The sequence below is a fragment of the Streptomyces olivaceoviridis genome (genome assembly GCF_014650115.1).
In the GTDB taxonomy this organism is placed as follows: domain Bacteria; phylum Actinomycetota; class Actinomycetes; order Streptomycetales; family Streptomycetaceae; genus Streptomyces; species Streptomyces olivaceoviridis.
This window is the reverse complement of record NZ_BMUI01000007.1, coordinates 228,375-392,728: the sequence shown is the minus strand read 5'-3', so window position 1 is coordinate 392,728 and position 164,354 is coordinate 228,375. Positions and strand designations below refer to the sequence as shown.

Below are 164,354 nucleotides of genomic sequence, written 5' to 3'. Positions count from 1 at the left end.
CCACCACTGCCTGGTCCTGGACAGCGAGGGCGAGACATCGCTGTCGCGGCGGGTGGCCAACGACGAACCCGAATTGCTGAAACTGATCGGCGACGTCCTGGACCTCGCCGACGGCCGGGACGTCACCTGGGCGCTGGACATGGCGGGCGGTGGGCCCGGCCTGCTGATCGCCCTGCTGGTCAACCACGGCCAGGAACTGCACGGAGCGGGCTACGACAGAGTGTGGCGTCCGACGCCGGCACTGACGTACTCGGAGTCCCCGGTGCCGGGGCACCGAGAGCAAGGACGCGGGGGGTGATAAGGCCGGCCAGCGCCACGGCATCTGCGTTCACTCAACTCGTGGAAGTGCTTTGCCTCCGCCAAGGGCGAGCCCGTGGACTGGCCAGTGTGTAAGGGGGGAGCAGCATGAGAACGCGCATGAGACGATAATGCCCTGCCGGAAGTCTGGCGGCGCCTCGGCGTAGCTGGCTCAGGACGTCGGGCGGCATCCGGCGCGGGCGTCGTTATACTCCGGATCTCCGCTTTCGAGGACGCGGAGTAGGGACGCCGTGACGACACGCGTCTTACGGCCGATGCGTAGCACACGGCACGGGAACTGCCCGCTGCGGATTAGCTCGTAACCCTTGGCCCGTGAGAATCCAAGCGCCCTTGAGGCGTCCTCCACGCTACCCGTTCCGTCCCAGGTGGCGCGGATGTGAGCAGGGCTATAGCGAGGGCCCAGAGTCTCATCGATCTTCGTGTGCATGCCGAGTTTCCTCCTTTTGGCGGTGGATAGCCTGTGCCGGGCCTACGGATGTTGCGCGCGCAGGTCATCGTGATGACCGTCAATACTCCGCGCTATTGCCGGTTTGGCTAACCGGCGATTCGGGGCTGTGTTGCCCCGCTTGTCGTAGAGGGCCCCCTCTGATGGCGTGAGGCACCACACCCGAGAAGAGTCGGCAGCGTCCAGCACGTCAGGCCATTACCCAGCACTGTGACGAACGGGCAGCAGTCACCCCAGATGAGATCTCCCACTCCTACACCGGCCCGCGTGCGCGGGGACCACACCGCCTTCATGGTGGCGGGGACGCCGCCGTGGGGACCACCCCCGCGTATGCGAGGACTTGCCACACACAGCCTGGTTGACGTGGGCCGACGTGCACAGAAGGCACCGTACCTGCCATGGTCCGGCTGTCGCAGGCCGTCCGCTCGGAATCGTTGAGATGGCGGCATCGGGGATGAGTGGTGCCGGGCGCTCGTGATCACACCACCGCCGTGCACATGGGGCCAGGAGCCGTTCAGCGCGGTTCGGAAGTCACGCCGCCGAGGCCATCGGTGCGCGGATCCCGCACTGGGGTCCGCGCGCCGAGAACGGCAACCCTCGGCTCATCGAGGCGTCCTGCATACTCAGCCTCCGCTTCGGCACGCGAGAGCCCTGGCCGGTGTCGGCCGCCTCGACGACGCCTGTCAGATCGTCGAGGCCACGCTGCCCGGGATCAAGCGCATCGACTCGGCCACCGTCCGCGCGGAACTGGGCCGTTGTGATGTGCGATCGCACCCGCTCATCCGTTCGTACGAGGGGTGCGGACCCTCCCGGTGCGACCGGGGCACGTGAGTGCGGGAGGGCGGATCGGTTGGCTGGCCGCCGGCACCTGGACTGGCGATCTCGGCCTGTGCGAAACCACGGCTGCACCACCGGAAGCATCAAGATCAGGGTCCTTGACGCTCATCCAGCCGACGTCGAATGGATGAGCAGCAACACCGAGGGCTCAGCGGTCACGGTCGAGAAGCAGGAAGGGGCCGCTTCCCTGGCGGGGAGGCGCTGCATGCCTTGATCGCAGAGGTTCTCGACCAAGGCGTGCGTATGGGATGGCTTCACCCCAGTCTGCGCAGCGCGCGGCATGCGACGAGCCCGGCCACAACAGGCTTAGGGAGCGGCGTGCGCCCTGGTCGATGAGTTGTTTGCCTGGGTGCCCTAACAGGAGATCGTGTTGTCTGCGTGCGACCGAGAGCTGTACGAGGTGTGGCTCAAGCTCGGTCCTGCTTACATCCCTGAACCCTACTCAGTGCCAGGGGATTCGGAGTACTCCATGCACTGATTGACGGCAGACATAGGCATTGCTCGGCTTGCCGTGCACGTCGGATCTTGTCTGCGCAGCCGGCGCCAGCAAGCGGCGTGTGATCTCGCCGGTGACCAACCGCGGCGACTGCATCGCTCTGCCGGAGGCGACGCTGCGGAACACCGACGACCCGTTACGGGATCGATGTCCGGCCGTTGGGTCGGCCAACTGTCGCGTCCTGCTCTTCAGCCGCCAGGCCGATGCCGGGAGACAGCCGCTATCACTGGCCGCACGCTGCTGACCAGTGCGTCCGCCTCTGTGTTCAGGTCGCGTTCAGGTTCGGCTGAGCCTCGGGCAACTCCCGTACTGGAAGCGCCAAAACTCTGGCAAAGGGGTCTGGGGCGAGCGCCGGGCACCGTGTCATGGTGCCTGCCATGTCGACTGATCACCTCACTCACGACCGGCCCGTGGGCCACGTCCGTCACACGGCGAGCAAGGTGCCGGAGGTGACCGTCTACTTCTGGATCATCAAGGTGCTGACCACCGGGATGGGCGAGACGGCGTCCGACTTCCTGGCCCACCTGCTCGGCCCGATCCCCGCTGTCGGCCTCGGCGGCATCGCCCTGGTGGCCGCTCTGGCGGTGCAGTTCGCCGTCCGCCGGTACGTGGCCTGGGTCTACTGGACGGCGATCGTCATGGTCAGCGTGTTCGGCACCATGGCCGCCGACGTCCTGCACGTCGGCCTCGGCGTGCCGTACACGCTGTCGACTCCGTTCTTCATGGCCGCGCTGGCCGCCGTCTTCGCCCTCTGGTACCGCAGCGAGGGCACCCTGTCCATCCACAGCATCCACACCCGACGCCGCGAGACCTTCTACTGGGCCGCCGTGCTGGCCACGTTCGCGCTGGGCACGGCCGCGGGCGACCTCACCGCCACGATCGGCCTCGGCTACCTGGGCTCCGCAGTCCTGTACGCCGCCGCTATCGCTGTCCCGGCCGTCGCTCACCGGTGGGGGAGCCTGAACGCGGTCGCCGCGTTCTGGGCCGCGTACGTCATCACCCGCCCGCTCGGCGCCTCCGTCGCCGACTGGATGGCCGTCGGACACGGCCGGGGCGGACTCGACCTGGGCCTGGGGCCGGTCACGCTGTCCTGGACGGTGGCGATCCTCGGCTTCGTCGGCTACCTGGCCGTCTCCCGCAAGGACGTCCAGCGCGACATCACGCCGTGACGCTCCGGTGGCGTCGAGTGCGGCGTGGTCACCCGGCAGGCAGGCTGACCACGAACCGTGCCCCGGGGGCATGTTCGGGGTCGTATGTCACCTCGCCGCCGGCGGAGCGGGCCAGACGTCGCGCCGGCGGCAGTCCGAGGCCCGCTCCGCTGTGTCCGTCGCCGGGATCCGCGCGCCGGCCGGGCTAGAAGGCTGTCCGGCGAACAGGGGCGGTACGCCGGGGCCGTCGTCGATGACGTCGATGCGTACGCCGTCGGGTGCGTGGTAGGCGCGGACGGCGATGTGGGAGCGGGCGTAGCGGCAGGTGTTGGTCAGGAGCGGGCTGACGACGCGTTGGAGGAGGGCGGGTGGGATTCCGGCCTCCAGAGGCGGGCCGTCAACGGCGATCGTCAAGTGAGATGGCGTGTTGAGGACTTCGGCGAGGCGTCGCAGCGTGGGGAGGACCTCGGCGGTGCCGGGAGCGGTGAGTGTGCCGCCGCGGGCGTCGTCGAGGAGGGTGTCGCAGATGGTGCGCATGGTCTGGGAGGCTTCCGCGATGACCTTGTGGGTGGCGTGGGTCTGGTCGGCGGTGCGGGGATGGGTCTGCCACCGGTCGAGTTCGGCGATGATCCGGCTCAGGGGTGTGCCCAGCTCGTGCGACAGTTCACCCTCCTGCGCCACGAGCGGCAGCTCACCGGGTATGGCGTCCAGCGATGTACCGAGGCGTGCGAGTTCGGCCGGGTGCCGCGTATGGCCGAAGCGTTCCTCGGAGGCGACGGCGCTCCACTGGGTGGCCTGGTCGGTCATCGTGCGGACCGGGCGCAGCGCGCGGCCTACCGCCAGCCGGGTCAGGACGTAGGTGCAGGCGAGCATCATGATGTCCAGCGCGAGCGATCCCAGGGGCAGGGTGTCGGCCGCACTGCGGTAGGGGAGAGGGCGAGCGCGGTGACCACCAGCGCCCCGCTCTTGTCCGCGGACACCGGCTGCGAGCACAGCCGGAGAGGGCTGTCCACGTCGGCGGTGACGCACCGCCGCCCGCCGCGCCCTGCGAGGGCGTCGGCGACGCGGGTGAGGCGGCCGGCGTTCGGCGGCTCTTCCAGCAGGCGTCCGCCGGCGTAGATCCACACGTTCGTGTCGAGGCGGGCGTCGTTGGAGGTCTCCAGGACACGTACGGTCGTGGCGGTGATGTCGATGGTCGCCGCGACGGCGGCGGCGCGGGTGCTCAGTTCGTCGTCCGCCTGGTGCTCGAGGCGGTGCTGGGCCACGGCGTTGAAGGCGACGGTGAGAACCAGCATCAGCAGCGCGGCCGTGGTGAGGGCCACGAGGGAGAGACGGCCGCGCAGCGTGCGGGGGCCAGACGGTGGAGGAAGGCGGTCACAGCAGGCCGCAGCCGGTGGCGGGCGCCCCTCATGACAGCCGGTGGCCGATCCCGCGGGCCGTGCCGATCGTCCGGTCGCTGCCCGCCTCGCGCAGCTTGCGTCGCAGGCGGGTCAGATACGGGTCGAGGGTGTTGTCGTGGACCTGGGCGCCCTCGGGCCAGGCCGCCCGGACCAGCTCGCGACGGCGCACGATGCCGCCGGAAGCCGCCATGAGCGCCGCCAGGAGACGGAACTCGGCCGGTGTCAGGTCGACCCGGGTGCCTCGGACGCTGACCACGCGCCGCACTGCGTCCAGCGCCAGGTCTCCAGTTGTGGCGGCATGCGGTGGCGCGGCCCGTTTGAGGGCTGCCCGCAGGCCGGCCGCGAGTTCGGTGAGGTGGAACGGCTTGGGCAGGTAGTCGTCGCCTCCGGCCGAGAACCCTGACAGCCGGTCGCTCAGCCGGTGGTGGGCGGTCAGGAAGATGACGGGGAGAGGAACCCGTTCGCGCGCATCGCCTGGCACACGTCCCGGCCGTCGGCATCGGGCAGCCCGATGTCGAGCACGGCGGCGGAGATGTCGGCGGTGGCAAGTCACAGGGCGGTGGCGCCGTCCGGTGCGGGCACGGGGTCGAAGTCCTCGTCGCGCAGTCCCCGCATCAGCACGTCACGCAGGGCGTGATCGTCCTCGACGACCAGGATCGTCTGGCGCATGGTCGTCCTTCTGCTCTCGTGCCGCGTCGGTCTGTTCCGGTGTCGCGTGCGTTCGGCCCCCTGCTGCGCTGCCCGTCGGTTCTGCCGTCCCGCGCGCCGAGTCCGTGTCCGTCGTGCCGGGGGCCCACCGGCCGGGAAGCCAGCGGGCCACGGCGCTCAGACACAGGCCGACCCACCCCAGGGCGAACAGCCAGCCGCCGACGACGTCGGTGAACCAGTGCACTCCGAGGTAGACACGGGTCAGCCCGACCAGCGCGCCCCAGCCGCCGATGACCAGGGTGAGCACAGTCCTGCCACGCGGGCCGCGTATGCGGATGGCGATGATCAGCAGTCCCGCGGTGAGGGCCGCCGTGGTGGTGTGACCGGACGGGAACGACCATCCCGAGGCGTGCGTCGCCCAGTCCGTCAGGGGTGGTCTCGGCCGGGTGACGAGTGTCATCACCGCGTACCGCAGCGCCTGGCCCGTCCCGAGGCAGCCCAGACAGAGTGCGACGGCGAGCGCGCGCTGCCGTGGGGTGCGCCCCGCGATGAGCGCGGCCAGCACCGCCAGCGCGTACGGGATGACACCGGTCCCGGTGTCGGTCAGCCCGCGGGCGAGCGCCACCGCCACGTCGGGCCGGTGGCCGACGGACCACGAGAGGAAGTCGGCGTCCGCGAACAGCGGTATGCCGTCGTGGCCCACCACGACCATGGTCAGCACGCCGAACGCCGTCCACGCTCCGAGCCCGCAGCTGCCGGCCAGTTCGGCGATCTCGCCGCGCTTCACGACACCACCAGCAGCGGACGCAGACGGGTGGCCGCGAGCCGCAGAGCTGCGGCCTCCGCACGCCTGCGCAGTGCCGACATGGCGAGCATGGCGGTCACGGCGCCCACCACGACCCCGGCCAGCACGTCGTGGGGGTAGTGCGCGCCCACCCAGACACGCGAGACGGCCATCGCGCAGGCGGCCATCACGGCGACCGCGCCGAGTCGGCGGGAGACGAACAGCAGGGCGACGGCCGCCGCGGCGGCGATGGCCGCATGGTTGCTGGGGAAGGACCAGTCGCCGGGCGCCGGACACGCCTCCAACGTGGTCACCCGCAGGCTCTGGCAGGGCCGGTCCTCGCGCACCAGCAGCTTCAGCACCGCGTCCACACCGAAGGCCACGACCACGACGAACGGCACGGCGAGCGCCGTCACCGACGCGGTGGCGCCCACACGCCGTGCATGCCACCAGCCGACGGCCATGAGCACCGCGAACAGGACGAGCCCGTACGTCGACCAGGCCGACACCGTGTCGTCCAGCCAGACGGGGGAGCGCCGGGCGAGGTTCACCACGGCGGTGTAGACCGAGCCGTCGACCGACGAGCCGTCAAGGGCGCTGATCATCCGCGTGCCTCCTTCGCCTTCGCGTCCCGGCGCGAGCGGTACACCTCGGAGGCGACCGGAATAAGCGACAGGCCCACGATCACCGCGACCATCGGCAGCAGATAGCGGTCCACGTTCGGCACGGAGGACCCCAGCGCGTAGCCCGCCAGGGTGAGACCCAGGCTCCACACCAGCCCGCCGGTCACCTGCCAGACGGTGAACGTCCGCACCGGCACATGCAGGGCACCCGCCATCGGGTTCAGGACCGTGCGCACCACCGGAACGAAGCGGGCCAGGACGATCGCCTTCGCGTACCCGTAGCGTTCCAGCAGTTCCTCCGCGCGTCTCGCCCCCTCGTGCAGGCGGGCCGAGCGACTTCGGGCGAGCAGGGCGCCGCCTGCCCGACGGCCCAGGAGGTATCCGCACTGTGAGCCGGCCAGCGCTCCCACCGCTGCCGCGACCAGGAGCGGGGTGAGTGACAGCTTCAGGCCGCTCCCGGCGGTGCCGGTGCACAGCAGACCGGCCGTGAACAGCAGGGAATCGCCCGGGAGGAAGAAGCCGATCAGCAGCCCGGTCTCGGCGAACAGCACTACGCCCACGCCCAGCACACCGAACGCGGACAGCAGCGACCGCGCGTCGAGCACATTGACGGCGAGCTGCGACGATAGGTGTGCGGCTGTGGTCATCCTCGGGGGCCCCTTCGTCGTTCTTCCGGACTGTCGGATGCGGCGGAACGGCGGCGCGGCGGCATCCGGCGACTGACTACAATTCTGTAGACGGTCTACTGAACTGTAGACGATGGCGGAGTGAGGAACGTTCCCATGACCGACGCGAGGGACGAGAGGCGGCCGGCAGGCGAGCTCGAGGCCGCCGTCATGGCCGCGCTGTGGGCTGCCGAAGCCCCGCTCACACCAGGGCGGGTGCAGGCCGAGCTCGGCTCCGGCCTGGCCCGGACGACGGTGACGACGATACTGACCCGTCTGCACGAGAAGGGTGCCGTCGACCGGGAGCGGCAGGGCCGCGGCTATGCCTACTTCCCCGTCCAGGACGCGCCCGGCCTGACCGCCCGGCGCATGCACACCGAACTCGACCGGGACGCCGACCGGGAGACGGTCCTGGCCCGCTTCGTGGCCCAGCTCAGTCCCGGAGACGAGCAGCACCTGCGCCGGCTCCTGGAGGGCGACGAGCGATGACCGCTCTGCTGCTCGTACCGCTGATCGTGCCCTTCCTCGCGCCGACGCTGACCCGTCGAACCCTCGACCGGCTGGCCCCGGCCACCGCACTGTGGGTCCTCACCGCCTCGACCCTCGCGCTGGCGGGAGCCTGCGTCGCCGCTCTCGGCGCCCTCGTCCTGACCGGACTGCTCGAACTCCCCGCCTTCGCCGTCCTTGGCGAACTCGTCCGCCCCCTGCGGACTCCCTCGGACTACTTCGTCCTCCCCGCCGCCATGGCGGCCACCGGGGTGCTCACTCTCAGTGTCTGGAGGCTCGCACGCTCGGCCTTCTGGCAGATCCGCGCCTTCAAGGCTGCTCGCACGCAGGCCGACCGCCGCCCCGCCGCAGGTGACCTGTGCGTGATCGAATCGCCCGATCCGGACGCGTACGCCCTGCCCGGACGGCCCCACCGCATCGTCGTCACCACCGCCATGCTGCGCAGTCTGGGACCTGCCGAGCGTGAGGCCCTCTTCGCCCATGAGCGCGCCCACAACCGGGCCGGGCACCACTACTTCCTGGCCGCCGCCGAACTCGCCGCCCACTGCCACCCCGCCCTGCGCACCACCCGCGCCACCATCCGGTTCGCCGCCGAGCGGGCTGCCGACGAGGCCGCCGCCGAGGTCACCGGAGACCGGCGCCTGATCGCCACGGCCATCGCCCGCGCCGCCCTCGCCGGAAACGCCTCCCCCGCCACCCGACCGGACTTCGCACCGGCGGCGACGACCGGACCGGTGCCGCAACGCGTCGCAGCGCTCCTCGCACCCTCCCGGACGCGCCCGCGCACCGCCCGCCTTACCACGTTTCTCCTCGTGGCCTGCACGGTCCTGTCCGTCGCCGCCGGAGCGGTCGGCGTCGTCGGCTTCCACCACGAGGTCGAGGTCGCCCAGGGCGAGGAGGCTCCCTGACCGGTTCGGCCCTGGCGGCCCACCGCCGGATGCGCAACCGGCCCGCCGCGTGATCATTCTCGGGCGAGGACCGGCTCCAGCAGCCGGAGCGGGTCGCCGGTTGCGTCGGCGGCGCCCAGCGCGGTGAGGGCGTCAAGCGCCAGAACGGTCACCGCCAGCGGCCACAGGCGCGGGGGTGGGGCGGCCTGGCACGCGGCGATACGGCGGGAGACCGCGCGGTCGGTGGAGCCGAGTCCTTGCGGCGGCTCCCGGCGGCCGGCCGCGAGCGCCGCCCGAGCGAGGGCGCGGGCGGTGGACGCGCGGTCCTCGACCGCCGCTGCTGCCTGGAGTACCTCCTTGCCGGCGGCGCCGCCGTACTGCCTGCCACCCGGGTGGTCCGGGCTCGGCCGGGGTGCCGGGAGCCGCGGCCCTGTCGGCGGTCTTCGGCTACCGGGGCTGCTGACGGCCTGGCTGCCACTGTTCCCCGGCCTGCTGGTGCTGGGGCCACTGATCCGCCGCTTCGTCCCGTGGTGCCGGCCGATACCAACGGAAGCGGAGACTCCACGATGTCCCCCCGGTGCCCCTTGCCGTCCTGCGGTGCCTGGCGAGCGTTGCCTCAGCGCGAGCGCACGGAAGGCAGCGCAGGTGGCCACGTAGTACCGCGGTACTACGCGCCCGCCGCGGTTCAGCCTCCCGGTACCACAGGAACCGGGTGATTCGGCACCTAGCGTTGCCGGTGAGGCGTCCGCAGAGACGGACGCCGGAGCCCGACAGGGAGAACGCGAATGATCGACGCACGGCGGTTGACCAAGAGGTACGGCGAGAAGACGGCCGTCGACGGGCTGGACTTCGTGGTGAAGCCCGGCACGGTGACCGGCTTCCTGGGGCCCAACGGCGCGGGCAAATCCACGACCATGCGCATGATCGTCGGCCTCGACGCCCCGACCAGCGGCTCCGTCACCGTGAACGGCCACCCCTACGCCCGCCACCAGGCGCCGCTGCAGGAGGTCGGCGCCCTCCTGGAGGCCAAGTCGATCCACCCGGGCCGCTCGGCGTACAACCACCTCAAAGCGCTCGCGCTCACCCACGGCATCCCCGGCCGTCGGGTCGACGAGGTCATCGGCCTCGCCGGACTCGACAGCGTGGCGAAGAAGCGGGCCGGCGCCTTCTCCCTCGGGATGGGCCAGCGGCTCGGCATCGCCGCGGCACTGCTGGGCGATCCGCAGACAGTGATGCTCGATGAGCCGGTCAACGGGCTGGACCCGGAAGGGGTGCTCTGGATACGCAACCTCCTGAAAGGGCTCGCCGACGAGGGCCGGACGGTGTTCGTGTCCTCCCATCTGATGAGCGAGATGGCCCTGGTTGCGGACCACCTGATCATCGTGGGGCGCGGGCGGCTGCTGGCCGACACGACCGTGGCGGACCTGATCCGGGAGGCCGGCGGGGACACGGTGAAGGTCGTCACCCAGGACCCGGCCCGGCTGCGGGACGTGCTCGCCGGGCCGGGCGTCGATGTCACCGGCCGGATCGGTTCCGAGGAACTGCAGGTGACCGGGCTGACCGCCCGTGAGATCGGGCTGAAGGCCGCTGAGCACGGGATCGCGCTGTTCGAGCTGAGCGCGCGAAGCGTGTCGCTGGAGGAGGCGTTCATGGACCTGACCAGAGACTCCGTGGAGTACCACGGCACCACGACCGGCATCGACCTGGAGAGGCCCGCATGAGCATCCTCACCGCGACCTCAGAGGAACGCAGGATCACTCCCGCCCGCCCCGCCTACCGGGTGACCGGACGGCGCGTGCTCGCTTCCGAGTGGGCCAAGCTGTGGTCCCTGCGTTCGACCTGGATCACACTGGGCCTCGGCCTGCTGTTCCTGGTGGCCTTCGGCCTGATCTCCGCGAGTCGCTACAAGTCGGGGATCAGCTCCGGCCACATGGACCGGGATTTCGCCGATTCGACGGCCGTCAGCCTGTCCCTCTTCGGTACGAACTTCGCCCAGCTGGCTTTGGGCGTGCTCGGCGTGCTGGTCACGGCGGGCGAGTACTCGACCGGCATGATCCGTTCCACCCTCGCGGCGGTTCCCCGCCGGCTGCCCGTGCTGTGGTCCAAGGCGACCGTGTTCGGTCTGGTCGCACTGGTCGTGGGGACGGTGGGTGGGTTCGTCGCCTTCCTGTTCGGCAGTGGAATCGTCTCGGGCACGCCCGCGGCGATGAGCCTTTCACACGCTGGTGTACTGCGGAGTCTGCTGGGCGCCGGGCTCTACCTCGGCCTGGTCGGAGTGATCGGCGTCGCCCTGGGCGCGCTGCTGCGGTCGGTGGCCGGCGGGATCTCGGTGCTGGTCGCCGCCCTGATGCTGATCCCGGGGCTGATCTCCCTGCTGCCGAGTTCCTGGCAGGACGACATCAGCCCCTACCTGCCGTCCAACGCGGGTGAGTCGATGTTCGCGCTGACCCACGACTCGACGTCACTGTCGCCGGGCGCCGGGCTGCTGGTCTTCCTGTGCTGGGCGGCGCTTGCGCTGGGCGGTGCGGCGTACCGGCTCGCGCGCACCGACGCCTGACGCCCGCACCATGGACAGGTGACGTCCGTGACCACCGATGACATCAGCGGGATGGGACCGCTGGTCGCCCGGCTGTCCCGGGGCGGCCAGCGGTTGCGGCAGGCCGACCGGACACATCCCTGGGTGCTGGACACCGTGGTCGTGGTCCTCGTCTTCCTGATGTTCTGCCTGCCCGACCTGCTGCGCGGCGGTGTGGACGACGGCGACGGACCGCGCCGCTTCCGGCTCGCCTTCACCGAGCTGCCCGTCGCGGGGATGCTGGCACTGCAGGCAGGACTGGTACTGCCCCTGCTGTGGCGGCGACGCAAGCCCATGGTGGCCTTCGGTGTCATCGCCGCGGTGTTCGTCCTCCAATGGTGCCTGGGCGCGGCGCTGCGCGCTGACGTCGCGCTCTTCGTCGCCCTGTACAGCCTGGCCCTGCACGGGCGGCTACGGCGGCTGCCGTGGGCCGGCGCGGTCATGGCGGGCGCCATGCTGCTGGTCGCGGTCCGCGCGTCCTCGGCCGTGTCCGTCTGGGACGCGCTGTTCTTCCTGCTGAGCACGGCGACGGCGGCCCTCGCGCTCGGCCTCATGGTACGAATCCGCCGGGCCCAGCTCGCCGGACTACGGGAGCGGGCCGCCCGGCTGGAGATCGAGCGCGACCAGCGCAGCAGGCTGGCCACGGCCACCGAACGCACCCGGGTCGCGCGCGAGATGCACGACATCGTCGGCCACAACCTGTCCGTCATCATCACGCTCGCCGACGCCGGCGCCTACGCCACCGACATCGCCCCCGAACGGGGCAAGGAGGCCCTGCGGCTCATCGGCGACACCGGCCGGCAGGCCCTCGGCGAGCTGCGGCGCGTGCTCGGCGTACTGCGCGAGGCCGGGGACGGTCCGGCCGGCGGGCCCGAGCTCAGCCCGCAGCCCGGCATCGCGGACATCGGCGCACTGTGCGCCACCGTGCGCGCCGCCGGACTGGAGGTCGTCTACCGGACCTCCGGCGACGTCGAGGCCCTGGACGGCGGGGTCCAGCTGACGGTGTACCGCATCGTCCAGGAAGCCCTCACCAACACCATGAAGCACGCCGCCGACGCCGCCCGGGTGCACCTGGCGGTCGTCGTGACGGGCGCCCGGCTGAGCATCCGGGTCCAGGACACCGGCCCGGCCGCACGGCCGGGCCCGCCGAACGAGGAAGGACACGGCCTGGTGGGCATGCGGGAGAGAGCGGCTCTGTACGGCGGAACCGTCAGTGCGGGACCGACGGACGGCGGAGGATGGAGCGTCGACGCCGTCCTCGACCTCACGCCCCGGGGCGGTGACCGGTGACCACCGTCCTCATCGTGGACGACCAGCCGCTGCAGCGCTACGGCTTCCACCTGCTCCTGGACTCCGTCCCCGAGACCGACGTCGTCGGGGAGGCCGCCCACGGCGCGGAAGCCGTCCGCAAGGCCGCCGAACTGCGCCCGGACGTCGTCCTGATGGACGTCCGCATGCCCGGCATGGACGGGATCGAGGCCACCCGCCGCATCGTCGCCGCCGGCGGCCGCTCACACGTCCTCGTGCTCACGACGTTCGACCTCGACGAGTACGTCCACGCCGCGATCCGGGCCGGGGCCAGCGGGTTCCTCCTCAAGGACGCGCGCCCCGAGGAGCTCCTCGCGGGGATCCGCGCCGTCGCCTCCGGCGACGCCGTGATCGCGCCCGCCCTCACTCGCCGCCTCCTGGACGAGTTCGCTCAGTACGTCCCCGCCCACCGGGGTGACGCCGCGGAGGACCCGAGGCTCGTCTCCCTCACCGACCGCGAGCGGGAGATCCTCGTCGCCGTCGGCAAGGGCTGGACCAATGGAGAGATCGCCGCCCGGTTCGTGCTCTCCGAGTCGACCGTCAAGACCCACGTCGGCCGCGTCCTGGCCAAGATCGGAGCCCGCGACCGGATCCAGGCCGTGATCTTCGCCTACGACCACGGCCTCGCCCGGCCCAACGCGGACTGAACCCGATGAGCGGCGGCCGGGAAGACCGGCGGCCTGCGCGAGGCGGCGGCGCAGCCCGGCCATGGTGACGTCGAGGGTCTTGGTGGAGCCGAACCAGTTCTCGTCCCAGACCTCGGCCATCAGGGTTTCCCGGGCACGGCACGGGTCGGGCTTGAGGAATCTGTGTCAGCTCGTGAGCATCCCGCGGCCGAACCAGTCCTTGGTGTCACGGATCCCGGGCAGGGCGAAGAAGTAGCCGCCGCCGGTGGGCGAGATGTAGTCGACGAGGGGTTCGTCGATCAGCCGGGTCTGGGTGGCCTCGAACTGGCGCTTGACGTCCTGCTGGTAGCAGCAGAAGACCAGGCCCATGTCGAGGTTGCCGACATCGTCGATTCCGCGGTCGTAGTTGTAGCCGCGGCGCAGGATACGGGAGTCGTCCGTGGCGGCGGTGCGTGGGTTGGCGAGGCGGATGTGGGCGTCGAGGGGGATCGCGTTGCCGTGCGGATCCTTGGCGTAGTTGGGGACATCGGTCTCCTTGACGCCGTCGAGCGGGGCGCCGGTGTCCTTGCGGCGGCCGAACATCTTCTCCTGCTCGGTGAGGGAGACCCGGTCCCAGAACTCGACGAGCATGCGGATGATCCGTACGACCTGGTAGCTGCCGCCCCTGGCCCATGCGGGCTCGCCGGCGCCGCCCCCGACCCATATGAGGCGGTTGCTTTCCCGGGACGAGGCGACGTCGGGGTTGGCGATGCCGTCCTTGAAGCCGAGCAGGTTGCGCTGGGCGCCGGTGGGTCGGGGCGTGTTCTGGAAGCCGTCGATGCGCCACTTGATCTGCATGGCCCCACGGGTGTGCCGGGCTATGTCCCGCAACGCGTGCAGGACGGTGTCCTGACGGTTGGCGCAGATCTGCAGGGACAGGTCACCGTGGCACTCGGCGGGCTTGAGGTTGTCGTTGGGGAAGGTCCGCATGGGGGTGAGGCGGCGGGGTTTCGCTCCGGCGAGGCCGTAGCGGTCGTCGAAGAGGGACGCGCCGACGCCGACGGTGATGGTGAGGCCGTCGGCGGGGACGGTCGGGCCGAGGATCCCGTTGTCGGAGGGCGGGGCGCCGACGCCGAGGTCGGCGGGAACGCCGCCGGAGGTCAGGAAGCGGGCCCGGCTGGTGAGCGTCTTCAGCAACTCCACCAATTGCGCTCGGTCTTCGGCGATGACGGTGAAGGAGACAAAGGTGGCGGCGGCCGGCGCGGGGGTGATGATGCCGGCCTGGTGGAGGCCGTGGAAGGGCACTGCGGTGGCGTTCGCCGTCTGCGCTGCCGCCTGTGCGGTGCCACCGCCGCTCTCGGCGAGCGCGAGGCCGCCGCCGCCCAGAACCGCGCCGACGGCTCCGGCGCCGAGGGCCGTCTTCACGAAGGAGCGGCGGTCGGCGCCGGCCGGGCAGCCACCCTGCGGGGCGGGGGTTTCGGCGGACGGCATGACTGCGTTCCCTTCGCTGCGGGCGGGGTCGATGCGGTGGTGTGCGGTGGTCATCAGGCGGACTTCCGGATCTCCAGCAGGGCCGGCACGGGGGACAGGTCCTCCAGCAGCTGGCCGGTGGCCCCGTCGACGCGGGCGCGGTCGGTGGGGTCGAGCTGTTTGACGGGGGTCCAGTGGCTGCCGTGGTGGGCGGAGTCGAGGAGTTGCTGCAGCCGTGCGACGTCCGCGTCGACGGTCGGCAGCAGGTGCGGAGAGCGGCTGGTGAGCAGCGGCCTGAGGACGGTGAGCAGCTCGCGGGTGCCGGCGAGGTTGGCGTCGGCGGTGGCGAGGTTGGTGCCGCTGCCCTCGTCCGTGTCGCTTGTCAGCTCGAACTGCAGTGTGTTCTCTAGGACCTCGTGGGCACGCAGCGGCAGGTCGGACGGGTCGAAGTCCTGGTGCGGGAAGGCTGTCCGCAGGCCGGCGGCGTCGGCGGCCAGTCGCTGGGCCGGCGCGGTGAGCGAGGCGGCGGGCTCGCCGTGCCACAGGCCGTACTCGATGCGGTGGAAGCCGGTGAAATCCTTGTCGTGCACGCCGTCCGGCAGTCCGTCGGCCCTTCCGTCGATCTTCCGGTCGAAGTCCTCGAAGGTGCCGTAGGCGGCGCCGAGGGAGGCATAGGTGCGGTGCGCGGTGAGCCAGTCGGTACGGGCCTTGCCCAGATGGTTGTGCCTGATGTCGTCGGCCAGGGTGCGGGTCTGGGGCACGAGCGCGGCCAAGCCCTCCTCGACGTACCTCCGGTACTGCGCGAGCGGGCCGGAGAGGTCGTGTTCCGAGACCGGGACGACCGCCTTCGCAGCCCCGCCACCGGTGACGCGGACGGCCTGGGAGGTGACCGGGGTGCCGCCGCTGGGTACGCACCGCCAGGCGTAGGTGCCGCCGGCGACGGTGGCGACCAAGGAGCGGGTGGTGCCGGGGGCCAGGCCCTCGATCTCGCCGTAGACGGCGTTCGTGGCCGGGTCGACGAGGTACACCTCGGCAGTCTTGTCGCCGGTGTTGTGCATCTGGAAGGTCTGCCGGCCGGGCCTCGGCGCGGTGAAACCCTCGCCGCAGTCCTTCTCCGAGACGGCGACGGTCTGGGCGGCGCCGGGCTTCGGGCGGCCGAGGGCGACGGCGAGACCCGCGAGGAGCGCGGGGACGGTGACGACGACGACCGGAACCACCCAGGCAGGGCGGCGCCGCGCGGGCCTCGGAGTGTCCGGGGCTGGCGCCGCCTTGCCGGAGCCCGGCTTCGGTGCCGTGGCGCGCAGGCCGCGCACGAACAGCGTCATGACCACGGCGAGATAGCCCGCGTAACCCAAGACCTGCAACCAGGTCATGGCCGGCGTCAGGTTGAACACGCCCTGCACCAGCGTGCTGTACCAGGAGCTGGCGTCGATACTGCCGCTCAGGTCGATGGCATAGGCCGCCTTGCCGGGCAGCACTCCACCCTCTTGCAGGTCGCGCAGCCCGTAACCGAGAACGCCGGCCGCGATCACGATCAGGACCACGCCGGTGGCGGTGAAGAACTTCGTCAGGTTGATCTTCAGGACCCGCCGGTACAGGCCCCAGCACAGGGCGGCCGAAAGGATCAGCCCGATCGCGGCGCCGGCCAGCGGGCCGGAAGACTCACCGGCCGCCTGGGCCGTGGTCCACAGGAACAGCGCGGTCTCCAGACCCTCCCGGCCCACGGCGAGGAAGGAGGTGAGAATCAGCACACCCGAACCCATGGCCAGGGCTCCGGTGACCTTCTCCTTTATCTCACCGGACAGGCTGCGGGCCGAGCGGCGCATCCAGAACACCATGGCGGTGACGAACGCGACCGCGATCACGCTGAGGGTGCCGCCAAAGGCTTCCTGCGCGGTCGCCGACAGGGAGGCCGCGGTGAAAGTGAGGACCGCGCCGAAACTCATGGCGAGCGCGATCGCCGCGAGTACGCCCGTCCACACCTGCGGCAGCCGGGAGCGGGCATCCGCCCGCACAAGGGTCGCGATGAGGATGGAGACGATGAGTCCCCCTTCGAGCCCCTCCCGCAGCCCGATCAGGAAACTCGGAAACGCGTCATCCCACATGCGACCCTCCCCGGGCGGCCTCCGTACGAGCAGCCTCCGTTAGCGTAGGCAACCCTAACTAAGGCTGGACCATCATGACTACAGACCTGTAGACAAATGGTCATGGGGCGGTAATGCGGGGGCAAAACCCGGCCGCGCGGCGCAGCAGGATCGGACGAAGCCATCCGGCAGTGATCGAGTCATGCCGTTGTGCCGTGATGAGTGGGACGGTTGCGCAATGCCGTCCCGGGTGGGGGTCTGACTCATGAGATCTATGACCGAAGTGTCCAGTCATAGGCGTGTCGACCGTCGTTGCGGGAGGGCGGCTGCTGGTACCGAGCTGCAACGCGTGTCCCCATAGGGGCCCTGCCGAGGATCAGGCGCCATCACGGTTCAGACCGCCCGAGCGGGCCGGTGCCATCAACCCAGCACGTGGTCGTCCTGGGCGTGGACACGCACGGCGAGGTGCATGTCGCCGCCGTGATTTCCCCGCTCGGGAAGATCCTGGAAACGGAGTCCTTTCCCGTGATGGCGGCCGGCTACCGGCAGTTGCTCGTGTGGGCCCGCAAGCGGGGTGCGGTGCGCCGGGCCGGTACGGAGGGCACCGGCACCTTCGGCGCGGGCCTGTCCCGCTACCCGGTCCGGTTCACTTCGAAGACCTGAATCTGCTGAGCCGGCCGACCCGCTCGACGCTCAGGCCGCCGCGCGAGCCGTACCCAGGCGATCAACCAGCTCAAAGCCGTCCTGGTCATCGCCGGAAGTTCAACGGCGTGGAGGACTCCGCGCTGTAGACCGGCTTCGCCGTGGACGACACCGCCCTGACGACCAGCTGATCTTCCGGTCGGCCCGGGGTCCCGCACGCGGAAGCCGTCCGCGTGCGGGGCAGGCCGTACCCACCGGCTCGTTGTAGATCGCCACGAGCCGGTGCCGCCGCCCGCCCCCGTTCAGAGTGGCGGAAGGCGCGTTCGAAACCGGGCACAGATTCGGGCTGTGTTGCCGACGCGCCCGTTGTGAGCCCCTGGCGTGCCGTGTCACCAACTGCTGCTGGTCACGCCAGGGAGCTCGCCCGCGTGGGCCATCTCGCGTACTCGGATGCGGGACAGGCCGAATGCGCGCAGGTAGCCGCGCGGGCGGCCGTCCACGGAGTCGCGATTGCGCAGGCGGGTGATGCTGGCGTCGCGGGGATGCCGGCGTAGTTCCCGCTGGGCGGCGGCGCGGTCCTCGTCGGAGCTTCCGGGGAGCGCGATGATCGCCTTCAATGCGGCGCGGCGCGCGGCGTATCGGGCCACGATGAGGCGCCGCTGGCCGTCCTTCGCGATCTTGCTCTTCTTCGCCATCAGACCTTCCCTCCACGGGCGCGGATGCGGGCCACCGCGGCCTCGATGCCGATGGTGTCGACCGTCTTGATGCCCTTGGCGGAAAGCGCGAGCCGGACGTGCCGGCCTTCACTCGGCAGCCAGTAGCGCTTGCTCTGGATGTTGGGGTCGAAACGGCGCTTGCTCCGCCGGTGCGAGCGGGAGATGTGATGGCCGAAGCCGGGCTGTCGGCCGGTGAGTTGGCAGTGGGCGGACATGGCTGTTCCCTCCTTGGGGTGGATGAGCAGCACACTAGCGCCAGATGAAAATGAAAACCAATCTCTTGTATGGTGCTGGCCATGGCCCGTAACGAACTGCGCCCGATCATCAAGCTGAGGTCCACCGCCGGCACTGGCTACACCTACGTGACCCGCAAGAACCGTCGTAACAACCCCGACCGGCTCACCCTGCGCAAGTACGACCCGGTCGCCGGCCGCCACGTCGACTTCCGTGAGGAGCGCTGAGAGCCGTGAAGCCCGGAATCCACCCCGCCTACCGCCCGGTCGTCTTCCGCGACCGGTCCGCCGACTACGCCTTCCTCACCCGGTCCACGGCCACGAGCGACAAGACCATCGAATGGGAGGACGGCAACACCTACCCGGTCATCGACGTCGAGATCTCCTCGGCGAGCCACCCCTTCTACACCGGCACCCAGCGGGTCCTGGACACCGCGGGGCGGGTCGAGCGCTTCGAGCGGCGCTACGGACGCGGACGGAGCGAGCGGTGAACGCGGACGAGGCGCGGCTGCCGGTCGCGATCGTCGCCGGGTTGCACGCCGACGCCCGCCGGGCCGCCGTAGAGCAGATCCTGCGTACGGTCCCCGGCTCGGTCGCGCTGCACCGCGACCTGACATCCGCCGTCGACAGGGTGGTGCACCGGACGGTACGCGACGCCGACGGCCTGCTGGGCAGCGGCGATGCACCCCTGGTGAACGACTGCGCGTGCTGCGCACTTCGCGAGGATCTCGTCCCCGAACTGTTGAGGCTCGCAACGGAGGGGACGTACCGGCTGGTCGTCGTGGAACTGTGGGACTCGGTCGAGCCCCAGGCCATGGCCGGAGTCGTTGCCTCCGCGGGCGCACCGCTGGCCCTGACCGGGGTCGCCACCGCGGTCGATCTGGCACTCGTGCTGCCGTACCTGTCCAACGGCGACGACCTGGCCGACGTCGGCCTCGCCGCCGCGCCGACCGACCAGCGCACGGTCGCCGACACCTTCGCCCGGCAACTGGAGTACCCCACGGTGATCGCCCTCGGCGACGGCGATTCTTGCGACGAGGTCGCCGACGACACCGACCGCGCGCTGCTCGCCCAGCTCACACCAGGCGCACGAAGCGTACGGGTGGAGAGCGGCGGTGCCCTGGGGGCGGCGCTGTCGGCGGGCTTCGACGTGGCAGCGGCCGCAGCCCGTGTGCATCCTGCGTGCGCGCTGCTGCCGCAGTCGTGCGACGAGCACGGCGTGAGCACCTTCGTCTGGCGGCGCGAACGGCCCTTCCACCCGCAGCGCCTGTACGCGGCGCTTGAGGACCTCGCGTGCGCCGCTGCGCGCAGCCGGGGGCGGTTCTGGCTCGCGGACCGCCCCGACACACTGCTGTCCTGGGACGCCGCCGGCGGCGCGCTGTGCGTGGAGTCGGCCGGGCCCTGGCTGGCAGCTCTGCCCGACGCCGCCTGGGAGATGGTGCCCGCCGAGCGTCGCCTCGCCGCCTCCGTGGACTGGCACCCGGAACACGGCGACCGCTGCCAGTACCTCACCTTCACCTCGCCCGGCCTGGACCGCGACGGCCTGTCGGCCCTGCTCGACTCATGCCTGCTCACCGACGACGAGTACGCGGCGGGCAGGGACCGCTGGAAGCAACTCCCGCACGTCTTAGACGACTTGCTCGACCCCGTGACCTGAAAGAGGGGACCGGCCTCACCATGACCCGACGCACAAGCATCCGGCGTCAGACTGCCAAGGTCCAGCGCACCAACCCGCTGGACGCCGGAGGAATCACCTACATCGACTACAAGGACACCGACTTGCTGCGGAAGTTCATCTCCGACCGCGGAAAGATCCGCAGCCGTCGGGTGACCCACGTGACGCGTCAGCAGCAGCGGCAGATAGCACAGGCCATCAAGAACGCACGCGAGATGGCGCTCCTGCCCTACGGCTCCCGATAGGGCGATGGGCGCCGCACCTTCCGTTACGCCCTGTACCGGTAGCGGATCCGGCCGCGGGTGAGGTCGTAGGGGCTGAGTTCCACGAGCACTCGGTCGTACGGGAGGATCTTGATGCGGTTCTTCCGGATCTTCCCGCTGATGTGGGCGAGCACTGTGTGCCCGTTCTGGAGTTCCACCTTGAAGGTGGCGTTGCGCAGGCACTCGATGACGGTGCCTTCGGCTTCTACGCCCCCTGCTGCCTTTGTCATGGTCTCTCACTTCTCCCGTTCTGTGACGGCGAATTCAGTGGGTAGCGGTCGCCCGGTGCGATGTGGTCGCGTCAGTGGCGGACGAGCTCAAGGGTGCTGGCCGCGCGCCGGGCGCCGATACTCTCGAACAGGGCGGTGGCCGCCGCGTTGGACTCGTTCACCTCGGCCCATGCCGAAGCGGTCCCGGAGCGGTGCAGGGAACCGAGCGCATGGGTCAGCAGCGTCCGGGCGATGCCGCGGCGGTGTCTGTCGGACCGGACGGCGATCAGCCCGATCCGGGGCTGCCGGGTCAGCGGGGCCACTCGGACCAGTCCCACGTACTCGTCCACGTGCCTTGCTACCGCGTACTTCGACGGGTCGACCACGGTGGTTCCCGCCGGGTGGGGCAGCACCTCGGCCGGCATCGTCCGCCATCCGACGGTGGCCTCGATCTCGCCGCGGATGAGGCGGTCCAGGGCGCGCAGCGGGCCCTCCTCCGCCTCACCGGCGGGCACGATCGTCACGCCGGACGGGGGCCGTACCGAGCCGAGCCCGGTGATCTGCGGGTCGGTGGGCACGAGATAGCCCCACTCGCGGCGTGCGGTGGCGAAGCCGGCCCGCTCCCAGGCGGACCTCGAGTCGTGGTCGGCCTCGTCGACGACGGTGTACAGCGGTGTCGGCAGGTCCGCCTGCATCGCGTCGGCGATGCGGTCGAAGACCGCGCCGTGCCACGCGTCGATGCTGACGAAGAGCCGCCCGCCGGGCCGGCGCGAAGCGACGCCGCGGCCGACCGTCAGGTCGTCCTCCACAGCGTGCCACTGCGTGTCCGAGACCCGCGTGACCACAACCGGATGGTTGTCCGTGCCCGGAGCGGAATGCACGAAGTTCACAGGTGTTGCCTCTCAGGAGTGCCTTGTCCGAGGTGCTCCCGGCGACACCTGCGTCAATCGCCCACCGTGACGACATGGGGGAGCACCCACATGGATACAGCCTTCATGGGTCTCACCTCCTCGCGTTCCCTCACGGCCGCCCTGACGCTATCAGCGGGGGCCGGTCAGCCCAACGCATTTATCGGGAACTCTTGGTGTCCATACCGGGCCAGGTGGCGCCGTGGCTGTGTTCGCCGCCCGGCCCGGGGTCGTGAGGGCCCGCCACGAGTTCGGGGTGCTCATGCTCGCAGGTGCCGTCGATGCCGACCTCGCCGAACTCGTTCTCGACGATGGCGATCCTCAGGCCGTGGTTCTCGGTAAGGGTGCGGTTGAGGAGGGTGGTCTTGCGGGAGCCGAGGAAGCCGGTCAGGACGGTGACGGGGACCCCCGGGCCCGGAGGCCAGCGGCCCTCTTGCAGGACCGCGAAGAAGACAGCGGGGCCCTGGCAGCGGCGGCAGACCTGCTGGCAGAGGACGGGCGGCCCGCAGGGCGTTCACCCAGGTGGCGGTCGCCGTTCCGGTGCCGGCGGCGCGGGAGACGCGCACCTGTGCCGGCGCAACCTTCGCACCGCTTGTGTCCAGCTTGCCCGGGGTGACGAGGAGTGGGCTGATGAGGCGGTGAGATTCCGTCTCCCAAGGGCCGGGCTCTCTCTACTGGAGCCTTCCGTCAGGGCCGCCGGGAGGCTGATCACGGGTCTCCCGGGAGGTTGATGACGGTCCTGCCGTGGGCGGCCGACGGCCGGGGCGCGCCGCGCATTCGCGGCCTGCACGATCCGGTCCGTGACGCGGGGCCGGTGGCAACCCGGTGAGTGGTCCGGGTGGCAAACCGGCCGCTCGGGCGGCAGGACCGCGAATCGGTCCCGGAGGCGGTCAGTTGCCGAGGGCTTGGCGGAGTGTTTCCCGGCAGTCGCTGAGGGTGTCGACGCCGACGATGTTCAGGGTGCGCATCATGGATTCGCCGGGTGCGGCCAGGCGCAGCCAGCCGTCGGCTTCGCTGAGGGTGTGGTGAGCGGCGATGAAGATGTTGATGCCGCTGGAGTCCATGAAGGTGACGTGGTGCAGGTCGACCACGACGCGGGGGCGAGGGGTGTTGGAGGCGTCCAGGGCCTGGCGGAGTGTGTCGCCGGTGTGGTGGTCGATCTCTCCGGCCAAGGTCACTACACGGATGCCGTCGACGGTCGTGGACACGACCGATAGCTGGCCTGGCGGCTCAGGGGGCCGGTATTCGTCATCTCTGCCTCAGCCATGGAGGTGATCAAGACGTGAACCTCAGCTGCGGGGATACGTGCCGGGCATTGTGAACGGGGAAAGTGTGGCGGCTGTGATGGGGTCAGGCCCGGTAGGGGAGGCCGACACCGCGCCTGACGCCCGTGTTCTGCAGACCGCCGTGGCGTTGGAGGGGGACGGCGCCTGCATCGCTCAGGCTCGCCATCTGGCCGCGGGCTTTCTCGCCCATGCCCGGAACGGGCAAGGAGTACCGGTCTCGCAGCGTGCCGTGGACCTCCCCAGTTGGTGGTCAGCGAACTGGTCACCAACGCCCGCAAGTACGCGCCCGGACCCGTACTGATGGAACTGCGGATCATGGGCGAAGTGGTGGAGGTCGTCGTGTGGGACTCCGACCCGGTGCTGCCGGTGGCGCGGGTCTCGGACGCCAGCCGCGTCGGGCAGCACGGCCTGGAGATCGTGATGGCCGTCGCGCAGGGCGTGGAAGCCCGGCGCGAACCGGTCGGGAAACGCATCACCGCCCGCATTGCCCTCGCTGACGTCCCCGGCCTGGCCGTCACCCGCGACAAACCCTAGGAATGCGGTCGGCTACCGCAGTCTCGCCGGCGCTCACCATCGCGGCCATCCCGGCTGCCACCGCTCGCTCCCTGCGGCAGCCTGGTGCAGGGAGTACTGCTGACGCGCCTGTTGCAGTAGTTTCACGCGTTCTGGAGCTGACTGACACCGACGTTCCCAAGCGCCGGCTGCGGACGGCCGATGCCGGTCGTACCAGGTCTGCCCACTTACGAACCTCCTCGGAGGATAGTCAAGGGATGCCGGTCCGCATGCGGACGAAGATCCCGTTGATGACCTGCCGGTGCTCCATCCACCGGCCGCCCCGACCGGCAGGGTGAGCCTGCTCGCCTTTGACAACGGGGGCTTTTGACTGAAGGCCGCATGGACATTACGCCTGGCCGGCCCTGGACCAGCACCGCCGACCAGTTCGTGGAGACTTCTCCAGGTGTGCCCGTGCTCCAACGGCACCCGAACTGAGAATTCAGATCCAGGCCGGGTGAGCAGTGGCCATGTCGGTCGGTCATGAGCAATCGGGCCCGCTCCGAGCGCAGGCGAAAGTCGATTGGGCCGATTCCGATCGGTGCCGTACAGTTCACCGTACCGACGCGGGGTGGAGCAGCTCGGTAGCTCGCTGGGCTCATAACCCAGAGGTCGCAGGTTCAAATCCTGTCCCCGCTACTCAAACGTGAAGGCCCGGTATCCACCGGGCCTTCACTGCGTGTGTGCCGGTTGCCGATCAGCCCCGCCGACCATGGACAGACAGCGGGGCCATGGGCATCGCTGGTTTTCGGCCGTCCCGATCAGTGTTGCGACAGCGCACTCACCCAACACGTGCCGGCACTGTCGAACTCCCGGCGGACGGCCTTCGCGGGAGCTGCCGGTCACCCGGCCGACACGGATGGTTCACCGGGCAGGCGTGGGTAACCCGACAGACGGCTCCCACCGGATGATCCAGACCGCCGAACTGCTCGTCTCGGAACTGATCACCAATGCCATCCGTCACGGCTCCGGCCCGCCCCTGATCCAGCTCACCTGGGACGGGCGGTGGCTGCGCATAGCCGTCAGCGATGCCGGCGACCGCCGGCCCCGCGAACGCGCCACCGCGAACACCGAGCCCGGCGGTTTCGGCATGCAGCTCCTTGACCGACTCGCCCGACGCTGGGGCGTCACCCCGGGTCACCCCGGCAAGACGGTCTGGGCCGAACTCGGCCTCGACTCCTGAGCGCGGTGGCGGGGCTGACCACCGACGGCGTCGTCCACGGCGCCGGCTCGGGCACGCTGCTGCGAGGTCCACGACGGCGGACAGCCGAACGATCCCTTGGCCGGTCGCCGCCCGCCCCGTCCCGCGCAGCCCGGCGGCGGGGGACTCCTCCTCGTCCACCGACTCGCGGACCTCGCCGGTGTCCACACCGGCCCCGAGGGCACCACCATGCGCTGCTACCTCCCCGGCTGACCACGACAACGTGGCGGGCCCCGCTCACTCACTCATGCGTTACGTCTTCGGCGACGTGTTTTCGATGACTCCTCATGTGGAGTGCGTTGCCACCTCGGTCTCGATGACGGGGATGACCGGCTCGAAGGTGGTGTCGTCGTGGACGAAGCCGCGGGCCAGGAAGTCGGGGACCTCGGCGAGGGCGCCGGTGTCCGCGTCGACGATCGCCACCACCGTGAGCACGCCCGCGGACCGCGCTGCCGCGGCGAGCGCCCCACCAGTCGTAGGGGCTGCCGGGGCCTGCCCCTACTCGGCCGGCGCGTCGGCCGCGGAGTCGGCCGCGCGGATCGGGACCAGCAGGGTGAAGGTGGCCGGAGCTCTGCTGGTAAGGGAGAGCCGGCCGCCAAATGACATGGCGAGGTCGGAGGCGAGGGCGAGGCCGATGCCCGTTCCGTGATCGCTGCTGGTGTGTCCGCGGTCGAACAGCCGGGCCGGCTCGCCCTCCACGGTCCCTTCATCGCTCACGTCGAAGGCGAGGGCGTCGTCGAGGTCGCGCAGCACGACCCGCACGGTTCCGCGCCCGTGCAGACGGGCGTTGTCGAGCAGGATGTCGAGCACCTCGGTGACCGGACCGCCGGGGACCTGGACATCCTTGGGCGCGTCGTGTGTGCCGCACTCCAGCCGCCTGCCGTCGGCGGCGAACTCCCCGTGCCAGTGCTCCTCCGCTTCCCGGAGAAGCTGTGACGCCGCGGTGTCCCCGGCGGCCGGCCGGGGGCGGCCTGGGGTGCGGGACAGGCGCAGTACTTCCTCCACCGTGTGGTGCAGGCGATGGGTGGTGGCCAGGGCCTCGGCCAGCACCGGCCGCAGCCGGGCGTTGTCGTCCTGGGCCAGGCCCGCTTCCAAGGCGAGTTGCAGGCCGGTGAGGGGAGTGCGCAACTGGTGGGAGGCATTCGTGGCGAAGTCGCGTTCATGGCGGAGGAGTTCGGCCAGGTGGTGCAGCATGGCGTTGTGGGTGCGGGCCACCTGGTCGATCTCGGCGACGTTGCTGGGGGCTGCCCTCGCGTTCAGGTCGCCTTCCGCAACGGCCCGGCAGTGGTGGGAGAGGTCCTCAAGGGGGGCGGCCAGCACCCGGGCCTGACGGCGGGCGACGAGCACCGCGACGGTGAGCGCGACGGCGGTCACGCCCAGCAGGGCGGCCCACGCGGCCAGCACCCGATCGCGTACTGCGCCCGCGGGCGAGGACGCCCGGACCACACCGATCACCCGCTCGGCGTGGGAGACCGGTACGGCGGCGACCAGATCGCCGCCCGAGCGCCCGCGGACCACCTGCCCTGCCAGGGCACGGCGGACCGGAGCGTCCCCCGTCTCGGGGCCGTTGCCCGCTCGCAGCCGCTGCTGCGGGTCGTACAGGCCGATGCGTCCCCCGGCGGGCGCGTGGGGCAGTTCCACCGGGTCGCCGACCGCGTAGTCCGGGCTCACCCGTACCGCGGCGGCCAGGGCCGCGCGTTCAAGGGTGTCGCGCTGTCCGGCGTACAGGGAAAACCTGATGGCCAGGGCCAGGGGTACGGCGAGCAGCACTACGGCGACCAACGCGGCGGTCAGGGCGACTCGCACCACGCGCTGTCTCATGCCCTTCATGATGCGCCCTGCCCCGTCCCTACGGAGACCCGTGCCTCCGCGTTCCGGTGATGGTTCTCAGCGTCCTCTCCGCCGGCGGCTCCCGGGCTGGCGGGGCGGTCCGAACCCTCCGAGCAGCCCGAGCACCGCGATCCGCACACCTCAGCTGGAGCCCCTGACTTCTGATGTCACCGCTCCGGGGCGCTCGGCCAACCGAGTCCGCACACCATCTGCGGCGTCCGGGCATCGGCTCGGGCAGCCGCGCGGCCGTGCCTTTCCGGGGGTCGCCGGTGGCCGTGCCACGGATGCGGCACCAGCTGTCGGGGCCATCGCTCGTGGCCGCATGCTCCCGCGTTACCGCGGCAGCGGCCCGGCCATCGCGTCGACACCGTCATCGGATACCACGGCCGCCGCACACTCACCGAAGCCAGACGTCCGGAGCCCGCCTGATCGCCCTGCTGTGCGCGAAGTACCTCTGACTCCGTACCAGCCGTCTCGGTCGCCTGACAGGGGCTGACGGGCGATGAGCAAGAGGTACGGGGCCGTAGAGCAAGGGCAGCGGGGCCCCGTTCAGACACGGCAGGAGGAACAGCACGAGACTCGCCGCGACGATCACCAGGGCGAGCGGCTGTACGGCCCCGCCGCCGTGCAGCAGCGCCTTGAGGAACCTCGGCGTGCCGGCGCCGAGGTCGAGGCGGGAATTCCAGGCGCTCTGGACCTGGAAGTACCCGTGCAGTAGATCACCGGACTGCTGCCCGACCCACGGCACGTGACCGGCCCAGCCCAGCGAGGCGAGCTCCCTGTAGGGCGGCACTGCACTCGGCAGTGCCGAGTGGCGGATACACAGCCGCAACCGCCCTGTGCCAGTCCATGGGGCGTGAGGCGAGACAGGACGGCGGCCAACCGGGTGATTCTCCAGGCCACACCGGGCGGTACCGCATCACCTGCTCGGTGCACGGATGTAGTCCTCCAGGCGTGCCATGGCGAATCCCTGTTCCTCGATCTGCCTGAGCACAAAGGCGAACATCTGTGTCATGGTGGTGCCTTGGAGCTGCTTGGGTCCGCGAGGTGAGGCGGTCAGAGACCACGCCGGGACGGGGCACTGCAGGCCCAGGCGTTCCCAGCACGGCGTGCCGAGGAGCAGGCCGGCGGTGTAGTAGTCGTGGACGCCCGGGTCCAGCACGATCCTGGCGCCGACCCCCAGCAGCAGCACCGCCGGCCAGTGGCGTCGCACGACCGCGAGCACGCCCAGGCCGCAGCCCAGGCAGAGCTGCGTCATGCGGTCCCACGAGGGCGTCCCGGCCGTAGCGGCGCCGAGCGCGCGCAGGCGGAGGAGGGCTCGTTGACGATGGTGTACTGCGCGACGGTGAGCAAGCCCGGGTCGGCGATCACGAAGGGCAGCCAGGCGAGCAGGACGGTGCCGCCTAGACGGCGACGTGCCGCCGCCGAATCCGGGGCGCGGCCAAGACCAGCGGCAGGAAGGCCAGTGCCCAGGGCTTGGAGTCGGCGGCCAGGCCCAGGCAGAGACCCGCCAGCGCCGGGCTGCCCGCGACCAGGGCCCGGACAGCGAGCACGGCGAAGAGCAGCGCCAGCACGTCGTCGAGGTGGCCGTAGTGCACGGACAGCGACTCCCACGCGACGAGGAACACGCCCCGCCCAGGAGCACGGTCCGCCGCAGGGCCGTCGGCCGTCGCAGCAGTCCGGCCGCGCGAGCACCGCGCAGCGCTCCAGGGTGTGCAGTACCAGCAGGCCGGCGGCTGTCATCGCCAGATGGCCGGCCACCATCCCGTTGTCCGACCCGATCGAGCGCAGCACTTGGGCGCCGACGAAGGCGACCGGACCTATCTGGAGGCTCGGATAGTTCGCGTAGAGGTGCAGGCCGCCCGCCGGACTCGCGCCGGAACCGTTGAACAGCAGCGCACTGCCGTGGGCGAAGTAGTGTCACGAGTAGCCGCCGCCCGGCATGTAGGCGAGCAGCCACACCAGCGCCCACAGCCCGAGCGCCCACCACTGCCAGGTGCCTCGCAACGACACGTTCCCCACCTCCCCTTGAGCTGATCGCTCGCGTGCGGATCGCATTCTCGGGAATGACGTTCCTCCCGTCCGGCGGGGTTTCCAGCGTCTGGTGTGATTTTGGTATGGCCTGGGCCGCCGGACGATTCAAGCTGGTCGGCTGGACTGGCACATGCAGCACCCGCCCCGCCTCCCGTGCTGTGGTGGTGCGCCGGCGCAGGCACGCGTGAAGGGCCCGGGTCCGAGTGGTCGCCGACGCCTGCTTCTGGCGTATCCGCCGCCACCGCGACTGATCAGTCCGGGGCAACAGTGGGGCGGTCGAAGCCATTGAAGCCGGCTTCGACCGCCCCACGGGAGTCTGCGGACATGCCTGGGCTGTCGCAAGCGGCCCGGCCGCCTGCGCTGCCCGCGACTCGTCGGCGTCAGCCCATGTCCGTCAGGAGGGCGTTCAGTTCCTTCTCCTGCTGCGCAGGCGACATCGGCGGGTTCGAGTGATCGATGCCGAACGTCTTGAGCACCTTGTCCATCTGGGCGTCGATGGAGGTCCAGCCGGTCTGGTCCAGCGGCTGCAACGAGGCCTGGTCGGCGTCCCACAGGTCACGCAGCTTCTGGGCGGCCGCGTGGGCCCCGGTCGCGTTCCCCGAGCGCGCGTCCTTGAGCGAGGTGGAGGCGAGCGTCTTCAGCGCGGCGACCTTGGCGGGCGGGAACTTCTTCACCGCCTGGCCGGGAGCCATCTGGACGGCGGAGGTGTTGTCCTCCTCCGGCGCCGGGCCGACGTGCGGCTGGCCGTGGGCCCAGCCCAGCAGGCCCGCGGTGGCGACGGCGAGCAGTCCGAAGCCGGCCAGCGCGACGCGCTCCTTGCGCGGGTTGCCGGTGGCCGGTGCGTCGTGGGTCGCCTCGTGGCTCTCGGTCACGTCCGAGCGCGTCACTGTCAGGTAGACCACCGTCGCCAGGATGAGGCCGAGGAAGATCAGGCTGGTGGTGAACGTGCCCAGATCGAGACCGGTCGGGTCGCCCGGGTTCTGGGCGACCTTGGGGGAGGCGAGCCAGTCGCCGATGTTCGCGCCCAGCGGGCGGGTCAGGATGTAGGCCAGCCAGAAGGACAGCACCGGGTTGGCGCCGAACCTCCACAGCGCCGTGATCGCCGCGATGAGGCCGAGCGGCAGCAGGACCGAGACGCCCGGGCTCCATCCGGTCAGCTCCAACGTCCAGTCGCCGGTCGCGGTGCCGAGCGCGAAGGTGACGAGAACGGCGAGCCAGTAGAACGACTCCCGCGGCAGCGTCGTGACCGAGTGGATAGAAAGCGTGCGCTCACGCGCCCACCACACGCCGAAGACCGCCGCGAGCAGCACCGAGAAGACCGCGGAACTGATCCACAGCGGCACGTTCAGCTGGTCGGTCAGGATGTCGGTGTACAGGGTGCCCGTGACGCTGACAACGACCACGGTCAGCCAGTAGGGGAACGGAACGTACCGCTTCAGCCGCAGCTGGACGGCCAGGACCACCACGAACACCGCGGTGAAGATCCAGGCCGTGTTCACCAGGCCGACGCCCAGCTTCATGTTGATCCAGTCGGCGAAGCTCTCACCGACGGTCGTGCACAGGACCTTGATCACCCAGAACCAGATGGTGACCTCGGGGACCTTGTTGAGCATGAGCCGCCCGCTGCGCGTGCGTGCTTCCGTTGTCGTTGTCATGTAGGGAGGTTCACGGGGGGAACCTGCAAGCAACCTGACTACGTGGCCGCTCGCGCGGCCGGGAGTGTCACCTCGACGTGACCGCGGCCGTCCGCGATCGCGCGGACCTCCACACCGGCCGAGGCGGCGATGCGCCGGACCACCGGCAGCCCCAGCCCGTACCCGTCGCCGCCGGTCACCCCGGCTTCGAAGACCCGGTCGACGTCCGCGGGATCGAATCCGGGGCCGTCGTCCAGGACATCGACCACGATGGCCTCGCCCTGGTCGCGAGCGGTGATCCACACCCGGGACTTCGCATGCCGCAGGCCGTTCTCCAGCAGGGGCGACAGCAGCGACACGGCGACGTCGGCCGCCACGGCCACCTCGACCTTCGAGGGAAAGGCGACCTCGACCGCGCGGCCGGCGATCGCCTGCCGCGCGGCCGAGCGCAGATCGCACCGGGTACCGGCGTCTGTCCGTGCGCGCGCGGCCCGCAGAAGCGTCGTGATCGCCGAATCGAGGCGGTCGGCCTCGCTCAGCACCGCCTCCGTCGGCACCGGCTCGCCGGACAGCTGCGCCAGCTGCGCCTCGGCCCTCAGGACCGTGAGCGGTGTCCGCAGCTCGTGGGCGATCTCATCCGTGAGCCGGCGCTCGTCCGCCAGCGCGGTCTCGACGCGCTCCAGGAGATGGTCCAGGGTCCGCCCCAGTTCCCCGAACTCGTCGCGTGGGACGCCGAGGTTGAAGCGGCGCCCGGGTTCGTGATGGCCCCATTCGTCGGCGAGGGCAGCCATCTCGTGCACGACCCGCAGCGCGCGGCGCACCACGAGGTGTGCGACACCGCCGGCGAGGAGGATCGTGAGGCCGCCCAGTATCAGCGACAAGGTCAGGCTGCGCTGTTCGGATGTCTCGTAGGGCGTGAGGTCCACCCGGACGATCACCATGACGTGGTGGCCGTCGACCGGGACCTTCCGTGCGTACAGGAGGTAATCGCCGACCGACGCGGTCTGCGATCGCCCCGAGTCCGCCAGCTCCCCGACGCGATCGACCAGGCTCGCCGGGACGTCTCCGTCGATCAGGCGGCCGTCGGCATACACCCAGGCGACCTCGTCCAGCGCCTCGCTGCCGTTCTCCGTCAGTACGACACGGCCGCCTTTGGCGGTGACGTTCGCCGCGACCGCCTCGGCGCGCGTACGCGCCAGATCGTGCGCGTCGGCGTCCGTCACCCGGCTCAGCAGCACGTGCGAGACCACGACCAGGACCGCGACCACGGCGGTGGCGATCAGCACGGTGAGTGCGACGACCCGCTTACGGAATCCCGTCACTGCCATCGGTAGCCCACGCCGCGGACGGTCGCCAGACGCTCGGCCACACCCAGCGGACCGAGCTTGGCCCGCAGTCGGCGCACATAGGAGTCGAGGGTGTTGTCGCTGACCTGCGCCCCGTGCGGCCAGCCGGCAGCGATGAGGGCGTGGCGGCGCACCGCGTCGCCTTGCGAGGCGATCAGGCGGCCCAGCAGCCGGAACTCGGTCGGGGTCAGACTCATGCTCACCGAATCGTAGGTCACGACGTGCTTCGCCGGATCGAGGACGACCTCGCGCGGTGCGGGCGCCACGGTGGCCCGGCGCAGCAGCGCGCGGACGCGGACCAGCAGTTCCGGGATGTCGAAGGGTTTGGTCATGTAGTCGTCGGCGCCGGCCTCGAAGCCGCCCACCTTGTGATGCAGGCCGTCCAAGGCGGTGAGCATCAGCACCGGCGCGTCGACGCCGCGAGCCCGCAGGGCCAGGCAGACGTCGCGGCCGTCGGCGTCCGGGAGCCCGAGATCCAGGACGACCAGATGGGGCGCCGGTGCGAGCTGCCGCAGCAGGCTGTCGGCCGTGGCGGCGACGCAGACGGTGTGCCCGTCGTGCTCCAGGGCGCGCTTGAGGACGCCGCGGACCGCCGCGTCGTCTTCACACACCATGATGAAAGCCACGTGCAGACCCTAGATACTCCCGTCCCGGTTCTCCATCTGCCCTGGTCAGACGCCTGACGGTCGGGAGCAGGCAGCTGGTGCCGCACGCCCCTGAAGCCGCGATGGGCGGGCGCGACCGGCCGGGCCGCAGCAGCGGGGGTGGGTCGGAGGAATTCCCACAGGGGAGCGTGGCACTGTCGTACGAAATGCCCCCCATCACGCAGCCTGCCGATGCTCCCGAGGCGCGCGGTCGGCGCTGGGGTGATCGCCGATTCTCAGTATGCGGGGGTCACGGATACGGGCCCGGCTCTGGACCATCCGTCGCAGGAGTCCGGCGGCCTGCTGAAACGATCTGGCGAACGCATGCCGTATCCGCGATCGGCCGGGGTTGAGGCGGCGGATGCGGGTGAGGGACTTGGCCCGGGGAACGGCCGTCGGATCATGTGGAGGTGCCGACACCGGGGGTATGCGCAGGAGGAGGCGTGCCATGGCGGCGCACCAGGCCGAGACCAGCAGGACCTGTGCCCGTTCGGACAGGCCGACCCAGCGCACCCCTGTGAGCACCATGGCGATCTCCAGGGCTCCGAGTGCGGCGGTTGCGACGCCTGCGGTGAGACTCCAGCGGGCCGGGCGGCGGTGGCCGGTGCGCTGAAGGACCTTCCTCAGCAGGAGCATGGCGAGAATCGCGCCGGTGAATTCCGCCAGACTCGACAGGGTGTGGATCTGGCCGAGCTGCTGGTCCAGGTCGGTGCTGTCGGTCGCACGGCAGACCGGGTCGACGGACGGGGCGCAGGGCATGGGCCACAGGCCATCGCCGATCGAGGCCGCCGCGGTGACGGCCAGCGCCACGCATCCGCTCGCGCGCCGGCGAGTGGCGGGTAGCCGCCGGGCGAGGGCCAAGGCCAAGGCCAGGAGGCCGCAGCCTGCGGTGATATCACCCGCACGGAAGAGGAACGCGTACGGCCTGCCGGCGACGGACAGTTCGCTGACATAGGAGTGCAGCGGGCTGAGGCCCGTGTGGAGGAAGGCTTCCAGCACGAACGAGCTGTAGGCGAGCGCGCCGATCATCCCGAGGACTGTGCCGAGCCCGAAGGCGTAGGTCCTGAGGTGAGGTCCTGTGGTGGTTCCCATGGCTCACCCACCCACATCCTGGGCTGGGGGTGCGAGCAGGGGCACGGAGACCGGGAGGTGGCCGGCGAGCCAGTCGAACGCTGCTGGGCATGCCTTGGACCACACGGTGAAGTTGTGTCCGCCCGCCGGGGACTCACCTGTGGTGAGGGGAACGCGACCCCGGGCGGCGGCCTTCAGATGGTCGATGGCGCGCTGTGCCTCGGGGTCGGCGCGTCCCGCCACGACGTACAAGGGCACGTCGATGTGCCGGTGTGCGACCTGCCACTGCGGGTTGTTCCACTGCCGCACCCCGCGCCTGCCCCGGTACAGGTCCCCGGTGGAGGCGTCGGTGACCGGGGTGAAGTATCCGGACAGAGCAGCGGCGGCCGCGTACCGTGCCGGGTGGTGGAAGGCCACGTTGACAGCACAGAACCCGCCGGTGGAGTACCCCATCGCCGCCCAGCTCCGGGGCGCGCCCGAGACCCGGTAGCGGGCTGCCAGCTGCGCTGGTACGTCCACCGCCAGATAGGTCTCGTTGCGTCGGCCGCCCAGGGCGTCCACGCACTCGCCGTCGTGTCCCGGGTCACTGTCCGTCGGGACGACGACGATCACCGGCGGTATGCAGCGCGCGGCGATTTCCCGGTCCAGCACGGCGGTCAGGTCCAGGTGGCGCTGCCAGGCGCCGGGGCCGCCCGGGTAACCGTGGAACAGTTCGATCACCGGGAAGTGGCTGTGGGCCGCAGCCGGTGACGCGTAGACGGCCGGGAGGTACACCAATGCGTCGCGTGAGATGCCGGAGACGGAGCCGGCCAGCCGAACGTGCTCGATGCGTCCGTGTGCCGGCGCTGCGGGCGGACGGCCGTTGTCGGCGGAGCAGGGCGTCGTGGCGACGGGCGGCAGTCGGCCGAGGAGGTCGTCGAACGAGGTGTAGAAACCGAACTCGCGGTTGACGACATCCGCCGTCACCACGGCCCCCGTCACCATCAGCAGCAACAGGCAACCCAGCCGCAGCACCGGCGCCCAGCCCGTCGGCCAGCGGTTCCACATCATCATCGTCACCGTGATCAACGCGATCGCGAACGCGCACAGCAGAGCCAGGAACGGCCAGCCGGTCAGCGTCATCAGCCCGGCGGTGCGGAACGGCCCGGCGCTGATCATGAGTCCGCCACGGTGGGATGCCGGACCGCATTCAGCCTCGGCGTGGCAGGAGGGCGGGCCCGTCCTGAGGGCGTGGTGGCCGGGCACCTGTCACTACGGGTCACCGGCAGGCGGGTTGGGCACGCCCCAACGGTGCCCGCCGGGCCCAGGAACAGCTGAGTCCTCACGGCGCCCCCTTTCCGGCGCAGGGCCTCGCTGGTAGAGCCCATGCGCTTGTGGCGCAAGCGGACGGCCGGGCGATCGTTGATGGCCGGGTTCGTACCGGTGTGGACCGCTCGGACCGCCGCCACCCGTATCGATAGTCTGCCTCGGGCAGGGACAGGAGACCTGCGGTCGTCCTCGGCAGCGCACCGCCGGTCCCCGCGCGGCACGGCCGCAGGTCGTGGTGCATCTTGTGGCACTCCCAGATCAGCGCCCGGCCCTCCTTGAAGTCGAACACGAAGATGGTGCCCTCGCCCCGGTTGGAGATGTACATCTCGCCCACGCGGCTGGCGCCTCACCCGATGGCGCCGTACACAAACGACCGCTACCACGGACACGTGGCGGATACGTGACCAACTTGCCGAGCACGGACCATACGGCCGTAGGGGCCGGCGGTGACCAGACACCGAGGGCACCGCCTCGACGAAGAGTCACAGCCGATCAGGCATGCGACCGGCTCGGCCGGTGACGGGGAGTGGCAGCGGCGGGGGACGACGAGGGCCCGTCCGGGGTGTCGCGGCAGCCAGAGCAGCGAACGTCGGGTGGGTGTGGACGAGATCCACTCAGCGTTCGTCGCTTTGAGGGCTGAGCCGGTCACGCATCCGGAGAGGGATTTACCGGGGTGGCCGGTGGCTGGGCAGAGCCGGCCGGGGCGGATGCGACGCCGGCCTATCTGGTGATCATCAACCGGCTGCAACGGACCGCTGTGCAGATGATTCAGCCCGAGGACGAGGACAAGTGGCCAGGACAGGCCGGGCCGCGGTAGCCGCGATGGCGGGAGCGGACGTTCTCGCTGCCCAGATCGCGGCAGACCACGCCAACCTCAAGGGAACTGGGCGCTCGCTGAACCGGGCCGAGGGCCCTCTCGCCAACATGCCGGTGGGCATGGATGGGCTGCGTGTCCGGGTTCAACGCTGGTTCGGCGTACAGGGAACACCTGATGGCAAGTGCCAAGGGCGGGAGGGCGGGGGCGACCAGGACGACGGTCAGGGCCACCCGCACCACACGCTGTCTCGTGTCCTCAGCACGAGGGCCGCCCACCAGCCGGGACGGGATGGGCACGGACTTTTGCCGTCGTCTAACCCTTGGCGAGCAAGGCGTTAACCCACTGCTTCCTAGCGTGGGTGCCATGACCGTCCGGCCCGGGAATGCCTGGAGGCAGTGGTGATGGCAGCACACGCACGGATGTCCGCCGCCGTGGGACTGACGCTCGTCGCGACGGTGACCGTGGGCTGTTCGGGCTCCGGTTCGCACTCCGGTTCCGGTTCGGCCGCAAAGCCGTCGGCTTCCTCGTCCAGCGGCGCCGCGCGGAACAACGCGGCGCCTACCGAGTCGAATCCGCCCGGCGACATCCCCGACAACCAGGCGTATGTCGTCTACCGGCCGACCGGCGGGTCCTTCACCGGCTTCACCGTGAAGGTGCCCGAGGGGTGGGCCCGTACCGACCAGGGCGGCACGACGGTGTTCACGGACAAGCTGAACACCGTCAGGATCACGGCGGTCTCCGCTTCCAAGGCTCCCACGGTCGGCTCGGTCACCAACGCGGTGGTCCCGCAGCTGCGCACGCAGGTGCCGAGATTTGCCGCACCGAAGGTGTCGGAGGTGACCCGGCACTCCGGCCGCGTCGTCCTGCTGACCTACCAGGGAGACTCGGCGAAGGATTCGGTCACCGGCAAGGTCGTGCGCGACGCGTTCGAGCGGTACGCCTTCTACAGGTCCGGCCATGAGGTGGACCTGACCCTGTCCGGCCCGGTCAACGCGGACAACGTCGACCCGTGGCGCATCATCAGCGACTCCGTGGCCTGGAAGTGACCACCGTGGTGGACGAAGCGGTCCTCACCGCCCGCGAGCTGTACCGCTTCTACCGGGCCGGCGAGGAGGAGACGCTCGCGCTGCGCGGGGTGTCGCTGCGGGTGGGCCGAGGCGAGACGGTCGCGGTCGTGGGGCCCTCGGGATCCGGCAAGTCGACCCTCCTCGGGTGTCTCGCCGGACTCGACGAGCCCTCCGGCGGCGAGGTCCGCGTGGACGGCGTACGGATCAGCCACCGGCCCGAGACCGAGCGGGCCCGGCTGCGCGCCCGGCACATCGGCGTGCTGCTCCAGACCCGCAACCTGCTGCCCCACATGAGCATCCGCGACAACATCCGCCTCGCCCAGCGCGCCGCCGCGGGAAGACCCGCCGTCTCCGGGCAGGAGCTGCTCGACCAGGTGGGCCTCTCCGGACGGACTCACGCCCTGCCCCGGCAGCTGTCCGGTGGTGAACTGGCCCGCGCCGGGCTGGCCGTCGCACTCGCCAACTCCCCCGACGTCCTGCTGGCCGACGAACCGACCGGCGAACTGGACGGCGCGACAGAGCAGATCATCCTCACACTGCTGCACGAGCGGGCTGCCCGGGGGTGCGCGGTACTCATCGTCACCCATAGCGCGGAAGCCGTACGCGTCGCCGACCGGGTCATCGGTCTCGAAGACGGAAGGACGGTCGGTGCCTCGGCGCAGCCCGAGCCGGAGCGGCAGGAGGCCCAGGATGCCGCCGGATGAGCCGCTCGTCGTCTGCCGCGACGCGGCCCTCACCTTCGGCAGTGGCCCACAGGCCGTCGTGGCCGTGCACGGAGCCGACCTGGAGATCAGGCCCGGTGACCGGCTCGCGGTCGTCGGCCCCTCCGGGTCGGGGAAGAGTTCGCTGCTGCACCTGCTGGCGGGGCTGGAACGGCCCACCAGCGGCACCGTCAGCCGGGCCGAGTCACTGGGTCCCTACGGCATCGGCCTGGTCTTCCAGGGCGACAGCCTGATCCCCGCCCTGAGCGTGGCCGAGAACACCGCCCTGCCCCTGGTCCTCGCCGACCGCCCCGAACACGAGGCGCGGGAGGCCGCCCTCGCCGCGCTCGCCCTGGTGGACGCGGCCGACCTGGCCGACCGGCTGCCCGAGGAGATCTCCGGCGGCCAGGCCCAGCGCGTGGCCGCCGCCCGGGTCCTGGCCCAGGCGCCGCGCCTGATCCTCGCCGACGAGCCGACCGGCCGCCTCGACCACACCACCGGCGCCCGGGTGCTGGACGCCCTGCTCACGGCCGCCGATCACACGGGCGCGGCCCTCGTCGTCACCACCCACGACCCCGCCATCGCCGCCCGGTTCACCATCCGCCGCACCATGCGCGACGGCCGGCTGCTCGCACCTGAGGAGGTGCCGTGACCACCACCCGGGCGCGGGGACTCGCGCGCCATCACGACGGACAGCGGCCGGCACCTGGGGAGGCGCCATGATCACCGCCTGGGCCCGTGGCCTGGCCCGTCATCGCACCGGACGGTTGCTCGCTGCCCTGGCCGGGATCGCGCTCGCGGTCGCGCTGGTCGCCGCGCTCGGCTCCTTCCTCACCGCGTCGAAGGCGACCATGACCCAGCGCGCCCTACGCTCGGTCGCCGTCGACTGGCAGGTCCAGGCGCAGCCCGGCGCCGACCCGAACGCGGTGCTGTCGCTGGTGCGCAAGGTCCCCGGCACCCGGGCCGCGCTCCCGGTCGGCTACGCCCGCACCGCAGGCTTCTCCGCCCGCGTGCAGGACAGTACCCAGACCACCGGCCCCGGCATGGCGCTCGGCCTGCCCGACGGCTACCGCGGCCGGTTCCCCGACGTGATCCGCACACTCTCCGGCTCATCCACCGGTGTCCTGCTGGCTCAGCAGACCGCATCCAACCTGCACGCCGCTCCCGGTGACACCATCGGCATCCAGCTGCCCGGCGCCGGAACGCGCCAGGTGAAGGTCGACGGCGTGGTGGACCTGCCCCAGGCCGACGCGCTCTTCCAGACGGTCGGTGCCCCCAGCCAGTCCCAGCCGACGGCACCCCCGGACAACGTCGTCCTGCTGCCCGCCGCGCAGTTCGCCGCCCTCACTCAGGGATCCACCGGTACGACCACCCAGATCCACGTCGCCCGCGACACCGCGCGCCTGCCCTCCGACCCGGCCGCAGCGTACACAGCGGTCACCGGTGCCGCCCACAACCTGGAGGCCCGCTCCGCCGGCACCGCGCTCGTCGGCAACAACGTCGGCGCCGCCCTCGACTCCGCCCGCCAGGACGCCCTGTACGCCCAGATCCTCTTCCTCTTCCTCGGTGTCCCCGGCGCGGTCCTGGCCGGCGCGCTGACCGTCGCGGTCGCCTCCGCCGGGGGCGAGCGACGCCGCCAGGAACAGGGGCTGCTACGGCTGCGCGGTCTGCGCCCTGGCCAGATCACCGCCCTCGCCGGCCTGGAGGCGACGCTGATCGGCCTGCTCGGCGGCCTGGCCGGACTGGGCATCGCCGCACTGACCGGGCGTCTCGCCTTCGGCACCGCCTCTTTCGGGACGGGCGCCGGCACCTGGCTGGTCTGGTACGGCACCGCCTTCGTCCTCGGTGCCGCCGTGGCCACTGGCGCCGTCCTCGTCCCCGCCCAGCGCGACCTGCGCACGGTGACCGTCGCAGAGACCCGCAAAGAGTCCGGCGCGCGCGGCACCCGCAACCCCTGGTGGGCCCGGTACGGTCTGGACTTCGCCCTTCTGGTCGGCTCGTGGCTGGTCTTCCGGGCCTCCTCCGGCAACCAGTACGCCCTGGTCCTCGCCCCGGAGGGCGTGCCCAGCATCTCCGTGTCGTACTGGGCCTTCCTGGGCCCTGCCCTGCTGTGGGCCGGCGCCGCCCTCCTGCTGTGGCGCCTGACGCTGCTGGCCCTGGCCCACGGCCGCCCCGCCCTCGCCCGGCTGGCCCGCCCCCTGACCGCCAACCTCGCGGGCACCACGGCCGCCACCCTCGCGCGGCAACGCCGCCCGCTCGCCCGCTCCGTGGTGCTGCTCGCCCTCGCCGTGTCCTTCGCGGTGTCCACGGCCGTCTTCAACGCCACCTACCAGCAGCAGGCCGAGGTGGACGCCCGGCTGACCAACGGAGCCGACGTCACCGTCACCGAACCACCCGGCGCCCAGGTGCCGCCCACCAAGGCCGACTCGCTGAAGGTCTCCGGCGTCCGGCACGTCGAACCGCTCCAGCACCGCTTCGCCTACGTCGGCCCCGACCTACAGGACCTGTACGGCGTCAGCCCCGGCACCATCACGCAGGCCACCTCCCTCCAGGACGCCTACTTCGCCGGCGGCACCGCGCAGCAACTCATGCGCAAGCTGGCCCAGCGCCCGGACAACCTGCTGGTCAGTGCCGAGACCGTCAACGACTTCCAGCTCACCCCCGGCGACACCGTCAACCTGCGCATCCAGGACGCCCGCACCAAGGCCCTGCGCACGGTCCCCTTCCACTACGCCGGCATCGTCAAGGAGTTCCCCACCGCCCCCAAGGACAGCTTCTTCGTCGCCAACGCCTCCTACATAGCCAAGACGACCGGCAGCGACGCGGTCGGCGCCTTCCTCCTCGACACCGGCGGCACCCACCAGAAGCAGATCGCCACCCAGCTGCGGGCGAGGCTCGGCACCAGCGCCACCGTCACCGACCTCACCCAGACCCGCGGCACGGTCGGCACCAGCCTCACCTCGGTCGACCTCGCTGGCCTGACCCGCATCGAGTTGTCCTTCGCCGTCCTGCTCGCGGCCGGGGCCGGCGGGCTCGTCCTCGCTCTCGGCCTCGCCGAACGGCGCCGCACCTTCGCCATCGCCACGGTCCTCGGCGCACGCACCCGGCAACTGCGCGGCATGGTCCTCACCGAGGCCCTGCTCCTGGCCGTGACCGGCCTGGCCGGAGGCGCGCTGATCGGCTGGGCGCTGTCCGAGATGCTGGTCAAGGTCCTCACAGGCGTCTTCGACCCACCGCCCGCCACCCTGGCCGTGCCCGGCCTCTACCTCGTGGTCACCGCGACCGCCGCTCTGCTCGCGGTACTGGCGGCAGCTCTGAACGGCATCCGCGGAGCCCGACGCCCCGCAGTGGAGGAACTCCGCGACCTTTGAACCGGGACGGGCTGGACGTCGCACTGTGCGCTCTGGCCGCTGTGGCGGCGTCAGTGCTGACGCGGCGCCGGCACCTGCGTGAGCGGTTCGGTCCGCAGTACGACCGGACGGTTGAGGGATCCGACAGCCGGCTCGCCGCCGAGCGCGAGCCGAGGGCTCGCGAGCGGCGACACGACGCACTGGAGACCACACCGCTGCCCCCGGTCTCCCAGGACCGTCATACGAGGGAGCGGACCAGTGTCCAGGAGGAGTTCGTCGCCCGGCCCGAGGACGCGACGGAGCAGCTGCGGGGGCCAGGGTGCACTACCGCGCCCTGTTCGACGAGTTGCTCTCCGTGGCGGCGGCCGGGCGCGGCGCTCCCGCTGCTGACGCCGATCGACTCCGCAGGGAGGAACAGCGTGCACAGCAATGAGCAACCGGGCCGCACGTCCGGGCTGTCCACCGACGACCTCGCGAGCCGACGGGGGCCGAGCGAGCCGGCCGCCGGTGCGACCGATACCGAAGCCTGGGGCGACGCCGCGACGTCAGGGGTTTCCGGCACCTCGGACGAGGAGGTTCCGTACCTGCTGACGGACGACGAGGAGCGCGGCCTCCGCGACCGTTGGCAGGACATCCGGAACAGGTTCGTCGACGACCACCGCGAGGCCGTGCACCGGGCCGACGCCCTGATAGCGGACGTCATGCAGACCCTGGTCTCCGCCTTCGCCCAGCACACGCCTGACGGCGGACAGGTCGCAGCACGGGCTCCCGGAGGGGCTCCGGTCCCGCTCGGCCGCCGGCGGTCAAGGCGGGCGAGCCGAACACCGAGCAGGTCCACCGCCTTTCCGGTGCGGGGGTGATCGAGAAGGATGTCGCCGGATCGCCACCCGATGGGCGGGCCTTGTCGGCTGCTCGCCGGAGCGGACCGGCAGACCGTGGCATCGGGTTGGCAGCCACGCAAGCGGCCCGCTGATCGTCTGCCCGATCGGGGGGCCTGTTCGACATCGCGTGGGCGCGAAGGAGGCATCCTCCGGCGGACCGCAGTCGCTGTTCCCGCCGTGCCTGCTCCGCTGACCAGCATGCGCGGAGCAACCTGTCTACGCTGTCGGCCATGGGCACGACTGTCGCACCGGACCGCAGCCGCCTGCGCGTCCTCGTCGTCGAGGACGACGACACCATCGGACGTCATCTGGAAGCCGGTCTGCGCAGCAACGGCTACGCCCCCACCTGGAGCCGCACGGGCGCTTCTGCCCTGACCGAGGCCGTCCGCACCCCCTACAACGCCGTGCTCCTGGACCTCGGCCTGCCCGACCTCGACGGCGTGGAGCTCGCTCGCGCCCTGCGGACCCGCTACCCCGACCTGCTCATCGTCATCCTCACCGCACGCACCGACGACATCGACGTCATCGCCGGCCTCGACGCGGGCGCAGACGACTACCTCGTCAAACCCTTCAGCCTCACCGTCCTGCTCGCCCGGCTCCGTGCCCACCTGCGCCGCCGCACCGGCACTGCTCCCGCGAGGCCGCTCCGCCTCGGCGATCTCGTCGTCGATGCCGGGGCCCGCCGCTGCTCCCTGCACGGCATCGACGTCCCGCTCCGCCCGAAAGAGTTCGAACTGCTCGCCCTCCTTGGACGCCACGCAGGGCAAGCCGTCTCCCGTGAGACCCTGATGGCCGAGGTCTGGGACGAGAACTGGTTCGGCTCCACAAAAACCCTCGATGTCACCATGGCCAGCCTGCGTCGCCGCCTCACCGAAACCGCTCAAACAGTCCCACGCCCGGCACATCTGCCCCGCATCACCACGCTCAGGGGACACGGCTACCGCCTGGAGCGCTGACGTACGCAGCCCATGGGTCCGCCGAACGATTTACAGTCCCCCAGCAGGTCGCAGCCACATGATCGACGGCTTTCGGCAGACCCGGTAAGTCCGGCACGTTTCACTCCTCGCCGGTCACCGTGAAGACGGCCGATGTCGTTCATGCTGGTCGGCCTTGCCCACGTCCCGCCACGCCCGACGACGTCGTTGTCCACGCCGACGTCCCGGCCCTCCCGCCGGGCTGGACGGCGAAGCCGTCAGTCTGCCGACTCCCGTGCGGTGCCGCATCAGTCCTCGGGCCCCGAGGGTATGGGGCCCCCGACGTGGTCGCGCGCCGGCCCCGTAGGACGACCGCCGGGCTGGGCCGCCGTCCGGCGGGTGGTCTGAGCCAGTTCTACTCGTCGGCGACGGGCACTTCGAGTCACCCCGTACTTCGATAGGGGCTCCGCCCGACCGCGACCACACCCGCCTGCGGCGTCTGACCGAGCCGGCATCCCGCACCACCTCGGCAACCGTGACCACCTCACCGCAGAGGGCATCGCCCACCCGCGCAGCCGCCCGCCACCCCCGCTCCAGCGTCCGCGGCCCTTCCACCGACGCCCGCACCGAATGCGAGCCGACGGCCCCTGCGGACACGGCCACCACCGAAGGCGTCCCCGCCGCCGGCCGGCGGCCCAGCGATGGTGGTGCCTGGCCACCGTGCCTCCGACCCCAGCAGGCGAACTGGCTCTGAAATCCACAACAAACGGACGATCACCATCCCGCTCGACAGCGTCGCTCACGCCGCGCAGACAGCGATCACCCTGCCCATCGCCGCCGCCCAGCGCATACTGCCCGCCAAAGGCGGACTCCCTCTCTACGCGGGGCTACACACCCCCGCAACCGGCATCCCAGCCGCCCGCGCAGGCGGCCACGACCGACGATCCTCTGAGGGCCCCGGCGCCGGCCGCGCCGAGGGTGACCGCGGCGACGTAGAAGGCACGGTCGAGGTTGCCGAGGCCGGTGAAGACGGGCTGGAACGCGGCGACGAGCAGGACGCCGAACAGGATCTGCACGCCGGTCTCTGGGCCACCCGAACCTCGTGCAGCAGGTCGGTCCACATCCGGTCCGCGCGTTGCTCGGCCGTCTCGTCACGCCCGCGCTGCTGATCTTCGGATTTCCTCACCATGACGTGGCTTCCCGTGCAGTGGGACCCGTCGAGGCACATTCCCGCACTCTGCACCGGGTAGACGATTTCCCGGCTTCGAATCCACGCTGGCCGTGCGGCAGGCGGACCGACAGATCAGATCATGTGCGGTGTCTTGTGCAGGTGCGCGGCGCGGTGGACCGCGATCAGGGCGGCGTCGTCGCCCAGGTGGCCTCCGGTGTAAGTGAGCAGGTCGCGGCGCAGGTGCTTGACCAGTGCGGTCGGCGGGCAGTGGGCCCAGCGGGCGACGCGCTCGGCCAGCGGATAGAAGGCACCGGAGGTGTCGCGGGCGTCGATCACGCCGTCGGTGTACAGCAACAGGGTGTCTCCGGTGTCGAAGGGCACGGTGGTCTCGGTGTGCGAGTTGGCCGAGGTGAGACGGACGCCCAGGGGCGGGGCCGCGTCGGCGGCGACCGGCAGGGGCTCTTGGCTCGGCCGCAGGGGCAGGGGTGGCGGGTGCCCGCAGTTGGTGAGACGGGCGAGGGGCTCGTCGTCGGGCAGGTCCAGGAGAAGGGCGGTGATGAAGTGTTCGCCCGTTTCGTCGTCGGTGGCGGAGAAGTCGGTGAGGTAGCGGTGGACGTGGTCGTCCAGGGTGGTGGCGAGGCCGGGCAGGCTGGGGTGGCCGGCGGCGGTGAGGCGCAAGGCGCTGAGCAGGAGGGCGGCTTCACCGACCGCGGCCAGACCTTTGCCGCGTATGTCCCCGATCAGCAGGCGGGTGGTGTGGTCGGCGCGGGTGGCGGTGTAGAGGTCGCCGCCGATCTGGGTCTCCTCCTCGGCGGCCAGATAGCGGCAGGCGATCTGTAGTGCTCCGATACGTTCCGGCAGCGGGCGCAGCAGGGCGCGCTGGGCGGCCTCGGCCACCGACTGCGGGCGGACCAGCAGGCGGCGGCGTTCGCGGACCATGGTGAACAGCACGATCAGCACGGACAGCAGGGTCAGCGCGGCGATCCGGGCCAGATGGTTGCTGGTGGTCAGCCCGCCGTGCAGGACAGCGATGAAGACCTGGGCCGCGACGGCGAGGGCACCGACCGCTGCGGTGGTCCTCGGCCCGGCGAAGGACGGCGCGAGGGCGGGAGCGATCACCAGGAGCGGCCCCCAGGTGGATGCTGGTGGGGGAGTGGACGTCGACGACCGTGATCAGCACGATCAGCGCAATCGGGATGGACACCAGCCACGGGTTCTGCTAGTCCTCGTCCACCCATCGCGCTCGCACAACCATGCATTTCACTGTGCGGTCATTTCATCCCGCCCGCATATCGCCCATTGTCACCGGGCTGCCTGCTACGCGCCTGGCAGCTTGCAGAACGCCGGTCGCTTCTGCCGCCCTCCGCTCGACATGCCGTGCAGCGCAAGCGAGACTAGGCTCTTTGGGCGAAGGCCGCAGTCGACGACACGCCCGGAGCCTTTCGCTCACAGGCTTGCCAGCCTCCCGGTCACAGCACCCGATCACGCGAATGACCCCGCGTGGGCCATGGAGAGACCGGTGAAAAGGTCGTTCCTTCAGTCTTGCTGCGGTGACACCTGAAGACCGCGCCGCACCCCGCTTGTCGAGCCCGGCGACGGCCATCCACCTCGCGCCTCCCTGACGGGACCCGCGACAGAAGATGGAGACGGAAGGGAAGGTATTCCCATGCGATCACAGCGCATTCGGCGTCTCGTCGCGTTGTCCGCTTCGGGCCTGCTGCTGACCGGTGCAGCGGCAATCGGCACGGCCGGCAGCGCCTTCGCCACGGAACACGGCAACAACAGCTCCTACGGCAGCGACCACGGCGGTCACGGCTGGTGGGGCGACGACGGCGGCTATGGCTATGGCTATGGCGGCTATGGCGGAGACTACGGCGGCTATGGCGGCGACCACGGTGGCTATGGCGGTGGAGACCATGGTGGCTATGGCGGTGGAGACCATGGCGGCTATGGCGGTGGTGGCGGAGGCCACTGACTGAGGAATTCACTGAGCGCGACGACGTGCGGTCCATCACGGGCCGCATGTCCGGGGGCGTCTTCTGCCCTGAGAAGCGCGTCTGCCCGAGGGAGGCTGCCCATGCGCATCGTCGTGGACCTGAACCGGTGCCAGGGATACGCACAGTGCGTGTATCTGGCGCACGAGGTCTTCAGGTTGAACGGTCAGGAGGCGCTCACCTATGAGCCGAATCCCGATGACGAGCGACGCCTACAGGTCGAGCGAGCAGCCGCGGCCTGCCCGGTGCAGGCGATCGTGATCGACCGCCTGGACGGCGCGGAGGGAAGCACGACGTCATGGCCTTGAGGGCAACGGTCGCGGAGCTGGTGCGCGAGTTCCGGGCGAGCGGACGGATCGTCATCGTGGGTGCCTCCCTGGCCGGGCTCCGGGCGGCGGAGACTCTGCGTGAGGAGGGTTTCACCGGTTCCCTGACCATCATCGGGGACGAGCCGTACGAGCCCTACGACCGTCCGCCGCTGTCCAAGCAGGTCCTCAAGGGCTGGGTGCCGGCCGACCACACCAAGCTGCCCCGTATGCGGGAAGTGAATGCGGACTGGCGGCTCGGGGTGGCCGCCGTCGGGCTGGACCGGGTCACCAAGCGGGTGCGTCTGGCCGACGGTGAGCAGGTGCCGTACGACCGGTTGCTGATCGCCACGGGCACCCGCGCGCGGCAGTGGCCGAACCCGGCCGAGGCCGCACTGGAGGGCGTCCACACGATTCGCTCGCGCGACGACGCCGCACAGTTGCAGAAGGAGCTTGCCGAGTCGCCGTCGCGGGTCGTGGTCATCGGCGCAGGGTTCATCGGCTCGGAAGTGGCCTCCGTGTGCCGGGAGCTCAACATCCCGGTGACCGTCGTCGAGCGGGGTTCGGCGCCGTTGGTCGGCGCGCTTGGCGGGGTGATCGGGGAGATCGCCGCGCAGTTGCAGCGCGATCACGGCGTGGACCTGCGCTGCGGGCTGGGCGTGTCGTCACTGGAGGGCGACTCCGGCGGGCACGTGCGGCGTGCGTATCTGTCCGACGGAACGGTCGTCGACGCCGATGTGGTCGTGGCCTCGCTGGGGTCGATCCGCAACGTGGAGTGGCTGGAGGGCTCCGGGCTGGCGGCAGGTTTCTGGGGCGTCGGGTGCGACGCCGGTGGACGGGCCTTCGACATCAACGGCGTGGTCACCGACAGCATCTTCGTGGCAGGGGATGTGGCGCGGGCGCCGCACGTGCTGTACGAGTACCAGTTCCTCGCCATGGAGCACTGGGACAACGCTGTTTTCGGCGCCGAGGTGGCGGCGCACAACATGGTGAACCTTGAGCCCCACTACCGGCCGCATCTGCTGCTGCCCGGCTTCTGGTCCGGGCAGTTCGGCGTCAATATCAAGTCCGTCGGCGTGCCTCCCTTCGGTGACGAGATCGTCTTCACCCAGGGGTCCGTGGCGGACCGGCGTTTCGCCGCCGCCTACGGGCGCCGGGGCCGCATCGTCGCCGCCGTGACCTTCGACCACGGCAAGTGGCTGGAGTACTACGGGAAGCTGATCGAGCGGTCCGGTCCGTTCCCGCCTCCGCCACCGGGCTGGGACCAGCCGGCCGACACCAAGCCGATGCCGGCCGACTTCCCGGACCCGAGGGTCCCGACGGCGATTCCCGACGTCGTCCTGACCGGCCATGCCCCGAGCGAGCGGACGGCCGAGTTCCGGCCCCGGCGCCACTGACCCGGCCCGCCGGGCCGAGCGTGCAAGCGGACAGCACCGACAGGAGGAAGGAGGGGAGCCTCGTGGTCGAGGAAACCCCCTGGCAACAGGCCCTCCGCTACGCCAACCGCGCCAACCCGTACCCCTTCTACGAGGAACTCCGCAAGACACCGGTGGCGCGCCAGCCGGACGGGACTTACGTCGTCAGCACCTATCGGGAGATCGTCACGCTGCTGCACGATCCCCGGGTGAGTTCCGATCCACGAAAGCGCCCCGCCCCGGCCGCGGCTCAGGCGGAGGGCTCGGGGGAGCAGGCGGCCGAGCCGATCAGGGAGGTGCTGACCGAGCCGAACATCATCACCTGCGATCCGCCCGAGCACGACCGGGACCGCCGGATGATGATGCCGCACTTCGTCGGCCCGCCCCAGGCGCCCCACCTGATCTCCGACCTGGAGCCGGACATCCGCCGCATCGTCGACGGCCTCCTGGACGACATGAAGGGCAAGAACCGGATCGACGCCGTCGACGACTTCGCCTATCCCCTGCCGGTGACGGTGATCTGCAAGGTCCTGGGCGTGCCGATGGAGGACGAGCCACGCTTCCACCACTGGGTCGAGACGGCCCTGGACGCCCTGGACTTCGGCCCCGAGGCAGCCTCCGAAGAGATCCGCAGCCGACATGCCGGAGGGCGGCAGGCCGTTCAGGAGTTCGCACAGTTCGCGGACGCGTTGCTCGACCGGTACGCCCAGCAGCCCGGCCCGGGCATGCTCTCCGCGATGGCGAACGACAACGGCCCGGAAGGGCGGATGTCCAAGGGCGTGCTCGCCAGCAACGCCCTGCTCCTGATCTTCGCGGGACACGAAACCACGGTCAACCTCATCGCCCACAGCGTCCTCACCCTGCTGCGGCACCCCGACGCGCTGGAGAAGCTGCGCCGCCGGCCGCAGCTGATCGTGCCCGCGGTGGAGGAGCTGCTGCGGTTCGAGTCGTCGGTGCAGTTCTGGCACACCCGTTCCGCCGTGGAGGACATCGACATCGCCGGCACCACCATCCCGGCAGGCGCACCGATCTTCCTGGCGTACGGGTCGGCGAACCGCGACCCGGAACGGTTCACCGACCCCGACCGGCTCGACCTCGAACGCCGGGACAACGAACACCTAGGGTTCAGTCAGGGCATCCACTTCTGCTTCGGCGCTCCGCTCGCGCGTCTGGAGGTCCAGACCGCGGTCGGTGAGTTCGTCCGCCGCGTGCAGAACCCCCGGCTGGTCGAGGACCCGCCGCCGTACCGGCACAACCAGATCTTCCGCGGCCCGCGCCACGTCCTCGTCGGCATCGACGGCATCCGCGACTGACCAGCGACGGGTAAAGGATCGCCATGCGGGCTTTTCAACTCGTCGGCTGGCGGCAGCCGCCCGAGCTTCGCGAGGTACCGGTACCCGAGCCCGGCCCGGGCCAGGTTTCGGTGAAGGTCGCGCGTGCCGGTGCCTGTCACTCCGATGCACATCATGCAGGCCCGCGGACCGCTGCCCGGCTTCACGAATCTGCCCTGCACGCTCGGCCACGAGAACGCCGGGTGGGTGGAGCAGCTGGGACCGGGCGTCACCGGGTTCACACCCGGGGAGCCTGTGATCGTCTATGGTTCCTGAGCTGCGGGGTGTGGGGCCCGGGCTCGACCGCCGGTCGTGATCGGCGCAGGCGGCCTGGGCAGATGACCATCCAGATCCTGCGCGCGCTCAGCACGGCGACCACCGTCGTCGCCGTGGACACCGACGCAGGCAAGCTGGAAACCGCCCAGCGCATGGGCGCCGACGAGGCGCTGCTCTCGGGCGACGAGGCGATCGAGCGCATCATGGACATGACGGCGCGGCAGGGCGCTCAGCTCGTGCTGGACATGGTCGGCACAAACCCGACACTGCGGATGGCCGCTCAGGTGGCCAGGATGCTCGGCGGGGGTCCCTCGCCGAACTGATGGAAGTGATCACCCTCGCCCAGCAGGACAAGATCAGGATGCTGGTCGAGCACTTTCCCCTGCAACGCGCCAACGAGGCCTTACCAACTCCTCCACGACGGCAGGATCCAAGGACGCGCCGTCATCACCCCTCACGCCTGAACGCCGTCGCCAACCCGAACGGGACACCACGACTGTGCCTGGCCGCCGGCATCGGGCCGGCCCGGCGGAAACACATCGCGGCTCCCGCAGGACGCAGGAGCTTGCCCGGAATACCTCATGCGCCACGGCCCCCTGCCACTTCCGCCGAGCGCCATGAGGCCGATCGGGTGACGATGGACATGTAGTGACGTGCCACGCTGCTCACAGAAGGAGGCAGGTGCCATGACATCTCCTTCCGAATCCCCCGGCCCCGTTCCGCCACGTGGCACCGAGCCACAAGAGGGTCCTGCGGCCCAAGGCATCGCCGCCCTGGCGAACGTGGGCTGGCAGATCCTGCTCACCATGGGCCTCGCCACCATCGCCCTGGGCGTCATCGCCCTGGTCTGGCCGGGCGAGACGCTGCGCGTCGTCGGCGTGCTCTTCGGCGTCTACCTGCTGGCCACCGGTGTCTTCCAACTCGCCGCCGCCTTCGGCACCCACGTCCCCCGGCACCTTCGCGTACTGCACTTCATCACCGGCGCGGCCTCCATCCTGCTCGGACTGGTCTGCTTCCGGGGCCCCCTTGAGTCGGTCTTCCTGCTCGCCCTGTGGATCGGCTTCAGCTGGCTGCTCCGGGGCACCCTGGAGACGGCCGCGGCGGCCTCCGACCAGACCATGCCGGGCCGCGGCTGGCACGTGGCCTTCGGCATCATCGGCACCATGGCCGGCATCGTGATGATCGTCATGCCGTTCACCTCCATCGCGACACTCACCCTGGTGGTAGGCATCATGGCCATCGTCGTCGGCCTGACCGAAGTGGTCCGCGCCATCAGGACACGCGTCGAGATCGGCCATCTGGCTGCCGGCACGGCCACCCAGCGGCGTCCCCTGTTCCACGCGCGTCCGCACCCCCAGCACTGACCGGTGGAGCCGGATCGATCGGACGCCGGCGAGCGGTGACATCGCGCCACCTCCGCGGGCCGTCGGCCGGCGCGCGGTCCTTCGCGCTCACAGTAGTGGGCGCTGCGGTGATGGCGGCCCTGGCGTCGCGCGTCGCGCCCAACTGGCGGGGCGATCTCGGGCATCGGCTCAGTCATCAGGGACGCGCTCAGGCTCCGCCAGAGCCGGAGAAGCGGAGAGGCGGATAAGCGGAGAAGCCCCTCGACCGGCGGCGGCCCGGATTCCAAGGGGCCGTCATCCGGGGGCGTCGAACCGGTCGGTGTCCTCGGGGCTGTTGTCTGTCCGTGTCGGCAGTCCCAGTGACCGACCGCCGCGGTGAGCCCAGATGTCACCGAGGACGACCTGGATGATGCCGGTGACGGGAATCGCCAGCAGGGCACCGAGGATTCCGGCGACGTCGGCGGCGATCAGGGTGGCCAGCAGCACGGTGAGGGGGTTGAGTTTCACCGTCCGAGAGAGGATGACCGGTTGCAGGAGATGGTTCTCGGCCTGCTGATAGACGATGAAGAAGATGATGGCCCCAATGCCGGCCGGCAGGGAGTGGACGAACGCCACTGCGGAGGCGACGACAGCTCCTATGGTGGCTCCCACCAGGGGGATGAGGTCGGTCACGGCGACGAAGAGGGCCAGCAGGCCGGCGAACGGCACTCCGGAAACCAGCAGCACGACGTAGGTCAGAAGCCCGCAGATGACGCTGATCAGCAAGTTGCCGGTCAGATAGCCGTTGACGGTGCGGGCACACGCGGCTCCGACGCGGCGTATGCGGGCCGCAGGCGCCTCGTCCACGAGGGCCAGGGACCGGTCTATGGCCCTGGGGCCCTCCAGCACCATCAGATAGGACAGCACGAAAATCGTGACAGCGCCTGCCGCGGTGCTCGCGGCGCTGCGGAGGAACTTCGCGACGGGCGTGCTCAGTCCGGTGGCGAACGCGTGGATCTGCGCCTGATGGTGCTGGACATACCGCAGAGCGTGCGTCCGTTCCAGCAGGTTACCGACTGGCCCGCGACCGGCCTGGGCGTCTCTGATCATCGCGGGCAGACGACCGGCGAACCGGCTTCCCTCCTGGGCCAGGGGGATGACGAACAGGGCGATCACCGCGCCGATGACCGCGGCCGTGGCCAGGAAGACCAGCAAGGCGGCCACCGACCGTCGGCACCGCGGCACCCGTCGCTGCAAGGCTTCTACCGCAGGATGAAGGGAGACGGCCAGGAACAACGCGATGACCGCCCAGATCAGCACCCGGCGAGCCTGGACCACCAGTTCGAGGACGGCGTAGGTGGCGAGTACCAGGCCGATGGTGGCGAGGATGGTTCGCACCGGAACCGGACGCGTCGCCATGGGCATCGGGTGCCCAGCCCCGGTGACGGGAAAACGATGAGATCTCTCCGCCCGGTGCGCGATGTTTCCCGGCACTGTCGTACGTGACCCCGTCTGATTCGCGCTGCGGTGATGAATGGTTCGGCCGTCCCCCAACGGATCGCCACCGAGGCTGCCGCGTCCATCACGTCCTGGGCGTCCTCGCCCGTTCGGCTGGCGCTGGAGAAGGCCCCGGTCGGACCCTCGACCGGGGAGACGGCGTCGGCTCGGCGGTGGTGAACGCGTTAGGGGCACCGCCGCACCCCAGGTGCGGATCCCCACGCCGAGTTGCACGCTGATGCCGTAGGCCGTAACTGTCGAAGGAGTGTCATGGTGGCGGTGGCCGTAGGCGCAATCGCCGGACCGCCGGTCCGGTGGGGGACGGAGCCGTCAGCCGCGGGCGTGACCGCGGCGAACCCGCTGTCGTCAGTGAGACGCGTTCGGCTGACGCACGCGGCCTCAGGGTACGCGCCGTGACCGAGAACGCGCCGCGGCCGACGACCGGTGCGCGGCGGCCCTGTCTGATCGTGAATCCGCGTTCGGGGGGAGGAAAAGCGAGCCGGTTCCGGATCGCGGAACGCGCCCGCACGCTCGGAGCCCAGGTGGTCCTGATCGATCCTTCCCTGCCCCAGGACCTGGCGACGGTCGCCCGACGCGCGGTGGACGACGGTGCGGATCTGCTGGGCGTGGCCGGCGGAGACGGTACACAGGCGCTTGTCGCCGAGGTGGCCGCGGAGAGCGGCCTGCCCTTCGTGGTCATTCCGGCGGGTACCCGCAACCACTTCGCCATGGATCTCGGCCTGAACCGTGAGGACCCGTCGGCCGCGCTGGAGGCCCTCACAGACGGCGTCGAGCTGCGCGTGGATCTCGGGTACGCAGGCGAGCGTGCGTTCGTCAACAACGTCTCGTTCGGTGCTTATGCCGCCCTGGTGCAGGACCCGGCTTATCGGGACGACAAGCTGGGCACGGCGGTACGCGTCCTTCCGGACTTCCTGGCCCGCCACGAGGGCCCGAAGCTGGTGGTCCGCACCGGGCTGCTCACCGTTGACGGGCCGGATGCCGTGCTGGTGAGCAACAACCCTTACCAAGTGGATGACCCGGCCGGGCTCGGCAGGCGTGCGCGCCTCGACTCCGGTCTCCTGGGAGTACTGGCCGTCAGGGTGGAGACGCCCGCCGAGACGGCCACGAGACTACGTAGCCGGCAACCCCACGGCCTCACTCGTCTCGCCACGCCCGACGACATCGTCGTCTACGCCGACGTCCCGGCCCTCCCCGCCGGGCTGGACGGCGAAGCCGTCAGTCTGCCGACTCCGGTGCGGTGCCGCATCAGCCCCCGTGCGCTGCGGGTATGGATCCCCCGGGTCTGAGCCAGTTCTAGGCGTCGGCGATGGGCGCGTCGGTCAATTCGCTCGACCGAGCGGGCTGACGTGGCTGCAAGCAGTTCAGAAGAGAACACGTCTCCTGGTCGAAATCGCCCACGTTCTGATTGGGTGGTGTGAAGGCGCTGCTCAGGCTGTTGAACGTGTCGCCCCCACAGGCGGGTCGATACGGTGCGCAGACGCGCCGCTACTAGGGTCTGTTGTGAAAGTGCTGGTCACAGCAACTCGTTGATGGCTGTGACCAGCACTTTCACAACAGGCCCTAGGACACCTTCGGCCGCAGCGGCATCAAGAACGACGGCCAGGCAGCCTACTCCCGCGTGCACTACGGCAACGCGTACGCCAACGCGTACTGGGACGACAGCTGCTTCTGCATGACCTACGGCGACGGCACCGGGAACAACGACCCGCTGACCTCGCTGGACGTCGCCGGTCACGAGATGAGCCACGGCGTCATCTCCAACACCGCGGGCCTGAACTACAGCGGTGAGTCCGGCGGTCTCAACGAGGCGACCTCCGACATCTTCGGCACCGGCGTGGAGTTCTACGCCAACAACAGCTCCGACCCCGGTGACTACCTCATCGGCGAGAAGGTCGACATCAACGGCACCGGCGCCCCGCTGCGCTACATGGACAAGCCCAGCAAGGACGGCAACTCGGCGGACTACTGGTCGTCCTCCCTCGGCAACCTGGATGTGCACTACTCCTCGGGTCCGGCCAACCACATGTTCTACCTGCTGGCCGAGGGCAGCGGCACCAAGACGATCAACGGTGTCACCTACACCAGCCCGACCTCCGACGGCGTCGCCGTCACCGGCCTCGGCCGCGACGCCGCCCTGAAGATCTGGTACAAGGCGCTGACGTCCTACATGACGTCCAGCACCAACTACGCCGGTGCCCGCACCGCCGCCCTCAACGCCGCGGCCGCGCTGTACGGCACCAACTCCGCCCAGTACGCGGCCGTCGGCAACGCCTTCGCGGGCATCAACGTCGGCAGCCACATCACCCCGCCCAGCAGCGGCGTGACCGTCACCAACCCGGGCAGCCAGTCCTCCACCGCGGGCACCGCGGTCAGCCTCCAGGTCCAGGCCACCAGCACCAACAGCGGCTCCCTGACCTACAGCGCCTCCGGCCTGCCCACCGGCCTGGCCATCAACGCCTCCACCGGCCTCATCTCCGGTACCCCCACCGCGGCCGGGACCTACAGCACCACCGTCACCGTGAAGGACTCCGCCGCCGCCACCGGCACCACGACCTTCACCTGGACCGTCAGCACCAGCGGCGGTGGCGGCGGCTGCACCTCGACCCAGCTCCTGGCCAACCCGGGCTTCGAGTCAGGGGACACCGGCTGGACCGACAGCGGCGTCATCGACAACGACACCCGTGAGCCGGCCCACGGCGGCTCCTGGACGGCCTGGCTCAACGGCTGGGGCTCCGCACACACCGACACTCTCTCCCAGCCGGTGACCATCCCCGCTGGCTGCAAGGCGACCCTGACCTTCTACCTGCACATCGACACCACGGAGAGCGGCAGCACCGCCTACGACAAGCTGACGGTCACCGCCGGCTCGAAGACCCTGGCGACGTACTCGAACGCCAACGCGGCCTCCGGCTACGCCCTGAAGACCGTCGACCTCTCCTCGCTGGCGGGCCAGACGGTCACCCTGAAGTTCACCGGCGTTGAAGACGCCTATCTCGCGACCGACTTCGTCGTCGACGACACCGCCCTCACGACCAGCTGATCACGTACCCGCCGGCACGGTCCCGCGCCCGCTGCCCGGCACGGTCCCGCTCCCCTCTTCGGGTGCGGGACCGTGCCACGTCGGCTGAGCGGGGCCGCAGTGGCATTGACCTATCACGGCCCCCGATTTGTGCACTTGTCTCTGGATGTTGCCTGCGGTTTACGACAGGTGCTGGTTCTGCCACTCCAGCTTCTGGGATGGCAAGGTCATTGCTCGTACGGCTCCGTAACTCGCTGGTCGTGCACTGAAATGGGGGAGAAGCCTTTGCTCTTGCAAAGTCGAATGTCTCTGGAAGTGTCTGATGCGATGTCTGCCCCCGCCGCGGGACGCGGGCTTCTCGTCCGCGGGCCGTTCATGGTCGCGGAAGCTGCGACTTGTTCCGTCTTATGGACGTTGCCGACCGACATCGTCCGCCCCCTGCATGCCCGCGAGTGATCACAGCGCATTCGGCGTCTCGTCGCGTTGTCCGCTTCGGGCCTGCTGCTGACCGGTGCAGCGGCGATCGGCACGGCCGACAGCGCCTTCGCCACGGAACACGGCAACAACAGCTCCTACAGCAGCGACCACGGCGGAGATCACGGTGGTTATGGCGGCGACCACGGTGGCTACGGCGGCGGTGGAGACCATGGCGGCTATGGCAGCGGTGGCGGCGGCCACGGCGGTGGTGGCGGAGGCCACGGTGGGAATGGCGGCCACTGATCGAGGACTCCACTGAGTGCGACGACGTGCGGTCGAAGCGTTGATCGCCGCGTCCGGGTCAGCAAATGGTCAGCATCGGGTGGGACGGCGTCCGGCTTGCTGACCTGCACCCGCAGCAGGGGCCTGCTGCCCCGCCCGTAAGGCTCGATGCGTGGCTCGACAACTCGCCCGTGGGGTGGGGCCGTTCTTCAAGGGGAACGGTTGTTCCAGGCCGATCCGCTGCCAGCACCCGTACACAGGGGTGATCGGTATCACCGGCGCGAGGTTATGCCATGTGTTAGTCTCACGCGTTTGCGTGGTCGTCGCGGTGGGCGATGCTGCCTGTTCCGCTCGGCTTGTGCGTGGGCTGTTCAAACCTGCCGGGCCTTCCTCGGTACGTTCCCTTACGGAAGGCTGTTTATGAAGCATCCCAATGACTCCGGCATCGCGCACGGCAGTCCCGCCCAGCCCGAGGCAACGACCCCGGCGCTGCTTCCGGCCGTCACCTTCGCCGGTCTGGAACTGCCGACGGAGGTGCTGCGGACACTTAGCGAACTCGGGGTGCGCGAACCCTTTCCGATCCAGGCCGCCACACTGCCCGATGCCCTGGAGGGGCGCGATATCCTGGGACGCGGGCGCACCGGATCAGGCAAGACGCTCGCTTTCGGCCTGCCGCTGCTCGCACGGACGGCTGGGCGGCGCGCGGAACCGAAGCAGCCCCTTGCTCTGATCCTGGTGCCTACCCGGGAGCTGGCCCAACAGGTCACCCAGGCGCTGGCGCCGTACGCCGAGGCACTGCGGCTGCGGATCGCCACGGTCGTCGGTGGAACGTCGGTCGGTCGGCAGGTCGCCGCGCTGCGCCAGGGAGCCGAGGTGGTCGTCGCTACCCCCGGACGCCTGCACGACCTGATCGAGCGCAACGCCTGCCGCCTGGGACGGGTGAGAGTCACTGTGCTGGACGAGGCCGACCAGATGTGCGACTTGGGATTCCTGCCGCAGGTTGCCGACGTGCTCGAGCAGGTGCACCCCGACGGTCAGCGGATGCTCTTCTCGGCCACTCTCGATCGCGACGTCGATCAACTGGTCCGCCGCTACCTCCACGACCCCATCGTCCACTCGGTCGACCCGGCCGCGGGCACGGTCACGACGATGGAGCACCACGTTCTGGTCGTCCACGGCCCTGACCGCTACGCCGTCATCACGGAAATCGCCGCCCGCGACGGCCGCGTACTGCTGTTCCTCGACACCAAGCACGCCGTCGACCAGCTCACCCGGCATCTGCGGGCCAGCGGGGTGCACGCCGGGGCCCTGCACAGCGGCAAGTCCCAGCCACAGCGCACACGGACCCTGGCGCAGTTCAGGAACAGCCAGATCACCGTTCTGGTGGCGACCAATGTCGCGGCCCGTGGCCTGCACGTCGACGACCTCGATCTCGTGGTCAACGTCGACCCGCCCACCGATGCCAAGGACTATGTGCACCGGGCGGGCCGCACCGCCCGCGCCGGTGAGTCCGGCAGCGTGGTCACGCTCGTGCTGGCGGGCCAGCGCCGTGAGACGAGCCGCATGATGGCCGGGGCCGGCATCGAGCCGACCGTCACCAAGGTGCGCTCGGGCGAGGCGGAGCTGAGCCGGATCACCGGCGCCAAGACTCCCTCCGGGATCCCGCTCGACGGCGGGCCCGCCGTCCCCCGACCCAAGAACACCAACGCTCCCTTCCGCGGCCTCGGCACCAACAAGGGCACCTCCCGCGGCGCCGGCGGCAAGTCCCGAAAGGCGGGCGAGGCCCGCAAGCTTGCCGAGGCCCGCAGGGCCGCCCTCGTGCGTCGCAACGGCTGAGAGCCGTTGCCCTGGCAGCCTGGCCACGGGATCGACAACCCTCGGCCCGGCCTGAAGCCGTCACGTGCGCCTCACCTACGAAGTCAACACCTTTGGCCGCGAGAGGGATACCCGCCGAAACGGAGCAGAATGATGTTGCCGGCGCCTCGCACTGCGCCCAGCATGACAAACTGTGCTTGCCCACCCCCGAACCCAGGAGATCACCATGACCGCAGAGCCCGTATCTACGGAAGGTTCGGAGCCGGCTGCCCCCGAGACGTCCTCTCTGGAGCCGGACAGCGACGGCAACTACGACCTCAAGCGCAAGTTCCGCGAAGCCCTGGCGCGCAAGCGCGGTGCGCAGGCGGACGCCGCTGATATTGCCGCCAAGTCCGATGCGTCGAAGGTGCGTTCGGCGCACGGCCCGGCTGCGAGTCAGCGGTCGTTCAGGCGCAAGAGCGGCGGCTGAGTCGATGAGTCCCGCGATCTACAGTAGTGCGGGACGAGTAGGCATTGTCCGCGGCGACAGCGTCGGGCCGGGTTCGAGGCCGGCCGACAGGCAGACGGACCCGTATCTTCTGCAGCACGGGGACGAACTGCGGGCTGTCGGCGGCCTGTCCTGCGGTCAGTACGAGTGACAGCGGACGGCACTTGCGGTCAGCGGCGAGATGAATCTTGCTCGTCAGTCCACCACGGGATCTGCCGAGCGGGGCTTGGTTCAAGCGGAGCTTGCGCCGTCGCCGGATACGCCGTCGCTCTTCCTGCTCGGGGTCGTCCCTGCCGTCCTGTCCGTTCTGTTCTGGCGGCCCGCCCCTTTTTGCCGGGCCCGCTCCTGCTCGGCGGCGGCTTCCTCAAGGGCCTCCATGACGTCCTTGCCGATGTGCATCCCGGCCGAGTCGTGGTGGGCGCGGGCCGTGGTGGAGTCCACGCTGACCAGGGATAAGTCCGTCTGTCCCCGGCGCGCGGCCTCGGCGATCACGCCTTCCAGAAGAGCGGAGAAGACCCCGGCGTCCCGCCAGACGCGAAAGCGCCCGTAGACGGTCGCCCACGGTCCGAACTCGGAGGGCATCTCGCGTCACTGGGCGCTGGACCGGAACCGCCAGATCACCCCCTCGAACTGCTCCCGTAGCCGCTCGGGGTACGGACCGTACTCGCCTATCGGCAGGTACGGTTCAATGATCTCCCACTGCTCGTCGGTGAGTTGCCTACGTGTCACAACCAGCGTCCTACCAGTTCCCGGCCCCGCACGGGACCAGAACCCGAGATTGATCACGACCTCACTCAGGCCTTAGGCGTGCATTTCTTGTCGCTCGGCATCGCGGATGGCGCGAGCGGCGTTGATGAGACCGATGTGGCTGAAGGCTTGGGGGAAGTTGCCGAGGGCCTCTGCTGTGGTGGAGTCGGTCTCCTCGGCCAGCAGGCCGAGATCGTTGGCGTGTGCGAGGGCGGTTTGGAAGGCGTGTCGTGCACGGGCGGTGTGGCCGGTGAGGGCGAGGGCTTGGGCAAGCCAGAAGGTACACAGTAGGAAGGTGCCTTCCTCTTCCTGTAGTTCGTCGGTGAGGTAGCGGCGGACCAAGCCGTTGTGGTCGGTCAGGTGGGTGGCGATGGCCAGCACGGTGGACTGGATGCGGGGGTCGTGTGGTGGCAGGAAGCCGACGATGGGCAGCATCAGTGCGGAGGCGTCGAGGTCGTCAGTGTCGAATGCCTGGGTGAAGGCGCCCAGGTCGGGGTTCCAACCGCGCTGTTCGATGGCCTGGCGGATCTGGTCGCGCTCCTGCTGCCACTGGGGCAGGCGTTCGTCGGCCTGCAGGGCAGGGGCCATGCTGATGGCTCGGTCCAGGGCGACCCAGCACATCAGTTTCGAGTGGAGGAAGTGTCTGCTGGGTCCGCGTCTTTCCCAGATGCCTTGATCCGGTTGGGTCCACCGTAGGGCGGCTGTCTCGGCTGCCTGGAGCAGGAAGGTGCGGGTGGCCGGGTCGAGAGGCTCATCGGGTGGAAGGGTCTGGGCTGCGGCGTCGAGGAGTTCGCCGTAGACATCGAGCTGGCGTTGTCGCCAGGCGTCGTTGCCGATCCGAACGGGGCTGCTGTTGCGCCAGCCGGTCAGGTGAGGCAGGGGCCGCTCGCTCAGGTCACGTTCTCCGCCGATGCCGTACATGATCTGCAGGTCGGCGCCGCGGTCGAGTTGGGTTGCCGCGGCCCGGGCGAGGAAGGCGAAGAACCGGTTCTTCTCCTTCTCGCAGGCGGCCGTGGCCAGTGCCTGAATGGTAAAGCTGGCGTCGCGGACCCATGTGTAGCGGTAGTCCCAGTTGCGCGTTCCGCCCGTCTTCTCGGGCAGAGAGGTGGTGGCCGCGGCGACGATGGCCCCGGTGGGAGTGAAGGTCAGGGCCCGTAGCACGCGCCCGCTGTGGCTCACTTCGTCCTGCCAGGGGCCGACGTAGCCGCGGTGGAGCTTCGACCAGGACCGCCAGCCTTTGACGGTGTCGGACATGCGACGCCGGATCCGTCCCGTCCGCCAGGCCGCCGACTCCCTCTCCCACGCCGTCCCGACATGCAGGGCGAATCCGAGGCGGTGCCCGGCCGAGAGCGGGATTCGGCCGTGGGCCGTGGAGCCGCTCATCCGTAGGTCTACGGGGCTCGACAGCAGCAGAACATGGGCGCCCCCGTACGCCGCAAGCCCGCCTGGCACGGCTGAGAGGAGTGGGTGGACGAGTCCGAACTCCGGGCGCGGCGCGTAGGCGATCTCGATGTCCATCCGCCCTTCGGTGCAGGTGATCTGCCGCAGCAGCATTCCGGGGGAGGCGGTGCCGAGCGCGTGCCCGCGTTCGCGCCGTCCCAGGGCGAGGGCGTCCCGCAGGACCGCCGTGCCGCCGGTCGTGCGGAAGACCGTCTCCAGAACGAGGGTGTTCTCGACGTAACGGCGGCTGATGTCGACGGGGCCGGTGACAGGGCGGATGGACCAGTGGCCGGCGTCCTCGTCGAGGAGTCGGGCGAAGATCGCCGGGCTGTCGAAGCGGGGCAGGCACAGCCAGTCCACCGAGCCGTCGGAGGTGACCAGCGCGGCCGAGCGGCAGTCGGACAGCAGGGCGTGGTCACCGATCGGTCGCGCACTCATGGGTCGCAGCCCGTCCACCTCGGGCCGGACGCGGCCCGGCCGGGACGACGTGAGCAGTCGCCTGCGCCGCAGGTCTCTCCGGGTGCCTGACGGGTGACATGGATCCCAGCCTTCCTGAACAGCGGATTCACCTCCAGCCAATCAGCACGTTCGGTCGATCGCACGTGCCGGTTGCCGACGGTTGCTCCGAGCGAGTGGCACGAGCTGGTGCCGCGCTCGGCGTGCGTCGTGTCTCCCCGCCGCGGCGTGGCCGACCCCGCGTCATCAGCGAGGCCAAGAGGCCGGATCCGGACGGCCGAGGGCGAGGAAGCGTCGGCGGCCGTATCCCCACTGGTCGGTGACGCTGAGGGCAAGGTCTTCGGCGATCCTGTGGAGCGCTGGTCGCCCGACCCGCGCCCAGGGAAAGTACGGACCGCTCTGGCCTTGGAGGTTCTCGAACCGGGCGGTGCACAGCTCTTCGACGTCATGGGGGTCGACCTCGACGAGGAGGCGCCCGGTGGGGGCGATGAGTTCGCCACAGCGGCGCAGCAGGCTATGGGGGTTGCCTCCGATGCCGATATTGCCGTCGATGAGCAGTACCGTCTTCCAGCCTCTCTCGGCCGGCAGCTGGTCGAAGACCGATCGGCACAGTGCGAGCCCGCCCAGGCCACAGGTCAGGGCGACCGCGCGAGGTGTGATGTCGACCCCGAGGGCGAAGACTCCGCGGCTCAGGAGTGCTCTGCAGATGCGGCCCGGGCCGCATCCGACGTCGAGGACGGGGCCGATGCAGTGTTTCAGCACGGTCTTGTCTGCCGCCGTGGGCTGCTCGTGCCAGCGGTGCACCGGCATCCGGATGCGGCGCCCGTCGGCCAGCCGCAGGAATACCGGTTCAGGGCCGGGTCGTAGGGCGAGCGCGTAGGGATCCTCGTTGGGGTCGTACGGCTCGTCCTCGTCCGCTGTCACGGTGCTGCGTCATGCCCTGCGGTGGGTCGGCTCTCGTCGCCGCGGCCGGCCCGGCGCGCGCCGCGCAGTCTCACCGCGAAGGCCGCTGCGGAGGCGGCGAAGAGCACGGCGGTGATCGCCAGCCATCGGCCGAGGTAGACGTTGTCGGACAGCCCGGTGTCGCCGGGGTAGGGGACCGCCAGACGCAGGACGAGGGGGAACCAGACCAGCAGGAGCAGACCTGACAGGAAGGCGGGAACGCGCAGGTAGTTGATCCACGGCACCGTCGGTCCGGCGGGGGCTCGGTGCCGCAGTACGGAGAGGGCCGACAGGTCGGCCAGAGAGTACAGCGGCAGCAGGATGAGGTCGTGGAGGATCGCCGCACCGACGAACCAGATCGCCACCTCCCAGGGCTGGACGGCGAACAGGCGCACCATGGCGTAGCCGGTCAGGGCGAACGAGGCGATCAGAACGAGCAGATGCAGGGGGCCGGAGCCGTACCAGCGTGCGAATCGTGCCATGGTCACGCCCTGAAGGTGAGCCGGTGGACCCACTTGGTGTTGTTCACGCCGGGGTTGGCCGGGACGATGATGCGGGCCGGGTAGCCGTGGTCGAGTGAGAGGTCCGCGCCGTTGACGCGGAGGGCGAGCAGCGCTCGGGGGTCGTGGATCTGGTTGCCCCGCAGCATCACCCGGGTGAAGGGGCCGGGAGGTTGGATGGACTGGACCAGGACGCTTGCGGCGTCGGGCAGTCCGGCCAAGGCAGCGAGGTCGGCCAGCCGGGGGCCGCTCCAGTGCTGGTCCTCGGTGGACCATCCCTCCACGCAGGCGATCGGCAGTGCGGCGGCGTGCTGGGGCATCGCCAGGAGCTGCTCGCGGGTGAAGACCCGTGGCGCTCCGCGTCCGTGGACCTCCAGCCGCCAGTTGGGGCCGACGAGGGCGGGGGTGACGCCGACTTTCGCCGCCGTCTTGTTGATCTGGAAGCTGTTCGGGCCGCTGCCCGGATCGCGGTTGTGCGGTGCGAGCAGCGCGGTGGCGCGCAGCCGTCCGCCGATGCTCTGTCCCGCGGTCACGACGAACAGGAGCAGCGATCCCGCGCCCACCATGCCCACCGCGCCGCGGCGGGTCATCGTGGGCGGTGCGGGCGCGGCTGCCACCAGGCCGTCGGGATCGGGTGGTTCGGGCACGGTGTGGGTGAGGTCGGTGCGCAGTTCGGTGCCCAGGCTGCGCGAGCGCAGGGCCCGCGTCATCCGGCCGAGTCTGAGACACACGTGGACGACGAAGGCGGCGATGAACACCCAGGCGCCGTAGAAGTGCAGGCGGTAGAACGAGCCCGGGAAGACGTAGTAGAGCTGGATGTTGAAGATGCCGGTGACGAACTCGAAGATGGCGCCGCCGACCAGCATCAGCAGGGACAGCCTCTCCAGGCCGTGGGCGATGGAGCGTACCGGCAGCCATTCGAACAGCTTCGGGATCACCGACCACAACTTGGCCAGCAGCACCGGCACCAGCACCACGCCCAGCGTCACGTGCACGCCCTGGAGCAGCCGGTACAACCAGTAGGGATGTGTGGGCCAGCTGAAGAGGTAGAAGCCCAGGACGCCCTTGTCGGCAGTCTCGTCGTTGAGGGGGCTCAGGTCGGGGTTGTAGGAGGCGTAGGAGAGCAGCCCGGTGACGAAGAGCAGCGGGATGCCGATCAGCAGCACCAGGCCGAACACGGACGTCAGCCAGGGGCCGCGGATGGGACTGCGCCAGAAGCCGGGTCGGAACGGTCCCGGGGGCGGAGGAGCCTGCTCGGCCCGGCGCACGAGGGCCCTGGTGCGAGCGGCCCCCTTGGTGGCCCGCGCCGCCGCGGCAGCGCGAACGTGCTCGAGGCGCCCCTGCGCGTGATCCTCGTCCGATCCCCGCGGCTGCGACCCGCCGGAGCCCGCAGCCGGTGGCCGTCCGCTGATGCCCAACGACTGCCTCCCCTGTTCCCAGACCGTCTCTCAACGTGGGCATCGAACCTCACCGCTCCGTCAGTGCCTGTCAAATCGTCAGCCACAAACTGGCGCAGATCGGGTCGACTCTCTGTGCCTGTCGTGCATGCGGGTGTCGATCGTCAGCCGAACGGTTGAACCGGCTCTGCGCACGGCTCGACGGGTCGCACGGGGGCCTCATGATGGTGGGGTGCGACGCCTCAGCGCACGGCGCAGCGCCGCCACATGGCTCGGCCGCACCGCGCTGACCAGAGAAGTGTTCTGGTTCGTCGTGATCGGCGTCGCCTCCACTGTGGCCCAGGCCATGCTGTACTGGGTTCTGCGCCAGTGGTCGCCGCCCATCCTGGCCAATTTCGCCTCCCTACTTGTCGTCACCGTCCTCAACACGGAGGCCAACCGTCGGCTGACCTTTCACGGGTCCCCGGTCCGGGCCCTCCAGGCGCATCTGGCCGCGGGTGGCCTGTTCGTCCTGGCGTACCTGGTCACCTCAGGCGCTGTCCTGCTCTTCCGCCACTACCGGCCTACCGCCTCATCAGCAGCGGAGACCCTGGTACTTGCGCCGAGCTTCGCCCTGGTGACCGTGGTGCGCTTCACGGTCCTGCGGATGGTCGTCTTCAGACGCCGCCACCAATGACCCCCTCGCGCCCGATGCGACCGACACGCCTGCTGTTTTCGACAGGGTGAAGCGGAGCCACTCGGGCAACGGGAATGCGAGCCACTTTGGTCCGTTCGTGAAGGTGGTGGAGCCCGCTACTCGCCGGCCTCGAACTTCGCGCCTCGATGATCTGGCTCGAAGACCTCTTACGAGCAGCCGATTGATCACGACATCACACAGACCCTAGGAGGGCGGCGAGGGTCATGGCGGCGTCGCGCAGCCAGGTCAAGCGGTAGTCCCAGTTACGTTTGCCGCCGATTTCCTCGGGCAGCGACGTGGTCGGCGCCGCGACGATCCCACCGCTCGGTCCATAGGTCATCGCCTTCAGCGTGATCAAGGAACGGACCACGGCCTCGCGGTAGGGCCCGTCATAGGTGCATTCCTGCGTCCAGTCCTCCCAGAAGGTGAGCGTCGCGGCGAGCGCGGCCTCTGGGTCCGGAATCCCCGGCGCGGCTGCATGGGACGGGCCCCAAACTGAGGACGAACGCCACGCTCTGCCACCCAACTCCAAGGGGCTGGTGCGCTACCGGTTCGTGGTCGACGTGGGCATCGACCCTGCCACCGGGAGGCGCAAGCAGCTGACGCGTACGTTCGCCACTCTCAAGGAGGAGAAGGCTGAGTACGCGCGCATCACCAACCGCCGCGAGGAAGGGACGTTCGTACCGCCCAACCAGATAAATGTGAACGAGTGGCTCGATCAGTGGCTGGCCATGAAGGCAGCCGATCTGGAAGAGACCACTATCTACAACTATCGTATTACCCTCGACCGGGTTCGGGGGAGGCCGGGGCGCATCCGGCTTCAGGAACTCACCGAAGAAGACGTAGAAGGGTGGATGCACTGGGCGTTGAAGCACGGGCGTGTACGCGGTGGTGCAGCAGGTACTCCGCTGGGAGTGACCAGCGTTGAAATGAGTCTCGCCCGATTGAAGGACGCCCTGAATCGAGCCGTTACGCGTCGGCTGGTAACCATGAACGTGGCCCAGCATGTGACCATTCCGCGTAGGGCACGCAAAGAAGAGCGAAAGAAGAAGCAGGAGGTGAAGCCGTGGAACGTCCAGGAGATTCAGAAGTTAATTCACGGTGTTCGGACGGAACGGCTCTACGCTGCCCTCTTGCTGTCCCTCATGGGTCTACGTCCGGCTGAAGTCTGCGGACTCCGGTGGGAAGACGTGGACTTGGAGGCTGCCACGATCACCATAGCCAACACGCGGACCATGATGGGAACCGGTGCTCGCTGCCCTCAAGTCGTTCAGGGCTCTCCAAGCCAAGGAGAAGCTTGTCCTCGGTGAGGCTTACTCCGACTCCGGACACGTCGTGGTGCACGAGACCGGGGAAGCCTTCACGATCAAGCAGCTCCGCAGACGCGCGTACCGGCTCATGCAGAGCCTTGAGCTCCGCAGAGTGCGCCTCTACGACGCACGGTCCTCCTGCCTCACATACTCGCCCACAACGGCGTGCCGGATCACATCCTTGCCCGGTGGGCTGGACACACGAAGGTCAAGACCACCAAGAAGTGGTATGTGAAGCCGGACGTGCAGGACCTCCGCGGAGCCGCCACAACGTGGGACGGCCTGCACGGTGCTGCAACGGAGGGGCAAGCGTGAGTCAGGCGGCCTACCGGGTGAGCGACCTGCCCAGCGGTATGGCCGCCAAAATCGAGGTGACCCGGAGGCCGGCTGCTGGCTGCGGACCAGCAGCGGCAACGGGAAGGGGCAGCCAGGCTCCGGCCAACGTCTTCCCTCCTGCGAGGGAAGGCAGAGCTTTCTCGCCGTGTGGCGGTAGTTCAGGCTGTTCGTCGGTAAGACCCGGAAGGTCCGGGCGTGCCGCGCCGCGCGGGTCAAGAGCCGCCGGGTTCCCCTGGTCGTGTGAGATTTCGTGAGACGTGAGAGGGTCTGGGGCGTGAGTGAGACACCCCCGAACACCCTGCAATACCGCTTTGACGGGCCAGAAGACGCTCCGGTCCTGATCCTGGGTCCCTCACTGGGTACCACATGGCACATGTGGGACCGCCAGGTCCCGGAGCTGGCCAAGCAGTGGCGCGTCTTCCGGTTCGATCTGCCCGGTCACGGCGGCGCCCCGGCGCACCCGGCCGGTTCGGTCGCGGAGCTGAGCGCCCGGCTGCTGGCGACGCTGGACGCGCTCGGCGTGCAGCGGTTCGGCTACGCGGGCTGTGCGCTGGGCGGCGCGATCGGCATCGAGCTGGCCCTGCGCCACCCCGCGCGGCTCGCCTCCCTCGCCCTGGTCGCGGCCTCCCCCCGGTTCGGCACCGCCGACGAGTTCCGTCAGCGAGGGGTGGTCGTGCGCACCAACGGGCTCGACCCGATCGCCCGGACCGCGCCCGACCGCTGGTTCACCGGAGGGTTCGCCGCGGCGCAGCCCGCGATCACCGAGTGGGCCGTGCAGATGGTCCGCACCACCGACCCCGGCTGCTACATCGCCGCCTGCGAGGCCCTGGCCTCCTTCGACGTACGGCCCGAGCTGGGCCGGGTGGGGGTGCCGACCCTGGTGCTGGTCGGCTCCGACGACCAGGTCACCGGCCCGGCCGAGGCCCGCACCCTGGTCGCCGGCATCCCGGACGCCCGGCTCGCGGTCGTCCCCGGCGCCTCCCACCTGGTGCCGGTCGAGCAGCCCGCCGCCGTCACCGACCTGCTCGTCCACCACTTCTCCACCGCCTGGCAGCAGCCCTACGACACCGGCCAGACCGCCCTGCCGGGCACACCGGCCGTCCCGGTCCCGGCCGCCGCGCCGCAGCCCGCGCCGGTCGCCGAGATCGCCCCGGCCGCCGTACCGGCGCAGCCCACCGGGCAGCCGGACCGGTACCAGACCGGGCTGAAGGTCCGCCGCGAGGTGCTGGGCGACGCCCACGTGGACCGGGCGCTGGCACAGGCCGACGAGTTCTCCGGGGACTTCCAGGAGTTCGTCACCCGCTACGCCTGGGGCGAGATCTGGGACCGCCCCGGCCTGGACCGCCGTACCCGCAGCTGCATCACGCTCACCGCGCTGGTCGCGGGCGGCCACCTGGAGGAGCTGGCCTTCCACACCCGGGCGGCCCTGCGCAACGGGCTCACCCCGGACGAGATCAAGGAAGTGCTGCTCCAGGCGGCCGTCTACTGCGGGGTGCCGGCCGCGAACAGCGCGTTCCGGGTGGCCCAGCAGGTGATCCGGGAGGAGACCACGCCCGCCGAGTAGCGCCCCGGGCGGTCGCAGACGGCAGGATGGGGAGACATGAAGCTCACGAAGAAGTCCCACGCCTGCGTCCGCCTGGAGAAAGAGGGGCAGACCCTCGTCATCGACCCGGGCGGGTTCTCCGAGGAGGACGCCGCCCTCGGCGCGGACGCGATCCTGGTCACGCACGAGCACCCGGACCACTTCGACGAGTTCCGGCTGCGGGCCGCCATGGAGAACAACCCGGCCGCCCACATCTGGACGCTGAAGTCGGTCGCCGACCAGGTCGAGGCGGCCTTCCCGGGCCGGGTGCACACCGTCGGCCACGGCGACACCTTCACCGCCGCCGGTTTCGACGTCCAGGTCCACGGCGAGCTGCACGCGGTGATCCACCCGGACATCCCGCGCATCACCAACGTCGGCTATCTGATCGACGGCGGGAAGGTCTTCCACCCCGGTGACGCCCTCACCGTGCCCGGCCAGGCGGTCGAGACGCTGCTGGTGCCGGTGATGGCCCCCTGGAACAAGATCTCCGAGGTGATCGACTACGTCCGCGAGGTGGGCCCGCGGCGCGCGTACGACGTCCACGACGCCCTGCTCACCGACCTCGCCCTGCCGCTCTACGAGGGCCACCTCGGCCGCCTGGGCGGCACGGAGCACCAGCGGCTGCACCCCGGGGCGTGGACCGAGGTCTGAGCGCGCGGACGGGCGTTGTCGGACCCGCCAGGTAGGTTGTGAGGCATGCGCATCGCTACCTGGAACGTGAACTCGATCACCGCCCGCCTTCCCCGGCTGCTGGCCTGGCTGGAGAGCAGCGGCACCGACGTGCTCTGCCTCCAGGAGGCCAAGGTCGCCGAGGAGCAGTTCCCGTTCGACCAGCTCCGCGAGCTGGGCTACGAGGCCGCGGTCCACGCGACCGGCCGGTGGAACGGCGTGGCGGTGCTCTCCCGCGTCGGCATCGAGGACGTGGTCAAGGGCCTGCCCGGCGACCCGGGCTACGACGGCGTGACCGAGCCGCGCGCCCTCTCGGCGACCTGCGGCCCGGTCCGCGTCTGGTCGGTGTACGTGCCGAACGGCCGCGAGGTCGGCCACCCGCACTACGCGTACAAGCTCCAGTGGTTCGAGGCGCTGAAGGCGGCCGTGTACGGCGACGCGCAGGGCAGCCGCCCGTTCGCGGTGCTGGGCGACTACAACGTCGCGCCGACGGACGACGACGTCTACGACCCGGCCGCCTTCGAGGGCTCCACCCACGTCACCCCGGCCGAGCGTGCCGCGCTGGCCGCCCTGCGCGAGGCCGGCCTGGACGACGTCGTGCCGCGCCCGCTGAAGTACGACCACCCGTTCACCTACTGGGACTACCGCCAGCTCTGCTTCCCGAAGAACCGCGGCATGCGCATCGACCTGGTCTACGGCAACCAGCCGTTCGCCCAGGCCGTCAAGGACGCCTACGTCGACCGCGAGGAGCGCAAGGGCAAGGGCGCCTCCGACCACGCGCCGGTGGTGGTCGACCTGGACGTGTGATGCCACGCTGGGTCCATGAACCTTCCGTTCCTGGGCCCCCGGCACGCGAAGAAGGCGGAAGCGGCGCTCCGCGCCGACCCCGAGGCGGTCGCCGCGCTGCTGTCCGAATGCGAGCTGCTGCGCTCGCAGGCGGCTCGGGCGGGCGTCCGCCTCGACGACACCCCGGCCTCCCTGGAGGCCCTGGACCAGATGGTCCCGCGCTGGCGGGACGACCCGGAGATCCTGCCCTGGCTGGGCCACGACGCCGGGCTGTACCTGGGCACGGTCGTCGTGCGCACCGTACCCGGCGCCGCCTGGCGGATCCGGTCCGACGGCGAGCCCGTCGTACGCCTCGCCTCCGGCCGCGCCGTGGAGGTGGTGCCGGCCGGGGAGGAGTGGGCGGTGAGCGGGGTTCCCGAGCTGTCCCAGCTGTACGCGGAGATCGCCGAGACCTGACGCCCGCTGCTCCGGATGCCCCTGTGGGCGTACATACGGCTATTGCCCCGGAAGGTGCGTGTCGTCCTCAACTCCGCTGTCGTCGGGAGAGGTTGCGGCACCCGCGCCCTGTGCGTCCCGCTGGCCCTGCCGGCCGCCGCCTGCGGCAGGGGGCAGCCCGCCCGGCAAGGGCCCGGCGCCCGAGAGGCTCCCGCACTACCAGGTGGCCCAGGACTTCCGCCTGCCCGCCTCGCGGACCTGGACCCGGGCGAAGAAGCGCGGCTACTTCGTGGTCGGCGCCAAGGAGGACCAGCCCTACCTCGCCGAGAGGGACCCGGCCACCGGCGCCTGCTCCGGCTTCGACATCGACATCGAGATCGAGATCGCCAGGATGATGTCCGCCTCCCTCGGCTTCCCGCCGAAGACCGTCCGCTTCCGCACGATCGCCTCCGCCAACCGCGAGACCGCCCTCCAGAACGGCCAGATCGACTACTACGTCGGCACCTACACCGTCAACGCGGGCCGCAAGGAGCTCGTCGGCTTCGCCGGCCCCTACTACCTGGCCGGCCAGTCGCTCCTGGTCCGCGAGGAGGAGGACGACATCCACGGCCCGCAGGACCTCACCACCGACGACGCCATCCTGATCGGCTACGCGGCCAAGACCCCCGACGAACTCGAGGCCGTCGGCGCGCCGTTCTCCGAGGAGCCGTACGGCATTGGCGTCCCGCACGGCGACAACGCGCTGCGCTTCGCCCTCGACGACGCCCTGGCGACCCGGGAGAGCAACGGCGACTGCAAGAAGGCGTACGACGCCACGCCCGGCCGGTCCGGCGTGCCCGCACCCAGACCTCCCGCCATCGACCGCTAACCCTGTCGCTGGTGGTGCTGCCGCAGGCGTTCCGGTCCGTGATCCCGCCCGTCGGCTACCTCGTCATCACGCTCGCCAACAGCGCCTTGTTCCACGTGATGGAGCGGACCTGGGGAGTGGCGCGATGACGGGGGCGACCGCGCTCTACGACGTCCCGGGCCTGCGCACCCGCCGCCGGCAGGCCGTCTGCGCCGCCCTGTCCGCCGTCGTCATCCTCGCCTCTGCAACGGCTCGGTGCTCGCCGAGGTCCTCCGCTCGGGCGTGAACGCCGTCGAACGCGGCCAGGGCGAGGCCGCGTTCGCGCTCGGCATGCGCAAGGCCCAGGTCATGGCGTACGTCCTCGTCCCGCAGGCGGTGCCCGCCGTGCTGCCCGCCGTCATCAGCCGGCTGGTGGTCACCCTGAAGGACACCTCCCTCGGCTTTCTCACCACCTGCGAGGAGTTCCTCCACGCCGGGAAGCTCATCGCCTCCATCCTCGACTACGATTTGCCGTTCATCCCTGTGGTGATGGTGATCTCGCCGATCTGCATCGGGATGTGCATGCTGCTCTCCTGGTTCGCCGACCGGGTGTCCCGGCGGGAGCGGCGCAGCCCCAGGACCACGGGGGTGGCGGTCGCCGCTCCCGGGCCGGGGGCGCTGCTGCCGGGTGGGGTGCCCCCCACGGCCCCGAAGCATGAGGGGGGCGGCAGTTCTACGGGCCAGGCTCGTCCGGCGGCAGCCGGAGATCACTGCTCGCCGAGCGGGACGGACACGTACGACGGGTCGTCCGAGGGCGAGGAGAAGGTCAGCTGCGCGCCGGACGGGTTGTGCTCGGCGTAGAGCGGGTCGACCGTGTCGACCACCAGCGCGAGGCGGTGCCCGGCGGGGACGTCGTAGGCCGTGGAGAACAGGTCCAGGTCGACGGCGAACGGCTCGCCGGGCGTCCGCCCGTGCCAGGTCCAGGGCGCGTGGGTGACCAGCTCGCCGATGCCGAGCGGGCCCACGTCGTCCAGGTGGGCGATGAGGGTGCCGCTCTCCCTGCTCGGGGTGAGCGTGGTGTGCAGGGTGGCCGTGCCGCGGACCCGCTGGGCGGCGCCGTACCGCTCCGACTGCCACACGGCCGCCCAACGGCGCGGCAGCAGCGGCAGGGAGGCGGTGGGCGGCAGCCGGGCGACCTGGTCCAGGATGCTGGAGAGGAAGACGATCCCGCCGTCCGCGCCGGAGTCGACGTTCGCGTGGATGGTGGGCGAGTCGGTGAGTGCCAGCTTCCGCCGGGTCGCGGTGACCGACTCCCAGTCCGGGTAGCCCTCGTACGCCCCCGTGGTACGGGACTTCAGCCGGACCGGCTGCTCCCGGTCGACGCCGTTGCCGACGCCCCGGAGGTAGTGGTCGAGCCAGCGCCGGGTGTCCGTCCACACGTCGTTGGGCAGCCCGAACAGACCGGTGAGCTCGGGTGTCGCGTGGTCGCCGGGGCGCAGCTCCAGCCGCTTCGGTACGGTCAGCTTCTCGTAGAAGGAGGCGTACTGGTTCGCCGGGAACACCGTGTCGCCCCAGGCGTTGGCCAGCATGACGGCGGCGCCGTTCTTGTTGAGCTGGTCCGCATACGTCGTGGCGGAACGTTTCCGCCCCCAGTCGACCCTCTCCTGTTCCTTCGACAGGTTCGACGTGTACAGGTTGTCGAAGATGTCCCGCAGTTCGGGGCTCTCGCGGCCGGTGAGGGTGGCCGCGCCGTCCAGTACGGCCGCCGCCGGCAGACCTCCGTGCGCTCGCCGAACCCCTGCTGGGCGGCGTCGTGCGCCACCACCCGCGCGTGGGCGTTGCAGTCCTTGATGAGGGCGGACAGTTCCAGCAGGGCGAACACGTCGTGCCGCATCACCGACAGCTCCGGCCCGCCCGCGTTGCGGTTGACCACCAACAGCGACTCGGCGTGGTCCGGCAGCCCGAAGAAGGACTGCTTGCGGCGCAGCCGGCGCTTCCACAGGTACGTCCGGGCGACCCAGCCCAGCGCGGCCGAGACGCCCGTGGCCATGACCCCGAGGACGATGTTGCGCACGTCGTCGTTCATGGCCGCGCACGGTAGCGGGCCCGGACGACGACCGCGGTGCGCAGGCGTACTGTCGGTAGTACCGGTTATCCGGTTACGCTGCGCGGACTTGTCCCGACGGGAGGTACGGATGGGTCGTCCAGGCACGCGGAAACTGGCGGTTCTGGCGGTCTCGGCCGCCATGGTGTCGGTGGGGGCGGCGGCGCCGCCCGCCGCGACGGCGAACAGGACACCGGCGAAGGTCCCGGTGGCCGTCGGCTACGGCGGCGCCGTCGCCAGCGTCGACGCCGACGCCTCCGCCGTCGGCATCGAGGTGCTCAAGCACGGCGGCAACGCGGTCGACGCGGCCGTCGCCACCGCCGCCGCGCTCGGCGTCACCGAGCCCTACTCGGCCGGCATCGGCGGAGGCGGCTACTTCGTCTACTACGACGCCAAGTCCCGCACGGTGCACACCGTCGACGGGCGCGAGACCGCGCCGCTGAGCGCCGACGCCGACCTGTTCACGGAGAACGGCAAACCGCTCGCCTTCGCCGACGCCGTCAGCAGCGGTCTGAGCGTCGGCACCCCGGGCACGCCCGCCACCTGGCAGAAGGCGCTGGACCAGTGGGGCAGCAAGCGGCTCGGCACCCTGCTGAAGCCCGCCGAGCGCATCGCCCGCGACGGCTTCACGGTGGACGACACCTTCCGTGCGCAGACCGCCTCGAACGAGACCCGGTTCCGCTACTTCCCGGACACCGCGAAGCTGTTCCTGCCGAACGGACGGCTGCCCGTCGTCGGTTCCACGTTCAAGAACCCCGAACTCGCCCGCACCTACGAGCAACTGGGCCGGCAGGGCATCGGCTCGGTCTACCGCGGGGACATCGGCGACGACATCGTCAAGACGGTCGAACACCCGCCCGTGGACCCCGCCTCCGGCTGGAACGCCCGCCCCGGCAAGCTGGCCGAGAAGGACTTCGCCGTCTACCGCGCCAAGCTCCAGGCGCCCACCAGGACGTCGTACCGCGGCCTGAACGTGTACTCCATCGCGCCCTCCTCCTCCGGCGGCACCACGGTCGGCGAGGCGCTCAACATCCTTCAGAACACCGACCTGTCGAAGGCGAGCGAGGTGCAGTACCTGCACCACTACATCGAGGCCAGCCGCATCGCCTTCGCCGACCGCGGACGCTGGGTCGGCGACCCCGCCTTCGAGGACGTCCCGACCGCGCAACTGCTGTCCCAGCGGTACGCCGACTCCCGCGCCTGCCTGATCAAGGACGACGCGGTCCTCACCAGCCCGCTCGCGCCCGGCGACCCCCGGCACCCGGCCCCCTGCGGCCAGGGCGGTACGGCGGCCCCGACGACGTACGAGGGGGAGAACACCACCCACCTCACCGTGGCCGACAAGTGGGGCAACGTCGTCGCCTACACGCTCACCATCGAGCAGACCGGCGGCAGCGGCATCACCGTCCCGGGCCGGGGCTTCCTGCTCAACAACGAGCTGACCGACTTCTCCTTCGCCCCGGCCAACCCGGCCGTGCACGACCCGAACCTGCCGGGCTCGGGCAAGCGCCCGCGCTCCTCGATCTCCCCGACGATCGTCCTGGACCGGCACAACAGGCCCGTCGTGGCGCTCGGTTCACCCGGCGGCGCGACCATCGTCACCACCGTGCTCCAGACGCTCACCGGGTTCCTGGACCGGAAACTGCCCCTGGTGGACGCGATCGCCGCACCGCGCGCCAGCCAGCGCAACGCCGCCCGGACCGAGCTGGAACCGGGGCTGTACGACAGCGACCTGAGGAAGCGGCTGGAGGCCATCGGGCACTCCTTCAGCCTCAACCCGGAGATCGGCGCGGCCACGGGCGTGCAGCGGCTGCCGGACGGCAAGTGGCTGGCCGCCGCCGAGAAGGTACGGCGCGGTGGCGGCTCGGCGATGGTGGTGGACCCGGCGCGCTGACGGCCGGGCCCACGGCCCGAGCCGCGCCGACGGCAGGGCCCACGGCCCTGCCGTCAGAGTTCGGGCGCGGGCGGCCGGGCCGCTTCCGTGCGGAAGTCCAGCCGCCCGTCCCGCGCGTCCACGGTCACCCGGCTGCCCTCGGAGATCGTGCCGTCGAGCAGCAGCCGGGACAGCTGGTTGTCCACCTCCCGCTGGATGGTGCGGCGCAGCGGCCGGGCGCCGTACTCCGGCTGGTAGCCGCGCTCGGCGAGCCAGTCGACGGCCGCGCTCGTGAACTCGACCGAGACGCCCTGCCCGTCCAGCAGCCGCCGAGTGGTCTCCAGCAGCAGATCGGTGATCTGCCGCAGCTGCTCGCTCGTCAGCTGCCGGAACACCACGATCTCGTCGATCCGGTTCAGGAACTCCGGCCGGAAGTGCTCGCGCAGCGGCCGCAGGATCTGCTCGCGCCGCGCCTCCTCGTCGGCCTCCGCGCCACCCGGCCCGAACCCGATCCCGGCACCGCGCCGGGTGATCGCCTCCGAGCCCAGGTTGCTGGTCATCACGATGACCGTGTTGGTGAAGTCCACGGTCCGGCCCTGGGAGTCGGTGAGCCGGCCGTCGTCGAGCACCTGGAGCAGGATGTTGAAGACGTCCGGGTGCGCCTTCTCCACCTCGTCCAGCAGCAGCAGCGAGTACGGGTGCCGGCGCACCACCTCGGTGAGCTGGCCGGCCTCCTCGTGGCCGACGTACCCGGGCGGGGCGCCCACCAGCCGGGAGACGGTGTGCCGCTCCTGGTACTCGCTCATGTCCAGCCGGACCATCCGGTCCTCGCTGCCGAACAGCGCCTCCGCCAGCGCCCGCGCCAGCTCGGTCTTGCCGACGCCGGTCGGGCCGAGGAAGAGGAAGCTGCCGATGGGCCGGTTCGGGCTCGACAGCCCCGCGCGGGAGCGCAGCACCGCCTCGGACACCACGGCGACCGCCTCCTCCTGGCCCACCACCCGCTGGTGCAGGTGCTGCTCCAGGCCGAGCAGCCGCTCCTTCTCCTCCTGGGTCAGCCGGCTGACCGGGATGCCGGTCTGCCGGGACACCACCTCGGCGATGGCCTCCGCCGTCACCTCCAGGTCCTGGCCCTCGTCGGCCTTGTCCCCGCCGGTCACCTCGGCGATCCCCTGCTTGAGCTCACCGATCCGGTCGCGCAGCTGCTTCGCCTGCTCGTAGTCCTCGTCCGCGACCGCCTGGTCCTTGTCCCGGACCAGCTGCTCGACCTCGCGCTCCATCGCGCGCACGTCCGTGCCCTTCGTCCGGGCGCCGAGCCGGACCCGCGCGCCCGCCTGGTCGATCAGGTCGATCGCCTTGTCCGGCAGCCGCCGGTCGGTGAGGTACCGGTCCGACAGCTCCACGGCGGCGACCAGCGCCTCGTCGGAGTAGCGGACCTGGTGGTGGGCCTCGTACCGGTCGCGCAGCCCGCGCAGGATCTCGATCGTGTCCTCGGCCGTCGGCTCGGGCACCAGGACCGGCTGGAAGCGGCGGGCCAGCGCCGCGTCCTTCTCGATCCGGCGGAACTCCTCCAGCGTGGTCGCGCCCACGATGTGCAGCTCGCCGCGGGCCAGCGCCGGCTTGAGGATGTTCCCGGCGTCCAGCGTGCCGCCCTCGCCGCCGGAGCCCGCGCCCACGACGGTGTGCAGCTCGTCGATGAACACGATCAGCCGGTCGGAGTGGGCGCGGATCTCCTCCACGATGTTGTTGAGGCGCTCCTCGAAGTCGCCCCGGTAGCGGGTGCCGGCCACCACCCCGGTGAGGTCCAGGGCGACCACCCGGCGCCCCGCCAGGACGTCCGGGACCTCCCCGTCCGCGATCCGCTGGGCCAGGCCCTCCACGATGGCCGTCTTGCCGACGCCCGCGTCACCGATCAGCACCGGGTTGTTCTTGCCGCGCCGCGACAGCACCTCGACGGTCTGCTCGATCTCCGTCTCCCGGCCGATCACCGGGTCGATCCGGCCCTGCCGGGCCATGTCGGTCAGATCACGGCCGTACTTGTCCAGGGTCGGCGTGCCGGTGGGCCGCTGGCGCTGCCGCTCCGGGCGGGGCGGCGCGCTCTCCGGGGCCTCGGACGGCAGGCCGCCCGCCGAGAACCGGGCCGCGTGCAGGATGTGCCCGGCCGCCGAGTCCGGGTTCGCGGCCAGCGCGCTCAGCACGTGCTCCGGGCCGATGTACCCGGCGCCGCTCGCCCGCGCCATGTCGTGCGCGTCCAGCAGGGCGCGCTTGACCGCCGGGGTCAGCGACAGCGAGGTCGGCGGCGGTGCCTCGCCGGGTGGGTGCTGGACGGGGCCCGCCCGGTCGTCGATCTCCGTCGCGAGCGAGTCCGGGTCCGCGCCCGCCCGGCTCAGCAGGCTCCGGGTGGGCTCCGTCGACACCGCCGCGCGCAGCAGGTGCTGGGTGTCCAGGTCCCGGCTGCCGTGCTCGGCCGCGTACTGGGCGGCTCCTCTGACCAGCTCCCGGGCCGGCTGGCTGAGCAGGCGGCCGATGTCGATGTGGCGGGGCCCGGGGGCTCCGCCCGTGCCGCCGAAGAAGCGGGCCAGGAATTCACCGAAGGGGTCAGGAGGGTAGCCGTTGGTCATCGCGTGGGTTCCTTCGCTGACGACATGCGGAGCGGCCGGGTAACCCGGGGGCGGGTTGCTCATGCCCACGATGACACGATCCGTAGGGGTGGGCATGTCCGCCCAGGAGGGTGGGGCGCCGGTCCGGCACGGCGCTCGCGCGAGCGCGGGGGGCGGCCCGCGCCCCTCACGGGACTTCTCGTGCGGTCGGGACCCGGGGGCCGTCCTCCGTGATCGCCACCGTGTGCTCGACGTGGGCGGCGCGGAAGCCGTCGTTCGTGCGGAGCGTCCGGCCGGCGCCCGCCACCTGGCAGGCGTCCTGGCCGCTCCCGGTCCCCAGGGGCTCGATGGCGAGGGCCACCGCCCCGGCCGCGGTCGAGCCCACGGCGGCCCACGCCGTGCCCGCCGAAGCCGTCCAGGATGCCGCGACCGGCCGTGCGGCAGCCCCGGCCGACGGCGTGCGCGATGGCGCCGACTCGGTTCCCGGCCACCGCCGCCTCGTGGCCGAGGAACGGTGAGGACGCGCCCGCTGCGCGCAGCACCTTCCGGGCCGCCTCGTCCAGCTCCAGCGGGGAGACGCCGTCTTCAGTGCGACCACTCCAATTACTATACCGGTATTTGAATGGGGGATCGGTGCGGGGTGGTATTAGAATGGGCCGTATGGTGCGCACCCCCCTCACCCCCGAAGAGCGTGAACGCGGCGAGCGGCTCGGGCGGTTGCTGCGGGCGGCGCGCGGTGACCGGAGCATGGTCGACGTCGCCGCCGAGGCGGGCGTCTCGGCCGAGACGCTGCGCAAGATCGAGACGGGGCGGGCGCCGACGCCGGCGTTCTTCACCGTGGCCGCGCTGGCGCGCGTCCTCGGCCTGTCGATGGACGACCTGGTCGCCCGGTGTGCCCTGGTGGCCGTCTGAGGAGCCCGTGTGGCGGGGTCGGACGCGCAACGGTCGAGATCCCGCGATGAGCGGTTCGCGTGCCGCCGGAAAACTCTCCGTAGCAAGTCCGTAACACCGCTGGTGTTGCCTACCGGGACGAGAGTGCCGGCGGTCGGGCGGGAGCTGGGCGATGGCTGTGGATCAACTTCCCGGTCAGGTACGGGAGTTCGCGAGCTACCTGGACTCTCTGCTGGCGCGCCTCGATCCGCGCGGCGGCTGGAACGGGGTCTTCTGGCAGCGGGACCCCGAGGGCATGCGCGCCTGCCTGGACGGGCGCGAGGTGGCGCCGTGGGACGTGGTGGAGGCGCTGCTGGAGGATCTCGGCGCGCTGTACGGTCCCGCCGCCGCGGGGGCCGAGCGGGAACGGGCCCGCGCGCTGCACGCCGCCGCGGTCACCGCGCACGACGCCCGGCCCGGCGCCCGGGACGCCCTGGCCGACCGGCTCGACGTCATGCTCCGCGAGCAGCGGTACGCGGCGGAACGCCACGCCGGACTGAGCCGCAGGCTGTCCACGCCGCTCCCCGGGGACCAGGCCGACGCCCTCCGGCTCGACCTCGCCTGGGCCCACGACGACCACACCCGCGCCACGTCCCGCTGCGCGGAACTCCGCGCCCGCCTGGAGGCGCTGGACCGGCGGACGGGTCCTGCGGGAGGCCGGCCCGGACCCACCCCCGGTGCCGCGCCCGCGCCTGACGTCGCCGTCCGTCCTTCCCGCACCGTTCCGCCCGCGGCTCCCCGCCCCCGGGCCGCACTGGCCCCCGAGGAGGCCCGCCACGGCGTCGTACCGCCTGCCTCGTCCTCCCGGACGGCCGCGTCTGACCTGCCCGCTTCACCGGCCGCCGGTGCCGAAGCCGAAGGCCCCTCCTCGCCCGGCGCCACCCCCGCGCACACCCCCGGCCCCCAAGCCCGCAGACGTCGCCGTGGCAGTGCCCGGTTCGCCGGGGTCGTCGAAGGTGCGGAGGCCGCGCCCGTCGTCGTACCGCAGGCCTCCGGGAGTGGCGGCGCGGACGGTGGGCCGCGGTCGCCGCGGGGGGCCCGGTTCGCCGGGGCCGGGGAGGTGGCGGAGCCGTCGGTGCCGGACGGCGCGGCCGTGGACGAGGGGGCCCGCGAGGCCGTCGACGGGGTCGTCGGGCGGCTGGCGCGGTTGCGGGGCGAGGGCCGGAGCGGGGAGGCGCACGTGGTGCTGGTCGAGGCCGCGCGGTGGCCCGTGGGCCGGCTGCCGCTGCTCGCGGACGCCCTGCACCGGGCCGGGCTCGGCGCCGACTGGGCCACGCTGCTGTGGGAGGCCGCCGCGCTGCCCCCCGAGCGGCTGGTCGCCGCCGCCGACGCGCTCACCGCGGCCGGCCGGGACGACGACGGCCGGCGACTGCTGCGGCAGGGCGTGGCCCGGCCGGCGGAGCAGATCGGCGCGGCCGTGCTGCGGATGGAGGACGAGGGCAGGCGGCGGGAGGCGCGGGCCCTGCTGGACGCCCACGTGCGCGTCCGTCCCCCCGAGGAGGCCGCCCGGTGTGTCGCCGCCGACCCCGGGCGCCTGGTCCCGCTGCTGCTGGAGGCCGCGCTCGGCGTCTCCGGCGAGCGGCACCGGGACCTCGTGCACGCCCTGCGTGTCGCCGGGTGCACCGCGTGACGGGCCAGGGGGGTTAGTGTCCTGGTGTGTCACGGTCCGCGCCCCGGGCCGGGCCGGCGGCTCACCCACCGGGGTGTGAATCGAGATCGACTCAGCGGGTTGGCGGCGATGGTCTTGGCAAGGGCCGCGCGGAGGCTTACTTTCGTCAATCTACCGCCTGCTCTACGGGCGTAGAGGCTCTGACGTCGCGTCGAAGGAGCAGCTCATGACCAACGTCGTCCGCGCCGCTCTGGTCCAGGCCACCTGGACCGGCGACACCGAGTCCATGGTCGCGAAACACGAGGAGCACGCCCGCGAGGCGGCCCGCCGGGGCGCGCGGATCATCGGGTTCCAGGAGGTCTTCAACGCCCCCTACTTCTGCCAGGTCCAGGAGCCGGAGCACTACCGCTGGGCCGAGCCCGTGCCCGACGGCCCGACCGTGCGCCGGATGCGGGAGCTGGCGCGCGAGACCGGCATGGTGATCGTCGTCCCGGTCTTCGAGGTCGAGGGGTCCGGCTTCTACTACAACACCGCCGCCGTGATCGACGCCGACGGCACCTACCTCGGCAAGTACCGCAAGCACCACATCCCGCAGGTCAAGGGCTTCTGGGAGAAGTACTACTTCAAGCCCGGCAACCTCGGCTGGCCCGTCTTCGACACCGCCGTCGGCCGGATCGGCGTCTACATCTGCTACGACCGCCACTTCCCGGAAGGCTGGCGGCAACTCGGTCTCAACGGCGCCCAGTTGGTCTACAACCCGTCCGCCACCCACCGGGGCCTGTCCGCCCACCTGTGGCAGCTGGAGCAGCCCGCCGCGGCCGTCGCCAACGAGTACTACATCGCCGCCATCAACCGGGTCGGGCAGGAGGAGTACGGCGACAACGACTTCTACGGGACGTCGTACTTCGTCGATCCGCGCGGACAGTTCGTGGGTGAGGTCGCCAGCGACAAGAGCGAGGAACTCCTCGTCCGCGACCTGGACTTCGACCTCATCGAGGAAGTGCGGCGGCAGTGGGCCTTCTACCGCGACCGCCGTCCCGACGCCTACGAAGGGCTGGTGCAGCCGTGAACGACCTCTACTCCCGCCACCGCAGGGTCCTGCCCGACTGGCTCGCCCTCTACTACGACGACCCGATCGAGCTCAGCCACGGCGAGGGACGCCACGTCTGGGACACCTCCGGCCGGCGGTACCTGGACTTCTTCGGCGGCATCCTGACCACGCTGACCGCGCACGCCCTGCCCGAGGTGACCAAGGCGGTCAGCGAGCAGGCCGGCCGGATCATCCACTCCTCCACCCTCTACCTCAACCGGCCGATGGTCGAACTCGCCGAGCGGATCGCCCAGGTGAGCGGCATCCCGGACGCCCGCGTGTTCTTCACGACCTCCGGCACCGAGGCCAACGACACCGCCCTGCTGCTCGCCACCACCTACCGGCGCAGCAACACCGTCCTCGCCATGCGGAACAGCTACCACGGCCGGTCCTTCAGCGCGATCGGCGTCACCGGCAACCGCGGCTGGTCCCCGACCTCCCTCTCCCCGCTCCAGACCCTGTACGTCCACGGCGGCGTGCGCACCCGGGGGCCGTTCGCCCACCTCGACGACCGCGCGTTCATCGACGCCTGTGTCGCCGACCTGAAGGACGTCCTCGGCCACACCCGGCCGCCGGCCGCGCTGATCGCCGAACCCGTCCAGGGGGTCGGCGGGTTCACCTCCCCGCCGGACAGTCTCTACGCCTCCTTCCGGGAGGTGCTGAAGGAGCACGGCGTCCTGTGGATCGCCGACGAGGTACAGACCGGCTGGGGCCGCACCGGCGACCACTTCTGGGGCTGGCAGGCGCACGCCCGCAGCGGCCCGCCGGACATCGTCACCTTTGCCAAGGGCATCGGCAACGGCATGTCCATCGGCGGGGTCGTCGCCCGCTCCGAGATCATGAACTGCCTGGACGCCAACAGCATCTCCACCTTCGGCGGCACCCAGATCACCATGGCCGCCGGCCTCGCCAACCTCACCTACCTCCTCGAACACGACCTCCAGGGCAACGCCCGGCGCGTCGGCGGCCTGCTCATCGAGCGGTTGCGGGCGGTCGGCGCGCAGCTGCCCGGGGTGCGGGAGGTGCGCGGACGCGGGCTGATGATCGGCGTCGAGCTGGTCAGACCGGGCACGGACGAGGCCGACCCGCAGGCCGTCGCGGCGGTGCTGGAGGCGGCCCGGGAGGGCGGGCTGCTCCTCGGCAAGGGCGGCGGGCACGACACCAGCGCCCTGCGGATCAGCCCGCCGCTGTCGCTGACGGTCGCCGAGGCCGAGGAGGGCGCGGCGATCCTGGAACAGGCACTGAGGAGCACGTACTAGAGAACAGGTGTACGGCCATGAGCATCACCTCGGAGCCCCGGAACGTGCTGGAACCCGCCCTCTCCGTGCGCCAGGTGCTGACCCTGGAGCGCGTGCTCGCCGGGGAGCCCGAGGTGGTGGCCGGCGCCGCACAGCTCGACCGGCCGGTGCGCTGGGTGCACGTCGCCGAGGCCGCCGACGTCGGCGTCATGCTCAGCGGCGGTGAGATGGTCCTCACCACCGGTGTGCTGCTCGCCGGGGACGAGGCCCGGCAGGCCGAGTACATCCGGTCCCTGCACCGGGCGGAGGCGGCGGCCGTCGTCCTCGGTCTCGGCCGGGCCTTCCCCGCGCCGCCCGAGGTGATGCGCCGCGCCGCCGAGCGGTGCGGGCTGCCCTTGGTCGTACTGCACCGGCCGTTCCCCTTCGCCGAGCTCACGGAGGAGGTGCAGTCCCGGCTCGTGCGGCGCAAGTTCGCCGCGATCAGCCTGTCGGAGAGCGTACGCACCGCCCTCACCGGGCTGATCACGGCCGGGGCGCCGCTGCAACGGCTGCTCGACGAGGTCGCCCGGCACGGCGGCTGCCCGGTCGTCGTCACCAACCTCGCCCACCGCGTCCTCGGCACGGCGGGGGAGCGGTCCGCGGTGGACGACGTGCTGCGCGACTGGGAGCGGATCGCCCGGCAGGCCGGCGGCAGCGCCGGCGACGGCTGGGTCCGCGCCGAGCTGGGCGGGCGCGGGGAGCGGTGGGGCCGGCTGCTGCTCTGCGGCTACCGGGGCGACGCGGCCACCGGGCGGCTGCTCGCGGACCGGGCCGCCGAGGCCCTGGTGCTGCACCGGATGCTCGGCGGCGCCCGCGCGCACAGCTGGGAGGAGCAGTCCGCGCAGAGCCTGCTGACCGACCTCGTCTCCGGGGTCGTACCGGCCCGGCAGCTGCTGCCGCGGGCCCGGGCCGCCGGGCTGCCGGTCAACCGCCGGACCTTCGTGCCGCTCGTCGTCCAGGGCCGCACCCCCGGCCAGCTCGACCGGGTGCTGCGTCTGCTGGGGCTGCCCGGCCTCGTCGCCGAGCTCGCCGCCGGCGCCGCCACCGTGCTGCTCAGCCTCGCCCGCGACCAGGACGCCGAGGCGCTCACCGCCCACTTCGCGACCCGGCTGCGCGCCGCGTCCCCGGCCGTGGTCGCCGCCGCCGGTCCCCGCACCGCGTGGGACGACGTGCCCGCCGGGCTGCGCGAGGCCCGGCACGTCGCCGTCGCCGTCGCCGGCTCCTCGGCCGCCCTCGACCTGCCGGCCGTCGTCCGCCTCAAGGACGTCCATCTGCGCGGACTGATCCGCCTGCTGCGCGACGACCCGCAGGTGCAGTCCTTCGCCGAGCGCGAGCTGGACGGGCTGCTGTGCGACGCCGAACCGGAACTGCTGAACGTCCTGCGGACCTATCTGGCGACGGGCCGCAACAAGTCCCGCACCGCCCAGCTCCACCATGTCTCCCGGCCGGCCCTCTACCGCCGCCTGGAGGCCATACAGGGCCGCCTCGGCGTCGACCTGGACGATTTCGAACAGGCGGCCTCCGTGCACATCGCGCTCCTCGCGCACGACGCGCAACAGGGGTGAAACATGCGACGACCTGCGACAACGGCGGTGAAACATGGGACCGCGGACACGTGACACGGTGGCACGCCGGCCACCCGCGGACGTGACACGCTGCCCGTCGAACCGGGCCTCCGGGCTTCCTACGCTCACGGCACACCGAGCTACCGGAGGTCCCGATGAGCCGAGTGATCCGTGCCGCCCTCTTCCAGACCGCCTGGACCGGCGACAAGGAGTCCATGATCCGGGTGCACGAGCAGGCGGCCCGCGACGCCGCCGCCCAGGGCGCCCAAGTCCTCTGCTTCCAGGAGCTGTTCTACGGCCCGTACTTCTGCCAGGTCCAGGACAAGGCGTTCTACGAGTACGCCGAACGGATCCCCGAGGGCCCGACCGTCCGGCGCTTCCAGGCCCTCGCCCGCGAGCTGGGCATCGTCCTGGTCCTGCCCATGTACGAGGAGGAGCAGCCGGGCGTCCTGTACAACACGGCCGCCGTGATCGACGCGGACGGCTCCTACCTCGGCAAGTACCGCAAGACCCACATCCCGCAGGTCCAGGGATTCTGGGAGAAGTTCTACTTCCGCCCCGGCAACAGCGGCTGGCCCGTCTTCGACACCGCCGCCGGCCGGATCGGCGTCTACATCTGCTACGACCGCCACTTCCCGGAGGGCTGGCGGGCGCTCGGCCTCGCCGGCGCCGAGATCGTCTTCAACCCGTCGGCCACCTCGCGCGGCCTGTCCCGCTACCTCTGGCAGCTGGAGCAGCCGGCGGCGGCCGTCGCCAACGAGTACTTCGTCGGCGCGATCAACCGGGTCGGCGTGGAGGACCTGGGCGACAACGACTTCTACGGCACCACCTACTTCGTGGGCCCGGAGGCCCGGTTCGTCGGCGAGGTCGCGAGCGACAAGGAGACCGAACTCGTCGTCCGCGACCTGGACCTGGCCGAACTCCGCGAGGTCCGCGACCGCTGGCAGTTCTACCGGGACCGCGCGCCGGGGGCCTACGGACCGCTGACCGCGCCCTGACGGCACCGTTGACAGAGGGAGCAGCATGAGCAGCCGTACCGTCATCCGCGGTGGTCTCGTCATCACCGCGTCAGACGAGATCCACGCCGACGTCCTCATCGAGGACTCCCGCATCACCGCCCTCGCCACGCCCGGCGCGCAGAACTGGAGCGCGGACCGCACCATCGACGCCACCGGGAAGTACGTCATCCCGGGCGGCGTCGACGCCCACACCCACATGGAGCTGCCGTTCGGCGGCACCTTCGCCTCCGACACCTTCGAGACCGGCACCCGCGCCGCCGCCTGGGGCGGTACGACGACCATCGTGGACTTCGCGGTGCAGAGCGTCGGCCACACCCTGCGCGAGGGCCTGGACACCTGGCACGCCAAGGCCGAGGGCAACTGCGCGATCGACTACGCCTTCCACCTGATCGTCTCCGATGTGAACCAGGAGACGCTCAAGGAGATGGACCTGCTGATCGAGGAGGGGGTCACCAGCTTCAAGCAGTTCATGGCCTATCCCGGGGTCTTCTACTCCGACGACGGGCAGATCCTGCGCGCCATGCAGCGCTCCGCGGAGAACGGCGGGCTGATCATGATGCACGCCGAGAACGGCATCGCCATCGACGTGCTGGTCGAGCAGGCCCTCGCCCGGGGCGAGACCGACCCGCGGTACCACGGCGAGGTGCGCAAGGCCCTGCTGGAGGCGGAGGCCACCCACCGGGCCATCAGGCTCGCCCAGGTGGCCGGCGCGCCCCTGTACGTCGTGCACGTCTCCGCCATGGAGGCCGTGGCCGAGCTGGCGCGGGCGCGCGACGAGGGGCTGAACGTCTTCGGCGAGACCTGCCCGCAGTACCTGTTCCTGTCGACGGACAACCTGGCCGAGCCCGGCTTCGAGGGCGCCAAGTACGTGTGCAGCACGCCCCTCAGGCCGAAGGAGCACCAGGCCAGGCTGTGGCGGGGCCTGCGGACCAACGACCTCCAGGTCGTCTCCACCGACCACTGCCCCTTCTGCTTCACCGGCCAGAAGGAACTGGGCCGCGGCGACTTCTCCAAGATCCCCAACGGGCTGCCGGGCGTGGAGAACCGTATGGACCTGCTCCACCAGGCGGTCGTGGACGGGCACATCTCCCGCCGCCGCTGGATCGAGATCGCCTGCGCCGCCCCGGCCCGGATGTTCGGGCTGTACCCGAAGAAGGGAACCATCACCCCGGGCGCCGACGCGGACGTCGTCATCTACGACCCGCACGCCGAACAGGTGATGTCCGCCGAGACCCACCACATGAACGTCGACTACTCGGCGTACGAGGGCAAGCGCGTCACCGGCCGCGTCGAGACGGTCCTGTCGCGCGGCGAACTCGTCATCGACCAGCGGGAGTACACCGGACACGCCGGGCACGGCGTCTTCACCCCGCGCTCCACCTGTCAGTACCTCACCTAGGAGTGGCGCCCCATGGACTTCGGACTCGTCCTCCAGACCGACCCGCCCGCCTCCCGGGTCGTCAGCCTGATGAAACGGGCCGAGCGCAACGGCTTCCGCTACGGCTGGACCTTCGACTCCGCCGTGCTCTGGCAGGAGCCGTTCGTGATCTACAGCCAGATCCTGGCGAACACGCGGAAGCTCACGGTCGGCCCGATGGTCACCAACCCGGGCACCCGCACCTGGGAGGTCACCGCCTCCACCTTCGCCACCCTCAACGACATGTTCGGCAACCGCACCGTCTGCGGCATCGGCCGCGGCGACTCCGCGATGCGCGTCGCGGGCCGCAGACCCAACACGCTCGCCAGGATCAGCGAGGCCATGAAGGTCATCCGCGCCCTCGGCCGGGGCGAGGAGGCCGACCTCGGCGGTACGAAGATCCGGTTCCCGTGGATCAAGGAAGGCGCCGAACTCCCGGTCTGGATGGCCGCGTACGGACCGAAGGCGCTGAAGATGGCCGGCGAGGAGGCCGACGGGTTCATCCTCCAGCTCGCCGACCTGTACCTGACCGAGTACATGGTGAAGGCCGTCAGGGACGCGGCGGTCGCGGCCGGCCGTGACCCGTCCGAGGTGACCGTCTGCGTCGCCGCGCCGGCGTACGTCACCGAGGACGACTCGCCCGAGGCCCTGGCGCACGCCCGCGACCAGTGCCGCTGGTTCGGCGGCATGGTCGGCAACCACGTCGCCGACCTGGTCGCCAGGTACGGCGAGCACTCCGCGCAGGTCCCCGGGGAACTCACCGACTACATCAGGGCCCGCCAGGGCTACGACTACGCCCACCACGGACGCAGCGGCAACCCGGACACCGCGTTCGTGCCCGACGAGATCGTGGACCGGTTCTGCGTCATCGGCCCGGTCGGGAAGCACATCGAGAAACTGACCGCGCTGCGCGCCCTGGGCGTCGACCAGTTCGCGGTGTACGACATGCACGACGCGCAGGAAGCCACCATCGAGGCCTACGGCCACCACGTCATCCCCGCCGTCAACTCCTGACCCGCCCACGTCCGCGAGTCGCCCCACGCCCCCCTTGGTCTCCCCTCCCCGCCGTCCCGGGGAGGGGGCTGGTGCCCGCACGGCCATTCCCGATCCGCCTCTCCCCGATTGGCCAGCCCATGACCGACACCGCTCCCACGGCCAGACCGATACCCGGCCAGGTCACCCTCCCCGACGGGCGCGTGGAACTCGCCCCCGGCACACCGCCGCCCAGCGGCCCCTACGCCAACCAGGACCTGCTCCCGGTCCCCGTGGCCCGGCGCACGTGGACGACGTACAACTTCTCCGCCCTGTGGGTCGGCATGGCCCACAACACCGCCTCCTGGACCCTCGCCTCCGGGCTGATCGCGGTGGGCATGGACTGGAAGCAGGCGGTGTTCACCATCGCCCTCGCCAACCTGATCGTGCTGGTGCCGATGCTGCTCACCGGGCACGCCGGCCCCAAGTACGGCATCCCCTTCCCGGTCTTCGCCCGCGCCTCCTTCGGCGTGCGCGGCGCCAACCTGCCCGCCGTCGTCCGGGCGTTGGTGGCATGCGGCTGGTTCGGCATCCAGACCTGGATCGGCGGCGAGGCGATCTACTTCCTCGCTGGGAAGCTGATCGGCGACGGCTGGAGGAACGCGGGGCACATCGGCGGCCACGCCTGGACCATGTGGCTGTCCTTCGCGGTGTTCTGGGCGATCCAGGTGGCCATCATCCACCGCGGCATGGAGACCATCCGCCGCTTCGAGAACTGGGCCGCGCCGTTCGTCCTGGTCGGCGCGTTCGCGATGCTGTGGTGGATGAGCGGCAAGGCCGGGGGCGTCGGGCCGCTCTTCGACCAGCCGTCCAAGCTGGGCTGGGGCGGCGACTTCTGGAAGCTGTTCTGGCCGTCCCTCATGGGCATGATCGGCTTCTGGTCCACGCTGTCGCTGAACATCCCCGACTTCACCCGCTACGGCAGGAGCCAGCGCGCGCAGACCTGGGGCCAGGCCCTCGGCCTGCCGACCACGATGACCCTGTTCGCGTTCCTGTCCGTGCTGGTCACCTCCGGCTCGCAGGCCGTGTACGGCGAACCGGTCTGGGACCCGGTGCAGTTGGCGGCGAAGACGGACAACGTGGCCGGTCTGCTGTACGCGCTCGTGACCGTCCTGGTGGCGACCCTGTCCGTGAACATCGCCGCCAACCTGGTCTCCCCGGCCTTCGACTTCTCCAACGTCGCGCCCAGGAAGGTGAGTTTCCGCACCGGCGCCCTGATCACCGCCGTCCTCGCCGTGCTGATCTTCCCGTGGAAGCTGTACTCCGACCCGCAGGGCTACATCTTCACCTGGCTGGGTCTGGTCGGCGGCCTGCTCGGCACGGTCGCCGGCATCCTCGTCGCCGACTACTGGCTGCTGCGCCGCACCCGCCTGGACCTCGGCGACCTGTACCGCCGGGGCGGTGCGTACTGGTACGCGGGCGGCTGGAACTGGCGGGCGGTCGTCGCCTTCCTGGCGGGCGGTGTCCTCGCGCTCGGCGGCGCGAGCCTCAAGCCCCTGACCGACGGCCGCCCCGTCCCCGCCCTGGCACCCCTCGCCGACTACGGCTGGGCGGTGGGCCTCGGCACCTCCCTGGTGCTGTACCTGACCCTCACCCTGGCCTCCGGCCGGCGCGCCGCCGGCTGAGCGGACCGGCATCCTCAGGGGGGCGCGGCGGCCGGGCAGTCGTCGACCGCGGTCACGGCCTCGGCCCGGGCCAGCCGCACCGCGACCTCACCGGTGTCCGTCCTCACCAGCAGCACTCCGTCCTCGGTGCGCCCCGGCTTCCCGCACACCACGCCCGACGGGGTGCGCACCAGGACGCGGGGACCGTCCTTCCCGGGGCCGTACCAGGTGAGCGCCACCGCCGTGACGAGCAGCGCGCCGCAGCAGATCGTCAGCGCCACCCCACGGGTGAGGGCCCGCACCGTGCGGCGGGTCTCCATGTGATCGCCCAGGTGCAGCGCGGTGGCCGTGGCGGGCACGCCGGTGGGCAGCCGGACCCCGGTGGGCGCGCCGTGCGCCGCCCGGAGCAGCAGCAGCGCGCCCAGCGTGCCGCACACCAGGCACAGCAGCAGCGCGCCGCCCACCAGGGCGTCGTACGGGGCGGCCAGTCCCCCCACGTCGGTACGGCCCTTGATCAGGCCGAAGCCGAACAGCCCGGCGAAGAGCGCCGCGAGCCCGTTGCGCCAGGCGAGCGCCGCCTCCCGGGCCCGGGAGAGCTCACCGGCGAGCAACTCCCGGGTCTGCCGGGCCGCCTGGCGGTCGGCGGGGGTCCCGGGCGGACCCGGCCGGACCCGCGGGCGCGGGGTCACCCCCGCTCCACGACGACGTTCCAGTAGGCGCCGCACCCCGTCTCCTCGGCCGGCCGGCCCGGATGCCCGGCCTCGCACGCGCAGAGCACCGGCACGTGCGCCGGCCGGGGCCCGCGGCGCGGCGAGCGGAACACCCGGTCCGTGTGCGTGTACGTGAACGCGCAGCCGCACCGGGGGCAGCGGCCGTACAGGACGACCACGCCGGCGTCCGCCGCCTCGACCCGCAGACCGGCCGTGTAACGGGCCGCGTAGTCCCCCTGGGTCGTCTCCCGGTACGGCGCGAGGGTGCCCGGCCCCGGTCCCGAGTACGTCACCGTGTTCCCCCCTGCGTCACCCGCGCGGCCGTCCTCGGCCGGCAACCCCAGCATGCCCACTCCGCCCCTTCCGTGCCACGGCGGATCGGGCGGAAACCGGCCGGGGGCCGGGCGTTGTCCGGCAGGATGCCGGTCAGGCGCGCCGAACCCGGCTGCCGCGGCACGGGAACGGGCACCATGGCGGGGGGAGGGGATGACGCATGACTGAAGCCGGGGCCGCACCCGTGGCCGACCGCGCCACCGCCGCGCTCGCCCGCGCGGCCGGGTTCTCCGTACCGCTCGAACCGGATGCCTACCAAGGGACACGAGGACCGCGACTCGATGCCCTGATCGGTGAACTGAGCGCGCTGCTCCACGAGTTGACGCGAGCGGACGGCGACGGGACGACGGCCGCGCTGGTGGCGGCACGGCTCGGCCGGTGCCACGCCGTACGGTTCATCCTGGACGGCGCCCCGGCCGACCGGGAGCGGGCGCTGCCCCTGCTGGAGCAGGCCCTCGGCTCGCCCCTGCTCGGGGAGGCGGACCGGGAGGCCGCGTACCGGGACCTCGTGGGTCTGGTCGCGTCGCGGCTGATGCGGCTCAGCCGCGAGGCCATGGCCGTGACTCCCGGCGACTGGACCGTCGACCGGCTCATGTCCCTGTCCGCGGCCGGCACCCCGCTCGCCCAGGGCGGTTCGGGGGTGGTGGAGGACAGCGCGCTGCTCGTCCGGCTGCTGCTGGAACGCGAGCACCAGCGGATGGATCCCCAACTCCGGGAGAACCTCCGGACCTTCGGTGAGATGACCGACGCGCTGTTGTCCGGTGACACCGCCACGCTCGTCCGCGGGGGCCGGCGGATCGCCGACACCATGGCGGACCGGACGCCGCCGTCGTCGCTGGGCACCATACTGTCGCTGATACTCGGCCAGATGGAACGGGGGCCGTCCGGCGAGACCGGCGAGGCGCCGGCCGACGACTCCTCCGGCTCGTCCGCCGAGACCCGGCACCTCCTGAGCCAGTTACTGGCCCTCGCCGAGGTCATGTCGCCCGGGACCATGGCGCCGCAGCACCTCTCCGGACTCCTCGCCGAACTGTCCGGAGACCCGGCGGCCACCGCGACGGCGGACGGCCCGGCACCCCTGCCGTCCCGGATGGTCGCCGCGCTCGTCCACGTCGCCCTCGCCACCCGCACCGGCGACATGGAGGGATTCCGCACGGCGCTCCGGCTGATGCACGAGGCCTCGGCCAACGGGGAACTCGACGGCCGCTCCCACGGCGAGTGGCTCCGTACCGTCGTGCCCGGACTGCTCCTCGGCGCCGCCCTCACCGGCGGCAGCCTCCAGGACGAGGACATGGCCCGGGAACTGCTGGAGGCACAGCGGTGGGACGACGACCCCACGAGCGACCTCGCCGCCAGCCTGCGTCTGTGCGGGGAGGCCGTCCGGCTCCACGGGCGGGTGACGTCCGCCCTGGACCGGGGTGACGTCGGGGAGGTCGAGGACGTCATCGACGAGCTGTGCGAACTGGAACTGGACGAGACCTACGACGGTGCCGAGGAATGGACCGGCGCGCTGACCGGCTTCGTCCTCGGCATGGCCTACCTCAGCCGCGTCGTGCTCGGGCCGTCCGCGGAGGACCGCACCGCACATCTGCGCGCGGCCGTGCACCACCTCCAGCGCGCTGTGGAGACATCCGTGGACATGCCCGTCCTGCGCAGCCTCCTCGACATCACCTGGGCCCCGCTGATCACCCTGACGGCGATCGCCGAGTCGGACCCGGGCCGCATCGCCGAGGGCGTCCAGCGCGCTCGGGCCGCCCTGGACGCCACCGGTTTCACCTCCGACTTCCGGCCCCGTGCCCGTGGCGGCATCGCGCTCGCCCTGGACACCCTTCACCTCCTCACCGGGGACACCGGCGCACTGGACGAGGCGATCGACGAACTGACCCAGGCGCTGACGGAATTCCCCGACGGCGGCCCGGGCGGCGCGGGCCTCACCTGGGACTTGGCGGCACTGCACGCGAAGCGGGCGGGCCTGCGGGCGAACGGGGACGGCCCCGACGGTGGCCTGGGGGCGGGGGTGGCTGGTGCTGACGGTGGGCCGGGGACGCGAGGGGACGGTGCCGACGAGGCCCCTCCGGCGGGGGCGCCTGGCGCTGACGGTGGTCTGCGGGCGGGTGGGTCCGGTGCCGACCCTGCTGTTCCAGCGGGAGTATCCGGTGTCGACGGTGATCTGCGAGCAGCCGTCGGTCTCGCCCGCCGGTCACTGCGGCTGTCCGCCGACGACGTTCTGCTCCAGCAGGGCGTCGGCCGTGGCCTGCGGATCGCGCGCGCCGCGGCCGAGCGGGGCCGCCGAGCGGCCTTCTGGGCGCTGCGGGCCGGACTCACCGAGGAGGCCATCGCGTGCCTGGAGGCGGGCCGCTCCCTGGTGCTCGGCGCGGCGGCCGTCTCGGCGGGCGTAGCCGACCGGCTGGCGGCCCTCGGCGAAACGGAACTGGCCGACCGCTGGCGCGAGGCCGCGGCCGAGCCCTCCTGGGAGCGGACCGACGACGACCGTTCCCTGCTGGAACTCTCGGCCGAGGTCGGTGCGGGGGCCGGCGGCGCGGTGCGGGGGCGTTCCGTCGTGGAGACGTTCGCTGAGGCGGGTGAGGGCGCCGACGGTGAGTCCCGGGGGAGCGCCTCGCTGGGGGTGGTTGCCGATGGGGGTCCGGGTGCCCTCGGCGAGTCCCGTGGGCGCTCCTCGGCGGCGGTGTCCGCCGACGGGGGTTCGGCTGCTGCCGGTGACGCGCGGGGTCGCTCTTCGCTGACGGTGCCTGCCGACGGTGGCCCGGTTGCCGTCGGTGACGTGCGCGGGCGGTCCTCGCTGGGGATGGATGCCGGCGGGGGGCCGGACGCCCCCGGTGAGGCGCGGGGGCGTTCGCCGTTGGAGGTGCTCGCCGCCGTGGGCTCGGGTGTTCCCGGGCTGCCCGGTGACCTGCGGCGCCGCTCGCTGGAGTTGCTGCGGGGGCGGGGCGGGGCCGACATGGAGCCGGTGGTCGCCTCCGTGAACGACCTGCGCGCCGGGCTGCGGGCCACGGGGGCGGACGCGCTGCTGTACCTCGTGCCCGGCCTGGACGATTCCGACGGGGCGGTCCTGGTCGTCCCCGCCGACGGCCCCGTCACCGCGCTGCCTCTCCCGGGTCTCACCCCGGCCGGCCGCGGCCCGGTCGCGCGGTACCTGGCGGCCGGCGCCGACCGCCAGCGTCTGGAGGCCGCCGACGAGGACACCGCCAACCCGCGGGAGACGGAGCGCGCCGAACGCCGCTGGCTGCGGGCCCTGGACGACCTGTGCGCCTGGGCCGGCGGCGTACTCGGCCCCGCCCTGGACCACCTGGCACTGTGGGACCGCGCCCTGGCGGAGGCGGGGCTGACCGCGGTGGCGGCCGATGGCGCCGGTTCCCGAACGGCCGACGCCCCGCCGAACGCCGTCGCTCCCGGCGCCTTCGACCCCGCCCACCCCCACCCCGCCCCGCCCCCGGCCGTAAGGCTCGTCATCGTCCCCTGCGGGGAGCTGGGCGTCGTGCCCTGGCAGGCGGGTGTTCTGGAGGTGCCCGGCGTGGCGCGGGGGGTGCGGGTCTGCGAGGTCGGTGTGCTCACGTACGCCGCCTCCGGGCGGGAGTTCCTGCGGGCCGCGGCCCGTCGGCGGATGGCGCTCGGTGAGCGGCCGGCCCTGGTGTTCCACGCGGTGGACGATCTGGAGTGGGCCGAGGAGGAGATCGAGACCCTCGCCGGCGTGCACTATCCCGGCGCCCTGGTCCACCATCCCGACGGCAACCCCGCCACCCCGGAGACCGTCCTGGCCCTGCTCGGCGGCCGGGCCACCGCCCCCGCCTCCCTGGTGCACCTGGCCTGTCACGGGCTCGCCGGGCCGGACCCCACCCGCTCGGCCCTGCACCTGGCGGCATCGAGCGAGGCCGGCGAGTCCTCCGGCGGCGGGGAGCTCACGCTCAGCACCCTGCTGGAGACGCCCGCCGAAGGCGACGCCTTCCGCGCGGCCGGCCCCCTCGTCGTGTGCGGCGGCTGCGAGACCGACCTCACCACCCGTGATCACGACGAGGCCCTGACCGTGACCTCGGTCCTGGTGCACCGGCTGGCCGCCGACGCCATCGGCTCCCGCTGGAAGGTCGACGACATGCGGTCCGAACTGCTCATGCTCGTCCTGCACGACGCGCTCGCCCGGGGCCTGGCCCCGCCGGACGCGCTGCGCGCCGCCCAGCGCTGGATGCTCACCCCGCCCGGCGAGCGCCCGCCCGTCCCGGCGCTGCACGGCCTCTCGGCCTCCTGGCGGCTCGCGGAGGACTTCCGCGACCGGCCCGACACCTGGGCGGCCTTCGTCCACCACGGCAACCCGGCACCGGCGGCTCCCGCCCGGCGGCGGGAAGGAGAGCGCGTATGACGTCGGAGGAGCTGCTCGGGCTCCTGGAGAGCCACTGGACCACCGTCGTCACGGAGTTGAGTGACGACGACCTCGGACAGGTGTCCGACGCCCTGCGGGAGATGCGTGAGGAGACCGCCGCCGGCAATCCCGCGGCCGTCGCCCGCACCGTGCGCCGGCTGAAGCGCACCCTGTCCGCGCTGCCGCCCGACCACCCCGTGGCCCAGGCGCTCGGCGGCCACCGCTACGCCGCCGGCACCCGCGAACTGCCCAGTCTCACCACGATCGACGCGGTGATCGACGTCCTCGGCACCCCACCGCCCGACCCCGCCGAACTGCTGCGGTCGGCCCGTCGGCGGCTCCTCGACGCCCCCGCGCTGACCGAGGCCGAGCACGCGGCCCTGACCCCCACCCCGTCCGGGGCCTCGGACCGGCCCGCCGAACTGATCCGGCTCCGCGACCCGGACCGCGGCATCCGCTACCCCCGCTTCCAGTTCAGGCCCGGCACCGCCGAACCGCTGCCGGTCGTCCGCCGGATCAACGTACTGCTCCGCGCGGACCGCGACCCCTGGGGAGCCGCCGACTGGTGGCTGGGCGGCAACCGGTGGCTGGGCGGCGTCCCGGCGGAACTGCTCGGCATCCTGCCGGACGACGCGCTGGAACGCGCCGCCGCCGAGCTCGTGGGAGCGTACTGATGGCGGGTCAGCTTCCGCCCGAGGGCGTGCCGATGAAGCCGCTGCGTCACACCCTGACGGCGGGCACGGTGCTGTGGCGGTGCCACGAGGAGCGGTTCGGGGCCGGCGAGTTCAACCCGAACGTCGCCCACGAGTTCTTCAAGGGCAGCCGCTTCGACCCCACCGACAAGGACCCCTACCCCTACCTCTACGCGGCCCTCGATCCGGTCACCGCCCTGTCCGAAGTCCTGCTCAGATCCGTCGAGTTCGGCGACGACGGGGTGCGCCAGATCCCCTGGGCGCAGGCCTCCCGGTACGTCCTCTCGGCGGTCCGCACCACGGCGGACCTCTCCCTGGTGGACCTCACGACCGCCGAGGGCCTGGCCGCCGTCTGGCAGGACGACTGGCTGATCGACACCGAGGAGTACGCCGGGACCCGGTACTGGGTGCGGGTGATCCGCGAACGCTGCGACGACGTCCAGGGCCTGTGGTGGACGTCCAAGCGCTGCCGGCCGCGCCCCGCGCTCCAGCTGTTCCAGGACCGCTGCCCGGACCCGCCCCTCGACCCCCGCCCGCGGGAGTGCCTGCGGCTGGCGTCGACGGACGACGTGCGCAGGGTCAACCGGCTGCTGGCGCCGCTGCACGCCGTCGTCTCCGCCACGGAGGACTGAGCACCGGGGACGCGCGACCGCCCCGGTCCCCTCGCGGGGGCCGGGGCGGTACCGGTCCGGTGTTCCGGGGACGCCGGCCGTCCCTCACCGGTCCCGCGGCGGTGCCGGCAGCAGCGGCCAGTTCCGGGACAGGCGCATCGCCGACTCGGTGACGGCGGGGTCCTTGGAGGCCGTCATCACCCCGTCGAGGTACTCGTGGGCGGCGGCCTCGTACAGCTGGCGGGCGGCGGCGATCCGCTCGTCGGCGGCCTCCCTGCGCTGTCCCTGCCGGTCCTCGGCCGTCTGCTGCGCGGCCCTGGCCCGCTCGGTGGCGGCGGCGCTCCGCTCGCGCCGCCCCTGGAGCTCCGCACGCCGTTCGACCGCCGTGCGGTAGGCGTCCAGGAACGGGTGCTCCCGGAACAGGCCGAGCAGGAAGCCGACCCCGCCGGAGAGCAGCAGCAGCGCGCAGAACAGCCAGGTCACCGTCTGGGTCGACAGGTGCAGCCGGTCCACCAGGGTCGAGGTGTCGGCGGACGAGCCGCCGAGCCCGCGGAAGCCCGAGGTGTCCTTGCCGGCGGGCGCCGGAGCGTCGTGCTGCATCACGAACTTGGCGCGCAGCGTGCCGAGCACCCAGGTCAGCCCGCCCCACACGCCGAGCAGCGACAGGGCGGGCAGCCATCCGCCGCGCGGCGATCCGGTGGCCGAGCGCCACCGCAGCATGTGCCCCGCCAGGTGCGGCAGGATCAGCATGATGACGGCGGAGGAGACCGCGAGCGTGCCGGAGAGCGCGTCCCCGCCGGTGCTGCCGACCCCGTGGAAGGGCTGGTAGGCGACCCAGTAGACCGGCACTTCGACGGCCATGATGACGACCAGCAGGGCCAGGGTCAGCCACCGGGGCAGGCCGGGGCGGGTCTGGAGTCCCTCCCAGCCCTCGCCCGACCCGATGCCGGCCTCCCGCCGTGCGGCGCGGAACTCCTCGCGCAGCGCGGCGGGCGAGAGGTCGTCCGCGGCGGCGCCCGCCGTGGACACCGACTGCCACTCGTCTCCCGGCTCCGCGCTCTCGTCCTTGCCGGTCGCCGGCCCCGGCTCGTCCGCGGGCGCGTCCGGGTCCGTGGCGCGGGCGGCCGGGGGCCCGGCGGGGTCCGGGAAACGGGCGCGCAGCCAGCGTTCCTCGACGCGTTCGCGCAGCCGGTCCCGGAAGCGGAGCCAGCGCGAGGACCGGAGGGCGAGGAGGTCGAGCTGGCCGCGGGCCGCCTCGATGTCCCGGTCGGCCTCCCCCAGCCGCTCGTCCAGGAGCCGGGTCTCCTCCTCGCCCGCGGTCACGGCGGTGGCCGCCCGGGCGTCCTGGAGCCGCGCCGCCTCCTCCCACAGGCGCAGGTCCTCCTCGATCCGGTGGATCACGGCCTCCCGTACGGAGGCCAGTTCAGCGAAGTACGGCAACCGGTCGCCGCTGTTGAGCACCCACGGGTCCAGCGTCCGTTTCCGGCCGGCCTGCCGGCCGCGCTTGCGGGCGGTGCCGAGCAGGCCGCTCTCGGCCTTGTCGTCGAGGACCAGGGGCCGCCGCCCGGCGAGCCCGCCGGGTGCGGGGCCGGGCCGGGGCCGGGTGGTCTGCTGTGTGCTCCGTCCCGGGAACGGCACAGAGCGGGTGAGCCGCCGGCGGCGCGGCTCGGGTGTGTCAGCGCTTGTACTGGGTGTCGACATGTGCCTTGGCCCTCCCTTCGAGCGCTTCCACCCAGAAGGACTCGAAGTCGTCGGCCTCGCTGGGTTTCGCCGAGTACTGCATGCCGAGCCCGACCGGGAAGACGTCCATGCCCTCGATGCCGGGCAGACCCCGCGCCTTGACGAGCGAGTCGATGACCTTCGCCCGCCGGGCCTTGGTGCTGAGGTCGTGGCGGGACAGGGAGAACTCCGGGTCGGCCTGGGCGAAGTCGCTCACGACGAGCAGCTTCGGCGCCTCGCCGTCGCCGGGTACGGCCTCCCCGATGCGGGCCAGCGCCCCCCACACGTCCGAACCGTTCTGCGAGCGGGCGCACTTGAGCTCCGCGAGCGCCGCGACGGCGGCGTTCCGCTGGGCGTCGGCCCGCTGCACCTTCTGGTCGGTGTTCGCGTCGTGCGGCGGGTCGAGGTCCACCTGGCCCTGCCGGCAGGAGGAACTGCGCGAGGACCGGGTGATGGGCGCGAAGTCCACGGTGCCGCACTTCTGGTCGGTGAGGAACTCGACGAGGCTGTCCTTGAGTTTGGCCTCCGAGTCGAATCCCTGCTTGACGGCGGCGGCCGACCCCGAGCCGTCGACGACCACCCCGCACGGAGTGGTGAGGGCTTCCTCCTGCTTGGTGCAGGAGACGAGGGCGGAGAGCGCGCAGACCAGCGGGACGACGACGGCGAGCCGGGCGGCGGCGCGGACGGGGGACCGGTGAGCGGTCCGGGCCGAGTGACGCACGATCACTTCCTTGGCCTTCCTGGGAGCGGGGGACGGGGAGCGGACGGGGAGCGGAAGACGGACGGTCATCGGCCGCGGACCCCGCTCGTGGCGTCGCCGCCGCGCGCCGCCTGGTGGTCCAGGATGTGCAGCGCCTGCGCGACGGCCGACGGATCGGTGTCGCGTCCGGCGTGGTCCGGGGCGTACCAGCGGTCGTTGAGCAGACCGTCGTCCAGGTGGGCCCAGGTGCGGTCCAGGGTGATCTCCCCGGGCAGCCAGCCCGTGGGCCGTGGCCCGCTGACATGGCCGTCGCGGTGGCTGCGGGTCCAGGCGCCGTCCCAGTAGCAGGCGATCAACTGGTTCGCCTCGTCGGCGAGTTGCTGGGCCTGCTGGCGGCAGACGGAGGCGGCGGAGCGCCACTGACCGACCATCTGCCCGAACCGGGCGAGCGCGGCGGGCGCCGGTTCCCCGCGCACGGTGTACTGGGTCACGACCCGCACCGACTCGGCCTGGATGCGGATGTGCAGCGCGCGGTGCGCCGTGAGGGTGCGGGAGCGCAGCCGTGCGGTGCCGCGCCGCACCTGGGCCCGCAGGCCCAGGATGTAGGGCGGCAGGCCGTCGTCGTCGGCCGGTGTGCGGCCGGCCGCCGCGTCCGTCAGGAATTCCCGGAGCCCGGCCGCGTCCCGGCGGCCGTGGAACCGGGCGCGTGCCGAGGAGAGCCGCCCCGCTTTCAGCCGTCGAACCCGGACATTTATTCGAGCTTTGTTGATCATTTTCGAAGAGCCCCCATTCGTCGCGGGCGGTCCGGGTGGGAAGGCGCCGCGATGGGGAGAGAGTAGCGGAGCAAAACCCCCAGCGGGCCACGTGATTTGAGAGGAACCGATCATTCTTTGCGGTGCTCCGGAAAACAACCGGTTCTCGCCCGGCGGAGAGCCGGATCGGGGCCTTCCGGCAATTGCGGGGGCCCCTCGGCGCACTGGATACTCCAAGCCGGTGCGAGGAGGAGATGCCGTGGAATTGCGCCTCGACGGGACGCACTACCCACTGGAAACGCTGGGCCCCGGAAAACGGCTCGGCGTCTGGTTCCAGGGCTGCTCCCTGGCCTGCGCCGGATGCATGTCACGGCACACCTGGGACCCGGCCGCGGGCACCCCCGCCACCGTCTCCGAGGTGCTCGCGCTGTGGCGGCGGGCCCTCGCCGACGGGGCCGCCGGCCTCACGGTCAGCGGCGGCGAGCCCTTGCAGCAGGCGGCGGCGCTCGCCGAACTGCTGGCCGGTGCGGCACGCCTGCGGGACGGTGCCCGGCGCCGCGAGGGGAGCGCCGGGCACCGTCCCGCCGACCTGCTGGTGTACACGGGGTACGAGCCCGCGGAGCTGACGCCGGAGCGGCGCGCCGCCCTCGACGGCGCGGACGCCGTGATCACCGGCCGGTTCCGGGTGGCGGAGCCCACCCGGCTCGCCTGGCGCGGCTCGGCCAACCAGCGGATCGTCCCGCTGACACCGCTCGGCGCCGCCCGCTACGGCCCGTACCTGGCCCGGGAGGCACCGGGCCCGCGCCTCCAGGTGACCTCGGGCGGGGACGGGGAGCTACGGCTCTACGGTGTCCCCCTGCGCGGTGAACTCCTGGAACTGGAACGGCGGCTGGGGCAGGGCGGGGTGGCCCTCACGGAGCGGAGCTGGCGGCCGTGAGCAGCCGGGCGTGGCTCTCCTCCGGCGTGACCAGCAGCACCGACCAGGACGGGTCCCGGCGCAGCTCCGTCCGGATCGCGTCGAGCAGCCGGCGGGCCACGGTCTCCACGGGCAGGCCGCCCCGGCCGGCGCCCAGCAGCGGGAAGCAGATCGAGGACATCGGCAGGGAGAGGAACTCGGCTTCGTGGCGGGCCAGTTCGAAGGACGTACGCACCGCCTCGGCGAGCACGGCGGGGGACACGTGATAGCGGTCGCCGTCGCCGACCGGGGTGGCGATCGCCGCGTGGTGGATGCGCCGTACCCCGTGGGCGGCCAGGGCGCCGGACGACGTGGCGACGACCGTGCCCGGCCGCACGGGCATGCCCGCCCGGCCGTGCGTCCGCTGCCACACGCGCAGTTCGCGGGAGAGCACGTCGTCCACGATCTCGCCCGAGGCGTCCCGGAGGGCGGCGGCCCGGCGCAGCGCACCGGACACCGTGGGGCGGAAGGTCTTGGACATCTCCAGATACGTGTTCTCGGAGGAGACCAGGATGTCCACGTCCCGCACCTCCTCGATCGGGCACACCCGGACGGTGACGCGGCCCGCCGGGGCCACCGGTGCGACGGCGGCCGGCCGGGCACCCGGGCGCCGGGGCGGCAGCCCGGCGGCGGGTGGCGCCGCGTGCCCCGGCGGAGTGGCCGGTGCCGGAGCCGCCGATTCGCCCACCACGACGACCTGCCGGCCGGGTGCCTCGCCGACCCCCGCCTCCCGGGCCACGGCCAGGACCGCCGCCGCGAGTTCGGCGATGACATCGTGCTCCTGGCTCTTGCGGAACCGCTCGGTGGTCACGCCGTAGACGGCCGCCGCCGCCTTGCGCCGGTCGGTGCCGGGGACCCCGCGCCGCGCGGCGAAGATCCCGAAGGAGTGGGCGGCGGCCCGGGCCAGCGGATCGCACGAGTCGTCGTCCCGCACCGGACGCCCGCCGGCCAGCCGCCGTACCGCCGCGCCCAGCAGCTCCTCGATGCCGGTCTGCTCGTCGTCCGGCCCGGTGCACAGGCCGGCCGCGACGGCGGTCTCGCGCAGGGCGTCCCTGGTGCAGTGGCGCAACCCGGGCAGGCCGCGACGTCTCAGTTCCCTGAGTTCGGCGACGAGATTTCCGTGCGGGGGCAGGGGCTGCATGATGCGCATCGTAGCCCCGGCCGGGGATTCCCTGAAGATCCGGGAAAGTCACCGCCACCGGCTGGGAATCGCGTTATCTTCATCGTCCCGCGGCCCGCGCGCCGGGCCGGTTCGCTCCGCATTGCGGCCCCCCGGTTCACCCCGCGCGTTTCCCGGAAGGCCGGAAGATGACGACCACACCGCCCACCCGTTTCGTCGACCCCGCGGCCGGGGGTTTCACCGATGCCCGGCTCATCGAGACCCGCCCGGTCGCCGCCGATGTGCCGCCCGAACTGGCGGATCGTTTCCTGCTCGTCACCGTGCTCCGCGAGGCGCGCCGGCCCGTCGAGGCCGTCGTCCTGCGCGTACAGGACCTGTCGGGCCGTCACGGAGCCGCGGAGATACCCCTGGTCCTCAAGTGGTACCACCGGCTGCACGCCCCGGACCCGAACGTCGAACGGGAGTTGCGGGACCTCGCCGAGCCCCCGACTCCCCATCTGGAACGCCTCCTTGAGACCGGCGACGCGCACGGACACCCCTGGCACCTGTACTGGTCGCACGGCGAGGAGACCCTGGAGAAGTACCACCTGGACCACCCCGACGGGCTGCCCCCCGAGGCCGTCCGCGCCGTGGTGGGCCAGCTCCACGGTGCCGTCACCACCCTGCACGAGCGGGGCGTCGTCCACCGGGACATCACCCCGGACAACATCATGGTGCAGACCCGCCGCGCCGACACGGTCGACCTCGTCCTCGTCGACTTCGGCGCCGCCGCCCACCGGCCCGACGAAGCGCTGGAACCCCCGGCCGACTGGCGCGGCAAACCCCTCTACCTCGCACCCGAGGCCGGACTGCTCCGGCAGACCGTCTCCGAGGCGGGCGACTGGTGGTCGTTCGGCATGGTCGTCGCCCAACTCGCCCTCGGCAGGCACCCCATCGGGTTCCGCCGGGACGAGGACGTGCTCGCGGAGATCGCCACGCACGATCCCGACGTCAGCGACATCACCGACCGCAGGACCCGGCTGCTCTGCGAGGGCCTGCTCACCCGGGCGCCCGAACAGCGCTGGCAGGCGGCCGAGGTACGGGACTGGCTCGACGGCCGGGACCCCGACGTCGCCCCGCGCACCGACGGGCGGATCTTCCCCGACGACCCCACCCGCCCCGCCGTCGATCCCTTCCCGTTCATGGGGCAGGAGTTCACCGGGACCGACCACCTCGCCGTCCACCTGGACCAGAACCACGTCTCGGCGGCGCGCATGCTGGCCGACGACGGCGACCGGGCCCGACTGGTCGCGTGGCTGGGCCAGTTCGAGACCGTCGGGGGCCGCAGCCCCGAGGAACTGGGCCGGCTCGCCGACCTGCGGCGGGAACTGGCGCAGCCCCCGTCCGTCGCGGGCGTCGTACGGCTCCTCAACTGGCTCGGCCCCGGCCTGGACGTCACCTGGCACGGAGCCGCCCTGGACGCGCAGAGCATGCGCCGGCTGTGCCGGGGCGCCCGGGACGGACACGCCGACGCGGTCGCGCTGCTGCGGCACCTGGCGCAGCACCCGGAGGTGCTGACCGGACTCGCCCAGCGGCCGGGCGGCGACGGCCTCGACGAGACGGACCGCGCCTGGCGGGTCCTGCGCGCCCGCTGGGATCCCACCGTCCGGGAGCTGAGGCGCGACCGCCGGGACCGGGCGGCCCTGCGGCGCACCGTGGCCGTGGACGCCTGGCTGCTGCAACTGGCGCGCGAACCGGAACGCACCAGGAGCCTGCTCACCCGCCAACTCGTACTGCTGCGCGCCGAGTTCCCGGAACGGGTGCCGTGGTTCGACGCGCTGCTCTCCGCCCAGGACGACGACCTGCGCCTGGTCGCCGCCCTCCTGCTCGGCGGCCGAGCGCGGGAGGACGCGCAGGAGCTCCGGCACAGGCGCGTCGTCGAGGAGCACGAGCGGCTGCTCGCCGCCGACCAGGACGGCCTGCTCGCCGTACTGCGCCGGCTGGACCGCCTGCCCACCCTGGGCTGGGCGCTGCTCGGCGCCACCGCCGTCACCGCGCCCTGGAGCTTCGTCATCGGTCTCGCGGACGTGCTGGGGCGTGCCTCCCAGGAGGCGGTCGTCACGGCCTGGCTGGAGGCGCTGCCCGCCGCCGCGTTCGTCTTCGTGGTGGAGCTGTGGACCGCCGTGTACATCGGGCCGCCCTTCTACCACCCCGGCCGCTCGCTCGCGGGCCTGCTGATCCGCAGCGCGGACCGCCCCGCCAGGCTGGCCCGCACCCGGGCCGGGCGCTACGTCGCGGCGGCGCTGCTCGTCCTCGCCGTCGTCCTCGCGTTCTACGCCATCGCCGTCGTGCCCTGGCTGTGGCCGCTCGCCTCGGCCGCCGCCGTCGCCGTCTGGAGCGTCCGCCGCGGCTGGGCCTGGCGCCGCCTGCGTCGCGAGCACCGGGCCCAGCGGACGGCCCGCCGCCGGGGCCTCGACCGGCGCCCCGACCGGCGAGCCGGCGGCCGAGGCGGCTGGACCTGGCGGCAGGTACCGCGCAGGGTGCGCCGGGGTGTGGGGGACGGGTGGCGCCGGGTGCGGCAGGCGGTCGGCCGAGGCGTGGGGGACCGGTGGCGGCGCGTCCGGCAAGGGGTGCGCCGGAGCGCCGGGCGCCGGGGGCCCGGGGCGCGGCAGGCGGTGCGTCCGGGTGCCGGTGGCCGGTGGCGGCGATGGCGCGAACGCCGGGCACGGCGGGTGTCCCGCCGGGGCGGCGGTGGCCGGGGCCGGTGGCGCCGGGCGCGGCAGCCGGCCCGCGGGCGGTCCGGGACGACGACCGAAACGACAGGAGAGCAGGCATGAGTTCGGGTCTGGGCATCCCCACGATCCAGACGGTGGCACCCGCCGTGCACTTCGCACCGCCCCCGCCGCCCCTCGACCCGCAGGCGCTGCCGCACACCGGCATGCTGCATCTGCACGACGCGGCGGGACAGGCCTCCGCCCACCTCGCCGACGCGGCCGGACACGCGGTCCACCAGGCCGCGGACGCCGCGCTCCAGGTGCTCGGCTCGCTCAGCGGCGTCCTGCTCGCCGGGCGGGCCGCCCTGCTCGGCACCCGGGTCCTTGCCGCCGCGGCGGTGCGGGCCGCGGAGGAACAGCGCTGCCTGGAGCGGCAGCAGCGACTGGCGGCCACGGCCGCCGAGCAGTGGGAGGCCGCCGCGTTCGCCGCCGTCCGGGTCAACGCCCGCAGGCGCGCCCTGCTGTCCCGGGTGGCGCGGGCCGCGGCACACGGCGGCCCGCCCGGACCCCCGCCACCGCCCGACGTGCCACCGCCGCTGACGCCCGTCGGGGAGCGACTGGGCGAACTCCGGCGGGAGATGGCCCGTGCCGAGGAGGCCCTGCGCCGCGCGGAGGACCGGCAGGCCGCGTGGGAACAGCAACGGCTCGCCGCCCTGCTGCGGCTGGACGAGGAACGGGACGACGACTGGCAACGCGCCCTGCGCGAGAGCCGTGTGCGCACCCTGGGGCGGTTCTCCGCCGAGCGCACCGCCGACGCCGAGGCACGGCAACTGCCCCGGCAGACCACCACCCGGCGCGGCCCCGGCGCGCTCGGGCCCGAGGAGGTCCGCCGCACCGGGGCGGAGATCCTCGGCGAGCTGGACCCGTACGCCGACACCAAGGCCGGCGAACTCGCCGCGGGCGCCGTCCGGGACGCCGTACGCCGGGCCGCCGACGACCCCCGCCGGGCCCGCATCCACCTCACGGAGGCACGCAAGTTCGTGCGGGACGCCAACAAGCAGGCACAGCGGACGCGGGAGGCCCAGGAGAAGGCCGCCCTGCACTACGACTTCCTCGTGTACGAGACCCCGCGGGGCGCCGAGGACCTGGCCCCCGCCCCGGACGCCGTGGCGCTGCTCCGCCGGACCCTGGAGGAGGGGACCGCGCTGACCCCGGCCGAACAGGAGCTGGTCCGGTGCCGGGTGGAGGAGCGGCTGCACGCCCTGGAGGCGATGTACGTCCGGGAGCAGTGCGCCGGCGCCGTCGCGGAGCTGGCCAGGAGGTTCGGCGGCCGGGCCGGGGCGGGCCGGCCCGAGGGACAGGAGATCCGCCTCGACTGGACGCCGGACGGCTGGGAGCCCGGGCACTGGCTCAGGGCGACCCTGGTCGACGGCCGCCTGCGCGTGGCGACCATGTACCGGGGCACGCCGGGGGAGCGGACGCCCGAGCAGCGCGCCCTGGACGACGCCCGCTGCGCCGAGGCCCAGGAGCGGTTCGCCGAGTTCGAGGAGATCAGCGGCGCGCTGGGCCTGGACCTGGAATTCAAGGTCGAACGCACCGAGGGGGCCCTGCCGGGAGTCCTGGGAGAGGACGCCTGGGTGCTCGACGAACTGATCGAGGAAGCCGGCCCCGCGGCCGGCACGCACCGGGACGTGCCCCGGGACGCCCCCCGGCACCGCACCGTCGACGGTGACGGCCGCCGCTGAGACGTGACGGACGCCGCTCGCCGCCGGGAAGGCCGGGCGCGCGCCGCCGAGACCACCTGAGGCCGGCGCGCGGCCCGCAACAGCGCGCATCGGGGAGGAACGATGGACCTGTCCAAGGAAGACCGGCTCCCGCCCTTCGTGGAGGAGCTGACCGGAACGCTCGGGGTGCACGCGCAGTACGTCCTGCACGGCAACATCCGTGATCTGCACCTGGTGCGCCGCCGCGGCCGGGACCGGTTCCACTCGCTGCACGACGTGCTCTGGAACCCGCTGCGGGAGAAGGGATACGAGGCGCTGGTGCTGTGCGACCAGGTGAGCGGCTTCCGTGTGGCACAGGTCGGTGAGGGCGAGGTCCGCGCGGCCGTGGAGGAACTGCTCCAGGGACCGCACGAGTTCCCCGGTCAGACGGCGGCGCAACGCCAGGCGGTGCTGGAGCAGTTGCGGAACATCACCAGCGGGTGGGCGCGGCAGCGGGAGGAGATGATGCGCGACGGCCGCCGGCTGCGACCACTGCGGGTCGCCCTGGTGATCGACCACGCCTCCCGCCTGCTCACCGACCCCTCCCGAGTCACCCCCGACGAACGGGACTTCTTTCTCGCCTGCCTCAAACTCGCCCATGAGACCGAGCCGTTGCCGCCCCGTGTCGGGACCGGCGTCGTACCGAAGGGGCCGGGCCTGTTCAACCCGGTCGTCTGGCTCGCCGAGGGGGAGCGGGACGTCCCCGCGTGGCTGGTCTCCGGCAGCGAGCGGATCCGCGCGGTCGCCGTACCGGAGCCGGACGCGGACGAACGCACCACGATGGCCCGCCTCCTGCACGAGCGCTACGAGCGGTACCCCGGACACGGCGCACGCGACGACGGTGCCACCACGGGCGGCGTGGACGCCGAGGAGACGGCGCGGGCGGTCGGCGCGTTCGCCCGCGCGGCCTCCGGACTGAGCCTGCGGGCCATGGAGGAGAGCGCGAAGCTCGCCCGCTCCCGGGGCCTGCCGTTCGCCGCCATGCCGGACGCCGTACGGATCTACCGGCTCGGGGTGGAGAAGAACCCCTGGAGTCGCGACGAGATCCGGCAGCGCATCCTGCGCGGCGAGAATCCCCGCGAGGAGGGGTCCATCCCCAGCCGCGTCCTGGGTCAGGAGGCCGCCGTGGCGATGACCCTGGACATCCTCAAGCGTGCCGCGCTCGGACTGTCCGGGGCGCAGGCCACCAGCCCCGGACACCGGCCGCGCGGCGTGCTGTTCTTCGCCGGCCCGACCGGAACCGGCAAGACGGAACTGGCGAAGGCCGTGGCCTCCGTGCTCTTCGACAGCGACCAGGCCTATCTCCGCTTCGACATGAGCGAGTTCTCCGCCGCGCACTCCGCCGACCGGCTCGTCGGCGCGCCCCCGGGCTACGTCGGCTACGAGGCGGGCGGTGAACTGACCTCCGCCGTACGGGAGAACCCCTTCCGCGTCATCCTCTTCGACGAGATCGAGAAGGCCGACAAGGGCATCCTGGACAAGTTCCTCCAAGTGCTGGAGGACGGCAGGCTCACCGACGGACAGGGCGTCACCACCTACTTCAGCGAGTGCGTGCTCATCTTCACCTCCAACCTCGGTGTGCAGCGCACGGACCCGGAGACCGGGGAACGCGAGTGGATCGTGGAACCCGGCACGCCGTACCGGGAGTTGGAGGCCACCGTCCGGGACAACGTCAAGAAACACTTCGAACAGGTCATCGGAAGGCCGGAGTTGATGAACCGGATCGGCGGCAACGTCGTCGTCTTCGACTTCATCTCCGACGAGGTCGCCGTGCAGATCTTCGACCTCCAGGTCCGCAACATCCAGCGCCAGCTGGCCCAGGGCCACCAACTCGTCCTGCGGATCGAGGACACGGCCCGGAGCCGGCTCCTCGACCACTGCACCCGGGACAAGTGGAACGGCGGCCGCGGCATCGGCATGGTCCTGGAGACGCATCTGATCAACCCGCTCGCCCGGGAACTGTTCACCGCCTCCGACCTCGGGCCGGGCACCACGGTCGTGGTGACGGACGTACGGGAGACCGACAGCGGACGGGTGGACACGACAGTCGTGCTCAAGAAGGGAGACGCAGGTGGCGGAGGTGCACGACTGGGATGACGACGACGAGTGGGAGGTCGGCGCCGGCGTCGCCTCCCCGGTCGCCGTACCCCGCCCGTCCCCGCCGTCCGTCGGCGAGCGGTGCCCGGGGTGCCGCAGGGTCGTCCCCGCCGGTACGGCCGTGTGCCCCGCGTGCCTGTGCCCGCTCGGCGCGCCCGGCCGGGAGCCCGGTACGGGTCCGCGGCCGGAGCGGCTGGCGGGCGGCGTGCTCCGGCTCGTCTTCCGCGCCGGCGGCCGGCACCTCGACGTGCCGCGCGGCGGGGAACTCCGGCTGGGGCGCAGCAGCAGCTGGGCGCCCGAGGCGGCGGCGATCCTGGCCGACGAGGAGACGGTCTCGGCCCGGCACGCCACCGTCGTGCACACCGCGGACGGGGCGGCCTGGGTGACCGAGGTCGCGCAGGGCGCCACCAACGGCACGCGTGTCAACGATCGTGTCCTGGTGCCGGACCGGGCCGTCCGCCTGCGCAACGGCGACCGCGTCGAACTCGGCCCCCGGGCCGGCTTCGTGGTCCGCGGCATCGAGACCGAGCCCACGGACCCGCCGACCTGACCACCGGCACACGGGCTCGGCCGCAACACCGGTACCCGGACTCGGACTTGGCTTCAACACAGGGCGCACCGCGTACCCGCCCGGCCCCGGCCACCGGCACCGGCCCGAGCCCTCGGGCCGGTGTGCGGGCTCAGTCCCGGCCGGCGTCCAGCGCGGCCACCGCGGACTTCGCCGCCTTGATGGCGCCCTTGTTGATCTCGTCCGTACCGGGGGCCTTCTTGTTCTCGAAGTCGCTTCCGCTGTACGTGACGACGACGAGGGCGTTGGCGGCACGGGCCAGCACCACGCCCTCACGGGTCTGCTGGCCGTCCTCCGTGGTGAGGTTCACGACGGAGTACGCGCTGTCCCCGAGCCCGGGGACGACCCCGCCGCCGCTCTTCTCGGCGACCCGCTGCTCGTACTCCTTCTTCGCCCCCTGGTCCGACTCGCTGACCTCGAAGGACACGTCGAGCCAGCGGTAGTCGTAGCCCTGGAGCGCGTTCCAGGAGCAGGTGCGGCGCAGCGCGGTGTCCGTGGAAGGGATCTCCTTGCCGGCCGTCTTCGCCCCGGGCACCAGGGACTTGACGGTGCCGGCGGGCACGGCGGAGCAGGGGGTGGGTGCGGTGGTGTACGTCTTCACCGCCGTGCTGGACGACGGGGCGGCGGAGGACCCGGCGGGCGTCTTCTGGGTCGTCGGGTGCCCGGCGGAGGCCGGCGGCGCGGCCGGGCCGGACGACAGCGCCCAGCCGGCACAGGCGAGTACCGCGACCGGCGTCAGGCGCGCGGTGAGAGCGAGCGGCAGAGGAAGGGAACGCACAGCGCACTTCTCGTGGGGGAGGGGGTGCGGAAGGGGTCCGCAGGGTGGACGGGGACGACAGTGTCACACGACTCCCTGTGGGGCGGAAGTGCCAACTCGCTGCGTACCCACCCGATCACGGCCGCGCGTTCACGACGTACTGCTCTGCCCGTTATGCCCCCGGTCGACCGCGAGCAGCACGAGCCGCCGACGGCGGCGGCCGGTCCGGCGCGGGTACGGCTATGGCTACGGCACTCTCGCGGTCCACTCCGGTGACGAGAACTTGGTGCGCGCCAGCTCCTCGGCCCGGCCCAGCTCCTCGTCGGTGACCTTGCCCTGCGCCAGGCCGTAGCGTGCGCGGAAGGAGGCGATCATCCGGTCGATGACGGCCTCGCGCGGCAGCCCCGTCTGCCGCCGCAGCGGGTCGACCCGCTTCTTCGCGCTCCTGGTCCCCTTGTCGGAGAGCTTCTCCCGCCCGATCCGCAGCACCTCGACCATCTTGTCCGCGTCGATGTCGTACGACATGGTCACGTGGTGCAGCACGGCACCCGGTCCGCCGCCGGGGCCGACGATCCGCTTCTGCGCCGCGCCTGCGATCTTGCCCTGGTCGGTCGCGATGTCGTTCAACGGCTGGTACCAGGCACGGATGCCCATGTCGCCGAGGGCGCCCAGCACCCAGTCGTCCAGATAGGCGTAGCTGTCCTGGAAGGACAGGCCCTGCACGAGGGACTCGGGCACCGACAGCGAGTAGGTGATCGTGTTGCCGGGCTCCACGAACATCGCGCCGCCGCCGGAGATCCGCCGCACCACCTCGATGCCGTGCCGGGCGGCGCCCTGCGGGTCCACCTCGTTGCGCAGCGACTGGAAGCTGCCGATGATCACCGCCGGGGCGCCCCACTCCCACACCCGCAGCGTCGGCGCCCGCCGGCCCGCGGCCACCTCGGCGGTCAGCACCTCGTCCAGCGCCATGTGCAGGGCCGGCGGCTGCGGGGCCTCGTGGATCAGCTGCCAGTCGTAGTCCGTCCAGTCCGTGGCGTGCGCGAGCGCCCGGCGCACCGCGATGCCGACGCCCTCCGACGTCAGCCCGTACATCACCGTCCCCGCCGGCAGCGCCGCCTCGATCCGCGCGGCCAGCCCCGCCGCGTCCGTGTCCGCCGGGGCGCCCTCCAGCGCGCGGTTCACCGCCTCCAGAGCCTCGTCCGGCTCCAGGAAGAAGTCACCCGCCACGCGCACGTGCCGCAGCACGCCGTCCTCGACGTCCACGTCCACGACGACGAGCTTGCCGCCGGGCACCTTGTACTCACCGTGCACTGCCTGGGCCTCCGTTCCTCCCGCACGGGATCAACGCGGGGGCCGGCCGTGGTGTTCCCCCGAGCCGCACCGGACATGGGAGCGGGGCGCGGCCCGCTCCTTGCGTGTACGGCGGGCGCCGCGGGACCTCCTCAGCCGGCCTGGGTCTTGGGGAGTGGCACCCACAGCTGGCCGGCGTCACCGGCGGCGACCAGTTCGGCGTACCGCCGGATCGTCCTGATGGGCATCCCGGTCGCCCGGAGCTTGGTGCACAGGGTGATCCAGGTCAGGTCCCGCTGGTGGTAGCGGCGCCGGCCGCCGGGCGTTCGGTCGACCTCGGTGATGACCAGACCGACACGCTCGCAGTAGCGCAGCGTGTGGACGCTGACCCCGGTGCGGCGCGCGGCCTCGGCGATGGTCAGACCTGGGTCGGGCTCGGCCTGCGGGCGAAAGGCGGACCGAGGCACGGCTCCCCAGCCGGCGGACCGCCGTGTCTCGGTGGTGGCGTCGATACCGGCACGTATCCGTCCACCGGTAAGAAGCGGTCGGCCGGGCGGGACGTTGCTGCTCATTCTGCGGATGACGAGCCCGTGTCAGGCGCTCGCGGAACGGAACGGAACGGACCGGGCCGCGCCGGGGGCCGCCTTCGCCCTTCCGGGCGGTGGGAGGAGCAGAACAACTCCGGGTGTTTCCAGGACTGTTCGAGGCACGTCCAGGTCGGATCCCTCCACGCGTCGGCACAGTGACCGCACCGCACCCCCGCGCCCGCCGGCCCCGTGCCCGGAACCCCGGAATCTCCCCGAGGACTGTGTGATGGTGGACGGGCCGACCGACACACCCGAACACCGAGGTGAGAGATGACGTTCACGACCCGGCCCACCCTCCAGGGCACCTTCGGCATGGTGTCCTCCACCCACTGGCTCGCCTCCCAGTCGGCGATGGCGGTGCTGGAGGACGGGGGCAACGCGTTCGACGCGGCCGTGGCCGGGGCGTTCGTGCTCCACGTCGTGGAGCCGCACCTCAACGGGCCGGCCGGCGAGGTCCCGGTCCTGCTCGCCCCGGCGGGCGGCGCGGTGCGCGTGCTGTGCGGACAGGCCGTGGCCCCGGCGGGCGCGACGGTGGCCCACTACCGCGGGCTCGGGCTGGATCTCGTACCGGGCACCGGACCGCTCGCCGCCGCCGTGCCCGGTGCCTTCGACGCCTGGCTGCTGCTCCTGCGCGACCACGGCACCAAGTCCCTGGACGACGTCCTGAAGTACGCCATCGGCTACGCCGAGCACGGGCACGCGCCCGTGGAGAACGTCGGCCTGACCGTCGAGAGCGTACGGCGGCTGTTCGAGACCGAGTGGACCTCCTCGGCGGAGCTGTACCTGCCGGGCGGCCGGGCACCCCGCCCCGGCACGCTGCTGCGCAACCCCGCCCTGGCCGCCACCTGGAAGCGGCTGCTGGCCGAGACCGCCCGCGCGGGCGGCCGGGAGGCCAGGATCGACGCAGCGCGCGAGGTGTGGCGCTCCGGCTTCATCGCCGAGGCCCTGGTACGACAGTCCCGCCGGCCCACCCTGGACACCAGCGGCGAGCGGCACACCGGCACCCTCACCGAGGCCGACCTCGCCGGCTGGTCGGCGACGTACGAGACCCCGGTGACGTACGACTGGAACGGCTGGACGGTGTGCAAGGCCGGCCCCTGGAGCCAGGGCCCGGTGCTGCTCCAGCAGCTCGCCCTGCTCCCGCCCGAGCTGCCCGCCTATGGCTCCGCCGACTACGTCCACCTGCTGATCGAGGGCTGCAAGCTCGCCATGGCCGACCGCGAGGCCTGGTACGGGGACGCCGCCGAGGTGCCCCTCGCGGACCTGCTGTCGGACGAGTACAACGCGGCCCGGCGGGCCCTCGTCGGCGAGAAGGCGGTCCACGAGCTGCGCCCCGGCGGCCCCGGCGGCCGTACCCCGCGGCTGCCCGCGCGGGCACACGCGCGCGTGCCGGCCGGCGCGGAGCACGGCTTCGACCCGATGGGCGCCGGCGAACCGACCGTCGCCGGGCTGCCCGGCGAGCCCGAGGTCGCGGCCGACGGCACGACCCGCGGCGACACCTGCCACCTGGACGTCGTCGACCGCTGGGGCAACATGATCGCGGCCACGCCCAGCGGCGGCTGGCTCCAGTCCAACCCCGTCGTCCCCGAACTGGGCTTCCCGCTCGGCACCCGCCTGCAGATGACCTGGCTGGAGGAGGGCCTGCCGGGCTCCCTCACCCCCGGCCGTCGCCCCCGCACCACCCTCACCCCGTCCCTCGCGCTGCGCGACGGCGTGCCGGTCATGGCGTTCGGCACGCCCGGCGGTGACCAGCAGGACCAGTGGCAGCTGCACTTCTTCCTGGCCGCCGCCCTGCGCGCCCCCGTCCGCGGCGGCCTCGACCTCCAGGGCGCCGTCGACGCCCCCAACTGGCACAACGACAACCACCCCAGCTCCTTCCACCCGCGCGGCCGGCAGGCCGGCGGCGTGACCGTGGAGTCCCGCATGGACGCCGGGGTGATCGAGGAACTGCGGCGGCGCGGCCACGACGTCACCGTGGGTCCCGCCTGGTCCGAGGGGCGGCTGTGCGCGGTCGCCCGGGACCCGGAGACCGGCGTCCTGTCGGCGGCGGCCAATCCGCGCGGCATGCAGGGGTACGCCGTCGGCCGCTGACGGCCGTGCCCGGCCCGGCGGGCGGTGCCGATCCCCGTTCTTCACCCCGATTCCACCCTGAGTGCACCGAATGGGGACGGGGATTGTCAGTGGGACGTGCTCTCATGGGAGGCATGATCGAAGAGACGGAAACCATCGACGAGTTTCTCGCCCGCTGCTCGGCCGACGTGGAGGAAGCGGTCCGCAAGGCCGCCGCGGCCGAGATCCTGCCCCGCTTCCGCCGCCTCGCCGCGCACGAGGTCGACCAGAAGAGCGGCCCGCACGACCTGGTGACGGACGCCGACCGCCTCGCCGAGCTGCGGCTCACCGAGGACCTCGGCGCCCTGCTGCCCGGCTCGGTGGTCGTCGGCGAGGAGGCGGTGCACGCCGACCCGGCGGTGTACCGGGCGCTCCAGGACGACGTACCGGTGTGGATCGTCGACCCGGTCGACGGCACCCGCCAGTTCGTGCACGGCGACGACGGCTTCTGCACCCTGGTCGCGCTCGTCCAGCGGGGCGTCGTGATCGCCTCCTGGACCTACGCGGCGGCGCGCGACCAGTTCGCCACCGCCGTCCGCGGCCAGGGCGCCTTCCTCGACGGCGAGCGGATGTTCGCGGGCCCGCCCACGCCCGGCCGGGACCTCGTCGTCGCCACCTCCCACCCGGACTACACCACCGACGAGCAGAAGCGCGCCCTGCGCCCCCTGTGGACCGACGGCCTCGCCCCGCGCGTGTGCGGCTCGGCGGGCCTGGAGTACCTCGCCGTGGCCCGGGGCGAGTTGGACGCCGTCGCGTTCTCCTGGGAGGCCGCCTGGGACCACGCGGCCGGTCTGCTCCTGGTCGAGGAGGCGGGCGGCACGCACCTCACGCTGACCGGCGAGCCGTTCCGCGTCACCGGCGGCAACGCCCTGCCGTTCACCGCCGCCCGGGACGCCGCCACCGCCCGCCGGGTCGCGGACCTGCTGCGCACCGCGTCCTGACCCCCGGGCCACCCGGGCCGGGGCGGTGTCAGACCCCCGGCATATCCTGATCCCGAATGGCCATCGGCTGACGAAGGGGTCCGAAGGTGCCGTCGATGCTCGATGCGGTTGTGGTGGGTGCGGGGCCGAACGGACTGACCGCAGCCGTGGAGCTGGCCCGCCGCGGCTTCTCCGTGGCCCTGTTCGAGGCGAAGTCCACCGTCGGCGGCGGCGCCCGCACCGAGGAGCTGACCCTGCCCGGCTTCCGGCACGACCCGTGTTCGGCCGCGCACCCCCTCGGCATCAACTCCCCGGCGTTCCGCGCCCTGCCGCTCGACCGGTACGGCCTCGAATGGCTGCACGCCCCGCTGCCCATGGCCCACCCGTTCCCGGACGGCACCGCGGCCGTGCTCTCCCGCTCGGTCGCCGAGACCGCCGCCTCCTTCGGCCCGCGCGACGCGGGGGCGTACCGCAGGCTGGTCGAGCCGCTCCTCGCCCACTGGGACACCCTGGTCCGGGACTTCATGTCCCTGCCGCTGACCGCGCTGCCCCGCGACCCCGTCACCCTGGCCCGCTTCGGCCTGGCCGGTCTCCCGCCGTCCACCTGGCTGATGCGCCGCTTCAAGGACGAGCGGGTCAAGACCCTCTTCGCGGGTCTGGTCGCCCATGTCATGGCGCCGCTGAACGGCCTGGCCACGGGCGCCATCGGACTGGTCTTCGCCCTGTCCGCCCACGCCCGCGGCTGGCCGGTGCCCCGCGGCGGCTCCCAGGCCATCTCCGACGCCCTCGCCGCCTACCTGACCGACCTCGGCGGCGCCGTGCACACGGACTACGAGGTCAAGCGCCTCGACGACCTGCCGCCCGCGCGCGCGTACGTCTTCGACACCTCGCCCGCCGCGCTCGCCCGGATCGCCGGCTTCGGCGACCACTACGCGCGCTACCGCTACGGCCCCGGCGTCTTCAAGATCGACTACGCGCTGGACGGCCCCGTGCCCTGGACCGCGCCCGAGGCCCGCACCGCCGGCACCGTCCAGATCGGCGCGAGCCAGGCCGAGATCGGCACCGCCCTGCGCGCCGCCTCCCGCGAGGGCCGCGCCCCCGACAGACCGTTCATGATCACCGTGCAGCCCAGCCTGGTCGACCCGTCCCGCGCCCCCGAGGGCAAGCACGTCTTCTGGGCCTACGGCCATGTGCCGAACGGCTGGTCAGGCGACCTCACCGACGCCATGGAACGCCAGCTGGAGCGCTTCGCCCCCGGCTTCCGCGACCGCGTGCTCGCCCGCGCCACCGCCGGACCCGCAGAGATGGCCGCCCGCAACGCCAACTACGTCGGCGGCGACATCGCCTGCGGCGCGGCCTCCGGACTCCAACTGCTGCTGCGCCCCAAGCCGACCCTGTTCCCGTACCACACCCCCCACCCGGCCGTCTTCATCTGCTCCTCGGCCACCCCGCCCGGACCCGGTGTCCACGGCATGTCCGGACACAACGCGGCCAAGGCCGTCTGGCGGAGACTGAGACAGACCTGACGGACATCGACCGAGGCAGACATGACCGCCATCACCCTCGTCCAGGGCGACATCACCCGGCAGCACGCCGACGCCATCGTCAACGCGGCGAACTCCTCCCTGCTCGGCGGCGGAGGCGTGGACGGCGCGATCCACCGCCGGGGCGGCCCCGCCATCCTGGAGGAGTGCCGCGCCCTGCGCGCCTCCCGGTACGGAAAGGGCCTGCCCACGGGCCGGGCGGTCGCCACCACGGCGGGCGAACTGGACGCCCGCTGGGTGATCCACACCGTGGGACCCGTCTGGTCCGCCACCGAGGACCGCTCCGACCTGCTCGCCTCCTGCTACCGCGAGGCACTGCGCGTCGCCGACGAACTCGGCGCCCGGACCGTCGCCTTCCCGGCCGTCTCCACCGGCGTCTACCGCTGGCCGATGCAGGACGCGGCCCGTATCGCGGTGGAGACCGTACGGAACACGCCGACGGCGGTGGAGGAGGCGCGGTTCGTGCTCTTCGACGAACGGGCGTACGAGGCGTTCGCCCGGCAGGCCGGCTGACGGACGCCGCCGCCGACCGACCCGAACCGCTCGGCGAACTCACCCGAACGGCGTATCCCTCGGTGCGCCCGGCGGCTGCCTGGCCAACGCTCGGAGTGCCCCACGTGCTCCCCGCGAGCGCGCGGGATCCGAACGAACGGGGGGCAGAAAGGACACGCTCATGAGCCAGGCAGCGCAGCCCACCGGACCGACCAGCCCCGGAGGCTCGTGGCCGCCCCGGCAGCCCGGCACCCGGGGTGGCACCTGGGCGACCGGCGGCGTCACGTTCGCCGGAGTCCTGATGATGTGCAGCGGCCTCCTCGCCCTCTTCCAGGGGATCGCCGCCGTCGCCGGGGACGCCGTCTACTACCGCATCGGCAGCTACATCTACAAGATGAACCTCACCGGCTGGGGCACGATCCACATCGTCATCGGCGCCCTGGTCCTGGCGACGGGCGTCGGCCTGCTCATGGGCATGGCCTGGGCCCGCATCGTCGGTCTGGTTCTCGTCGCGTTCAGCCTCATCACGCAGTTCCTGTTCCTGCCGTACGCGCCCGTCTGGTCACTGATCCTGCTGGCGATCGACGTCTTCGTGCTCTGGGCGCTCGCGTCACACCGCGAAGCGGCGGCCTGAACCCCGCGGCGCCCGGCACACCTCCATCACACCGGCCCGCAGGCCGCGCCCCCGGCCCCCGTCCAGCAGCGGCCCCGGGCCGCGCTCCCGGTCCCCGTCCAAGAGCCGCCCCGGGCCGCGCCCCGGCCCCCGTCCAGCAGCCGCTCCCGGCCCGCGCACCAGGTCCCCGGCCCGCACAATCCGATCCGGGTCCCCAGCCCTGGCCGCGCCCCGACGCCGCCCCACCGGCCGCTCCCGGCCCGCGCCCCCGGCCCCCGTCCAGCAACCGCTCCCGGCCCCTGCCCGCGGACTCCGCGCCCGCACGTGGCATCATCGGCGCGGCCCCGACCGCAGCCGGGGGCCGCGGTGAGCCGTGGCACGGCACGAGGAGTACGAGGAGCACGATGGACCCCGCGCTGCTGGACGACTTCTCCCTGGAGATGACCGGCAAGGACGTGCCCGGGCTGGAGGAGGCACGGGACAGCATCCCGCCCGGCACCCGGATCAACATCACGTTTCTGGCCGGCGAGGACACCGGTACGCGGCTGAGCGCCGCCCGCGCGGTCAAACGGCTCGGTTTCGTCCCCGTACCGCACATCTCCGCGCGCCGCCTGCCCTCCCGTACCGCCCTGGAGGAGTTCCTCGCCGGGCTGGCGGCCGACGGCACCGCCGGGAACGTGTTCGTCGTCGGCGGCGACCCGGCCCACCCCGAGGGGCCCTACGAGGACGCCCTCGCCGTCCTGCGCACCGGGCTGCTGCGGCGCCACGGCGTCCGGCACGTCGGCATCGCCGGCTACCCCGAGGGCCACCCCGGCATAGCCGACCGGCTGCTGTGGCCGGCGCTCACGGACAAGGCGGCGGCCATCGGGGCGAACCGGTTCACCGGGGACGTCATCACCCAGTTCGGCTTCGACGCCGACCCGGTGCTCGCCTGGCTGGAGGCCCTGCGCGCGCGGGGCGTGCACCTGCCCGTCCGCGTCGGCGTCCCCGGACCCGCGGGGGTGCGCCGGCTGCTGCGCTACGCCGGCCGGTTCGGCGTCGGCACCAGCGCCTCCGTGGCCCGCAAATACGGCTTCTCGCTGACCAACCTCATGGGCACGGCCGGCCCGGACCGCTTCCTGCACGCACTGGCCGACCGGTACGACCCGGCACGGCACGGCACGGTGAAGGTGCACTTCTACACGTTCGGCGGCCTGCGGACCACCGCCGACTGGATCTCCCGCTTCCGGCAGGGATCCGAACGGATCAGCGAGGAGCGGCAGACCGCTCGATCATGAGATGGAGCGGTCGGGAGCCCTGGCCAGGCCCACGTTGATGTCGGATTTTCGCCAGCGGCGGGGGTGTGCGGTGGGCCATGCTGGGCGCATGCAGACAGGGATGCACCACGACCGGGAGCACTGCGTGCGCGCCGTGCGGTCCAAGGACGCGCGGTTCGACGGATGGTTCTTCACGGCCGTCCTGACCACCCGGATCTACTGCCGGCCGAGCTGCCCGGTCGTGCCGCCCAAGCCGGAGAACATGACGTTCTACCCGAGCGCCGCCGCCTGCCAGCAGGCCGGGTTCCGGGCCTGCAAGCGCTGCCGCCCCGACACCAGCCCCGGCTCCCCGGAGTGGAACGCGCGCGCCGATCTCGTGGCCCGGGCCATGCGGCTGATCGCCGACGGGGTCGTGGACCGCGAGGGCGTGCCAGGACTCGCCGCCCGGCTCGGCTACAGCACCCGGCAGGTGGAGCGCCAGCTGCTCGCCGAGCTGGGCGCCGGCCCCCTCGCGCTCGCCCGCGCGCAGCGGGCCCAGACCGCGCGGCTGCTCATCGAGACCACGGCCCTGCCGATGGCGGAGATCGCGTTCGCGGCCGGTTTCGCCTCCGTCCGCGCCTTCAACGACACCGTCCGCGAGGTCTTCGCCCTGTCCCCGAGCGAGCTGCGCGCGCGGGCGCCGAAGAGCGGCGCGGGCACCCCCGGCGTGGTCACCCTGCGGCTGCCGTTCCGCGCCCCGCTCAACCCGTCCAACCTCTTCGGCCACCTCGCCGCCACCGCCGTCCCCGGTGTCGAGGAGTGGCGCGACGGCGCCTACCGCCGCACCCTGCGGCTGCCGTACGGCCACGGCATCGCCGCGCTCGCACCCCGCCCCGACCACATCGCCTGCCGCCTCACCCTCGGCGACCTGCGCGATCTGACCGTGGCCATCAGCCGCTGCCGCCGCCTGCTCGATCTGGACGCCGACCCGGTGGCGGTCGACGGCCATCTGCGCACCGACCCGTCCCTGGCCCCCCTGGTCGACCTGGCCCCGGGCCGCCGGGTGCCGCGCACGGTCGACGAGGCCGAGTTCGCCGTCCGGGCCGTGCTCGGGCAGCAGGTCTCCACGGCCGCCGCCCGCACCCACGCGGCCCGCCTGGTCACCGCGCACGGCAAGCCCCTGGACGACCCCGAAGGCGGCCTCACGCACCTCTTCCCCTCACCCGAGGCGCTGGCCGGCGTCGATCCCGAGACCCTGGCGATGCCCCGCACCCGGCGCACCACCTTCACCACCCTTGTCCGCGAACTCGCCGACGGCGGACTGCACCTGGGCGTGGAGGCCGACTGGGCCGAGGCGCGGGCCCGGCTCCTCGCGCTGCCCGGCTTCGGGCCCTGGACGGTGGACGTCATCGCCATGCGCGCCCTCGGCGACCCCGACGCCTTCCTTCCCACCGACCTCGGCATCCGGCGCGCCGCGAAGGAGCTGGGCCTGCCGGCCACCCCGGCCGCACTCACCGCCCGCGCGGAGATGTGGCGGCCCTGGCGGTCGTACGCGGTGCAGTACCTGTGGGCGACGGACAGCCACCCGATCAACTTCCTCCCGGCCTGAAGGACTCGACTCCGATGAACCACCACACCGTGACCGACAGCCCGTACGGGCCGCTCACCCTCGTCGCCGACGCCGACGGTGCCCTGTGCGGCCTGTACATGGTGGACCAGCGGCACCGCCCCGACGAGGAGAGGTTCGGCCCGCGCGACGACTCCCTGCCCGTCTTCGCCGAGACGGCCGAGCAGCTGACGGCGTACTTCTCGGGCGAGACCAAGGAGTTCACCGTCCGGCTCGGCCTGCACGGCACACCGTTCCAGCGCAGCGTCTGGCAGCAGCTGACCGCCATCCCGTACGGCGAGACCCGCACCTACGGCGAACTGGCCGACGCCCTCGGCAACCCCCGGGCCTCCCGCGCCGTCGGCCTCGCCAACGGCCGCAACCCCGTGGGCATCATCGTGCCCTGCCACCGCGTGATCGGCTCCGACGGCAGCCTCACCGGCTACGGCGGCGGTCTCGACCGCAAACGCCGCCTGCTGGACTTCGAACGGGGAACCGCCCTGTTCTGACCCCGTTGACCGGCGCCGCCCCCGTTGACCGGCGCCGGCCCGGCGTTCTCAGTCGCCCAGCGTGCGCAGGAGTGCGGGCAGCGCGGTGCCGATCGGTTCCCGGATGATCTCGTCGGCCCGGTCGTCGTAGGGCGTGGGTTCGGCGTTCACGATGACGAGGCGTGCGCCGTGGTCGGCGGCCACGTCGGCCAGGCCGGCGGCGGGCTGCACCTGGAGGCTGCTGCCCACGGCGATGAACACCTGGCAGGCCTTGGTGACGGCCACCGCCTGCCCGAGGACCACCGGATCCAGCCGCTCGCCGAACATCACCGTCGCCGACTTCAGGATGCCGCCGCACTCCAGGCACGGCGGGTCCGCCTCGCCGGCCTCCACCCGGGCGAGGGCGTCCTCCATCGGCCCCCGGGCCCCGCACCCGGTGCACACCACGCCCCGGGCGCTGCCGTGGAGTTCGAGCACCTTGCGGGCGGGCATACCGGCGAGCTGGTGCAGGCCGTCCACGTTCTGGGTGATGACCCGGACGGGAACGCCGGACCTCTCCAGCTCGGCCACGGCCCGGTGCGCCGCGTTCGGCTCGGCCCGCAGCGTCCGGTTCTCGCGGCGCATCCGCCAGGACCGCCGCCGGATCTCCGGGTCCGTCATGTAGTACTCGTACGTCACGAGCTTCTCGGCCTCCGGATCGCGCCGCCACAGCCCGTTCGGCCCGCGGTAGTCCGGGATGCCGGAGTCGGTGGAGATACCGGCCCCGCTGAGCAGGGCGACGAGAGGCTTGGCCATGGCATCGAGGGTAGGGCGGGCGGCGTGCCCGCCGCGAACGGATGACCGCGGGGACGGGACCGGCGGGACGGCCCCGTGGCACGGGCCCCGGTGCCGGCGTCCGCGCGTGGCCACGGTGACCGGGCGGTCAGGCCACCCGGTGGCCGTTCTCCAGTTCCGCCGTCCCGGAGCCGTCCGCGAGGACGTCCAGCGCGGCCAGCACCCGGCGGCCGAGCGCCCCCGGCAGATGGGCGGTGAGGTCCTCGCGGTCGACCAGGCGCCAGGAGAGCAGTTCCTCCTCCTGGAGACGGATGGCCTTCAGTTCGTCCTCGGTCAGGACACCGCCGTCGTACAGGTACGCCACCAGCGGCGGCCGGCCCGCGCCGTGCGCCCAGTCCACGGCCAGCAGCCGGCCGAGTGCGCGGTCGAGCCCGATCTCCTCCAGCGTCTCCCGGCGGGCGCCCTGGCGCGGCGTCTCCCCGTCGTCGGACTCGATGGTCCCGCCCGGAAGGGCCCAGCCGTCACGGTAGTTGGGTTCGACGAGCAGCACCCGCCCCCCGGCGTCCCGGAAGAGGGCGGCGGCCCCGGCGAGGACACGGGGCAGGCCCGCGATGTACGCGGCGAAATCCTGGGTCGTGGTCATGGGGGGAAGGGTAACCAGCCGGCCGCCGGCTACGTCCCGCTCGTCGCCAGGCGCAGGGTGCGTTCGGCCAGCGCGCTGATCCGTACGCCGTCGAAGCCGAACACCGCGCTGCGCACCGTGTCCTCCAGCGGGTCCCGCCAGCGCGCCGGAATGGCCTCCGCCCCGGTGAGGACCCCGGCCACCGAACCGGCCGTCGCCCCGTTGGAGTCGGTGTCCAGCCCGCCGCGCACGGTCAGGGCGACGGTCCGGGTGAAGTCGCCGTCGCCGTACAGCAGTCCGGCGGTGAGGACGGCGGCGTTCGGAACCGTGTGGATCCAGCCGAGCCCCGCGGTCTCCGCGGACACCGTGGCCAGGGTCTCCTCCCACGGCAGCCGCGCCTCGTGCAGGCCCGCCACCCGCCGCACGGTCCGGGCCAGGCGGCTGCTCGCCGGGACGACCGAGAGCGCGGTGTCCAGGGCGTCCCGCACGGTCGGGGCGGTGAACGCCGCCGAGATCAGCGCGGCGGCCCACATCGCGCCGTACACGCCGTTGCCGGTGTGCGAGAGCACCGCGTCCCGGCGGGCCAGCCCGGCGGCCCGGACGGGGTCGCCGGGGCAGGTCCAGCCGTAGACGTCGGCGCGGATCAACGCGCCGATCCACTCCTGGTACGGGTTGTCGTAGGTCGCCGTCAGCGGCGGTTTCAGCCCGTTCGCGAGGTTCCGGTACGCGGCCCGTTCCGCCGTGAACGTCTGGAGGTACGGCAGCCTGAGCAGCCACAGCTCGCCGACCTGCTCGGTGCTGAAGCCGAAGCCGTGGGTCTCCAGCAGGTGCAGGCCGAGGATCGCGTAGTCGACGTCGTCGTCCCGGCAGCTGCCGTGGATCCGGCCGCGCACGCAAGCGCGCCACTCCGGCCGCAGTACGGCGGCCTCGTCCGCGTCGGCCGGCTCGGGCAGGTAGTCGGTCAGCGGCAGGGCCGCGGCCCGGCGCAGATAGCGGTCGATGCGGTCGCGCGTCCACACCTCGCCCTGCTCGACCGGCTTGCCGAGCATGTTGCCCGCGATCCGGCCGAGCCAGCCGCCGTGGACGCGGTCGGCGAGGTCCGGACCGGTGCGCTGGGTGCTCATGGCAGGGGTGTACCCACTTTGCCCAGCCGGCTCCCAGCGGCTCGACCAGGGTTCGGGCGGGGCATGACGGCGGGGGTGCCCTGCGGTTATGGTCACAGCGGCGCGACTGGCCCTGACGTGCGCGGGGCCCGGAGAGCAAGGGGAAGACAAGGTGGCGGACGCTGGAGTGAACGAGACCCGTCGGGTGCTCGTCGCCGCGGACAAGTTCAAGGGCTCGCTGACGGCCGTGCAGGTCGCCGAGCGGGTGACGGCCGGGCTGCGCCGGGTCGTGCCGGATCTTCAGGTGGAGGCGCTGCCCGTGGCCGACGGCGGCGACGGGACCGTGGACGCGGCGGTCGCGGCCGGTTTCGAGCGCCGGGAGGTGCGGGTCGCCGGGCCGCTCGGCGAGGAGGTCACGGCCGCGTTCGCGTTGCGCGGCGGCACCGCGGTGGTGGAGATGGCCGAGGCGAGCGGCTTGCAGCGGCTTCCGGCCGGGCTCTTCGCGCCGCTGACCGCCTCGACGTACGGCTCCGGGGAACTGCTGCGCGCCGCGCTGGACGCGGGCGTGCGGACGATCGTGTTCGGCGTCGGCGGCAGCGCCACGACGGACGGCGGCGCGGGCATGCTGTCCGCGCTGGGCGCGCGGTTCCTGACCGAGGAGGGCGAGCCGGTGTCGCCGGGCGGCGGCGGACTCGCCGACCTCGCCCGGGCGGACCTGTCCGGCCTCGACCCGCGGCTGTCCTCGGTCGAGCTGGTGCTGGCCAGCGACGTCGACAACCCGTTGACCGGCCCGAAGGGCGCGCCGGCGGTGTACGGCCCGCAGAAGGGGGCCTCGCCGGACGACGTGGAGACGCTGGACGCCGCACTGGCCCACTTCGCGAAGGTGCTGGAGGCGGAGGCCGGGCCGCGGGCCGCCGAGTACGCGGCGGCGCCGGGTGCGGGAGCCGCCGGCGGCATCGGATACGGGGCCCTGCTGCTCGGCGCGCGGTTCCGTCCCGGTATCGAGGTGATGCTCGACGTGCTGGGCTTCGCGCCCGCCCTGGAGCGGGCCTCGCTGGTGATCACCGGGGAGGGGTCGCTGGACGAGCAGACGCTGCACGGCAAGGCACCGGCGGGGGTCGCCGCGGCGGCGCGGGCGGCGGGCAAGGAGGTCGTTGCGGTGTGCGGGCGGCTGGCGCTGCCGGCGGAGGCGCTGCTCACGGCCGGGATCTCGCGGGCCTACCCCCTGACATCCGTCGAGCCGGACGTCGCCCGGTGCATCGCGGACGCGGGGCCGATCCTGGAACGGATCGCCGCGCGGCTGGCCGAGGACCACTTGGCCTGAAGCCCCTGATCGGCCGCACGAACAAACGAGGGGCCCCCTACCCGACCCGGGTAGGAGGCCCCTCGTCCACGTACCGCTACGGCAACTGCGCGGCCCGTGCCTCACGACGGTTGTCGCGGAAGTTGTTCACCCGCCGAGCCGTGGCGAACAGCGGAATCACCGCGCCCATCACCAGTTGCAGCGCGCAGCCCGTCTGGAGGAGCAGCTGTCCGCTGGGCGCGTCGAAGGCCCACGCCGCCAGCAGCCCCATCGACAGCACGATCCAGGAGAGCATCGCGCCCGCGAGACGTCCCCGCGGCTTCGGGTACTCCACCCGGCTCACCATCAGCCACGCGGTCCCGAGGATCGCCAGCAGGGTCGCCACGAACGGCAGCTCCAGCAGCACGATCGAGACGACCGTCAGCGCGCCGAACGGCGAGGGCATGCCCTGGAACATGCCGTCCTTCATCGTCACGCAGCTGAAGCGGGCCAGTCTCAGCACCACGGCGAGCAGCACCACGATCGCGCCCACCGCGGCCACCCGCTGGTGCGCGTCGTCCGCGACCATGCCGTAGACGAGGACGAAGTACGCGGGGGCCAGCCCGAAGCTGATCAGGTCGGACAGGTTGTCCAGCTCCGCGCCCATCGGCGACGAGCGCAGCTTGCGGGCCACCAGCCCGTCGAACAGGTCGAAGACCGCCGCGCAGAGCATCAGGATGACCGCCGTGGCCGCGCTGTGGCGGGCCATGCCGGACTCCTGGCTGCCGGTGAGGTGCGGGATCAGGATGCCGGTGGTGGTGAAGTACACCGCCATGAAACCGCACGTGGCGTTGCCCAGCGTGAGGGTGTCCGCTATCGACAGGCGGAGAGAAAGAGGCATCTCCTCCTCGTCGTCCACCTCGTCTGCCTCGGGCACCCAGCCCGCCTGGGTCTCCGGATCAATCACGGTCAATGCGAGTCACCCCAGCCACGGTCTTCTGGCCGACCTCGACCGCGACCTCCACACCCTCGGGCAGGTAGAGGTCGACACGCGAGCCGAAGCGGATCAGACCGATGCGGTCGCCCTGCTCGACCTTCGTGCCCTGAGGGATGTAGGGAACGATGCGGCGGGCCACCGCGCCGGCGATCTGGATCATCTCGATGTCGCCGAGTTCGGTGTCGAAATGCCAGACTACGCGCTCGTTGTTCTCGCTCTCCTTGTTGAAAGCCGGAACAAAGCCGCCGGGGATGTGCTCGACGGACGTCACGGTGCCCGCGAGGGGCGCGCGGTTGACGTGGACGTTGAGCGGGCTCATGAAGATGGCGACGCGGGTACGCCCGTCCTTCCACGGCATGATGCTCTGCACCACACCGTCGGCGGGCGAGATGACCTGGCCCTGGGCGATCTCGCGCTCGGGGTCGCGGAAGAACCACAGCATGCCCGCCGCGAGCGCGGTGGCGGGCACGGCGACGGCCTTGGCGACGCCCGAGCGGCGAGCGCGGGCCAGGCTGAGGGCTGCGGTGGCGACGGTCGGGAGAAGCCACGGCGATGCTCCGCGCGCGAGGCGTACGCCGACTCGGCTGTCGCGAGGTGCAGAGGTTTGGCTGTGGGGCATGGATGACCTTCGTAGCGGATGATGCCGCGCTCTGACGGGGGACGGCGGCTTTCCCGGGATCGTACCGGTCGCGGGCCACAACTGGGCAAGCCAGGAAGCCGAGTCGGCGGCTGAAGAGTGTCTACGGGGTGTGATCTTCTTCTCGAAGAAAACACCCCGTACCCGGACAATCAGCCTTGGAATCGATACTCTTCGAGCAGCCTGCGCCCGATGATCATTTTCTGGATCTCGGCGGTACCTTCACCGATGAGCAGCATCGGGGCCTCGCGGTAGAGGCGCTCGATCTCGTACTCCTTGGAGAAGCCGTAGCCGCCGTGGATCCGGAAGGCATCCTCCACGACCTCCTTGCAGTACTCGGAGGCGAGGTACTTCGCCATCCCCGCTTCGAGGTCGTTTCGTTCCCCGGAATCCTTTTTGCGCGCCGCGTTGACCATCATCGCATGCGCGGCCTCGACCTTGGTCGCCATCTCCGCCAGCTTGAACTGGATGGCCTGGTGCTGGGCGATCGGCTTGCCGAACGTGTGCCGCTGCTGGGCGTAGCGGACCCCCAGCTCGAAGGCGCGCTGGGCGACGCCGCAGCCGCGCGCCGCCACATTGACGCGGCCAACCTCGACGCCGTCCATCATTTGGTAAAAACCTCGGCCGGTGACCCCGCCGAGCACCCGATCGGCCGGAACGCGCAGTCCGTCCATGATCAGCTCGGTCGTGTCGACGCCCTTGTAGCCCATCTTGTCGATCTTGCCGGGGATGGTGAGGCCCGGACGGACCTCGCCGAAGCCCGGCTCCTTCTCGATCAGGAAGGTCGTCATCGACTTGTGCGGCGCCGTGCCCTCGGGGTGTCCTTCGTCACTGCGGACCAGTACGGCCACGAGCGAGGACGTGCCGCCGTTCGTCAGCCACATCTTCTGACCGTTCAGGACGTACTCGTCGCCGTCCTTGACCGCCTTCGACGTGATCGCCGACACGTCCGAGCCCAGTCCGGGCTCCGACATCGAGAAGGCGCCCCGGACGTCGCCGGCCGCCATCCTCGGCAGGAAGTGGTCCTTCTGCTCCCGCGTGCCGTGCTGCTTGAGCATGTACGCGACGATGAAGTGTGTGTTGATGATGCCGGACACCGACATCCAGCCGCGGGCGATCTCCTCCACGCACAGCGCGTAGGTGAGCAGCGACTCGCCCAGGCCGCCGTACTCCTCGGGGATCATCAGGCCGAAGAGGCCGAGCTCCTTCAGGCCGTCCACGATTGCCTGCGGGTACTCGTCGCGGTGCTCCAGCCCGGTCGCGACCGGAATGATCTCTTTGTCGACAAAGTCCCGGACGGTGGAGAGGATCTCCTGCTGGACGTCGGTCAGACCGGCGGTTTGGGCGAGACGGGCCATGGCTACTTCTCCTGCTCCTTGAGCTCGGGGCGGCCCGGCTGCTCGCCGCCGCGCTCCTTGATGTACGTCTCGGTGGGCACCATCACCTTGCGGCGGAAGACGCACACCAGCGTGCCGTCCTGCTTGTAGCCCTTGGTCTCGACGTAGACGATCCCGCGGTCGTTCTTCGACTTCGACGGCCACTTGTCCAGCACGGTCGTCTCGCCGTAGACCGTGTCGCCGTGGAAGGTCGGCGCCACGTGCCTGAGCGACTCGATCTCCAGGTTGGCGATCGCCTTGCCGGAGACGTCCGGGACGGACATGCCGAGCAGGAGGGAGTAGATGTAGTTCCCGACCACCACGTTCTTGCCGAAGTCGGTCGTCTTCTCGGCGTAGTTGGTGTCCATGTGGAGCGGGTGGTGGTTCATGGTGAGGAGACAGAACAGGTGGTCGTCGTACTCCGTGACCGTCTTGCCCGGCCAGTGCTTGTACGTCGCCCCGACCTCGAACTCCTCGTACGTGCGTCCGAACTGCATCGCCGTCACGCCTCCGGGATCTCGAACGTGCTGGTGCGCCGCATGCCGGCGGCGCGGCCCTTGCCGGCGATGACCAGCGCCATCTTGCGGCTGGCCTCGTCGATCATCTCGTCGCCGAGCATCGCGGAGCCCTTCTTGCCGCCCGCCTCGGACGTGTAGTAGTCGTACGCGTCCAGGATCAGCTCGGCGTGGTCGTAGTCCTCCTGCGAGGGCGAGAAGACCTCGTTGGCGGCGTCGACCTGACCCGGGTGCAGCACCCACTTGCCGTCGAAGCCCAGCGCGGCGGCGCGGCCGGCGACCTCGCGGAAGCCGTCGACGTTGCGGATCTGGAGGTAGGGGCCGTCGATCGCCTGGAGGTCGTTGGCGCGGGCGGCCATCAGGATCTTCATCAGGATGTAGTGGTAGGCGTCCGCCGGGTAGCCGGGCGGCTGCTCGCCCACGACCAGGGACTTCATGTTGATGGAGGCCATGAAGTCGGCCGGGCCGAAGATGATGGTCTCGACGCGCGGGGAGGCCTGCGCGATCTCGTTGACGTTGTTCAGGCCCTGCGCGTTCTCGATCTGCGCCTCGATGCCGATCCGGCCGACCTCGAAGCCCATCGTCTTCTCGATCTGCGTCAGCAGCAGGTCCAGGGCGACGACCTGCTGGGCGTTCTGCACCTTCGGCAGCATGATGCAGTCCAGGTTCGGGCCCGCGCCCTCCACCACCGTGACGACGTCCCGGTACGTCCATTCGGTCGTCCAGTCGTTGACCCGGACCACGCGCGTCTTGCCCGTCCAGTCGCCCTCGTTGAGGAACTTGACGATGGTGTGCCGCGCCTCGGGCTTGGCGAGCGGCGCGCACGCGTCCTCCAGGTCCAGGAAGACCTGGTCCGCGGGGAGGCCCTGCGCCTTCTCCAGGAAGCGCGGGTTGCTGCCCGGTACGGCCAGGCAGGAACGCCGCGGGCGAAGGCGGTTGACAGTCGTCATGCGGGGACCTCCAGGGGGTCGAGCTTGTTCGCTGTGCGGATCTCGTCGACGATGCGGCCGATGATCCCGGTGATGTCGAAGTCCTTCGGGGTGAAGACGGCGGCCACTCCGGCCTGCCTCAGCTGTTCGGCGTCACCGTTGGGGATGATGCCACCGGCGATCACCGGTATATCTGTGGCACCGGCCACACGCAGCCGCTGGAGCACATCGGGGACCAGCCGGGCGTGCGAGCCGGACAGGATCGACAGGCCCACGGCGTGCACGTCCTCGGCCAGGGCCGCGTCCACTATCTGCTCGGGCGTCAGCCGGATGCCCTGGTACACCACCTCGAAGCCGGCGTCCCGCGCGCGGACGGCGATCTGCTCGGCGCCGTTGGAGTGACCGTCCAGGCCCGGCTTGCCGACCAGGAAGCGCAAGCGGGCGACGCCCAGGTCGCGGGCGGTGGCGTCCACCCTGGCGCGGACCTCGGCGAGCGCCGAGCCGGCCTCGGCGGCGACGGCCACCGGCGCGGAGGAGACCCCGGTGGGCGCCCGGTACTCGCCGAACACCTCGCGCAGGGCGCCCGCCCACTCGCCGGTGGTGACCCCGGCGCGGGCGCACTCCAGCGTGGCCTCCATCAGGTTGCGGGTGCCCTTGGCGGCCTCCTTCAGCCGCTCCAGCGCCTTGCAGGGGCGCGGGTGGTTGAAGGGCGGCTGGTAACGGGTGTCCCGCCAGCACCGGAGGGACTCGACGACGCGGGCCTCGACCGCCGGGTCGACCGTCATGATGGCGGTGTCCAGATCGGCCGTGAGCGGGTTGGGCTCGGTGCCCTCGAAGACGTTGACGCCGACGATCTTCTCCTCGCCGGACTCGATCCGGGCCCGGCGCTCGGCGTGCGAGGCGACCAGCTGCGACTTGAGGTAGCCGGACTCCACGGCGGCCAGCGCGCCGCCCATCTCCTGGATGCGGTCGATCTCCGCGAGGGTGTCCTCGACCAACTGGTCCACCTTCGCCTCGATCACCTTCGAGCCCTCGAAGATGTCGTCGTACTCCAGCAGGTCGCTCTCGTAGGCGAGGACCTGCTGGATGCGCAGGCTCCACTGCTGGTCCCAGGGCCGGGGCAGGCCCAGCGCCTCGTTCCAGGCGGGAAGCTGCACGGCACGCGCGCGTGCGTCCTTGGAGAGGGTGACCGCCAGCATCTCCAGCACGATCCGCTGGACGTTGTTCTCCGGCTGCGCCTCGGTCAGGCCGAGCGAGTTGACCTGGACGCCGTACCGGAACCGGCGCTGCTTGGGGTCCTCGATGCCGTACCGCTCGCGGGTGACCTTGTCCCAGATGCGGCCGAACGCGCGCATCTTGCACATCTCCTCGATGAAGCGGACGCCCGCGTTCACGAAGAAGGAGATACGGGCGACCACGTCACCCATGCGCTCCTCGGGCACCTGGCCGGAGTCGCGCACGGCGTCGAGGACGGCGATGGCGGTGGACATCGCGTACGCGATCTCCTGCACCGGCGTGGCCCCGGCCTCTTGCAGGTGGTAACTGCAAATGTTGATCGGGTTCCACTTCGGGATGTGGGAGACCGTGTACGCGATCATGTCCGTCGTCAGGCGGAGCGAGGGTTCCGGCGGGAACACATGGGTGCCCCGGGACAGGTACTCCTTGACGATGTCGTTCTGGGTCGTGCCCTGGAGCTTGGTGATGTCCGCGCCCTGCTCCTCCGCGACGACCTGGTAGAGCGCCAGCAGCCACATGGCGGTGGCGTTGATCGTCATGGAGGTGTTCATCTGCTCCAGGGGGATGTCCTGGAACAGCCGCCGCATGTCGCCGAGGTGCGCGACGGGCACGCCCACCCGGCCGACCTCGCCGCGCGCGAGGATGTGGTCGGGGTCGTAGCCGGTCTGTGTCGGCAGGTCGAACGCCACCGACAGACCGGTCTGGCCCTTGGCGAGGTTGCGCCGGTACAGCTCGTTGGACGCCTCCGCCGTGGAGTGACCGGCGTACGTCCGCATCAGCCACGGCCGGTCCCTGTCCTTTTGCGCCTGACGCTCTGTCATCTATGGCCTCCCGGCTCTCAGACGTTCCGGAAGCGGTTGATGGCGTCGATGTGCTTCGCGCGCGTCTCCTGGTCGCGCACGCCCAGGCCCTCCTCGGGGGCGAGACACAGCACGCCGACCTTGCCCTGGTGCAGGTTGCGGTGGACGTCGTGGGCGGCCTGCCCGGTGTCCTGGAGGGAGTAGACCTTGGAGAGGGTCGGGTGGATCCTGCCCTTGGCGATGAGGCGGTTGGCCTCCCAGGCCTCGCGGTAGTTCGCGAAGTGCGAGCCGATGATCCGCTTCAGCGACATCCACAGGTAGCGGTTGTCGTACTCGTGCAGGTAGCCCGAGGTCGAGGCGCAGGTGGTGATCGTGCCGCCCTTGCGGGTGACGTAGACACTGGCGCCGAAGGTCTCGCGGCCGGGGTGCTCGAAGACGATGTCGATGTCCTCGCCGCCGGTCAGCTCGCGGATGCGCTTGCCGAAGCGCTTCCACTCCTTCGGGTCCTGGGTCCGCTCGTCCTTCCAGAACCTGTAGCCCTCGGCGTTGCGGTCGATGATCGCCTCGGCGCCCATGGACCGGCAGATCTCCGCCTTCTGCGGCGAGGACACGACACAGATGGGGTTGGCGCCGCCGGCCAGCGCGAACTGGGTGGCGTAGGAGCCGAGACCGCCGCTCGCGCCCCAGATCAGGACGTTGTCGCCCTGCTTCATGCCGGCGCCGTTGCGGGACACCAGCTGGCGGTACGCGGTGGAGTTGACCAGGCCCGGAGCGGCGGCCTCCTCCCAGCTGAGGTGGGCCGGCTTCGGCATCAGCTGGTTGGACTTGACCAGCGCGATCTCGGCGAGGCCGCCGAAGTTGGTCTCGAAGCCCCAGATGCGCTGCTCGGGGTCGAGCATCGTGTCGTTGTGGCCGTCGGAGGACTCCAGCTCGACCGACAGGCAGTGTGCGACGACCTCGTCGCCCGGCTTCCAGGCGTTCACCCCGGGGCCGGTGCGCAGGACGACGCCCGCGAGATCGGAGCCGATGATGTGGTACGGCAGGTCGTGGCGCTTGGCCAGCTCGTTGGTGCGGCCGTAGCGCTCCAGGAACCCGAACGTGGACAGCGGCTCGAAGATCGAGGTCCACACCGAGTTGTAGTTCACCGAGGAGGCCATGACGGCCACCAGGGCCTCGCCCGGGCCCAGCTCGGGCACGGGGACCTCGTCCAGGTGGATCGACTTGCGCGGGTCCTTGTCGCGGGTCTCCAGACCCGCGAACATCTCCGTCTCGTCCTTGTGGACGGTGATCGCCCGGTACGAGTCGGGCAGCGGCAGGGCGGCGAAGTCGGCGGACGTGGCGTCCTTCGACTGGATCGCGTCCAGGATGTCCTTCACGGTCACGGTGTTGCCTCCGGCGGGTGAGCGCCCTTGAGGGAGGGGCGCCTGAGGGTTCGTCGGTGCTGTCAGTGCTGCTGAGGGTGGTGAGGGTGTGCCGTCGGTTCGGCTCGGTGGTGGTGCTTCGGCAGCGCTTTGTGGCGCGGGAGGTTGCCTGTGACGCAGGCGTCCGGACGCGCAGGTGATGGTCTGCGGGGACAGCCCGGACTCCTTCAACGTATGACACCGCGTGTCACCCCGCAAGGCACTGAGTGCCAGAACTTCCTCTCAAATGAATTCTTTACTTGACAGATGAGCGATGATCGATCGAATGGTTCCCTGTCGGCGGGCCAAAAGGGGCGCTGACATGCAAAAACGGCCACCCGGTGGGTGGCCGTTGTCACAGCGGGGAAGGTCGGGTCAGCGTTCCTTGAGGGCCTGTTCGATGGTGCGCATGACCTCTTCCAGGGGCGCGTCGGTGCGTGCGACGGCCACCAGCACCTCGCCCTCGACGGAGGCCGCCGCCGGCGCGGAGGCGGCCGACCGGGGCGCCGTGCCGCGCCCGGCCCCGATGCCGGTGCCGAAGGTCTTGCGCACGATGGCGAAGGCGTGGTCCAGCTGGGCCTCCACGTCGCCCTGACCGCCCGCCCGCAGCCAGCGCCGCAGGACGTGGTTGTGCGCGGTGACCACGGCGGAGGCGGCGACCTCGGCCAGCAGCGGATCGTCGTTGGCGTCGTCCGCGTGCGCGTGCTCGTCGAAATGGCCGAGCAGGTACCGCGTGAACAGGCGCTCGTAGCGGGCCACGGAGGCGATCTCGGCCTCGCGCAGGGTGGGCACCTCACGCGTGAGCTTGTAGCGGGCGACCGAGATGTCCGGCCGCGCCGCGTACATCTTCATGACCTCCTTGATGCCCCGGCACACGGTGTCGAGCGGGTGCTCGTGCGCCGGCGCGGCGTTGAGGACCGCCTCCGCGCGGATCAGCGTGTCGTCGTGGTCCGGGAAGATCGCCTCTTCCTTGGAGCGGAAGTGGCGGAAGAAGGTGCGCCGGGCGACGCCGGCGGCGGCGGCGATCTCGTCGACGGTGGTGGCCTCGTACCCCTTGGTCGCGAACAGCTCCATGGCTGCTGCCGCCAGTTCCCGGCGCATCTTGAGCCGCTGGGCGGCGGCGCGACTGCCTGCGGCACTCTCCGGCGCGTCGGGCGTAGCTGGTGTACGTGAGGACTTGGCGGGCTGGGACATGACCCGAACGTACTGCATGCGCGCGGACCGATGCGCAGGTCCGGGGTGTCCCCCGCCCCCGGAGGACGGGGGACCGCCGGGCCGGACGGACGGGGGAGGGCCGCCCGGGTCGAGCAGTCCGCCCCAGTCCGGCTCCGGCCGTGACCAGTCGCCGACGCCGTCAGCGGCGGGCATACTCGCGGAAGCCGCGGCCGGTCTTGCGGCCGAGGCAGCCCGCGGCCACCAGGTGCTCCAGCAGCGGAGCCGGGGCGAGACCGGGGTCGCGGAACTCGCGGTGCAGCACCTTCTCGATGGCCAGCGAGACGTCCAGCCCGACCACGTCCAGCAGCTCGAAGGGGCCCATCGGGTAGCCGCCGCCCAGCTTCATCGCCGCGTCGATGTCGTCGAGGGACGCGTAGTGCTCCTGCACCATCTTGACCGCGTTGTTGAGGTACGGGAACAGCAGCGCGTTCACGATGAAACCGGCGCGGTCGCCGCAGTCCACCGCGTGTTTCTTGATCTTCGCGCAGACCTCGCGCACGGTCGCGTGGACGTCGTCCGCCGTCAGCACCGTCCGCACGACCTCGACCAGCTTCATCGCCGGTGCCGGGTTGAAGAAGTGCATGCCGATCACGTCCTGCGGGCGCGAGGTGGCGCGGGCGCAGGCGACGACGGGCAGCGACGAGGTGGTGGTGGCCAGGACCGCGCCCGGCTTGCACACCTTGTCCAGCGTGGCGAACAGCTGCCGCTTGACCTCCAGGTCCTCGGCGATCGCCTCGACCGCCAGGTCGACCTCGGCGAAGGCGTCGTAGGAGCCCGCCGGGGTGATCCGGTCCAGGACCCGCGCGGCGGCCTCGGCGGTCAGCCGGCCCTTGTCGACGGAGCGGGAGAGCGACGTGCCGATACGGGCCTTGGCGGCCCGCGCCTTCTCCTCGCTGCGGGCGGCCAGGACGACGTCGTAGCCGCCCTTGGCGAACACCTCGGCGATGCCGGAGGCCATGGTGCCGGAGCCGGCGACGCCCACCGAGCGCACCTCGCGGCCCGCGACCGGGGAAGTGCCCGTCGCCGGGGTCAGCGCGTCCGGCACGACGGTCCCGCTGCACGGCGCCTCGTAGGTGTAGAAGCCGCGCCCCGACTTGCGGCCGGTCAGGCCCGCCTCGCTGAGCTGCTTGAGGATCGGGGCGGGGGCGTGCAGCCGGTCCCGGGACTCGGCGTACATGGCCTCCAGGACCGTCCGCGCGGTGTCGACGCCGATCAGGTCCAGCAGGGCGAGCGGGCCCATGGGCAGGCCGCAGCCGAGCCGCATGGCGGCGTCGATGTCCTCGCGGGAGGCGTACCTGGCCTCGTACATGGCGGCGGCCTGGTTGAGGTAACCGAAGAGCAGCCCGTCGGCCACGAAGCCGGGGCGGTCGCCGACCGCGACCGGCTCCTTGCCCAGCTCGATCGCCAGGTCGGTGACGGCCGCCACGGCCTGCGGCGCGGTCAGCACCGAGGAGACGACCTCCACCAGCTTCATCGCCGGCGCCGGGTTGAAGAAGTGCAGGCCGAGCACGCGCTCGGGACGGGCGGAGTCGGCCGCCAGCCGGGTCACCGACAGCGCGTTGGTGCCGGTCGCCAGGATCGTCTCCGGGCGGACGACGCCGTCCAGCTCGCGGAAGATCTGCTGCTTGATCTCGTACGACTCCGGGGCCACCTCGATGACGAGGTCTGCGTCGGCCGCCGCGCCGAGGTCGGTGGCGGTGCGGACCCGGGCCAGCGCCCGGGCGCGCTCCTCCTCGGTGAGCCGGCCGCGCGCCACGGCACGGGTGGTGGCGGCCTCCAGGGTGGCGAGCGCCTGCGCGGTCCGCGCCTCGCTGATGTCGATGCCGATCACCTCGCGGCCGGCCTTCGCGAGGACCTCGGCGATGCCGGTGCCCATGGTGCCGAGGCCGACCACGGCGATCGTCTTGAGCGGGGACAGAGCTGAGTCGGACAGGGGAGTGGCCATCGCGGGACTCCAGGAATGAGGGTGACGACGAGGAGCGCGCCGGGTGCGCCTCAGGGCCCACCACGGAGCGGGAGGGTGCGGGTGTTGCCGGGCTGCGAGCGCACACGCCCGGGGCGCCGGTGCCACAGGCGTGCACACGCCCGGGAGCGGCGGACTTCCGACCGGCTCTGTCCCGAAGCCGGGTCGTACCGCGGTACGCACGGCGTACCGAACCGACCTGCTCGCTCGCGACGGCCGCGTCACCAGACCGTCGCCAGCGGAAATGCGCGAGGGTTACTCGCTCGTATGAGCTTAACCGGCGGGTAACGAGCGCGCTAGTCCCCGCGTGCGAACCGACTTCGTGATGTAGCTCCCTCCGCCGCCGCGACCCGCCTACGCTGGACCTCGTGGACGAAGAGTCGCGATCGCTCACGGAACGCTTACGGCAGGAGTCGGGCGCCTCGCCCGCGTTCGAGCACCTGCTGGCCATCGGGGACCAGGACGAACTGGCGGAGGTGCTCACCGCGCCCGGACAGCCGCTCTGGGCCAGGGAGCTGGCCGCGTTCCGCCTCGGCCTGGCCGGCGACCGGCGCGCCTTCGAGTCCCTGGTGCTGCTGCTCAACCACCGCGACCCGCCGCGCTGCGCCTCCGCCGCGCACGCCCTCGCCCGGCTCCGCGACCCACGCACGGCACGGGCCGCCGCGGCCCTCGCCACCAACGAGCTCCGCGTCGCCTACGCCCTGCACCCGGTACGGCTCCTGGTCGCCCTGCGCGCCCCGGAGTCCGTGCCCGCGCTGATCACCACGCTGGAGCGGCGGCTGCGCCCGCACGACCCCTACCGCCGGGTGGCCCTCGCCTGCGTGGAGGGCCTGGGCGCGCTCGGCGACGCCCGCGCCCGACGGGTCCTCACCGAGGCCCTCGCGCACCCCGCGCTCGCCGAGGCCGCGGTGCACGCGCTGGCGCGGATACCGGAACAGCAGCCGAGCTGACGCCCGGTCAGCCGCCCAGCGTCTTCACGTACCGCACCTCGGGCACCGGTACGCCGCCCGCCTCGAAGGGCTGCTCGGCCCCGTCGGGCCGGAACCCGGCGCGCTCGTAGAGGCGGCGGGCGGGCGCGTTCTCCTTGAGGACCCACAGCAGCATGCGCGGGAACGCCCGGCACCGCTCGGCCGACGCGGCGAGCAGCGCCCGCCCGATCCCGCCGCCGAGCCGGGCCGGGTCCACGTAGATCGCGTACAGCTCGGCGTCGCCGGTGCGCGTCCCGCCGTCCCGGTACGGCCCGTGCGCCGCCCACCCGACCACCGTGCCGTCCCGCTCGGCGACCAGGTTCACCACCGAGCCGTTCCCTTCGGCGAAGCGGGCCCGCCGCCGCTCGGCGTCCGCGGTGACGCTGAGCCCGTCGAGGTACGGCTGCGGCATGAGCCCCCGGTAGGCGTGCCGCCAGCCGCGGATCCGTATCTCGGAGACGCGGTCGCAGTCGGCCAGGGTCATCTCCCGGATCGTCAGGGCACTCACGCGGCCACCACCGCGAGGGCCTCGACCTCCAGCAGGAACTCCGGCGCCACCAGCCCGGCCACCCGCACCGCGGAGGAGGCGGGCAGGCGGTCGTCGGGTATGTGGGCGGCGCGGGCCGTGCGGATCGCCGGCATGTGGGCCATGTCCGTGACGAAGTACGTCAGCTTCACCACGTCCTCGAAACGGGCTCCCGCGGCGGCCAGGCAGCGCCGCAGGTTCACGAACACCTGCCGCGCCTGGGCCGCCGGATCGCCCGGCCCGACCAACTCGCCGTCCTCGTCCAGGGGAAGCTGGCCGGAGACGGCGACGAGGCGGCCGGTCGCGGTCACCACATGGGTGTACTGGGCGGCGGGGAACACCCCGGCCGGCGCGGGAATGCGGATCGGTCCACGACCGGCCCGGGTCGGTTCGCTCATGACCCCATGATGGCCCACCCCACCGACAACGCCACCGACGGACGAGCTGCCCGGTGCCTGACCGTCGGCTACCGGTGGAAGCCCAGCAGGCCGTGCAGGGTCGAGCCGCGGGGCGTCGGTGACGCCGGCTTCTCCTTCGGTGGTGTCGGGGCGGGGGACTTCGGGCAGACCGCGTCCACCGCGCCGCCGCCGCGCGGCACCCTGCCGTCGGCCAGATACGCGGCCAGGTATCCGTCCAGGCACGGGTTGCCGCTCAGCGTGACGCCGTGGTTGCCGCCGCCCTCCTCGACCACCAGGCTGGAGCGGGCCAGCAGCCGGTGGGCCGTGGCGCCGCCGGAGTAGGGGGTCGCCGCGTCGTCGGTCGCCTGGAAGAGCAGCGCCGGCGGCAGCGCGCCGTTGGTGATGTCCACCGGCCGCAGCGGGGCCACCGGCCAGAACGCGCACGGCGCGTTGTACCAGGCGTTGCTCCAGGCCGTCACGGGCGCCTTCGCGTACACGTCCCAGGCGTCCGCGCGCCACCTGTTCCAGCCGCGCGGCCAGGCCGCGTCCCGGCACTGCACCGCCGCGTAGACGCTGTAGCCGTTGTCTCCGGCGGCGTCCACGGCACCGAAGTTCTGGTACGCCTCCAGCAACGGCCCGGTGTCCCCGTGGTGGACCCAGGCCGCGAACGCCTCGGCGAGGCGGGGCCAGTAGCCGTCGTAGTAGGCGCCGGGCGTGAAGGTGTCCTCCAGCTCGGCGGCGCCGACCCGGCCCCCGGCCGGCTTCTTCGAAAGGGCCGCCCGCATCGCGTACCAGCGGGCCCCGACCTTCTCGGGGTCCTTGCCCAGCCCGTACGTGTCGTCGTACTTGGCGATCCAGGCCGTCAGCGCCCGGTGGCGGTCGTCGAAGGCGTAGTCCTGGCCGAGGTTGTCCTCGTACCAGACGCCCGTCGGGTCGACGACCGAGTCCAGTACCAGGCGGTGCACCCGTCCCGGGAACAGCTTCGCGTAGACCGCGCCCAGATAGGTGCCGTAGGAGTAGCCGAAGTAGCTGATCCTCGGGGCGCCGAGCGCCCGGCGGACGGCTTCCAGGTCCCGGGCCGAGCTGACCGTGTCCAGGTACGGCAGCAGGTCGCCGTACTTCCGGCCGCAGGCCGCGGCGAAGGACCTGGCGCGGTCGAGGTTGGCCCGCTCCAGCGCGGGCGTGGCCGGTACGGAGTCGGGGCGCACCGGTTGGAAGTGGCCGGGCACGCAGTCCAGGGCCGGCTCGCTGCGGCCGACCCCGCGCGGGTCGAAGCCGATGACGTCGTACCGGGCCGCCACGCTCTTCGGCAGCGACGACGCGACGAACCCGGCGAGCGTGAGACCGCTGCCGCCGGGGCCGCCGGGGTTGACCAGCAGCGGGCCCTGGGAGGCCCGCGCGGTGTGCGGGACGCGGGACAGCGCGACGGTGATCCGCCGGCCCGACGGGTCGGCGTGGTTCAGCGGCACCTTCAGGGACGCGCACTGGAGCCTGGGGTAGTCGGTGGTGCCGCACTTCTCCCAGCTGAGCTGCGCGGGCCGGGCGGCCTGGGCGGGTGCGGCGGTGACCGAGCCCGCCGGCACGGCGGCGGCCACGGCCGCGCACAGCAGGGCTGCGCGTGTTCTCATACGGTCCTCCCGGGACGGAGGTCTTCGGCGAACCGCGAGGCTCACGGTTCCCGCCGGATCGTCCCGGAGCCGGGGCCCTGGAGAACGCGTTGCGGCGATACTTGACCCCATTGGGCCGAGGGATGCCCTCCAATGCCCCCGGGCGTCCTCACATGAGGCTGAGCTGGACCGGCTCCGGCTCCGTGGGGGCCGGTGCCGGCTCGGCCGGGCGGATCCGGCGGGCCAGCCCCGCGCGCGCGGGCCCGATGCCGTACTCCTGCGCCAGCTCGTGCACCTGACGGGTGATCCGGCGCTGGTACCACTTGGGCGCGTAGGCGCCCTCCGCGTACAGCCGTTCGTACCGCCGCACCAGGTGCGGATGGTGCTGTCCGAGCCAGGCCATGAACCACTCCCGGGCGCCGGGGCGCAGATGCAGCACCAGGGGTGTGACGGAGGTGGCCCCGGCCGCCGCGATGGCCCGTACCGTGGCCCGCAGTTGGGCCGGGTGGTCGCTCAGGAACGGGATCACCGGCGCCATCAGCACCCCGCAGCCGATCCCGTGCTCCCCGAAGGCGCGGACGACGTCCAGCCGGCGCTCGGGCGCGGGCGTGCCCGGCTCCACCGTGCGCCACAGCCCGGCGTCCAGGAAGCCGACGGAGACCGAGACGCCCACGTCCGTCACCTCCGCCGCCCGGACCAGCAGGTCCAGGTCGCGCAGGATCAGGGTGCCCTTGGTGAGGATGGAGAACGGGTTCGCGTGATCGGTGAGCGCGGAGATGATGCCCGGCATCAGCCGGTAGCGGCCCTCGGCGCGCTGGTAGCAGTCGACGTTGGTGCCCATCGCCACGTGGTCGCCCCGCCAGCGGGGGGAGCCGAGCTGGCGGCGCAGCACCTCGGGGGCGTTCACCTTGACCACGATCTGGGTGTCGAAGCCGATGCCGGTGTCCAGGTCCAGGTAGCCGTGCGTCTTGCGGGCGAAACAGTAGACGCACGCGTGCGTGCAGCCCCGGTAGGGGTTGACCGTCCATTCGAACGGCATGCGGGAGGCGCCCGGCACCCGGTTCAGCACCGAGCGCGCCCGGACCTCGTGGAAGGTGATTCCTTGGAACTCGGGCGTGTCGAACGTCCGGGTGGTGACGGCGTCCGCGCCGAACAGCGCGGCGTCGGCGGCCCGGCCGTGTTCGCTCTCGTCCGTGAGGTTCTCCCAGCGCATGACGCCTCCTCGCTCGCACTGCCCACAGAATAGAACACATGTTCCCATGATCGTGCGAACCCCGATTTGGGCGGCCGGGCGCCGGGGTGGTTGGCTTGCCCCAACCCCGAGGAACCAGGTCGTGGAGGAACGCAATGGCGCAGGTCGAGGCCACTACGGAGCGGGTCGTCGCGGCGGACGCGGAGAAGGTGTTCGACGCCCTCGCCGACTACCGCGGCACGCGGCAGAAGCTGCTGCCCGAGCAGTTCAGCGAGTACGAGGTGCGCGAGGGCGGCGACGGCGAGGGCACCCTCGTCCACTGGAAGCTCCAGGCCACCAGCAAGCGGGTGCGCGACTGCCTGCTGGAGGTCGGCGAGCCCGCCGACGGCGAGCTGGTCGAGAAGGACCGCAACTCCTCCATGGTCACCACCTGGCGCGTCACCCCCGCCGGTGAGGGCGCGTCGCGCGTGGTCGTCACCACGACCTGGCAGGGCGCCGGCGGCATCGGCGGCTTCTTCGAGAGGACCTTCGCGCCCAAGGGCCTCGGCCGGATCTACGACGCCCTGCTCGCCAGGCTCGCCGCCGAGGTCGAGAAGTAGCCCAAGCACCCACCGGTGAACGGGGGTTGACCGTCGGTCGGCCCCTTCACCGGTTCGAGTGCATCTCCGGCCCATACCGGATGGTGCCGTAACTCGCCGCAGTTGTTCGCAGTTGTCGCCTTACGCGGGAAATGTGAACGGGTGTGACGAGGGGAGCGGTACGTGGGCGGGACGACACTGGTGAAGCGGGAGCCGGTCGTGGCACCGGCTCCCGGCGAGGAGACCGCGGTCGCACCGCCGCCTCCCGCGCCGCCCGCCGGAATCGGGCCCCGCCGGGTGCGGTTGGTCTTCCTCGGGCTGATGCTGGCCCTGCTGCTGGCCGCCCTCGACCAGATGATCGTCGCCACCGCCCTGCCGAAGATCGTCGGCGAACTGCACGGCCTGGACAAGATGTCCTGGGCGATCACCTCGTACCTGCTCACCTCCACCATCGGCCTGCCGGTCTACGGCAAACTCGGCGACCTGGTCGGCCGCAAGGGCGTCTTCCAGTTCGCCATCGCCGTCTTCGTCCTCGGCTCCGCCCTCGCCGGCCGGGCCGGGACCATGGACCAGCTGATCGCCTTCCGCGCGGTCCAGGGCGTCGGCGCCGGCGGCCTCATGATCGGTGTGCAGGCGATCATCGCCGACATCGTGCCGCCCCGGGAGCGCGGCCGGTACATGGGCCTGATCGGCGCCGTCTTCGGTCTCGCCTCCGTCGCCGGACCGCTGCTCGGCGGCTACTTCACCGACCACCTCTCCTGGCGCTGGTGCTTCTACGTCAACGTCCCCTTCGGCCTGGTCACCCTGGCCGTCATCGCCGTCGTCCTCAAGCTCCCCAGACCGCGCACCCGCGCCCGGCTCGACGTCCTCGGCACCCTGCTGCTCGCCGCCGCCTCGACCTGCCTGGTCCTGCTCACCAGCTGGGGCGGCACCGAGTACGCCTGGGGCTCCCGGCAGATCCTCGGCCTCGGCGCCGGCGCCCTCCTCGCCACCGTCCTCTTCCTGGTCGCCGAGCGCTTCGCCGCCGAACCCCTGATCCCGCTGCGACTGTTCCGCGACTCCGTGTTCGCCCTCAGCGGCCTGGTCGGCCTGGTGATCGGCGTCGCCCTGTTCGGCGCCGCCAGCTACCTGCCGACCTTCCTGCAAATGGTCGACGGCGCCAGCGCCACCGAGTCCGGGCTGCTGATGCTGCCGATGATGGCCGGGATCGTCGGCGCCTCCATCGTCGGCGGACAGCTCATCAGCCACACCGGCCGCTACAAGATCTACCCCGTGCTCGGCTGCGCCGTCGCCACCGTCGGCATGTGGCTGCTGTCCCGGCTTCAGACCGACACGCCCCGGCTGCACTACAGCGTCTGGATGGCCGTCCTCGGCGCCGGGATCGGCCTGGTCATGCCCGTCCTCGTCCTCGCCGTGCAGAACTCCGTCCGCCCCGCCGACCTCGGCACCGCCACCAGTGCCAACAACTACTTCCGGCAGATCGGCGGCAGCGTCGGCGCCGCCGTCTTCGGCACGCTCTTCGCCGACCGGCTCACCTCCGCGCTGCACGAGGAGCTGCCCCCGCGCGCGGGCACCGGACTGCCCGCCGCCGACTCGATCACCCCGCAGCTCGTCCACGCGCTGCCCCCGGCCCTGCGCGACGCCTACATCCGCGCCTACGCCGACGCGATGCCCCGGATCTTCCTCTACCTGGTCCCGGTGCTCGCCCTCGGCCTGCTGATCGCCTTCTTCCTCAAGGAGAAACCACTGGTGTCCCACAACACCGCCGAAACGGAGCCGCAGACCGTGACCGCCTCGATCCCCGGTGCCCGGGCGCCCTACGCCGCCGGGGTCCCCGTGTGCGGCACCGTGCAGCACCCCGACGGCACCGTGGTGCCCCGCGCGGCCCTCACCCTCATCGACGTCGCCGGACAGCAGATCGGGCGGGGCGCCAGCGGCGACGACGGCCGGTACGCGCTCAGCACGCCCGGCTCCGGGTCGTACGTGCTGATCGCCGCCGCCGGCGGGCACCAGCCGCAGGCCGTCTCCGTCACCGTCGGCGAACGCCCCGTCGAACTCGACGTCGTCCTCGGCGGCGCCGGCCGCCTCGCCGGAAGCGTGCTCACCGCCGACGGCAGCCCCGTCCGCGACGCCACCGTCACGCTCACCAACGTGCACGGCGAGGTCGTCGCGAGCACCCGCAGCGGGCGCGAGGGCGGCTACGTCATCACGGAACTGGTCGCGGGCGAGTACACCCTCGCCGCCAGCGCCCCCGCCTTCCGGCCCGCCGCGCTCCCGGTCACCGTGCAGGCCTCCCGGGAGACCCGGCAGGACGTCGAACTCGCGGGCGGCGCCGTGCTGAGGGGCACCGTCCGGGCGAGCGGCGGACGGCCCGTGGAGGACGCGCGCGTGACCCTGCTCGACGCCGCCGGCAACGTCGTCGACACCCTCACCACCGGAGCCGACGGAACGTTCCGGTTCGTCGATCTCTCCTCCGGCGAGTACACCGTCATCGCCGCAGGTTACCCGCCGGTCGCCACGGTGTTGCAGGTCGCGGGGGGTGGCCGGACGGAACGGGATCTCCAACTGGGCCACGAGGACTGAGCGGGGCGCCCGCTCGCCGCGCCGGAGCGATCCGCCGGAACCAATTCCAGGATTGCCGCACATCGCGACCGGCGGTCGTCCTACCGTAGTGGCGGGCGGCACAGATCGTTTGCGGACAGCCGTGGGGAGAGAGGGCCTGGGCCATGGACCGTGGCAGCGAGCGGGACACAGCTCCCGGGCGCGGCGTCGGCGACACCGCCGCGGGCCGGATTCCGCTGGCCGTGGTCGTCGTCGACCGGGCCGGACTGGTGTCCCACTGGAGCACCGGCGCGCGCCGCCTGTTCGGCGTGAGCCGTGAGGACGCCGTCGGACAGCCAGCGGCCGATCTGCTGCCCGTCTCCGGAGCCCTGCCGGAGGACCTTCAGGACGGCGCGATGCCGGACGCGTACGAGACGTACGACGGACCCGGCCCCGACCTGGAGACCTCGCTCGGCGGGCACACCGGCTACGCCACGGCCGGCCGGGCCCGCCTCTGCCCGCCCCCGCAGACGTCCGACGGCGAGCGGCTGGACGTGCTGTGGTGGGCCTACCCGCTGGTCGGCCCGGGTCCCGCCCGGCTGCTCGTGCTCGCCGCCGACGCCACCCGGCTGCGCGACGAACGCGGCTACGACGACGAGACCGCCGAACGCATCGCGCCCGGCTTCGCCCGCCACACCGAACTGCCCGCCTCCGACGAACTCGAACGGCGGCTGCCCGAGATCCTGCCCAACATGGGTCCGGGACTCAGTGCCCGCATCGTCGCGCAGGTTCTCGAACTCGGCTATCCGATCCTGGAGTTCAGCCAGTACGAGCGGGTGCCCGTGACCCCGTACTGGGGCGTGCCCCGCCGCCCCGGGCGCACCCGCGCCGAAGAAGCCGCCGTCCCGCGGCAGCGGGCCGTCGCCGTGGTCCCGGCCGGCGCCGAGCAGGACCTGGAGTACGCCGCCGTCCGCGAGCGGCTGGAGTTCCTCAACGAGGTCAGCTCCCGCATCGGCTCCTCCCTGGACCTCGGCGAGACCATCCGCGAGGTCACCAGCGCCGCCGTGCCCCGGTTCGCGGACTTCGCCGGCACCCATCTGCGCGCCGCGGTGCTGGCCGGCGAAGGCTTCCCGGACGGCCCGCCGGACGCCAGCACCGTGATGTTCCGCGTCTGGGTGGAGCACAACGACGAACCGGGCCGCTGGGACGACACCGTGCCCGTCGGCGAGGCCTTCGCCTTCCCCGAGCACACCCCCTTCTACAAGTGCATGGTCACCGGCGAGCCGGTGCTCATCCCGAGGGTCACCGAGGAACTGTCCGAGCGCATCTCCGGCGAGTTCGAGAAGCGCGACCTGCGGCCCCTCATCGGCGGCCGGTCGCTGCTCATCGTCCCGCTCAAGGCGCGCAACGTCGTCCTCGGCTTCATGGTGCTGATGCGCCGCCCCGACCGGCCGCAGTTCGACGACATGGACCGCACCACCGGCGCCGAACTCGCCGCCCGCGCGGGCCTGGTGCTCGACAACGCCCGTATGTACACCTACCAGGAGAACGTCGCCGACACCCTCCAGGACAGCATGCTGCCGCAGGTCACCCCGCGGATGGCCGGCTGCGACATCGCCACCCGCTATCTGCCCGGCGCCCGGCTCGGACGGATCGGCGGCGACTGGTTCGACACCATCAAACTGCCCGGCTCCCGCACCGCCCTCGTGGTCGGCGACGTCATGGGCCACGGCCTCAACTCCGCCGCGATGATGGGCCGGCCAGTTGCGCACCGCCGTGCAGACCATGGCCGCGATGGAGACCCCGCCCACCCAACTGCTGCGCAACCTGGACGACCTGGCCCGCAGGCTCGGCGACACCTACCTCGCCACCTGCCTGTACGCCGTGTACGACCCGATCCGCGGCGACCTCACCCTCGCCAACGCCGGCCACATCCCGCCCGTGCTGGTCCGCGCCGAGGACGGCCGCAGCGAACTCCTCGAACTGCCCACCGGCGCCCCGATCGGCGTCGGCGGCGTTCCCTTCGAGGTCACGCGCGTCAAGGTCGCGCCCGGCGACCGGCTGGTGCTGTGCACCGACGGCCTGGTCGAGGTGCGCGGCTCCGACATCGGCGAGGGCCTCGCCGCGCTCTGTGAGTCCGCCGCCCACCCCGCGGCCTCCATGGACGACGCCTGCGACACGATCATCCGCGCCCTGAACACCCGCGGCGGACGCAAGGACGACGTCGCCCTGCTGATGGCCCGCCTCAACGGCATCCCCGACGAGCACGTCGCCGAGTGGCGGCTCGACGCCGACCCGCGCGAGGTGGCCCGGGCCCGCCGCCTGGTCCGCGAACGGCTCCTGGAGTGGGGCCTGCCGCAAGCCGTGGAGACGGCCGAGCTCCTGGTCAGCGAGGTCGTCACCAACGCCGTCCGGCACGCGGAGAGCGACCGGATCGGACTGCGGGTGGTCCGCACGGACGCGCTGCTGTTCGAGGTCACCGACGACGAACCCGCCCTGCCCGCCATGCTGAGCGCCGGCCCCCACGACGAGTCGGGCCGGGGCCTGCGCGTGGTCAGCCGGCTGGCCCGGGAATGGGGCGCCAGCGCCAGCGGACACCGCAAGACCGTCTGGTTCGAGCAGGCCGTCACCAGCGGTCACTGACGTCAGACGCGGTGCGAGGACCGCGCCGCCCGGAGCGACCACGGGCCATACATCTCGTGAAGGTGACCACCGGACCCTTGCCCTGCTCCCGGTCCCCACGATATTCCGATCACGGAACCGACCCGTGGGGAGATCACATGAACGTCTCGGAGAACTACCGCAACGCGTGGGAGAGTTACTGGCGTGAGACCTCCGACGGCCGGGGCGAGGCGATCTGGGACGCCGACCCCTCCCTGAGCGCCGCACCGCACAGCGACCTGCTCCTGCCCCACGCCGACACCGGCCGGACGATCGTCGACCTCGGCTGCGGCAACGGCACCCAGACCCGCTACCTGGCCACCCGCTTCGCCCGCGCCGTCGGCGTCGACCTCTCGCACGCCGCCGTCGAGCACGCCCGCCGCGCCGCGAACGGCGGCCCCGTCGAGTTCCAGCAGCTCGACCTCACCGACACCGACGCCGTCCGCGCCCTGCACCAGCGGCTCGGCGACAGCCATGTCTACATGCGGGCCGTCATCCACCAGAGCGAACCGGCCGCGCGCCCCGCGGTGGCCGCCGCCGTCGCCGAACTCATCGGCACCGAAGGCCGCGCCTTCGTGGTCGAGCTCACCTCCGGCTCTCGTGACGTCCTCCGGCGGGCGGCGGCCGAGCCGGGCGGCCCGGGGCCCAAGCTCCAGCGCGTCTTCCACCACGGCCTCAAGCCCGCCGACGCCCCCGACGAGGAGATCCCGCAGCTGCTCGTCAAGGCCGGTCTCGCCGTCCTGGCCGAGGGCGAGACGACACTGCCGCAGACCGAGCACCTCGCGGACGGCACCCGCATCGACCTGCCGGCCCGCTGGTTCGTCCTCGCCGGAGCCTGACCGGACCCGAGATCGCTTCCCCGGGCGAGGTCGTAGCCTGTCCGCCGCTCGACGCGTAACGTGACGGACCATGAAGATCCTCATCAGTGCCGACATGGAGGGTGCCACGGGCGTCACCTGGCCCGCCGACGTGCTGCCGGGGACGCCGCAGTGGGAGCGGTGCCGGTCGATGTTCACCTCGGACGTGAACGCCGCCGTGGAGGGCTTCTTCGACGGCGGCGCCGACCAGGTGCTCGTCAACGAGGCCCACTGGACCATGCGCAACCTCCTCCTGGAGCGCCTCGACGAGCGGGTCGAGATGCTCACCGGCCGGCACAAGGCGCTGTCCATGGTGGAGGGCGTCCAGCACGGTGACGTCGACGGCATCGCGTTCGTCGGCTACCACGCGGGCGCCGGCATGGAGGGCGTCCTCGCCCACACCTACCTGGCCAACCAGATCACCGGGGTGTGGCTGAACGACGTCCGTGCCAGCGAGGGTCTGCTCAACGCGCGCGTCGTCGCCGAGTACGGCGTCCCCGTCGTCCTCGTCACCGGCGACGACGTGGCCTGCGAGGACGCCCTCGGCTACGCGCCCGAGGCGCTGAAGGTCGCCGTCAAGGACCATGTGTCGCGGTACGCGGCCGTCTGCCGGACCCCGGCCCGGACCGCGGCCGACATCCGCGCGGCGGCCAAGGAGGCCGCGCGGCTGGCGGTCCGTCAGGAACCGGTGGACGCCGGTCCGTTCACGGTCGCCGTCGAGTTCGACGCCGAACATCTCGCGATGGCCGCGACCGTCGTGCCCGGCGTGGCGCGGATCGGCGAGCGCAAGGTGGCGTACACCAGCGCCACGATGTACGAGGGGATCAGGACGTTCAAGGCGGTCACCACGATCGTCTCTGCCGCCGTGGAGGAGCAGTATGGCTGACCAGCAGGCCGATGAACTGGCCCTGGCCGAGGTCGTGGAGTTCACCTCCGGCCTGATCCGCATCGACACCACCAACCGGGGCGGCGGGGACTGCCGGGAGCGCCCCGCCGCCGAGTACGCGGCCGCACGGCTGGCGGGGGCGGGCCTGGACCCGCTGCTGCTGGAGCGCACCCCGGGCCGCACCAACGTGGTCGCCCGGATCGAGGGCACCGACCCGTCCGCCGACGCGCTGCTGGTGCACGGGCATCTCGACGTGGTGCCGGCCGAGGCCGCCGACTGGACCGTGCACCCGTTCTCCGGCGAGGTCCGCGACGGCGTGGTGTGGGGGCGGGGCGCCGTCGACATGAAGAACATGGACGCGATGATCCTGGCCGTGGTCCGGTTCTGGGCCCGGCAGGGCGTACGGCCCCGCCGGGACATCGTCCTCGCGTTCACCGCCGACGAGGAGGCCAGCGCCGAGGACGGCTCCGGGTTCCTCGCCGACCGGCACCCCGAACTCTTCGAGGGCTGCACGGAGGGCGTCAGCGAGTCGGGCGCCTTCACCTTCCACGACGGGTCCGGGCGGGAGATCTACCCGATCGCCGCGGGGGAGCGGGGCACCGCCTGGCTGAAGCTCACCGCGCGGGGCCGGGCCGGGCACGGCTCCAAGGTGAACAGGGAGAACGCGGTGACCCGGCTGGCCGCCGCCGTCACCCGCATCGGCGAGCACGAGTGGCCGCTCCGGCTCACGCCCACCGTACGGGCCGCCCTCACCGAGCTCGCCGCGCTGTACGGCATCGACCCCGACTTCACCGACGTGGACCGGCTGCTGGAGAAGCTCGGCCCGGCCGCGAGGCTCGTCGAGTCGACCGTCCGCAACAGCGCCAACCCGACCATGCTGGACGCCGGTTACAAGCTGAACGTCATCCCGGGCGAAGCGGTCGCGCACGTGGACGGGCGCTGTCTGCCCGGCGCCGAGGAGGAGTTCACCGCCACGCTGGACGAGCTGACGGGGCCGGACGTCGACTGGGAGTTCGCGCATCGCGAAGTGGCCCTCCAGGCACCGGTGGACGCGCCGGTGTTCGCGAGGATGCGGGCCGCGGTGGAGGAGTTCGCGCCGGGCGGGCACGTGGTGCCGTACTGCATGTCGGGCGGCACGGACGCCAAGCAGTTCTCCCGGCTCGGCATCACCGGCTACGGCTTCGCCCCGCTGAAGCTGCCCGCGGACCTCGACTACCAGGCGCTGTTCCACGGCGTGGACGAGCGGGTGCCCGTGGAGGCGCTGCACTTCGGGGTCCGCGTCCTGGACCGGTTCCTGCGGACGGCCTAGAGAATGGGGGAGCGGATGCGGAGCGCGCCGTACGGATCGTGGCCCTCGCCGATCGACGCGGCCCTCGCCGCCGCGCACGACGGGCGGCCGGACTGGGTGGGGTTCGTCGGGGACGAGGTCTGGTGGACCGAGCCCCGGCCGGCCGAGGGCGGCCGGCGGGCCCTGGTGCGGCGGCGGGCCGAAGGGGGCGAGGAGTCGGTACTGCCCGCGCCGTGGAACGTGCGCAGCCGGGTCATCGAGTACGGCGGCCGGCCCTGGACCGGGGCGGTCCACGACGGCCGGCCGCTGATCGTCTTCGTGCACTTCGCCGACCAGCGGCTGTACCGGTACGAGCCCGGCGGCGAGCCCGCCCCGCTCACCCCCGTCTCCCCGGTGGGCGGCGGCCTGCGCTGGGCGGAGCCCCGGATCGACCTCGCCCGCGGTGAGGTGTGGTGCGTGCTGGAGGAGTCCACCGGGGACGGCCCCGACGACATACGGCGGGTGCAGGCCGCCGTGCCGCTGGACGGTTCGGCCGCCGGAGACCGCGCCGCCGTCCGCGAGCTGATCGAGCCCCGGCACCGGTTCGTCACCGGCGCCCGGCTCTCCCCGGACGGCCGGCGGGCCGCCTGGCTGGCCTGGGACCACCCACGGATGCCGTGGGACGGGACGGAGCTGCTGGTCGCCGACGTGGGGGAGGACGGCCGGCTGGCGGACGCGCGGACCGTCGCCGGCGGCCCTGACGAGGCCGTCGCCCAGGTCGAGTGGTCGGCGGACGGCGGCCTGCTGTACGTGAGCGACCGCAGCGGCTGGTGGAACCTCTACCGCGACGGCACCCCCCTGTGCCCGCGCGAGGAGGAGTTCGGCGGGCCGCTGTGGCAGCTCGGGCTGCGCTGGTTCGCGCCCCTGGACAACGGTCTGCTCGCGGTCGTGCACGGCCGGGGGCCGACCGCGCTCGGGATACTGGACCCGGAGTCCGGCGAGATCGTGGACGCCGTCGGGCCGTGGACGGAGTGCGCCGCCGGCCTCGCCACCCACGGCACACGCGTCCTCACGGTCGCCGCCGGCCCCCGCACCGCCTACGAAGTCGTCGAACTGGACACCGCCACCGGCCGCGCCCGGGTGGTCGGCTCCCCGCACCGGGACCCCGTCGACCCCGCCTACTACCCCGAGCCGCGGACCCGCACCTTCACCGGCCCCGACGGCCGCGAGGTGCACGCCCACCTCTACCCGCCGCACCACCCCGCCCGCACCGCCCCCGACGGCGAACTGCCGCCGTACGTCATCTGGGCGCACGGCGGCCCCACCAGCCGGGTGCCGCTCGTACTGGACCTGGAGATCGCCTACTTCACCTCGCGGGGCATCGGGGTCGCCGAGGTGAACTACGGCGGCTCCACCGGGTACGGCCGGGCCTACCGGGAGCGGCTGCGCGAGCAGTGGGGCGTGGTCGACGTCGAGGACTGCGCGGCCGTCGCCCGGGCCCTCGCCGACGAGGGCACCGCCGACCCCGCCCGGCTGGCGATCCGGGGCGGCAGCGCGGGCGGCTGGACCACCGCCGCATCCCTGGCCACGACCGACGTCTACGCCTGCGGCACCGTCATCTACCCGGTGCTCGACCTCGCCACCTGGGGCCCCGGCGAGACCCACGACTTCGAGTCCCGCTACCTGGAGTCGCTGATCGGCCCGCGCGCCGAGGTTGGCGCCCGGTACGCCGAACGCTCGCCGACCACGCACGCCGACCGGCTCACCGCGCCGTTCCTGCTGCTCCAGGGCCTGGATGACGTCATCTGCCCGCCCGCCCAGTGCGAACGCTTCCTCGCCCGGATCGCGGGCCGGGGGGTGCCGCACGCCTACCTCACCTTCGCGGGGGAGGGGCACGGGTTCCGGCGGGCCGACACCATGGTCCGCGCCCTGGAGGCCGAACTGTCCCTGTACTCCCAGGTGTTCGGGCTGGACCCGACACCGCCGGTGCCGAAGGTGGAGCTGAACCCGTGAAGAAACTCCTGCGACCTCGCCGGCTGGCCCCGGGCGCGCGGGTCGCCGTCGTCGCCACGAGCGGACCGGTGCCCGAGGAGCGGCTCCAGGCGGGCCTCGACGTGCTGCGCGGCTGGGACCTCGACCCGGTCGTCGGCCCCCATGTCCTGGACCGGCATCCCGAGTTCGGCTACCTGGCCGGCACGGACGCCGAGCGCGCCGCCGACCTCCAGAACGCCTGGTGCGACCCCACCGTGGACGCCGTGCTGTGCGCCCGCGGCGGCTACGGCGCGCAGCGCATGGTCGACCTGCTCGACTGGGACGCGCTGCGGGCGGCCGGGCCCAAGGTCTTCGTCGGGTTCAGCGATCTCACCGTCCTGCACGAGGCCTTCGCGACCCGCCTGGGCCTGGCCACCCTGCACGGGCCGATGGCGGCCGGCGTCGACTTCATCAAGAACGCGCGGGCTCAGGAGCACCTGCGGGCCACGCTGTTCGCCCCCGAGACCGTCCGCACGATCGCCTCCGGCGGCACGGCCCTCGTCCCCGGCCGGGCCAGGGGCGTCACCCTCGGCGGCTGTCTGTCCCTGCTCGCCGCCGAACTCGGCACCCCGCACGCGCGGCCTTCCGCGCGCGGCGGACTGCTCTGCCTGGAGGACGTGGGCGAGGAGACGTACCGGCTGGACCGGTACCTCACCCAGTTGCTGCGCTCCGGCTGGCTGGAGGGGGTGCGCGGGGTACTGCTCGGCTCCTGGGAGGGCTGCTCGGACTACGCCGGGCTGCGGCCCCTGCTGGCCGACCGGCTCGGCGGACTCGGGGTCCCGGTGGCGGAGAACGTCGGATTCGGCCACGGCGAAGGGGCGTTGACGATGCCGCTCGGCGTCGCGGCCACGCTGGACGCGGAGGCGGGCACGCTGACGCTGGACGAGCCGGCGCTGCGCTGACGCGGAGGCCGGCCGGAGGAGCCGGTGCCGCGCGGACGCCGTAGGCTGGCCGGATGTCGCACCCGCCGTCCCGCCCCCTCGCCGAGGGCCCGCGCGTCGCCCTCCGCCCCTTCACCCTCGCCGACGGCCCCGAGTTCACCGCACGGGCCCGGGAGAGCAGGGACCTGCACCGGCCCTGGCTGTTCCCGCCGGACACCGACGAGGCGTACGCCGACTACGCCGGCCGGCTCATCGAGGACCCGGCGCGGGCCGGCTTCCTGGTGTGCGAGAAGGACAGCGGGGCCATCGCCGGCTTCATCAACATCAACAACATCGTGCGCGGCGGCTTCCAGTCCGGCGCCCTCGGCTACGGCGTCTTCGCGCACGCGGCCGGGCGGGGCCTGATGCGCGAAGGGCTGGAGCTGGTGATCGGGTACGCGTTCGGGCCGCTCGGCCTGCACCGGCTGGAGATCAACGCCCAGCCGGGCAACGCGGCCTCCCTCGCCCTCGCCCGGGGCGCCGGGTTCCGCCGGGAGGGGTTCTCACCCGACATGATCTACGTCGACGGGGCCTGGCGCGATCACGAACGCTGGGCGCTCACCACCGAGATGCGCGACTGAGCGGGTTCAGCCCCGCTGGTCCACGTACTCGAAGACCGAGCCGTCCGGGTGCACCGCCAGCAGGTTCCGGCCCGCCGGGGTCGGTACCGGCCCCGCGACGACCGTGGCGCCCAGCCCGGTCAGCAGCCGGTGGGCCTCGTCCACGTCCTTCACCGCGATCGTCGCCGTCACCTTGCGCAGGATCTCCAGCTCCGACTCGGGACCGCTCATCAGCAGGAAGGAACCGACCGCGGCGACCTGGACGCCGCCGCGCTGGAAGCGCAGGGCCGTGCCGCCCGACAGGCGCTCGTAGAAGGGGATCGCGGCTTCGAGGTCGTCGACGCAGATGCGCAGCGAGGCGCCCAGAATCTCCATGCGCCCGAGCCTAGTTGGGGCCGCCGGGCGCGCGCAGGCCCCCCGGGCGTTACCCGCTGTGTCCGGCGGGTACCCGCAGGGTATGGACCGTTTGGATCACCTGGAACATCTGGACAAGCACCTTGTCGAAGAGCTGGCACAGGTGGCGCGCGAGACGGTACGCGAGGAACTGCGCGAGCAGTCCCGCAAACAGCGCCGCACCGCCATGCTCTACGCGGCGTCGGGTGCCGCCGCCCTGTACGCGGGCGGCGCGGTGGCCCTCGCCGTGGGCCTGGCCCTGGCGATCGGCCTGCCCGGCTGGGCCGCGGCACTGATCACCGCCGCGCTCCTGGGCGCGGTGGCCTGCTTCCTCCGCGGCGCCGCCCACTCCGGGCACGGGCCCCACGCCCCGCACCGCGTGGTCGGCGGCACCCCGCCGCCCGCCCCGCCGGGCGGCCTGGGCATGCCGTACCCGCCGGTGCCGGAGACTCCCCCGATGGCACAGACACCGCCGGACGCGCCCCACCGCGGGGCCTGACGGCGAGTGGGTGGGGCCGCCGGCCCCGCCCCGCCCCCATCAGCCGAGTTGCGGCAGCACCTTCGTCCGGTAGAAGTCGAAGAATCCCCGCTGGTCCGGCCCGATCTGGTTCACGTACACCCGGTCGAACCCGGCGTCGGCGAACGCCTTCAGCGCCGAGACGTGCTCGTCCACGTCGTCCCCGCACACCGACTTCTCCCGCACCATGTCCTCGGTGACCAGCTCCTGCAACTGCTCGAAGTGCCGCGGCGAGGGCAGCACCTGCCCCATCTCGCCGGGCAGCAGCTCGTTGTACCAGAGCCGGTGCACCGTACGGACGCACTCGTCGCGGTCGGCGCCGTAGCAGACCTTCGTGCCGCCGCTGACCAGCTTGGCCCCGCCGCCGCCCTTGCGGAACCGGGTGACCATCTCCTCCTCCGGCATCATCGTGATGTAGCCGTCGCCCGCGCGGGCGGCCAGGGAGGTCGCCTTCGGGCCGAAGCCGGAGATGTCGATCGGGACGGGCTCCTCGGGGACGGTGTAGAGGCGGGCGTTCTCCACGGTGTAGTGGGTGCCGTGGTGGTTGACCTCCTCGCCGGTGAAGAGCCGGCGCATCACCTGGATCGCCTCCTCCAGCATCTCCAGGCGCACGTGCGACGGCGGCCACGGGTCGCCGAGGATGTGCTCGTTCAGCGCCTCGCCGGTGCCGAGGCCGAGCCGGAAGCGGCCCTGTGTCATCACCGCGCTGGTCGCCGCCGCCTGCGCCACGACCGCCGGGTGCATCCGCACGGTCGGACACGTGACCGCGGTCTCGATGGGCAGCGACACCGCCTCCGACAGTGCTCCGATCACCGACCACACGAACGCGCTCTGTCCCTGCGCGTCGTTCCACGGGTGGTAGTGGTCGGAGATCCACAGCGCCTGGAAACCGGCCTGCTCGGCCATCCGGGCCTGTTCGACGAGGGCTGCGGGGTCGTGCTCCTCGCTCGCCAGGAAATAGCCGTACTCGGGCATGGGGGGAACCTCCGCGCGGGCGAAGCTGGTGGGGTGATCCGGACGCGGCCCGGGTAACCGGGGCCGACAGCGCGAAACGCGGGTACGGCGGTGCGCGGTGGGCCCCGGCGCACGGCGCGGCGGCGTTCGGGTGCTCCGACCGGCGTCCGGGTGACCGGCCCCGCGTTTGGGTGCCCCGGCCCCGGTTACGCGGAAGACCTCGGACGAGCCACACCGCCGGAGGCGCACCGTGAGCCGACCTCGCGTCGTGATCGTCGGCGCCGGTTTCGCCGGGTACCGGGCTGCGCGCACCCTGGCCCGGCTGACCCGCGACCGGGCCGACATCACCGTGCTGAACCCGACCGACTACTTCCTGTACCTGCCGCTGCTGCCGCAGGTCGCCGCCGGGGTCCTGGAGGCCCGCCGGGTCACCGTGTCGCTGCCCGGCACGCTGCGCGGGGTGCGCCTGGTGCTCGGCGAGGCGGACGCTGTCGACCTGGACGCGCGGACCGTGCGCTACGTCGACCCCGAGGGCGGTGCGGGCACCCTCGGCTACGACCGGCTGGTGCTGGCCGTCGGCAGCGTCAACAAGCTGCTGCCGATCCCCGGTGTCGCCGAGCACGCGCACGGCTTCCGCGGGCTGCCCGAGGCGCTGTACCTGCGCGACCACGTGACCCGGCAGGTGGAACTCGCCGCCGCCGAGGAGGACACGAAGAGCCGCGCCGCCCGGTGCACCTTCGTGGTGGTCGGCGCCGGCTACACGGGCACCGAGGTGGCCGCCCACCTCCAGATGCTCACCGACCGCCTGGCCCGCCGGCACCCGCCGCCCGGCGTGCCGCGTCCCCGCTGGCTCCTGCTGGACGTGGCGCCGCGCGTGCTGCCGGAGCTGGACGAGCGGCTGTCCCGCACGGCCGACCGGGTGCTGCGGGCGCGGGGCGTCGACGTGCGCATGGGCACGTCGGTGAAGGAGGCCACCCGGGACGGGGTACTGCTCACCGACGGGGAGTTCGTCCCGTCCCGGACGCTGGTGTGGTGCGTGGGCGTACGGCCGGATCCGCTGGTGGAGGCCGTCCGGCAGCCACTGGAGCACGGCCGGCTGATCGTCGACCCCTGTCTCCGGATGCCGGGCCGGACCGACGTGTTCGCCTGCGGGGACGCGGCTGCCGTGCCCGACCTGGAGCGTCCGGGGGCGTTCACGCCCATGACGGCCCAGCACGCCTGGCGGCAGGGCCGGGTGGCCGGGGAGAACGTGGCCGGCTCGCTCGGGCTCGGCCGGCGCCGGCGCCCCTACCGCCACCGGGACCTGGGCTTCGCCGTCGACCTCGGCGGGGTCCGGGCCGCCGCCAACCCGTTCGGCATCCCGCTGTCCGGCCCGGCGGCCGGTGCCGTCACCCGCGGCTACCACCTGGCGGCGCTGCCCGGCAACCGCGTCCGGGTCACCGCCGACTGGCTGCTGGACGCCGTACTCCCGCGCCAGGGCGTCCAGTTGGGCCTGGTGCGCGCCTGGTCGGTCCCGCTGGACACGGCCTCACCCGAACTGGCGCGGGTGCCGGGCGGCCCGGAGCGGCCGGCCGTACAGGCAGGAGACGAACTCATGACCCACAAGCCGAGGCCCGAGGAACCGGTGAAGCCACAGCCGTGCGGCGAGCCCGCGAAGAACCAGCCCGGCGGTGAAGCCGCCAAGAACCAGCCCGGCGGTGAACCCGCGAAGAACCAGCCCGGCGGTGAACCCGCCAGGAACCAACCCGGCGGTGAGCCCGCCGGTGCCGGCCGGGACCATCCGGCCCCCGGCCCCGTCAAGCGCACGGACCCCGCCGATCCCGCGGACCGCGCGAACGAATCCGACTGACCGCGACGGGCGCGACCGAGCGCCACCGAGCGCGGCCGAGTGCAAGGAGACCGAGGAGACTCATGAACACCGACGAACTGGCCGAACTGGGGCAGCAGTTGCGCGTGGACAGCGTGCGGGCGTCCGCCGCCGCGGGATCCGGGCACCCCACGTCCTCGATGTCCGCCGCCGATCTGCTGGCCGTCCTGCTCGCGAACCACATGCGCTACGACTTCGAGCGCCCCGAGCACCCCGCGAACGACCGCTTCGTGCTGTCCAAGGGACACGCCTCACCGCTGCTGTACGCCGCGTACAAGGCGGTCGGCGCGATCGAGGACGGCGAGCTGGTCACCTTCCGCAAGCTCGGCAGCCGGCTGGAGGGCCACCCGACGCCCCGGCGGCTGCCGTGGGTGGAGACGGCCACCGGCTCGCTCGGCCAGGGCCTGCCGGTCGGAGTCGGCATCGCGCTCGCCGGGAAACGGCTGGACCGCACCGACTACCGGGTGTGGGTGCTGTGCGGCGACAGCGAGCTGGCGGAGGGCTCGGTGTGGGAGGCCGCCGAACACGCCGGCCACGAGAACCTGGACAACCTCGTCGCCGTCGTGGACGTCAACCGGCTCGGCCAGCGCGGACCCACCCGGCACGGCCACGACCTGGACGCCTACGCCCGCCGGTTCCAGGCCTTCGACTGGCACACCATCGAGATCGACGGCCATGACGTCGACGCGATCGACCGGGCCTACGGGGAGGCGCTGTCCACCACCGGCCAGCCCACCGTGATCCTCGCCCGCACCCTCAAGGGCAAGGGCGTGGCCTCCGTCGAGGACCGCGAGGGCCTGCACGGCAAGCCGCTGCCCGAGGCCGAGGAGGCCATCGCCGAACTCGGCGGGCCGCGCTCGCTGCACGTCCGCGTGTCCGAGCCGCACGCCGCCGCCGCGCTGCGCTCGCTCACCACCGAGGTGGTCCAGCTGCCGCGCTTCGAGCAGGGCGACGAGGCCGCGACGAGGGACGCCTTCGGCAAGGCCCTCGCCGCGCTCGGCACGGCCCGCGGCGACGTCGTCGCCCTGGACGGCGAGGTCGGCGACTCCACCCGTACCGAGGAGTTCGGCAAGGCGCACCCCGACCGGTTCTTCGAGTGCTACATCGCCGAGCAGCAGCTCGTCGCCACCGCCGTCGGCATGGCCACGCGCGGCTGGCTGCCGTACGCCTCCACGTTCGCCGCGTTCCTGACCCGCGCCCACGACTTCGTGCGCATGGCGTCCATCAGCGGCTCCGGGATCAACCTGGTCGGCTCGCACGCGGGCGTCGCGATCGGGCAGGACGGGCCGTCCCAGATGGGTCTGGAGGACCTGGCGATGTTCCGGTCCGTGTACGGCTCGACGGTGCTGTACCCGTGCGACGCCAACCAGACCGCCCGGCTGGTCGCGGCCATGGCCGGCCTGGACGGCATCCGCTACCTGCGCACCTCCCGCGGCAAGACGCCGGTGATCTACGGCCCCGACGAGGAGTTCCCGGTCGGCGGCAGCAAGACGCTGCGCTCCAGCGAGGAGGACCGGCTGACCGTCGTGGCGGCCGGGGTGACCGTGCCCGAGGCGCTGGCCGCCGCCGACCGGCTCGCCGCGGACGGCATCCGGGTCCGGGTGATCGACCTGTACTCGGTCAAGCCCGTCGACGCCGAGACCCTGCACCGGGCCGCCGAGGAGACCGGCTGCCTGCTCACGGTGGAGGACCATCACCCGGAGGGCGGCCTCGGCGACGCCGTCGCGGAGGTGTTCGGCGACGGCAGCCCGGTGCCCCGCCTGGTCCGGCTCGCCGTGCGCACCATGCCGGGCTCGGCCGCGCCCGACGAGCAGCTGTACGCGGCCGGCATCGACGCCCTGGGCATCGCGGCGGCGGCCAGGATGCTGGTCGAGGAGGCGGTCGTGCGATGAGCCGCGACGACGCGCGGACCATGCGCGCGGGCCGCCGCACGGTGGAGATCAAGCGGCCGGGGAAGGTGCTCTTCCCCGGCGGCGGGGGCGCGAAGGAGTACACCAAGGGCGATCTCGCCGACTACTACCGGTCCGTCGCGCCGTACCTGCTGCCGCACCTGCGGGGCCGTCCGCTGATGCTGGAACGCTATCCGGACGGCCTCGACGGCCAGCGGTTCATGCAGAAGAACACCCCGGAGCACTACCCGGAGTGGATCACCCGGGCCGAGGTCGCCAAGGAGGGCGGCACGGTCACGCACGTCGTCTGCGACGACACCGCGACCCTCCTGTACCTCGCCGACCAGGCCTGTCTGACCCTGCACCGCTGGCTCTCGCGCACCGGCCGGGCGGGCGGCCTCGACCACCCCGACCGGCTGGTCTTCGACCTCGATCCCCCCGGGGACGACTTCGGCGCCGTCCGCGAGGCCGCCGCCTGGCTGCGCGAGCTGCTGGACGAACTCGGCCTGCCCGCCGCACCGATGACCACGGGCTCGCGCGGACTGCACCTCGTCGTCCCGCTCGACGGCCGCCAGGACTTCGACGCCGTACGGGAGTTCGCCCACGACGTCGCCGAACTCGCCGCCGCACGGCACCCGGACCGGCTCACCACCGCCGCCCGCAAACAGGACCGCGGCGACCGCCTCTACCTCGACGTGCAGCGCAACGCGTACGCCCAGACCGCCGTCGCGCCCTTCACCGTCCGCGCCCGGCCCGGCGCCCCGGTCGCCGTCCCCCTCACCTGGGAGCAGCTCGACGACCCCGGGCTGGACGCCCGCCGCTGGACCATCGCCGACGCCGTCGACCAGGCCCGTACCGACCCGTGGGCCGGGCTGCCGGCCCGCGGGCGCTCCCTGGGCCCCGCCCGGCGCCGCCTCGCCGACATGCGCTCCTGAAGGTTTGGCCAAGGAATGAGGGGCCACCCGCAGGAAGAGGTGGCCATGTCGAACACACACAGCACATCACAGTCACAGAATTCACAGAAATCCCAGAAATCGGAGAACGCCGAGCAGACGCACGACACCACGCAGAACGAGACGGAGGACCGGCGGCCGACCCTCATGGAGGTGCTGCGCGAGGCGCGCAGCCAGCTCGCCGAACTGACGGGACTCGTCCCGGAGACCGTGTCCTCCTTCGAGCAGACCGAGGACGGCTGGTCGCTGGAGGTCGAGGTGATGGAACTCGCACGGGTCCCCGACACCATGAGCCTGATGGCGAGCTACCAGGTCGACCTGGACCCCGAGGGTCAGCTCACCGGCTACCGGCGCGTTCGCCGATACGAGCGCGGGCGGGCCGACGCACGCCGCGGCGGCTAGGCCCCCCGCGTCCGGCGGCCACGCGACCCGCGTGGCACCGCACACCCATCATTCTCACGAGGAGGAGCGGCCGGCATGACCGTTGTTCCGGCACAGCAGTCCGGCGGCGGAGGCGGCACCAGTGGCCTCTACGACGTCCTGGAACTGGTTCTCGACCGGGGACTCGTCATCGACGCGTTCGTACGGGTCTCCCTGGTCGGCATCGAAATCCTGAAGATCGACGTCCGGGTCGTCGTGGCCAGCGTCGACACCTATCTGCGCTTCGCCGAGGCGTGCAACCGCCTCGACCTGGAGGCAGGGCCCCACAGGACCCCCGGACTGCCCGATCTCGTCGGTGAGATCACCGAGAGCGGGGCCCGCGGCAAGTCCAAGGGCGCGCTGTCCGGCGCCGCGCAGACCATATCCGACGCGTTCAAGCAGGCCCGGGAGGAAGGCGAGGCCGAGCCCCGGCGCCCCCGTAAGACCGCGGCCCGCCGGAAGGAGGAGGACGAGTGAGCACCTACGTCTACGGCATCACCGCGCGCTCGCACCCGGCGCTCCCCGAGGGGATGACCGGCGTGGGCGAACCGCCGCTCCCCGTTCGGGTCCTCACGGCGGGAGAGCTCGCGGCCGTCGTCAGCGACGCCCCGGAGGGCCTGCGCCCCAAGCGCCGGGACCTCCTCGCGCACCAGAACGTGCTCGCCGAGACGGGAGCGGCCGGCTGTGTGCTGCCCATGCGCTTCGGCAGCGTCTCCCCCGACGACGACACCGTCACGTCGGTGCTGACCGAACGGGCCGAGCACTACCTGGAGCGGCTGGGCGAGCTGGACGGCAAGGTCGAGTACAACGTCAAGGCCACCCACATCGAGGAGGCTGTGCTGCACCGCGTGATGGCCGAGAACGCGGAGGTCCGCGCCCTCGCCGAGGCCAACCGGCGGGCGGGCGGCGGCAGCTACGACGACCGGATCCGCCTCGGTGAGATGGTCGCCGGCGCCGTCAAGGCCAGGGAGGCCGAGGACGCCGCCGAGGTGCAGCGCCTGCTCCAGCCGTGCGCCGCGGCGGTCAGCGTGGGCCCGGAGTCCACCGGCTGGCTGCTCAACGTCTCGTTCCTGGTGTCCCGGGAGTCGGCCGAGGACTTCCTGGCCGCGGCCGAGCGGGTGCGCAAGAGCCATGCCCATCTGGAGCTGCGGGTCAACGGCCCGCTGCCGCCGTACAGCTTCGTCGAACCCGGCCCGACCGCGCCCGCGGGCGCCACGGCCGGCGCCGACGCCGGAGCGTCGTAACGGCCGGGGCCCGGACGGAAGGAGGAGACCCGTGGGACTGATCTCGGAGGTGCTGCTGCTGCCCTTCGCACCGGCGCGCGGCAGCGCGTGGGCGATTCGGCAGGTGCTCCGGGAGGCGGAGCGGATCTACTACGACCCGGCCACCGTCCGGGCCGAGCTGGCCCGCCTTGAGGAGCAGCTTCAGGCGGGCGAGATCACCGAGGAGGAGTTCGACCGACGCGAGGACGAACTGCTCGACCGGCTGGAGATCGCCCTGCATCACGGCGACACGACAGGCAATGGGACGTGACCATGAACCGAACCGCACTGGGCCTCGCCGTAGGGGCCGGATATCTGCTCGGACGCACGAAGAAGCTGAAGATGGCGCTCGCGGTCGGCTCCCTGGCCGCCGGGAAGAAGATGAACCTCAGCCCGCGCGCGCTGGCGGACCAGCTGAACCGGCAGCTGTTGGACAACCCGCAGTTCAAGGAGATCGGCGACCAGCTCCGCCAGGACCTGCGGGGCGTCGGCAAGGCCGCCACCGGCGCGATGGTGGAGCGGCAGATGAATTCGCTCGCCGACCGGCTGCACGGCCGTACGTCGCAGGTCCGCGACCAGCTGTCCGGAGTCGTGCCGACCGGCTCCGACGAGGAGCGGGACGAGGACGAGGGTGACGACGAGGAGCAGGAGGAGCAGGAGGGGAAGCGGGGTGAGCGAGAACAGCCCAGGGGGGAGACCCGGGGCGGCGAGGGTGAGGCGCCCCGGAAGAAGACGGGCAAGAAGCCGGCGAAGAAGGCCCCGGCGACGAAGGCTTCCGGCGGGACGGCGGCCGGCAAGGCCCCGGCCAAGAAGGCCCCGGCCAAGAAGGCGGCGGCCAAGAAGACGGACGCGGCACGCGAGACGGCCGCGAGGAAGACGGCCGCGGTCGGCGGTGCCGCCCGGAGCGCCGTCTCCCGGCAGTCGAAGGGCGGCGATGACCGATGACCGAGACCCTCGGAAGAGCGACCTCCAAGGCCGGCCGGGCCACGGGCGGCGTGACGGCCCCGCTGGCCGGCCTGGCCCGCAGCGAGGCCGCGGACCGGCTGAAGGAAGAGGCCCAGGAGTACCTGAACGCACAGGCCCAGCGGCTGCTGGTCGGGATCGGCCGGAAGCTCGGCGAGACCACCGGCAAGCTGAACGACATCGCCGAGGGCAAGAGCCCGGGCTTCGCCAAACTGGCGCTGGAGGGCGGGCGCAAGCTCGCCGAGGGCAAGGGGCCGCTGCGCTCCGCGCTGGAGCTGGGCGCCTCCCACGCCAAGGACAAGGTGCTCGACACCGTGCGCGGCCTCGGCGGCAGCAAGGGCAAGAAGGGCGGCGCCGGCAAGAAGCCGACCGTCATCATGGAGTCCGTCGACGTGGGCGTACCGCTGCGCACGGCCTACGACCAGTGGACCCAGTACCAGTCGTTCTCCACCTTCGCCAAGGGCGTCAAGAGCGCGAGCCGCGCCGATGACACGCACTCCGACTGGCGGGCGAAGATCTTCTGGTCCACCCGGAGCTGGAAGGCGAAGACGACCGAGCAGATCCCCGACTACCGCATCCAGTGGACCTCGGAGGGCGCCAAGGGCACCACCAGGGGCGTGGTCTCCTTCCACCGGCTGGAGGAGAACCTCACCCGGGTACTGCTGGTCATCGAGTACTACCCGACCGGCCTCTTCGAGAAGACCGGCAACATCTGGCGCGCCCAGGGCCGCCGGGCCAGGCTTGACCTGAAGAACTTCGCCCGCTTCATCACCATCAAGGGAGAGGCGGAGGACAGCTGGCGCGGCGAGATCCGCGACGGCGAGGTGGTCCGCAGCCATGAGGACGCCCTCGCGGAGGAAGAGGAAGAAGCGGAAGAAGAGGGAGCGGAGGAGCCCGAGGGCCGAGAGGGCCCGGAAGGGGAGCAGGAGGAAGAGGAGGAGGAAGAGGGGGAAGAGCCCTACGAGGACGAGTACGAGGGCGAGAACGAGGAAGGCGCCGAGGAAGGCGACGAGGGCTCGTACGAGAACGAGGCCGAGGAAGGCGAGGAGGACGAGGAAGGCGAGGAGGACGAGGGCGAGGAAGGCGAGTACGAGGACGAGTACGAGGAAGAGGAGCCTGAGTTCGCCGAGCGCGGGAGCCGTCGATGACGACACCCAGCCGCTTTCCCGAGCCCTATGGCCAGGGCTCGGGGGCGAACCTCGCCGACATCCTCGAACGTGTGCTCGACAAGGGTGTCGTCATCGCGGGGGACATCAGGATCAACCTGCTCGACATCGAACTGCTCACCGTCAAGCTGCGCCTCATCGTCGCCTCGGTCGACAAGGCCAAGGAGATGGGCATCGACTGGTGGGAGAGCGACCCGGCCCTCTCCTCCCGGGCCCGCCGTGACGAGCTCACCCGGGAGAACGCCGAGTTGCGAGAACGGCTCGCCCGGCTGGAGGAACTGGAGTTGGGCCGCGCCCCGAAGGAGGCACCATGACGACCGGACTGCGGTACGTGTACGCCGTCTGCCGCCCCTTCGGGACGCCCCTGCAAGCCGAGCTGCGGGGCGTCGGGGGCGCCCCGCCGGCGTTGCTGCACCACCACGGGCTGGTCGCGGTGGTCAGTACGGTCCCCGAGGCCGACTTCTGCGAGGAGGCGCTGAAAGCCCACCTGGAGGACCTCGACTGGCTGGCCGCGACCGCCCGCGCCCACCAGGGCGTGGTCGACGCGCTCACCACGGTCACCACCCCGCTGCCGCTGCGGCTCGCGACCGTCTTCCGCGACGACAGCGCCGTCCGCATGATGATCGAGGCCCGCGAGGAGGACTTCGGGCGTCTGCTCGACCGGCTGCACGGCCGCGTGGAGTGGGGCGTGAAGGTGTATCTGGAACCCGAGCCGGAGCCCGCCGAGCCCGAGCCCGCCGCGACGGCGCGGCCGGCCAGCGGGCGGGACTATCTGCGCCGACGGCGGCAGCAGAGCCACGCGCAGGAGGAGAAGTGGCAGCAGGCCGAGCGGTTCGCCCGCTCCCTGCACGAGCGCCTCGCCGAGCGCGCCGAGAACTTCCGGATGCATCCCCCGCAGAATTCCGCGCTCTCCAAAGTGCCGGGACGCAATGTGCTCAACGCGGCCTATCTGGTGCCCCGGGCGCATTCCGAGGAATTCGTGGAACTGGTCGACCGGACCAAGGACGAGGCACCCGGAATCCGGGTGGAACTCACCGGTCCGTGGGCCGCCTACTCATTTTCCGGTGAGGAATCGGGAGCGGAACCGAGTGTGGAATCGGGGGAGGGGCGGTGACCGTAGTCGAACGCCGCGAGGTCGCGCTGGTGGACCTCCTGGACCGGCTGCTGGCCGGCGGGGTCGTCATCACCGGCGACATCACCTTGCGCATCGCGGACGTCGATCTCGTCCGCATCGACCTGAACGCGCTGATCAGTTCCGTGAACCAGCAGGTCCCGTCGCCCTTCGAGGAGCTCCTATGACCGCGCGGCAGCGCCGCAACCGGCTCGACCTGGAACCCGACACGGTCGAACGCGATCTGGTGAAACTCGTGCTCACGGTCGTGGAGTTGCTGCGCCAGCTGATGGAGCGGCAGGCCGTACGCCGCTTCGACACCGGTGAGCTGACCGAGGAGCAGGAGGAGCGGATCGGGCTCACCCTGATGCTCCTGGAGGAGCGGATGGCCGAGCTGCGGGACCGGTACGGACTGCGGCCCGAGGACCTCAACCTGGACCTCGGGCCGCTCGGACCGCTGCTTCCGCGCGACGGACACTAGTGCGGCGGATCGCCGGACACCGGCGCGTCACCAGCGCGGCGGATCGCTCACCACCTGTACCAGCGGCCCCTGCCGCCGGCCGCGGTCGTGCCGCGCACCAGGAATCCCAGCAGCCAGACGACGAGCACCGCCAGGGCGATCCACCACAGTACCTTCAACGCGAATCCGGCACCGAACAGAATAAGCGCCAGAAGCAGGACCAGCAGGATGGGAACCATAATGTGAACCTCCTGCGGTCCGTGTTTCCCGAAATGCGCGAATCAGGCTTCTTTCCGGCACAGAATCTCCCCGTGCAGGACCGCGAACCAGCCGTCCTCCCGCCGGCCCCAGTCCCGCCACGCCTCCGACACGGCCCGCAACCGCTCCGCCGTCGCGTGACCTCCCCCGGTGGCCCGGCCGGCGTACTCGGAGGCGAGGGTGCGGTCCGCCCACAGGCCGCTCCACCAGGCCCGCTCCTCGGGCGTGGCGAACGTCCAGGTGCTGGAGCCCGCCGTGACGTCGCGCAGGCCCGCGTCCCGCGCCCACGCCGCCAGCCGGCGCCCGGCGTCGGGTTCACCGCCGTTGGCCCGGGCCACCCGCTCGTACAGGTCGAGCCAGTCGTCCAGGCCGGGTACCGCCGGATACCAGGTCATCGCCGCGTAGTCCGCGTCCCGTACGGCGATGAACCCGCCCGGCTTCGTCACCCGGCGCATCTCGCGCAGCGCCCGTACGGGGTCGCCGACGTGCTGGAGCACCTGGTGGGCGTGGACCACGCAGAAGGTGTCGTCCGGGTAGTCCAGGGCGTGCACGTCGGCCACCGCGAAGTCGACGTTCGTCAGACCGCGTCCGGCCGCGGTGGTCCGGGCCTGTTCCAGGACGCCGGGCGCCCGGTCGACGCCGGTGACCCGGCCGTCGGGGACCAGTTCCGCCAGGTCGGCGGTGATGGTCCCGGGCCCGCAGCCGATGTCCAGGATCCTCATGTGGGGCTTCAGCGCGCCGAGCAGATAGGCCGCGGAGTTGGCGGCGGTCCGCCAGGTGTGCGATCGCAGCACCGACTCGTGGTGCCCGTGCGTGTAGACGGCGGTCTCCTGCGCTTTCGGCATGGCTGAACCCCTTCACCCTCGTCGGCGTCACCGGCCGGACCCGTCCGCCGGTACGGCTCAACCGTACGCGGGCGTGCCGAATGATGAGACCCGCGTTTCACTATGTGGACCAGCGGGGTGCTGTCCCGCGTGCCTCAACGGGCGGCCGGCACAGGGCGGTAGACCGTCAGGGCCTCCGGGAGCTTCTCCAGGGTCATCTCGCCCGACACCGCCGTCACCTCACCGTCGTACGCCAGCGGGGTGTCCGGGGCGATGCCGGTCAGCCGCAGCCGGTCCACCTGGACCGCCGCGTGCCCGGGGGAGCGGGTCAGCGGACCCGCGACCGCCGCCGTGAGCAGCCGCAGCGCGGGCCTGCCGTTGCCGTGCACCACCCGCACGTCCAGCAGGCCGTCCGCCAGATCGGTACGGCGGCCCGGTGTGAGGCCCATGCGGTGGTAGACGCCGTTGCCGACGAACAGCAGCCACAGGGGCCGCCGCTCCCCGCCCAGCTCCACCTCCAGCGGGTGCCGGCCGGCGCGCAGCACGCGGAGCGCGCCGAGCACCCCGGCCGACCAGCCGCCGATCCGGCTCGACCAACTGTCCCGCGCGCGCACCAGCTCCGGGTACACCCCCAGGCTCAGCGTGTTGAGGAACAGCCCCCGCGACTCCCGGGTGGTGAACCGGACCGCGTCCACCCGGACCGCCTCGCCGTACCGGACGGCCTGGGCCAGCTGGCGTTCGTCCTCCACGCCCAGGTCGTAGGCGAAGTGGTTGAGGGTGCCGCCCGGCAGCACCGCGAGCGGCAGACCGTGCCGCAGCGCGACCACGGCCGCCGCGTTCACCGTGCCGTCGCCCCCGCACACCCCGAGCACCCGGGCCCGGGCCGCCGCCTTCTCCAGCTCGTCGCCGACCTCCTCGGGCGCGCACTCGACGATCTCCGCCCGCGGCAGCGCGTCGTGCAGCGCCCGCACCCGGTCCGCCGTCCCCGACGCCCGGTTGGCGACCACCACCAGGCCGTCGCCCTCGGGCAGCGCGGGGGCCGCGGCGCGCGGCCTGTCGGGCCGCCGGATCTGGGACCGGGTCGGCACCAGACG

General features: G+C 72.1%; 149 protein-coding genes, 1 tRNA gene and 12 pseudogenes (1 of these 162 only partly in view). 95 read left to right on the top strand and 67 right to left on the bottom strand.

Annotated elements, in window-relative coordinates; translation table 11 throughout:
* Window positions 1-199: pseudogene (locus IE273_RS17090) on the top strand (IS110 family transposase); the annotation flags it as partial.
* A gap of 270 nt (window positions 200-469) precedes the next feature.
* Here IE273_RS17090 and IE273_RS17085 read toward each other — a convergent pair.
* Entirely contained in the window at window positions 470-745 is a 276-nt protein-coding gene (locus IE273_RS17085; protein ID WP_189816015.1) for a helix-turn-helix domain-containing protein, read from the bottom strand.
* Window positions 746-2,473: 1,728 nt separating this feature from the next.
* Between IE273_RS17085 and IE273_RS17080 the strand changes: the two genes are divergently transcribed.
* A complete protein-coding gene (locus IE273_RS17080; RefSeq protein WP_189816014.1) occupies window positions 2,474-3,265 on the top strand; it encodes a COG4705 family protein in 792 nt (263 codons plus the stop codon).
* 28 nt (window positions 3,266-3,293) lie between these two features.
* Here the strand turns inward: IE273_RS17080 and IE273_RS17075 are convergent.
* The 5 genes and pseudogenes from IE273_RS17075 to IE273_RS17055 form a co-directional block, all read right to left on the bottom strand.
* Window positions 3,294-4,655 (bottom strand): annotated as a pseudogene (locus tag IE273_RS17075) (sensor histidine kinase).
* Window positions 4,652-5,313, bottom strand: a pseudogene (locus IE273_RS17070) (response regulator transcription factor). The pseudogenes IE273_RS17075 and IE273_RS17070 overlap by 4 nt, the downstream one beginning before the upstream one ends.
* A complete protein-coding gene (locus tag IE273_RS17065; RefSeq protein ID WP_189816013.1) occupies window positions 5,267-6,079 on the bottom strand; it encodes a phosphatase PAP2 family protein in 813 nt (270 codons plus the stop codon). The pseudogene IE273_RS17070 and the gene IE273_RS17065 overlap by 47 nt, the downstream one beginning before the upstream one ends.
* Window positions 6,076-6,681 carry a phosphatase PAP2 family protein gene (locus IE273_RS17060; protein ID WP_189816012.1) on the bottom strand — a complete coding sequence of 202 codons (606 nt, stop codon included), beginning with the start codon at window positions 6,679-6,681 and terminating at the stop codon, window positions 6,076-6,078. The genes IE273_RS17065 and IE273_RS17060 overlap by 4 nt, the downstream gene beginning before the upstream one ends.
* Window positions 6,678-7,346, bottom strand: a complete 669-nt coding sequence (locus IE273_RS17055) for a DedA family protein (protein WP_189816011.1) — start codon at window positions 7,344-7,346, stop codon at window positions 6,678-6,680. The genes IE273_RS17060 and IE273_RS17055 overlap by 4 nt, the downstream gene beginning before the upstream one ends.
* 135 nt (window positions 7,347-7,481) lie before the next feature.
* On the opposite strand from IE273_RS17055, the gene IE273_RS17050 reads away from it, so the two are divergent.
* From IE273_RS17050 to IE273_RS17025, 6 genes are all read left to right on the top strand, one after another.
* Window positions 7,482-7,853 carry a BlaI/MecI/CopY family transcriptional regulator gene (locus IE273_RS17050; RefSeq protein WP_189816010.1) on the top strand — a complete coding sequence of 124 codons (372 nt, stop codon included), beginning with the start codon at window positions 7,482-7,484 and terminating at the stop codon, window positions 7,851-7,853.
* The gene (locus IE273_RS17045; RefSeq protein ID WP_189816009.1) at window positions 7,850-8,779 is read left to right on the top strand and encodes a M48 family metalloprotease; all 930 of its coding nucleotides are present in this window, start codon (window positions 7,850-7,852) and stop codon (window positions 8,777-8,779) included. Before IE273_RS17050 ends, IE273_RS17045 begins: the two co-directional genes overlap by 4 nt.
* 764 nt (window positions 8,780-9,543) lie before the next feature.
* Window positions 9,544-10,479: an ABC transporter ATP-binding protein gene (locus IE273_RS17040; RefSeq protein ID WP_189816008.1), complete on the top strand. Its 936-nt coding sequence runs from the start codon at window positions 9,544-9,546 to the stop codon at window positions 10,477-10,479.
* Entirely contained in the window at window positions 10,476-11,315 is an 840-nt protein-coding gene (locus tag IE273_RS17035) for an ABC transporter permease (protein WP_189816007.1), read from the top strand. The genes IE273_RS17040 and IE273_RS17035 overlap by 4 nt, the downstream gene beginning before the upstream one ends.
* Before the next feature lie 27 nt (window positions 11,316-11,342).
* Window positions 11,343-12,623: a sensor histidine kinase gene (locus IE273_RS17030; RefSeq protein ID WP_229887260.1), complete on the top strand. Its 1,281-nt coding sequence runs from the start codon at window positions 11,343-11,345 to the stop codon at window positions 12,621-12,623.
* Window positions 12,620-13,288 (top strand): response regulator, encoded by a 669-nt coding sequence (locus IE273_RS17025; protein WP_189816006.1) that lies wholly within the window; start codon window positions 12,620-12,622, stop codon window positions 13,286-13,288. Before IE273_RS17030 ends, IE273_RS17025 begins: the two co-directional genes overlap by 4 nt.
* Before the next feature lie 165 nt (window positions 13,289-13,453).
* On the opposite strand, the gene efeB is transcribed toward IE273_RS17025, so the two are convergent.
* Together efeB and efeU are read right to left on the bottom strand one after the other, a co-directional pair.
* On the bottom strand, window positions 13,454-14,737 hold the full coding sequence (gene efeB / locus IE273_RS17015; protein WP_189816005.1) for an iron uptake transporter deferrochelatase/peroxidase subunit: 1,284 nt from the start codon (window positions 14,735-14,737) through the stop codon (window positions 13,454-13,456).
* Window positions 14,738-14,790: 53 nt separating this feature from the next.
* On the bottom strand, window positions 14,791-16,821 hold the full coding sequence (gene efeU / locus IE273_RS17010; RefSeq protein WP_189816004.1) for an iron uptake transporter permease EfeU: 2,031 nt from the start codon (window positions 16,819-16,821) through the stop codon (window positions 14,791-14,793).
* Between the two features lie 393 nt (window positions 16,822-17,214).
* On the opposite strand from efeU, the gene IE273_RS17005 reads away from it, so the two are divergent.
* On the top strand, window positions 17,215-17,463 hold the full coding sequence (locus IE273_RS17005) for a hypothetical protein (protein WP_189816003.1): 249 nt from the start codon (window positions 17,215-17,217) through the stop codon (window positions 17,461-17,463).
* A 368-nt stretch (window positions 17,464-17,831) separates the two neighbouring features.
* On the opposite strand, the gene rpsN is transcribed toward IE273_RS17005, so the two are convergent.
* Together rpsN and rpmB are read right to left on the bottom strand one after the other, a co-directional pair.
* Complete coding sequence (gene rpsN / locus IE273_RS17000) at window positions 17,832-18,137, bottom strand: 30S ribosomal protein S14 (protein WP_189816002.1); 306 nt, start codon at window positions 18,135-18,137, stop codon at window positions 17,832-17,834.
* On the bottom strand, window positions 18,137-18,373 hold the full coding sequence (gene rpmB, locus IE273_RS16995; RefSeq protein WP_189816001.1) for a 50S ribosomal protein L28: 237 nt from the start codon (window positions 18,371-18,373) through the stop codon (window positions 18,137-18,139). The genes rpsN and rpmB overlap by 1 nt, the downstream gene beginning before the upstream one ends.
* Window positions 18,374-18,454: 81 nt before the next feature.
* Here rpmB and rpmG point away from each other — a divergent pair, with 81 nt between their 5' ends.
* The 4 genes from rpmG to rpsR are packed head-to-tail and all read left to right on the top strand — an operon-like array spanning window position 18,455 to window position 20,311.
* Window positions 18,455-18,619 (top strand): 50S ribosomal protein L33, encoded by a 165-nt coding sequence (rpmG, locus tag IE273_RS16990; protein WP_014150502.1) that lies wholly within the window; start codon window positions 18,455-18,457, stop codon window positions 18,617-18,619.
* Window positions 18,620-18,624: 5 nt separating this feature from the next.
* Complete coding sequence (locus IE273_RS16985; protein WP_189816000.1) at window positions 18,625-18,882, top strand: type B 50S ribosomal protein L31; 258 nt, start codon at window positions 18,625-18,627, stop codon at window positions 18,880-18,882.
* Entirely contained in the window at window positions 18,879-20,048 is a 1,170-nt protein-coding gene (locus IE273_RS16980; protein WP_189815999.1) for a CobW family GTP-binding protein, read from the top strand. The genes IE273_RS16985 and IE273_RS16980 overlap by 4 nt, the downstream gene beginning before the upstream one ends.
* Before the next feature lie 20 nt (window positions 20,049-20,068).
* A complete protein-coding gene (rpsR, locus tag IE273_RS16975) occupies window positions 20,069-20,311 on the top strand; it encodes a 30S ribosomal protein S18 (RefSeq protein WP_189815998.1) in 243 nt (80 codons plus the stop codon).
* 23 nt (window positions 20,312-20,334) lie between these two features.
* On the opposite strand, the gene infA is transcribed toward rpsR, so the two are convergent.
* From infA to IE273_RS16955, 4 genes are all read right to left on the bottom strand, one after another.
* Window positions 20,335-20,559, bottom strand: coding sequence for a translation initiation factor IF-1 (gene infA / locus IE273_RS16970; RefSeq protein ID WP_014675926.1), 225 nt, complete (start codon window positions 20,557-20,559; stop codon window positions 20,335-20,337).
* A 71-nt stretch (window positions 20,560-20,630) separates the two neighbouring features.
* A complete protein-coding gene (locus tag IE273_RS16965; RefSeq protein WP_189815997.1) occupies window positions 20,631-21,428 on the bottom strand; it encodes a GNAT family N-acetyltransferase in 798 nt (265 codons plus the stop codon).
* Between the two features lie 178 nt (window positions 21,429-21,606).
* Entirely contained in the window at window positions 21,607-21,837 is a 231-nt protein-coding gene (locus IE273_RS45160) for a GTP-binding protein (RefSeq protein WP_444545925.1), read from the bottom strand.
* Between the two features lie 499 nt (window positions 21,838-22,336).
* Window positions 22,337-22,654 carry an STAS domain-containing protein gene (locus IE273_RS16955; RefSeq protein WP_189815996.1) on the bottom strand — a complete coding sequence of 106 codons (318 nt, stop codon included), beginning with the start codon at window positions 22,652-22,654 and terminating at the stop codon, window positions 22,337-22,339.
* 136 nt (window positions 22,655-22,790) lie between these two features.
* Between IE273_RS16955 and IE273_RS16950 the strand changes: the two are divergent.
* The 4 genes and pseudogenes from IE273_RS16950 (at window position 22,791) to IE273_RS45155 (ending at window position 24,698) form a co-directional block, all read left to right on the top strand.
* Window positions 22,791-23,266 (top strand): annotated as a pseudogene (locus IE273_RS16950) (ATP-binding protein).
* A gap of 583 nt (window positions 23,267-23,849) precedes the next feature.
* A tRNA-Met gene (locus tag IE273_RS16945) sits at window positions 23,850-23,923 on the top strand.
* Window positions 23,924-24,161: 238 nt separating this feature from the next.
* The gene (locus IE273_RS16940) at window positions 24,162-24,467 is read left to right on the top strand and encodes an ATP-binding protein (RefSeq protein WP_189815995.1); all 306 of its coding nucleotides are present in this window, start codon (window positions 24,162-24,164) and stop codon (window positions 24,465-24,467) included.
* Between the two features lie 96 nt (window positions 24,468-24,563).
* Window positions 24,564-24,698 (top strand): hypothetical protein, encoded by a 135-nt coding sequence (locus IE273_RS45155; protein ID WP_373309354.1) that lies wholly within the window; start codon window positions 24,564-24,566, stop codon window positions 24,696-24,698.
* A gap of 72 nt (window positions 24,699-24,770) precedes the next feature.
* Here the strand turns inward: IE273_RS45155 and IE273_RS16935 are convergent, their stop codons facing one another.
* Entirely contained in the window at window positions 24,771-24,920 is a 150-nt protein-coding gene (locus tag IE273_RS16935) for a hypothetical protein (RefSeq protein ID WP_189815994.1), read from the bottom strand.
* Window positions 24,921-24,983: 63 nt separating this feature from the next.
* Complete coding sequence (locus IE273_RS16930; RefSeq protein WP_189815993.1) at window positions 24,984-26,306, bottom strand: sensor histidine kinase; 1,323 nt, start codon at window positions 26,304-26,306, stop codon at window positions 24,984-24,986.
* A gap of 511 nt (window positions 26,307-26,817) precedes the next feature.
* Between IE273_RS16930 and IE273_RS16925 the strand changes: the two genes are divergently transcribed.
* Window positions 26,818-27,033 carry a hypothetical protein gene (locus IE273_RS16925; protein WP_189815992.1) on the top strand — a complete coding sequence of 72 codons (216 nt, stop codon included), beginning with the start codon at window positions 26,818-26,820 and terminating at the stop codon, window positions 27,031-27,033.
* A 201-nt stretch (window positions 27,034-27,234) separates the two neighbouring features.
* Here IE273_RS16925 and IE273_RS45150 read toward each other — a convergent pair whose 3' ends face one another.
* The 7 genes from IE273_RS45150 to IE273_RS16890 all read right to left on the bottom strand — a co-directional run bounded on the left by IE273_RS45150 (window position 27,235) and on the right by IE273_RS16890 (window position 34,202).
* Complete coding sequence (locus IE273_RS45150; RefSeq protein ID WP_373309352.1) at window positions 27,235-27,573, bottom strand: hypothetical protein; 339 nt, start codon at window positions 27,571-27,573, stop codon at window positions 27,235-27,237.
* A 145-nt stretch (window positions 27,574-27,718) separates the two neighbouring features.
* Window positions 27,719-27,943 (bottom strand): hypothetical protein, encoded by a 225-nt coding sequence (locus IE273_RS16915; RefSeq protein WP_189815991.1) that lies wholly within the window; start codon window positions 27,941-27,943, stop codon window positions 27,719-27,721.
* 786 nt (window positions 27,944-28,729) lie between these two features.
* On the bottom strand, window positions 28,730-30,004 hold the full coding sequence (locus IE273_RS16910) for a COG4705 family protein (RefSeq protein ID WP_189815990.1): 1,275 nt from the start codon (window positions 30,002-30,004) through the stop codon (window positions 28,730-28,732).
* A 38-nt stretch (window positions 30,005-30,042) separates the two neighbouring features.
* Window positions 30,043-31,311, bottom strand: coding sequence for a sensor histidine kinase (locus tag IE273_RS16905; protein ID WP_189815989.1), 1,269 nt, complete (start codon window positions 31,309-31,311; stop codon window positions 30,043-30,045).
* Complete coding sequence (locus tag IE273_RS16900; RefSeq protein ID WP_189815988.1) at window positions 31,302-31,955, bottom strand: response regulator transcription factor; 654 nt, start codon at window positions 31,953-31,955, stop codon at window positions 31,302-31,304. Before IE273_RS16900 ends, IE273_RS16905 begins: the two co-directional genes overlap by 10 nt.
* 195 nt (window positions 31,956-32,150) lie before the next feature.
* A complete protein-coding gene (locus IE273_RS16895; RefSeq protein WP_189815987.1) occupies window positions 32,151-33,065 on the bottom strand; it encodes a DUF998 domain-containing protein in 915 nt (304 codons plus the stop codon).
* A 3-nt stretch (window positions 33,066-33,068) separates the two neighbouring features.
* The gene (locus IE273_RS16890; RefSeq protein WP_189815986.1) at window positions 33,069-34,202 is read right to left on the bottom strand and encodes an alpha/beta hydrolase; all 1,134 of its coding nucleotides are present in this window, start codon (window positions 34,200-34,202) and stop codon (window positions 33,069-33,071) included.
* 1,368 nt (window positions 34,203-35,570) lie between these two features.
* Between IE273_RS16890 and IE273_RS16885 the strand changes: the two genes are divergently transcribed.
* The 6 genes from IE273_RS16885 to IE273_RS16860 all read left to right on the top strand — a co-directional run bounded on the left by IE273_RS16885 (window position 35,571) and on the right by IE273_RS16860 (window position 42,124).
* Window positions 35,571-36,215 (top strand): hypothetical protein, encoded by a 645-nt coding sequence (locus IE273_RS16885; protein WP_189815985.1) that lies wholly within the window; start codon window positions 35,571-35,573, stop codon window positions 36,213-36,215.
* Window positions 36,179-36,940 (top strand): ABC transporter ATP-binding protein, encoded by a 762-nt coding sequence (locus tag IE273_RS16880; RefSeq protein ID WP_229887259.1) that lies wholly within the window; start codon window positions 36,179-36,181, stop codon window positions 36,938-36,940. Before IE273_RS16885 ends, IE273_RS16880 begins: the two co-directional genes overlap by 37 nt.
* Window positions 36,927-37,589: an ABC transporter ATP-binding protein gene (locus IE273_RS16875; protein WP_189815984.1), complete on the top strand. Its 663-nt coding sequence runs from the start codon at window positions 36,927-36,929 to the stop codon at window positions 37,587-37,589. Before IE273_RS16880 ends, IE273_RS16875 begins: the two co-directional genes overlap by 14 nt.
* 67 nt (window positions 37,590-37,656) lie before the next feature.
* The gene (locus tag IE273_RS16870; protein ID WP_189815983.1) at window positions 37,657-40,308 is read left to right on the top strand and encodes an ABC transporter permease; all 2,652 of its coding nucleotides are present in this window, start codon (window positions 37,657-37,659) and stop codon (window positions 40,306-40,308) included.
* Between the two features lie 398 nt (window positions 40,309-40,706).
* On the top strand, window positions 40,707-41,147 hold the full coding sequence (locus IE273_RS16865) for a hypothetical protein (protein ID WP_189815982.1): 441 nt from the start codon (window positions 40,707-40,709) through the stop codon (window positions 41,145-41,147).
* 251 nt (window positions 41,148-41,398) lie between these two features.
* A complete protein-coding gene (locus tag IE273_RS16860; RefSeq protein WP_189815981.1) occupies window positions 41,399-42,124 on the top strand; it encodes a response regulator transcription factor in 726 nt (241 codons plus the stop codon).
* 845 nt (window positions 42,125-42,969) lie between these two features.
* Here the strand turns inward: IE273_RS16860 and IE273_RS16855 are convergent.
* Window positions 42,970-43,158, bottom strand: a complete 189-nt coding sequence (locus IE273_RS16855; RefSeq protein WP_189815980.1) for a DUF6328 family protein — start codon at window positions 43,156-43,158, stop codon at window positions 42,970-42,972.
* A gap of 227 nt (window positions 43,159-43,385) precedes the next feature.
* Window positions 43,386-44,372, bottom strand: a complete 987-nt coding sequence (locus IE273_RS16850) for a PP2C family protein-serine/threonine phosphatase (RefSeq protein ID WP_229887258.1) — start codon at window positions 44,370-44,372, stop codon at window positions 43,386-43,388.
* 547 nt (window positions 44,373-44,919) lie between these two features.
* On the opposite strand from IE273_RS16850, the gene IE273_RS16845 reads away from it, so the two are divergent.
* The 7 genes from IE273_RS16845 (at window position 44,920) to IE273_RS16815 (ending at window position 49,938) form a co-directional block, all read left to right on the top strand.
* On the top strand, window positions 44,920-45,228 hold the full coding sequence (locus IE273_RS16845; RefSeq protein ID WP_189815979.1) for a hypothetical protein: 309 nt from the start codon (window positions 44,920-44,922) through the stop codon (window positions 45,226-45,228).
* A gap of 102 nt (window positions 45,229-45,330) precedes the next feature.
* Entirely contained in the window at window positions 45,331-45,555 is a 225-nt protein-coding gene (locus IE273_RS16840) for a ferredoxin (RefSeq protein WP_189815978.1), read from the top strand.
* On the top strand, window positions 45,546-46,949 hold the full coding sequence (locus tag IE273_RS16835) for an NAD(P)/FAD-dependent oxidoreductase (protein WP_189815977.1): 1,404 nt from the start codon (window positions 45,546-45,548) through the stop codon (window positions 46,947-46,949). Before IE273_RS16840 ends, IE273_RS16835 begins: the two co-directional genes overlap by 10 nt.
* Before the next feature lie 62 nt (window positions 46,950-47,011).
* Window positions 47,012-48,280, top strand: a complete 1,269-nt coding sequence (locus IE273_RS16830; RefSeq protein ID WP_189815976.1) for a cytochrome P450 — start codon at window positions 47,012-47,014, stop codon at window positions 48,278-48,280.
* 129 nt (window positions 48,281-48,409) lie between these two features.
* Entirely contained in the window at window positions 48,410-48,574 is a 165-nt protein-coding gene (locus IE273_RS16825; RefSeq protein WP_189815975.1) for an alcohol dehydrogenase catalytic domain-containing protein, read from the top strand.
* 62 nt (window positions 48,575-48,636) lie between these two features.
* Window positions 48,637-48,897: a zinc-binding dehydrogenase gene (locus IE273_RS16820; RefSeq protein WP_189815974.1), complete on the top strand. Its 261-nt coding sequence runs from the start codon at window positions 48,637-48,639 to the stop codon at window positions 48,895-48,897.
* A 363-nt stretch (window positions 48,898-49,260) separates the two neighbouring features.
* Window positions 49,261-49,938, top strand: a complete 678-nt coding sequence (locus tag IE273_RS16815) for an HdeD family acid-resistance protein (protein ID WP_189815973.1) — start codon at window positions 49,261-49,263, stop codon at window positions 49,936-49,938.
* Between the two features lie 273 nt (window positions 49,939-50,211).
* On the opposite strand, the gene IE273_RS16810 is transcribed toward IE273_RS16815, so the two are convergent.
* Window positions 50,212-51,315, bottom strand: coding sequence for an AI-2E family transporter (locus IE273_RS16810; protein WP_189815972.1), 1,104 nt, complete (start codon window positions 51,313-51,315; stop codon window positions 50,212-50,214).
* Window positions 51,316-51,806: 491 nt separating this feature from the next.
* On the opposite strand from IE273_RS16810, the gene IE273_RS16805 reads away from it, so the two are divergent.
* Both IE273_RS16805 and IE273_RS16800 read left to right on the top strand, forming a co-directional pair.
* Window positions 51,807-52,700: a diacylglycerol/lipid kinase family protein gene (locus tag IE273_RS16805; protein ID WP_308437041.1), complete on the top strand. Its 894-nt coding sequence runs from the start codon at window positions 51,807-51,809 to the stop codon at window positions 52,698-52,700.
* Window positions 52,701-52,978: 278 nt separating this feature from the next.
* A pseudogene (locus tag IE273_RS16800) lies at window positions 52,979-54,454 on the top strand (M4 family metallopeptidase); the annotation flags it as partial.
* A gap of 435 nt (window positions 54,455-54,889) precedes the next feature.
* Here IE273_RS16800 and IE273_RS16795 read toward each other — a convergent pair.
* On the bottom strand, window positions 54,890-55,150 hold the full coding sequence (locus IE273_RS16795; protein ID WP_189815971.1) for a hypothetical protein: 261 nt from the start codon (window positions 55,148-55,150) through the stop codon (window positions 54,890-54,892).
* A 402-nt stretch (window positions 55,151-55,552) separates the two neighbouring features.
* Here IE273_RS16795 and IE273_RS16790 point away from each other — a divergent pair, with 402 nt between their 5' ends.
* Both IE273_RS16790 and IE273_RS16785 read left to right on the top strand, forming a co-directional pair.
* Entirely contained in the window at window positions 55,553-56,968 is a 1,416-nt protein-coding gene (locus IE273_RS16790) for a DEAD/DEAH box helicase (protein WP_189816039.1), read from the top strand.
* Window positions 56,969-57,173: 205 nt separating this feature from the next.
* Window positions 57,174-57,416 (top strand): DUF5302 domain-containing protein, encoded by a 243-nt coding sequence (locus tag IE273_RS16785; protein ID WP_189815970.1) that lies wholly within the window; start codon window positions 57,174-57,176, stop codon window positions 57,414-57,416.
* 28 nt (window positions 57,417-57,444) lie between these two features.
* Here IE273_RS16785 and IE273_RS45145 read toward each other — a convergent pair.
* The 6 genes and pseudogenes from IE273_RS45145 to IE273_RS16760 all read right to left on the bottom strand — a co-directional run.
* Window positions 57,445-58,016: pseudogene (locus IE273_RS45145) on the bottom strand (transposase); the annotation flags it as partial.
* Window positions 58,017-58,022: 6 nt separating this feature from the next.
* Window positions 58,023-58,163, bottom strand: a complete 141-nt coding sequence (locus IE273_RS43530; protein ID WP_229887256.1) for a hypothetical protein — start codon at window positions 58,161-58,163, stop codon at window positions 58,023-58,025.
* Window positions 58,164-58,235: 72 nt separating this feature from the next.
* Window positions 58,236-60,059 carry a glycoside hydrolase family 15 protein gene (locus IE273_RS16775; RefSeq protein ID WP_189815969.1) on the bottom strand — a complete coding sequence of 608 codons (1,824 nt, stop codon included), beginning with the start codon at window positions 60,057-60,059 and terminating at the stop codon, window positions 58,236-58,238.
* A gap of 264 nt (window positions 60,060-60,323) precedes the next feature.
* A complete protein-coding gene (locus IE273_RS16770) occupies window positions 60,324-61,001 on the bottom strand; it encodes a class I SAM-dependent methyltransferase (RefSeq protein ID WP_189815968.1) in 678 nt (225 codons plus the stop codon).
* Entirely contained in the window at window positions 60,998-61,501 is a 504-nt protein-coding gene (locus IE273_RS16765; protein WP_189816038.1) for a hypothetical protein, read from the bottom strand. The genes IE273_RS16770 and IE273_RS16765 overlap by 4 nt, the downstream gene beginning before the upstream one ends.
* 2 nt (window positions 61,502-61,503) lie before the next feature.
* Window positions 61,504-62,787, bottom strand: coding sequence for a molybdopterin-dependent oxidoreductase (locus IE273_RS16760; RefSeq protein ID WP_189815967.1), 1,284 nt, complete (start codon window positions 62,785-62,787; stop codon window positions 61,504-61,506).
* Between the two features lie 361 nt (window positions 62,788-63,148).
* Between IE273_RS16760 and IE273_RS16755 the strand changes: the two genes are divergently transcribed.
* Window positions 63,149-63,592, top strand: coding sequence for a GtrA family protein (locus IE273_RS16755; RefSeq protein ID WP_229887255.1), 444 nt, complete (start codon window positions 63,149-63,151; stop codon window positions 63,590-63,592).
* Between the two features lie 199 nt (window positions 63,593-63,791).
* Here IE273_RS16755 and IE273_RS16750 read toward each other — a convergent pair.
* Window positions 63,792-64,085: pseudogene (locus tag IE273_RS16750) on the bottom strand (glycoside hydrolase family 15 protein); the annotation flags it as partial.
* A gap of 46 nt (window positions 64,086-64,131) precedes the next feature.
* On the opposite strand from IE273_RS16750, the gene IE273_RS16745 reads away from it, so the two are divergent.
* The 8 genes and pseudogenes from IE273_RS16745 to IE273_RS16710 all read left to right on the top strand — a co-directional run.
* Window positions 64,132-64,902, top strand: coding sequence for a tyrosine-type recombinase/integrase (locus tag IE273_RS16745; protein ID WP_229887254.1), 771 nt, complete (start codon window positions 64,132-64,134; stop codon window positions 64,900-64,902).
* A gap of 610 nt (window positions 64,903-65,512) precedes the next feature.
* A complete protein-coding gene (gene pcaDC, locus IE273_RS16740; protein ID WP_189815965.1) occupies window positions 65,513-66,802 on the top strand; it encodes a bifunctional 3-oxoadipate enol-lactonase/4-carboxymuconolactone decarboxylase PcaDC in 1,290 nt (429 codons plus the stop codon).
* A gap of 36 nt (window positions 66,803-66,838) precedes the next feature.
* Window positions 66,839-67,474, top strand: coding sequence for an MBL fold metallo-hydrolase (locus tag IE273_RS16735; protein WP_189815964.1), 636 nt, complete (start codon window positions 66,839-66,841; stop codon window positions 67,472-67,474).
* Between the two features lie 45 nt (window positions 67,475-67,519).
* A complete protein-coding gene (locus IE273_RS16730) occupies window positions 67,520-68,299 on the top strand; it encodes an exodeoxyribonuclease III (protein WP_058082659.1) in 780 nt (259 codons plus the stop codon).
* Between the two features lie 15 nt (window positions 68,300-68,314).
* Complete coding sequence (locus IE273_RS16725) at window positions 68,315-68,734, top strand: DUF6278 family protein (RefSeq protein WP_189815963.1); 420 nt, start codon at window positions 68,315-68,317, stop codon at window positions 68,732-68,734.
* 108 nt (window positions 68,735-68,842) lie between these two features.
* A pseudogene (locus IE273_RS16720) lies at window positions 68,843-69,581 on the top strand (transporter substrate-binding domain-containing protein).
* Window positions 69,582-69,705: 124 nt separating this feature from the next.
* Window positions 69,706-69,846, top strand: a complete 141-nt coding sequence (locus IE273_RS16715; RefSeq protein ID WP_189815962.1) for a hypothetical protein — start codon at window positions 69,706-69,708, stop codon at window positions 69,844-69,846.
* Window positions 69,801-70,232: pseudogene (locus IE273_RS16710) on the top strand (ABC transporter permease subunit); the annotation flags it as partial. The gene IE273_RS16715 and the pseudogene IE273_RS16710, both read left to right, overlap by 46 nt.
* Before the next feature lie 74 nt (window positions 70,233-70,306).
* On the opposite strand, the pseudogene IE273_RS16705 reads toward IE273_RS16710, so the two are convergent.
* Window positions 70,307-71,314, bottom strand: a pseudogene (locus IE273_RS16705) (CocE/NonD family hydrolase C-terminal non-catalytic domain-containing protein); the annotation flags it as partial.
* A gap of 420 nt (window positions 71,315-71,734) precedes the next feature.
* Between IE273_RS16705 and ggt the strand changes: the two are divergent.
* Entirely contained in the window at window positions 71,735-73,537 is a 1,803-nt protein-coding gene (ggt, locus tag IE273_RS16700; protein ID WP_189815961.1) for a gamma-glutamyltransferase, read from the top strand.
* A 53-nt stretch (window positions 73,538-73,590) separates the two neighbouring features.
* On the opposite strand, the gene IE273_RS16695 is transcribed toward ggt, so the two are convergent.
* Complete coding sequence (locus IE273_RS16695) at window positions 73,591-76,134, bottom strand: ATP-dependent Clp protease ATP-binding subunit (RefSeq protein WP_189816036.1); 2,544 nt, start codon at window positions 76,132-76,134, stop codon at window positions 73,591-73,593.
* 166 nt (window positions 76,135-76,300) lie between these two features.
* A pseudogene (locus IE273_RS16690) lies at window positions 76,301-76,694 on the bottom strand (hypothetical protein); the annotation flags it as partial.
* Between the two features lie 79 nt (window positions 76,695-76,773).
* Here IE273_RS16690 and IE273_RS16685 point away from each other — a divergent pair.
* The 9 genes from IE273_RS16685 (at window position 76,774) to IE273_RS16645 (ending at window position 87,677) form a co-directional block, all read left to right on the top strand.
* A complete protein-coding gene (locus IE273_RS16685; RefSeq protein WP_189815960.1) occupies window positions 76,774-77,025 on the top strand; it encodes a helix-turn-helix domain-containing protein in 252 nt (83 codons plus the stop codon).
* Between the two features lie 151 nt (window positions 77,026-77,176).
* Window positions 77,177-78,673 carry a hypothetical protein gene (locus IE273_RS16680; RefSeq protein ID WP_189815959.1) on the top strand — a complete coding sequence of 499 codons (1,497 nt, stop codon included), beginning with the start codon at window positions 77,177-77,179 and terminating at the stop codon, window positions 78,671-78,673.
* 205 nt (window positions 78,674-78,878) lie between these two features.
* Window positions 78,879-79,721, top strand: a complete 843-nt coding sequence (locus IE273_RS16675; RefSeq protein WP_189815958.1) for a nitrilase-related carbon-nitrogen hydrolase — start codon at window positions 78,879-78,881, stop codon at window positions 79,719-79,721.
* Entirely contained in the window at window positions 79,718-81,001 is a 1,284-nt protein-coding gene (locus tag IE273_RS16670; RefSeq protein WP_189815957.1) for an aspartate aminotransferase family protein, read from the top strand. Before IE273_RS16675 ends, IE273_RS16670 begins: the two co-directional genes overlap by 4 nt.
* A 17-nt stretch (window positions 81,002-81,018) precedes the next feature.
* Window positions 81,019-82,584: a PucR family transcriptional regulator gene (locus IE273_RS16665; protein WP_189815956.1), complete on the top strand. Its 1,566-nt coding sequence runs from the start codon at window positions 81,019-81,021 to the stop codon at window positions 82,582-82,584.
* Window positions 82,585-82,739: 155 nt separating this feature from the next.
* The gene (locus IE273_RS16660; protein ID WP_189815955.1) at window positions 82,740-83,582 is read left to right on the top strand and encodes a nitrilase-related carbon-nitrogen hydrolase; all 843 of its coding nucleotides are present in this window, start codon (window positions 82,740-82,742) and stop codon (window positions 83,580-83,582) included.
* A gap of 25 nt (window positions 83,583-83,607) precedes the next feature.
* A complete protein-coding gene (hydA, locus tag IE273_RS16655) occupies window positions 83,608-85,002 on the top strand; it encodes a dihydropyrimidinase (RefSeq protein ID WP_189815954.1) in 1,395 nt (464 codons plus the stop codon).
* A gap of 12 nt (window positions 85,003-85,014) precedes the next feature.
* Window positions 85,015-86,034, top strand: coding sequence for a TIGR03842 family LLM class F420-dependent oxidoreductase (locus IE273_RS16650; protein ID WP_189815953.1), 1,020 nt, complete (start codon window positions 85,015-85,017; stop codon window positions 86,032-86,034).
* A gap of 119 nt (window positions 86,035-86,153) precedes the next feature.
* On the top strand, window positions 86,154-87,677 hold the full coding sequence (locus IE273_RS16645) for an NCS1 family nucleobase:cation symporter-1 (RefSeq protein ID WP_189815952.1): 1,524 nt from the start codon (window positions 86,154-86,156) through the stop codon (window positions 87,675-87,677).
* Window positions 87,678-87,691: 14 nt separating this feature from the next.
* Here IE273_RS16645 and IE273_RS16640 read toward each other — a convergent pair whose 3' ends face one another.
* Complete coding sequence (locus IE273_RS16640) at window positions 87,692-88,345, bottom strand: hypothetical protein (RefSeq protein WP_189815951.1); 654 nt, start codon at window positions 88,343-88,345, stop codon at window positions 87,692-87,694.
* Entirely contained in the window at window positions 88,342-88,713 is a 372-nt protein-coding gene (locus tag IE273_RS16635) for a hypothetical protein (RefSeq protein ID WP_229887253.1), read from the bottom strand. The genes IE273_RS16640 and IE273_RS16635 overlap by 4 nt, the downstream gene beginning before the upstream one ends.
* A 146-nt stretch (window positions 88,714-88,859) precedes the next feature.
* On the opposite strand from IE273_RS16635, the gene IE273_RS16630 reads away from it, so the two are divergent.
* From IE273_RS16630 to IE273_RS16620, 3 genes are read left to right on the top strand one after another with little or no spacing between them, the layout of a single operon-like run.
* Window positions 88,860-93,071 (top strand): CHAT domain-containing protein, encoded by a 4,212-nt coding sequence (locus tag IE273_RS16630; protein WP_189815949.1) that lies wholly within the window; start codon window positions 88,860-88,862, stop codon window positions 93,069-93,071.
* On the top strand, window positions 93,068-93,745 hold the full coding sequence (locus IE273_RS16625) for a hypothetical protein (RefSeq protein ID WP_189815948.1): 678 nt from the start codon (window positions 93,068-93,070) through the stop codon (window positions 93,743-93,745). The genes IE273_RS16630 and IE273_RS16625 overlap by 4 nt, the downstream gene beginning before the upstream one ends.
* The gene (locus IE273_RS16620) at window positions 93,745-94,395 is read left to right on the top strand and encodes an RES family NAD+ phosphorylase (RefSeq protein WP_189815947.1); all 651 of its coding nucleotides are present in this window, start codon (window positions 93,745-93,747) and stop codon (window positions 94,393-94,395) included. The genes IE273_RS16625 and IE273_RS16620 overlap by 1 nt, the downstream gene beginning before the upstream one ends.
* A gap of 84 nt (window positions 94,396-94,479) precedes the next feature.
* On the opposite strand, the gene IE273_RS16615 is transcribed toward IE273_RS16620, so the two are convergent.
* The 3 genes from IE273_RS16615 to IE273_RS16605 all read right to left on the bottom strand — a co-directional run bounded on the left by IE273_RS16615 (window position 94,480) and on the right by IE273_RS16605 (window position 97,566).
* Window positions 94,480-96,075, bottom strand: coding sequence for a hypothetical protein (locus tag IE273_RS16615; RefSeq protein ID WP_189815946.1), 1,596 nt, complete (start codon window positions 96,073-96,075; stop codon window positions 94,480-94,482).
* Entirely contained in the window at window positions 96,050-96,814 is a 765-nt protein-coding gene (locus tag IE273_RS16610; protein WP_189815945.1) for a hypothetical protein, read from the bottom strand. Before IE273_RS16610 ends, IE273_RS16615 begins: the two co-directional genes overlap by 26 nt.
* A gap of 65 nt (window positions 96,815-96,879) precedes the next feature.
* Window positions 96,880-97,566 carry a hypothetical protein gene (locus tag IE273_RS16605; protein ID WP_189815944.1) on the bottom strand — a complete coding sequence of 229 codons (687 nt, stop codon included), beginning with the start codon at window positions 97,564-97,566 and terminating at the stop codon, window positions 96,880-96,882.
* A 238-nt stretch (window positions 97,567-97,804) separates the two neighbouring features.
* On the opposite strand from IE273_RS16605, the gene IE273_RS16600 reads away from it, so the two are divergent.
* Window positions 97,805-98,482, top strand: a complete 678-nt coding sequence (locus IE273_RS16600) for a 4Fe-4S single cluster domain-containing protein (protein WP_189815943.1) — start codon at window positions 97,805-97,807, stop codon at window positions 98,480-98,482.
* Here the strand turns inward: IE273_RS16600 and IE273_RS16595 are convergent.
* Window positions 98,457-99,641 (bottom strand): macro domain-containing protein, encoded by a 1,185-nt coding sequence (locus tag IE273_RS16595; protein WP_189815942.1) that lies wholly within the window; start codon window positions 99,639-99,641, stop codon window positions 98,457-98,459. The two genes, IE273_RS16600 and IE273_RS16595, sit on opposite strands and share 26 nt — an antisense overlap.
* 167 nt (window positions 99,642-99,808) lie before the next feature.
* On the opposite strand from IE273_RS16595, the gene IE273_RS16590 reads away from it, so the two are divergent.
* The 4 genes from IE273_RS16590 (at window position 99,809) to IE273_RS43520 (ending at window position 106,723) form a co-directional block, all read left to right on the top strand.
* Window positions 99,809-102,436, top strand: coding sequence for a protein kinase domain-containing protein (locus tag IE273_RS16590; RefSeq protein WP_189815941.1), 2,628 nt, complete (start codon window positions 99,809-99,811; stop codon window positions 102,434-102,436).
* On the top strand, window positions 102,433-104,058 hold the full coding sequence (locus IE273_RS16585) for a hypothetical protein (protein ID WP_189815940.1): 1,626 nt from the start codon (window positions 102,433-102,435) through the stop codon (window positions 104,056-104,058). Before IE273_RS16590 ends, IE273_RS16585 begins: the two co-directional genes overlap by 4 nt.
* 102 nt (window positions 104,059-104,160) lie before the next feature.
* Window positions 104,161-106,173, top strand: a complete 2,013-nt coding sequence (locus IE273_RS16580) for an AAA family ATPase (RefSeq protein ID WP_189815939.1) — start codon at window positions 104,161-104,163, stop codon at window positions 106,171-106,173.
* Window positions 106,148-106,723, top strand: coding sequence for an FHA domain-containing protein (locus IE273_RS43520; protein ID WP_229887252.1), 576 nt, complete (start codon window positions 106,148-106,150; stop codon window positions 106,721-106,723). The genes IE273_RS16580 and IE273_RS43520 overlap by 26 nt, the downstream gene beginning before the upstream one ends.
* A 130-nt stretch (window positions 106,724-106,853) precedes the next feature.
* On the opposite strand, the gene IE273_RS16570 is transcribed toward IE273_RS43520, so the two are convergent.
* From IE273_RS16570 to IE273_RS16560, 3 genes are all read right to left on the bottom strand, one after another.
* Entirely contained in the window at window positions 106,854-107,519 is a 666-nt protein-coding gene (locus tag IE273_RS16570; RefSeq protein WP_189815938.1) for a hypothetical protein, read from the bottom strand.
* Between the two features lie 225 nt (window positions 107,520-107,744).
* A complete protein-coding gene (gene lplAB / locus IE273_RS16565; protein WP_189815937.1) occupies window positions 107,745-108,809 on the bottom strand; it encodes a lipoate-protein ligase LplAB in 1,065 nt (354 codons plus the stop codon).
* Between the two features lie 131 nt (window positions 108,810-108,940).
* The gene (locus IE273_RS16560) at window positions 108,941-109,360 is read right to left on the bottom strand and encodes a MerR family transcriptional regulator (protein WP_189815936.1); all 420 of its coding nucleotides are present in this window, start codon (window positions 109,358-109,360) and stop codon (window positions 108,941-108,943) included.
* Between the two features lie 285 nt (window positions 109,361-109,645).
* On the opposite strand from IE273_RS16560, the gene IE273_RS16555 reads away from it, so the two are divergent.
* From IE273_RS16555 to IE273_RS16520, 8 genes are all read left to right on the top strand, one after another.
* Window positions 109,646-111,466, top strand: a complete 1,821-nt coding sequence (locus IE273_RS16555) for a gamma-glutamyltransferase family protein (RefSeq protein ID WP_189815935.1) — start codon at window positions 109,646-109,648, stop codon at window positions 111,464-111,466.
* Window positions 111,467-111,579: 113 nt separating this feature from the next.
* Window positions 111,580-112,425, top strand: a complete 846-nt coding sequence (locus tag IE273_RS16550) for an inositol monophosphatase family protein (protein WP_189815934.1) — start codon at window positions 111,580-111,582, stop codon at window positions 112,423-112,425.
* Window positions 112,426-112,511: 86 nt separating this feature from the next.
* The gene (locus IE273_RS16545) at window positions 112,512-113,930 is read left to right on the top strand and encodes a phytoene desaturase family protein (protein WP_189815933.1); all 1,419 of its coding nucleotides are present in this window, start codon (window positions 112,512-112,514) and stop codon (window positions 113,928-113,930) included.
* Between the two features lie 21 nt (window positions 113,931-113,951).
* Entirely contained in the window at window positions 113,952-114,461 is a 510-nt protein-coding gene (locus tag IE273_RS16540) for an O-acetyl-ADP-ribose deacetylase (protein WP_189815932.1), read from the top strand.
* 160 nt (window positions 114,462-114,621) lie between these two features.
* Window positions 114,622-115,074: a DUF7144 family membrane protein gene (locus tag IE273_RS16535; protein WP_189815931.1), complete on the top strand. Its 453-nt coding sequence runs from the start codon at window positions 114,622-114,624 to the stop codon at window positions 115,072-115,074.
* A 383-nt stretch (window positions 115,075-115,457) separates the two neighbouring features.
* Window positions 115,458-116,330 carry a methylenetetrahydrofolate reductase gene (locus tag IE273_RS16530; protein ID WP_189815930.1) on the top strand — a complete coding sequence of 291 codons (873 nt, stop codon included), beginning with the start codon at window positions 115,458-115,460 and terminating at the stop codon, window positions 116,328-116,330.
* Window positions 116,331-116,418: 88 nt separating this feature from the next.
* Window positions 116,419-117,897, top strand: coding sequence for a DNA-3-methyladenine glycosylase 2 family protein (locus tag IE273_RS16525; protein ID WP_308437040.1), 1,479 nt, complete (start codon window positions 116,419-116,421; stop codon window positions 117,895-117,897).
* A gap of 14 nt (window positions 117,898-117,911) precedes the next feature.
* A complete protein-coding gene (locus IE273_RS16520; protein ID WP_189815929.1) occupies window positions 117,912-118,403 on the top strand; it encodes a methylated-DNA--[protein]-cysteine S-methyltransferase in 492 nt (163 codons plus the stop codon).
* Between the two features lie 48 nt (window positions 118,404-118,451).
* Here the strand turns inward: IE273_RS16520 and IE273_RS16515 are convergent, their stop codons facing one another.
* The 3 genes from IE273_RS16515 to IE273_RS16505 form a co-directional block, all read right to left on the bottom strand.
* Window positions 118,452-119,177, bottom strand: coding sequence for an SIR2 family NAD-dependent protein deacylase (locus IE273_RS16515; RefSeq protein ID WP_189815928.1), 726 nt, complete (start codon window positions 119,175-119,177; stop codon window positions 118,452-118,454).
* A 127-nt stretch (window positions 119,178-119,304) separates the two neighbouring features.
* Complete coding sequence (locus IE273_RS16510) at window positions 119,305-119,799, bottom strand: NUDIX domain-containing protein (protein WP_189815927.1); 495 nt, start codon at window positions 119,797-119,799, stop codon at window positions 119,305-119,307.
* A gap of 29 nt (window positions 119,800-119,828) precedes the next feature.
* Window positions 119,829-120,902, bottom strand: a complete 1,074-nt coding sequence (locus IE273_RS16505) for an ADP-ribosylglycohydrolase family protein (protein ID WP_189815926.1) — start codon at window positions 120,900-120,902, stop codon at window positions 119,829-119,831.
* A gap of 166 nt (window positions 120,903-121,068) precedes the next feature.
* On the opposite strand from IE273_RS16505, the gene IE273_RS16500 reads away from it, so the two are divergent.
* Entirely contained in the window at window positions 121,069-122,205 is a 1,137-nt protein-coding gene (locus IE273_RS16500) for a glycerate kinase (protein ID WP_229887251.1), read from the top strand.
* A 76-nt stretch (window positions 122,206-122,281) separates the two neighbouring features.
* On the opposite strand, the gene pssA is transcribed toward IE273_RS16500, so the two are convergent.
* From pssA to IE273_RS16455, 9 genes are all read right to left on the bottom strand, one after another.
* Entirely contained in the window at window positions 122,282-123,100 is an 819-nt protein-coding gene (gene pssA, locus IE273_RS16495) for a CDP-diacylglycerol--serine O-phosphatidyltransferase (protein WP_014675980.1), read from the bottom strand.
* A gap of 22 nt (window positions 123,101-123,122) precedes the next feature.
* Window positions 123,123-123,779, bottom strand: a complete 657-nt coding sequence (locus tag IE273_RS16490) for a phosphatidylserine decarboxylase (RefSeq protein ID WP_078611849.1) — start codon at window positions 123,777-123,779, stop codon at window positions 123,123-123,125.
* 170 nt (window positions 123,780-123,949) lie between these two features.
* On the bottom strand, window positions 123,950-125,155 hold the full coding sequence (locus IE273_RS16485) for an acyl-CoA dehydrogenase family protein (RefSeq protein WP_189815925.1): 1,206 nt from the start codon (window positions 125,153-125,155) through the stop codon (window positions 123,950-123,952).
* Between the two features lie 2 nt (window positions 125,156-125,157).
* The gene (locus IE273_RS16480; RefSeq protein WP_189815924.1) at window positions 125,158-125,670 is read right to left on the bottom strand and encodes a MaoC family dehydratase; all 513 of its coding nucleotides are present in this window, start codon (window positions 125,668-125,670) and stop codon (window positions 125,158-125,160) included.
* Between the two features lie 5 nt (window positions 125,671-125,675).
* Window positions 125,676-126,638 (bottom strand): HpcH/HpaI aldolase/citrate lyase family protein, encoded by a 963-nt coding sequence (locus IE273_RS16475; RefSeq protein WP_189815923.1) that lies wholly within the window; start codon window positions 126,636-126,638, stop codon window positions 125,676-125,678.
* Window positions 126,635-128,674: an ethylmalonyl-CoA mutase gene (locus tag IE273_RS16470; RefSeq protein WP_189815922.1), complete on the bottom strand. Its 2,040-nt coding sequence runs from the start codon at window positions 128,672-128,674 to the stop codon at window positions 126,635-126,637. Before IE273_RS16470 ends, IE273_RS16475 begins: the two co-directional genes overlap by 4 nt.
* A 17-nt stretch (window positions 128,675-128,691) precedes the next feature.
* Window positions 128,692-130,029, bottom strand: a complete 1,338-nt coding sequence (gene ccrA, locus IE273_RS16465) for a crotonyl-CoA carboxylase/reductase (protein ID WP_189816032.1) — start codon at window positions 130,027-130,029, stop codon at window positions 128,692-128,694.
* Window positions 130,030-130,428: 399 nt separating this feature from the next.
* Window positions 130,429-131,247 (bottom strand): TetR family transcriptional regulator, encoded by an 819-nt coding sequence (locus IE273_RS16460; protein WP_189815921.1) that lies wholly within the window; start codon window positions 131,245-131,247, stop codon window positions 130,429-130,431.
* 160 nt (window positions 131,248-131,407) lie between these two features.
* Window positions 131,408-133,213 carry a 3-hydroxyacyl-CoA dehydrogenase family protein gene (locus IE273_RS16455; protein WP_189815920.1) on the bottom strand — a complete coding sequence of 602 codons (1,806 nt, stop codon included), beginning with the start codon at window positions 133,211-133,213 and terminating at the stop codon, window positions 131,408-131,410.
* Window positions 133,214-133,599: 386 nt separating this feature from the next.
* On the opposite strand from IE273_RS16455, the gene IE273_RS16450 reads away from it, so the two are divergent.
* The gene (locus IE273_RS16450; protein ID WP_189815919.1) at window positions 133,600-134,181 is read left to right on the top strand and encodes an adenylosuccinate lyase; all 582 of its coding nucleotides are present in this window, start codon (window positions 133,600-133,602) and stop codon (window positions 134,179-134,181) included.
* A gap of 7 nt (window positions 134,182-134,188) precedes the next feature.
* Here IE273_RS16450 and IE273_RS16445 read toward each other — a convergent pair whose 3' ends face one another.
* The 4 genes from IE273_RS16445 to IE273_RS16430 all read right to left on the bottom strand — a co-directional run bounded on the left by IE273_RS16445 (window position 134,189) and on the right by IE273_RS16430 (window position 137,943).
* Complete coding sequence (locus IE273_RS16445; RefSeq protein WP_229887250.1) at window positions 134,189-134,707, bottom strand: GNAT family N-acetyltransferase; 519 nt, start codon at window positions 134,705-134,707, stop codon at window positions 134,189-134,191.
* The gene (locus IE273_RS16440; RefSeq protein WP_189815918.1) at window positions 134,704-135,123 is read right to left on the bottom strand and encodes a RidA family protein; all 420 of its coding nucleotides are present in this window, start codon (window positions 135,121-135,123) and stop codon (window positions 134,704-134,706) included. Before IE273_RS16440 ends, IE273_RS16445 begins: the two co-directional genes overlap by 4 nt.
* A 68-nt stretch (window positions 135,124-135,191) precedes the next feature.
* Window positions 135,192-136,751: an alpha/beta hydrolase gene (locus IE273_RS16435; RefSeq protein ID WP_189815917.1), complete on the bottom strand. Its 1,560-nt coding sequence runs from the start codon at window positions 136,749-136,751 to the stop codon at window positions 135,192-135,194.
* Between the two features lie 148 nt (window positions 136,752-136,899).
* The gene (locus IE273_RS16430) at window positions 136,900-137,943 is read right to left on the bottom strand and encodes an Rv2578c family radical SAM protein (RefSeq protein WP_189815916.1); all 1,044 of its coding nucleotides are present in this window, start codon (window positions 137,941-137,943) and stop codon (window positions 136,900-136,902) included.
* 134 nt (window positions 137,944-138,077) lie between these two features.
* Between IE273_RS16430 and IE273_RS16425 the strand changes: the two genes are divergently transcribed.
* From IE273_RS16425 to IE273_RS16385, 9 genes and pseudogenes are all read left to right on the top strand, one after another.
* Window positions 138,078-138,521 carry an SRPBCC family protein gene (locus tag IE273_RS16425; RefSeq protein WP_189815915.1) on the top strand — a complete coding sequence of 148 codons (444 nt, stop codon included), beginning with the start codon at window positions 138,078-138,080 and terminating at the stop codon, window positions 138,519-138,521.
* A gap of 162 nt (window positions 138,522-138,683) precedes the next feature.
* The gene (locus tag IE273_RS16420; protein WP_189815914.1) at window positions 138,684-141,083 is read left to right on the top strand and encodes an MFS transporter; all 2,400 of its coding nucleotides are present in this window, start codon (window positions 138,684-138,686) and stop codon (window positions 141,081-141,083) included.
* Between the two features lie 143 nt (window positions 141,084-141,226).
* Window positions 141,227-143,684: pseudogene (locus IE273_RS16415) on the top strand (ATP-binding SpoIIE family protein phosphatase).
* A 137-nt stretch (window positions 143,685-143,821) separates the two neighbouring features.
* A complete protein-coding gene (locus IE273_RS16410) occupies window positions 143,822-144,541 on the top strand; it encodes a class I SAM-dependent methyltransferase (RefSeq protein WP_189815913.1) in 720 nt (239 codons plus the stop codon).
* Window positions 144,542-144,611: 70 nt separating this feature from the next.
* Entirely contained in the window at window positions 144,612-145,445 is an 834-nt protein-coding gene (locus tag IE273_RS16405; RefSeq protein WP_189815912.1) for a M55 family metallopeptidase, read from the top strand.
* Window positions 145,438-146,754 (top strand): M20/M25/M40 family metallo-hydrolase, encoded by a 1,317-nt coding sequence (locus IE273_RS16400; protein ID WP_189815911.1) that lies wholly within the window; start codon window positions 145,438-145,440, stop codon window positions 146,752-146,754. Before IE273_RS16405 ends, IE273_RS16400 begins: the two co-directional genes overlap by 8 nt.
* Window positions 146,755-146,757: 3 nt before the next feature.
* Window positions 146,758-148,725 (top strand): S9 family peptidase, encoded by a 1,968-nt coding sequence (locus IE273_RS16395; protein WP_189815910.1) that lies wholly within the window; start codon window positions 146,758-146,760, stop codon window positions 148,723-148,725.
* On the top strand, window positions 148,722-149,645 hold the full coding sequence (locus IE273_RS16390; protein ID WP_189815909.1) for a S66 peptidase family protein: 924 nt from the start codon (window positions 148,722-148,724) through the stop codon (window positions 149,643-149,645). The genes IE273_RS16395 and IE273_RS16390 overlap by 4 nt, the downstream gene beginning before the upstream one ends.
* A 53-nt stretch (window positions 149,646-149,698) precedes the next feature.
* Window positions 149,699-150,244: a GNAT family N-acetyltransferase gene (locus IE273_RS16385; RefSeq protein ID WP_189815908.1), complete on the top strand. Its 546-nt coding sequence runs from the start codon at window positions 149,699-149,701 to the stop codon at window positions 150,242-150,244.
* A 6-nt stretch (window positions 150,245-150,250) separates the two neighbouring features.
* Here the strand turns inward: IE273_RS16385 and IE273_RS16380 are convergent, their stop codons facing one another.
* Complete coding sequence (locus tag IE273_RS16380) at window positions 150,251-150,598, bottom strand: VOC family protein (protein WP_189815907.1); 348 nt, start codon at window positions 150,596-150,598, stop codon at window positions 150,251-150,253.
* An 82-nt stretch (window positions 150,599-150,680) separates the two neighbouring features.
* Between IE273_RS16380 and IE273_RS16375 the strand changes: the two genes are divergently transcribed.
* A complete protein-coding gene (locus tag IE273_RS16375) occupies window positions 150,681-151,115 on the top strand; it encodes a phage holin family protein (protein ID WP_189815906.1) in 435 nt (144 codons plus the stop codon).
* Window positions 151,116-151,154: 39 nt separating this feature from the next.
* Here IE273_RS16375 and IE273_RS16370 read toward each other — a convergent pair whose 3' ends face one another.
* The gene (locus IE273_RS16370; protein WP_189815905.1) at window positions 151,155-152,108 is read right to left on the bottom strand and encodes an LLM class F420-dependent oxidoreductase; all 954 of its coding nucleotides are present in this window, start codon (window positions 152,106-152,108) and stop codon (window positions 151,155-151,157) included.
* Window positions 152,109-152,337: 229 nt separating this feature from the next.
* Here IE273_RS16370 and IE273_RS16365 point away from each other — a divergent pair, with 229 nt between their 5' ends.
* The 13 genes from IE273_RS16365 to IE273_RS16305 all read left to right on the top strand — a co-directional run bounded on the left by IE273_RS16365 (window position 152,338) and on the right by IE273_RS16305 (window position 162,199).
* A complete protein-coding gene (locus tag IE273_RS16365) occupies window positions 152,338-153,936 on the top strand; it encodes an NAD(P)/FAD-dependent oxidoreductase (protein ID WP_189815904.1) in 1,599 nt (532 codons plus the stop codon).
* 62 nt (window positions 153,937-153,998) lie between these two features.
* Window positions 153,999-155,846 (top strand): transketolase, encoded by a 1,848-nt coding sequence (locus tag IE273_RS16360; RefSeq protein WP_189815903.1) that lies wholly within the window; start codon window positions 153,999-154,001, stop codon window positions 155,844-155,846.
* A complete protein-coding gene (gene ligD / locus IE273_RS16355; protein WP_189815902.1) occupies window positions 155,843-156,778 on the top strand; it encodes a non-homologous end-joining DNA ligase in 936 nt (311 codons plus the stop codon). Before IE273_RS16360 ends, ligD begins: the two co-directional genes overlap by 4 nt.
* Window positions 156,779-156,823: 45 nt before the next feature.
* Entirely contained in the window at window positions 156,824-157,198 is a 375-nt protein-coding gene (locus IE273_RS16350) for a gas vesicle protein GvpO (RefSeq protein WP_189815901.1), read from the top strand.
* Between the two features lie 75 nt (window positions 157,199-157,273).
* Window positions 157,274-157,693: a gas vesicle structural protein GvpA gene (locus IE273_RS16345; protein WP_189815900.1), complete on the top strand. Its 420-nt coding sequence runs from the start codon at window positions 157,274-157,276 to the stop codon at window positions 157,691-157,693.
* Complete coding sequence (locus IE273_RS16340; protein WP_189815899.1) at window positions 157,690-158,460, top strand: GvpL/GvpF family gas vesicle protein; 771 nt, start codon at window positions 157,690-157,692, stop codon at window positions 158,458-158,460. The genes IE273_RS16345 and IE273_RS16340 overlap by 4 nt, the downstream gene beginning before the upstream one ends.
* A gap of 31 nt (window positions 158,461-158,491) precedes the next feature.
* Entirely contained in the window at window positions 158,492-158,749 is a 258-nt protein-coding gene (locus IE273_RS16335; protein WP_189815898.1) for a gas vesicle protein GvpG, read from the top strand.
* A 2-nt stretch (window positions 158,750-158,751) separates the two neighbouring features.
* Window positions 158,752-159,423 (top strand): DNA primase, encoded by a 672-nt coding sequence (locus tag IE273_RS16330; RefSeq protein WP_189815897.1) that lies wholly within the window; start codon window positions 158,752-158,754, stop codon window positions 159,421-159,423.
* A complete protein-coding gene (locus tag IE273_RS16325; protein ID WP_189815896.1) occupies window positions 159,420-160,589 on the top strand; it encodes an SRPBCC family protein in 1,170 nt (389 codons plus the stop codon). The genes IE273_RS16330 and IE273_RS16325 overlap by 4 nt, the downstream gene beginning before the upstream one ends.
* Window positions 160,586-160,921, top strand: coding sequence for a gas vesicle protein (locus IE273_RS16320; RefSeq protein ID WP_014676015.1), 336 nt, complete (start codon window positions 160,586-160,588; stop codon window positions 160,919-160,921). Before IE273_RS16325 ends, IE273_RS16320 begins: the two co-directional genes overlap by 4 nt.
* Window positions 160,918-161,721 (top strand): GvpL/GvpF family gas vesicle protein, encoded by an 804-nt coding sequence (locus IE273_RS16315; RefSeq protein WP_189815895.1) that lies wholly within the window; start codon window positions 160,918-160,920, stop codon window positions 161,719-161,721. Before IE273_RS16320 ends, IE273_RS16315 begins: the two co-directional genes overlap by 4 nt.
* On the top strand, window positions 161,718-161,906 hold the full coding sequence (locus IE273_RS16310) for a gas vesicle protein (protein ID WP_189815894.1): 189 nt from the start codon (window positions 161,718-161,720) through the stop codon (window positions 161,904-161,906). Before IE273_RS16315 ends, IE273_RS16310 begins: the two co-directional genes overlap by 4 nt.
* Window positions 161,903-162,199 carry a gas vesicle protein K gene (locus IE273_RS16305; protein ID WP_189815893.1) on the top strand — a complete coding sequence of 99 codons (297 nt, stop codon included), beginning with the start codon at window positions 161,903-161,905 and terminating at the stop codon, window positions 162,197-162,199. The genes IE273_RS16310 and IE273_RS16305 overlap by 4 nt, the downstream gene beginning before the upstream one ends.
* 47 nt (window positions 162,200-162,246) lie before the next feature.
* Here the strand turns inward: IE273_RS16305 and IE273_RS16300 are convergent, their stop codons facing one another.
* The 3 genes from IE273_RS16300 to IE273_RS16290 all read right to left on the bottom strand — a co-directional run.
* Window positions 162,247-162,417 (bottom strand): hypothetical protein, encoded by a 171-nt coding sequence (locus IE273_RS16300; protein ID WP_014676019.1) that lies wholly within the window; start codon window positions 162,415-162,417, stop codon window positions 162,247-162,249.
* A gap of 42 nt (window positions 162,418-162,459) precedes the next feature.
* Window positions 162,460-163,281: a methyltransferase domain-containing protein gene (locus IE273_RS16295; RefSeq protein WP_189815892.1), complete on the bottom strand. Its 822-nt coding sequence runs from the start codon at window positions 163,279-163,281 to the stop codon at window positions 162,460-162,462.
* Window positions 163,282-163,415: 134 nt separating this feature from the next.
* A protein-coding gene (locus tag IE273_RS16290; protein ID WP_189815891.1) for a bifunctional phosphatase PAP2/diacylglycerol kinase family protein crosses the window boundary here: on the bottom strand, window positions 163,416-164,354 show its 3' portion. 558 nt of this gene lie beyond the right edge of the window; 939 of the gene's 1,497 nt are visible here — the last part of the coding sequence; the start codon falls outside the window, past its right edge; its stop codon occupies window positions 163,416-163,418.

Bases quoted from the DNA above. Each gene is read 5' to 3' on its own strand.
- IE273_RS16370 (WP_189815905.1), bottom strand. From the start codon at position 152,108: ATGCCCGAGTACGGCTATTTCCTGGCGAGCGAGGAGCACGACCCCGCA.
- IE273_RS17045 (WP_189816009.1), top strand. From the start codon at position 7,850: ATGACCGCTCTGCTGCTCGTACCGCTGATCGTGCCCTTCCTCGCGCCG.
- IE273_RS16325 (WP_189815896.1), top strand. From the start codon at position 159,420: ATGACCGAGACCCTCGGAAGAGCGACCTCCAAGGCCGGCCGGGCCACG.
- IE273_RS16840 (WP_189815978.1), top strand. From the start codon at position 45,331: ATGCGCATCGTCGTGGACCTGAACCGGTGCCAGGGATACGCACAGTGC.
- IE273_RS16440 (WP_189815918.1), bottom strand. From the start codon at position 135,123: ATGAGCGAACCGACCCGGGCCGGTCGTGGACCGATCCGCATTCCCGCG.
- IE273_RS16860 (WP_189815981.1), top strand. From the start codon at position 41,399: ATGGGCACGACTGTCGCACCGGACCGCAGCCGCCTGCGCGTCCTCGTC.
- IE273_RS16405 (WP_189815912.1), top strand. From the start codon at position 144,612: ATGAAGATCCTCATCAGTGCCGACATGGAGGGTGCCACGGGCGTCACC.
- IE273_RS16505 (WP_189815926.1), bottom strand. From the start codon at position 120,902: ATGAGCACCCAGCGCACCGGTCCGGACCTCGCCGACCGCGTCCACGGC.
- IE273_RS16400 (WP_189815911.1), top strand. From the start codon at position 145,438: ATGGCTGACCAGCAGGCCGATGAACTGGCCCTGGCCGAGGTCGTGGAG.
- IE273_RS16520 (WP_189815929.1), top strand. From the start codon at position 117,912: ATGAACCACCACACCGTGACCGACAGCCCGTACGGGCCGCTCACCCTC.
- IE273_RS16550 (WP_189815934.1), top strand. From the start codon at position 111,580: ATGATCGAAGAGACGGAAACCATCGACGAGTTTCTCGCCCGCTGCTCG.
- IE273_RS16785 (WP_189815970.1), top strand. From the start codon at position 57,174: ATGACCGCAGAGCCCGTATCTACGGAAGGTTCGGAGCCGGCTGCCCCC.
- IE273_RS17040 (WP_189816008.1), top strand. From the start codon at position 9,544: ATGATCGACGCACGGCGGTTGACCAAGAGGTACGGCGAGAAGACGGCC.
- IE273_RS16590 (WP_189815941.1), top strand. From the start codon at position 99,809: ATGACGACCACACCGCCCACCCGTTTCGTCGACCCCGCGGCCGGGGGT.
- IE273_RS16820 (WP_189815974.1), top strand. From the start codon at position 48,637: ATGACCATCCAGATCCTGCGCGCGCTCAGCACGGCGACCACCGTCGTC.
- IE273_RS16730 (WP_058082659.1), top strand. From the start codon at position 67,520: ATGCGCATCGCTACCTGGAACGTGAACTCGATCACCGCCCGCCTTCCC.
- IE273_RS16410 (WP_189815913.1), top strand. From the start codon at position 143,822: ATGAACGTCTCGGAGAACTACCGCAACGCGTGGGAGAGTTACTGGCGT.
- hydA (WP_189815954.1), top strand. From the start codon at position 83,608: ATGAGCAGCCGTACCGTCATCCGCGGTGGTCTCGTCATCACCGCGTCA.
- IE273_RS16835 (WP_189815977.1), top strand. From the start codon at position 45,546: ATGGCCTTGAGGGCAACGGTCGCGGAGCTGGTGCGCGAGTTCCGGGCG.
- IE273_RS16560 (WP_189815936.1), bottom strand. From the start codon at position 109,360: ATGAGCAGCAACGTCCCGCCCGGCCGACCGCTTCTTACCGGTGGACGG.
- IE273_RS16350 (WP_189815901.1), top strand. From the start codon at position 156,824: ATGTCGAACACACACAGCACATCACAGTCACAGAATTCACAGAAATCC.
- IE273_RS16305 (WP_189815893.1), top strand. From the start codon at position 161,903: ATGACCGCGCGGCAGCGCCGCAACCGGCTCGACCTGGAACCCGACACG.
- IE273_RS16775 (WP_189815969.1), bottom strand. From the start codon at position 60,059: ATGAGTGCGCGACCGATCGGTGACCACGCCCTGCTGTCCGACTGCCGC.
- IE273_RS16490 (WP_078611849.1), bottom strand. From the start codon at position 123,779: ATGCCCCACAGCCAAACCTCTGCACCTCGCGACAGCCGAGTCGGCGTA.
- IE273_RS16715 (WP_189815962.1), top strand. From the start codon at position 69,706: ATGACGGGGGCGACCGCGCTCTACGACGTCCCGGGCCTGCGCACCCGC.
- IE273_RS17050 (WP_189816010.1), top strand. From the start codon at position 7,482: ATGACCGACGCGAGGGACGAGAGGCGGCCGGCAGGCGAGCTCGAGGCC.
- IE273_RS17080 (WP_189816014.1), top strand. From the start codon at position 2,474: ATGTCGACTGATCACCTCACTCACGACCGGCCCGTGGGCCACGTCCGT.
- IE273_RS16815 (WP_189815973.1), top strand. From the start codon at position 49,261: ATGACATCTCCTTCCGAATCCCCCGGCCCCGTTCCGCCACGTGGCACC.
- efeU (WP_189816004.1), bottom strand. From the start codon at position 16,821: ATGTGGGATGACGCGTTTCCGAGTTTCCTGATCGGGCTGCGGGAGGGG.
- IE273_RS16930 (WP_189815993.1), bottom strand. From the start codon at position 26,306: ATGAGACAGCGCGTGGTGCGAGTCGCCCTGACCGCCGCGTTGGTCGCC.
- IE273_RS17035 (WP_189816007.1), top strand. From the start codon at position 10,476: ATGAGCATCCTCACCGCGACCTCAGAGGAACGCAGGATCACTCCCGCC.
- IE273_RS16555 (WP_189815935.1), top strand. From the start codon at position 109,646: ATGACGTTCACGACCCGGCCCACCCTCCAGGGCACCTTCGGCATGGTG.
- IE273_RS16435 (WP_189815917.1), bottom strand. From the start codon at position 136,751: ATGAGAACACGCGCAGCCCTGCTGTGCGCGGCCGTGGCCGCCGCCGTG.
- IE273_RS16460 (WP_189815921.1), bottom strand. From the start codon at position 131,247: ATGTCCCAGCCCGCCAAGTCCTCACGTACACCAGCTACGCCCGACGCG.
- IE273_RS16380 (WP_189815907.1), bottom strand. From the start codon at position 150,598: ATGGAGATTCTGGGCGCCTCGCTGCGCATCTGCGTCGACGACCTCGAA.
- IE273_RS16430 (WP_189815916.1), bottom strand. From the start codon at position 137,943: ATGCGCTGGGAGAACCTCACGGACGAGAGCGAACACGGCCGGGCCGCC.
- IE273_RS16320 (WP_014676015.1), top strand. From the start codon at position 160,586: ATGACGACACCCAGCCGCTTTCCCGAGCCCTATGGCCAGGGCTCGGGG.
- IE273_RS16905 (WP_189815989.1), bottom strand. From the start codon at position 31,311: ATGGCAGTGACGGGATTCCGTAAGCGGGTCGTCGCACTCACCGTGCTG.
- IE273_RS16890 (WP_189815986.1), bottom strand. From the start codon at position 34,202: ATGATCAGCGCCGGGCCGTTCCGCACCGCCGGGCTGATGACGCTGACC.
- IE273_RS16605 (WP_189815944.1), bottom strand. From the start codon at position 97,566: ATGATCAACAAAGCTCGAATAAATGTCCGGGTTCGACGGCTGAAAGCG.
- IE273_RS16625 (WP_189815948.1), top strand. From the start codon at position 93,068: ATGACGTCGGAGGAGCTGCTCGGGCTCCTGGAGAGCCACTGGACCACC.
- IE273_RS16425 (WP_189815915.1), top strand. From the start codon at position 138,078: ATGGCGCAGGTCGAGGCCACTACGGAGCGGGTCGTCGCGGCGGACGCG.
- IE273_RS17060 (WP_189816012.1), bottom strand. From the start codon at position 6,681: ATGATCAGCGCCCTTGACGGCTCGTCGGTCGACGGCTCGGTCTACACC.
- IE273_RS16635 (WP_229887253.1), bottom strand. From the start codon at position 88,713: ATGCTGGGGTTGCCGGCCGAGGACGGCCGCGCGGGTGACGCAGGGGGG.
- IE273_RS16885 (WP_189815985.1), top strand. From the start codon at position 35,571: ATGGCAGCACACGCACGGATGTCCGCCGCCGTGGGACTGACGCTCGTC.
- IE273_RS16580 (WP_189815939.1), top strand. From the start codon at position 104,161: ATGGACCTGTCCAAGGAAGACCGGCTCCCGCCCTTCGTGGAGGAGCTG.
- IE273_RS16630 (WP_189815949.1), top strand. From the start codon at position 88,860: ATGACTGAAGCCGGGGCCGCACCCGTGGCCGACCGCGCCACCGCCGCG.
- IE273_RS16765 (WP_189816038.1), bottom strand. From the start codon at position 61,501: ATGGCACGATTCGCACGCTGGTACGGCTCCGGCCCCCTGCATCTGCTC.
- IE273_RS16360 (WP_189815903.1), top strand. From the start codon at position 153,999: ATGAACACCGACGAACTGGCCGAACTGGGGCAGCAGTTGCGCGTGGAC.
- IE273_RS16680 (WP_189815959.1), top strand. From the start codon at position 77,177: ATGGCTGTGGATCAACTTCCCGGTCAGGTACGGGAGTTCGCGAGCTAC.
- IE273_RS16375 (WP_189815906.1), top strand. From the start codon at position 150,681: ATGGACCGTTTGGATCACCTGGAACATCTGGACAAGCACCTTGTCGAA.
- IE273_RS16725 (WP_189815963.1), top strand. From the start codon at position 68,315: ATGAACCTTCCGTTCCTGGGCCCCCGGCACGCGAAGAAGGCGGAAGCG.
- IE273_RS16660 (WP_189815955.1), top strand. From the start codon at position 82,740: ATGAGCCGAGTGATCCGTGCCGCCCTCTTCCAGACCGCCTGGACCGGC.
- IE273_RS16475 (WP_189815923.1), bottom strand. From the start codon at position 126,638: ATGACGACTGTCAACCGCCTTCGCCCGCGGCGTTCCTGCCTGGCCGTA.
- IE273_RS16540 (WP_189815932.1), top strand. From the start codon at position 113,952: ATGACCGCCATCACCCTCGTCCAGGGCGACATCACCCGGCAGCACGCC.
- IE273_RS16870 (WP_189815983.1), top strand. From the start codon at position 37,657: ATGATCACCGCCTGGGCCCGTGGCCTGGCCCGTCATCGCACCGGACGG.
- ligD (WP_189815902.1), top strand. From the start codon at position 155,843: ATGAGCCGCGACGACGCGCGGACCATGCGCGCGGGCCGCCGCACGGTG.
- IE273_RS16895 (WP_189815987.1), bottom strand. From the start codon at position 33,065: ATGGGAACCACCACAGGACCTCACCTCAGGACCTACGCCTTCGGGCTC.
- infA (WP_014675926.1), bottom strand. From the start codon at position 20,559: ATGACAAAGGCAGCAGGGGGCGTAGAAGCCGAAGGCACCGTCATCGAG.
- IE273_RS45150 (WP_373309352.1), bottom strand. From the start codon at position 27,573: ATGACGCAGCTCTGCCTGGGCTGCGGCCTGGGCGTGCTCGCGGTCGTG.
- IE273_RS16385 (WP_189815908.1), top strand. From the start codon at position 149,699: ATGTCGCACCCGCCGTCCCGCCCCCTCGCCGAGGGCCCGCGCGTCGCC.
- IE273_RS16875 (WP_189815984.1), top strand. From the start codon at position 36,927: ATGCCGCCGGATGAGCCGCTCGTCGTCTGCCGCGACGCGGCCCTCACC.
- IE273_RS16845 (WP_189815979.1), top strand. From the start codon at position 44,920: ATGCGATCACAGCGCATTCGGCGTCTCGTCGCGTTGTCCGCTTCGGGC.
- IE273_RS16300 (WP_014676019.1), bottom strand. From the start codon at position 162,417: ATGGTTCCCATCCTGCTGGTCCTGCTTCTGGCGCTTATTCTGTTCGGT.
- IE273_RS16485 (WP_189815925.1), bottom strand. From the start codon at position 125,155: ATGGCCCGTCTCGCCCAAACCGCCGGTCTGACCGACGTCCAGCAGGAG.
- IE273_RS16735 (WP_189815964.1), top strand. From the start codon at position 66,839: ATGAAGCTCACGAAGAAGTCCCACGCCTGCGTCCGCCTGGAGAAAGAG.
- IE273_RS16595 (WP_189815942.1), bottom strand. From the start codon at position 99,641: ATGCAGCCCCTGCCCCCGCACGGAAATCTCGTCGCCGAACTCAGGGAA.
- IE273_RS16925 (WP_189815992.1), top strand. From the start codon at position 26,818: ATGAGCAAGAGGTACGGGGCCGTAGAGCAAGGGCAGCGGGGCCCCGTT.
- rpsN (WP_189816002.1), bottom strand. From the start codon at position 18,137: ATGGCGAAGAAGAGCAAGATCGCGAAGGACGGCCAGCGGCGCCTCATC.
- IE273_RS16525 (WP_308437040.1), top strand. From the start codon at position 116,419: ATGCAGACAGGGATGCACCACGACCGGGAGCACTGCGTGCGCGCCGTG.
- IE273_RS16315 (WP_189815895.1), top strand. From the start codon at position 160,918: ATGACGACCGGACTGCGGTACGTGTACGCCGTCTGCCGCCCCTTCGGG.
- IE273_RS16515 (WP_189815928.1), bottom strand. From the start codon at position 119,177: ATGGCCAAGCCTCTCGTCGCCCTGCTCAGCGGGGCCGGTATCTCCACC.
- IE273_RS16910 (WP_189815990.1), bottom strand. From the start codon at position 30,004: ATGACAACGACAACGGAAGCACGCACGCGCAGCGGGCGGCTCATGCTC.
- IE273_RS17055 (WP_189816011.1), bottom strand. From the start codon at position 7,346: ATGACCACAGCCGCACACCTATCGTCGCAGCTCGCCGTCAATGTGCTC.
- rpsR (WP_189815998.1), top strand. From the start codon at position 20,069: ATGACCCGACGCACAAGCATCCGGCGTCAGACTGCCAAGGTCCAGCGC.
- IE273_RS17085 (WP_189816015.1), bottom strand. From the start codon at position 745: ATGCACACGAAGATCGATGAGACTCTGGGCCCTCGCTATAGCCCTGCT.
- IE273_RS16650 (WP_189815953.1), top strand. From the start codon at position 85,015: ATGGACTTCGGACTCGTCCTCCAGACCGACCCGCCCGCCTCCCGGGTC.
- ggt (WP_189815961.1), top strand. From the start codon at position 71,735: ATGGGTCGTCCAGGCACGCGGAAACTGGCGGTTCTGGCGGTCTCGGCC.
- IE273_RS16330 (WP_189815897.1), top strand. From the start codon at position 158,752: ATGAACCGAACCGCACTGGGCCTCGCCGTAGGGGCCGGATATCTGCTC.
- IE273_RS16530 (WP_189815930.1), top strand. From the start codon at position 115,458: ATGGACCCCGCGCTGCTGGACGACTTCTCCCTGGAGATGACCGGCAAG.
- IE273_RS16535 (WP_189815931.1), top strand. From the start codon at position 114,622: ATGAGCCAGGCAGCGCAGCCCACCGGACCGACCAGCCCCGGAGGCTCG.
- IE273_RS16620 (WP_189815947.1), top strand. From the start codon at position 93,745: ATGGCGGGTCAGCTTCCGCCCGAGGGCGTGCCGATGAAGCCGCTGCGT.
- IE273_RS16345 (WP_189815900.1), top strand. From the start codon at position 157,274: ATGACCGTTGTTCCGGCACAGCAGTCCGGCGGCGGAGGCGGCACCAGT.
- IE273_RS16790 (WP_189816039.1), top strand. From the start codon at position 55,553: ATGAAGCATCCCAATGACTCCGGCATCGCGCACGGCAGTCCCGCCCAG.
- IE273_RS16455 (WP_189815920.1), bottom strand. From the start codon at position 133,213: ATGGCCACTCCCCTGTCCGACTCAGCTCTGTCCCCGCTCAAGACGATC.
- IE273_RS16665 (WP_189815956.1), top strand. From the start codon at position 81,019: ATGAGCATCACCTCGGAGCCCCGGAACGTGCTGGAACCCGCCCTCTCC.
- IE273_RS16615 (WP_189815946.1), bottom strand. From the start codon at position 96,075: ATGTCGACACCCAGTACAAGCGCTGACACACCCGAGCCGCGCCGCCGG.
- IE273_RS16810 (WP_189815972.1), bottom strand. From the start codon at position 51,315: ATGGCGACGCGTCCGGTTCCGGTGCGAACCATCCTCGCCACCATCGGC.
- IE273_RS16295 (WP_189815892.1), bottom strand. From the start codon at position 163,281: ATGCCGAAAGCGCAGGAGACCGCCGTCTACACGCACGGGCACCACGAG.
- rpmB (WP_189816001.1), bottom strand. From the start codon at position 18,373: ATGTCCGCCCACTGCCAACTCACCGGCCGACAGCCCGGCTTCGGCCAT.
- IE273_RS16675 (WP_189815958.1), top strand. From the start codon at position 78,879: ATGACCAACGTCGTCCGCGCCGCTCTGGTCCAGGCCACCTGGACCGGC.
- IE273_RS16695 (WP_189816036.1), bottom strand. From the start codon at position 76,134: ATGACCAACGGCTACCCTCCTGACCCCTTCGGTGAATTCCTGGCCCGC.
- efeB (WP_189816005.1), bottom strand. From the start codon at position 14,737: ATGCCGTCCGCCGAAACCCCCGCCCCGCAGGGTGGCTGCCCGGCCGGC.
- IE273_RS16510 (WP_189815927.1), bottom strand. From the start codon at position 119,799: ATGACCACGACCCAGGATTTCGCCGCGTACATCGCGGGCCTGCCCCGT.
- IE273_RS16645 (WP_189815952.1), top strand. From the start codon at position 86,154: ATGACCGACACCGCTCCCACGGCCAGACCGATACCCGGCCAGGTCACC.
- IE273_RS16470 (WP_189815922.1), bottom strand. From the start codon at position 128,674: ATGACAGAGCGTCAGGCGCAAAAGGACAGGGACCGGCCGTGGCTGATG.
- IE273_RS16480 (WP_189815924.1), bottom strand. From the start codon at position 125,670: ATGCAGTTCGGACGCACGTACGAGGAGTTCGAGGTCGGGGCGACGTAC.
- rpmG (WP_014150502.1), top strand. From the start codon at position 18,455: ATGGCCCGTAACGAACTGCGCCCGATCATCAAGCTGAGGTCCACCGCC.
- IE273_RS16585 (WP_189815940.1), top strand. From the start codon at position 102,433: ATGAGTTCGGGTCTGGGCATCCCCACGATCCAGACGGTGGCACCCGCC.
- IE273_RS16395 (WP_189815910.1), top strand. From the start codon at position 146,758: ATGGGGGAGCGGATGCGGAGCGCGCCGTACGGATCGTGGCCCTCGCCG.
- IE273_RS16685 (WP_189815960.1), top strand. From the start codon at position 76,774: ATGGTGCGCACCCCCCTCACCCCCGAAGAGCGTGAACGCGGCGAGCGG.